The sequence below is a fragment of the Niveispirillum fermenti genome (assembly GCF_052474395.1).
In genome coordinates this window covers 2819678-3047475 of sequence record NZ_CP156681.1, presented here as the reverse complement: position 1 = coordinate 3047475, position 227798 = coordinate 2819678, and the positions used below count along the sequence as shown (strand labels likewise).

Genomic DNA, 227798 nt, shown 5'->3' with positions numbered 1-227798 from the left:
GGTCGGACCGGACGGCAAGTATGCCACGAAGCGCGGGGTACAGCTCGGCCGCCGCAACGCGCAGGTGATCGAGGTGAAGAGCGGTCTGGAACCGGGTGAGCGTGTGGTCACGTCTGCCTATGGCGACATGACCCGCATGGACCGCATCCAGTTGAACTGAGAAGACGACCCATCACGAAGCACATAGCAGGAAGGAACAAGGGAATGTTGAAGCTGGTCGATCTGGTCAAGGCCTACCGCACCGAGGAAGTGGAAACCACGGCACTGAATTCCGTGAACATCCATGTCCGCGACGGCGAATTCGTCGCCATCATGGGCCCGTCGGGCTGCGGCAAGTCCTCGCTGCTGAACATCATCGGCATGCTGGATACGCCCAGCGGCGGGCAGTACTGGTTCAACGGCGAGGAAGTGTCGAAATACGGGGAGCGCAAGCTGGCCGATATCCGCAAGAAGAATATCGGCTTCATCTTCCAGAGCTTCAACCTGATCGACGAACTGACCGTGTTCGAGAATGTCGAGCTGGCCCTGCTCTATCACGATATCCCGGCGCGCGAACGCAAGGAACGGGTGAAGGCCGCGCTGGAAAAGGTGAATATCGGGCATCGTGAAAGCCACCTGCCGCAGCAGCTCTCGGGCGGTCAGCAGCAGCGTGTCGCCATCGCCCGCGCCGTGGTCGCCAAGCCCAAGATGCTGCTGGCGGACGAACCGACCGGCAACCTGGACAGCGCCAATGGTGACGAGGTCATGCGCATGCTGACCGACCTGAATGCCGAGGGCACGACCATCGTCATGGTCACCCACTCCATGCCGCATGCCCAGTACGCCACGCGGATCATCAACCTGTTCGATGGACAGGTCGTGGCGGAGAACCTGCGCGCCGCATAACGGCGCAAGGGGGAGGGCCAAGGGAAGGGGGGAAACGGGCGATGTGGAAGAACTATCTGATGGTTGCGATACGCAACCTGCTGAAACATAAGCTTTATTCTGCGATCAACATCTGCGGCCTGGCCATCGGCCTGGCCACTTGCGTGCTGATCCTGCTGTTCGTGCGCAACGAGACCACCTATGACCGTTTCTTCTCCGACAGCGACCGCCTCTATCAGGTAGCCATCCGGGCGCAGTTGCCGGGCCGGCAGGCGGACAATGTCGCCGTCGCGATGCTGCCGCTGGCTGCGGCCCTGAAGGAAGGCTTCCCGGAGGTTGAAATGACGGCCCGGGTGGTGCAGGACACCACCATCTTCCGGCGCGGGGACGAATTGTTCACGGAGACCACGCGCGCGGTCGATCCCGACTTCTTCCGCATGTTCGACTTTCCCTTCCTGCAGGGCGACCGCATGACGGCGCTGGACGAACCCAATGGCATCGTCCTGACCGAAAGCGCGGCGCGGAAATTCTTCAAGGATGCGGACGTGCTGGGCCGGACGCTGGAGGTAGAGGACGGGGACCCCGTCAAGGTGACCGGCATCATCCCGGACATGCCGTCCAACACCCATTTCAACCTGGAGATCATCCGGCCCTATGCCTCGCTGAGCCAGACGACCCGCAACCAGGAGCGGAACTGGGGCAGCATCTGCTGCGAGACCTACCTGCTGTTGAAGCCGGGTTCCGATGTCGATGCCATCAATACCCGTCTGGCGACCTGGATCAAGACGGCCGCGCCGACCATCCATTCCGTCACGGGCAGCTTCAATCTGGGTGAGATATTCACGCCCCGCATCCGCAATGTGAAGGATATCCACACCGAGCCTTTGCAGACCTCCATGCGGCCTGCCACCTCCTATACGGAAATCGTCACCTTCGCGGCCGTGGCGGTCCTGGTGCTGGCTATCGCATCGATCAATTTCATGAACCTGGCCACGGCGCGCGCCACCCAGCGGGCGCGGGAGGTCAGCGTGCGCAAGGTGGTCGGCGCCAGCCGCGGTCAGATCATCATCCAGTTCATCGGTGAATCGCTGCTGCTGACCCTGATCGGCCTGCTGCTGTCGGTGGCCCTGGTCGAACTGGCCCTGCCGGCCTATTCCGCCTTCCTGGACAAGGAACTGAGCTTCAACCTGTTCACCGACCCGTTGCTGGCGCCGGTGCTGCTGGGGCTGGCCCTGGTCGTCGGCGTGGCAGGGGGGGCCTACCCGGCCTTCTTCCTGTCCGGCTTCAACCCGGCCCGCGTGCTGAAAGGGTCGTCCAGCGGGGTGGGCGGCGGTTCCGGCCGGTTGCGCATGGCCCTGGTCGTCGTGCAGTTCGCCATTTCCATCGCGCTGATGGTGGCCACGGCCGTCGTCTATGGGCAGCTTCTCTACGCCCAGAACAAGAATCTGGGCTTCGACAAGGAAAATACGATCGTCCTGAACGGCTTTCCCGGCGGCAGCGACCGGGAGCGCCAGCAGACGCTGACCAACGTCCTGGCCGCCCTGGAAGGCGTGGTCAGCGTGGCCGGCACCGATGCCACCCCCAGCAGCGGCAGCGAAAACAATACCAATGTCCGCGTGCCCGGTGCCGACCCCAACCAGTTGCTGGTACTGCGCCAGGGTGCGGTCGATTGGGACTATGTCAGGACCCTGGGATTGCGCATGGTGGCCGGCCGTGATTTCGACCGCAACCGGCCGTCTGACCAGGTGATCTTTCCGCCCCCGGCCGGCAGCGCCGCCGCCACCACTCCCGCCGCTGAAGAGGAGAAGAAGGTCTTCACCGGCGCCGTCATCCTGAACGAAGCCGCCGTCAAGCGTCTGGGCTTTGCCGGCAACCAGGAAGCATTGGGCCAGGAGTTCGAGGCGGGTGCCGGCCAGGGCGGCACCCTGCGGCTGACCGTCATCGGCATCGTGGATGATTTCCACTTCCGCTCGGTCCATGATCCGATCGCGCCGGCCATGTTCATGGTGGATAACGGCACCTATTCCGACCTGATCATCCGGATCCGGGGCGGGAATGTGGAAGGCACCCTGGCGGCCATCGACCGCGCCTGGCGCGACCTTTACCCCAACCGGCCCGTGCAGCGCGAATTCCTGGATACCCGCATCCAGAACCTTTATGTCCGCGAGGCCAAGACCTCGCAGATGTTCGCCGCTTTCTCCGGTCTGGCCATCATGATCGCCTGCCTGGGCCTGTTCGGCCTGGCCAGTTTCACGGCGGAGCGCCGGACCAAGGAGATCGGGCTGCGCAAGGTGCTGGGCGCCAGCGTCATGGACATCGTCCGCCTGCTGGTCTGGCAGTTCAGCAAGCCCGTGCTGATCGCCAACCTGATCGCCTGGCCCGCCGCCTGGTATTTCATGGACCGGTGGCTCAGCGCCTTTTCCTTCCGTATCGACCTGAACCCGTTGCTGTTCGTGGCGGCCGGCGCCCTGGCGCTGGCCATCGCCTGGCTCACGGTCGGTCTGCACGCCGCCCGGGTGGCTCAGGCCAAGCCGGTGACGGCCCTGCGCTACGAATGACGCCAAGCCAAAGGACAGGGAGGCCATAGGGATGCTGAGGAACTGGGTCACGGTTGCCCTGCGCAACCTGCTGCGGCACAAGCTTTATACGGCCATCAATATTCTGGGCCTGGCGGTGGGGCTGGCCAGTTGCCTGCTCATCCTGCTGCATGTGCGTGACGAGCTGTCTTATGACGCCTGGGTGCCCGACGCCGACCGCATCGTGCGGGTCCATACCAGCTACGAGATGCCGGGCCGCGGTCCCCTGAACACCGTGCGTTCCGCGGGCCGCATGATGGATGCCTTCACCCAGGCCTATCCGGCCGAGGTGGAGACGGCGGGCCGGCTGCTGCCCTTCCGGCAGTCGGTGCTGCGGGACGGGACGGCCATTGAGCAGGTCGTCACCTATGCCGACCCGTCCATTCTGTCCCTGTTCGGCTTCACCTTCATCGCCGGCGACCCGGCCACCGCCCTGTCCGACCCGTCGTCGCTGGTGCTGACGGAAAGTGCGGCCCGCAAATATTTCGGCGATGCCGATCCCATGGGCCGCACCCTGACCCTGTGCTGCATCGGCGCGGACCGGTACGACCACAAGGTGACAGGCGTCATCCGCGACCTGCCGCGCGCCACGCATCTGGAAGTGGAGATGCTGGCCCCGCCGGTGCCGCAGCGGCTGGCCCCGTTTCCCAACCTGCTGGACACCTGGAGCTCGGTCAACGTCTACACCTATCTGAAGCTGCGCAAGGTGGGGGATGTGGCCCGGCTTGCGGCGGACAATAAGGGGTTTCTGGACCGGGTCGTGCCCCATAATGGCGAGGGCATGCTCGCGTCGGACTTTGCCAGCCAGTTCTTCATGCCCATCCGGGATATCCGGCTGCAAGCCCGTGCCCAGGCCGGCGACATGGGGGACATGAAGCCGATCGGTGATGCGGGGCTGGTGGCGGCCCTGTCGCTGGTGGCGGTGCTGATCCTGGCCCTGGGCTGCGTCAATTTCACCAACATGGCGGTGGCCCGTTCTTCCCTGCGCGGCCGGGAAGTGGCAGTCCGCAAGGTGCTGGGGGCCCGCCGCCGGTCCCTGGTCGCCCAGTTCCTGATCGAGGGGGCGTTGCTGGTGGCCGGGGCCGTGCTGGCGTCGCTTGTCCTGATGGAAGTGGGGTTGCCGGCCTTCAATGGCGTCACGGGCAAGGATCTTTCGCTGCCGCTGCTGGACCCGCTGTTCCTGGGCGCGCTGGGCGGGCTGGCGCTGGTGGTGACGCTGCTGGGCGGGGCCTATCCGGCGTTCTACCTGTCGCGCTTCCAGCCGGCCCGCATCCTGAAGGGGGAGAATGCCGCCGATGGCGGCGGGGCGCGGCTGCGCGGCCTGCTGGTCGTGCTTCAGTTCGCCGTCGCCATCGGACTGTCCATCGTGACGCTGGTCGTTTACCGTCAGACCTTGTTCGTCACCAGCGCCGACCTGGGCTTTGCCCGGGAACATGTGCTGGCCGTGCGCAATCTGGGGGGCCAGAGCTTCGAGGGCACCCGTCAGGCGCTGCTGGAAGAGGTGCGCCGCCTGCCAGGCGTGCGGGCGGTGGCCTTGTCCTCCGACGTGCCGACCGACAATTCGGAGAACAATAACGGCTTCACCCTGGCCGGGTCGGGCGAGCAGTCCAAGGCCATGAGCTATCAGAGCCTGGGCGACGGGTTCCTGGAACTCTACCATGTGAAGCCGCTGGCCGGGCGCCTGTTCGATCCGGCCTTCGGCGCCGACATGATCCGCCGGCCGGCAGACGGTGAAACGGGGCGGGCTGCTGCCATCATCAACGAGACGGCGGCCCGCCTGCTGGGCCTGTCCGATCCGTCGGCTGCCGTCGGCCGTGTTCTGCGCACGGGCTTCTACAACCATGTGCCGTTCGATCTGACCATCATCGGGGTCATTCCCGACGTTCGTTTCCGGTCGCTGAAATATGGCGTGCAGCCCACCGTGATGTACCAGCAGGAGGCACAGTACCGCGTGCTGTCGGTCCGCTTCGACGGAAAGGACCCGGCCGCCCTGCTGTCGCAGGTGGAGGATATCTGGGGCCGGATGGTCACGGACCGGCCGTTCAAGGCCGCCTTCGTGGAGGACCTGATCACCGCCCAGTACAATGACGAGCGGGTGCAGGCCACCGTCTTCGCCGCCTTTTCGGGGCTGGCCATCCTGGTCGCCTGCCTGGGGCTTTACGGTCTGACCGGTTTTGCCGCGCGGCGGCGCACCAAGGAGATCGGGCTGCGCAAGGTCTTCGGTGCGACGGTCGCCCAGATTGTCGCGCTGCTGGTCTGGCAGTTCTCGCGTCCCGTCATGATCGCCAACCTGATCGCCTGGCCCGTTGCCTGGTGGCTGCTGCGCGACTGGCTGGACGGGTTCGATCAGCGGGTGGCGCTGTCGCCGGCCTATTTCCTGGCGGCGGGTGTGGCAGCCCTGCTGATCGCCTGGGCAACCGTGGCCGGACATGCGGCCGTGACAGCCATGGCCCCGCCCGTCCGGGCGCTGCGGCACGAATGAACAATGGCGGGCGGCCCCGCCTGTCCCCTCGTGGGAACCGGAAGGCCCGCCCGTCGATTTGAAGTGATTATTTTGGGGGAGAGGGTGGATGCTGCGGAACTGGATCATGGTGGCGGTGCGCAACCTGCTGCGCCACAAGCTCTATACGGCCATCAACGTGTTCGGCCTGGCGGCCGGCCTGGCGGCCGCCCTGCTGATCACTGTGTTCGTCCGGCATGAACTGTCCTTCAACGGGCTGTTCAGTCAGGCGCCAGAGATATGGCGCGTGGTGCGCACCGAATATATGCCGGGCCGGGAGCCGGAGGCGACCGCCTCCCAATCAATGCCCGTCGCTGCCGCGCTGAAGCAGGAATTTGCGGAGATCGTCACCATTGCCCGGTCGGGCCGGGTCAGGGAAATCGTGCGGCAGGGGGATGAAAGCCTGTACGTCACCTTCCATGCCGCGGATGTGGATTATTTCCGGATCTTCGACTGGCCGTTCCTGTCGGGGGACCGGGAAACAGCCCTGTCACAGCCCAACAGCACGGTGCTGACCCTTTCGATGGCGACCAAGCTGTTCGGCGACCAGCCGGCGCTGGGGCGCACGTTGACGCTGGCGAGCGGACAGGTGCTGACCGTGACCGGGGTCATGATCGACCCCCCGGCCAACGCCACGGAGCAGGTGGAAGCGCTACTGTCCATCGCCACGCCGCTGCCCTTCATCGAACGCCAGCGGGAGAGTTGGAACAACAATTGGATACCCACATATCTGATCCTGGCGCCCGGCACGGACGCCGCACGCCTGCAATCCGATATGAAGGGGTTCGTCCAGCGCAACCGTCCGGGTGCCGAGGAAGACAGTGCGACCGGCTATCGGGCCGAACTGACCTTGCAGCGCGTACTGGACATCCGGACCCATCCGCTGCCGGGTGAGCGCGGGACCAGCATGGGGGTGATTTCGGGGCTGGTCGCGCTGGCGGCGCTGATCATGGGCATCGCGGCCATCAATTTCGTCAATCTGGCCACGGCGCGGGCCACGCTGCGTGCGCGGGAGGTGGCCCTGCGCAAGGTGCTGGGTGCGCGTCGCCGGCTGATCGTGGTGCAGTTCCTGGCGGAATCCCTGATCCTGACCCTGCTGGCCGGGCTTTTGGCCCTTGCGGTGGTGGAACTGGCCCTGGCACCGTTCCAGCAGGCGCTGGACATCAGGCTGGACCCGTCCTTCCACACATCCACCCTGCTGGGCGGCACGGTGCTTTGCCTGTCGCTGCTGCTGGGTCTGCTGGGTGGGCTTTATCCCGCTTTCGTGCTGTCGGGCTTCCGTCCCGCACAGGTGCTGCGCGCCAACAAGTCCGCGGGTGTCGGCGGGGGACGGCTGCGTGCCGCCCTGGTGGTGGCACAGTTTGCCGTGGCCATCGGTCTGTCCGTGGGGACCCTGGTCGTGCTGGAGCAGACGCGCTATGCCAGCAGCCAGGAACTGGGTTTCGACAAGGAGAATGTCGTGCTGCTGCGCGGGCTTGAGACGCCGTCGGTGCGCGACAAGGCGGAAACCCTGAAACAGCGTCTCCTGGCCGATCCGGGAGTGGTCGCGGTGGCGGCCGCCCCCTGGGCGCCGTCCGACCCGTCGGAGCGCACCTCCACCTACCAGCTCACCGATGACGGGCAGGGGGCACTGATGACCGTGCGGACCGAACCGGTGGATTACGGGTATTTCGAGGTGCTGGGCGCCCATCTGCTGGCTGGCCGCACCTTCGACAAGGCGTTCGGCACGGACGAGCTCAAGCCGCCGCCGGAGGGCACGACGGGTCCGGTGGAAGGCCGCACGGGTGCCGTCCTGGTTTCCGCGACCGCCGTGCGCCAGTTCGGCTGGGGCACGCCTGAGGCCGCCATCGGCCGCACGCTCGGCTATCCCCATGATGAAGGGGACGCGCTGATGCATGTCGTGGGCGTCGTGTCCGATCTTCAGTACAAATCGGCGCGGACCAGCACGGTCGCCACCGTCTATCATGCCGAACCGCAGGAAGCGCGCGTCATGATGGTGCGCATCCGCCCGGGCTCCATCCCCGGCGTGCTGAACCGTATCGACGCGCTGTGGAAGGAGATGGCGCCCGGGGTGCCGTTGCGCCGGCAGTTCCTGGATGAACGGGTCGATACGCTTTATGCCGATGACGTGCGCCAGGCCAAGCTGTTCGCGGCGTTTGCGGGTCTGGCGGTGGTGATCGCCTGTCTTGGCCTGTTCGGGCTGGCCAGCTTCACGGCTGAGCGCCGGACCAAGGAGATCGGCATCCGCAAGGTGCTGGGCGCCAGCGTACCGGAACTGGTCCGCCTGCTGGTCTGGCAATTCTCCCGGCCCGTGCTGCTGGCCAATCTGATCGCCTGGCCCTTGGCCTGGCTGCTGTTGTCGCGCTGGCTGGAAGGGTTCGCCTACCGGATCAGCCTGGACCCGTTGCTGTTCCTGATGGCCGGCGGTGGTGCCCTGCTGATCGCCTGGGTGACCGTGGCCGGACACGCGGCCCGCGTCGCGGTGGCCAAGCCGGTCAAGGCCCTGCGTTACGAGTGAGCTTCTCCCGCAGGGGTGCTTGCAGACCCGACAGCCCCGGTCAGATCGCCGGGGCTGTTGACGTTCAGGAACGGGTCACGCCCGCCGGGACCGGGGGGAAACCGCACCAGGGTTACGCCATGGCGGGCGGCGAAGGCCCCGACCTTGCGCAGGCCCTCCACGACCAGTGCGTTCCGCAGGGCCCGGCGCAGGGCGACGGGCCAGAGGCCGACCGTCGGATGCCGTTGCCAGCCCCCCGCGCCGTCGGGGCCCGCGGCCAGGGCGATGGCCGCCCCCGCCGCCTGCCGCCCGGCCGCCAGCCGGGGCAAAAGGTCGGCCGGCAGGAAGGGTGTGTCACACGGCACGCACAGGATGTCGGCATGGTCCGGCGCATGGGCGGCGGCCCATTCCATGGCAGCCAGGATACCAGCCAGCGGGCCGGGCCTGTCCGGAACCGTGTCGGGCAGGACCGGCGCATCCCCCATCCACTCCAAGCCCGCGAACCGTGCAGCCGGTCCATTGGCACTTATCAGGATGCGGTCGGCCCAGGGGTGCAAGGCCGCCATGGCGTGCTGCATCAGGGGCCGCCCGTCCAGCATGACAAGCCCCTTGTCCCCGCCACCCATGCGTGTGGCCAGGCCGCCGGCAAGGATCACGCCCAAGGGCGGGCGGCCCCGTTCATCCTCCATGCCGCCGGCCTTTCATTGCTGTCCACGCGATAGGGCCGGACGTCATGCAAGCATGCCGGTCCGGTCCATGGGTGGACAAACCAGGGATGTAATGCAAAATCACTCTCTCTAATTATACGACATGCATTCATGCCTCGAATGCGTTAGGGTCATGCCGCCGAAGGCTTAGTCCTTTCGCGCCATATTCTACCGTCAGCGCACTCAAGGGGGAAACAGGACGATGCCTAATTCCATTGATGTGTCAAAGCCCATTGTCGCCGGGCAGACCCACGGCAGCTTGACCGTGGTCGGCACCGGCATCCGGTCCATATCACATTTCACGCAGGAAGCTGTCGGCCACATCCGTGACGCCGATACCGTGTTTTTCGCCGTCCCCGATGGCGTGACCGCCAATTTCATCCGTGAACTCAATCCCAACGCCTATAATCTCGCCCTGCATTATGGCGAGGACAAGCGTCGGCTCGTCACCTATGTGCAGATGGCCGAATTGATCCTGCGGGCCGTGCGCGAGGGCAAGCGCGTGACGGCCGTTTTCTACGGGCATCCGGGTTTCTTTGTTTCCCCTGCGCGCCGCGCGCTGAACATCGCGCGCAAGGAAGGGCATCGTACCGAACTGCTGCCGGGCATTTCCTCCACCGACTATCTGTTCGCCGACCTGCGCATCGATCCCTCCATCCATGGCTGTCAGATCGTGGATGCCAGCGACATGTTGCTGCGCAACAGGCCGCTGCTGACTTCCAGCCATGTCGTGCTTTTGCAGGTGGGCTCGGTCGGCGACAGTTATTTTTCCGCCAGGGGTTTCAAGAACAACAAGCGCGCCATCCTGTTCGAACGCCTGATCGAAATCTATGGCGAGAACCATCCGTCATACCATTATGTCGGCGCCACTTTCCCCGGGCTGGACAGTCAGATCATCCGCCGGCCGCTGAAGGCGTACCGCGACCCGGCTGTCCGGGCCTCCGTTCATCAGGCCTGTTCCTTCTATCTGCCGCCCAAGGATGTCCTGCCGCTGGACCCGGACATGATGGAGAAGTTCGGGATGCGCTCGCCGGGGGGCGCGGCGGCCGCGGCCGGTGATACGGTGGTTGCATCTCCGGCGGGCGATTACGGCCCGTTCGAGATGGATGCCGTGGCGCGGCTGGAGAAGGAGCCGCTGGGCGGAAGGGAACGTCGCACGTCCAAGACTTTGTGCCGCATCCTGGCGCAGTTGGCTGCCAATCCCGTTTCCGCAGAGGCATTCCGCCGTGATCCCGACACTTATGTCGGTCTGTTCTCCGGCCTGACGGCTCAGGAGAAATCGGCCTTGATCGGGCGCAGCGCAACCGCTCTGCATTCCGTCTCCCTGCAGATCGTGCGGCCGATCCCGACCGCCGTGAAGGCGGATGCCACGGAGCAAAGCGACGGCGGCGAGCTTCACGACGGGAAGGAACTGCACGACGGCGGCGAGCTTCACGACGGGAAGGAGCTGCACGACGGCGGCGAGCTTCACGACGGGAAGGAGCTGCACGACGGCGGCGAGCTTCACGACGGGAAGGAGCTGCACGACGGCGGCGAGCTTCACGACGGGAAGGAGCTGCATGACGGCGGCGAGCTTCACGATGCGAAGGAGCTGCATGATGGTGGCGAGCTTCACGACGCGAAGGAGCTGCATGATGGCGGCGAGCTTCACGATGCGAAGGAGCTGCATGACGGCGGCGAGCTTCACGACGCGAAGGAACTGCATGACGGTGGCGAGCTTCACGACGCGAAGGAGCTGCATGATGGCGGCGAGCTTCACGATGCGAAGGAGCTGCATGATGGCGGCGAGCTTCACGACGCGAAGGAGCTGCATGATGGCGGCGAGCTTCACGATGCGAAGGAGCTGCATGACGGTGGCGAGCTTCACGATGCCAACGAGCTGCACGACGCAGAGGAACTCCACGATGCGGCGGAGTTGCACGAGCCGGGGGGTGACAGCAAGTAACGCTCTCTGAACGAAAAGGGGGAGGTAGACACCTCCCCCTACTCAAGTCATTCTTGCAACAGAATATTCTATCGGTATTACTTGTGCGGAATGATCTGATGAGCGGCGGCGTGCGATGCAGGACAGTGTGACCGATTTCTTCGGTTTGCCTGATGACATCGCCAGGCTCCTGTCGGGGCGGGAGCTTGCAGGGGAACATGCCGTCCGCATAAAGGTTCTTCTCGCCTGGTACCTGCGTCAGCGCGATACCGCGAAATCACTCCGCCTGCTGACCGAACTGGCGGGCACGATCCTTGATACCGATGGCCGGCCGGATCTGGTGTTGCATGCGCGCGCCTTGCTGGCCGAGGCGGAGTGCATGCGGCTTGTGGCCGACCTCCCGCGCACTGCACTTCTGCTGGATCAGGCGACACGGCTGTTCGCCGATGCGGACGACCGGCTGGGCCTGGGGGACTGCGCCTTCAGCCGGGGGGAAACCCTGCTCCTGCAAGGCGATCTCGACAATGGCTTCACGGCCCTTCGTGAGGCGGTCGGCCATTACCGGGCAGGCGACGACGCGGTCCGGGTGCTGATCGCGGAGGCATGGCTTGCCAACCAGGAACAATATAACAGCCCCGACGAGGCGCGTGGACGCTGGGATCCGCAGTTCCTGGAACATCAGCATCCCACGCACCCTGCGGCCTGCGCCTTCCTGCTGACCTACAAGGGCAGTGTGGCGTTCCAGGACGGTGATTTCCCCCAGGCCATCCGTCTTTGGGAACAGGGATTCGAGCATTCGATCGTGGCCGGTGCCGTTTCCCTGTCCATCCATCTGGCGATGGTGACGGGCTCGGCCTATGCCAATCTGTTCGATCTGCCCATGGCGCTGGAATGGAAGGAGAAGGCCCATGCTATCGCCAAGCCCACGGGCTGGCCGGAGGCGCTGGGGGCCACCCTGTCTTCCATGGCGGAGACGACGACCAGCCTGGGCCAATATGAAAGGGCCCTGGCCCTGTTCGAGGAATCCCTGCCCTATCTGGGCAGGTTGCCGGGGTCGCGCCGCCATTCCATCGCCTATTGCGCCTATGGGAATTTGTGCATTGCCATGAACGAGCCGCAGGCGGCGCTGGAATGGTATCAGAGGGCCGATGCCATCGCCCAGCGCCTGGGTCACCCGGATGTGGAACTGTACCTGCAATCCGCCCTGACCACCGCCCTGCTGAAACTGGGACGGCTGGAAGAGGCGGAGGCCAGGATCACCCGTCCCCGCGCCATCGCCCGCACCCAGGGTAATCCCTATTACGAGATCGAGGCGCTGCGTGCCCTGGCATCGGTGCGCCGGGCGCAGGACCATGACCCCTCCCGCGCCGTTGCCCTGCTGGAACAGGCAATCGCCGTGGGTGCGGCTTTGCAGGGCATGACGATCAAGAGCGAGATGTACGAGGAGCTTGCCCGCGATTATGAAGCGCTGGGCAATCACCGGCAGGCCCTGTTCTATGAAAGGCGGGCCCGCGACAGCTGGCAGCGCAATTTCGACAGGCAGAATGGCGCGCGCATCCTGGCCATGCAGGTGAGGTTCGATACGGCCCGTGCCCGGTCGGAGGCGGAACATCACCGCAAGCTGGCCGAGGCGGAGGCCACGCGCGCCGCCGAACTGGACCGCGCCAACCAGACACTGGAAAAGCTGGGCTCCATCGGGCAGGAGATCACGGCCCGGCTGGACAGCGAGGCCGTGTTCACGACCCTGTCCGAACATCTCCAGGACCTGATGCATGTGAACACCCTGTTCCTGGGTCTGAAAGACGAGACGAACCAGATCATCGACATCCGCTATCGCATGGAGGACAGCCGGCGGCTGCCGCCGCGTCAGGTGCAACTGGCCTCTGATACGCTGTCGGCACGCTGTGTCCGCGACAATGAAGAAATCCTGATGGTCTGGGACAGGCGTAGCCCGGCCACGCTGGCGGGGACGCGCCATATGCGTACGGTCCTGTACCGGCCGCTGACCATTGGTGACCGCGTGCTGGGTGTGGTGTCGGTGCAAAGCGACCGGGCCAGCGCCTATGGGCCGCGGGAATTGCTGATCTTCCGGACCATCTGCGCCTATGGTGCCATCGCCATGGCGAATGCCGTGGCTTATCAGCAACTGGACCGCGCCGTGGCCGAACTGCGCGAGGCGCTCCAGCGTCTGGTGCAGCAGGAAAAGATGGCGGCCCTGGGCCAGCTGGTGGCCGGGGTGGCGCATGAGGTCAACACGCCGCTGGGTGTCACCCTGTCCGCCGTCTCGCAACTGAACGACACGATCCGCCAGACGCGCGATCACATGGCCCATGGGACCCTGACACGCACGGCGCTGGCGGAGACATTGCAGAACGGGCAGGATCTGGCGGCCCTGGCCCAGCGCAACGTGGTGCGGGCGGCTGATATGGTTCGCACCTTCAAGAGCGTGGCCGTCGACCATGGCAGCGATGAAAGGCGGCGTTTCGACCTGGGGGATTACCTGAAGGAAATCGTCACCCTGATGCGCGCGCGCGTATCGGCCAACGGTAGCAGGGTGGAAATGGACGTGCCGTCCATTCAGATGGACACCTATCCCGGTGCCTTGGCGCAGGCCATGACGAACCTGATCGCCAATGTCGCCGATCATGCCTATGGCGCCGATGCGCCGGGCACGATCCGTATCCAGGCCCGCAGGCTGGATCAGCGTCTGGTGGAAATCGCCGTGGCGGATGATGGCAGGGGGATCGCTCCCGATATTCTGCCCAAGGTCTTCGACCCGTTCTTCACCACGCGCCGCGCGGCGGGCAGCATGGGATTGGGCCTGCATGTCACGTTCAATCAGGTCACGCAGCGATTGAACGGGACGATCCTGATCGACAGTGTGCCCGGTCAGGGCACGGTGGCCACGATACGCATTCCGTGCGAGGTGCCGGGTGGACCGCCGGTCGCCCTCGCCACTCCCGCCCATTGAACGCCCCTTATTGTCCAGGGCGCCGCTTCGGGGGCGGGAATGGATCAGAGCAGGCTGTTCAGCAGGCCGGTCATCAGGGCGGCGGCGGACAGGACGATCGTGGCTTCAATCAGGTCCGACAGGGTCGGCAGGGCGGCGCGAAAGCCGGACAGGATTTCGTTGGCGTCGTTGGCGGCGGCGTTGATGTAGGCGGACATTTCAGTTCTCCGGGATTGAGCGGTTAAGCGGGGTAGGGATCAGAGCAGGCTGTTCAGCAGGCCGGTCATCAGGGCGGCGGCGGACAGGACGATCGTGGCTTCGATCAGGTCCGACAGGGTCGGCAGGGCGGCGCGAAAGCCGGACAGGATTTCGTTGGCGTCGTTGGCGGCGGCGTTGATGTAGGCGGACATTTCAGTTCTCCGGGATTGAGCGGTTAAGCGGGGTAGGGGTCAGAGCAGGCTGTTCAGCAGGCCGGTCATCAGAGCGGCGGCGGACAGGACGATCGTGGCTTCGATCAGGTCCGACAGGGTCGGCAGGGCGGCGCGGAAGCCGGACAGGATTTCGTTGGCGTCGCTGGCGGCGGCATTGATGTAGGCGGACATTTCATTTCTCCTGGTATGCGGTCGGGTTGAAGGCGGGGGTCAGAGCATCAGGTTCAGGCTGACCGTCAGCAGCAGGGCCGTCGCCAGCGCTGCGGCGGCTTCGATCACGTCGCCGGCCGTCGGCAGGGAAGCCAGGAAGCCGCTGATCAGATTGTCGTCGGCGGGCTTGTGGGCGACCGTTTCATTCAGGTTCGTCATCTTCGTCTCCGTTGGTGCGGTGTGCTTCGATGACCCCATATGAGCAAAGGCCGTGCCAAGTGGCTTTTTGCCATATTCTGGAAAATAAGACGGGGGGCAGATAGCGAAGACGGCAAGAAAATGCCGTTCAAGGCAGATTGTGGCAAAAACGGCGACTTCCAGCCCTGTCATTTTGTCCGTTTATGGACAGTTGGGCCGCGGCTCTGTCCGAATTCGAACGATTGGCTGGTGCGGCCGGGCGAATTCCGAATATCATTCTTGCAATGCATGGCAGGGTCGCTTTTGTGGATGGCGCCGCCGCGCCATGATTGGCCAAGTGACCCGCGGACGCGCGCTTCATGGGCCGGCCGGCCTGACCATCCGCCTTTCCACCATGGCTATAATGTCGGCGCCCATGACAAAAAACCCCTGCCGGGCCGTCCGGCAGGGGTGCGGTTGGGGGACGGGGGTTATCGCCAGCCCGTCAATGGCGTTCGCTGATCACCTGCTGGCGCAGCACATCGATGGGGGACAGGCTGCCATCTTGCTGGAAATGCCAGAAGGTCCAGCCATTGCAGGCCGGCAGGCCCTGCATCGCCGCCCCGACCTTGTGGATGGAACCCTTATGTTCGCCCAAATGGTTCTGGGCAACCAGGGTGCCGTCGGCACGCACCTTGGCGATATGCCGGCGGCGCTGGTCGAACAGCATGGTGCCGGGCTTCAGATAACCGCGCTCGATCAGGTTGCCGAAGGGAACGCGCGGCTGGGTACGCTTGGATGTGACCTCCAGCAATTCCGGTTCGGCCACCTCCTCCACCTGCGCGATGCGCTCATTGGCCAGCCGGGCATAGGTGTGCTCCCGCTCGATCCCGATCCAGCGGCGGCGCAGCCGCTTGGCCACGGCCCCCGTCGTGCCGGTGCCGAAAAACGGATCCAGCACCACGTCATCCACCTTCGTGGAGGACATCAGCACGCGGAACAGCAGGCTTTCCGGCTTCTGGGTGGGGTGCGCCTTCTGCCCCGTCTCGTCCCGCAGCCGTTCCCCGCCTGTGCAAAGCGGCAGGGTCCAGTCCGAACGCATCTGCAAATCCTCGTTCAGCGCCTTCATCGCCTCATAGGCGAAGTAATATTTGCTGTCCTTGGATTTGGAGGCCCAGATCAGTGTCTCATGCGCATTGGCGAACCGGCGGCCCTTGAAATTGGGCATGGGGTTGGATTTGCGCCAGATGATGTCGTTCAGCACCCAATAGCCCAGATCCTGCAGGATGGCGCCGACCCGGAAGATGTTGTGATAGCTGCCGATGACCCACAGCGTGCCATCATCCTTCAACGTGTGGCGGGCGGCATCCAGCCAGTCGCGGGTGAACCGGTCATAGGTCTGGAAATCCTGGAAACGGTCCCAATCCTCGTCAACGCCGTCGACGCGGGTATGGTTGGGACGCATCAGGTCGCCGGAAAGCTGCAGGTTGTAGGGCGGGTCGGCAAAGACCACATCGACCGATCCGGCCGGCATGTCCCGCATCAACTGGACGCAATCACCGACGAGAATCCGGTTGGTTGCAAGCTTGTCGCGCATGTTTTCGGCTGCCGAATTGGAGGTGGGTTTTTGCCGACAATGAGTTGGCCCCGAGTTGCCGTCAACAAGAATTTTTAGGAAGAATCAAAAGAGTCAGAGAGTTAGGGAGAGTTGCTCGGAAACTGGTGCAAAAGAGCGGCGGTGATGGGGTGTCACGCCCAGTTTCAGGATGGCGGCGCGATGCGTGGCCGTGCCATAGCCCTGGTTGGTTTCCCAACCATATCCGGGGTGTGTCAGGGCCAATTGCCCCATGATCTTGTCCCGCGTGACCTTGGCCAGGATCGATGCGGCGGCGATGGACAGCGACAGCGCGTCCCCGTCCACCAGGGTTTCCACCCGGCAACGCAGCTTCGGTCCGCGATTGCCGTCGATCAGCGCCAGCGCCGGCATGCGTCCCATCTGTGCCGCCAACTGGTCGACGGCGCGGGTCATGGCCAGGAAGGTGGCCTGCAGGATATTGACCGCATCGATCTCTTCCACGCTGGCGATGCCGATGCCATGGGGGGCGTTGGCGACGATGCGCTCGAACATCGTCTGGCGCAGCGCCTGCCGGACCTGCTTGCTGTCGTTGATGCCCGCGCACCAGTCGGCCACGGGGCCGGCGGGCAGCAGCACGGCAGCGGCCACCACGGGACCGGCCAACGGGCCGCGCCCCGCCTCGTCCACACCGCAGACGGGGAAATCGGGCCCATGGCCCAGGCGGATTTCGTGTGAAAGATCGGGCATGGGGCTGTCCTGCCAAATCCAGGCGATTTGTGCAAGGCCGGCCTGCGGCGGGCGCCCGGCGGCATTGCGCTGGATCAAGGCGCCATCGATGCGGCGGGCGCAATGTTTGGCCTTGTCAGCGATCCATACCATCCGCGGTCCAGAGGACATTCCATGCGTCCCGAGCTTGTCGCCAAATACCGCCACCAGCGCGTGCCCCGTTACACCTCCTATCCGGCATCGCCGCATTTCACCGATGCGGTGACGGAGACGACCTACCGTCACTGGCTGGCGGCGGCCGATCCGTGCTCCAGCCTGTCACTCTATCTTCATCTGCCCTTCTGCCGGTCCATGTGCTGGTACTGTGGATGCCATACGACGGTCGTCCGGCATGAGGAGCCCATCTGGGCCTATCTGGCGGCCTTGTCGCGTGAGCTGCGGACGGTGGCCGGGCTGCTGCCGCAGGGGCCTGTCGTGCGGCATGTGCATTTCGGTGGCGGGACGCCCACGCTGCTGCCGGTGGAGGGCCTGCGCTCCCTGATGGCGGAACTGCGCACGCGGTTCACGATCGCCCAGGATGCGGAAATCGCCGTGGAGATCGATCCCCGCACCCTGACCCCGGCCATGACAGAGGCGCTGGGCGATGTCGGCGTCACCCGCGCCTCGCTGGGGGTGCAAAGCTTCGATCCGCTGGTGCAGGCGGCCATCAACCGCATCCAGCCCTTTGCGATGACGCGGGATGCGGTGAACGGGCTGCGTGCGGCCGGCATCGCGGGTGTCAACCTGGATCTCATCTATGGGCTGCCGCGCCAGACGGTGGCAAGTTGCGTGGAAACCGTGCGCCAGGCCGTCAGCCTGGAGCCGGATCGTCTGTCCATCTTCGGCTATGCCCACATGCCGGGCTTCAAGGCGCACCAGGGCCGTATCGATGCCGCGACCCTGCCCGATGCCGACGAGCGGGTGGCCCAGTTGCGTGCCATGGAGGTGGCTGTGCTGGCCGCCGGCTATGTCCGGATCGGCATGGACCATTTCGCCCGTCCCGACGACCCCATCGCCGTGGCAGCGGCATCCGGCACGCTGCGCCGGAACTTCCAGGGCTATACGACGGACGGTGCCGACATGCTGCTGGGGTTCGGTGCGTCGGCCATCGGGAAGCTGCCGCAGGGCTATGTCGCCAACATCCTGGCCCTGCCGGCCTATCTGAAGGCCGTGGAGCAGACAGGGCTGGCGACGGCACGCGGTTACCGGCTCAGCCTGGACGACCGGTTGCGGGCTGCGGTGATCGAGGCGCTGATGTGCCGTTTCGATGTGGATCTGGCCAAGGTGGCGGCGGCGTTCGACCGCCCGCCCGAGGAGATCATGCCCGACATGCGGGCCATGGCCGACCTTATGGTGGATGGGGTCGCCCATCTGGAAGGCACGCGGCTGACGGTCCCGCCCGCCGCCCGGCCGCTGGTCCGATCCGTGGCCGCCCTGTTCGACCAGCACCTCGACCCCGAAGGGGGACGGCACAGCCGTGCCATCTGATGGCGGCAGGGCTGGACAGGGGGGGGCTTTGGCAGCCATTGTCCGTCCAGGACATGACCTGGAACTGTAACGAACGACCATGCGATCCATCAAAGCCCTGCTGCTGGCCGCCTCCTTCCTGGCACTGACCGGGTGCGCCGTGAATGTCGGCGGTTCCGCCCGCCGCGCCGACGTGCCCCCGCCGCCTGCCGCCGTCCCCGCCCCGCCGGCCGTGGTGCCGGGTCCGGCCGACGACCCCCGCCTGAACGCCACGCTCTACATGCAGCAGGCCGAGGAATTGCGCCGGTTGTCGAGGCAGGCCTTCGCCCTGGCGACCATCCGCCTGCCGGCTGCCCTGCGGCAACCGGGTTCGGCCGCGCTGGAACAGGCTGACGGGGGGGCGGGCAAGCCGCCCGCCGTGATTTTCGACGTGGATGAAACGGTGCTGGACAACAGCCCGCACCAAGCCCGCGCCATCCTGGGCGGGGTGCGCCATTTCGACCTGGGCCTGTGGGATGAATGGCTGTCCGAGCGCGCCGCCACCCCCATGCCGGGTGCCGTCGATTTCGTGAAGGAACTGCGCCGCAACAATGTCCGCGTGGTCTATATCACCAACCGCGAATGCCGGCCCCGCCCGGCCAGTCCCGGCCAGGATTGCCCGCAGCATGCCGATACCATCGCCAACCTGAATGCCGTGGGCCTGGGGCCTGTGGCGCCGGAAGACCTGATGTTGAAGGGGCAGGGCGGCTGGCCCAGCGACAAGGCGCCGCGCCGTATCAAGGTGGCCGAAACCCACCGGATCATCATGTCCCTGGGTGATCAGTTCAGCGACATGATGAGCGTGACACGCCGGGACGACAGCACGGCGCGTGCCCGCATCGCGGCTGATCATGAGGCCCTTTGGGACACGCGCTGGGTGGTGATCCCCAACCCGACCTATGGCCAGTGGCTGGATGTGCTGCCGGCCCCGACCACGGACATGCTGCGGCCGGAGATCAGGCAGCCCTGAGGCATGTGGCAGGGGGCCAGGGCGGTCAGCCCTGGCCGACCTGCAGGGACCGCACGAAGTCCGACAGGCCGACCTGCCGGCGGCGTTTCAGCCGTTCGGCCTTCAGGATGGCCTGCACGGCCGCCACGGACTGCTCGACGTCATGGTTGACGATCACGTAATCATATTCTGACCAGTGGCTCATCTCGTCATTCGCCTTGGACATGCGCATGGCGATGACCTCCGCGCTGTCCTGCGCGCGCATGGTCAGGCGGCGTTCCAGTTCCGCTGCGCTGGGCGGCAGGATGAATACCCGGACCAGATCGTCGGCCGCGGACTCGGTCAGTTGCTGCGTGCCCTGCCAGTCGATGTCGAACAGCACGTCGCGCCCGGCCCGCAGCGCATCCTCCACGGGGCCGCGCGGTGTGCCGTAGCGGTTGCCGAAGACATGCGCATGTTCCAGCAATTCCCGCTGGCCCACCCGCGCCTCGAACGCCGCATGGTCCACGAAATAATAATGGACACCTTCCACCTCGCCGGGCCGCATGGGGCGGGTGGTCAGCGATACGGACATGGACAGGTTGCCGTCGCGTTCCAGCAGGGCGCGGGAAATGGTGGATTTGCCGGCGCCCGATGGGGAGGACAGGACCAGCATCAGGCCGCGGCGATGGATCAGGGACATGGGATATCAACTACCGGATAGGGTGGGTTTCGGGTCGGGAAGGGGCGGCCGTAGCCGTCCTATTCGATATTCTGAACCTGTTCGCGGAACTGTTCGATTACGGCCTTCAGATCCATGCCGATGCGGGTCAATTCGACATCGGCCGACTTGCTGCACAGGGTATTGGCTTCGCGGTTGAACTCCTGGCACAGGAAGTCCAGCCGGCGGCCGACGGAACCGCCGTCGCGCAGCATGGTGCGGGCCTGGGATATGTGGGCGCGCAGCCGGTCCAGTTCTTCCCGCACATCCGCCTTGGTGATCAGCAGGGCCGCCTCCTGCGCCAGCCTGTCCTCCCCCACCGGGGGCACGGCATCCAGCAGCGCCTGGATCTGGGCGCGCAGCTTGGCGCGCAGCGCCTCGGGCTGCAGGGAGGATGTGGCGGCGGCTGCATCGGTCAGCCGCCCGATCTCGCCCAGATGGTCCAGCAGCACGGCAGACAGATGCGAGCCCTCGCCGATGCGCGCTTCCACCAGCCGGTCGATGGCCAAGGCGATCGTGACGGCCATGGCCTGTTCCAGGGCTTGGCGATCCTCCTCCGTCTCGCGCGGTTCGGTGCTGTCGATGATGCCGCGCACCGACAGCAACGTGTCGATCGAAGGCGGCGGCGCGTCTGGTCCCGCGATCTCCCGTGCCAGCCCCAGCACCTGGTCCAGCAATTCACGATTGATGCGCAGGGTGCCGGCGGCATCCGTGCGGGTCAGCGATATGGTGACATTGATGTTGCCGCGCGCCAGCCGCGCCTCCACCGCCGTGCGGACCACGGGTTCCAGCCCGTCCAGGCCGGGCGGCAGGCGACAGCGCATGTCGCGGCCCTTGCCGTTGACGCTGCGCACCTCCACAACCCACTGGGCCTTGTCATTGCCGCCGTCGGCTCGTGCGAAACCGGTCATGGATATGACGACGCCCTTGGCGCCGGCGGGCTTGCGGACGGATGGATTTTGGGTCACATCAGGCTCGATGGTTGGGGCCGGGAAACGCGGTTTATATCGCTACCGGCCCCCGCCAACAAGATTTGCCCGGATAAGGACTGACCGATGCGTGATCCCCGCTGCATATTCATCACGGGTGCATCCAGCGGCATCGGGGAGGCACTGGCGCTTTCCTATGCGGCGCCCGGCGTCCGCCTGCTGCTGACCGGGCGGGATGGGGGGCGGCTGGATGGTGTGGCGGTCCGCTGCCGCGAACGCGGTGCCGATGTCGCAACCACCCTGATCGATGTGACGGACCGCACGGCGCTGGCCGCCTGGATATCGGCACGTGACGGGGAAATTCCCATCGACCTCGTCATCGCCAACGCCGGCATCTCGGCGGGCACAGGCGGCGGGGTGGAGACGGAGGCGCAGGCCCGCGCCATCTTCGCCACCAATCTGGATGGTGTGCTGAACAGCATCCATCCGCTGATCCCGGCCATGGTGGCCCGCCGGCGGGGGCAGGTCGCGCTCATGTCGTCGCTGGCGTCGTTCCGCGGCCTGCCGGGTGCTGCGGCCTATAGTGGGTCCAAGGCGGCCGTTCGCGTTTATGGCGAGGCACTGCGCGGCGATCTGGCGCCGCACAAGGTGACGGTCAGCGTCATCTGTCCCGGCTTCGTCGTCAGCCGGATGACGGCGGTGAACAGGTTTCCCATGCCCTTCCTCATGGATGCGGAGAAGGCAGCAGCGATCATTCGGACCGGTCTGGCGGCGGGAAAGGGCAGGGTGGCCTTTCCCTTTCCCACCTATGCCGTATCCTGGCTGCTGGGGATGCTGCCCACGGCCCTGGTCGACGCCCTGTTGGCCAGGGCGCCGCGCAAGGGCGGGTGATCAGCGGATGCGCAGCAGCGCGAACTGCGCCTTGGCCGCCTGTCCCGACAATTCGCCAAGCTCGACGGGCAGCTTCCCGGGCCGCAGGGCCGTGGGATAGGCCTTCAGCAGCAGATCGATGGCCGCCTTCACCTCGGCCGGCAACTTCACCCCGGCCTTCTCCAGACCCTTGGCGCGTTCCTGCGCGGTGATGGCAAAGCCATAGCCGTCCAGATAGGGCTCGAACGCCGAGTTCTCGGTGGCGGACCGGTATTGCAGCGCGCCGCGCTCGATCATGCCGGACAGCAGGCGGGCCTGGACGGCGCGCGGCGTGTCGGCGGATTTCGGCGCCTTGGCGGCGGTGGCCTCCAGGGCGGCCAGGACAGCCTTTACGGCCTTCTCGACCTCTGCGACGGGCGCCTGATTCAGGGCCAGTTCGGATGCCCTGGCCATCTCGTCCTGGAAGGGCTTGGCCCCCTGCGCCGCGAAGACCGGCTCCAGATCGATATAGATCTCGGAAATCGGGTGGGCGAACATTTCGCCCGCCGCCTGATGCTCCCCGGCGCGGTAGGCGGCCAGGCCCGCATGATAATGCGCTGCCGTCACATCCAGTGCGCTGATGAAGGCGACGGGGTCCTTGGCGGCCTCTTCCGGTGCGACGCCGCCTTCCCCGCCTTCCCCTCCCTCACCGCCTTCTCCACCCTCGCCGCCTTGGGCGACCTGCAGGGGGATCTCGGCGCCATGCCAGGCCGTGGCATTTTCGGTGGCGCCGGCCGTGGTGGCCGTGGTGGCGGCGCCGGCTGTGGAAACCACCATGCCGCCGGCCACGACCGACAGGCCGATGCCAAGCCAGAGGCGGGGACGAAGCTGCATCATGAACCCATGCTCCTGATTGTGGAGATTTGTGGCGTTAACCGGCCGGACCGTGCCATGATGCAAACTCAATTGCAAGTAATTCGCAATCTTAAACAATCTGCCTGATCATGTGGAGTGTGCGATCATGATCCTGCCCGTTGCGAACGTTCTGACCCAAGAAGAAGTGGCTGTTATGGCCGGCCGGCTGGAAGCCGGCCGCTTCCAGCCGGGCACGGCGACGGCCGGCTGGCATGCGCGCCTTGTGAAGGACAATGAACAATTGCGGGCCGACGATCCCGCCCATGCCGACCTGCGGGCGCAGGTGGAAGCGGCTGTATGCCGGCATCCCGTCGCCGCCATGGCGACGCGGCCGAAACGGTTCGGTCCCATCCTGTTCAGCCGGACAACGGGCGGTGGACAATATGGCAGCCATGTCGACGATGCGCTGATGGGGGGGGTGCGGACTGATGTCTCCTTCACCCTGTTCCTGTCCGACCCCGACAGCTATGAAGGAGGGGAACTGGTGATGGAGACGACGGCGGGGGAGGCCGGTTTCAAGCTGCCGGCGGGCGCAGGGCTTTTCTATCCCTCGACGACCCTGCATCGGGTGGCGCCCGTCACGGCGGGTTGCCGGCTGGTGGCGGCCGGCTGGATACGCTCTTTCGTCCGCGATCCGGGCGAACGCGAGCTGCTGTTCGATCTCGATACCGCCCGGCAGGGAATTTTCCGGCGCGACGGGAAAACGGCCGAATTCGACCTTCTGTCCAAGTGCCTGTCCAACCTTGTCCGCCGCTGGGCGGAAGATTGACCGCCATGCCGGGCCGGTCCGGCGGGCCGCAGCAGCGGGTGTGACGAAGGCGCTTGTCATCCGCCGTTGTTCGCGGCAATGTCCGCGGCATTTTGCGGGGACGGGCAGGTGCCTGCCTGCTGCCCCCGAGTCCCGATCTCCGGAGCCCATGTCGCTGTGAAAGCCATCATCCTCAGTGCCGGCCAGGGCAAGCGTCTGATGCCCCTGACGGAAGACCGGCCGAAATGCCTGATCGAGCTGTCGGGCCGTTCCCTGCTGGAATGGCAGATCCGTGGGCTGGCCGCCGCCGGTGTCACGGATGCCGTGATCGTGACGGGCTTCCGCGCCGACCGGGTGGAAGCGGCGCTGGCGGCCATGGACGTGCCCGGCATCCGCACCCGCACCCTTTACAACCCCTTCTATGCGCTGGCCGACAATACGGCCAGTTGCTGGGTTGCCAGGGCAGAGATGGACGGACCTTTCCTGATCCTGAACGGGGATACGCTGTTCGAGCCGGAGATCGCCCGCCGCCTGCTGTCGGCCGGCGGGGCTGCCATCACGGTGACCATCGATGCCAAGGATGGCTACGACGCTGACGATATGAAGGTGTGCGTGGGGGCCGATGGCCGGCTTTCGCAGATCGGCAAGACCCTGCCGCTGGAGATCGTCAATGGTGAATCCATCGGTTTCCTGCGCTTTACAGCCGAAGGCGGACAGCGTTTCGCGGCAGAGGTGGAGCGGACGCTGCGCACGCCGGAAGGCTTGCGCCGCTGGTACCTGTCGGTGATCGATGCGATTGCCAAGGCAGATGGCAGCGTCGGCACCTGTTCCATCCAGGGGCTGGAATGGGGAGAAATGGATTTCCCCGACGATGTCGCCCGGAACCGGGAACTGACGGCCGGCTGGCTGGCGCGCGGCTCCGGCTGAGGGGAGGGGACGGGGCCGTTCCGGATGACCGTCGCCTGTCTTACTGATTGGACGGCGCAATCTTTCCTTTATTGATCCGCATCAATGCGGTGGTACGCGGCGACGGTCAGGATGCAGCATCCATTGACCAGAAACCGGACCCTTTGCCATGACCAACAATCCGTTCCGTTTCCGCGCCGAAGACGCCATCGCCCTCAACCTGATGGATCTGTCCAACATCATCGGACACCAGTGCGAGGACATGCTGGCCGAAGCCGGCCTGACAGCGCCGCAATGGACCGTGCTGATGAATGTGGCCGGTGACGCCAATTTCCAGGATGGTGCCCGCAATCATGACGGCATCTTCTCGTCGGAGATCGCGTCCGCACGCGGCCTGTCCCGCCCCCACATCTCGGCCACGGTGACGGAACTGATCCGCAAGGGGCTGATCAGCCAGCAGGATGATCCGCAGGACCGCCGGCGCAAGCTGCTGCGCGTGACGCCGGAAGGGCTGGAGATGCTGCGCCGCCTGCAGCCGCGGCGGCAGGGCATCAACGACATGCTGTTGCGCGACCTGTCACCCGACCAGCGCCAGCGCATGCTGGACCTGCTGGTCACCATCCGCCGCCGGGCCCGCGGCTTTGGCGACGGTGCCGTTTCCCCCTTGCGCATCGCCGGATAATGCCCAGATAGGTGCCATGCAAGCCATTCGGCTGGACCTGGGTTGCAGAAGCGCATGTTGCGATGCAGCACGGCCGACCCCATTTATGTCGCGTCGCCACATGTCGGGTCGGCGTCGCGACGCGCCGGGTCGGTCGGTGACTTCAAGGTCTGGTCGTTCGATCCTTTCATGGAACTTAAATCTGTGGGTGCATCATGACACTGGATATCCGTCCGCTGGTCGATGGTCTGTCGGTTGCCCCCCAGGTGACGGAAGAGGATATCCGTGCCGCCCACGCGGCCGGGTTCCGTTCCATTGTCAACAATCGCCCCGACGGGGAGGAGCCCGGTCAGCTCCCCTCCGCCGAGGCTGCGCGCATCGCCGCCGGGCTGGGCATGGCCTATGTCTATATGCCGGCCATCGGTCCAACTCTGGACGCCGTTTCCGACGATTTCGGGAAGGCGCTGGCGGCTCTTCCGGGCCCCGTCCTTGCTCATTGCCGGAGCGGGACGCGCTGCACGATTCTCTGGGCGCTCGCTGAAGCGAAAGCCGGAACCAGCTCCGGTGAAGAAATATTTCGTACTGCCGCCGCCGCGGGTTACGATCTTTCGTCGTATGCAGCCTTAATCGATCGGTACGCTCAATCGCGCGTATAATCGTATGCCAAACATGCTTAAGGCCATTGTGTTGGCGTCAACGCTGTGAGAGTGTCGCTTCCGGTTCGGCCAGAGGGCCGGTAGACGGAGGCGACAGACGACATGACGCGCGGATGGGCCCATGGGCTCCTCGCACTTCTGTTCATTGTCACGGTGACTCAAGGGGTGTTTCCCGGGGTCGCCTATCTGTCGTCTGTGTTCACTTCCGGTTCCTTTCCGAAATCGTTCATGACGGCGGCCCAGGTGCCGCCGGCCAATCGTCTTCCCGAAAAGGGTGTGGAGCCGGTGACGACGTCCCGGCCCGTCGCCCACGGCAAGCGCGCGCACGAAGAGGCGGGCAATGGCCCGTCGCCCGTGCCGACCCTGCTTGTCGTGGCCATTGCCCTTTTCTATGCGCTGCCCCTGCGTGGCAGCGACGTCGTCCGCGCCCTCCATATTGGCCTGACGCCGGAAGAAGCGCATCGGGAGGCCGGGCGCTGCCCGACCGGGCCGCCGGCCTTCGCCTGATGTGAAATCGGCGGTCTGTCCACGGCGCATATTGCGTGCACGCAGCCGCCCGTCAATAACCCCAACGGGCTATGGCACGGTCGCCTTGCAATCAAGGTCCGTCCAGAGCCTTCGCCTCCGACGCCGGTGCTCCGGCCATGGCGTTCCCGTTGTCGCAAGGCATCGCGGACGCCCTGTCCGGAACGTCGGCACATGACCCACGGCGCGCGGCAAAGCATAAAATCCGGCTTTTAACCAAGACCGGCGGGTGCCTTGCCCTTCGTTGTGTGTTATGGCGGAAGCCCCATCCCCCTGTGGATCGAGTGACCGACCGATGTCCTACCTGTCGCAATCGCCTTACCGGCGGCCACAGCCGCAAAGTTCAGGGCGGTTGGTTGGCATCGTGGTGGTTATCCTTCTGCATGTCGGGGTGATCTACGCGCTGGTTACCGGCTTGGCCCGTGAGGTGGTCCATGTGATCACTGATCCGATCAAGACGGAAATCATCGAGGAAATCACGCCGGAGCAGCCGGAAACACCGCCGCCGCCGCCGCCGCCTAAGTTCGATACGCCGCCCCCGCCGTTCATTCCGCCGCCGGAGATCCAGATCTCCCAGCCGCCTCCGCCGACGACCACGGCGATCCAGGCGACGACGGCAGAACGTCCGCCGGTGGTCCAGCCGCCGACGCGCGTCGTGGCTCCGCCCGCGCCGCCGACGGGTGGCAAGATCGATGTGAGGAGCCTGCAAAGGAACCGCGCGGAATATCCGTCTCAATCCATCCGCCTGGAAGAGGAAGGCACGACCGTGTTGCGTTTGTTCTGCAACGCCGACGGCCGCATCTCCGACGCCACGGTGGAGAGGTCGAGCGGGCATGACCGCCTGGATAATGCCTGGCTGAGGGAAGCCAAACGTGGCCGCTGGCGCTGCGAGCCGCCCACGGCTGATGGCAAGCCCCAGGGCGCCTGGCTCCCGAGCCTGGTTCCGCTCACCTTCCGCCTTGAAGATGCGCGCTGATCCTCGCCGCATTGATCTTTATCGAAACACGTAAGTCTGAAAGCAGAGCTACGATGAACAAGCTGTTCACCCTGTCTGGCGTCAGCCGCATTGCCGCCACCGCCGCCCTGGTTGCCACGCTGTCGGCGCCAGTTTTCGCCCAGACCACTGAACCGGCCGCCCCGCCGGCCGAAGCGCCGGCCACCGAGGCTGTCGATCCGGCGGCCCCCGTCGATCCGCTGGCCCCGCCGGCCGCTGAAGTTCCCGCCGCTGATCCGCTGGCCGCCCCGGCCGCCGAGGAAGCCCCGGCCGAGGCCACCGAGCCCGAGGTCAACCCCTACGGTCTGTCGGCCATCATCAGCCACGGTGATTTCGTTGCGAAGTCCACTCTGGTCCTGATGCTGATCATGTCGGCCGGCACCTGGTACATCCTGGTGGTCAAGCTGATCGAGCAGTCCCGTCTGATGAGCCAGGCCAGCGCCGCAGAGCGTGACTTCTGGACCGCGGCTTCGGTTGCCGAGGGTGCGACCCGCCTGAAGGAGAATTCGGCTTTCCGCGGCGTCGTCGAAGACGGCCTGCGTGCGACCGAGCATCATGACGGCGCCCTGACCGACCATATCGACCTGCACACCTGGGTGACCATGTCGCTGCAGCGTTCGGTCGATGCCATCAATTCCCGTCTGCAGGGCGGCTTGGCCTTCCTGGCTTCCGTGGGCTCCACCGCTCCCTTCATCGGTCTGTTCGGTACGGTGTGGGGCATTCTGAACGCTCTGGTGGCCATCGGTCTGTCCGGTCAGGCTTCGATCGACAAGGTCGCCGGCCCCGTCGGTGAAGCGCTGATCATGACCGCCATCGGTCTGGCCGTCGCCGTGCCCGCCGTGCTGGCCTACAACTGGCTGACCCGCCGTAACAAGCTGGTCATGGATCGTCTGCGCAACTTCTCCTCCGATCTGCATGCCCTGCTGATCGCTGGCCAGAGTGCCAAGCCCGCCCGGAGCGCCTGATCATGGGGATGAGCGTCGGGCCCGCCAATGATGGCGAAGATTCGGTGGTGTCGGAGATCAATACGACGCCGCTCGTGGACGTGATGCTCGTTCTGCTGATCATCTTCCTGCTGACCATTCCGGTTGCTATTCAGACGATCCCCGTTGAGCTTCCCACCGAAGCCAACGTGCCGACTGTGACCAAGCCGGAAAATGTGACGATCGGTGTCGATGAAGACGGCAACATCTACTGGAATGCCACCCAGTTGCCGGACTACAACGCCCTGTTCGAGCGCATGAAGGAAGTGGCGGTGCTGGTGCCGCAGCCTGAGATCCACATCCGTGGTGATAAGGAAGGGCGGTACGAGTTCGTTGGCAAGGTCGTCGTGACTTGCCAGCGGGCTGGCATCCTGAAGATCGGCTTTATCACGGAGCCTCCCGCCGGGTTGATCGCTGGCCGTCGTTGACGGTCAGCCTTCTCCGCGGGACTGAAGGATAGGAGGCCCCCATGGGCATGAGTGTTGGGCCGGGTGCGACCGAGGAAGGCGCCACCGTCCCAGAAATGAACACGACACCACTCATCGACGTGATGTTGGTGTTGCTGGTCATGCTGATCATTACCATTCCGGTGCAGACCCATGCCGTGAAGCTCGACATGCCGGCGGGCCCGCCCCCGCCGCAGCAGAATGTCGTCGAGCCCGAGATCATCACCATCGAGGTGGATTTCGACGGCACGGTGATCTGGAGCGGTCAGGTTCTGCACAGCCGTGACGAGATGGAGCAGTTGATGACGGCGTATGCGGGCAAGGAACCGCAGCCGGAAGTTCATCTGCGTCCAAACAAGCTGGTGAAGTACAAGTACGTCGCGGCTGTTCTGGCATCTGCCCAGCGGCTCGGCCTGAACAAGATCGGCATGGTTGGTAACGAACAGTTCATGGACTGATCGTTATGGACGGGTTTAAGGCGCGTTTCTTTGAAGCCGCCTTAAACCTGCCGTCTTGACATGTTTGGATGATGCCAAGCGGCCAGATGGTTGGCTTTGTTTTCACCTGTCCAATGGGACCCGGCGCGAAGAGACAAGCGCCCCATTGGCCGATACCGAGATAGAGACATGATCCGCACCCGTCTTTTTACCGCCGCCCTGTTGGGGTCGGCCCTGGCATTTGGCTCCTTCGCCGCAGTGATGGCCCCGTCCGAGGCCTTTGCGCAGAAGTCCGGCGGTGAGAAGGGGGACACCGTGCGTCCCGCGGTCGGCACGCCGCTGCAGGCCGCGCAGGAACTGATGAAGGCCAAGAAGTTCAAGGAAGCCGTCACCAAGATCAAGGAAGCCGACGCGGTCACCGACAAGACCCCGTTCGAGAATTTCATGGTCGAGCAGATGCGCGCCATCGCCTCCTATCAGGCCGGCGATCTGGCCACGGCGGAGAAGTCGTTCGAGCAGGTCTTCGCGTCCGGCCGCATGCCGGCCGCACAGCAGCTCACCTTCACGCAGGCCCTGGCGCAGCAGTTCTATCAGCAGAAGAACTATACCAAGGCCATCGCCTGGACCCAGAAGTACTTCGCCGGCGGCGGTAACGATCAGAACATGCGGACCCTTCTGCTTCAGGCCTATTACCTGAACAAGGATTTCCCGAACGCGATCAAGGAAGTGTCCGCCAAGATCACCGCTGCCGAGCGCGCGGGGCAGACCCCGTCGGAACAGGACCTACAGCTCCTGGCGTCCGCCAACAATGAGAGCAAGAACGAAGCCGGCTATGTCCAGGCCCTGGAGAAGCTCGTTCGTTATCATCCCAAGCGTGACTACTGGCTGGATCTGCTGATGCGCACCCAGCGCAAGCAGGGCTTCGCCCGTGACCGTCTGGCGCTGGACAGCTATCGCCTGATGAACACGGTCGGCCTTCTGGACACGACCAACGATTATATGGAAATGGCCCAGCTTTCTTTGCAGGCCGGTAATCCGGGTGAGGCCAAGGGCCTGATCGACAAGGGTTATGCCGCCGGTCTGCTCGGCAAGGGTGCCGAGGCCGAGCGTCATAAGCGCCTGAAGGATCTGGCCGACCGTCAGGTGGCGGAAGACCAGAAGTCGCTGGCGCAGACCGAGAGGGAAGCTGTTGCCGGCGCCAATGGCGGCCCCATCCTGCGCGTGGCGGAAGCCTATGCGGGCTATGGCAACTATGAAAAGGCCGCCACGCTGGCCGAGGCCGCGATTGCCAAGGGCAACCTGCGCAACCCCGATGATGCCCGTCTGCGGCTGGTGACCTACTATCTGGCCCTGGGTCAGAAGGCAAAGGCCGAGACAACGCTGAAGGCCATCAAGTCCACCGATGGGCCGGCCGATCTGGGTCGTCTCTATATGTTGCACGCCGCCAAGACGAAGTAAGAAACAGGGCGGACGGCATCGCCGTCCGCCCTTTTCCCATCCGTTCTTTTTCTGATCAGGCGCGAAAGACACTTGGCTTTCGCGGCGCCCCGGTTTTTGCCTGCCGGGTACCGTCGGATCCACCATGTCGGATTTGGAACCCTTCTTCCGTCCCCGACTTCAGTATCCTGAACGCGCCCTGCGGTTGCGGCGCGAAGGCCGCGTGATTGTCGAATTCTGTATCGGCCAGGACGGTGCGCCCCAGGATGTCCGGGTTGTCGAAGCCGTGCCACCGGGCCTGTTCGAACAATCGGCCCTGCGCTATGCGGCTGGTCTGCGGTATCATCCCGGGGAAGGAAAGCGCCCGCACCCGGTGGAGTCCATGGGGCAGGCCATCGGGCAGGCCATGGGGCAGGGGCGTCAGCGCCTTGAAGTCCGGTTCGAGATGCGCGGTCAGGCCTGATTGATGATGCCGGCGGCTGACCGAACAGTGGCGACGTGGCGGATTGCTTCTTCCCAAAACACCCCTTAATCCCTATCTATATCGCGTTGCCGGGTGATCGCAGCCCGCCTTGAGATTGGAGATTACCCATGGGCGCCATGAGCCTCTGGCATTGGATCATCGTTCTGGTTGTTGTGCTGCTGGTGTTTGGTGCCGGCAAGCTGCCCAATGTCATGGGCGACATGGCCAAGGGCGTGAAGGCCTTCAAGAAGGGCATGCGGGACGAGGATGCAGCACCGGAATCCGACCCTAAGCTGACGGATGCGAAGCCGGGCGACAACAAGGGCGCCTGACGGCGTCGCCATATCCCGCTGATATGTTGATACAGGTTCCGCAGAAAGGGGCCGGGCCCATTGCCCGGCCCCTTTTTCGTGCATCGGCGGCTTCTTGAGCGGCCATTCGCCGGTTTTCCGCCAAGGTCGGGGGAAATCCCTTCTCCCGCCCCCGATCCCGGTTCATCATGGCGTGAAAGACCGTCGGGGAGGGGAACCTTGAGTGGCGAGCAGGGGGAATTGACCCTGGCCGATGTCCAGTATCTGGCAGCCGACCGCACGCCGGAGGCGCGGGCGGCTATGGTGGCCAAGCTCGTCCGCACCGCGGAGGTCGGATTGCTGGCTGGAACCGGCCAGGCATTGCTGGGCGATCTGCTGATGCGTCTGGCGCGTGACACCGCCGTTCAGGTGCGCGAGGCGGTGGCCTGGCAAATCTATAACAGCCCGCTTCTGACCGATGAACTGGCCCATGCGCTGGCCATGGATATCACGACAGTGGCATTTCCGCTGCTGCGCCACGGGCAGGAACTGGCGGACGACCTGTTGCTGGGGGTGATCCGGCAAGGCAGGGCGGACAAGCAGATGGCCATCGCCGCCCGCGACCATCTGTCGGCTGCGGTCAGCGAGGCGCTCGCCGCCCTGGGCAATCTGGCGGTGATTGCCACCCTGGCCGGGAACGAGGGCGCCGATCTGGGTGAGGCGGCGCTGCTGTCCCTGGCCGATCGTTTCGCCCATGTGCCGATGGTGGCCGAGCCGCTGGCCGGCCGTGCCATCCTGCCATCCAGCGTGGTGGAACGGCTGGTGGCGGGGATGTCGGCGCGTGTGCGCGATCTGCTGGTGCAGCGCCACCGCCTGTCCCCGGCGGTCGCCGAGGAGGTGACGGCGCGGGGGCGGGATTCCGTTACATTGGCCCTGTTGCGTCCATTGCCGCGCGACGGGATGGATGCCGAAGCGCTGGCGGTCCATCTTCACCAGCATGGCCGGCTGTCCGTGTCCCTGCTGCTGCGTACATTATGTGCCGGAGATTTCGCCTTCTTTGCCGCTGGCATCGCCGCCAAATCGAGGGTTGCGCCCGACAATGCCCTGGGGCTGATGCGGGAAGGCAAATGGGAGGGCATGCGCGCCCTGCTCGACCACGCCCATGTGCCCCGGCATCTGCACCTGCCCTTCCAGGTGGCACTGCGTGTGGCCCGCCAGCTTGACTATGCCGGCGGCAATGACGGGCGGGAGGCATTCCAGACGGATGTGCTGGGCCGCCTTTATCTGGAATGCGGTCAGTCCGAGGAACGTGCCATGGATGAATTGCTGCTGCAGCTTTTCGATCAGAAAAGCGATGCGATGATCGATGAGGCCATGGAAAAGGCGGGCCTGATGTTCCTGCCGCTGCGCGGGGCAGTTCCCCGTTAACGGGAGTGGTTTGCCGGCAGCAGCCCCCATCCCGGTTCAGAACAGGTTGCCCTGGGGCGGTTCGCCGCGGCGCGGGCGGGCTGGCCGTGCAGGACGGGGTGGCGGCGGGGCAGGGGCGGCCGGTGCATCCCCGATGACGGCGCCGGTGCTGCCATCCTGGAAGCCAATGGTCACCGCCTGTCCTTCGATCAGGCCCGCGGCCCTGGTCACGGGCGCCCCGTCGGTATCGGTGACCAGGGCGAAGCCGCGCGACAGCACCCCTCGATAGGACACGCTTTCCAGAAGGCGGCCCAGTTGGGCCAGCCTTTCCGTCTGTGCCGAGAGGGCGGCGCGGTGCGCCCTTTCCATGCGGGCCGGCAAATCGGCCAGCCGGTCCGTGCCGCCCCCGATGGCCCCGCGGATGGCCCGGTCGGACAGCCGGTCGGCGATGCGGTGATAATGTCCCTGTGACAGGCGGATGGACCCTTCCAGTCCCGTGCGCAGGGCACGGCCGGCCCCGTCAAGCCGCGCACCGGCAACCTGCAGCAATTCTCGCGGGTGGCGCAGCTTCAGCCCCAGCTGACGGACCACGGTGACCCGCCGCTCGATGCCGGCGCGGATGCACAGGGTCAGCCGTTCGCCCCGGTCATCCAGGCGCTGCACCAGCCCCTCCAGCAGGCTGCGCGGATCGCCCAGGCCGCGCGACAATCCCTGGACATAGGTCCGGCGCTGATCCAGCGCGCGGCTGATGGCATTGTGCAGCCGTCTTTCATCGTCCAGCACCTGGCCCAACAGTTCGGACCGGACGGGCACGGCCATTTCGGCTGCGGCCGTCGGGGTCGGTGCGCGGCGGTCGGCGGCGAAATCGATCAGGGTCGTGTCGGTTTCGTGACCCACAGCGGAGATCAGGGGGATGCGGCTGTCGGCCGCCGCGCGCACCACGACCTCTTCATTGAAGGCCATCAGGTCTTCCAGGCTGCCGCCGCCACGGGCCACGATCAGCAGGTCGGGCCGGGGCACCCGCCCGCCGGGGGGCAGGCTGTTGAAGCCCTGGATGGCGCGTGCGACCTGCTGGGCCGCCCCTTCCCCCTGTACGGCGACGGGCCACAACAGGACGTGGCGGGGAAAACGGTCGGCCAGCCGGTGCAGGATATCGCGGATGACGGCACCGGTCGGACTGGTCACCACGCCGATGGTCCCGGGCAGGAAGGGCAAAGGCTGCTTGCGCTCCGCATTGAACAGCCCCTCGGCAGCCAGCCGGCGCTTGCGCTCCTCCAGCATCTTCAGCAGCGCGCCTTCGCCCGCCAGTTCCATATTGTCGATGACAAGCTGATACTGGCTGCGGCCGGCATAGGTGGTCAGCTTGCCTGTGCAGACCACTTCCATCCCGTCTTCCGGCCGGATGGCCAGCCGTGCGGCAGTGCCCTTCCAGCATACCGCCTCGATCACGGCGCCATCATCCTTGAGCCGCAGATAGAGGTGGCCGGATGAATGGCGCTTGGGCTGGCTGATCTCCCCGCGCACCCGGACATAGCCGAAGGCATCCTCCACGGTGCGCTTGACGGCGCGGGCCAGGTCGCTGACCGATTGTTCGGGCAGGTTGCTACCGGGGCGGGCGGGCGGGGTGTCGGTGAGGAAATCGCTCATGATGGCCTGATCATACGGGCTCCCGGCGGGTGATGCCAGTGGCAGAGGCGCCTCTGCCAAGGGGGCCATCCAGCCCCCGGTAGCAGGTCCGGCGGAACATTGCCGTAACAGGTTTGTTTCCGCACTGGCCGAACGGCCTCGCCACCGGTTACTCTGGCCGTCTTCGGTCTCATTCGGAATGGATCATGCGCATCATCCTGCGGGTATTTGCCATCATCGGCTTCCTGTCGGTCGTCCTGGTTGCCGGCCTCATCGCTCTGGGCATCCATTTTGCCAACCGCAAGCCGACATTGCCCGACAATATCGTGCTGGAACTGGATCTGGAGCAGCCATTGGTGGAGGCGGCGGCCACGGACCCGGTGGCCGGCCTGCTGATGGGCCAGAACACGCGGACCGTGCAGGAGGTGGTGCGCGCCCTGGGCCGCGCGGCCGCGGACCCGCGCGTGAAGGGCATCGTCGCCCGCACCGGCGACAGCGTGCATTCCCTTGCCGTCACGCAGGAACTGCGCGAAAGCATCATCGCCCTGCGCAAGGAGGGGCGCTTTGCCATCGTCCATGCCGAAAGTTTCGGCGAAACAGGCAATGGCATGCAACCCTACCTGCTGGCTACGGCCTTCGATCAGGTCTGGATGCAGCCGTTGGGCGACCTGGCCATCACTGGCATCCGGGCCGAACTGGCATTCCTGCGCGGCACGCTGGACAAGCTGAAGGTGGAGCCGCAGTTCCGCAAGCGGGAGGAATACAAGACCTTCGCCGAGCAATACACGGAAACCGGCCCCACCCCGGCCAATCGTGAGGCTACCGAAGCCCTGGTGGGCGATATTTTCGACCAATGGGTGGCCAGCGTGGCCCAGGGCCGTGGCCTGGACGAGGCCGTCGTGCGTGCTGCCGTGGACCGGGCACCGCTGATGGATGGCGAAGCGGTGGATGCCAAGCTGATCGACAAGCTGGGCTATTGGGACGAGGCCGTGGAATGGGCCCTGGGGCGTGCCGCCCTGGCCGGCGGGCCTGCGGAACTGGTCAGCCTGCATGATTATTTCCTGGCTGCGGCCGGCGATGCCACCGACCTGGGCGGCACGCAGGCCCCGCTGATCGCCATCATCGTCGGCGAGGGCGCCATCATGCGGGGCGACAGCCGGTCCGATCCCCTGTCGGGGGAAGAGACGTTCGGTGCCGCCACCATCGCCGCGGCCTTCGACGAGGCCATCGGGAACGATCAGGTGAAGGCCATCCTGTTCCGCGTCGACAGCCCCGGCGGCAGCGCCGTGGCATCGGAGGTGGTGCGGCGTAAGGTGGTGAAGGCCCGGGAAGTCGGCAAGCCGGTGATCATCTCGATGGGCGCCGTGGCCGCCTCGGGTGGCTATTGGGTGTCCATGGGCGCCGATCGCATCGTGGCCCAGCCCGGCACCATCACCGGGTCCATCGGGGTGCTGGCAGGCAAGCTGGTCACCCGGGGGCTGACCGATTGGGCCGGCGTGAATTTCGAACCTGTCAGCCGGGGCGCCAATGCCGGCATGTGGTCGTCCAACGAGCCCTTCACCCCGGCACAGGAGGAACGGCTGGGCGCCTTCCTGGACAATACCTATCAGGCCTTTGTCCGTGGCGTCGCCGAAGGCCGCGGCATGGCACCGGAACGGGTGGCGGAACTGGCAAAGGGCCGCGTCTATACCGGCCGCCAAGCGCTGGAACTGGGGCTGGTCGATGCGCTGGGCGGCTATACGACGGCCCTGGCGGAACTGCGGACAGCCCTGAAGCTGGAGCCGGGCACCCCGCTGAGTGCCATCAGCCTGCCGCACAAGCGTTCGCAGTTCGACCTGCTGATGGACATGCTGTCGGGCAACAGCCGCGTTGCCCTGGGTGATGCGCTGACGGCGCATGTGGCGGGGCGGTCGCTGGGGCCGCTGCGCCCGGTCATGTCCGAACTGGCGCCACACCTGTCGGCTGATCAGGACATGGTTGCCCTGATGCCCGCCATGGTTCGCCAGGGCTTCTGATACCGGGGGCTGCCGGCCCGGCGCCCGTGCGCCGCAAGCCCAAGCCGCCGGATGGCGCCGCCCGGCGCTTGAGGTGCCGAAAACCTTGACCATCGGTCAAGGTTTTCGGCCGATGGTATGATTGCCGCGGCGGTGAGCCCTCCTGGAGCCGTGACAAGGGGGTATCACGCTCCGGGCGGCTGCAGGCAGCGTGCAGGTTTCCGATCGGCCGTTCCGGCGGGACAGGCCCGGGATGCTTCAGGCGGCGACGACCCGGTTGCGACCTTCAATCTTGGCTGTATTCAGAGCACGCTCGGCGCGCAGCAGCCAATGATCGAGCGTATCGGTCTCGGCCAGGGCCGCCACGCCGATACTGACCGTCAGGCGTCGGCGGTCGGTACCGCCATTGCCGCTATGTTCCACGGCGAGCCGTACCTGTTCGGCCATGGCCAGGCCATTGGCGATATCGGTTTCCGGCAACAGCACCGCGAAATGATCCCCGTCCAGCCGGCCCAGCCGGTCCCCGGGGCGCAGCGCGTCCTGGCAGGCGGCGCGGAACACGACCAGGCTGCTGTCGCCGGCGGCTTGGCCGAAGCGCTCGTTGATCGTCCTCAGACCATCGACATCCAGCAGCAGCAGGCTGACGGGCCGGCCCTGGGCACGGGCCTGTTCCAGTCCGGCCAGCACCGTTTCCAGCATGACACGGCGGTGCGGCACGCCGGTCAGCGGGTCCAGGCGCGCCATGTCGCGGTAATGCTCCTCCAGACGCACGCGGTTGGCCCTTTCTTCGTTCAGGCGAAGCCGTTGCCGGCGCAGGCAGCACAGGATGGTGGCCGCAGCCAGCATCAACACCGCAGCGCCCGCCGCGATCAGCCAGTTTTGCGGCGTGCCAGGGCCGGCTGGCAACGCGGGCGCATAAAGGAAGCTTGTCGGATCGAACCGGCGTGGTATCAGCCCGGCCGCCGCGAACCCTTCGGCGATGTGACGCCAACGGCCTGGATGCATATAGCCGATCTCCACCATGTCGGCGATCATCAGCCGGCTGATCTCCTCCGCTTCGAACGCCAGACGCGGCCGGTCCAGGTGCGGGGCATACCGCGCCAGGATCAGGTCGATGGCGGCCGCCGGGTCGGCCAGGGCGTCGCGCCAGCCGCGCAGGCTGGCCTGCCGGAAGGCCTCCACCGTCCGTGGAGACTGGCGCAGCATGGCCTCGCTGGTGAAAAGCGTGTCGCCGTAGAAATCGATGCCGGCTGATCGGGGGGAGAAAACCTGATAGGGTACCCCGGCCACCCGCATGTCATAAGGTTCGCTGGTGGTATAGGCGGTGATCGCCTCCGCCTCGCCCCGGATCAGAGGGGCCACCGACCCCGGATGGGGCAGGATGGTCAGCCTTTCCAGTGGCACGCGCTCCACGGCCAGATAGGCCAGAAGTTCCTCCGCGTGGGTTTCCAGCAAGAGCCGGTGACCGGGCAGGGCGTGGACATGGTCGGGGCCACCGGCCTGCCGGGCCAGCAGCACGAAGGGGGAATGCTGCATCAGCACCGCCAGCGCCACGACGGGGCGCCCCCGGGCCCAATCCACGATCAGGCCGGCGCTGCCCACGCCGAAATCGGCCTCCCCATCCACCACCCGGGCGGCAGCGTCGATGGTGGGTCCCCCTTCGATGATGCGGACATCGAGGCCGGCTTCCCGGTAATAACCGCGTTCCAGCGCCAGATAGAAGCCGGCCCCCTGGAACTGATGCAACCATTTCAATTGCAGCCGGACAGGCACGGGCGGGCCGGCGGGCACCTGCGCCCGGCCCGGCAGCGCCGAGGACAGCAGCAACAGGAGCAGCAGCCCCAGCAGCAGCCCCAGCAGTGGGCGGACGGTCTGGTCTGGTCCGGTCATTGCCGGCTTATGGCGGCCATTTCCCGTGGCGGGCAGCCTGTCATTCTCAACCATGCGGGATATCGGCATCGTGGGGCACCATCTGGGGATGGAAAGGGACCATCCGGCCAGCTTTCATGGGCTTGAAGGCGCAGAGCGCGGGTGATCCCGCATCATTCCGGCTCCTCCTTCACTTCCTCCTCCATCAGGCCCATGGGTTCCGCCTTGTCCTCGTCGGGCTTGCCCATCACGTCGGTTCCCCAGTCGGCGACCAGGACGCTGCGCCGTTCCTCCAGTTCCCGGATGCGGGACTGGGCGCGCAGGGTGACAATGGCGGCCACGATCTGGGGGATGAAGAAATACATCAGCCAGCCGATGGCCGCCGCACCGAACATGACCAGCCAGGTTCCGGGTTCGGCCAGCAGGCGCAGGGTGACACCCATCTCGTGTCCCTGTTGCCAGAGCTGGACGGCGAAGGGTGCGATCCCGCACAGGTTCATCGCCCCGACGGTCAGCGCCGCCGATTTCTCCGGATCGCGGTCGATCATATAGGCGACGATCGTGGGGGCCAGCCCGGCCAGCAGCAGCACGCTGGTCGGCATCATCATCAGGCCCGCCGGCATCAGCAGCAAGAGCAGCAGCAAGGCGCTGCCGCTGCGGCGTGGAGGCTTGCGTCCCGCCCGCGCGCTCATGACAGCCTCAACATGTAGATCACGGTGCTGACCATGGTCAGGCCGGCGATGATGGAGGTGACGACGGCGGCCACCTGCCGGCCCATGCCGTCGGCGGCACCGGTGCGGTCGGCGCCCTGCTGGCGCAGACGCTCGATCTGGCGTGTCAGGCCTTCATACTGGCGCATGGCCGTCAGGAAACCCTTGTCGTCGGCGCGGATGGCATCGATGTTGTCGACGATGCGCACCAGCCCGTCCAGCACGCCATCCCGCGCCACCTGCGTCACTTCCGCCTTGATCTTCTCGCGTGTCTCCCGGTTCTTGAACCGCTTGAACACCGGTTCCATCAGGCTGACCAGCCAGCCGCAGAGGTTGGGCAGGCGGGCTGGCCCGAAACGGTTCTGCACATCGGCCAGGATGGTCAGCATGGCGATCATGCGCCGTGCGGGGTCGTGCGGGTTGGACAGCGGAGCCAGCAGCCGGTCGTTCAGCTTCTTGTGATGCGTCGTGATGAAACCGATGACATGGCGATCCACGGGGTCGCGCCCGCGATTGGGCTTTTGCGCGATCTGGTCCAGGGCCGACAGAAGCTCCGCCGGGGTCAGTACATAATGGTCGCGCAACTGTGGCGACAGGCAGGGGCAGGCGGGGCACAATTCATAGACGATGCGCTCCACCCCGAACCCCAGCCCGATATGTTCCAGCAGGGCGCGGTAGCCGTCGAAGGCCTGCACCATGGGCACATATTCCGGTTTGAAATCGGGCTGGCAATTGACCCAGAAATGCGGGAATTGCGCGATCACGAATTCCGCGAACGGCTGCACACTGGCATTCTGCCAGATGGCCTCCGCCAGTGCCGGCCCCAGCCCGTCGGGCAGGACGGAAATCCCGCGGTAGCGGATGGGGGCCGGCGGGTCCAGCGCGATGGAGACACGGGTGACCAGCTTGTCTTCCTGGCTGGCGCCACGGCCGCCGGCGCTCGCCGACGATATGGCGCTCTGCATGGCTTCCGCGCGTGTTTCGTCGCCAACGGAACGGCGAACCCATTTTTCCACATCCCCGCGTTCGATCAGCGCGGCGGCGGCCGCGCTGTGCCGGGCCAGGCCCCGCGCCAGGGCCCGGCAATGCATCAGTTCCTCGCCCTGGAACTCGAACGGCCGGGCGCCGCGCCGCGGGATCTGCGGCTGTTTGGGCGACAGGCGCCGGCCCTGCAGCCACAGGTCCAGGTCCGACAGCGACCAGCGCTGGCGCGGATCATCGGTCATCAGGCCGCGCAGCGGTTCCACCAGGCTTTGCGGCAGACGGACCTGGCTGGTCAGGGCCGGATAGGTGCCCCGGTCCATCTTCAGCTTCAGCACCGCCTCGTCATCCAGATCCGCCAGCGGATTGCGGCCCAGATACAGGGTCAGCAGCGTGACGCCCAGCGCATAGAGATCGTCGCCGATCGTGCCCGGCCCGCGGCCGGAGGGCTGGGCCATGCCCCGTTCGATGGTTTCCACCAGGACGGGCTGGCCATAGCCGACGGGGGTGGACAGGCAGTCGCCGATGGTCAGCGCGGACGAGGCGGGGTCCTTCAGGAACAGGTTGGTCGGCCGGATGGCGCCACAGGTGAAGCCGCGGGCATTCATCTCCCGCAAGGCAAACAGCAGCGAGGGCATGATCGTCCGGATGATCTGGTCGTCCGGCAGGGGTTCGCGCGTTTCGCTCAGGTCCTGCATGGCGCGGCGGCCGCCCGGCCGCTCGAAGACCAGCACGAATTGGCGCCGGCCGTCGGGCGTCCAATCCACCGTTCCCCAGTCCATCAGGCGCATGATGTTGGGGTTCTCCACCGTGCGGAAAACGCTCATCACCTCGATGCGGGCCGGCACGGGCCGGTCGGTGACGATGGCGAAGGTTTCCGTCTTGCGGTCGCGGCTCAGCCGGGCGGCATAGGCAGCCCCCCCGGCCGAATCCAGCGCGGGCAGGGGGGTTCCGGGCATGATCTCGCAACGCCCGCCCAGATCGACGGGGCCGGCCGGAACAAGCTCCGCCTTGCCGCGCCGGTCAGGGCCGACGGGCGGTTCATCGGGAGCGGCGCTGCGGGCCATGACGGGCATCGGTCTCCGGCTGGATGATCTCGGCAGGCCGGGACGCCGGCCGGTGCGATCATCGCAAACCCCATGCGAATGCACAATGCCAGCCAAAAGAGACAGATGGTGTTGCCGGCCGGGCCTCATACGTATCTGCATTGATCAGAACCTATGGCCCTGATCAATGCATCCCTCATACGTCGGGCGCCGCCATCCGGCGGCTTTTGGCTCACGCGCGCATGGGCGCGCGAACGCTCAACGCGCCAACCGAGGTGCGATGAGTTCGACTAACCGCACCTCGGTATCAGTTCTGATGGCGCAGGTCCAGAATCTGCGCACCGCTGAGCGGCCGGTAGTAGAAATAGCCCTGCCCATAGTCGCAACCGGCATCGGCCAGCATGACGAGTTGCTGAAGATGTTCGATCCCCTCCACCACGGTCTGCATGCCCAGCCGCCGGGCCAGGGCGACGATGAACTGCACGATTGCCAGTTGGCGTTCATTCTCCACGACATTGTCGACGAAGCTCTTGTCGATCTTCAGGGTGTGCGCTGGACAGTCGGCCAGGAGCGACAGGGTCGAATGCTCACGCCCGAAATCGTCGATGGCAACGCGGAAGCCGGCCCGGATGATCCGCAGCATTTCCTGCATGATGACAGGGTCGGTCAAGACACCTTCGGTCAGTTCCAGCTCGATCTTGCCGCGTTCCAGGCCCAGGCGGTCGCATTCCTCGATCAGCACCTCCAGCACGCTGGGCGCGCAATTGTTGGGCTGTAGCTGCAAGGGCGAGACGTTCAGCGACAGGCAGATATCCTGGCCTGCTTGCCGCCATGCGCATTTCTGTCGCAAGGCTTCACGCAATGTCCATTCGCCAATGGGCACGATGGTCCGCGTGCTTTCGGCCAGCGGGATGAATTCTGCGGGGGAGAGGGCCCCCAGCTCGGGATGCTGCCAGCGCAACAGCGCCTCCACCCCGAACACACGGCCGGCCCGGATGTCGATCTTGGGCTGATAGAGCAGCGACATGCCACTGCCGCCGCGGCAGAACCACAACCCGTCCTCGATGGCGCGCTGACGGGCCAGACGCTGCCGCAACGCCTGTGCGAAATGGCCGACCCGTTGACCGGCACGCAGCGCCTCACGCCGGGCCGTGCGGGCCGCCATCACCAGCATGTCCATGTTGTCCGCGGCTTCGGGATAACTGGCCACACCGCAGGTCAACGACAGATGCACCGTGCCGGCGTGCAGATTCAACGGCACCTCCAGCACATGCAGCAAGGCCTCCACATCCTTGCAGGCATCAGGCAGCAGAGCCGCGAACCGCTCGCTGTCGAAGCGGGCCAGAAGCACGTCCGACCCGAAAGCCATTTCCAGCCGCCGGCGAACCACCTGCAGAAGGTCTATGGATTCTTCGAAGCCCAGGCGGGAGATCAGGCCCTCGTAATCGTTGAGTTCGATATAGATTACCGTGGGATGAAGACCACCGGCCGCCATCAGGGGCAATCGTCGGCTGCCCAGCGCGATGAACCCGTGCTTATTATAAAGGCCCGTTAGGGGATCATGCAACAACTCCACATTATTGTAGAGATTGTCGGGCGGATAGGATGGAGGTGCTAACCTGATATCGTCGATGCTCAGCATATGGCACCTGTGATGCGGATGCCTTGAATGTTAATGAATTCAAATAAAATCCATAGGTATGCAGACGGTTAGGTTTCCAATATTCCAAAGAGACTTTGAGGTAAATTGTCGAGGCATATGATTTTGTGAAGGTCCCAGGGGAAGGGGCATAGCCGCACCCTTCCCCTGGGACCGCGCCGGGATCAGGCCGGCTCCACATGCAAGGTGGCGCCGTCCACGCGGGTGACGCGCACCCGCGTGCCGACGGGCAATTCCTCATTGCCGGCCACCCGCCAGACGCTGTCACCGATGCGGGCGCGGCCATACCCGTTGCTCAGTGCTTCCTCCAGCACCAGCACGCGGCCGACATACTGGTCGGCGCGGCGGTTCAGGGTCGTGGCGGTATTGTCCAACGGTTCCCGACCGGCATAGCGGCGGGACAGCAGCCAGGCGGCCACGGCCAGGGCGCCGAACAGCGCCACCTGGACGGGTTCCGGCAGGTCGACAGCCAGGACGACCAGCCCTGTCAGGCCAGCGGCACCGGCCACCCACAGAAACGCCGCCCCTGGAATGAACATTTCCAGCGCTGCCAGCGCCAACGCTAGGCACCACCAGTACCAGAACAGGATGCGCAATCCGTCCATGCTCTTTCCCTCCCCCTTGCCGATGCCGTCAGGTGGTCGGGTTGTCGCCCCAGGGCGACGGCGGGCGGGACGCGGGGGGCGGGGTGGTGGCGGGCGGGCGGGCGGGGGAGCGGCTTGCTGCGGATGCCGGGCCCGGCGTGCTGCCATTGCCACCCGCGAACGTCTCCCGCGCCAGTTCGGCCAGGCCCCCCAGCGATCCGATGACGCTGGTGGCCTCGATGGGCATGAACAGCACCTTCTGGTTCGGGCTGTGAGCGAACTCCTTGAAAGTGGTCAGATATTGCTGGGCCACGAAATAGTTGATGGCCTGCACATTGCCCGATGCGATGGCCTCCGACACCATGCGCGTCGCCTCCGCTTCGGCCTGGGCTTCGCGTTCGCGCGCCTCGGCATCGCGGAACGCGGCCTCGCGCCGGCCCTCGGCCTCCAGGATGGCGGCCTGTTTCTGGCCTTCGGCCTTCAGGATGGCCGATTGCCGGGCGCCTTCAGCCTCCAGGATCAGGGCGCGGCGATCACGTTCCGCCTTCATCTGGCGGGCCATGCTGTCCACCAGGTCGCGCGGCGGCTGGATGTCGCGGATCTCGATGCGCGTGACCTTGATGCCCCAGGGCTGGGTTGCATCGTCGACGACATGCAGAAGCTGTGCGTTGATGCGGTCGCGCTGGGACAGCAACTCGTCCAGGTCCATGGAGCCCATGACGGTGCGGACATTGGTCATGGTCAGGTTCAGGATGGCGAGCCGCAGGCTGTTCACCTCATAGGCCGCCCGGGCCGCGTCCAGAACCTGGAAGAACACCACGCCATCCACGGTCACCATAGCGTTGTCCTTGGTGATCACCTCCTGGCTGGGCACGTCCAGCACGGTTTCCATCATGCTCAGCTTCGAGCCGATCCGGTCGACGAAAGGTACGATGAAATGCAGGCCCGGACGCAGCGTATGGGTATAACGGCCGAACCGCTCCACCGTATATTCCTGCCCCTGTGGCACGGTCTTGATGCCGGCGAAGGCCAGCAGGATGCCGAAGACGGCCAGGACGCCGGCAAAGATGCTGATTTCCATCCAAGTCCCCCAAAACACAAAGGCTGTCGCCCGCCATGTGGCGGGGCGCCGCTGGCAACCATCGCATGGACCGCGCCCGAAGGCGAGCGCCGGCGAAGGAAATGCAACCGCCCTGTGTGTTCTCCCTGTGCGTTCGGCACGGGGACCAATTCCGCCGGACCAATTCCCGATGGGTCCAACGCATCGGGAATTGCTATGATCACGCGGTCTGCCCGTTCGCGGGTTCCCATGGTGAAGGATGTGTCCCATGTTCCGCCGTCTCGTCCCGCTTGCCCTGTCATTCGCGCTGTGCCTGCCGGCCGCCGCCCAGGAACTGGTCGGGGAGTTCAGCAACGACTGGACGGGCAACGAACTGGACATCACGGCCTTTCCCGATCCGGGTGTGAAGGGCATCACCTGTCATATCGTGGATTTCGACCGCTCGGTCTGGGATCGGCTCTCCAAGGGCAACTGGTTTGAGGACCCGTCCAACGCCTCCATTGCCTGCCGGCAGACGGGGCCGGTGGTCATCGGCGACATCAACCTGTCCAAGCGGGGGGAGGAGGTCTTCTCCGAACGCAAGAGCCTGGTATTCAAATCCATCGCCGTGCGCCGGATCTATGACAAGTCCAACGACACACTGGTTTATGTCGTCTATAGCCGGCAGGTGAAGGACGCCTCGGCCAAGATGTCGATTTCCACCGTTCCCCTGTTCGCGGCGGACCCGGTGTGGGAGAAAGGCAAACCCCGATAATGTTTCGAGATTGCCGGTTGTTTCGACATTTTCTGCACCGAAAGATTAAAGCGGCATTTATTTCCCTATCCGTTCGGATATAATTGCGGAAGCCCCAAAGGGGTTTGCATTCTCCAAAAGGGGGGCTGAGGGGAATATGTGGATGTCCAGCCTGACCGGTGGCGGCAGGGGCGCCCCCATTGGGCGCCGGTTGAATTTCGAGGTACAGACCTTCAAGGTTGACCATTGGGTCATTGAGGATTCACTGGCAACCGAGGAGGAAGCAAGGGCGCTGGCCACCAAGCTGCTGCCCAACCGCGAGGGCGTGCGCGTCGTCCGCGATTTCGCCGGTGTGCCCGGCAAGCCCGCCACCCAGACCATCCTGTTTTCGGAAATGCGGGAACAGCGCGGCAGGGTGATCCAGGTCCAGCCCGTGGATACCAGCCCCGTCTGCACGGAAACCCATGATTACCTGCAGGCAGAAAGCCGGCAGACCATCTCCAAGCTGCTGCGTCAGTATCTTGAGGAAAGGTCCCTGACCGCGTCGGAGCTGCTGTACAACGCGGCGGAGATGAAGCGCGCCGTCAATTTCGAGAATATGGTGCCGACCGCTGTGGGGCGTGTGGCCAGCATCCAGGGCAAGGTCACAGGCCAGGATGTGCGCGAACGGCGGGACCTGATCTATACCGGCCTGTCGGATTTGCGTGTCCGGGCCGAAGCGGGGCAGAAAAAGGCCGCGTTCAGCGCGCGGCAGGATGGTTTCCGCACCGCGATGGACAAGGTGGAGGCCCTGTGCGGCAGCGATGCGGCACAGGTCGATTACCTGTCCAAGATCGTCCTGTGTCGCGACATGGTGCAGATACGCACCCTGCTGGGCAAAGTCGAATGGCTGTTGGAAACGGCGGGGGAGGCCGGGGCCAACAAGCCGGCCCATATCAACATCATCGATACGCTGGTCGCCGACGCCGTCAGCTTTCCGTCGGTGCTGCAGGACCTGCTGGGACGGCAGCCCGACCTGGGGACGGCGCTGATGCGGATGCTGGATCTGCTGGAAGGCGGGTTCGAAGGCACCGACAGGGAGCAGGCTCCCCCCATCTCCAGCGTCCTCAGCCGATGGCTGGGCCTGGGCCACGCGCCGCAAAGCTGGCAGATGGTGCTGGAAGGGTTCCTGCGCAGCCTGCGCGGCACGGCGCCGCTGGCGCGCGATCCGGAACGCAACCGCCTGCATATGACGGCCATCATGGGCCGCGTCTTCTCGCCCGCCGGCCTGTTCGGTGGCAGCCGCATGGCGGACGCGCTGTCCCAGGGCTATCTGCGCTTCATCGAACAGGGCGGCGGGGAAGGGCGGCGTCTGTCCATCGACGGCATCCTGGCCATGCTGCCCACGATGCGCGACCGGGCGCTGTATCTGGCCGAACTGGCCGGCAGCGACATTGGCCAGCGGGAGATGGAAACCGTGGTGGCCCGCCTGCGGCCGCTGCTGTCCGGCGACCGCGACGTCAATCAGCTTGTGGGCGCGCAGGTGCCGCTGAAGCCCAAGATGCAGGCCATGGCCTCGCTTTACCGGACTATCGTGGAATTGGAACTGCCCGACGATGCCCGCTCCGGCGCGGCCGACCGGGTGGATGAGATGGTGGCCGGCTACATCGTCTCCGCCCGCGTGATCGAGCGGCTGGACGACCCATCCGCCATTTTGCGCATCCGTGCCATCCGGCTGATGCAGTTCGCAGCCAACGATGTGCTGTCGAGCCCCAAGGCCCGCAAGATCGTGCGCGACCAGATCGTAGGACACCTGCGCCAGCCCAATTTCGACGGCAAGTTCGTGGAGGGGCTGGACACCCCGCAGGAACAGGCCAGCGCCCTGCGCCAGTTCTATAGCCTGCTGCGCCAAGCCCAATTCATGTAACAAACGGCGATCGGCGCACCCGTCGACACTTGTTGTGCCGGTTTCAGCCGCCGATGTCCGGCGGGGTGGTCCGGCCCCGTCGTTGGGCCCAGCGTCGCCATAAATGATAGGCGGCGGGCGCGAACAGGACGATCAGGACGATGCGCACGATATGGTGGGTGGCCACGAAGGCGGCGTCCACGTGCAGCGACAGGGCCACCAGGCTCATCTCCGCCAGTCCGCCCGGCGCATAGGCCAGGATCAGCGCCGGCAGGCTGAGCCCCGTCAGCAGATGCACCCCCAATGCCATGGCCACCGTCACCGCCAGCAATGCCAGCGTCAGCCCGGCCGCCACCAGGGCGATATGGGCCACGCGGGTGATGGGGATGTTGGCGAAGCGCGCACCGATGGCCGAGCCGATCACGACCTGCGCCACCGCGACCAGCAGGCCGGGCGGCTTGGCGGCCGTCAGGCCCAGCAGATGGATCAGCGCCGACAGCAGCATGGGTCCCACCAGGATGCCGGCCGGCACGCGCAGGCGCAGCGCCACCGGCGCCCCCACGCAGCATAGCGCCATCAGCGCATAATCGCGCCAGGCCACATCCAGAACGTCGGGGCCAAGGCCCCGAAGGCTCCAGTCGCGGCCGGCCGGATCATAGCCGGGCAGGGCCTGGAAGGCGAAGGGCAGGGTCATCACCACCAGCATGATGCGCAGGCTGTGACCCAGGGCGATGGTGCGGTCATCCCCGCCCAGCGACCCGCCCATCATCACCATCTCGTTGAAGCCCCCGGGCATCGCCGTGAAATAGGCCGTCACCGGATCGTACCGCGCCACCTTCTGCAGGTAGAGGATGCCGACGCCGGCCGCCACGACGATATAGGCGAGCAGCCCCGTCAGGCTGACGGTCCATTCCCGCAGATGGCCCAGCAGAGCTGGCGAGAAGGCGCTGCCCAGCATGATGCCCAGCACCATCACCATGCCGTTGCGCAACAGGGGCGGAACACTGGTCCGCAGGCCCGCCATGGTTGCCACCGTCGTGGTCAGCATGGCGCCGATCATGAATGCCAGCGGCACATGCAGCCGGAAACAGAGATAACCGCCGGCTGTGCCCAGCAGGATGGCGGCAGCGAAGCCGCCGGGGTCCGCGTCACGCCACAGGGTCCGCAGCGTCATGACCGGAACCGTCCCAGCCGGACAGCGGTCTGTCCACGCATGGGTACGCGCGCCGGCATGATCATGACGCAGTCGTCATGGGGCGTGCGCAGCAGCCTGCCGGCATCCACGGCAAAGCCTGTCCCGGCCCGGGGAATGATGTCCATGCCCTTGAAGTCCTGAAGGAAACGGAATTGCTCGCTGCATACCGTAACGGTTTCCGTCACCTCGACAAACCGCGGAGGCGGCGGTTCGGCGGATGGCAGCCATGGGCTGAGCGCGGTGGTGGCCACCGCGCCCGTCACGGCCAGGAACCGGGCCGTGACGGCCAGGGCCGTGCGCGCGCTGGACCGGTCCTGGTGCCGGCCGCATTCGGCCAGCAGCGCCACGGGCCCGTCGGCGCCGTCGGTGAAGCGGGGATGGTCGATCAGGCGCAGGCCCCCCGCATGGCCCCCGTCCATGACGACGAAGCCGGGCATCCCGAGACGGCCGGCCAGCGCACGGCCGCGCGCGCTGCGGCCGGCCAGCATGAGGGGAATTGTGTCATGCTGCATGGAATGCAGGTCCAGCAGGAAGTCGGCCTCGGCGAACAGGGGCCAGAGCGACCGGGCGCGGCGCCGCTCGATGCTGTCTCCGCTGCCGGCCAGGATGTCCGGTGCCCAGACCCGGTTCATGTCCTCATCCATATAGCGGGACAGAACAGGGAACTGCGGGTCGAGATGGTTGAACGCCTCCACATTGGCGAAGCTGAAGGTCAGGCTGCCGCGGCATGGTCGGATGCCGGCCCGTAGCAGGGTTGCCACCGCCACGGCGCCGCACACCTCGTTGCCATGCATCAGGGCATTGACCAGCACATGCGGGCCGGGCACCGCCGCATCGAAGCGATAAACATGGTCGGTGCAATCATTGCCCGGTACCAGACCGGTGATGTCCGGCGGCCACAGGTCGCCCGGGGCCAGGGGTTCGATCCGCGCCATGCCTGTCCTTCCACCCTTCCGGTCCATGTTGCATCGCACCCAGGCCGGGGGCTGGCATGCCAATGGTGCTATCGACGCGCAGGTGCCATAAATGTATAGGTTCCAATGCAATTCGATGAAAGGGCGGTGACAGGACGGGCTCGTCCCCCCGCCCGCTTCCTGGCCGCAAGACAGGGGCTTGCCGATGAGTTTGGTGATCGACGATGTGGTCGTCCGGCATGATCCGGCCAGCCCGGTCGTACCCCTGCTGTTCGACAGCCCGCATAGCGGCACGCGCTATCCGGCCGATTTCAATTTCATATGCCCCTTTCCCCTGCTGCGGCAGGCAGAGGATACGCATGTCGATGAACTGTTCAGTCCCGTCCCGGACATGGGGGCGACGCTGCTATGTGCGCTGTTCCCCCGCAGCTATATCGATGTCAACCGCGCCCCCGACGATATCGATCCAGGCATGCTGGAGGGGACATGGCCCGGCCCCCTGAACCCGTCGGGGAAAAGTGTGGCCGGTATGGGCCTGGTCCGGCACCTGTGCCGGCCGGGCGTGCCCATGTATGATGGCCGCCTGCCCGCAACCGTGGTGCAGGACCGCCTGGAGAATTACTGGCGCCCCTATCATGAACTGCTGGCGGAATCGCTGGATGCGATCCATGCGCGTTTTGGCGCCGTCTATCATGTGAACTGCCATTCCATGCCATCCTTCGTGATCGGCCCGGACCGGCAGTCGCCCGATTTCGTGATCGGCGACCGGGATGGCACCACGTCCGAACCGGGCTTTACGCGGCTGGTCGTCGATACGTTGCGGCGGATGGGCTATGTCGTGCGGGTGAACGATCCCTATAAGGGCGTGGAACTGGTTCGCCGCTATGCTGACCCGGCGCGGGGCCGGCATTCCCTGCAGCTTGAGATCGACCGGCGCCTCTACATGAACGAAGAGACGCTGGAACCGCACGAAGGGTTCCATACGCTTCGCGCCAACCTGATGACCCTGGTCCGCGTCATGCGCGATTATGCCCTGGACCGCACGGCCCGCATCGCGGCGGAGTGATACCAGGGGCATGAATTTATGACTGATGCTCCTGGTATAGGCCGGCGACTGCCGGCCCGGCGCTTGAGGTGCCGAAAACCTTGACCATCGGTCAAGGTTTTCGGCCGCTTGTTTGAGACGGGCGGACCCGCTCAATCATCCGCCGGGGATGGTCACGGGGAGAATTGTTCCTTCAGGATACGTTCCTCCAGCGCCAGTTCGGGGTCGAACAGCAGGGTGCTGGCCACCTTGCGGTCTTCACGGATTTCCACCCGCACGACGTCGCGCACTTCCGTGAAATCCGCCACGGCGCTGACGGGGCGCTTGGACTGCTCCAGCACGTCGAACTGGATGCGTGCGGTGTGGGGCAGCAAGGCCCCGCGCCAGCGGCGCGGGCGGAAGGCGCTGATCGGTGTCAGGGCCAGGATGTCGGCGCCGAGCGGCAGGATGGGGCCGTGGGCGGACAGGTTGTAGGCCGTGCTGCCGGCCGGCGTCGATACCAGCGCACCGTCGCAGGTCAGTTCGGGCATGCGCTCGCGCCCGTCGACGCTGATGCGCAGCTTGGCCGCCTGCCGCGTTTCGCGCAGCAATGACACCTCGTTGAAGGCCAGGCCCTCCAACTCCTCCCCGGTGGTCGTCACGGCCGTCATGCGCAGCGGGTGCAGCACCACGCGCTGGGCCCGCATCAGCCGGCGGGTCAACCCATCCTCGCTGTAGGCGTTCAGCAGGAACCCGACCGAGCCGCGGTTCATGCCATAGACGGGCACGCCGCGGATCAGGTAGCGGTGCAATGTCTCCAGCAGGAAGCCGTCACCGCCCAGGGCGACAATGATCCCGGCCTCCTCCGGCGGTACGCCGCCATAGCGGACGGCCAGCCTGTCGCGGGCGGCACGGGACTCCGGCGTGTCGGCGGCAACGAAGGCAAGCGGCACGGGGGTCTGGTGCAAAGCATTGTTCCCGGTATCAGGTGGCGGCGGGACGGCACCTTACCCGAAGCGGCGGTGCGGGGCAAAGACGCACGCAATCAACCGCCCGTCACGCTCATATGGCGGCCCACGGCAGGGGCGTGCCCGCGCCCGATGATGAAATCATGGCCCTTGGGCTTGGCGCGGATGGCATCGCGGATGGCATCGTGCAGCAGCCCGTCATCGGGACTGGCGCGCAGCGGCGCCCGCAGGTCGGCCGCATCCTCCTGCCCCAGGCACATATAGAGGGTGCCTGTGCAGGTGACGCGGACACGATTGCAGCTTTCGCAGAAATTATGGGACAGCGGCGTGATGAAACCCAGCCGCCGCCCCGTTTCCCCCACCGTGACATAACGGGCGGGGCCGCCCGTGCGGTAGGTGCTGTCGATCAGGGTCCAGCGCTGTTCCAGGTCGGCGCGCAGCGCGCGCAGCGACATGAACTGTTCCTCCCGCACGGCACCGCCGCCATTGCCGTCCATGTCGCCCAGCGGCATGACCTCGATCAGGGTCAGATCGAACCCCTGCTCGCCGCACCAGGCCAGCATATGGTCGATCTCGCCGTCATTCACGCCCTTCAGTGCCACGGCATTGATCTTCACCTCCAGCCCCGCGCGCTTGGCGGCGTCCAGCCCGTCCAGCACCTGGGCTAGCCGGCCCCAGCGGGTGATGGTGGCGAAGCGGTCCGGGTCCAGCGTATCGACCGATACGTTGATGCGCCGCACGCCGGCCGCGCGCAGCCCGTCGGCGTGCCGGGCGAGCTGGCTGCCATTGGTGGTCAGCGTCAGTTCGTCCAGCGCGCCGGTGCGCAGATGCCGGCCCAGGCTGCGGATCAGTTCCATGATGTTGCGCCTGACCAGCGGCTCCCCGCCGGTCAGGCGCAGCTTGCGCGTGCCCATGGCGACAAAGGCGGAACAGAGCCGGTCCAGTTCCTCCAGCGACAGGATGTCCGCCTTGGGCAGGAAAGTCATATCCTCCGACATGCAATAGACGCAGCGGAAGTCGCACCGGTCGGTGACCGAGACGCGAACATAGGTGATCGCACGGCCGAACGGGTCGATCAGGGGGGCGGTCTGCGGTGGATCGGTCAAGGTCATAGTGCGCAGGATATAGCGGCTTTGCGCCCTTCCTCCAACCCCGACCCACACGAAAGATGCCATGTTCGGCCTTGTTTTGGGCAAGGTGGGCTGAAACACTCGATGGTAACGAGACCGAACCGTTCGCAACAAGCCGGACCCAGCATGCGCAAATTCGCCGTCACCCTTTCCGTGCTGCTGCTTCTGCTCATGGCGGCTGCCGTGGCGTTACCGTTCCTGGTGCCGGTGGGTGCCATCGTGGCACAGGTGGAACGGGAAGTGGAGGTGGCGACGGGCCGGGAGCTGACCATCGGCGGGCGTGTCGATCTCTCCTACTTCCCCTCCATCGCCGTTACGGCCGACGATGTGCAGTTCGCTGGCATCCGCCAGGGTGAGGACCTGCTGCGGGTGAAGCGGCTGGCCGTGCGCCTGCGGCTGATCCCCCTGTTGCGCGGACGCGCGGAGGTGGAGAGGTTCGTGCTGACGGAACCCTTCATCGACCTGACCGTCGATCGTCAGGGACGGCCGAACTGGAACGTCTCATTCACACGCGGCCCGTCGCCCGCTGCGGGCGACGGCACCCCCCCGGCCAATGCCGGCGGGACCGATCTGGTGGCGGATCTGTCGCTGTCGGATGTGGAAGTGGTGGATGGCCGCCTGCGCTATACCGACGCGCGCACGGGCATGGTGCGGGAGGCGACGGACGTCAACATCACCTTGTCCATGCCGGCCCTGGACGAGGCGCTGGAACTGGAAGCCGAGATGAAGCTGAACGGCACGCCGCTGGCGCTGGACGTGGTCATCGATCCGGTGCGGCCGCTGCTGGCCGGCGGCACGGCGGGTCTGGACCTGCGCCTGTCGGGTGCCGGCAGCAATCTGGCCGTCAAGGGGCAGGTGGAACGTCAGGGCGACGCACCCGTCAATCTGGCGGGTGACCTGGCGCTGAAGGTCGCATCGCTTGACGATCTGGTCCGTGCGGCGACGGGGGCGGCCCCGGCCGACCTGCCGGTGGACGACCTGTCGCTTACCGGCCGCCTGACGGGTACCTCCGTGCGGCTGGGGCTGGCCGGGTTGAAGGCCGTGGCCGGGGACCTGACCGCCGATGGGGACCTGAACATCCGTCTGGATGGCCCCCGTCCGGCGCTGGCCGGCACCTTGTCGTTGCCGCGCCTGGAACTGGATCGTTACCTGCCCGCCGACGAACCGCCGCCGGCCGCCAGCGACGGCGGTGATGCCGCCGTTCCCCCGGCCGCATCGCAGGGCTGGAGCCGGGAGGCGATCGACCTTTCCGCGATGAAGGTCTTCGATCTGGACCTGGACCTTCGTCTGGCCGGGCTGCTGTTCAAGGGGGTGGAGACGGGGCCGGCTGCCATGGGGCTGAAGCTGGCGGATGGCCGCCTGAACGCCGTGCTGGCCGACACGCCCGTGTTCGGCGGCATGCTGGGGGGGCGCCTGTCGCTGGATGTCAGCCGGCCGGCGCTCAATCTCGGTCTGGTCGCCAGGGCGCAGGGCGTGCAGGCCGAACCGCTGTTGATCCGCTTTGCCGATTTCAACCGCCTGACGGGAACGACGGACGGCACGCTGGATATCAAGGCGACGGGGGCGAACCAGCAGGAGCTGGTCGGCAGCCTGAACGGCAAGGGGGAGGTGCTGTTCCGCGACGGCGCCGTCAAGGGCATCAACCTGGCCCACATCATCCGCAGCGCCATCGGCCAGGGTGGCCAGGAGCCGCCGCAGACCGATTTCGCAGAGATGGGGGGCGCCTTCACGATCACGAACGGGACCGTGGCGACGGAGGATTTCCGCCTGCTGGCCCCGTTGCTGCGTGTGGCGGGCAAGGGCACGGTCAACCTGCCCAACCGCCGTGTGGACATGCGGCTGGGCACCCGGCTGGTGGCCAGCCTGGAAGGGCAGGGTACGGGTAACCTGGATGCCGACGGCATCAACGTTCCCGTCCGCGTGCGGGGGACGTTCGACAACCTGACCTATGCGCCAGACCTGTCGGCATCCGTGCGGGCCGCACTGCGCGACCCGGCCAAGGCCAGGGAACAGATTGAAAGACTGCGCCATTCCAAGGACGGCGCACGGTCCCTGCTGGACAGTGTGCTGGGCCGCAAGCCCTGATGGATGTCGCGCCATCCCGCTTGTGCGGCCGGTCGGGATGGTCACGGCCAGGCAGGGACGGCAGGATCAGCCCGCGTCGCCCAGCCAGCGGGATGTGACGGGTTCGAGTGAGCCGCGCCAGTCGGCGATCTCCTCGGCCACACGCTCCAGCGCCCGCTGGTCGCGGAAGCGCTTGCGGACACGGTTATTGTCCCCACGCGCCTGCATGGCGGCCAGCCGGGCAGCGACCTTGGGCTCGTTCACCACGGCCTGCCGCCACCGTTCCAGCCGGATTTCGGCCACGCAATCCACGATCGCCTGAGTTCCCGGCCGGCGGCCCAGCTTGATGGCGCCCGGTGCCAGCCGGGCGGCGGCGGCATGGGCCACATCATCGGGCATGGCAGGAAAGACGGCCTGCACAGCCTGGGCGATGCCGTCCTTCAGATCGGTGCCGCGCTGGCGGTCGTCGCGGGCGGTGCGCTTGGCGGCAACCTCCATGCGGCGGCGGCTGTGGGCCATGACCTGGTCGGACACCTCCCGCGCGTCGCTGTCCATCCAGAGAACGGGGCCATCCGCCAGCACACTGACGACGGGTGCGGGCAGGGCGGGATGCGCCTCCGCTGCCAGCAGGACCAGCCGCAGCTTCAACAGGGATTTCAGTGCGCGCTCGCGGCCGGCGTCAGCCGCCAGCCAGACATCGTGGCGCACGGGGCTGTCGCGCAACAGGCTGTCCAGCGCTTCCAGGTCCCCGCCCGTCCAGCGCCGGCCCTGCAACAGCCGTTCGGCCCGGTCGCGCAGCAGGGCGCGGCCGCCATCACGCGGATGGGGCGGGGCGACCTCTATCACCTTCCAGACCTGGTCGGCCAGCCGGGCCACGGCCCAGCCGGCATGCTGGTCGATCGGCCGGTCCGTGGGGAAGGCGCCGCAGGGCAGGTTCCAGACATTGCTGACCCGGATCAGGCCACTGGCATCCAGGAACGCCTCTGCGGCGGGAGAGCGGTTGATGACGGGCCAGCCGGCCACCAGCGTGGCAAGCCCGTCCGGCATGCTCGACGGCCGGTCCCATTCACCCAGGCGGGCGGCGCCGAGCATTGTCGTCACCTCAGTAGCGCCCTTCGATGGCATCGATGAACCGGTCGAACAGGTAATGGCTGTCCTCCGGTCCGGGACTGGCCTCGGGATGGTACTGCACGGAGAAGACGGGACGGCCGGACAGTCGGATGCCCTCGTTCGTGCCGTCGAACAGGGAGACGTGGGTCACCTCCACCTCTTCCGGCAGGCTTTCGCGCAGGACGACAAAGCCGTGATTCTGGCTGGTGATCTCCACCACGCCGGATGCCAGGTCCTTCACGGGATGGTTGGCGCCGCGATGGCCCTTCTCCATCTTGACCGTGCGGCCGCCGAGGGCCAGGGCCAGCATCTGGTGTCCCAGGCAGATGCCGAAGATCGGCTTGCCGCTTTCCACCAGCCGGGCAATGGTCGGCACGGCATATTCGCCCGTGGCCGCCGGGTCGCCGGGGCCATTCGACAGGAAGATGCCGTCGGGGTTCAGGGACAGGATCTCTTCCGCCGTGGTGGTGGCGGGAACGACGGTCACCTTGCAGCCCGACGTTGCCAGGCAGCGCAGGATATTCCGCTTGGCACCGAAATCCATGGCGACGACATGGTGCTTGGGGGCCGCCTGTGTGCCGTACCCGTCCTTCAGGTCCCAGATCGTCTCGTTCCAGCCATAGGTCTGCCGGGTGGTGACCTCGCGGGCCAGGTCCATGCCTTCCAGGCCGGGCCATTCGCGGGCGATCTTCACCAGCGCGTCGATGTCGAAAACACCGTCAGGGGCATGGGCGATGACGCCGTTGGGCGCGCCCTGGTCACGGATGCGGCGGGTCAGGCGCCTCGTGTCGATGCCGGAAAGGCCGACCAGACCGTGGCTTTTCAGCCAGGCGTCCAGATGCTGCGTGGCGCGCCAGTTTGCCGGCTCCGTGATGTCGGCCTTGATGATCAGGCCGCGCGCCACGGGGGTCACCGTCTCGATGTCTTCCGCGTTCGTCCCCACGTTCCCGATATGCGGGAAGGTGAAGGTGATGATCTGCCCGGCATAGGAGGGATCGGTCATGATCTCCTGATAGCCGGTCATGGAGGTGTTGAAGCAGACCTCCCCCACGCGATGTCCGACGGCGCCGACGCCGCGTCCCCAGAAGACCGAGCCATCGGCAAGGACGAGAACGCCGGTAGCCCCCTTGGGGGCGGGCGCGCGGCTGGGGGAACCCATCGGCGGGGTGTCGGACATGGCGGGCACCTTATGGTCAGCAGGGTGACGCCCGGCGGGCGTCATCATGATCGGGAAAACGCCGGCCTTTCCCGCCCGGGGGCGGGGCGGCCTGCCCGCGATGCGTCGCGATCCACCCCCGGTCAGCCGCCCGCGCCGCCGTTGCCGACGGAAGGGGGGGCATCCAGGTGCAGGCCGCGCCGATGCCGCGCGCCGGCCAGGGCCGGTACGGTTCTGGAGGTGAATTAGCCATTCCCGGCAGGGTGGTCAAGAAATGCGGGCGCGGCCCTGCCCCGCGCCTGCCGGGGGGCGGATGCCGCATCGCGGCGCAAGGCTGTCCGGCACCTGCTATTTACTGGCAACCCCTGATCATCTTGGCTAATGTTGCCCGCTGTTTCCTGATCAGCCCACAGAGGTATGCCATGTTGCGCCAGACGCTGACCGAAGCCCTGAAGGATGCGATGCGCGCCAAGGACAGCCGCGCCCTCGCCACCGTCCGGCTGATCATCGCGGCGCTGAAGGATCGCGATATCGCGGCCCGCGGCACGGGCAACCAGGATGGTATCGACGACGCCACCATCCTGGCCATGCTGCAGACCATGGTGAAGCAGCGCCGCGAAAGCATCACCATGTACGAACAGGGTGGCCGTACCGAACTGGCGCAGCAGGAGCGCGAGGAGATCAGCATCATCGAGCGGTTCCTGCCCAAGCAACTGGACGAGGTGGAGACGCGCGAGGCCATCGCCGCCCTGATCGCGGAGGTGGGGGCCACGGGCGTGAAGGACATGGGCAGGGTGATGGCGGAGCTGCGCGGCCGCTATGCCGGCCAGATGGACTTCACGAAGGCCAGCGCCATGGTTCGCGAGAAGCTTGTGGGCTGATCTCCGTAAACAGGCGGCAGTTGAGGGGGGCAGGTTGAGGGCGGCAGGCTGGCGGGGTGCGCCCTGCCGGCCATGCGGCTGATCGATGCATCCTCAAACCTTGATGTCGATGCCCTTCGTCGCTTCCTCCCGCGTCGCCATGCGGCCATCCATAGAGATGAAGTATTTCGCCGACTTCACCAACTGGTCCGTGTTCAGGCCCATGGCGGTCAATTCTTCCCACATGGGGGCAAAATTTTCCTGGTAGCGGTACTTGTCGGTGATGGCGTCGATCTGCTTCTGCTGGTCCGCGCTGACGAAGGGCTGATAGCCGCGCTCATTGACGGGAAGGGCCATCTGGTAGGCCAGTGGCGGATCGCCCTCCTGTCCATATTTGCGGCCATGGGTCTGTTCGAATTCCTTCTCCCGCTTGCGGATTTCATTGTGGCGCTGCGTGTCGTAGGCGTCCCGTTCCTTCTTCAGGGCTGCCATCTCGTCCTTCTGCCGGGCGGCCGTGTCCACGCGGGCGGGGCCCGTCGTCTGGTCGGGCGGGGTGGCCGGGGCGGCGGCGTTCGCGGCTGGTTTCGCCTGCAATCGTGCCAGGATGGCGGCGGGGGAAAACATGGAGCTGATGTTCATGGCGCATGCCCTTCGTCCGGGAAATTTTATTCCCGGAGGCAAGCAATCTCCGTACCGATGAAATTCGAAGCAAACAGCCTTTATCCACAGGCTGTGAATTCCGGGGCAACCTGGGGATAAATGCCTGCGCGCATGGTGTTTGCCCTGTCGCCTGGTCTATGCTCGCCGGCTATCCGCGCCCGAGACTTTAAGAGATTGCGTCCCTGATGGCCCTGCCGCCGCAATTCCTGGAAGATTTGCGTTCCCGCCTTTCCGTGTCGGAAGTGGTGATGAAGCGCATGCGCCTGATCCGCGCCGGCCGCGAGTTCAAGGCCCCGTGCCCCTTCCATAACGAGAAGACGCCCAGCTTCTACGTCAACGACCAGAAGAATTTCTTTCATTGCTTCGGGTGCGGTGCCCATGGCGACCAGATCGGGTTCGTCATGCGTTATGACAACCTGTCCTTCATGGAGGCGGTGGAGCATCTGGCCGGTGAGGTCGGGATGCAGGTGCCGAAGGCCACGCCGCAGGAGCGTGAGCATTTCGAGCGGCAGAAATCGCTGTACGACCTGGTCGAACAGGCCGCGCGGTATTACGAGCGAGAACTGTATAATCCCGCCGGCCGGCAGGCGCTGGATTATCTGCGCCGCCGCGGCCTGGATGACGAGGGGATCGCGCGGTTCCGCCTGGGCTATGCCCCGCAGGATGGCGCGCCGCTGCGCGCCCTGCTGGCCGAAGCGGGATATAGCGAGGCCGACATGGTGGAGGTGGGCCTGTTCAAGCGGCCGGAACCCGGCCGCGCCATCCGCAATTTTTTCTGGAACCGCGTCATGTTTCCCGTCACGGACCGGCGGGGGCAGGTGGTCGCGTTCGGCGGGCGCGTGCTGGAGGGGGACGGGCCCAAATATATCAATTCGGCGGAGAACCCGCTGTTTCACAAGGGTAATCTTCTCTACGGCATGTCGCGGGCCCGACAGGCGGCGGCGGATGGCCAGCGCCTGATCGTCACCGAAGGCTATATGGATGTCATCGCCTGCGTCCTGGCCGGGTTCGAGGGGGCCGTGGCGCCGCTGGGCACGGCCATGACGGAAACGCAGATTCAGGTCCTATGGAAGCTGGCACCGGAAGGCCAGCGCAATCCCGTGCTGTGCTTCGACGGTGACAATGCCGGGCGCCGGGCGGCCATGCGTGCCGTGGATCGCATCCTGCCCATCCTGCTGCCCGACACCACGGTACGCATCGCTTTCATGCCGGACAAGGAGGACCCCGACAGCCTGATCCGGTCGGGCGGCCGTGATGCCTTCCAGGCCGTGCTGGACCGTGCCCTGGCGCTGGAGGATTTCATCTGGGAACTGGTGCGCCAGGGGGAGGACGCGAAGACGGCCGACGGCCGGCTGCGGATCGAGGCCGGCATCAACCAGATGATGGACAAGGTCGCGGACAAATCGGTTGCCTACAGCTACCGTTCGGTCCTGCGGGAAAAGCTGCGCGCTGCCATCCGGGCGGCCGGGGGCGGCTTCGGCGCGGGTGCTGCCGGCAACGGCCCGGCCCGGCCGCGCCGTCTGCTGCCCGGAGAGGTGCCGGTCAGCCGCCTGTGGGACAGCCGCTTCCGCAGTGGGACCCTGCGTACCGAACCACGCCGGCGGGAACGTTACCTGCTGCTGGCCGTGCTGCATCACCCCGAGCTTTTCCAGGATGTGGGGGAGGTGCTGGGCGGTGCCGAATTCGCGGATGGGGAGTTGGAGGCCCTGCGCCAGACGCTGGTCGCATGCCTCACGGCCGAATCAGCACTTGACGCGGACGGCCTGAAGCGCCACCTGTCTGATCGCGGCTTTCAAGAGACGCTGGATAGTCTGCTGAGTGCGGACGCGCCGAAATTCGCGCAACCAGGAGCGTCCATCGAAACCGCACGGAGTGGCTGGCAGGAGGTCTGGTTAAGTTCAGAGGATGGGTTGCTTCAGCGCGAGCTGCGCGAGGCCGAAAGACGTTTCGCTGAAAGTTTCAGCGAAAGCGATCTCGGCCGCCTGCGTGCCTTGCAGCGGGAGCTGCTGATTCTCCGCGGACATGCCGACAATCTGACGGAGATGGACGGATGAATGGCACACGGCCGGCAATGCGGGCGTGCGGCGAAGCATTCGTTTGCGTAAACTGTGTCTTGGCGGACACAGTTTGGCTTCACTCACGAAAGTTATAGCCAGACCTAGTTCGAGCGGATGACCGGGCTCTTGCCCGAGTTGTCCATTTGCATTTACCGATGGCAGCCTTGAGAGTGCGGGGGCAGCGAGCGAATGGCGACGAAAACGGCGCAGACGGCGGAAGTGTCGGAGCAGCGGGAAGAGGAAGCCAATGGTCCTCTGATGGACGGTATGGCCATTGCCGTCAAAAAGATGATCGCGCGCGGCAAGGAGCGTGGGTACGTCACCTATGACGAACTGAACTCCGCCTTGCCGCCCGACAGCTCATCTTCCGAGCAGATCGAAGATACGATGGCGCTGTTGTCCGAGATGGGCATCAACGTCGTCGAGGGCGAAGAGCAGGAAGAGAGCGGCAATAGCGACGGCGAGGGCGAAGGCCGCCAGTCCGGCAACCTGGACGATGACGATATCGGCCGCACCGACGATCCCGTGCGCATGTATCTGCGCGAAATGGGGTCGGTGGAGCTGTTGTCGCGCGAGGGCGAAATCGCCATCGCCAAGCGCATCGAGGCCGGCCGTGAAATGATGATCGGCGCGATTTGTGAATTGCCGCTGACCATCCAGGCCATCATCGAATGGCACCAGGCGTTGCAGGACGGCAAGATGTTGCTGCGCGACATCATTGACCTGGACGCCTCTTACGGTGACCCGGAGACGGGCGCCCTGCCGCCGGAAGCCCTGGACGGTCCCGCCGCCGAACGCGACGAGGAAGAAGGCGAACGCGGCGAGGGCGAGGGTGAAGGCGGTGCCGGCACCGAGGGCGAGAGCGAGGAGGAGGGCAACGTCTCCCTGTCCGCCATGGAGGCCGAGCTGAAGCCCAAGGTGCTGGAGACCTTCGGCAAGATCGAGGAAACCTACGACCGCCTGCACAAGATTCAGGAGCTTCGCCTTGCATCGCTGCAACGGGGTGAGGAACTGGTCAAGGGGGCGGACAAGAAATACGAGAAGGTGAAGGCCGAATTGACCGAGCTGGTCAATTCCGTGCGCCTGAACAATGGCCGTATCGAACAGCTTGTCGAACAGCTTTACGCGCTTAACCGCAAATTGCTGGGTTTCGAGGGCCGGCTGCTGCGGCTGGCTACCGATTGCCGGGTGAAGCGCGAGGATTTCCTGCAGCATTATTACGGGTCCGAACTGGACCCGAACTGGCTGGACCGCTGCAAGAACCTGTCGAAGGCCTGGGGCCGGTTCGCCGAGCGCTCCTCCTATGAGGTGGGGCGCGTGCGTGAGGGCATCGCGGAGGTGTCGGGTCAGGCCCGCCTGCCCATCGGGGAGTTCCGCCGCATCGTCTCCACGGTGCAGAAGGGCGAGAAGGAGGCCAGCCGCGCCAAGAAGGAGATGGTGGAGGCCAACCTGCGCCTCGTCATCTCCATCGCCAAGAAGTACACGAACCGCGGCCTTCAGTTCCTGGACCTGATCCAGGAAGGCAATATCGGCCTGATGAAGGCGGTCGACAAGTTCGAGTACCGGCGCGGCTACAAGTTCTCCACCTATGCCACATGGTGGATCCGGCAGGCCATCACCCGGTCGATCGCCGACCAGGCCCGCACCATCCGCATTCCCGTGCATATGATCGAAACGATCAACAAACTGGTGCGCACCAGCCGCCAGATGCTGCACGAGATCGGGCGCGAGCCGACACCGGAGGAACTGGCCGAGCGGCTGATGATGCCGCTGGAGAAGGTCCGCAAGGTCCTGAAGATCGCCAAGGAGCCGATTTCGCTGGAGACGCCGATCGGTGATGAGGAGGATAGCCATCTGGGCGATTTCATCGAGGACAAGAGCGCCGTGCTTCCCCTCGATGCCGCCATCCAGGCGAACCTGCGCGAGACGACGACCCGTATCCTGGCCACGCTGACGGCCCGCGAGGAGCGGGTGCTGCGCATGCGCTTCGGCATCGGCATGAACACCGACCACACCCTGGAAGAGGTGGGCCAGCAGTTCAGCGTCACGCGCGAGCGTATCCGGCAGATCGAGGCCAAGGCCCTGCGCAAGCTGAAGCACCCCTCACGGTCGCGCAAACTGCGCAGCTTCCTGGATACGTAAGCCCGGGCTTGGCTCCAGTTACGAAAAAGGCCGGCGGGGCGACCCGCCGGCCTTTTTCGTGTGATACGCACCCTGCCTCAACCCGCGCCGGCACCCTGGGCACGCATGGCGGCCCAGCCTGCAAGCAACCAGCCGGCGATGAAGGACAGGCCGCCGATAGGGGCCACTGCCCCCATGGCGGACGGCCCGTACCAACCCAGCGCATAGAGGGCGCCGGGGAACAGCACGCAACCCAGCGCGAAGCACAGCCCGCTGGCCGTCAGCCAGCGGGCCTGCCGGGGCAGGCTGCGGCGCAGGGCGACAACGGCCAGGATGGCCAGGGCATGGATCATCTGATAATGGCTCGCCATTCCCCATAATGCCACGGCCCGCGCATCGCGCACGGCCCCCAGCCCGTGGCTGGCATAGGCGCCGGCGGCCACGGCCACCGCGCCGAACAGGCTGGCCAGCAGCATCAGGCGAAGGGCGACGGCATCGGGGCCGGCTGGGTCGGGTTGTGTACTCACGGTTTCGGTCATCCCTCGGCTGGATCGATGATGACAGGCTGGCACGGCCCGCCGGCGGGCGCCAGGGGCGGATGACCGCAGGGCGCGAGGCCGGACAGGAAGGAAAGGCAACAGGAAAGGAAAAGGGCGGCGCCTGTGGGCAGACGCCGCCCTTCATGGCCGGGGCCGGCCTTCAGGGGGAGGGGGAGAGGACCGGCCCCGGTATTTCAATGCCGATCAGGCCCGGTCAGGCCGTGCGCGGCAGATCGGCCAGGATCAACTCGGCTTCTTCCAGCACCTCGATGGTCAGGACCTCTTCATCCCTGACCGCCGCGCCATCGCGGGCTTCCAGGGTCTGGCCATTGACCTTCACCTTGCCGCGGGCAGGCACCAGATAAGCCAGCCGATCACCCAATCGATGGGTCAACACCGTACCCGCCGGCAAGGTTCCACCCAAAAGTGCCGCATCCTGATGGATGAACAGCGCGCCGCTATCCTTGTCCTGATCCCGGCCCGATGCCAGAACGCGCAGCCGACCGTCGGCGTCGGTGCCCTTGGGGAACCGGGCCTGTTCCCAGCGCGGCTTCACGCCCCGCTTGTTGGGGATGATCCAGATCTGGAACAGGGTGGTTTCACCCGGCTCCCGGTTATATTCGGCATGCACGATGCCCGTGCCGGCCGACATCACCTGCACGTCACCTGCTTCCGTCCGGCCTTCGTTGCCCAGAAAGTCCTGGTGCGTGATGGCGCCCTTGCGGACATAGGTGATGATTTCCATGTCCTGATGCGGATGCGGGTCGAAGCCCGTGTTGGAATCGATGGTGTCATCGTTCCACACCCGCAACGGTCCCCAATGGACCCGCGCGGGATTGTGATAGCCGGCAAAGCTGAAGTGGAAATTGGCGCGCAGCCAGCCGTGATTGGCCTTGCCGAGGCCGTTGAAGGGGCGATGCTCGATCATGACACTTCTCCTGTTCGGCTCCCCGGGCCGCCCCGTCATGGCGACGGCGCGGGGACCATTGGTCATGGGATTGAGAATGTTGGTTGTGCGGTTACGCGGACAGCTTGGCGGCCAGCCGCGCCACATGCGCGCCCTGGAAACGGGCGCCTTCCAGCTCGTTCTCCGACGGCTGGCGCGAACCGTCGCTGCCGGCGATGGTGGTGGCGCCATAGGGGCTGCCGCCCGTCACCTCGTCCAGGCGGCCCTGACCGGCGAAGCTGTAGGGCAGGCCCGCCACGACGAAGCCGTGATGCAGCAAGGTGGTGTGGAAGGAAAGCAGGGTCGATTCCTGGCCGCCATGCTGGGTCGCTGTGGAAACGAAGACCGACCCGACCTTGCCGATCAGCGCACCCTTGGCCCACAGGCCGCCCGTCTGGTCCAGGAAGTTGCGCATCTGCGACGCCATCATGCCGAACCGGGTCGGTGTGCCGAAGATGATGGCATCATAGTCGGGCAACTCGTTCACGGTCGCCACAGGCGCCTGCTGGTCCAGCTTGATGCCGGAACGCTTGGCCACATCCTCCGGCACCAGCTCGGGCACCCGCTTGACCACGACCTCGGTGCCCGGCACGGACGCCGCACCCTCCGCGACGGCCTTGGCCATCGTTTCCACATGACCGTAGGAAGAATAGTAGAGGACCAGAACCTTGCTCATCTTTGTTCTCCGTCTTTGGTGGTGTGCGTTGCTGCTGGAATGAAAGATAGTCCGTTGCTGGGTTGCTGATAATGGTCCAATGTCGAACAGCTTTGTTGCGCATTTCGGGACAATGCGGCGGGAACAATGTGGCGGCGACATCGTGTGGGGTTGGCATGGACCGGTTGGATGATCTGCGGCTTTTCACGCTGGTCGCGGAGGGGCGCAGCTTCACCAAGGCCGCGGAAAAGCTGGGCCTGTCGAAATCCGCGGCCAGCCGCCGTATCGGGGAACTGGAAGCCCGGCTGGGCGCCCGGCTGTTCAACCGCACGACGCGCCATATCAGCCTGACACAGGTGGGCGAGGGTTTCCATGCCCGCGTCTCCCAGGCGCTGGAGGCACTGGAGGAGGCGGAACGGTCGGTGGCCAGCCAGCATGCCGCCCCGCGCGGCACGCTGAAGCTGGCGGCACCGGTATCGTTCGGTGTGGATCATTTGTCGGGCGCCATCGCCGATTTCATGCGCCTCTATCCGGAAGTGGCGGTGGATATGGACCTGTCCGACCGGTTCGTGGACCTGGTGGATGAAGGCTATGACCTGGCCGTGCGCATCGGGCGGCTGCGCGACAGTTCGCTGGTGGCGCGCCGCCTGTGCCCGGCCCGGGCCGTCATCTGCGCCAGCCCCGAATATCTGGCCCGGCGGGGCACACCGCAGGAGCCGGCCGATATCCAGTCGCATGATTGCCTGATCTACACCAATGTCCAGAACCCGGAACAATGGAGCTTCCGCGCCGCCCCGGGAGCGGAAGAAACGCGCGGACAGCGCATCACCGGCCGGCTGCGCGCCAATAATGGCGACGCGCTGCGGGAAGCCGCAAGCCAGGGGCAGGGCCTGGTCCTGCTGCCCACCTTCATTGTCGGCGATGCGTTGGCCTCGGGCCGGCTGGTGCCGGTGCTGGATGCCTGGCTGCCGCCACCGCTTGCGGTCCATGCCGTCTATCCCGCCAACCGGCACCTGAGCCCAAAGGTCCGGGCCTTCGTGGATTTCCTGGCCGGCCGGTTCGGGCCCGTGCCTTATTGGGATGCGGCCCTGACGGTGCTGAAGGGCGGCTGATGCCGGCCCCCTTCCGCTGCCGTGATCATTTCACAAATCCTTCATGGCTTTCTGGCAAGACAACGGCAGGCAAGGACGATCGGACCGAAGGAAACGGGCGTGGACCGGTACGCGGGCGGCACCCCGGCAACGGGCAGGGGGATGGTGGCGGATGATCTGGCATGGACGGCGGCCCGGCTGTGCCGGCCCGTGCCGTTCGTGCCGGCCGATACAAGATGCGGCGCCGTGGCCGAATTGTTCCAGCGCGAACCCGACCTTCCCGGCGTCATCGTGCTGGAGGGACAGGGGCGCCGGCCGCTGGCCCTGGCCGACCGGCCGACCTTTCTGCTGCATTTTTCCCAGCGTTATGGCCGTGACCTTTATGCCCGCCGGCCCGTCACGCATCTGGCCGATGCGGCCCCCCTGCTGGTGCCGGCGGATACCGGCCTGTCCGCCCTGAACAGCATGATTGCCGAACGCAAGCCCGATGCACTGCATCGCGGCTTCATCCTGGCCGATGCCGATGGTGCCGCCGTAGGCCTGGGCCTGGGCATCGACGTCATGCGCCTGACGGCGGAGGAGATGGGCCGGACCCTGGACCGGCTGCGGGCCACGCAGCGCGACCTTATTCAGGCGGAAAAGATGGCGGCGCTGGGCGGGCTGGTCGCCGGCGTGGCGCATGAGATCAATACGCCTCTGGGTGTAGCCGTCACGGCCGCCACGGCCTTTGCGCAGGACACCGACCGTTTCGCGCGGGCCTGGCGCGACGGCAGCCTGACCCGGACCGACCTGGCCGATTATGTCGCCTCCGCCACGGAGGCGATGGGTTTCGTTTCCGGCAACATCAGCCGCGCCGCCGATCTGGTCCAAAGCTTCAAGCAGGTGGCCGTGGACCAGACCACGGATCAGATCCGCCGCTTCGACCTGGGGATTTACGTGGGCGAGGTGCTGCGCAGTCTGCAGCCGCAGCTTCGCCGCCTGCCGCACCGGCTGGTCTGTGCGCTGGCGCCTGGGATGATGGTGGACAGCGCACCCGGCACCATTGCGCAGGTCATCACCAACCTGATGATGAATGCGCTGACCCATGCGTTTCCGGCCGGCACCGCCGGCACCATCCGTGTGACGCTGTCGCCATCCGCTGGCACGCCGGGCTGGGCGGAACTGTCGGTGGCCGATGATGGCGGGGGCATCGATGCGGCCACGCTGCCCCGCATCTTCGACCCGTTCTTCACCACCCGGCGGGAGGCGGGAGGCACGGGTCTGGGCCTGCACCTCGTCTACAACCTCGTCACCCAGCGCCTGGGTGGCCGTATCGATGTGGAAAGCCGGCCCGGTGCGGGTTCCTGTTTCACCATTGCCTTTCCCCGCAGGACCGGGTGAACCCAGGCCGTTGCGCTCAGGCCCTTCGCCGGGCCAGCACCACCATTTTCGGCGCACCGGTATCGAAGGGGCCGCCCTGGAAATCGCCATCGACCCGCTCCAGATCGAAACCGGCCTGACGCAGCATCAGTTCCAGTTCGAAACGGAAGACGGGTCGCCAGTGGAAGCCGTAATGCGTCCGCCTTACGGCCCCGCCGGGAACCACCTCGTCATACCAGCCATGGACATGCTGCACCTGCCGCTCGTCCAACTGGCCGACCATGGCGAATTTCGTATAGAGATTGCCGGTACGCCGGTTGCGGCGGGTATAGCTGGCATCCGGTGTGGCCGAGGCGCCCAGCGACAGCATCAGCGGATTGGCCACATCCAGCGCCAGCCAGCCACCGGGTGCCAGATGCGCACAGGCCCGCGCCAGAACATCCTGCTGCGCCTGGAAGTCGGCGATCAGCATCAGGATGTTGAACCCCATGATGATCAGGTCCTGGGCCTTTTCCGGCAGGTCCAGTTGTCTCAGGTCCCCCTCATGCACATGCAGAAGGCTGACGGTGGCCGCATCCTCCCGCTCCAGCCGCTGGCGCAGGCCCTCCAGCATGGCGGGGGAGGCGTCCACCCCCTGCACCGCGAACCCGGCACGGGCCAGCGGTACCGACAGCCGGCCTGTGCCGCAGGCCAGTTCCGTTATGCGCGGCGCCCGGCCCAGCATGGAGGCCAGGTCCCGTGCCAGCCGCAGGTAATGCGGCACGTCATGCAGGATGCCCTGACGGGCTGCGGCCATGCGCAGTGCCGGGTCGGCCTCCATCTCCTCCGGCCAGGGATAGTCGCTGTCATAATAGAGATAGCTGCCGTCGCTGCCGGGAATATCGGGGTTCATGGATGCTGCCCTGCTGGCTGAAACCATCGCAGCCTAGCCGGCCGGCCGGTCTTGCGCCAAGTCCCGGTGATCGCAACCGATCACCGGTATCTCAATCGCCGACACCCTCATCCGTGGGCTTGCGCCGACGCCCACATCCGTGGGCTTGTGTTTTCGAAATGTCAGTAAGATGTGTGATCGCCGGCCGGGGCATGCCCCGGCCGGCGATCCGTCCGGAAGACCGCTCCGTGGAAAGGTAGATCATACACCGTAGCCAAGCATGGTTCTCCGGTCGGCCCCTTCATTGACCCGAACAGTTGCTTGGGGTTGCAGCCCCGTACGTGCAAGGCAGGGAGTATGAAGATGGCACAACAGGACTCTATCATCGCCCTGGACGTCAGCAAGGCCCGTCTGGACGGGTTGGATGCCGAGACAGGAGAGGCTTTCCAAGTCGAGAATGCCGAGGCTGGTTACAGTCTCCTTCGGCGACGGTGTGGCAAGCGCGCCGTGCAGGTCGTCCTGGAAGCCAGTGGTGGCTATGAGCGGCCGGTCATGGAGGCTTTATCGAAAGCCGGCATTCCCGTCCGCCTCGTCGATCCTCGCAAGGTCCGGCATTTTGCCAGGGCGCATGGACGCTGGGCCAAGAATGACCGGCTGGATGCCCGGATGATCGCCGCCTATGCCCAGGCGATCCCCGGAGCCGCCTACCAACCCGATCCGGAACGGGAGGTCCTGGCGGAACTGGCCACCTACCGGCGCCAGTTGCTCGACGAGCAGACCATGGTCAGGAACCAGGCCCAGACCCTGGCGGATCCGGAACTGCGCCGCTTGGCCAAGCGGCGCCTGGATGCCATCGCCCTGCTGATCCTGCGCCTCGACAAGCGCATTGCCGAGCAGATCGCGGCATCCAAAACCTTGAAGGTCAACGACAACCTGCTCCAGTCCATTCCTGCTGTCGGGCCGGTGCTGGCGGCCACCCTGCTGGCCCATATGCCGGAGTTGGGCACACTGACACGACATCAGGTCGCCGCCCTGGCCGGCGTTGCCCCGATGGATAACCAGAGCGGCAAACGCGATGGCCCGCGCAGCATCTACGGTGGAAGGCCCGTTGTCCGAACCGTCCTTTACATGGCTGCCGTCGTCGCCAGTCGGCGAAATCCACCCTTGGCCGCCTTCTATAAAAAACTCATCGCCGCTGGAAAGAAGCCAAAGGTTGCCCTCGTTGCCATCATGCGAAAGATCGTCGTCCTCGCCAATGCCATCATCCGCGATCAGAGAACTTACGCCGCATGAAAACAGTTGCTTGGCTACGCCGCAGGTGCGGTGCGCCGGCGGTCGCCGCCGTACCGGATCCCGGTGAGTTGCTCTCACCGGGATATGATATTGCGCCAGGGGCGCCCGCCGGGCATGGACACCGGTATCAACCGCGCACGGACCGGAAGAAGCGCAACAGGTTCTGTAATTCCGTGCGCAGGGCGTCATCCTCCCGCAGGCGGGCCTGCAGGGCGACATCGCGCTTGGCCAGGAACACGACCTGTTCCTTGGGCGGCAATTGCCGGTAGGCCGGCTTGGGCGCGATGGTGCCGTCATCCTGTATGGTGGACATGAAGAAGCAGGCACGCATGAATTTGGAGAAAAGCTTGCCGCCACTTTCCGGCGGCTCACGCGAGATGATGGCGAAGATGTAATAGGCCCGGAAGAAATAGTAGCTGGTATAGATGCGCTGGATGGTCTGGAACTGCTCGGCGGGGCTGCCGGACTTGGACAGGAGCTGCTGTTCCTTGAACCCGGCCATGAAATGGCTCGTCGCCTCCTTGGCGAACAGCATGGGCCGTTCGCGGCCGGTGCTGATCCGCTTGCGATATTCGATCAGCCCCCGGCCGATCAGCGTATGCAGAAGCCGCCGCTCGATCTCCAGGTCCGCCGGCAGGGACATCAGGAACTCGATCGCGGACATGAGCTGCACGGGGTGGGTGATCGACCCGCGCTTGCCGCGGCCGCGTGCCAGCAGGGATGATTGCAGCCAGTCGATCACCTCATGCGCCTGCCAGCGCAAACGGACGCTGATGGGGATGGAGGTCAGCCCGCTGGCCTGGAGGAACAGTCGCAGATGATCACGCCAGCCCTTCTGCGGAAGCTGCACATAATCCACATCGGACAGTTTCAGCGGTGATGACAGCACGTCGGGACCGGGCGGCAGCGGCCTGAAATCCAGGCTGCGCCCGTAGACGACACCCCTCAACTTGCTTTCCCCCAACGGTGCCATCGCCTTTTGCGGCTTCCGACATGTGTTTGCCTGTCGCCAACCGGCTGCCTATTGAAAAAGCGGCGGTTAACACATGGTTATTATCATTCTTCCCGCGGGAATACATCCATTTCGGTGGTCGTTCAGCCCCCGTGCGAAAGGCGGTGCAGGGTTTTTCCGGCTGGCCCGTATCAGGATTGAACGCGGCGAAAACATCACCCGATATATCGCCCGCTCCCCGCCCCGGTTTCGGCCGGCGGTGCCACGCCCCAACGGAGTATCGACCATGACTTTCACCACCCGCACCCTTGCCACCCTGTCGCTGGCCGCCCTGATGGCGGCAAGCGTGCCCGCGATGGCCCGTCCGGGCCCGGAAGGCGGCCCGCACGGCATGAAGCGCCAGGAACTGCTGGCCAAGTACGACACCAACAAGGACGGCAAGCTGGACGAGCAGGAACGCGCCGCCATCCGGGCCGACCAGTTCCGCAAGCTGGACAGCGCCGGCAAGGGCCAAATGACGCTGGCCGAGTTCTCGACCGCCCTGGAGGCGCAGCGTGCCCGCCACCAGCAGGAGCGGCAGAAGGCCCTGTTCGAGAAGATGGATGCCAACAAGGATGGCATCGTCACGGCGGAGGAGTTTGCCGCCTTCAAGCCCGCGCGTGACGGTGACCATCCGCGCCGTGAACGCGGCAAGGCCGACGGCAAGTAACCGGCGGCGGCAATGACCATGACGGCCGGCCTGTCGCGACATAGAGTGGGGACGGATGCGGGGCCCTCTGGCAGGGTCCGCGCATGGGTGGACGACGACAGGCAGGACGGCATGGCGGAAGCCGAAACGGATGAGGCGTTGGTGGCGCGTGTGGCGGCGGGTGACAGGCGGGCCTATGGCCTGCTGGTCGAACGCCATCTGGACCGCACCGTCACCATCGCCCGCCGCATCCTGCCTTCCCAGGCGGATGCGGAGGATGTGGCGCAGGAGGCCTTCCTGCGGCTCTGGCGCCATGCCGACCGGTTCGAACCGGCGGCGGCGCGCTTCTCGACCTGGTTCTATCGTATCACGACGAACCTTTGCCTGGACCGCACGCGACGGATGCCGATGGCACCATTGGATGCGGCCGGCGACCCGGCCGACCCCTCCATGGACCAGGAAGCCGCCCTTGCCGACCAGCGGACGCGGGCGGCAGTGTCCGCCGCGGTTGCCGATCTGCCTGACCGGCTGCGCGCAGCCGTGACGCTGACCTATGATGCCGGTCTGTCGAATGCGGAGGCAGCCAAGGCGCTGGATGTCAGCGTCAAGGCCCTGGAAAGCCTGCTGGTCCGGGCCCGCCGTTCCTTGCGGGAAAGGCTGGCGGGCTGGTCCACCGCCGGAAAGGCGGTGGAATGATGGCAATGATGATAATGGTAGACGTAACGCGATACGGGGGATTGCCCCAGGGAAGGCGGCCATGACGCGAAGCGAATTCCTTGACCTTCTGGACCGCCACGGTGCCGACCCTGTGCGCTGGCCGGCCGGTCTGCGGCTGCGGGCCGATCGCGCGCTGGCCGTGGATGCGGACCTGCGCGCCCTGCTGGCGGCCGAACAGGCCGTGGCCGATGCGCTGGCCGACCTGCCGATGGCCAGGGCGTCCGCGGATTTGCGACGTAGCGTGCTGGATATTCCCCTTGATCATCCGCGCACGCTGGGCCGCGCCTCGCTTCTGACGGAAATGCGTTTGGCCTGGAAACGCTGGACGGCCGGCATGGCCACGGCGACGGCAGCCGGGCTGATGGGTTTCGTGCTGGGCTATGGGCAGATGGTGCCGCTGCCCGGCGACGACGGTGCCCAGCAGGGCGCATCCGACGATCTGGTCGCGCTGCTGAGCCTGACGACGGAGATCGATGCGGCCGATCTGGAGAATGCGGAATGAAACGATCCACCCTGATCCTGTCCATCCTGCTGGTCCTGTCGGTTTCGGCCAATCTGGCCGTTGCCGGGGTGATGGCCGGCCATTGGTTGCGTGGCGGCGGCGGTCCGCCGGGGGGTACGCCGGGCGGCGACCGGCTGCTGGGGCTGGTGCCCGACGACCTGCGCGATCCCATCCATCAGTCGCTGCGCCAGCACAATCCTGAACTGCGCGCGCAGGTGGAGGCGTTGCGCCAGGCGCGGCGCGGGGTGGCCGAAGCGTTGCGCCAGCGCCCCTTCGACCCCGTCCGCGCCGATGAGGCGCTGGCCCTGCTGCGGGCAGAGACGACCCACGGGCAGGAGAAGTTCCACCGCACCATTGTGGAGCGCATGGCGGCGGCCCAGGCGGATGGCAATCTGCCGCCCCCGCCGGAACGGGGCCGCGACAAGCCGAAGGGCGGGGCGCCGGACGGTCCCCGCTGAGCCCATGCCACGGGTCGCGTCTCTTGCCAATGCGGGGCCGGATCGGCTTATGATCGGCGGCCATTGCAGGATCGCATGAGAAATGACCCATACCCCGCCTTCCGCCGATGCCGTCCGGGACTGGACCGACGTCTATTTCCAGCGCACCAGCGCCATCGTCGAGAAGTTCGGCGACCTGCCCGTCACCTATGCCGTGTTCATGCGCCGGCCCGTGGTCTTCGCGCCCAGGCTGGCGCTGGACTGGCTGCGCGCCGTGGCGGCGGAACGGGGCTTCACCCCTGATATCCAGTTGAATTACGAGGAGACCAAATGGGTCGGCGCGGGTGAACCCATGATGTGGATCACCGGCCCCTTCAGCCGGATGGCGGAACTGGAGACCCTGTTCCTGATGAAACTGGGCCCCGCCTGCGTCGCCGCCTACAATGCCTACATGATGTGCGCTGGCCTGCCCAAGGTCGCCTTTCTGGCCATGGATGCCCGCCATTGCGCCGGCACGGAGATGGCGGAGATCATGGCCTATGCCGCCTCTGTCGGTTCGGCCCGGGCCCGGCGGCGCGACGGGGCTGTGGGGTTCGTGGGCAATGCCACCGATGCCACGGCCCATTATTTCGGCCAGGACAAGGGGCTTGGCACCATGCCGCATGCCCTGATCGGCTATGCCGGCTCCACCGTGCGCGCGGCGGAGATGTATCACGAGACCTTTCCCGGCCAGCCCATGACCGTGCTGGTCGATTATTTCGGGCAGGAGGTGACGGACGCGCTGGCCGTCTGCCGCCGCTTCCCCGGCTTGGCGGCCGCGGGCACGCTTTCCCTGCGGATCGACACGCCGGGCGGGCGTTTCCTGGAAGGGCTGGACCCGCCGAAAAGCTATGCCGTGCTGGAACGGCACGCGCCGGCCAGCATCCGCGGCTATCGCGACGAGACGGAACTGCGGCACCTGATCGGGGCCGGTGTTTCCGCCGCGGCCATCCATCATCTGCGCGAGAGCCTGGACGCGGCGGGTTTCGACAAGGTGCGCATCGTCGCCAGCAGCGGCTTCTCGCCCGAGAAATGCCGCGTCATGGCCGATGCCAGGGCCCCGATCGATGTGGTGGGGACGGGCAGCTATCTGCCCGACAAATGGGCGGAAACCTATGCCACGGCCGATATCGTGGATTATGGCGGCGTGGCCCGTGTCAAGGTCGGTCGCGAATTCCTGCTGCGCCGGCCCGCCTGACGGGGCGGCGTCACCCCTCCCCGTCGATGCCCGGCCCGAAGCTGGCATGCACCAGCCCGCCATCGACTGTCAGGGTGGAACCCACGACGTAGTCCCCGGCCCGCGACGCCAGATAGACGGCGGCCGCGGCGATGTCTTCCGGCCGGCCGATGCGGCCCGCGGGGATGGCCGCCGACACCTTGTCCGCGTGGTCACGGGCCGCCTGGTTCATGTCAGTGCCGAAGGCGCCGGGGGCCAGTGCCGTGACATGGATGCCTTCCGGTGCCAGTCGGGCCGCCATGCGGCGCGTCAGGTGGATCAGCGCGGCCTTGGACGCCTGATAGGAATAGGTTTCCCACGGGCTGACGCGCTGCCCGTCGACCGAGGCGATGTTGATGACCTTGGCCGGTCCGCCATCGCGGCGGGCGGCCGACAGCAACAGGGGCAGCAATTGCTGGGTCAGGAAGAAGGGGGACTTCACGTTGATGTCCATCACCTTGTCCCAGCCATGTTCCGGAAAATCATCGAATTCCGCGCCCCAGGCCGCACCGGCATTGTTGACCAGGATGTCCAGCCCGCTTTCCGATCCGGCCAGGGTCCGCGCCAGATATTCGCATCCTTCAACGGTGGCGATATCGGCCGGCAGGGGCAGGCAGCCTGGCCCCAGCTCGGCGGCGGCTGCTTCGCAGGCGCGCGCCTTGCGTCCGGTGACATAGACGCGGGCGCCCGCTGCCAGGAATCCGGCGGCGATCATCCGGCCGATGCCGCGCGATCCGCCTGTGACCAGCGCGGTGCGTCCCTTCAGCGTAAAAAGTCCCGCAATATCCACAATCCCGCTCCCGGCCCGATTTTTGAACGATCGTGCCAATTGATAGCGGGAAGATCGCGCAGGTCAAAGATTTTTAGTTATGCGTACCAGTTTTAGGGCGCAGCCAGAAACGCTGGCCCGCCAGTGAGGACAGATCGAAGGCGAAGTCACGCCGGGCGTTTTCCAGGTCCGCCAGGGCGGAGCCGGTGGCCAGCAGGCGGATCATCTTGCCGATGAACATGCATTGCGGCAGCAGCGCCTCCAGCGGCGTGGGGCTGCCGCCCAGCCGGACGAAGACGCGGTGCCAGGCGCGTATCTGGTCGGCGATGGCGCTCCAGACCATGGGCCGCAATTCGGGCCGGCGGGCGGCCTGCAGCCAGACGGCGTAGGAGGCGAGATTGCGGCCCGCATGCTCGGTCGCCTCGCGCAGGAAGACGGCGGCGGTCCGGTCGATCAGCCGTTCCAGGTCGAACGGCCCGTCATCCATGCTGGCGACCACGGTACGGTACCGCTGCTTGGACTCCTCGAACAGGCGTTCCTGCGCGGCGCCCAGCAATCCTTCAACCGTAGGGAAATGATAGGCGGGGCCGGCCAGCGTCAGCCCCGCCTGCTGTGCGATGGTGCGATAGGTGACGGCGGCGGGACCCTCGGCGATCAGGATCTGGATGGCGGCAGCAATGATCCGTTCGCGGGTTCCGGCCGATTTGCGGGTCGGCTTGGCGGGGGCGGCCACGGGTTGACCGCCCGCGGCTGGGAGCGTCGGGGCCCAGGCGTCCAGCGCATCCTTGCCCTCCAGCAGCACCGCACCGATCTGCGCCTCTGTCAGGCCCAGGGCCAGCATGACCAGCAGCAGGCCGATGCTGGTGTCGATGGCCGACCGTGCCGCCGGGGGCGGGGCATCGCAGGCCCGCGCAATGTCCAGCCAGATGTCGCCCAGTTCGGCAAACCAGCGCCGCGACAGTTCCAGACTCTCCTGATGGCGCGGCGCATCCAGCATCACCTCCGCCCAGCAGGTGGCCCGCGCCCGGTCGCGTTCCGCCGCGTTGCCCACCAGCCGGGTGACGTAATCGCCCATGGATAGCTGCCTGGAGCGGGCAACACGGCGGAAGGTCTCCGCATAGCCCGCCAGCGTCAGGTTGGACGCGACCGCCACCATGTCGAACTTGCTGTCGAAATAATAGGTCGTGGCGGCCAGGGACACGCCGGCGGCCTGCGCCACCAGCCGATGGGTCAGGCCGGCGACGCCGTGGCTGGCCAGAACCTGCACGATGGCATCGGCCAGACGTGCCCGTCGGGCCAGGGACCGTTCCTGCTTCTCTCCCCGTCGGCGCGGGGGCGATGCGGGGGCGGGCTGTTCGTTCATGGCATCCATGGGGCTTCGGTGGCGGCCCCGAAGCTACGCCCCCGCGCGGGTTGCGGGCAAGACGTGTCGCGGCGGGTCAGTTTCCCAGGAACTCCGCCGGGGTGATGGAAAGGCAGGTATCGTCCAGCCGTTCGACCAGCGCGAACTGATGCAGCGCACGCGGCAGCTCATAGCGGAAGAAATAGCGGCAGGCGGCGATCTTGCCGCTGTAGAACGCCGCTTCCCCCCGACCCAGGCCGGCCGCCAGGGCGCGGCTGGCCGTCACGGCCTGGCGCAGCCACAGCCAGGCGATGACCGTATGGCCGCAGGCGTCCAGATAGGCCGTGGCATTGGCTAGCCCCCGGTCCAGGTCGGGTGCGGCCAGGGCGGCGCGCGTGGCCCGGCCCATCGCCGTCAGCGCCGCATGCAGGTCGGCCACCTCCGTCCCGAAGCCGCCCTGGGTTTCGGCCGCATCCAGCGTGCGCCCGATCTCCAGCACCAGCAGGTCCAGCGCCCGGCCATCCTGCTGGCGGACCTTCCGGCCCAGCAGGTCCAGTCCATGGATGCCATAGGCGCCTTCATGGATGGCATTCAGCCGGTTGTCGCGGTAATGCCGCTCCACCGGGTAATCACGGGTATAGCCATACCCACCCAGGATCTGGATGGCATGCTTGTTCGCTTCCAGGCAATGCTCGGACGGCCATGACTTGGCCATGGGCGTCAGCAGTTCCAGCAGCAGATGCATATCCCCGCGTTCCGCCGCGTCCGGGGTGGCGGCCATGCGGTCCACCAGAAGCGTGCAATAGCAGGTCAGCGCCAGCGCCCCTTCCACCGCGGCCTTCTGGGCCAGCAGCATGCGCCGCACGTCGGCGTGCTGGATGATGGGCACCTGGGGGGATGTGGCATCCTTGTTCTGCGGCCGGCGCCCCTGCTGCCGCGTCCGGGCATAGTCCAGGGAATAGAGATAGCCGGCCATCCCCGTCATGGTGGAATTGGCGCCGACGATGATCCGCGCCTCGTTCATCATGTGGAACATGTAGGCAAGGCCCTGGTGCGGCTCCCCCACCAGATAGCCCAGGCAGTCGCCATCCTCCCCGAAATTCAGCAGGCAGTTGGTGGTGCCCCGCTGCCCCATCTTGTGGTTCAGGCCGGCCAGCGCAATATTGTTGCGCGCACCCGGCGTGCCGTCCTGGCCGACGCGGTATTTGGGCACGATGAACAGCGAGATGCCCTTCACCCCCGGCGGGCCGTCGGGGCGCTTGGCCAGCACCATATGGATGATGTTCTCGGCCAGTTCATGTTCCCCGCCCGAAATCCACATCTTGGACCCCGTGATACGGTGCAGCCGGCCTTCCACGGGTTCAGCGCGGGTCCGGATGTCCGACAGCGAGGATCCCGCCTGTGGTTCTGACAGGCACATGGTGCCGAACCAGCGGCCTTCCAGCATGGGAGGCAGGAACAGGGCCTTCTGCTCGTCGGTACCGAAGGCCGCCAGCATGTTGGCATTGGCCACGGTCAGGAACTGGTAGTTGGCCAGCGCGATATTGGCGGCGGCCAGGGTGCCGTTGATCAGGGTCGTGACCGTCACGGGCATGCCAAGGCCGCCCAGGTCGGGGTCGAAGCCGGCGGCGAACAGCCCGGCCTGCGCACAGGCATCCAGCGCGCGTTTCGCACCCGGATGCGCATGGGCCCGCCCCTCGATGAAACGCGGCTCCTGCGCGTCCATCTCGGCCGCCAGGGGCAGGAACTCGTTCTCCGCGATGGCCTGTGCGGTATCCAGGATCTCCGTCACGGCGGCGCGGTCGAACGCGGAAAACCGCGGCGTGCCGGCCAGATCGCCGTAGCCCAGGACCTCGTGCAGCAGGAAATCGATGGACCGGCGATGGATGACCTGGGACATGGCGGCAACCGCTCCTTCAGATGCGCGTGCGGAGATCGGAAGGCCGCCCCATGCCGGCCCCCGGTCATCGGATTACGGGGCCGTTGCCGGGTCGTCAATATTTTTTGATTGAATGTACCAATTCATGAGCGTAATGATCGGCGCAACCGCCCGGCCAAGGGCGGAACGATCGCCCATGGGGAGACGCCATGATCACGTATGAGGATATGCTGGCCTTCGCCGGTGTCGATGACGAGACGGTGCAGGGGCTGGCGAAGCGGTCGGGCCTGGCGCCCGTCCTGGCCTGTGGTCTGGTCGCCGCCCGCCGCCTGGACGGGGAACCGGTGCCGGCGGCCCAGGCCGCCGCACCACGCCTGCGGTACCGGCGCCTGAAGAACTAGCGCCCCTTGCTCGCCAGATCGGGGAAATCCTCCTCCCAATATTCCAGCGGGTGGCGCTGCGACAGGTCGCGCGCCTGTTCCTGGCGGCGCAATTCGACACGGCGGATCTTGCCGGAAATGGTCTTGGGCAGGTCGGCAATCTCCAGCCGCCGCACGCGCTTGTAGGGTGGCAGCGCCGCGCGGATATGACGGAAGATGGCTTGTGCCACCTCCGGTCCGGCCTCGTGCCCCGGTGCCAGGATGATGAAGGCCTTGGGGACGGCCAGGCGCAGCGGGTCGGGGCTCGGCACGATTGCGGCCTCCGCCACGGCCGGATGCTCGATCAGGGCGCTTTCCAGTTCGAACGGGCTGATGCGGTAGTCGCTTGCCTTGAACACATCATCTGCCCGGCCGACATAGGTCAGATAGCCGTCGGCGTCGCGGCTGGCCACGTCGCCCGTGCGGTAATAGGCGCCGGTGGCCTCCGGCGCGGGTGCGTCCTCATAGCCCGCCATCAGCCCGGCCGGACGGGGTGACAGGCGCAGCGCCATCTCACCCTCATCCGCCTCATTCCCGTCCGGGTCCAGCAGTACCAGGTCATAGCCCGGAAGGGGCCGGCCCATGGAACCGGGGCGCACGGGCTGGCCCGGCGCGTTGCCGACCTGGGCCGTCGTTTCCGTCTGGCCGAAGCCGTCGCGGATGGTCAGGCCCCAGGCGGCCTGCACGCGGGCGATCACTTCCGGGTTCAGCGGCTCGCCGGCGCCGCACAGTTCGCGCAGGGCGACGGGCCATTGCCGCAGATCCTCCTGCATCAGCAGGCGCCAGACGGTGGGCGGGGCGCACAGGCTGGTCACCCGGTGGGCCACCAGCGCGTCCAGCACGGGGCCGGCCTGGAACCGCTCGAACGCATAGACGAAGACGGTCGCCTCCGCGTTCCAGGGGGCGAAGATGTTCGACCAGGCGTGCTTGGCCCAGCCGGGGCTGGAGATGTTCCAATGCACATCGCCGGGACGCAGGCCCAGCCAGTACATGGTGGAAAGATGTCCCACGGGATAGGAACGGTGGGTGTGGCGCACCAGCTTCGGTTTCGCTGTCGTGCCCGACGTGAAATAGAGCAGCAGCGTGTCGTCGGCCTGCGTCGGCGCATCCGGCGTGAAGCTGTCCGGCGCCTGGGCGGCATCGGCATAACCGGCCCAGCCGGCGGGGCAGGGGCTGCCCACCGCGATGCGGATGAAGTCGCCGGGCTGTGCATCGAACCGGGCCGTCAGGCCGGCGGTGGCGATGATGCCGCGCACCTGCCCGCGTTCCAGCCGGTCCGCCAGGTCAGCCCCGTCCAGCAGCGTCGTGGCCGGGATGATCACGGCGCCCATCTTCATGGCGGCCAGCGTGATCTCCCACAGCGGCACGATGTTGGGCAGCATCAGCAGCAGTCGGTCGCCCCGCCGCAGCCCCTGGCTGTGCAGCCAGTTGGCCACCTGTGCCGACCGTCGCGACAGGTCGGCATAGCTGGCGCGATGCACCGTGCCATCCTCCTGCGCGATGACCAGAGCGGGCCGATCCGGCACGCGGGCCGCCACATCGTCGAAATAGTCCAGCGCCCAGTTGAAGGGGGCTGCCTCCGGCCATTGGAATGCCGCGCGGGCCGTGGGCTGGTCCTGTCGCAGGTCCAGCAGCCGGTCGCGGGCGGCGATGAAGGAACGGGCGGCCTGGTTGGACATCACATCATCCTCCGCTTTGTGACAGGGCGACGGGGCGGCGGTCGATGACGCGGCGCGCCTTGCCGCCCGACCGCTCGATGCAGCCGGGCGGACCGACATCGATCCGCGCCGTGACACCGATCATTTCCTTGATGCGGTGGCCCAGCGACCGGGCGGCCTGATCGCCGTCACCGCCGCCGGTGCGCAGTTCGACCCGCACCGTCAACTCATCCATATGCCGGGGCCGGTCGACCTCCAGCAGGTAGTGGGGGGCGAGCGCCGGCTCGGCCAGCAGCAGTTCCTCCACCTGAGACGGGAACAGGTTGACGCCGCGGATGATCAGCATGTCGTCGCTGCGCCCCAGGATGCGGTCGATACGGCGCATGGACCGCGCCGTGCCGGGCAGCAGCCGCGTCAGGTCGCGCGTGCGATAGCGGATGACGGGCAGCGCCTCCTTGGTCAGCGTCGTGAAGACCAGTTCACCGACCTCCCCGTCGGGCAGGCTTTCGCCCGTCACGGGGTCGATGATTTCGGGATAGAAATGGTCCTCCCAGACGTGGGGGCCGTCCTTGGTCTCCACGCATTCGTTGGCCACGCCCGGCCCCATCACCTCCGACAGGCCATAGATGTCAACGGCGTCCAGCCCCATGCGGGACTCGATCTCCCGCCGGATGCTGTCGGTCCAGGGCTCGGCCCCATGGATGCCGATGCGCAGCGAGCTTTCGCGCGCATCCAGCCCCTGGCGGTCGAACTCGTCCGCGATGGCCAGCATGTAGGACGGGGTGACCATGATGATGTCGGGCTTGAAGTCCCGGATCATCTGCACCTGCTTTTCGGTCTGGCCGCCCGACATGGGAATGACGGTGCAGCCCAGCTTCTCCGCCCCGTAATGGGCACCCAGCCCGCCCGTGAACAGGCCGTAGCCATAGGCGACATGCACCTTGTCGCCCCGACGTCCGCCCGCGGCATGGATGGAGCGGGCGACCAGCCCGGCCCAGTTTTCCAGGTCGCGGGCCGTATAGCCAACCACGGTGGGCCGGCCCGTCGTTCCGCTGGAGGCGTGCAGCCGTGCCACCTGGTCCATGGGCACGGCGAACAGGCCGAACGGGTAATGATCGCGCAGGTCGGCCTTCGTCGTCATGGGAAACAGCGACAGGTCCGACAGGCAGCGCAGGTCGCCGGGATGGACGCCGGCCGCCTGGCATCTGGCCCGGAAGGGGGCCACATTGTCATAGGCGTGCCGCAGGCTCCAGCGCAGGCGCTCCATCTGCAGCGCCGTGATCTCGTCCCGGCTGGCGGTTTCGATGGCATGCAAGGCCATGGGGTCTCCCTCCTTCACAGGGGCGGCGTCCCTTCGGGACATTCATTGTGCCTTGCCTCGTCACGGGCGACAGCCGGGGGGACGCCCTTTCAGGCCGTCCGCTCCTCCGCCAGGCCCAGTTCCGCCGCCATCGCGTCGCGCATGGCGAATTTCTGGACCTTGCCGGTGACCGTCATGGGAAAGTCCGTGACGAAGCGGATATGCTTTGGGATCTTGAAATGGGCGATCTGGCCCTGGCAGAAGGCGCGGATATCCTCGTCCGTCGGGGCCGTGCCGGAACGCGGGCGTATCCAGGCGCACAGGGCCTCGCCATAGCGGGCGTCGGGCACGCCGAAGACCTGGACATCCTGCACGGCCGGGTGGCGGTAAAGGAATTCCTCGACCTCCCGCGGATAGATATTCTCTCCGCCGCGGATCACCATGTCCTTCACGCGGCCGACGATGTTGCACCAGCCCTCATCGTCGATCACGGCCAGGTCGCCGGTATGCATCCAGCCATCACCGTCCACGGCTTCCGCCGTGCGCGCCGGGTCGGCCCAGTAACCCTTCATGACGGAATAGCCGCGGGTCAGCAGTTCGCCCGACACGCCGCGCGGGACGGTCGCTCCTGTGGCATCGGTGATGCGCACCTCCAGATGCGGATGCACGCGCCCCACGCTGCCCACACGCTTGTCCAGCGGCGCGTCGATACCGGTCTGGAAACTGACGGGACTGGTTTCCGTCATGCCATAGCAGATGGTGACATCGCGCATATGCATCTGGTCCAGCACGCGACGCATGACGGTGACGGGGCAGGGGGCCCCGGCCATGATCCCGGTCCGCAGCGCCGACAGGTCGAACCGTGCGAAGTCCGGATGGTCCAGCATCGCGATGAACATGGTGGGCACGCCGTAAAGCGCCGTGCAGCGCTCCGCCGACGCGGCCGTCAGCGTGGCCAGCGGGTCGAACCCCTCCCCGGGATAGACCAGACAGGCTCCATGGGTCACGGCGGCCAGATTGCCCATGACCATCCCGAAACAATGATAGAGCGGGACCGGTACGCAGATGCGGTCGGTTTCCGACAGCGCCATACCCCGTCCCACGAAATACCCGTTGTTCAGGATGTTGCGGTGGGTCAGCGTCGCCCCCTTGGGCTGGCCCGTGGTGCCGCTGGTGAACTGGATATTGATGGCATCATCGGGTAACAGGCGCCCGGCGATGGCGGCCAACCGGCCCGTGTCCGCGCCCGCCGCCACCTGGTCGAAGGGGATGGTACCGTCCATGGCCGCATCGCCCAGCGCGATGACGTGGCGCAGGTCCGGCAGCCGGGCCGATACCAGCATTCCGGCCGGCCCGCGGCCCAGTTCGGGTGCCAGGCCACGCAGCAGCCCCCCATAATCGGCCCCCTTGAAGCCGGGCGCCAGGATCAGCGCCCGGCATCCGACCTTGTTCAGGGCATATTCCAGTTCGGCCGCCTGGTAGGACGGATTGATGGTGACAAGCACCAGGCCCGCCCGCGCCGTGGCGAACTGTGTCAGGGCCCATTCCGCCCGGTTGGGCGACCAGATGCCGACACGGTCGCCGGGGCACAGCCCCAGCGACAGCAGGCCGGCCGCCAGCCGGTCCGCGCGGTCGGCCAGTTCCGCCCAGGTCCAGCGCACGGACTGACCCGGGACCACCAGCGCGTCCCGTCCGCCCCAGGCCCCGGCCGCCCGTTCCAGGGCCTGGCCGATGGTCAGGGACAGCAACGGAATGTCGGTCGGGCCGGCAACGTGGCTGGGCACGGGCGCAGTCATGGGCGTTTCCTCACCAATCCAGGGGCTTTGTCAGGTGGTCCGCCGCCCCGCCGGCGACGGCCAGGTCATACATCGCACGCGCATCCACGATGCCGGCGATCGACCCGTCATCGTTGTATCCGCACAGGGGGCCATGGGCGATGGCGAACATCACCATCCCGTCCTTGTCCGTATCGGGTTCATGCCGGATACCACCGCTTTCCAGCACGTAATAGCCGGTGCGGCCGCGATCCTCGCCATAGCCGAAGCCGCCTTCCAGCAGCCAGCCCTCCACCTGGCCCAGATGCCCATGGACCGGTGCCCAATTGTCCGGCTCCACCTTCAGCATCATGCTGAAGCCGCCATTGATCGGGTTGATGTTCAACAGTTTGAAGAAGGTGCCGGGCATCACCCAGGGCAGCCAGGGCAGGGTGTCGGGATTGAAGAAGGCCGGGCGGTGCTGCTTGGTGGCGGCAACGGTGCCGGTACCGGTCCGGGTCAGCAAAGGGGCACTCATCTGGCAAATCCTCCGTCATGTGCAATGCATGACCCAAGGATAGAAAGCCGAGATGGAAGCCGGCATAGCGGGAATTACCCATATGGGGCGAACCTGCGCAGTCGAGCATGGGTAATTCCCGCTATATAGTGGCGATCCAGGCTGCCGCATCATTTTCCCAACATCAACAATAATGGTCCGCAAGGGAGGATGAGCCCATGGCTGCCCCGTTTTATTTTGCACCGCAATATTTGCGGCGTCCATTGAGGTTGACGCGCTGCCTTGCCTTGGCGGGAACGGCGCTGGCCGTGGTCGGCACCTCGCCTTCGCTGGCGCAAAATGCGCCGGCCGCCCTGGATGACAGCCTGCGGCTGGACGAGATTGTCGTCACCGCGCAGCGCAGGGCCGAACGCCTGCAGGAAGCGCCCGTGTCGGTCACCGCCTTCACCGCTTCCACCCTGACCGACCAAGCCGTCTCCAACCTTGTCGGTATCGCGCGCTTCACGCCCAATGTGGAAATCAGCAGCGGTCGCGCCGATGGCGGCGGCAGTTCGCTGAACGCCTATATCCGCGGCGTCGGCCAGCAGGATTTCCTGTTCCCGACCGATCCCGGTGTCGGTCTTTATGTCGACGACGTGTACCTGGCGCGGACCATCGGCGGCGCGCTGGACCTGTCGGATGTGGAACGGCTGGAGGTGCTGCGCGGCCCGCAGGGCACGCTCTATGGCAAGAACACGGTCGGCGGCGCCATCAAGATCGTGACCAAGCCCGTCATCGTGGATGGTGCCTTTGAAGGCTCGATCGAGGGCACCACCGGTTCCTATCACCGGTCCGACGTGAAGGCCTATGTCAGCGGGCCGATCGTGCCGGGTGTGCTGGGCTTCAAGCTGTCGGGCGCATCGATCCACCGCAATGGCTGGGGCCGCAACGTCACGACGGGAGAGGACCTGTCGGATGAGGGCAAGCAACTCGTGCGCGGGGCCATCCGCTGGCTGCCCTCGGAAAATCTGGACATCACCATCCAGGGCGACTACCAGCGCCAGCGGCAGAACGGGCCTGCCGGTTCGCTGGTCAACCGCTATCCGTCCGACACGGCGCCCTCGCTGGGACTGCCGCCGGAGGTGGTGGCGGCACTCGGTTTCGAGCCGACCGCCTTCCAGTATTTCGCGGCCCTGGCCGGTGCGCCCACCATTCCCGGCCTGCCGGGCGGGCTGCCGCCGCTGGCCGTGGACCCCACGCCGTCCGACGGGCTGTTCCGTTTCGACGATCTCTACAACAGCGTCATCGTTCCCTACTGGAACCAGAAGCTGGGGCTGCCGGCCGGCACCAAGTTCGACAGCCGCTGGATATCGGACAAGCCAGGCGTTTCCAGCAGCCTGGACCCGTCCAAGGACAATAACGAGGTTTGGGGCCTGTCGGCTTCTGTCGATTGGGACCTGGGAGACGGCCTGTCCTTGAAATCCATCACGGCCTATCGCGAGATCGACGCCTATTTCCCGCGCGATGCCGACAAGTCGCCCTATCCCGTGGCGGCCACGGCCAACCGGGTGACGCAGGACCAGTTCAGCCAGGAACTGCAACTGTCCGGCGATGCGTTGAACGGCCGGCTGCGCTGGGTCACGGGTGGTTATTACCTGCGTGAAAATGCCTTCGACGACAATGCCGTCCGGCTTTACAGCGGGCTTTACGAGGTGCTGAGCCCCGTGCTGCCGGACATGTACGCTGTCGGCCCCTGTACCACCGGCCCGCAGCCGGACTGCACGACCAATGCCTTCAGCTTCGATTATTTCCCCAAGAACAGGATCAAGGTCGATACCTGGGCATTGTTCAGCCAGATCAACTATGACCTGACGCCCGACCTGAACCTGACGCTGGGCGGCCGTTATAGCGAGGACAAGAAGGTCTATACCCAGGACAATATGCTCCAGCTTGTCCAGGACCCGAAATTCGGGCCGGGCACGCCGGGCTATACGGGCACCATCCCGCCATTCGAGGAAAACGGCCTTGCCCGGTATGTCGGGCCGCGCGAACTGAAGGACAGTTGGGGTTCCTTCACGCCGAAGGTGGGGCTGGCCTGGACGCTGACGGCCGATCACATGGTTTATGCATCCTGGTCCAAGGGCTTCAAGGGCGGCGGCTGGTCGCCGCGCCCCACGCAGCAGAACAATACCGATCTCGCCTATGATCCGGAGGTGCTCTACACCTACGAACTGGGGTCGAAGAATACGCTGATGAACGGCAGCGTCATCGTGAACCTTGCCGCCTTCTACAGCAATTACAACGACATGCAGGTCACGACCGTTGGTTCCAGCGGTGGGGGCGCCCTTCTGCTGCTGACCCGCAACATCGGCGACAGCATCCTGTGGGGCTTCGAGGGCGAGGTGACGGCGCGGCTGTTCCGCGGCTTCGACCTGAACCTGGCCGGCGGCTATCTCAATTCCAAATGGGACAAGTTCAACCGCTCTGCCTGCGTGGCGGCCATCTATGACGCGACCAGCGGCCGGTTCTGCGACACCGACCTGTCGCTGGACGACAAGCTGGTCGATGCGCCGGAATGGACCTTCACCGTCGGGGCGCAGCAGACATGGTGGATGGACGGCATCGGTTCCCTGTCGCTGCGCGGCGACGCCTCCTACCGGTCCAAGACCTGGAAGGACCCCTACAACCTGGGTGGCGGCAGCAACTGGCAGGGGCAGCCCGACGTGCGCAAGGCGCTGACGGCGGCACAGGTGGCCGAGGGGTACAGGGTCACCATGCCGGAACTGGCGCAGGACGCCTATTGGCTGGCCAACCTGCGCCTTGCCTGGCGCAACCCGGATGAGGATTGGGAAGTGGCGGCCGCCGTCACCAACCTGTTCGACAAGACCTATGTCACCAACCTGCTGGCCGCCGCCACCTTCGGTATCGACGAAGCCTATTACGGCCGTCCGCGCGAATGGATGCTGAGCGTCAAGTATCGCTTCTGATGTGAAACCCCACCCCCGTCCGGCCATCCGGGCGGGGGTGGGGATCATCCCCCCAACGAGGACAGAACCCATGCCCCTGCTGAATTTCGGTCAGCCGACCGACGGCATCATCCAGGTCGCCTTCACTTGCGACGATATCCACCGGGCCATGCACGATTATACCAAGCGGCTGAATATCGGTCCCTGGTTCCTGTTCGAGCATTTCCCGCTGGCCGACTTCACCTATCGCGGGCAGCCCTGCGATGCCGACCTGACCATCGCCCTTGGTGCGTCCGGCCACATGATCTTCGAACTGATCCAGCAGAACAACGACGCGCCCAGTGTCTACAAGGAAGTCGCGGACCGCCAGGGCCATGGCTTCCACCATTTCGCCCTGTCCTGCCCGGATTTCGACGCCTCGGTCGAATTCTACAAGGGCCTGGGCTATGAGCAGGCGCTGTACGGCGTGGCCGGGGTGGGCGCGCGTGCCGCCTATATGGACACCACGCGCACGCTGGGCGGCATGATCGAACTGATCGAGATGACGCCCATGGTGGAGAAGCTGTTCACCACCATCCAACTCGCCAATGTCGGCTGGCAGGGCGAGGACCCGGTGCGGACCTTCGGCTGAGGCGGGGAGGGGGGACCATGACCGGCGGCATTTCCCCGCGCCTGCTGCTCCGGCTGGTGGAAACGCGGCTGGATGAGCCGGACCTGTCGCCCGCCGCCATCGCCGTGGCGGCGGGCATTTCCGTGCGCCACCTGCACAGGCTGTTCGCGGCCATGGGGCTGCGGTTCGCCGACCATGTCCGCGCCTGCCGGCTGGAACGCTGCCGGGCCGCGCTGGGCGATCCTGTGCAGGGCGCGCGCAGCGTCACCGACATCGCCTTTTCCTGGGGCTTCAACGATGCCGCGCATTTCAGCCGCTGCTTCCGCGCCGCCTATGGCACCAGCCCCCGCGCCTGGCGGGCATCGCGGGTGGCTGGCGGGGCCCTGGCGGCCTGAAGAGGGGGCGGCCGGCGCTGCGGTGGGATGGCGGATGGGTAGAGGGGCGGCCCCACGGCCGGACCGCCCCTCTACCCATCCGCATGTCAGGGGTTCAGGTTCATGCCGCCATCGACCACCACCTGCGTGCCCGTGACATGCTTGGCCTCGTCGGAGGCCAGGTACAGCACGGCGTAGGCGATGTCGTCCGGCTCTCCGAACTCACCCATGGGGATCTTGCTCAGGAAGGCTTCGCGGGCCTGCTCGCGGGTGATGCCATGCCCGGCCGACAATTCATCGAACAGGCTGTCCAGCATGGGGGTGTAGATCTGTCCCGGATGAACGGAATTGCAGCGGATGCGCGTGCGGCCCTGCGCGCAATAGAGCGCCACCGACTTGCTCAGTTGCGCCACCCCCGCCTTGGAGAAGCCATAGGCCGTCAGGAAGGGCGTGGCCACCAGGGCGGCGATGGAAGACAGGTTGATGATCGACCCGCCGCCGCTGTCGCGCATGGCGGGAATGGCATGCTTGCAGCCCAGGAACACGCCCTCGCCATTCACCTTGTTGATGCGCTGCCATTGCTCCAGCGGCGCATGTTCGGGGTCGCGCTTGCCCGGTGACAGGCCGATACCGGCATTGTTCACCAGGATATGCAGCCCGCCGTCGCGGGCGACCGTGCCGGCGACCAGCGCCTTCCAGCCCTCCTCCTCCACAACGTCCTGGCGGACGAAGCGGGCGGCGGCCCCGATCCGGGCCGCCGCCTCCGTGCCGGCCGCCTCGTTCACGTCGGTCAGCGTCACCACCGCCCCTTCGCGGGCCAGCATGGCGGCGATGGCATAACCCAGACCGGATGCGGCGCCCGTGACAATGGCGACCTTGCCGGAAACCCTACCCTTGCCCATGTCTTCTCCCCTTGATGAAATCGTGCGGCCGACCCAGGCACGGGTCAGCCGGAATGCTGCGACGGGAACCCGGCCGTCTGGGCGCCGTCGATGAAAAGCTCCGTGCCGCTGACCATCGCCGCTTCATCGCTGGCCAGGAACAGCACGCCATTGGCGATATCCACGGGCCGGGCCAGGCGGCCGACCGGGATCTGCCGCGCCATGGCGGAACGCATCGTGTCGCGGTCGCCGAACAGGCTGGCGATGGGATCCAGCATCTCGCTGTCCACGAAGGTCGGGTTGATGGAATTGCAGCGGATGGGCAGGCCCCTGGCCGCGCAATGCATGGCGACCCCCTTGCTCAGCATCCGTACCCCGCCCTTGCTGGCGCAATAGGCCACGATGTCGGGGCCGGCGATATGGGCGCCCACCGACGCGACATTCACGATGGCGCCGGTTTCACCCGATTTCGCGATGGTGCCGACCGCATGCTTGCAGCCCAGGAAAACGCCCGTCAGGTTGACGGCGATCATCCGGTTCCAGTCCGCCAGCGGCGTGGCCTCGAAATCCCCGCTGCTGCCGATGCCCGCGACATTGGCCAGCACGTTCAGCTTGCCCCAGCGCGCCTGTGTGGCGGCTAGCGCGTCGACCCAGCTCTGTTCGTCAGCCACGTCCAGATACTGAAAGAAGGCGCGGTCGGCACCGATGCGGGCCACCGTTTCTTCCGCCCCGGCCTGATTGATGTCGGCCGCTACGACATTTGCCCCCTCACGGGCCAGTATCTCGCAGGTGGCCCGGCCGATCCCGGACGCGGCACCCGTCACCAGCGCCACCTTTCCTTGCATGCGTGCCATCAGGCATCCCTCCCACAGTTCCAACCGGACGGGGGAAGCATGCGGGGTGTCGTGGATGCCGTCTTGTCCCAGAATGACATGGACGGAATTTTCCGGACATACAGGAAAATGCGTCGTTACGGCCCATCGCCCGGCCCTTCAGCCGTTGACGTTGCGAAAGGGGGCCGGTAAGCTTTGCCAATAATTACAAATCAAGACCATGCGATCTGCAAGCCATTGCTGGGACTCCCGGCAATTTGCAAGCCATTGCCGGGAGTCCCGATTGGGCCCGCCTGCGATAAATGGCTTGCCGCAGGCATGATATCGACCGGCTGCATGGCACAATGCCTCAAGCGGCCGGCGACAAGGGAGGGTAACCATGTTTGCCCAGGGTCTGGTCCCGTCCGGCGGGGCCTGCGTCAGCAGTTCCATACTGTCCTGCGGGGGGATCGACCGTATCCGGCCGTCCATCCTGGAGCCTGTGTCGGCCCTTCTGCGCGCCGAAAGCAGCGTGTTCATGCAGTTCAGCAAATTTCCGGCGGCCGACAGCCGCGTGATGCGCGCCGCCTATGTCGGGCCCACGCCACGGTCGGCCTCCACTTATGCCGACCGTGCCTATTTCCGCCAGGACCCTGTGATCCGCAACGGCATCGGCTGGCTGGAGCGTCCGGTGGGCGAAGACGGGCCGCGCGTGGCGCATCTGGGGTCCACCGTCGATCTCGGGGAATTCTCCCACACGCTCTATTACAACGAATTCCTGAAGCCCGCGGGCATAGCCGACGTTCTGGCGCTGTGCGTGCCCGTGCAGGCGGCGGGGCGGCATGTCATGTGCCTTGGCTTTCACCGCACCGATGGCCAGGACCTGTTCACCGAAGGGGATATCTCCGCCTTCTGGTCGCTGGTGCCGGCCATGAATGCGGCGTTGCAGAATCTGGGCCTGCGCGCGGCACTGGCCGATACTGACGGGCTGGTACAGGCTCTGGTGCAGGCCGACGGGGATGTCGACGTCGCCGTCTTTGACGAGAATTTCATTCTGCGTCAGGCGACGCCGCGCGTCATCGGCGACGGGCAGATGGGGGACACCCTGTCCTCTCTGCTGGAGGAGGTGCGGTCGCGCATGGACTTTGCCTGGCGCCGCACGGGTGTGCTGCCGGAGGAGATCAGCTTTTCCGCCGTGACGGCCGGCACGGGCGGCACAGGGCGCCGGGAAATGGCTGTGACGGCCCGCCGCCATCGCAGCAGCCGCGACGGGGACAGGATCGTCATTGCCCTGCGCCACCAGCCGGTCAGCCTGTCGCTGGCCGACGCCTGCGCCGCTGCCGGCCTGACGGAGCGGGAAACCCAGGTGGTGGAAATGCTGGGCGCGGGCCTGTGCAACGCCTCCATCGCCGGGCGCCTGTCCATCAGCCCGCGCACCGTTGAGAATCACCTGCGGTCGATCTATGGCAAGCTGGGCGTCAACAGCCGCACACAGCTTCTGTCCGTGCTGATGGGCGGCAGGGGTGGGGCCAGGGGGCAGGCCTGACGGGGACCCGCCACGTATCCGTGCCTTCCACCCGGCGCGTCAGTGCAGGCCGGATAAAACAAAACCCGCCTCACCATTGCCGGTGGGCGGGTTTTGTTTTATCCGGAAATGGTGCTGCCGATTGGAATCGAACCAACGACCTCGTCCTTACCAAGGACGCGCTCTACCGACTGAGCTACGGCAGCAGCGCCATTTTCTGGCACCGGGGCGTCACCGCCGCGGTGGGCGGCTATGTGCCACTTCAGCCCCCAGGTCGCAAGCAAAAAAAGGATGAGCGCGTGGATTTTTTCCGCATGCTTGACGTGCGCGGCCGGAAAGGTCAGGAATTCCGCCACTTCCATGCAGGGGAACCGAAGACATGACCTCTCCGCCGCCCAAGAAGGACGACCGCAAGGACCGGCTGGCCCAGGCGCTGCGGGACAATCTGCGCCGCCGCAAGGATCAGGACCGGGCGCGCGAAGCGCAGGAGGCCATGGCAGCCCTTGACGGCGACCCGGCCGAACGGCAGATGCCCGACACCACCGCTTGAGCCGGCTTTGACGCTGGGCTACAAGGTCTTGGGGCGTGCCGCCGGGGTGGCGCCGCCACGGGAAGAACACCCGGGACGTGGATTGTGGGGAACCGACATGCCGATCATGCCCGATAGCTGGATACGGGAGCAGGCGACCAGGCACGGCATGATCGAGCCGTTCGTGGAGGCGCAGAAGCGTGAGGGGGTGATCTCCTACGGCCTGTCCTCCTACGGCTACGACGCCCGCGTCGCGCCGGAATTCAAGATCTTCACCAATGTCGACAATGCCGTCGTCGATCCCAAGCAGTTCGACCAGACCAGCTTTGTCGATCGGGAGACGGATGTCTGCGTCATCCCCCCCAACAGCTTCGTGCTGGCCCGGACCGTGGAATATTTCCGCATCCCGCGCGATGTGCTGGTCGTCTGCCTGGGCAAGTCCACCTACGCCCGCTGCGGCCTGATCGTGAATGTCACGCCGCTGGAACCGGAATGGGAAGGGCATGTGACCCTGGAAATTTCCAATACCACCCCGCTGCCGGCCAAGGTCTATGCCCATGAGGGGCTGTGCCAGTTCCTGTTCTTCCAGGGGGCCAGCCCGTGCGAGGTGTCCTATGCCGACCGGGCCGGCAAATATATGAAACAACGCGGCGTCACGCTGGCGCGTCTCTGATCGTCCCGCCTCCGATCCGCCATCATCACGGCCCAGGGTGCGGGCTGCCTTTATCCTTCTGAACGAAACGATTCTCCCCATGGACAAGCTCCGTATCCGCGGCGGCAACCCGCTGAAGGGCCAGATCACTGTTTCCGGTGCCAAGAATGCGGCCCTGCCGTTGCAGGCGGCCTGCCTTCTGACGGATGAGAAGCTGACGCTGACCAACCTGCCGCTGCTGGCCGACATCACCACCATGAACCGCCTGCTGGCCCAGCACGGGGTGGAGGTGCATATCAACGGCCGCGATGCCTTCGGGTCCAGCGGCCGGTCGGTGGAGCTTTATGCCAACGACATCTTCAACACCACGGCCCCTTACGACCTGGTACGCAAGATGCGGGCCAGCGTGCTGGTGCTGGGGCCGCTGGTGGCGCGTTTCGGCCAGGCCAAGGTCAGCCTGCCCGGCGGCTGCGCCATCGGCACCCGCCCCGTTGACCTGCATATCAAGGGGCTGCAGGCCATGGGTGCGGTGATCGAGATCGAAGGCGGCTATATCCTGGCCAGGGCGCCCGAAGGCGGGCTGGTTGGGGCGGAGTTCGTCTTCCCGCAGGTGTCGGTGGGCGCCACGGAGAACCTGATGATGGCCGCCACGCTGGCCAAGGGCGAGACGGTGCTGGTCAATGCCGCGCGGGAGCCGGAGATCGGTGATCTGGCCCGCTGCCTGATCGCCATGGGGGCGGAGATCGAGGGCATCGGTTCCGACCGTCTGGTGATCAAGGGCAAGGAAAGGCTGCATGGGGCCACCTATGCCGTGTTGCCCGACCGGATCGAGGCCGGCACCTTCGCCATGGCCGCCGCCATCACGGGGGGCGAGCTGGAACTGCTGGGTGCCCGCATGGGCGACCTGAAGGCCGTCGCAAAGACCCTGGCCGGCGCCAATGTGAAGATGACGGAGACGCCCGGCGGCATCATGGTGTCGGCCACGGCCGGCGAGTTGATCGGCGTCGATGTCATGACGGAACCGTTCCCGGGCTTCCCCACCGACCTTCAGGCCCAGATGATGGCGCTGATGTGCGTGGCGCGCGGCGCCTCGATGATCACCGAGACGATCTTCGAGAACCGCTTCATGCATGTGCCGGAACTGTCGCGCATGGGGGCCAACATCACCGTCCATGGCTCGTCCGCCCTGGTACGCGGGGTGCCCAGGCTGACGGGTGCGCCTGTCATGGCCACCGACCTGCGCGCGTCGGTGTCGCTGGTGCTGGCCGGTCTGGCCGCCCAGGGCGAAACGACCGTCAGCCGCATCTATCACCTGGATCGCGGCTATGAGCGGGTGGAGGCCAAGCTGGCCGCCTGTGGGGCGGATATGGAGCGGGTGAAGGAAGAGGATTGATACCCCTTCCTTCGTTCAGTGCCGGCTTCCAGGCTTGCCCGAACGTGCGCTTCAATAGGCCATATCTTCGAGTATATCGGTGAATACGGTTTCAATGGTGTTGCGATCATTTCAACACCATTGTTGTACGAAGCCCTCCCCCGCGCCAAAGGGGCGCGTTGAGCACGACGCTTAAGCCACACCTTTGAACGGCCGCAAGTTTTCCAGGAACTGCTGTGCGCAGGCCCGCCAGGAAAAACCAAGCGCATGGTTGCGGCAGATCGCCGGGTCGATATCCACGGCCTTGAGGCAGGCCGTGCGTAAATCCTCGCTCAACGCCCCTGCCGGGCTGTTCCCGATCACGTCCAGCGGCCCCGGTACGGGGAAGGCGGCAACGGGCAGGCCGGATGCCAGCGCTTCCAGCAGCACCAGCCCGAACGTGTCGGTGCGGGATGGGAAGACGAAGACGTCGGCGGCCGCATAATGCCGGGCCAGGTCTTCGCCATGCTTGGCGCCGACAAAGGTGACCGTCGGGTATTTGGCCTTCAGTTCCGCCAGTTGCGGCCCATCGCCCACCACGACCTTGCTGCCGGGCAGGTCCAGCGACAGGAACGCCTCGATATTCTTCTCCACGGCGACCCGGCCGACGGAAAGGAAAACGGGGCGGGGCAGATGGGCGAAAAGGCCCTTGTCGCGTGGCCGGAACAGGTCGGTATCCACTCCCCGCGACCAGCGCCGGATATTGGTGAAGCCGCGCCGTTGCAGGTCCGCCTCGATGCTGGCGGTTGCCACCATCACTGAATGGGCGGGCGCATGGAAGCGCCGGACGAAGGCGTATGACAGGGACAGCGGCACCGGCGCCCGGTCACGGACATATTCCGGGAACCGGGTGTGATAGGCGGTGGTGAAGGGCAGCTTGCGTTTCAGGCAGTAACGCCGTGCCGCCAATCCCAGCGGGCCTTCGGTGGCGATATGGATCGCATCAGGTTCGGCCGCGTCGATCATCTGCCGAACCCGCCGGCCCGGCGCCAGGGCCAGACGGATTTCCGGGTATGTCGGCATGGGGATGGTGCGGAACCGGTCGGGCGCGATCACCTCCACCACATGGCCCAGCCGTTCCAGTTCGGTCCGTGTCGTGGCCAGGGTCCGCACCACGCCGTTGACCTGCGGATGCCAGGCATCCGTGACGATCAGCAGCTTCACGCCGCGATCTTCACCATCTGGCGGGCGGCGACAATATCCGCCCAGCGCAGTATCTCCAGCCGTCCGTCGGGATGTTCGACCAGTGCGGTGCATGATTCGACCCAATCCCCATCGTTGACATAGAGAACGCCATCCATATCGCGTATCTCGGCATGGTGGATATGGCCGCAGATGACGCCGTCCACCTGCCGCCGCCGCGCCTCGTCGGTCAGGGCGGTCTCATAGTCGCCGATGAATTCGACGGCCTTCTTCGTCTTGTGTTTCAGGTAGGCGGACAGGGACCAGTAGGAGAAGCCCAGCTTCCGCCGTACCTTGTTGAGTGCCGTGTTCAGCCAGAGCAGGAAGGTGTAAGCCGTGTCCCCCACGAAGGCCAGCCAGCGGGCATAGCGGACCACGGCATCGAACTGGTCCCCATGAATGACCAGATACCGCTTGCCGTCGGCCGCCGTATGGATCGTGTCCTCCAGGATGGTCACGCCGCCGAACTGCAGCCCGATATAGTCGCGGAACGCCTCGTCATGATTGCCGGGGATCAGGAAGACCTGGGCGCCCTTGCGGGCACGGCGCAGAATCTTCTGAACGACGTCGTTGTGACTTTGCGGCCAGTACCAGCTTTTCTTCAGGCGCCAACCGTCCACGATATCGCCGACCAGATAAAGAACGTCAGATTCCGTATGTTTCAGGAAATCCAGAAGCATGTCGGCCTGGCATCCCCGTGTTCCTAGATGGATGTCCGAGAGCCAGATGGCGCGAAAGCGCCGCACGTCCCCGTCGCCCAGCATATGTTCCCCCATTGCCGGTCAACCCCAGCCGCCTGTTTTCAGCCTTTCCCACAAAGACTAGCCATAGCGGATCGCGCTATCCTATACCGCCTTATATTGTGTAATGTCAGTGGTATCTGGCGTGTGGCCGGTATTATGAACGGAAACTTCTTATTTTGTTCATATAGGTCGATCATTTATTTCACGAATATATCATGAGGATGTCGTGGAACTGTCACAACGACCCGGCCGGCGATTGGCTGTCATCTTCAACCCCGTGGCGGGCCGCCGCCGGCCGGGGCTGGTGGAAAAGGTGATGGCCGCCGCCACGGATGCGGGGGCCAGCCTGACCTTGCACAGGACGCAGGCCGCGGGCGACGCGACAGGGCTGGCCCGCGACCTGGTCCTGGCCGGTGGCATCGACGGGCTGGTGGCGGCCGGCGGGGACGGCACGATCAACGAGGTCGTGAACGGCATGGCTATGGCCGGGCTGAACGGCCTTCCGCCCCTGGGCCTCGTGCCACTGGGCACGGCCAATGTCCTGGCGCACGAGTTGGGACTGATGGGGTCCGCCTTGCGAATCGGTGCTGGTCTGGCGCGGGGGTTGGTGCGCGATATCCATGCCGGCCAGGCCAACGGGCGCCTGTTCACCATGATGGCCGGGGTCGGGGTGGACGCGCGCGTCGTGGCCGGCATGGACCCGCGGTTGAAGCGGGCCATCGGGAAGGGCGCCTATGCCCTGGGGGGCCTGCGGCACATCATGGCCGGTCCCGGCCTGGATTATGATGTCGAACTGGAGGCGCCCGACGGCACGATGAGCCGGCACAGGGTGGCCAGTTGCATTCTATGCAAAGGTCATTTCTATGCCGGCACCTTTGTCCTGGCGCCCCTCGCCAGACTGGAGGAGCCGGTGCTGCATGCCGTCATGTTTACGCGGCCAGGGCGCCTGCCGGCCCTGACATATGCGGCGTGCATGTCCCTGGGCCGGCTGACCGGCCGGCGCGATGTGGTGGTGCTGCCGGCCATCGCTGCCAGGGTGGTCGGGGCGGTGGGGGAGGGGGTGCAGGGCGACGGGGACATCATTGCCCGGCTGCCTGTCGATATTTCCCTGTGGGAGGGGCGCCTGCGGGTGTTCGGCCCGGCCTGACGACCCCGTCAGCGGGATACGGCAAGGGTCCGCGGGTCACTTTCCGCTGCGGCTGCCGGCACCTTTGCGCTGCGGCGCCTCGTCCGGGTCCATATGGGCCAGACAGTCGATGATGGAGGGGCCCTGCCGGAACTGGTACCAGCCATTGCCATCGTGATAGCTCAGCCGGTAAAGGCCCAGCACATCACGTTCCAGCAGCAGGGTGGGGTTCTGCTTGCCGGGCAGCCAGACCAGCAGCCGGTCATGTTCCGGCGCGGTCACGCGGCTCACGTTTTGCCACAGGCCGCGGCGTTGGCGATCGACGGCGATGTTGCCCCAGGCCAGAAGGTCTGTGGGGGTGAAACGCTGGCGGGCGAAGGGCAGAATGACGCACATGATGCGAACCCTGGAACAGCGCATGGCACGATGCCTGCGCAACAGGGCCATCGTCGGGTCCCCTTGCTTAAGGCGTCCTTAATCGCCGCCGGTGCAAAAGAATAGGGCTTCCAATGCGCATTTCGGCCGGCCATGCATTTTTGCACCTGCTCACTGCGCAGGGGCGACCAAGGTCGTAAACCGGCCCGTTTCCTGGCTGTTCGGGCCGGAAGCGGTGCAAAACCGCATACCCCCAATCCACAGGCACGCTGTTGCGTAGGGGCCGGGGCTGTGTTACATGCTCGCTCGCTCGACACCGGAGGGTCCTCCCCCGGTATGGCCGATCATTGCTAACGTCCTGAAATTATTCAGGTCCACGGACTTTAACCGAGGTACCCAGTGGCAGCCGAAGGGACTGGCGTCTCCGAACTCGCCTCGCGCTATGCGAGCGCCCTGTTCGATCTCGCGGATGGGCAGCAGGCCCTGGACCAGACGGCCCAGGATCTGACGTCCGTCAAGGCTCTGCTTGCTGAAAGCGCGGAACTCCGCCGCTTGATCGGCAGCCCGCTACTCGCCCGTGACGAACAGGAGCGTGCGATGGACGCCGTCCTGGTCGCGGCCGGTGTGGGCGAGCTTGTGCGCAGGTTTGTGGGGCTGGTGGCGAAGAATTGCCGACTGGCCGCGCTGCCGGGCATGATCGACGGCTTTCTGGCCGAACTGGCCCGTCGTCGTGGCGAGGTCACGGCTCGCGTGACCGTCGCGCGCCCGCTGACCGATGCCCAATGGGCCGAGCTGGCCGAATTGCTGAACAAGAGCGAGGGCGGCAACGTCAAGCTCGATGTCTGGGTCGACCCGTCGCTGATCGGCGGGATGATCGTCAAAATCGGTTCCCGCATGGTGGATAGCTCCGTGCGTACCAAGCTCAATAAGCTGAAACTCGCCATGAAAGGGGTTGGATAATGGAAATCCGCGCCGCTGAGATTTCCGCGATCCTGAAGCAGCAGATCGCGAACTTCGGCACCGAAGCCGATGTCGCCGAAGTGGGCCAGGTGCTGTCCATCGGTGACGGCGTGGCCCGTATCCATGGCCTGGACAAGGTCCAGGCCGGCGAGATGGTTGAATTCCCCGGCGGGGTCAAGGGCATGGCCCTGAACCTCGAAACCGACAATGTCGGCGTGGTGATCTTCGGCTCCGACCGGGCCATCAAGGAAGGCGACACCGTCAAGCGCACCGGCGCCATCGTGGAGGTTCCCGTGGGCCGTGGCCTGCTGGGCCGCGTTGTCGACGGTCTGGGCAACCCGATTGATGGCAAGGGTCCGCTGACCGACGTGACCCGCCAGCGCGTGGAAGTGAAGGCTCCGGGCATCATCCCGCGCAAGTCGGTGCATGAGCCGATGCAGACCGGCCTGAAGGCGATTGACGCCCTGGTGCCCGTCGGCCGTGGCCAGCGCGAGCTGATCATCGGTGACCGCCAGACCGGCAAGACCGCCATCGCTCTGGATACCTTCATCAACCAGAAGGGCATCAACAAGGGCGACGACGAGAGCAAGAAGCTCTACTGCATCTATGTCGCCGTGGGCCAGAAGCGCTCCACGGTCGCGCAGATCGTGAAGACCCTGGAAGAAAACGGCGCGCTGGAATATTCCATCGTCGTGGCCGCCACCGCTTCCGAGCCGGCGCCCTTGCAGTTCCTGGCCCCCTACACGGGTGCGGCCATGGGCGAGTTCTTCCGCGACAACGGCATGCACGCCCTGATCGTTTATGACGATCTGTCCAAGCAGGCCGTCGCCTACCGTCAGATGTCGCTGCTGCTGCGCCGTCCGCCGGGCCGCGAAGCCTATCCCGGCGACGTGTTCTATCTGCACAGCCGCCTGCTGGAACGCGCCGCCAAGCTGAACGACGCCAATGGCGCCGGCTCGCTGACGGCCCTGCCGGTCATCGAGACCCAGGCCGGTGACGTGTCCGCCTACATCCCGACGAACGTGATCTCGATCACCGACGGCCAGATCTTCCTGGAAACGGGCCTGTTCTATCGCGGCATCCGCCCTGCCATCAACGTCGGTCTGTCGGTTTCCCGCGTGGGTTCGGCCGCCCAGATCAAGGCGATGAAGCAGGTTGCCGGCACCATCAAGCTGGAACTGGCCCAGTATCGTGAAATGGCTGCCTTCGCGCAGTTCGCTTCCGATCTGGACGCCACGACCCAGCGTCTGCTGAGCCGCGGTGCGCGCCTGACGGAGCTGCTGAAGCAGCCCCAGTTCAAGCCGATGCCCGTGGAAGAGCAGGTCGTGTCGATCTTCGCCGGCGTGAAGGGCTACCTGGACAAGATCCCGGCGAACGACGTGAACCGGTTCGAAGCCCGCTTCCTGGACGAAATCCGGGCCAAGGGTGCCGACATCCTGGCCACGATCCGCAACGAGAAGGCGATCTCCAAGGAAACCGAAGAGAAGCTGAAGGCTTTCCTCGACGGCTTCACCAAGGTTTTCGCCTGATCCAAGCACCCGGCAACGGGGCGAATTGAGAGCGTAGGGCTGTCATGCCGAGCTTGAAGGACATCCGAAACCGGATCGCCAGCGTCAAGTCGACGCAGAAGATCACGTCGGCCATGAAGATGGTCGCGGCCAGCAAGCTGCGCCGCGCCCAGGAGCAGGCGGAAGCCGGCCGGCCCTATGCCGATCGCATGGGGCGTATGCTGACGTCCCTTTCCGCCAATGTGGCGGGCGGCCCCGGTGGCCCCCGCCTGATGACCGGAACGGGCAGCGATCAGACCCACCTGCTGGTGGTGATGACTGGTGACCGTGGTCTGTGCGGCGGTTTCAACAGCTCCGTCGTCCGCGAGACACGTCGCACCATCCTGCGCCTGCAGGCCGAGGGCAAGAGTGTCAAGCTGCTGACCGTGGGCCGCAAGGGCCGCGATCTGCTGCGGCGCGAGTTCCCGTCGCTGATCGTCGCCGGGTTCGAAGAGGTGGGCAAGAAGAAGCTCTCCTTCGCCGACGCCGACCGCGTCACGGCGAAGATCCTGGAGCTGTTCGATGCCGGCCAGTTCGATGTGGCGACCATCGTCTACAACAAGTTCAAGTCGGCGATGACCCAGATCGTGACCCTGCAGCAGGTGGTGCCCTTCGCGGCGCCCGAAGTGGCAGGCGACACGGCCACGGAAGCCGGCGCCGTTTACGAGTTCGAGCCGAGCGAGGAGGCCATTCTGGCCGACCTGCTGCCGCGTAATCTGGCCATCCAGGTTTATTCAGCATTGCTGGAGAGCGCTGCGTCGTTCTTCGGCGCGCAGATGACCGCGATGGACAATGCCACGCGCAACGCCGGCGAGATGATCAAGAAGTACACGCTGGTCTACAACCGCACCCGCCAGGCTTCGATCACCAAGGAACTGATCGAAATCATCTCCGGCGCGGAAGCGTTGTAAACCCACCCGCATTCACGACGAAGTCAAGGTTCCGAGGGAGCTTACCCCATGGCTAACAACAGCAACGCGGTCGGCCGCATCACGCAGGTTCTGGGCGCCGTCGTGGACGTGCAGTTCAGCGGCGAACTGCCGCCGATCCTGAACGCGCTCCATACCCAGAACGAGGGCAAGACCCTGGTGCTGGAAGTGGCGCAGCACCTGGGTGAGAACACCGTCCGCACCATCGCCATGGACACGACGGACGGCCTGGTTCGCGGCAACGAGGTCAGCGACACCGGCGCCCCGATCCAGATGCCCGTCGGCCCGGCCACCCTGGGTCGCATCCTGAACGTCATCGGCGAGCCGATCGACGAGCGTGGCCCGGTCGGTAACGACAAGGTCCTGTCGATCCACCGCGACGCGCCGGACTTCGTCGAGCAGGCGACCGACGCCGCCCTGCTGATCACCGGCATCAAGGTCATCGACCTGCTGGCCCCGTACCTGAAGGGCGGCAAGATCGGCCTGTTCGGTGGCGCGGGCGTGGGCAAGACCGTGACCATTCAGGAACTGATCAACAACGTCGCGAAGGCGCACGGTGGTATGTCGGTTTTCGCCGGCGTGGGTGAGCGCACCCGCGAAGGCAACGACCTGTACCACGAAATGATCGACGCCGGCGTCATCAAGACCGACGGCCCGGGCTCCAAGGTGGCCCTGGTGTATGGTCAGATGAACGAGCCGCCGGGTGCGCGTGCCCGCGTCGCCCTGTCCGGCCTGACCATCGCTGAATATTTCCGCGATGAAGAAGGCCAGGACGTGCTGTTCTTCGTGGATAATATCTTCCGCTTCACCCAGGCGGGTGCCGAGATGTCGGCGCTGCTGGGCCGTATCCCGTCGGCCGTGGGCTACCAGCCCACGCTGTCCACCGACATGGGCGGCCTGCAGGAGCGTATCACCTCGACCAAGAAGGGCTCGATCACGTCCGTGCAGGCCATTTACGTGCCCGCCGACGATCTGACCGACCCGGCCCCGGCCACGTCATTCGCCCACCTGGACGCCACGACGGTGTTGAGCCGTTCCATCGCCGAAATGGCCATTTTCCCGGCCGTGGATCCGCTGGACAGCACGTCGCGCGCCCTGGACCCCCGCATCGTCGGTGAGGACCATTACAACACCGCCCGCAAGGTTCAGCAGGTGTTGCAGCAGTACAAGGCTCTGCAGGACATCATCGCGATCCTGGGCATGGACGAACTGTCGGAAGAGGATAAGCTGGTCGTGGCCCGTGCCCGCAAGATCCAGCGTTTCCTGTCCCAGCCGTTCCATGTGGCTGAAGTGTTCACTGGTACCCCGGGCGTTCTGGTTTCCCTGGAAGACACCATCAAGGGCTTCAAGGGCATCGTGAACGGCGACTACGACCATCTGCCGGAAGCCGCCTTCTACATGGTCGGCACCATCGAGCAGGCTGTCGAGAAGGCCCGCAAGATGGCCGAGGCCGCCTGAGGTTTGTAGCCTAGTGCCCGTCCGGATCCTGGTCTGTGCAGGCCGGGGCCGGACGGGTTTCCTATGAGATTGCGCAGGGTTCAGACCATGGCCGACAAGGTTGAATTCGAACTGGTGTCGCCGGAGAAGCTGCTGGTGTCGCAGCCGGTGCATATGGTGGTGGTCCCCGGAGCCGAGGGCTTCCTGGGCGTGCTGCCGGGTCATGCCCCGATGATCGTCACGGTGAAGCCGGGGATCATCGACATCTATGCCAACGACATGGCGACCATCACCCAGCGCATCTTCGTGGCCGGTGGCTTCTGCGAGGTGACCGCCACGCGGGTGACCATCCTGGCCGAGGAAGCGGCCGAACTGGACACCGTGCGCGGCCTGGATCGCGCAACCCTGGAAAAGCAGATGGGTGACCTGTCGGAGGATCTGGCCCTGGCCAAGTCCGACGTCGAACGCGCCGCCATCGAAGGCAAGCTGGCTGTTCTGCAGGCGAAGCTGGACGTGCAGACCGCCACCCTGCATTGATGCGGGGTGCGGAGCGGACGGCCGGAGACGTCACATATCTGTCACGTTTTCGTCTGGATGCGAGCGATTATCACGGGGGCGCCTTGCGCCCCCGTTGCTTTTTGGGCTGATATCCCCAATCTGTCATCAAACACGGGCGCCGTCACGCGCCACCCTTTCCGTTGCTTCTGGAAGAGTATCGGCATCATGGCGAATGCGCATTGGACGATCGAGGGCCTGCCTTGGGACAAGCTGGACCCCGCCAAGGCCACACCGGAGATGCTGAAGCTGGCCAAGGCTGCCGCCCTGGTTGAGTATAACGGCCATATCTATGCCGATTACCTGTGCAATATCTTCCGCGATGATCCGGTCTTCTGCCAGGTGGCCCGCGACTGGGCCGTGGAGGAGGTGCAGCACGGGGAGGCACTTGGGACCTGGGCCGCGCGCATCGATCCCTCCTGGGACTTCCAGGCCGCCGTGCAGCGCTTCCGCGACGGGTACCAGATCGATATCCATGCGATGGACAGCAAGCGCGGCAGCCGCGCCGGTGAACTGGTGAGCCGCTGCATCGTGGAAACGGGCACGTCGAGCTATTACACCGCCTTGGCCGAAGCCACCGATGAGCCGGTCTTCAAGCAAATCTGCAAGCATATCGCCGCGGACGAGCTGCGGCATTACAAGCTGTTCTATGATCACCTGAAGCGCTATCTCAACGCTGAAAAGCTCAATCGCCTGCAAAGGCTGATGATCAGCCTGTCGCGGATCAACGAGACGGAGGATGATGAATTATCCTATGCCTTCTATGCCGCGAACTACTGGACCCGTCCTTATGCCAGGGCGGAGAACAATGCGGAATACACGGCGCTGGCCTATGCCTATTACAAGCCGCAGCATCTGGACCGCATGGTCGGCATGGTATTCAAGGCATCGGGCCTGAAGCCGCATACCTGGTTGCACAGCGCAGCCGCCCGCTTCGCCTATTCCCGCATGCGCAAGAAGGCCGAAGCCGCCCGGGCCGCGGCCTGATCATGCGCAAAGCGGGCCACCGGGGCTTACCCCGGTGCCCCGCTTTCACCATTCCTTATCGCAAAACGGTATGAGGCTTTATTATACCAACATGCGATGAGTTCTACTCATCGCATGTTGGTATTAGCCTTTGGCTTTGTTGGAATGTGCTATCCGGCAGTCAATGCAGCCGGTGAACCGTGCGGCTGCTCGATACGAAGTCAAACTCCCCCTCCGACAGGCCGTCGCGCAGCAATGACAGCAGGCTGGCGGCGTCCGGCGTGCCGCCCAGGCTGTTCAGTAAGGCCGTCGCCAGTTCCGGTGCGAGCAGCGGAAGGCCGCTATTGCCGGGTATCAGGTTGTTGAGCAGCAGCCCGCTATCCACTGCATCCAGCATGATGGTCGTGGCGGGTCCGGCGGAAAGTGCCGCGGGCAGCGGCACGGGAGCGGGCTCGGCCCCGTGGCGTTCGATATGGCGCAGATTACGTTCCAGGATCTCGTTGCTGACGGGTCCATCGACGAACTGCTGGGCAAGGTTGGTTCCGCCCGCCTCGTCCAGGATATGATGAAGCCGGCGCAGGGCCGACAGGATCGCGGCGGCCAGTTCCGGGCCCTGGGCGCGGTGGCTGGCATGCTGGATGGCGGAACGGATCAGTTGCGGCACCGGGTGCGTCATGGCGATATCCTCCTGTGAGCGATACCGGTTGCGGGACAGGGTCAGTACCGGACCCCGATCGGGCATCCGGCACTGACCCGATAAAGCAGGTGGGCATCCGGAATGGATGGTTCAAGCCGCCGGGGCGACGGGGCCTGTGACCTGTGGTATTATGCTGCACCGCAACATCGGAGCCGACCATGGTATTCAAACGGATCATACGGCGTCTGGAAGGCCTTCGGACGGCCGGTTCCAATCGCCCTGGCGGTATTGCGCTGGCCTTGCAGGGTGGCGGCTCACTGGGCGCCTTCACCTGGGGCGTTCTGGATCGTCTGTTGGATGAACCTGATTTCCGCCCCTCCAGGTTGAGTGGGGCATCGGCCGGGGCCGTCAATGCCGCGGCCTTTGCTGCCGGCTGGGCTACGGACGGCCCCGAAGGGGCGCGGAACGGGCTGGATCGGGTCTGGCGCCGGGTCGGGGAATGCGGGGTCGGCTCGCTGGGCTTCTGCCCTACCTGGGCGCAGAGCGGTTTGACCCATGCCGTGAACAATGCGGCCTTTGCCATGGCGACACGGTTCTTCTCGCCCTATGCCCTCAACCCGCTGGGCTTCAACCCGTTGCGGTCGATCCTGCTGGAGGAGGTGGACTTTCAGGCGTTGCGGCTGCCTTCGGCCCCGCCCCTCATCATCTCCGCCACGCGGGTCAGCGACGGTCAGCCCCAGCTTTTTGGCAATGAAAACGTGGACATCGATTCGCTGCTGGCCTCCACCACATTGCCCACGCTGCATCAGGCCGTGGAAATCGAGGGCGAGGCCTATTGGGACGGGGGCTACACGCTGAACCCGCCCATCCGAGCGTTGCTGGACGGCCCTTCCGTCGGTCAGGTGCTTGTGGTGCAGGCCATGGCGAACTGCACCGATGCCACGCCGCGCACCGCGTCGGCGATTCGCGAGCGGTTGAACCAGATTACCTTTTCCCGTCCCCTGGAAGCCGAGATCGCCCTGGTGCGCGAGGTGCTGAGCCATGGTGAGGGGCCGGAACAGCTTGATATCCTGTCCATCGATCCGCAGGCGCCGGGTCTGGATGATCTGACAGGCCTGCGTATCGACATGGATTACCTGCTGGCCTTGAAGGCGCATGGGCGGGCGCAGGCGGCGGCTTGGCTGGAACCACGGCCGGCGACGGGGAAGGAGGAAGTGGTCGCCGTCAGGACGGCGGCAGCATCTTCCCCGGATTCATGATCCCCGTCGGGTCGAGCAGTTCCTTCAGGGATCGCATCAGGTCCAGTTCCACGGGATCCTTGATGCGGACCATCTCTCCCGCCTTCAGGTTGCCGATGCCATGTTCGGCACTGATGCTGCCGCCATGTGCCAGGGCGCTGGCATGGATCAGGCCGGCGATGGCCGGCGCGTGCGCCAGATAGGCGGCGGTGTCCATCCCGGCGGGGCGGCCGACATTGAAATGAATGTTGCCGTCCCCGACATGGCCGAACGGGTAGGGCCGGATGCCCGGCATGTACGCGGCGACGGCGGCCAGCGTGGTCGCCACGAAATCGGGGATGCGGCTGACGGGGACCGATATGTCGGTATGCACGGCGCCGCCGATCTTGCGCCCGATCTCGGGCAGGCTTTCACGGATCAGCCACAGCTTGCGGGTCTGTTCCAGGCTGTCGGCGAAGATGGCGTCGGTAACGAAACCTTGCTCCAGCGCCGTCTCCAGCACGGCTTCCACCTGCCGCCGCAGCAGCGGTCCCGCCATGCCGCTGCCGGCCTCCATCAGCACGTACCAGGGTGACGGTTCTGCCAGCGGGTCCTGTTCCCGCCCCAGTATGTCCCGCGACCCGTCGAAGGTGAAACGAGGCATCAGTTCGAAGGCCGACAGGCTGTCGCCCGTGCCGGTGCGGGCCAGGCCCAGCAGGGCAAGGGCGGCGGCGGGGTCGGGCACGGCGACCAGCGCCGTTTCCACCTGTCTTGGCCTTGGGTACAGCTTCAGCGACGCGGCGGTGATGATGCCAAGGGTGCCTTCGGCCCCCAGGAACAGATGCTTCAGATCATAACCGCTATTGTCCTTGCGCAGGGTGCGCAGCCCGTTCCAGACGCGGCCGTCGGGCAGGACCACCTCCAGCCCCAGGACAAGGTCGCGTGCATTGCCATAGCGCAGGGTGAGGATGCCACCGGCATTGCTGGACAGGGCGCCCCCCAGCATGCAGGTTCCCTCCGACCCCAGCGACAGGGGCAGGTATCGGTCTGCGGCGGCGGCGGCGGCCTGCAGGTCGGCCAGGACGCAGCCTGCCTCCGCCGTCAGCGTGTGGTCCGCCGGATCCAGCGCGCGGACACGGTTCAGCCGGCCCAGATTGAGAATGAGCGACCCCATCCCCGGTATCGCCACGGTGCCGCCCACCAGGCCCGTATTGCCACCCTGCGGCACCAGCGGCACGCGATCTTGCGCGCAGAGGCGGGTGATGGCCGCAACCTCCGCCGTGCTGCCGGGGCGCAGGACGGCCAGCGGCCGGCTTTCCTGCCGCCGGCGCCAGTCGAAGGCATAGGGCGCCATGGCGTCGCCCGTCAGCACATGATCGGGGCCGATCAGGGCGGCGAGCCGGCCGGGCAGGTCGTCCCGCATCATCGGTTCAGCCCCGCGGCGCCGCGGCGCGGCGCAGCCGGTCGTTTATCGCGGCGCCCAGCCCCCTGTCGGGGACGGGCATGACGGCGATGCCCGACAGGCCGGGCCGGTCCAGCGCCCGCAGCATCGCGAAGAGGTTGGCCGCCGCCTCCGTCAGGTCGCCGGTCGCGGACAGGTTCAGCCGCACCGCGCCGCCGCGCAGGAACTGATCGGGGCCGAAGGCCAGCAGCGCCTCGTCGGCTGCCACATCGGTCGCATCCAGCCGCACGGGCAGGCCGGGCGCGTAATGGCTGGTCATCATGCCCGGCGCCTTCACCCCATCGGCCGCCGTGGCCAGATCGACCGGGCCCAGCACGGCTTCGAGTTCCTCCTTCGTCACCGAACCGGGGCGCAGCAGCAGGGGGCGTTCCCCCGTCAGGTCCAGCACCGTCGATTCCACGCCGATGGTGCAGCGCCCGCCGGCGAGGATCAGCTTCAGCCGGGCGCCGCCGCCATCGGGAAACTCGTCCGCCACATGCATGGGCGTGGTGGGGCTGACATGCCCGGAACGGTTGGCGGAAGGGGCGGCGACGGGGCGGCCGCAGGTCCGCAGCAACGCCTGTGCCACGGGATGGGCGGGGCTGCGCAGGGCCACGGTATCCAGCCCCGCTGACACCAGCAGCGACAGGCGTGCCGCCGGCCGGCGCGGCAGCACCAAAGTCAACGGGCCGGGCCACCACAATTCCATGGCACGGCGCGCACGCTCATCGACCCTGGCATAGGCATCGGCCGCGGCGGCATCGACCACATGCACGATCAGCGGGTTGAAGCTGGGGCGGCCCTTGGCGGCGAAGATCGACGCGACGGCGGCGTCATTGCCCGCATCCCCGCCCAGGCCATAGACGGTTTCGGTCGGCAGGGCCACAAGACCGCCCGCCGCCAGGATACCGGCCGCCTCGGCATAGGCGGCCGGGCCGGGCGGCATCACGCGCGGACGGTCGGTATGCGGCGGCGGGACCGGCGGCGCATGGTCATGGGTGGGATCGTCGCAGCAATGATCGTGGGGCACGGGTTCGGGTTCCTGACGGTATCGGGCGCAAGGATAGACCCTGGCCGTTCCCCGATCACGGGCTTTCCATGCAAAGCCCGGCCGCGTCAGGCAAGGCCCGGCTTCAGCGAGAAGACCACGCCCCAGCCGTCCGGATCCTCGAAACAGATGGCACGCGGGTGCCAGTAGGGGTTTTCTGCGGTCACGGGCACGCCGCCGCGCGCCTGGATGGCGGTGGCCACCGCGTCCAGCCCGGCCCGGCTGTCGACATAAAGGACCAGCAGATTGTCGCGGGTGGGTGCGGGGCAGGGGCTGCCGTCCCGGTGCTGGGTGAATTCAAGATGCACATCCCAGCCGGGAAGCCCGATCATCACCCCGTCATAGCCCGCATGGGTACCGTCGTCGGTCCAGCCGCCGATGACGGGCAGGCCGATCACGTCGCGATAGAAGGCGGTCACCGCGGCCAGCCGGTCGGTGGGCCGTGCCACGCGCAGACGGGTGACGGGCAGGTGCCCGGGCCAGGGGGTGGGATCGATCATGATGCGCATATCCGGTTGTTGCGGTGCGATACTTGCCGCGCCCGCCCCTTGCGGGCACACTGCCGGCGATCACTGGTCGAACCGAAGGATCGGGCATGGCGGGGCGCGTCATCACCATCGCACAACAAAAGGGCGGGGCTGGCAAGACCACGCTGGCCATCCATCTGGCCGTCACCTGGGTGCTGGCCGGACGGTCGGTGGCCCTGGTCGATATCGACCCTCAGGGCAGCCTGTCGGCATGGTACGGGCAGCGCCAGTCGCTGATGGGGCCGGAACAGACCGGCCTGACCCACCTGCAGATTTCCGGCTGGCGTACCCAGCGGGAGGTGGAGCGGCTGGCCAGGACCCACGACATCGTGGTCATCGACAGCCCGCCCCATGCCGAAACCGATGCCCGCATCGCCGTGCGCACGGCATCGCTGGTTGTGGTGCCCGTGCAGCCCAGCCCCATGGACCTGTGGGCCACGCGGCCCACGCTGGATCTGGCGCTGGCCGAAAAGCGACCGGCGCTTCTGGTGTTGAACCGTGTGCCGGCGCGCGGCCGGCTGGTGGATGCCGTGGCGGAAAAGGCGGCGGAATTGGGTGTGCCGGTGGCGACGGCCCATCTGGGCAACCGCATCGGCTTCGCCGGATCGCTGATGGACGGGCTGACCCTGGCGGAAACCGACCCGCGCTCGAAAGGTGTGGAGGAACTGGCGTTGCTGGCCGCGGAAATCTGGGCCGCGGCCCCTCAGGACTGATACCAGCGGCTTGAAAATCTGACTCTCCTGGTTGGAAGTAGGATTCCGGTTTTGTTGAGTTTGTGATTCCCTGTGCGTGCGAAGGTATGGGAGGGGATGATGGCAGCGCCGGTGAAGGTTACGTGGCCTGGGCTTGGCCCTGAAGACCTGCGGGTTCGGGCGCGTCGAGAGGGCGATCCTTCGGTTGTGAGGCGTCTTTTGGCTATCGCGCTGGTTCTGGAAGGGTCCAGCCGGGAGGCAGCGGCGTCTGCTGGCGGCATGGACCGTCAGACGCTCAGGGACTGGGTTCACCGGTACAACGAGCGGGGGCCTGTGGGGCTGTCGGACGGCAAACATACGGGTCGGCGGGCCTTGCTGACGCCCGAGCAGCGGACCCAGGTGGCGGCTTGGGTGAAGGCAGGGCCTGACCTGGCTGTGGACGGTGTGGTCCGATGGCGGCGGGCGGACCTGGCGGCCAAGGTGAGCACCGAGTTCGGGGTGACATTGGCGGAGCGTACCGTTGGAGAATTGCTGCGACGCCTGGGCTTCCGGCGCCTGTCCGCCCGGCCACAGCACCCGCGCCAGGATGCGGAAGCCCTTGAAGCGCATAAAAAAACTTCGCCGACCTGATCCGCGCTGCCATCCCCGACCATGCCCGCAGCAAGCCGATAGAGGTCTGGTGGCAAGACGAGGCCCGCGTTGGCCAGCAGGGTACCCTGACCCGGGTTTGGGCCGCCAAGGGCTCGCGGCCCCGCCGACCGAAGGACCTGCGCTACGAGTGGGCCTATCTGTTCGGGGCCGTCTGCCCGGCCCGCGATATCGGCGCGGCGCTGATCCTTCCCACAGTAAACGCCAAGATGATGAGCCTGCATCTGGCCGAGATCAGCAAAATGGTACGCCCAGATCATCATGCTGTCGTCGTCCTGGACGGTGCTGGATGGCACCAGCAAGGCGGGACCCTCATCGTCCCTGATAACATCTCGCTCCTGACCTTGCCGCCATACTGTCCAGAGCTGAACCCCGTGGAAAATATTTGGCAATATCTCCGTCAGAGCTTCCTATCCAACACAGTCTACCAGTCATATCAGGACATTCTCGACGCTTGCTGCAACGCCTGGAACAGCCTCAGCGATGAAAAAGGCCGCATAAAGTCAATCGCCCAAAGACAATGGGCATCGGTCATTAATTAATGCCGCTGGTATGATACTATTTTGCGGTGATCAGAACCTATAGGTTCTGATCACCGTCCTCAACCGCCGGCGCCAACATTCGTTGGCTTGGCTACGCCGCACGTGCGGTGCTGTGGCGGTCGCCGCCGGACCAATTTGCGATGAGTTCTACTCATCGCAAATTGGTATCAGGCCGGCACGAACGGCAGGCGCAGCCAAAAGCGGCTGCCGTCGCCTTCGGCCGGCTCGTACCCGATGGTGCCGCCCATCGCCTGTGCCAGTTGGCGGCAGATGGCAAGCCCCAGGCCGCTGCCGCCGAAGCGGCGGCTGTGCGAGGCGTCGGCCTGGTAGAAGGCCTGGAACAGCCTGTCCCGCCGCTCCGGCGCAACACCGATGCCGGTATCCACCACATCGGCCCGCAGCCATGACCGCCGGTCATCCTGCGCGTCAAGGCGGAGCGTGACGGTGATGCCGCCCTTGTCGGTGAACTTGGCGGCGTTGAACAGCAGGTTGCCCAGAATCTGCTGCAACCGCAGCCCATCGCCCCGCAACCGGTCCGGCAGGCGGGGGTCGATCGTCAGTTCCAGTGACAGACCCTTGTCCTGGCACACCTTCTCCACAAGCCGCTGACTGCGCTGCGCCACCTCGGCCGGCCGAAAGGGCCGGTCCTCCAGTTCGACGGTGCCGGATTCCAGCTTGGCATAATCAAGCGTGTGGTTCAGCAGGTGCAGCAGGTCGCGGCCCATCTCATGCACGGTGCGGGCATAATCACCCAGCGGTTCGGGCAGGCCGGCACGGTCCAGCAACTCCCCGAAACCCACGATGCTGTTCAGCGGTGTCCGGATCTCGTGGCTCATCACGGCCAGGAAGCTGGCCCGCGCACCGGCCATGCGCTCCGCCGCCTCCCGTGCGGCCGCAGCGTCCCGCAGGGCCCGGTCCAGGGCAAGCTGATCCATGGCGATGCCGGCCAGGGTTTCCAATGTCTCGACCTGTTCCGGTCCGAAATCCAGCCGGGGGCGTCTGTCCAGCACACAGAATACGCCCAGCGTCTGTCCGGCGGGCGTGCGGATGGGCGCGCCCGCGTAGAAGCGCAACCCGTCAGCGGCGGCCACGGCGGGCAGGGCCGCGAACCGGGGATCGGCGGACAGATCGCCCATAACCAGGGTGCCGTCCTGCACCACCAGATTGCACAAGGATGTTTCGCGGGGCATGCGGACGGCGTTGATGCCGTCCGCCGCCTTCGGCCACATGTCCGTCGCGTCGATCAGGTTGACCATGGCCATGGGGATGCCGAATTTCCGGCGGGCCAGCCGGGTCAGCCGCAGGAAGCGCGGATCGGGCCCGTTATCGGGCCCGACATAGGCGGCAAATTCCTGCAGCCGCAGCTTTTCCAGCAGATCGCCGACAATCATGGTCCAGCATGCTCCGCCCGGTCTGGTCACAGCTTGGGCGTCGATGGCCCGGGGTGTCAATCGGCCAGGACCCCAGCGGAAGGTTATAGTTCCTGCGCCGCCTTCAGCACGGCATCCACATGGCCGGGGACCTTGACCTTGCGCCACACCCCGCGCACCACGCCATGCTTGTCGATCAGGAAGGTCGACCGTTCGATCCCCATGTATTTGCGGCCATACATGTTCTTTTCCGTCCAGGCGCCATAGCGTTCCGTCACATCGCCATCCTTGTCCGATGCCAGGATGAAGGGCAGGTTGTACTTGGCCTTGAACTTGTCATGGCTGGCCACGCTGTCCTTGGAAATGCCGATAATGGTGGCGTCCACCTTCTGGAACTGCGGCAGCGATTCGCCAAAGCCGCAGGCCTGTGCCGTGCAGCCGGACGTGTCGTCCTTCGGATAGAAATAGACGATCACGTTGCGGCCGCGCAGGTCCGACAGGCTGACGCTGCCATTGCCGTCGGTCGGCAGGGTGAAATCGGGCGCGGATTCGCCGATGGTGATGGTCATGGAACAGGTCCTTCGGGGATAATGGATCACGCCAAAGGATTTAGATGCCGGGCGCGAGTGTCAACCCGCCCGGCCTCAGGATGAAGGGAGGGATCCCATGATCAGCGTGGATTATGTGCGGGCCATGGTGGCCTACGGCCATTGGATGAACACCCGGATGATGGCGGCCTGCACGGGCATCCCCCCCGCCGACCGCGGCCGTGACCTGGGGGCCTTCTTCGGGTCCCTGCAGGGCACGCTGGACCATATCCTGTGGGCCGACCTGATCTGGATGAGCCGGTTTGAAGGCACCGCTGCGCCCAGCCCGGCGTCGGAAACGCTGTTTTGTCCCGACTGGGATGACCTGGTGGCCCGCCGCGCCGCGGCGGATGCCCATATTGCTGCCTGGGTGGAGCGGACCGTCACCCCGGAATGGCTGGCAGCGCCGCTGACCTATGTCACGCGCTTCAATCCGCACCGCTGGACCCTGCCGGCCTGGGTGCTGGTCACCCACATGATCAACCATGCCACCCATCATCGCGGGCAGGCCAGCACCCTCATGATGCAACTGGGCGTCGATCCCGGTGTCACGGACCTGCCGGCCCTGCCGGGCCTGTTCGACGGATCGCTGGGGGTCGCGGCAACGCGCGACGCGCTTGCCGTCTGACCTGACTGTTTCGGGTAACAGGGACCGCCGCTATGCCCTATGCTGCCCCCTGCCGGGAAAAGCGCTTCACGCAGGGAGGACAAGGCATGATCAGCGCCGACTATGTGCGGACCATGGTGCGCTATGGCGGTTGGATGAACCAGCGGATGATGGTGGCCTGTTCCACCCTGCCGGCTTCGGAACGGGAACGTGACCTGGGGGCCTTTTTCGGGTCCCTGCACCGCACGCTGGACCATCTGCTCTGGGCGGATCTTATCTGGATGCACCGGCTGATGGGGACCCCGGCCCCTGCCGCCGGCATCAATGAACATGCCTTCCCCGACTGGGCTGAACTGGTGGCCCGGCGTGCGGCGGCCGATGGCCTGATGGCCCGCTGGGCGGGGGAGATGGTGACGGATGCCTGGCTGGCCGCGCCCTTCACCTATGGCAGCAAGGTCGTGGGCCGCCGCCGCACCATGCCCGGCTGGGTGCTGGTGACCCATGTGCTGAACCATGGCACGCATCATCGCGGGCAGGCGACCACCCTGATGAAGCAGTTGGGTGCCGATCCTGGGGTCACCGACCTGCTGGTCATGCCGGCGCTGTTCGACGGGTCGCTGGGGATCACGGCGACGGACGAGGCGATATAGCCCGTCCCCCGCGCTTTACGCCGTGGCCGTGCCCACGATCCGGTCGAAGGCCGCCTTCGCCCCGGCGGCCTTGTCGCGCAGTATCTGCTCGATCCGTTCGAACGGCGTGCCCTCGGGCATGTCAGGCAGGGCGGCGCGGGCCAGGCCTGCCTTCAGGCCGGCCGGCGCCCTGGCCGCGTCGAAGCCGCTTTCCACGGTCAGGCGCAGGAAGCCCTGTACACGCCGCCAGGTCTTGTGCGTATCGATCAGCAGCTTGGCTGTCTCCACATCCAGATAGGCGCTGTCGCCCAGCCAGGCCAGCGCGCCCGTGGTGTTGGGGTCGATGATGTCCGGCTTTTCCGGCGCGTGCAGCAGGGTCAGGTATTGGGCGATGAACTGGATATCGATCATGCCGCCGCGCACATATTTCACGTTCCAGATGTCGTCCGTCCGGTGCTGCTGGTCGATCCGTGTGCGCATCGACGCCACATCGGTGCGCAGCTTTTCCCTATCGCTGGGCCGGGTCAGCACGGCGCGGATCTCCTCCGCCAGTTTCCGGCGCAGCCCCTCCGGTCCCGTCACCGGCCGGGCGCGGGTCAGGGCCATATGTTCCCAGGTCCAGGCGCTTTCCCGCTGATAACGGGCGAACCCGTCGAAGCTGACGGCCAGTGGCCCGGCATTGCCGCTGGGGCGCAGGCGCATGTCGACCTCGTATAAAGTACCCTCAGCCGTCTGGGCCGTGATGGCGTTGACCAGCCGCTGCGTCAGCTTGATGTAGTAATCGTTGGGCGATAGCGGCCTGTCGCCATCGGATTGGGTGACCCCGTCCGGCACCTCGTAGACGGTGATCAGGTCCAGGTCGGACCGCAGCATCAGCGATCGTGCCCCCACCCGGCCCAGGCCCAGGATGGAAAGTCCGGCCCCCGGCAACCGGCCATGGCGTCTGGCGAATTCATCTTCAACCGCCTTCTGCAGGCCGGTCAGCGCCACTTCCGCCACCTCCGTCAGGAAGGCGCCCAGCCGGTCGGCATCGCTGACATGGCGCAGGATGTGGACACCGGCCCGGAACTTGTGCTCGCTGACCCAGCGGCGGGTCAGGTCCAGCACCTCCTCGAAATAGCGGGCACCGCCGACCAGCGCCTCGAATCCAGCTTCCAGTTCCTCCCGGTCCGGCAGGGTGCCGAAGAAGCCGGGCAGAAGCACGGCGTCCAGCGCCTGCGGTCGCCGGGCCAGTTGTTCCGCCAGGCGCGGCGCGGTGCCCATCACCTCTGCCACCAGGTCCAGCAGATTGGGATTGGCATAGAACAGGCTGAACAATTGCACGCCGGCCGGCAGCCGGCTCAGGAATTCATCGAACTTCAGGAAGGCCTGATCGGGATGCGGCGTCTTGGCGAAGGCTGCCAGCAGCGTGGGCACCAGTTCGGTCAGCAACTCCCGTGAGCGCTGGCTGCGCGTGGCCCGGTAGCGGCCATGATGCCAGGCCCGGATCTGTCCCGCGACGGCCGACGGGTTGGCATAACCCATCGACCGCAATGTCTCCATGGTCTCCGGGTCATCCTCGGTGCCCGTGAAGACCAGGTTGCCGGAACCGGACAGCGCCGGGCTTTCGGCGAACAGGCGGTCGTAATGGTCCTCCACCACCGTCAGGGTGGCCATCAGCTTTGCCCGGAAGCTCTGCGCATCGGCAAAGCCCAGGAAGGCGGCGATGCGGTCCACGCCCTCGTCCGTCCTGGGCAGTTCGTGGGTCTGCTGGTCATCCACCATCTGCACCCGGTGTTCCACCGTGCGCAGGAACCGGTAGGCGGCGGCAAGGTCGTCGGCCACCTGCCGTTCCACCCGGTCGGATGCCACCAGGGCGTACAGCGTTTCCACCGTGCCGCAGGTGCGCAACGACCGGTCGCGGCCGCCGAAGATCAGTTGCTGTGTCTGGGCGAAGAACTCGATCTCACGGATGCCGCCACGCCCGATCTTGATATTGTGGCCGTTGACGGTCTTTTCCCGATGGCCCTTGTGGGTGCCGATCTGGCGCTTGATGGAATGAATGTCCTGGATGGCTGCGAAATCCAGGTTCCGGCGCCAGATGAAATGCCGGATGATGTCCATGAAGCCCTGGCCCGCCGCCAGGTCGCCGGCCACGGGCCGCGCCTTGATCATGGCGGCCCGTTCCCAGTTCTGGCCCAGGCTGCTGTAATAGGCCTCCGCCGCCGAAACGCTGACCGCCACGGGCGTGGCACCGGGATCCGGGCGCAGGCGCAGATCGGTGCGGAAGACATAGCCGTCGGCCGTGCGCTCATCCATGATGCGCACCAGTTCGCGCGTCACGCGCACGAACAGCTTCGTCATCTCCCCGTCCGGAACCTGTACGATGCCATCGTCGTACAGCACGATCAGATCGATGTCGGACGAATAATTCAGTTCGCGCGCCCCGAACTTGCCCATGGCCAGCACGATGAAGCCGCTGCCCTTTTCCGCCTGCCCGATATCGGGCAGGACCAGCTTGCCGCTTGCGGCGGCTTGCCGCAGCACCAGACGTGTGGCCAGTTGCAGGCTGGCCTGGGCGAAGTCGGACAGGGCGCCGGTCACCTGTTCCAGCGTCCAGTCGCCGCCCATGTCGGCCAACCCGATCAGCAGGGCGGCCCGCCGCTTGGCGATGCGCAGCGCCTTCATCAGGCGGTCGCTGCCTGTCTCTCCGCCATGATCACGCCACAGACCTTCAAGAAGGTCGGCGAAAGCCGCGTCGAAGCCCTTGTCCAGGATGGTGCGGAAGAAGCCCATTTCCCGCACCAGGGCCGCCCCCAGAAAGGGGCTGTTGGCGAAGACCGCCGCCAGAACGGCGCGTCCTTCGGAACCCGCGGCATAGGAACGGGCGAATTCCGCGAGATCGGGGTCACAGCCGGGGCCGGCCGCATCGTGCCAATGTTCCAGGCCGACGGCGGCACGTTGCGGATCACCGAGGCGGGGGAGGGATTCTTGATTGAACATCATGTGTCTGCCGGGCTATCCCAACCTGTACGCGGGCGGCGGTCAGACTGCGCCGCGTGTGTGTACAAGGTCAAGCCGCCCGTAACCGCCCGGCCTCCGGTGCCGGAGAACCGAGACTGATGCTGCGTCGCACCGCCCTTGTCCTGCTGGAACTGGTTGCCGGGCTTCTGTTGATGCTGCTGGTGGGGGGCGGCTTCCTGACATGGCGCCTGGCACAGGGGCCGATGCAGATCGATTTCGTCACCCCCTATCTGACCCAGGTTTTGAGCAGCGATGGTGTCGTCCAATTGGAGGTGAAGGGAACCGAACTGGCCTGGGCCGGGTTCGGGACGCCCATCGATATCGGGGTCTTGGGGGTGGAGGCGCATGGTGCCAGCGGCGCGCTGCTGGCCGCGGTGCCGGAAATGCGCCTGGGCCTGTCGGTTCCGGCCCTGCTGCGCGGGCGTGCGGCGCCGACACGGATCGACCTTGTCGAACCCGCCCTGTATGCCGAGCGTCTGCCCGATGGCAGTTTCCGCCTGGATGTCGGCAGTGACGGTGACGATCCGGGCGCCGGCGCCCGGATCCTGGCCGACCTGATCGAGGCCATGCGTAGCCCGCCCGATCCGGAAGCCGCCATGGGTGCGCTGCATGATCTGCGCATCACGCGCGGCCGGCTGGTCGTGGCCAACCTGGCGACGCAGACCACCTGGCAGGTGCCCCGGCTGGATTTGCGGCTGCGCCGCGACGTGACGGGTGTACGCGGCCGCATGTCGGCCGATATCGACATGGGCGGACAGATCAATCAGGTGGCCGCGGACGTGGCCTGGCGGGCAGACGATGGCGGCATCACCCTGCGCAGCGAGATGACGGACCTGTCCCCGGCCGATTTCGCCGATATCGCGCCCGTGCTGCATCCGCTGCGCGGGCTGGAGGTGATGCTGGCCGGGTCGGTGCTGCTGGAACTGGATGCCGATCTGGCGCCGGTCAATCTGGTGCTGGGCCTGACGGGGGGCAAGGGCCGGCTGTCGCTGCCGGGGCAATTGCCGCAGCCGCTGGATTTCGATCATGTGGAACTGCATGGCACGCTGGACGATGCCGGCCGCCGGCTGGTGCTGGACCGGTTCAATCTGGAAATGCCGGGGCCGGCGGAACTGACCGTCACGGGCACGGCGCATCAGCATGACAAGAATATCGATGTCGCGCTGACCACGGAACTGACGGGTCTGCCCATGGCGGACCTGCCGAAATACTGGCCCGTCGGCGTGCAGGAGAATACCCGCAACTGGATGGTGGCGAACCTGGCCGATGGCATGTTCGACCGGACGGTCTTTACGCTGGAAGGCGCCGGTCCCGTCGATCACCCCGAGGCGTTCCACGTCTCGCGGATGGTCGGTGACTTTGCCCTTTCCGGCTTCACGGTCCATTACCGCCGGCCCTTGCCGCCCGTGACGGGCGTGTCGGCCACGGCCCGGTTCGATGGCAAGACCTTCGATATCGACGTGCATGACGGTACGCTGCTGGACCTGAAGGCGGGGCCAGGCACGATCCGTATCCTGGGGCTGGACACCGACGTCACGGACAGCATCGATATCCGGGTTGCCCTGGAGGGGCCGCTGGCCTCTGCCCTGACCGTCCTGGACCATCCGCCGCTGGGCTATGCCGCCAAGGTCAATCTGGTGCCGGAAATGGCCGGCGGCCATGCGCGGGCCGATCTGCATTTCGCCTTTCCGCTGGTTCACGACCTGACCATGGACATGGTGGACCTGCATGGCGAGGCAACGCTGACCGATGTGTCGATACCCGACATCGTGGCCGATATTTCCGCCACGCAAGGGGCCGTGCAACTGACCGTGACGGGGCAGGACCTGCGCATGGCGGGTACGGCCCTGCTGAACGGCGTGCCCGCCCAGGTCGAATGGCTGGAAAATTTCCCCGCCGACGCCCCCATCGGCACCCAGGTGCGTGTACGCGGGCAGGTGGATGACGAGCAGCGCGGCCGTTTCCACCTGGATTTCCCCGACTGGCTGAACGGTCCGGCCGGCATCGACATGACCTATACCAGCGAGCGCAAGGACGGGCAGCGGGTACAATCCATCCAGGCCGAGCTGGATCTGACACCGTCCGTCCTGCGCATCGATCTGCTGAAATGGCGCAAGGAGGCGGGGCAACCCGGCCAGGCCCGCGGCACGGTGCGCTTCCATGACGGCAAGCCCCTGCTGATCCCCGCCTTTGTGGTGACGACGGAAGCCTTGACGGCCATCGGGTCCCTGACCCTGCGCGAGGCCGATTACGGTCTTTCCCACCTGAAGCTGGACCAGTTCAAGCTGGGGGAAAGCGATGCCGTCATCGATATCCGCGATACCGATGGAAAAGGCGGGCTGGCCATCGATGTGCGCGGCGCCAGCTTCGACGCCCGCCCCCTGCGCAGCCGGGAGAAGGGGCCGGATGGCCGGCCGCTTGTGCCGGAACCGGTGGATGTGGACGCGCCCAAGCCGCCTTTGTCCATCACCTTCGATCTGGGTCGCGCCGTCATGGGGGATGAGGGGCGCGAAATCCGCAACGCCCGGGGCCGCATGGATCGCGATACCCGCATCTGGTATCGCACCGAACTGGATGCCGAGGTGGGGGAGGGAGGTCGCCTGACGGTGCATTACGCGCCCGATCCGGCCGACGGGCGCATCCTGACCCTGGCGGCGGAAACCAACGATGCCGGCGCCACCCTGCGCGGATTGGACATCATCAGCCAGCTTAAGGGCGGGCGGCTGGCGCTGACCGGCCGCAGCAATCCCGATGATCCCGCACAGGCCATCGCCGGCAAGGCCGAACTTACGGATTACCAAGTGCAGGATGCACCCGTGCTGGCCCGTCTCCTGTCCGCCGCGTCGCCGCGCGGCTTTGCCAATTTCCTGTCGGGCCAGCCCATCGCCTTTTCCCGGCTGACGGGCGACTGGCTGTGGCACAAGGACGGTATCACCCTGCGGGATATGCGCACCTCCGGCTCGCAGGTGGGGTTGACGCTGGAAGGCAATGTCGACCTGAAGCGCGACCATGTCGCCCTGCAGGGCACCATCGTGCCGTTCACCACCGTGAACAAGCTGCTGGGCGTGATCCCGGTGCTGGGCGATCTGCTGATGGGTGGGGAGGGGCAGGGGCTGTTCGCCGCGACCTACAGCGTCAAGGGGCCGGCCAGCGACCTGTCGGTCGGGGTCAATCCGCTGGCCGTGCTGGCGCCGGGTTTCCTGCGCAACCTGTTCTTCCTGTCCCAGCCCGAGGGGGAGGAAATGCCAAAGGAAGGCAAGCCGAAGCATTGACGTGCCCTTCAGCGCCCTCTCCTGGCGGGGGCGCGCCCATCAGCCCGGCGGGCGCAGCAGGCCGCGGTAAAGGCCGGGTTCGCTGTCAGGAATGGGGATGGCGCCAACCGCCCGCCGGTAGAAATCCACCGGCCCCGCCCCGCCGATGACGGCGTAGGCATAGCCATCCGCCGCCATGGCGCGCAGGGCGGCCAGCAGCAGCGCCGTGCCGATGCCCGTGCCGCGGGCCGCCGCATCGACGCCGGTGGGGCCGAACAGGCCCCGGGCCGTCACGTCATGGCAGGCGAAGCCCAGCAGGGTGCCGTCATCCCGATGGGCCAGATACAGGCGGGCCGGGCAGGCCGACAGGGCGGCCGCCGCCTCGGCCTGCCACCCGTCCCCGAACCGCGCGGCGATCCAGGGCAGGATGGCCGGCGCCTCCGGCGCCAGCGCCCGTCGCAGGGTGACACCGGGGGGCAGCGGCTCCGGACCGGGGGGCAGGGTGTAAAGCTTGACCAGCAGATCCATGGTTCCGGTTGCCTTATCCGCGGGGAAGGGAAGGGGGCGCCGTCATTCACCCAGCGCGCGGCGCAGATTGCCGCCCGCCCGCGCCAGGGCGGCCAGCGCCGCTGCCGGTGCCAGTCCCCGCAGCAGCACCAGGGCCGCCGGCTTCAGCGCCCCGTCGCAATCCGTCAGCGCCTGCGCTGCCCGGTGCGCGTCCGCGCCCGTGATGCGGCACAGCATGTCCAGCGCCCGGGCGCGCAGCTTTGCATTGTTCACCTGTACATTGACCATCAGGTTGCCATGCACATGGCCCAGCCGCACCATCAGCGCCGTGGAGAACAGGTTCAGCAGCAGCTTCTGGGCCGTGCCGGCGGCCAGCCGGGTGGACCCGGCGATCACCTCCTCCCCGCTGTCCACGAACAGGGGGTGCCCGGCCGCCCGCAACAGGGGGCAATCCGGATTGCTGGCAATTGCCACCGTCTGGGCACCGGCATGGCGCGCGGCGTCCAGGGCCCCTACGGTAAAGGCACTGCGCCCGCTTGCCGAAACACCGATCACGATGTCGGACGGGGTCGGCCCCAGCGCCCGGACCGCGTCCGCCCCCGCATCGCCGGCATCCTCCACCGCCCCGTCGAAGCCCCGGCGCAGGTCGCCAATACCGGCCAGCACCAGTTCGATGCGGTCCAGGGGAAAGCCGAAGGTGCCCGGCAGTTCCAGCCCGTCCAGGGCGGCCAGTACGGCCGATGATCCCGCCCCGGCATAAATCAGCCTTCCCGTTCCGCCCAACCGCGCCGCCGCCGCGTCCACGGCCGCGGACAGGGCGGGCAGCGTGGCCAGACAGGCTGACACCGCCCGCGCCTGTCCACCCCACAGGGCTTCCAGAATGTCGGGCGTGGACCAGAGGTCCAGGTCGGCAAACCGCCGGCCCGCCTTCTCGGTCATGGACATGGCAATGCCCTGGTCTTGTTGAAATGCAGAGATGACCATACCAGTCATTGCGGAGATCGCCACAAAAATCGGCACATATTGCCATTTGGTATTATATTGGTATCATACCTGTTGTGTGGTTGGTCAAGACCAGATACACAGGATCGGAACCCCGATCCCTCAAGATGCGAAGGTGCCGCGGCATGCCCCTTTCACCGTCCCCAGGCCCGCTATTCATCGGTATCGATGGCGGTGGCACCCGCTGCCGGGCACGACTGGCCGATGCCGGCGGGGCCACGCTGGCCGAAGGTGTCGGCGGTGCGGCCAATATCCGCCTGGGGCTGGATGTGGCCTGGTCCGCCATCATGGTGGCGGTGGACGCGGCCCTGGCGGCGGCCGGAATGGGGCGGGAGCCGCTGGCCGGTGCCTTCATCGGGTTGGGGCTGGCCGGTATCACGGGGGATGCGGACCGTCAGCGGGTGACGGCGACCGCCCCGGTGACCTTTGCCGGCATCTTGTCCGATACCGACGCCTTCACCGCCTGCCTGGGTGCCCATGCCGGTGCCGACGGGGCGATCCTGATTTCCGGAACGGGCAGCGCCGCACAGATCATCACCGGCGGGCAGGGACGGGGCATCGGCGGCTGGGGTTTCGAGGTGTCGGACGACGGGTCCGGTGCCGCCCTGGGGCGGGAGGCCGTGCGTGCCGCCTTGCGCGGTCATGACGGGCTGGGGCCGGAAACGGCGATGACGCGCGCCATCATGGAAAGGCTGGGCGGTGATCCGCCCGCCATCGTGGCCTGGGTCGGGACGGCCCGGCCCGGCGATTACGGCGCGCTGGTCCCGCTGGTGCTGGATCATGCCCGTCAGGGCGACGGCGTCGCCGCCCGTCTGGTGCGCGAACAGGCCGATCATCTGGTCAACCATATCGTCCGGCTGCGCGCACTGGACGCCCCGGCTATCTGCCTGATGGGGGGGCTGGCGCCCGTGCTGCTGGAATGGATGCCGCCCTGGGTGAATGGCGTGCTGAGCGCGCCCAAGGGCGATGCCATGGCCGGCGCCATCCTGCTGGCCATGCGTCATCCGGAGGTTGCGCGATGAGCCTTCCGCCTCCGCTCTATGATCCGGCCGCCTTGTCACCGGACAATCCGTCACCGCTTTATATGCAGTTGGCCCGCCATCTGCGGCGCCTGATTGCGGGGGGCACGCTGGCGGCCGATGATGCGCTGCCGGCGGAACGCGACCTGGCCGAAGGCTTTGCCGTGTCGCGCGTGACGGTGCGCAAGGCCGTGCAGGCGCTGGTGGACGAGGGCCTGCTGCACCAGCGGCCGCGCGCGGGCACCTTCGTGGCCAAGGCCCCGCATGTGGAACAGCCACTGTCCGCCCTGACGGGCTTTTCGGAGGATATGCGGTCACGCGGGCTGGAGCCGTCATCGCGCTGGTTGTCGCGCAGCATCGCGCCGGCCAGCCCGGAAGAAGCGATGGTGCTGGGCCTGGCCCTTGGCGAGCGGGTCAGCCGTCTCTGGCGTCTGCGTCTGGCCGATGACGTGCCCATGGCGATCGAGCTTTCAGTCGTTCCGGCCCGTGTTCTGCCCGATCCGATGCAGGTCACCGGCTCCCTCTATGATGTCTTGCGCGGTCTTGGCCATCCGCCGCACCGGGCCCTGCAACGTCTGTCGGCCGGTCTGCTCAGTGCCGATCAGGCCGGCATCCTTCAGGTGCCGGAAGGCACGCCCGCCCTGTTCATCGAACGGCGCAGCTTTCTGGAAAACGGCCGGCCGCTGGAATTCGTCCGCAGCCAGTACCGGGGCGATGCCTATGATTTCATTGTCGAACTGAATCTTTCCACAGGCGGTTCGACGCCAGCCAGCGAGACCGTGACATGACCATTTCCAAGCCCGACAGCACCAGCACGCAAATGGCCGTGGAGGCGGCGGAAAGTGCCGAGGCCGTTCAGCGCCAGATCGACCGCTGTGCCCCCCTGTTCCGGGCGCTGGGCGAGCGGCTGCGCGCGCTGGACCCGGCATTGGTCGTCACCTGCGCGCGCGGCAGTTCCGACCATGCCGCCACCTATGGCAAATACCTGATCGAAACGCATCTGGGGCTGCCCGTGGCATCGGTGGGGCCATCGGTCGTGTCGCTTTACAACACCGACCTGAGGCTGAAGGGCGCCCTGTTCATCGCCGTCTCGCAGAGCGGGCGCAGCCCCGACCTGCTGCGGCTGGCGGCGGCGGCAAAGCAGGGCGGGGCCTTCGTTGTCGCCTTCGTGAATGACGAAGCATCCCCCCTGGCCGCGACGGCGGATCTCTGCATCCCGCTATGCGCCGGACCGGAAATCAGCGTTGCCGCCACCAAATCCTATCTGACCAGCGCTATGGCTTTCCTGGCCCTGGTCGCGGAATGGAAGCAGGACGCCGTGCTGCGCCGCGCCGTGATCCAGGCCCCGGCGATCCTGGCCGCGGCGGCGGAACTGGACTGGACGCCGGCGCTTCTGGGGCTGGCCGACAAGACCGGCCTTTACGTCATCGGCCGCGGTCTCGGCACCGGTGCCATCATGGAGATGGCCCTGAAATGCAAGGAGACCTGCCGGCTGCATGCCGAGGCGTTCAGCGCGGCGGAGGTGATTCACGGTCCGCTGGCCCTGGTCGGTCCGGACTTCCCCGTGCTGGCCATCAACCAGGACGATGCGACGGCGGCGGCGACGCGGGCCGCGATTGCCCGCTGCGTGGCGCTGGGCGGGCCGGTCTATAGCAGCGATGACGGTGTGCCGGGCGTGATCGCCCTGCCATCGCTGCCGGGGCTGGCCCCCGAACTGGCGCCGCTGGCCGCCGTGCAGAGCTTCTACATGGCCATCCATACGGTGTCGCGGCGCCGGGGCCTGAACCCTGACGTGCCGGCCAATCTGCGCAAGGTGACGGAGACGGTGTGATGGCAGAAACCCTGCTGACCGGCGCGCGCGTCTTCACAGGCAGCCACATGGTGGCGGCCGACATCCTTTTACGGGCCGACCGGGTTGCCGCCCTGCTGCCGCCGGGAAGCCCGTTGCCTGAAGGTGCGGCGCTTCGGCGCTTATCCGACGGCATGCTTCTGGCGCCCGGTTTCATCGATACCCAGGTGAATGGCGGTGGCGGCATCCTGTTCAATGACCAGGCGACCGTGCAGGCGGCACTGTCCATCGCCCGTGCCCATCGCCGGTTCGGCACCACGGCGCTGCTGCCCACCTTCATCACCGACACGGTGGAGGGGATGCGGGCCGCCGGTCGGGCGGCGGCGGTGGCCAGCGCCATGCCGGGGTCCGGTGTCGTGGGCGTGCATCTGGAAGGCCCTTTCCTGGCGCCCGAGCGGCGTGGCGTCCACAGCCTTGCCCATGTCCGGCCGATCGATGCGGCCGACTTGGATTTCCTGACGGGGCTGCCCGCCCGCTTCGGGGCGGATGCCCGTGTGCTGCTGTCGCTGGCGCCCGACCGGGTGGAGCCGGCGGTTGTCGCACGGCTGGTCGCAGCCGGCCTGATCGTGGCCGGCGCGCATTCCGCCGCGACCTATGCCCAGACCATGGCGGCCGTGGAGGCGGGCCTGTCCGGCTTCACCCACCTGTTCAACGCCATGCCGCCGCTGGCCAACCGCGAGCCGGGCATCGCCGGGGCGGCGCTGGCCGCCCGGGACACGGTGTGCGGCATCATCGCCGACGGGGTGCATGTCCATCCGGCCATGCTGCGTCTGGCGCTGGCGGCCAAGGGGCCGGGCGGGCTGATGCTGGTCACCGATGCCATGCCGCCGACCGGCACGGCGGCGGAAAGCTTCACGCTGCATGGCCAGATGATCCACCGTCGTGACGGCCGGCTGGTCACCGATGACGGCACGCTGGCCGGGGCCGATATCGACATGGCGCAGGCCGTGCGCAATGCGGTCGCCCTGATGGGTGTCGGGCTGGAGGAGGCGCTGCGCATGGCCTCCCTCTATCCTGCGCGTTTCCTGCGCCTTGATGACCGGCTGGGCCGCATCCGGGCCGGCTATCAGGCCGATCTGGTGTTGTTGGACGCGGACCTGCAGGTGGCCGGGACCTGGGTTGCGGGACAATGGTGGGATGCCACCGCGAACGAGGGGGAAGCAGGAACATGACGAAGCGTCGTTACACCACCGAGGAAGTGGCGCAAAAGCTGGTCTTGGCCGACGCATTGTTGAACGAGGGCTACAAGATCGTCGATATCGCCCGCGAACTGGGCGTGACGCGCGTCACCTATTACCGCTGGCGACAGGATCAGGCGGGGGACAAGCCGGCCATGGTGCGCCGCCTGGAACGGCTGGAGCGGGAGAATGCCGACCTGCGCCGCAGACTGGCCGACCTGGTGCGGGCCGGATGCGGGACGGGGACCGCAGCGGCGGCCTGACGGCAAGAAAAGGGCGCCCGGACGCAAATGGTCCGGGCGCCTTGTCATGCGGTGTCTGGGGGCCGGATGATCAGGCCTTGGGCTTGGGGGGCGCTGCCGGAGCCGGGGCGGCCTTCGGCTTGCCAGCATTGCGCAGTACCATCGCCAGATGGGAATGCAGGTTGGCATTGGCGGCCAGGACGGAACCGCTGGACAGCGGTGCCTTGCCCGTCCCGATCTCGCTGACGAAGCCGCCGGCCTCTGTCACCAGCAGCAGGCCGGCGGCAAGATCCCAGGGCTTCAGATCGGCCTCGAAGAAACCATCGTAGCGGCCCGCCGCCGTATAGGCCAGATCCAGCGAGGCGGCGCCCCAGCGGCGGATGCCAGCCACCTGACCCATCAGCGCTTCCAGCTGGCCCAGGAACACGGGCGCGTTGCCATGGCCCTTGAAAGGGATGCCTGTCGCGATCAGCGCATCCGCCAGCGCCCGGCGGGAGGAGACCCGCAGGCGCTGATGGTTGAGGAATGCACCGGCGCCCTTTTCCGCCCAGAACATCTCGTCATGCACGGGTTCATAGACGACACCGGCGATGATCTCGCCCTCACGCTCCAGCGCGATGGAAATGGCCCAGTGCGGCAGGCCGTGCAGGAAATTCGTGGTGCCGTCCAGCGGATCGACGATGAAACGGTGGGCGGTATCCTTGCCCTTGATCTCCCCGCTTTCCTCCATCAGGAAGCCGAAATCGGGGCGCGCCTTGGACAGTTCCTCGCGCACGATGCGCTCGGCCTTCTGATCGGCGGCGGAAACGAAGTCCGACGGGCCCTTGCGGGACACCTGCAGGTGTTCGACCTCGCCGAAATCGCGCAGGATGGCCTTGCCGGCCTTCTCCGCCGCACGTGTCATGACGTTCAGGATGGCCGAACGGGCTGCCATGGTCGAACTCTCCACAATGTCGAAGAAACCGCGGTCCGTGATGACCGCCTTATACCAAAAGCGAAGCGCCCGCGCGTATTATTCCTCGCGCGGGCGCCATCAGCCAAGGGAAAGGCCCGGACGGATCAGTCCTTGGCGCGTTCCATATATTCACCGGTCTCGATATTGACCACGATGCGGGTCCCGGATTCGATGTGCGGCGGGACCATGACGCGGGCGCCATTCTCCAGCACGGCCGGCTTGTAGGAGGAAGAGGCGGTCTGCCCCTTCACCACCGGATCGGCCTCGGTGATCATCAGGATGACCGACTGCGGCAGTTCCACCGACAGGGGGGTGCCTTCGAAGGACTGCACGACGACTTCCATGCCATCCTGCAGGAAAATCTTGCCGTCGCCGATGATGTCGCCGGCGATGGTGACCTGCTCAAAGGTCTCCTTGTCCATGAAGGTGTAATTGTCATCTTCGGCGAACAGGAACGTCATCTCGTGATCGTCCAGGCGGGCCCGCTCGACGGCTTCGCCGGTGCGGAAGCGCTCGATGTTCTTGTTGCCGCTCTTCACGTCCTTCATTTCAAGCTGGATGAAGGCGCCGCCCTTGCCGGGCTGAACGATCTGGGTGCCGGTGATGACATAGAGCCGGCCGTTATGCTCAAGGATATGACCCTTGCGCATGGTATTCGCATTGACCTTCATGACACGCTTCTCAACTTGAAAGGAATCGAGCGGCGCGGAAACTAACAGGTTGCCTCCCGTCAGGCAAATGCGCAGTAGCCCCGCCCGCCGCATAGGCAACCGGCGGGGCGTGCAGGGGCCGCACGGCGGTTTTTTGACCGGCCCATCGACCATTTGCCGCCTTTCCGCCGTGATTGCAGTATAAGGCGCAAGACAAGGCTCCACGAAGAAGCATGGTTTGGATGATGATGTCGGGCGAGGGGGCGATGCCGGCGGCGCTGGTGAAGCGGATGCGGCTGGTGATGGCGCTGGTGGCCGTCGTGGCGCTGGTCCTGGACCAGGTGACGAAGGAATGGGTGATGACCGTGCTGTTGCCCTGCCTGTCGGGGCCGGCCGGGCCGGGATGTGTCGTGGTATCGCCGGCTATCGAGGTCACGGGCTTCTTCAACCTCGTCACGGCCTGGAATTTCGGCGTCAGCTTCAGCATGTTCTACAGCCAGCACGACCTGATGCCTTATGTGTTGAGCGTATTGGCCATCCTGATCAGCGGGGCTCTGCTCTGGTGGGGGCGTGCCAATGACCGGTTGCTGGCGGCCGTGGCGACGGGCATGGTGGTGGGTGGGGCCATCGGCAATGTCATCGACAGGCTTCGTTACGGCGCCGTCGCCGATTTCCTTGACTTTCACGTCGCGGGCTGGCACTGGCCGGCATTCAACGTGGCGGATTGCTGTATCGTCGTCGGCGTGGGCCTGTTGCTGATCGACGGGTTGTTCTCCGAGGCGGAGCGGCGGTAATCTTCGCTCCTCGTTAGAAGGGTACGGATCGGACCATGGGTGTGTTGAAGCAAGTGCGCAAGGCCGTGCCGGCCATCACCGTTCTCGCCATGGGCGGCCTGCTGGCGGGCTGTGGCCTGTTCGGCCGTCACGATGCGCCGGATGAATTCATGGTGGTGGCCCGCGCCCCGCTGGAAGTGCCGCCGGATTTCAGCCTGCGCCCCCCGCAGCCCGGCAGCCCGCGCCCGCAGGAAATGGCGCGCGACACGCGCTCGCAATCCTCGGTGTTCGGGGCCAGCAGCAGCAACGCCCTGATCGACCCGCGCGTCAGCCCGCAGCAGACGCCGGGCGAAGGCGCCCTGCTGTCCCAGGCCGGTGCCGACCAGGCCAATCCCGACATCCGCGCCATCGTCGACCGGGAGAATCCGGGCGTGGTGGTCGGCAGCCCCTCCTTCCTGGACAAGCTGATGTTCTGGAAGGATGAGCAGAATCCGGAAGTGCTGCCGCCGCCGGGCAGCACCCTGTCCACCACCCGCCAGGGCAACTGACGCTGCCTCTGACGCTCCGGACAGAGACGTTCGGCCCGTTGCAATGAATGACGCCCCGGCTCCGCGTTCGTGCGGGTCCGGGGCGTTTTCTCGGCGCCGGCCCCCTGTCCCCCGGGGATCGCACCCCTTGCATGTTGGGACAAGGCAACGCACCCGCTTCCCAACCGTGTCCGTCCGCCCTATCTTCCGGCCATGACCGACGCCGCCCCGCCCCGCCCCGCCATCACCCCGCCGCCCCGTCCACCCGCAGGGGAGGAAGGGCGTTTCTTCGGCTTCCGGGAAATCGACCCCACTGAAAAGGCGCCGCTGGTTCAGGGCGTGTTCGGCAGCGTGGCCGGCAAGTACGACCTGATGAACGACCTGATGTCGATGGGCATCCATCGCGTCTGGAAGGACGCCTTCGTCGATCTGGTCCGCCCGCGCGACGGGGAGGCATTGCTGGATGTGGCGGGGGGTACGGGTGACATTGCCTTCCGCTTGAAGAAGCGGGCGCCGGGTGCCAACGTGACCGTCTGCGACCTGACGGAGGCCATGGTCCGGGTCGGCCGTGATCGTGGTGTCGATGGCGGGTTGCTGTCCGGCATCGACTGGACCGTCGGCAATGCCGAGGACCTGCCGTTTCCCGCGCGGTCCATGGACGCCTATACCATCGCCTTCGGCCTGCGCAACGTGACGCGCATCGACAAGGCGCTGGCCGAGGCGCGGCGTGTCCTGAAGCCCGGCGGCCGGTTCTTCTGCCTGGAATTCAGCCATGTCGTCATCCCGGTGCTGCGCGACATCTATGACGGCTATTCCTTCAACCTGCTGCCGCGTCTGGGCCAACTGGTGGCCGGGGACCGCGACAGCTACCAGTATCTGGTGGAAAGCATCCGCCGCTTCCCCGAGCAGCAGGCGCTGTGTCGCCGGATAGAGGCGGCGGGCTTTACCGGCGCGCGGGCGCGCAACCTGTCGGGGGGCATCGCCTGCATCCATTCCGGCTGGCGCGTCTAAGGCGCCCGGATCATGCTGCGCGCCTTCCGCAACCTGCTGCGACTGGTCAGTATCGGCCGTACCCTCGGGCGTCACGGCGCCCTGCCGGTGGAGCTTTTCCGCGACAGCACCCCTCTGCTGGCCCTGCTTCTGCGGGCCATGAACCGCGACAAGGCGCCGGGACGGCCCGGGGAACGCCTGGCGGCGGCCTTGCAGGCGCTGGGTCCCAGCTTCATCAAGCTGGGGCAGGTCCTGTCGATCCGCGCCGATCTGGTGGGCGAGGAGGTGGCAAAGGACCTTGCCAATCTGCGCGACCGGCTGCCGGCCTTTCCCGGTGCCGATGCCCGCGCCATCATCGAGGCCGAGCTGGAGCGGCCGATCGACCTGCTCTATGCCCGGTTCGATGATACGGCCGTGGCTGCGGCCAGCATCGCCCAGGTACATTTCGCAGAGACGCCGGATGGCTGCGCCGTGGCCGTGAAGGTGCTGCGCCCCGGTATCGAGCAGGCCTTCCAGCGCGATATCGACCTGCTGATGTGGCTGGCGGATTGGGCGCTGCGGCTTCAGCCCAGGCTGCGGCGGCTGAAGCCGCTGGCCGTGGTCGAGACGTTCGCCCGCACCGTCGCGCTGGAAATGGACCTGCGCATGGAGGCGGCGGCCGCCTCTGAACTGGCGGAGAATTTCGCGGACGACCAGACGTTCGGCGTGCCCGCCATCGATTGGGACCGAACGGCCAAGCGGGTGATGACGCAGGAGCGCGTCATCGGCTTTTCCATCGACAGGCTGGACGATATCCTGGCCGCGGGTCTCAGCCCCGACCAGTTGCTGGCCCATGCGGCTGACGCCTTCTTCAACCAGGTGTTCCGCGACGGCTTCTTCCATGCCGACATGCACCCCGGCAACATGTTCGTGACGGCGGCGGGCCGCCTGGTGGCCGTGGATTTCGGCATCATGGGCCGCATCGATCGGCAGACCCGGCTTTATCTGGCCGATATGCTGATCGGTTTCCTGAACCGCGATTACGACCTGGTGGCCAAGGTTCATTTCGATGCCGGTTTTGTTCCGGCCAGCCAGGATCAGGAGCTTTTCAAGCAGGCCTGCCGGTCCATCGGCGAGCCGCTGCATGGCCGGCCCCTGTCGGATATCTCCGTCGGCCGGCTGCTGGCCCAGCTTTTCGCGGTGACTGAGAAGTTCCAGATGGAGACGCAGCCGCAATTGCTGCTTTTGCAGAAAAGCATGCTGACGGCGGAGGGCATGGGTCGCGTGCTGAACCCGCGGGTGAACATGTGGGAACTGGCCCGGCCGCTGATCACCCGCTGGATGATCGAGAATCGCGGGCTGGAGGCGCGTGGCGCCGACCTGATCAACAATATGGCCGGCATTGCGGCCCGCGTGCCGGCCCTGGTGCGCGACCTGGAACGCACGGCCAACATGCTGGCCGAAGGCGGGGGATTGCGGCTGCATCCCGAATCGGTGCTTGTGCTGGCTGCCGCGCGGGAGCGGGAGGGACGCCGCTGGCGGCGCCTGGGCTGGGCGGCGCTTGTGCTGGCGGCGGCCGGTCTGGCCGCGGCCCTGTCCTGAGCCTGCTTGCGTCCGCCCGCCTGTGCGGCCTAGGCTGCCGGCCGGTGACAGCCATGGATGGGGATCATGACGCTTGCCCGCAATGTTTTCGGTCTGGCCGGATGGAGCGGCAGCGGCAAGACGGTGCTGATGGCCCGGCTGATCCCCGCGATCGGCGCGCGTGGTCTGACGGTTGCCACCGTCAAGCATGCCCATCACGCCTTCGACATCGACCAGCCGGGCAAGGACAGCTATGTCCATCGCATGGCCGGTGCGGCGGAGGTTCTGGTTGCCTCTGCCAACCGCTGGGCGTTGATGCACGAAAACCGGGGCGCGCCCGAGCCTGCGCTGGCTGAACTGCTGGCCAAGCTGTCGCCGGTCGACCTGATTCTGGTGGAAGGCTTCAAGCGCGACGCCCATCCGAAACTGGAAATCCACCGGCCGGCCAACGGCAAGCCCCTGCTTTATCCCGATGATCCCCGCATCGTGGCCGTGGCCAGCGATGCCCCCCTGCCGGATTGTCCGCTGCCCGTGCTGGACCTGAATGATGTGGAACCGCTGGTCGACCTGATCCTGCGGGTCACAGGGGTGGGGGCATGACGGCAGGCGATGATTGTTTCGTTTCCGAACCAAAAATGCTGACGGTGCCGGAGGCGCTGGCGCTGATTGCCGACCGGTTCGATATCGTTTCGGGTTCGCAACAAGTGCTGCTGGCCGATGCATTGGACCGGGTACTGGCCGATGACATCCTGAGCCCGCGCGATCTTCCCCCCTTCGATAATAGTGCCGTGGACGGCTATGCGGTGCGGCTGGCTGATCTGGGGCGTGCGTTGACGGTGGCGGGGCCGGCGCTGGCCGGCGGGCCGACCATGCTGGTACCTCCGCTGGGCACGGCATTGCGCATCTTCACCGGCGCGTTCGTGCCGCCGGGCCTGGACCTTGTGGTGATGCAGGAAGATGCGGTCGCGCAGGGGGAACGGGTCGTCCTGCCCTCCGGCTTGCCGGCGGGCGCCAACCTGCGGCGGGCGGGAGAGGATGTGAGGGGCGGCGATCGGGTCCTGGCAGCCGGCCGCCGGTTGGGTCCGCGGGATCTGGGGCTGGCGGCCGGTCTCGGGTTGGACCGGCTTTGCGTGCGCCGGCCGTTGCGCGTGGCCCTGTTCTCGACGGGGGATGAGGTGACGGAGCCCGGACGCCCCCTGGCGGCCGGGGGCATCTATGATGCCAACCGCGCGATGCTGCGCGGTCTGCTGGCTCGGCTGGGCTGTGCCGTGACGGACCTGGGCATCCTGACCGATGAAGCCGAAACGATCCGGGTATCCATCCTGGGTGCAGCGCAGGATCATGACCTGATCATCACATCCGGCGGGGTGTCGGTGGGGGGCGCGGACCATGTACGGGCAGTGCTGGCGCAGTCGGGCTCGCTGACCTTTTGGAAACTGGCACTGAAGCCCGGAAAACCCCTGGCGCTGGGGCGTGTCGGCCCGGCCGTCTTCGCGGGCCTGCCGGGAAATCCCGTCGCCATGCTGGTGGCCTTCCTCGCCCTGGTGCGTCCGCTGGTGCTGCGGCTGGCGGGGGCGGCACCGGCTGACCCGCCGATGCTGACGGCACAGGCCGGGTTTCATTACCGACGCAAGCCGGGCCGACGGGAATATCTCCGCGTGATGCTGGATGCCGATGGTGTCGCCCGGATGGACCCGCGGGACGGCGCCGCCATGTTGGGCCGTCTGTCGGCGGCCGATGCGCTGGCCGTGCTGGAGGAGGAAAGGCAGGGTGTGGAGCCGGGAGAGCCCCTGCCGATCCTGCCGCTGGGCCTGCTGGGTGCTTGACCATTAAATCCGATATGGGATATATTTCCATGTCGGATTTAATGAGGTGCTCATGTTGGAGATTGTCGCCCGCCGCTGACCGGCACCCGGTCAGCTTTGTTCCGCGCAGCGCCGCTCCTGCCATGTGATGGCAGCGCGCGCGTCTGCCTCGGCATGCTGAACAGACGGCGACATCTCATCATGAATCTTTCCAAGGCGAAGCAGCGGACGCTGCACGCGCTGGCCCAGGGCGGCCGTATCACCCTGATTCGCAATCCGGACAACCATCGTGACATCCAGGCGGTGGAATGTCTCACCCGGGAAGGCTGGCTGCTGCTGGATTGCGGTCCGGCGGTCTTCCGGCGGCTGAAGGCCAGACGGCTCATCGCGTCGGCCGGCGGTGGTCCCTATCGTATCACCCGTTGCGGCCTGGCGGCCGTGCGCCCGCAACTCGACAACCGCTGACCGGCGCGGGAGGACGGCGGGGGTCCATGGTCCCCGCCGCTTACCCCCCTTGCTGCTCAACCCCCGCCGGCCGCATCCGTCAGCGCGGGCAGGGCCAGCGCCGCCGGCACCAGGACCGGCGGCCAATCCTCCTCCATCAGGTTTTCCAGCAACAGGCCCCCATCGGTGATGCTGGCGGCGTAAAGGTTGCCCAGCCGGCGCTGCGGCCGCGCGCCGCCCTGCAATCCCTCCAGGAATGTGGTGATGCCGGCCGTGTCGCCGCCCATGTCGGTCAGCAGCCAGTCGGCCAGCCATTCGGCCGGGTCATGTGTCATGGGCAGGTTTCCCCTGTCAGCGGAAAGGCGGTGTTGATACGTCCGTCCTTCAGTTCCCCGAACCGGATGACCAGGCGCTGCCCCTGGGGGCCGCGGCAATAGCCGGGCGTCGTCCCGTCAGGCGCGGCGCAACCCAGCCGGCCCCAGGGGCGCGCCGCGCCGAAACTGTTGCGCACGGCATGCAGGATGGACTTTTCGATATCCGCCGCCGTGCAATGGTCCGGGTAGAAGGTAGAGAATTTGGTCTTGCCGTTGCTGAACTCCACCCGCGCGCCATAGGTGCCGTCCGGCGCCCCGCCTTCCGGCCGGATGGCCTTCACCGGGGCCGTGCCGGCGATGGCACGGGCATGCAGGCCGACGACGTCACCATTGCCCTTGATCTCGCCACACAGCACATGGCGCATGTTGATGGCGGGTTCCGTCCGGCTCCACCGGAAATCGGCATCGCGGCAATCGGGCCCGTCGGCCAGGGCCGGAAAGGCGGCACCGCAGGATGCTGCCAGCGCCAGCAATGGCCCCAAAATCCGCCCTTGCCGCATCATCCGCCCCTATGCTGTTGCCGTTCCATGGTCTAAGGGAGAACTGTAGCAGTTCGGCGGCAAGCAAGCAGGGGAAACGCGATGAAGCGGGATCGTTTGGCGCGCATGGGGCTGGCGGTGATGGTCGGCCTGGTCATGGCGGCCGTTATCGCCTGGATGACCATCCGCCATGACCAGCGTCAGGCCGCAGGCACGGGTCTGGCCGTGGCGCCCGCCAGCATCGGCGGCGCCTTCACCCTGACCAGCCATGACGGGCGCACGGTCAAGGATACGGATTTCGACGGCAAATACCGGCTCATCTTTTTCGGCTATACCTATTGTCCCGACATCTGCCCGACCGAGTTGCAAACCGTGGCGCAGGCCATGGACCTGCTGGGGGCGGAGGCATCGGAGGTCCAGCCGCTGTTCATCACCATTGATCCCGCGCGCGACACGCAGGCGGTGCTGGCCGAATATGTCAGGCTGTTCCACCCGTCCATCATCGGCCTGACAGGCAGTGACGCGCAGATCGCCGACGTGGCCAAGGCCTATCGTGTTTACTACGCCCGCTCCCAGGGGGCCGAATATCCCGACGCCTATCTGATGGATCATTCGACCTTCGTTTATCTGATGGCGCCGGACGGCGGCTTCGTGACCGTGCTGGCCAAGGGTACGACGGCGGAGCAGATGGTGGAGGCGATCCACGCCCACAAGCGCTCCCGTCAGGGCTAAGCAGGTTTCGCCAGGCCGGGCCACATCCGCTCCGGCCTGGGGGACCCTGCTTAGCTCATAGGTTTGCCTATTCGTCGAGCCCATCCATGTGCGGGCGGCGTTCGGAAAATCTGCCTGGGCTCTGTAACGCGGGTGCGGCCGCTACCTGCATTTTCGGCGACAAAATGGCCAAATACGGTGCATCCGGCATGCCGCGCTGCGGCATCGGTCCTATGCGCGGCGTGTAAATCAATATTTATCAGATACTTAGGTCGGGGTGCTCCACCCTTGACAGGGGTGGGGCCTGACCGTATGGTGCGCCCGCTTTCGCACGGTATTCACCAATCTGGCGGAAGGGAGCCCGCGTCGTGAGCAATGATCACCCGCCCCCCTCGCTGGATGAACTCGAAACCCGCCTGCGCGAGGCGCGCCGCGCCGCTGGCCTGGAACCGCCGCCCGACCCCATTGCGGGGCAGGGGGGGGGCGACCGGTCGAGCAGTGATCTGGCCGCCGGTCTGCGCATAGGGGTCGAACTGGTGGCCGGTGTCGTCTTCGGGCTCGCGCTCGGTTATGGCATCGATCGCTGGCTGGATACCAAGCCCTGGGGGATGATCATCATGGTCCTTCTGGGTGCGATCGCCGGATTTATGAATGTGTATCGCCTGGCCAACCGTCAGGGATATGCCGCTGGGTTCGACAAGTCCCGGGATAGCCGGGACGGTGGGGAGTGAGGGCATCGTGGCTGGTCCGTTGGAGCAATTCGAGATCAAGCGCCTGGTCAGCCTGCCGGTTGGCAATCTTGATCTGTCCTTCACCAATTCCGCCCTGTGGATGGTGCTCGCCGTGATCGGTGCGACCTTCCTGCTGGTCTATGGCATGCGGGGTCGCGCCCTGGTACCGGGCCGCCTGCAATCCGTGGCCGAGCTTCTGTACGAGTTCGTGGCGGAAATGGTGCGCGACAATGCGGGGCCGCAGGCGCGCAAGTATTTTCCGCTGATCTTCACCCTGTTCATCTTCGTGCTGTTCGGCAATGTGCTGGGGTTGATCCCCTGGTCTTTCACCTTCACCAGCCACATCATCGTGACCTTCGTGATGGCGCTGTTCGTGTTCGTGATCGTGACCATCATCGCCTTTGCCAAGCATGGGCTGCACTTCTTCCACTTCTTCCTGCCGCATGGCACGCCGCTGTGGCTGGCGCCGCTGATCGTTCCCATCGAACTGATCTCCTATTTCGTGCGCCCCATCAGCCTGTCCATCCGACTGTTCGCCAACATGCTGGCCGGCCACACCATGATGAAGGTCTTCGCGGGCTTCACGGTGTCCATGGTTGCGGCTGGTGGTGGTCTGGCTGCGGTCGGCATGCTGCCGGTTCTCCTGAATGTCGCTCTGTTCGCCCTGGAGTTCCTGGTCGCCGGCATTCAGGCCTACATCTTCGCGCTGCTGAGCTGCGTGTATCTGCGTGACGCGCTGGAGATGCACTAAGCATCCTCCGGCTGTCCAACCCGTCTTATCCAAGAGACACTTCCAACCTAGAGGAACTTCAAAATGGAAGCTGAAGCCGCAAAGTTCATCGGTGCTGGTCTGGCCATGCTCGCTCTGCTGGGCGTCGGCATCGGTCTGGGCAATCTGTTCTCCGGCCTGTATCAGGCCGCCGCCCGTAACCCGGCCGCTCTGAACTCCTACAAGACCTTCGTCTTCATCGGTTTCGCGCTGACGGAAGCGACCGGTCTGTTCGCGCTGGTTATCGCCTTCCTGATCCTGTTCGCCTGATCGGCGGACGGTTTCTCACCGGCCCTTTACCGGGCCGGGGCTTCAGCGCCGGAATTGCCGCCGCTGCCGGTTCGTCATGATCCGACAGCGGCGGTCGCTCTATCGGGACGGTGTTCCGCCCGTGATGGCGCTGTTGGGATTTGGGCGTGACCGCCGGGCCCTTTGTGTGGTGCCGGCAGGTCAGCAGTGAATGGGTGCTTCTATGCCTGTCCAACGCTTTACGCGCCTGTGCGCCGGTGCCGCCATGGCGCTGACCACGGCCATCGTCCTGGCGGGACCCGTCCTGGCCGCCGAGGGTGAGCATGCCAAGGGCCTGCCGCAGTTGAATCCGGCCAGCTTCGCCTCCCAGGTCTTCTGGCTGGTGGTGACGTTCGGTCTGTTGCTGTGGCTGATGTCGAAGGTGGCGCTGCCGCGCGTCGCCGAGGTGCTGGAAGCCCGCCAGGAAAAGATTTCGAACGATCTTGAAAAGGCTGCGGCACTCAAGGCGGAAGCCGAGGGCGTTATGCAGGCCTATGAGAAGGCCCTGGCCGAAGCCCGCGCCAATGCCCAGAAGGGTGTGGCCGCCGCCGTTGCCGCTGCCGACGCCGATGCCGCCCGCCGCAGCGGGGAATTGGCGACCAGCCTTGCCGAACGCACCCGCGACGCGGAGGAGCGTATCCGGGTCGCCAAGCAGGCCGCCCTGGGCAATCTGCGCACTGTTGCCGCTGATGCCGCGCTGGAGGCGACCACCAAGCTGTCCGGCGCCCAGGTTTCCGCGGACATCGCCGCGGCCGCCGTTGATGCCGTATTGAAGGAGCGCGTGTGATGTTGCAGGACAGCAACTTCTGGTACGCCGTCGCCTTCCTGATCTTCATCCTGGGCGTGGCAAAGCTGGCCGGCCGTTCCATCCTGTCCGGGTTGGACGAGCGCGGCCGCCGGATCGCCGCCGAACTGGAACAGGCACAGAAGCTGCGCGAGGATGCGCAGGCTGCCCTGGCCCAGTTCCAGCGCAAGCAGCGTGACGCCCTGAAGGAGGCGGAAGCCATCGTGGCCCAGGCCCGTGAGGAGGCCGCCCGCATCAGCACCCAGGCCGCCACCGACCTGGAAGCCGCCCTGAAGCGCCGTGAACAGCAAGCCATGGACAAGATCGCCCAGGCTGAAGCCCAGGCGGTGCAGCAGGTCCGTGATCTGGCTGTCGATATCGCGGTCCATGCGACAGAAAAGCTGCTGGTCGAGAATATCGACGAGGTCCGTGGCAATCTGTTGGTGGAAAGCGCCATCAAGGAACTGCCGGCCAAGCTGCACTGAGCTTTGACCGTCCTTTCCTGCTTTGCAAAAAGGCCCGCCGATCACTCGGCGGGCCTTTTTGTCTTAAAGCCTGTCTGCTCTGGTCCGCTCATCGGCGGGACGGCTCTCCGGATCAGCCATCCCGCTTCCATCTTCCCCTTACGCTGCCTTCGTGCCGCCGACGGTCAATCCGTCGATGCGCAGGGTCGGCTGGCCGACGCCGACGGGCACACCCTGGCCGGCCTTGCCGCAAACACCGATACCGGAATCCATGGCGCTGTCATTGCCGATCATGGTGACCTTCGTCAGCGAGTCAGGGCCATTGCCGATCAGCGTTGCCCCCTTTACGGCGGCGCCCAGCTTGCCATCCTCGATCAGATACGCTTCGCTGGCGGAGAAGACGAACTTTCCGGACACGATATCCACCTGGCCGCCCGAGAAATTGGCGGCATAGATGCCCCGTTTCACGGAAGCGATGATTTCTGCCGGGTCCTTGTCTCCCCCCGCATGACGGTGTTGGTCATGCGTGGCATGGGCATATGGGCATAGCCCTGTCGCCGGCCGTTGCCCGTGGGGCGGACACCCATCAGCCGGGCGTTCAGGCGATCCTGCATATATCCCTTCAGGATGCCATCCTCGATCAGCACGGTGCATTGGCTGGGCGTGCCTTCATCGTCGATGGTGATCGATCCCCGGCGGCCATCGATGCTGCCATCATCGACCACGGTCACGCCCGGCGCGGCGACGCGCTGGCCCAGCAGGCCGGAAAAGGCCGAGGTCTGCTTGCGGTTGAAGTCGCCCTCAAGCCCATGTCCGATGGCCTCATGCAGAAGGATGCCGCACCAGCCCGACCCCAGGACCACGGGCATCTCGCCGGCCGGCGCGTCGATGGACGCGAGATTGATCAGCGCGCCGCGCAAGGCCTCGTCAACATGGGCCTGCCAGACGGACGGCTCCAGAAACTGCTCGTAGGTGCGGCGGCCCCCGGCGCCATGGCTGCCGGTTTCCATGCGGTCACCCTCGCCCACGACGACGGACACGTTCAGCCGGACCAGTGGCCGGACATCGGCCACCCGTGTGCCGTCGGCGCGGATGATCTGCACCGCCTGCCATTCGCCCGTCAGGGAGGCGGAAACCTGCCGCACCCGGCTGTCCCTGGAACGGGCATAGGCGTCGATCTTCTCCAGCAGGCTCACCTTCGCCCCGAACGGCACAAGGTCCAGCGGGTTGCTGCTGGCGTAAAGCAGGCGGTTCGTGCCGATGGGGGCCTCCGCCATGATGCCGCCATGCCCGGCATGGACGGCCCGCACCGTATCACCGGCACGACGGATCGCATCTTCCGTCAGGACGGAGGAATGGGCATAGCCCGTGGCCTCGTCAGCCACGGCGCGCAGGCCGAATCCCTGGCTGGTGTCGAAGGAAGCGCTCTTCAGCCGGCCATCATCCCAGGCGAAGCTCTCACTCTGTGCATACTCCATGAACAGTTCGCCATCGTCGGCGCCATGCAACGCACCCTCCACCAGGACCGTGGTGCGGGCACGGTCCAGGCCGGCCTGACTGAAGAAGATATCGTCGGTTTGGGACAGCAGCGACATGGGGGACCGGGCTTTCCAGAATTGGGATGGGTTCTCGATGATGAGAATGGCGATGCCGGGCCCCGGCGGCAAGCCCGCAGCCCGTCGCCATGCGCTGGATCAAGCAAGGGGGGCCTGCGACGCATTGCCCGGGGCCGCCCTGGGGCTGCGGATACCGGACATCCTTGCCGTATGTGGGTGCTGCCTGTATGGTCTGCGACGATATGTGCGCCCCGTTGTGGTGGCGCATATGTTGTTCGTGAGCCCTGCGCGCGTGTAGTGTCCCGCCGAAACGGTTTGTTCCGTTCCGGGTCTGCGCCACACCGCGACGTTCCTGCCCACCGCCATTGGCGGGTGGTGAGGGGGATGGGCGGGCGGTCCGGCTGGCTGGAAGCGGGGGATCAACCCCGGCAACGACGAGAGTGTAAGGGATGTCTGTAAGCAAGATCGGCGCCGCTGTGACGGCCCTGTTTGTCAGCGCGATGGCCGGGGGCACGGCCTTGGCGCAGGAGGCGGCCCGGGCCATCGGGGCGCCTGTGCCCAAGCAGTTGGGCTTGCAGGAGGCGGCGTCGCCCGTGATGGAGCGGCTGCACGATTTCCACAACCTCCTGCTGTGGACCATCGTCGCCATCGCCGTGTTCGTCACGCTGCTGCTGCTGTACGTGATGATTCGCTTCAACAAGCGTGCCAACCCGGTGCCGTCGACCACGACGCATCACACCTGGCTGGAAGTGGCCTGGACCGGTATCCCTGTCCTGATCCTGCTGTTCATCGCCGTTCCGTCCTTCCGCGTCCTCTATTACATGGACAAGGCGCCGAATCCGGAGCTGACGGTGAAGATCACCGGGCACCAGTGGTACTGGAGCTTCGAGTATCCGGATCATGAGGGCTTGTTCTTCGAGTTGCGGATGATCCCCGAGGATGAGATCCAGCCCGGCCAGCTTCGTCTGCTGGAGGTTGATCAGCGCGTGATCGTGCCCGTGGGTGTCGATGTCCGCGTCCTGGTCACCGGTGCCGACGTGATCCATTCCTTCGCCATTCCGGCGTTGGGTGTGAAGAAGGATGCCGTGCCGGGTCGCCTCAACGAGACCTGGTTCAATGTCACCCGCGAGGGTGTCTATTACGGACAGTGCTCCGAGATCTGCGGCACCGGCCATGGCTATATGCCGATTGCCGTGGAAGCCGTGTCGAAGGAGCGCTTCCAGCAGTGGCTGGGCCAGCAGCAGGCCCTCAACAATAATGGCTCTGCGCCGCGTCAGGTCGCCGAAGCGGCCGCTCAGTAACGCTTCGGAAGAGAGGTAGATACCATGGGTGCTGTCACCGGGGCGCACGCCCACGATCATCACGATCACAAGCCGGGCTTCGTCGCCCGATGGTTTTTCTCGACGAACCACAAGGATATCGGCACGCTCTATATGTACTTTGCGGTGCTGGCGGGCCTGATCGGTGGCCTGTTCTCCGTGATCATGCGCCTTGAGCTGCAGGATCCGGGCATCCAGTACATGACGGCGTTTTCGGCCGATGCCGGCCAGCAGTGGAACGTGTTCATCACGGCCCACGGCCTGATCATGGTGTTCTTCGTCGTGATGCCGGCCCTGATCGGCGGCTTCGGCAACTGGTTCGTGCCGCTGATGGTCGGTGCGCCGGACATGGCATTCCCGCGCCTGAACAATATCAGCTTCTGGCTGATCGTTCCGGCCTTCCTGCTGCTGCTGGGCTCCGCCTTCGTGGGGCCCGGCGCCGGTACGGGCTGGACTGTCTATCCGCCGCTGTCGAGCCATGAATATGGCCATAGCGGACCATCGGTCGATATGGCGATCTTCGCCCTTCATCTGGCGGGTGCGTCGTCGATCCTGGGTGCCGTGAACTTCATCACCACCATCTTCAACATGCGCGCCCCGGGCATGACGCTGCACAAGATGCCGCTGTTCGTGTGGGCGATGCTTGTCACGGCCTTCCTGCTGCTGCTGTCGGTGCCCGTGCTGGGCGGCGCCATCACCATGCTGCTGACCGACCGCAATTTCGGCACGGATTTCTTCAATCCGGCCGGTGGCGGTGATCCGATCCTGTTCCAGCACCTGTTCTGGTTCTTCGGACACCCCGAAGTGTACATCATGATCCTGCCGGCCTTCGGCATCGTCTCCCACATCATCTCCACCTTCTCCAAGAAGCCGGTTTTCGGTTACCTGGGCATGGCCTATGCCATGGTCGCCATCGGCGTGGTCGGCTTCATCGTGTGGGCCCACCACATGTTCACGGTCGGCCTGTCGGTTGATACCCGCGCCTATTTCACGGCTGCCACGATGATCATCGCGGTGCCGACGGGCGTGAAGATCTTCTCATGGATCGCCACGATGTGGGGCGGGTCGATCGAATTCAAGGTGCCCATGGTCTGGGCAATCGGCTTCGTGTTCCTGTTCACCGTCGGCGGTGTGACGGGTGTCGTGCTGGCCAATGGCGGCATGGATATCGCGATGCACGACACCTATTACGTGGTGGCGCACTTCCACTATGTGCTGTCGCTGGGCGCCGTGTTCGCCATCTTCGCCGGCTACTATTACTGGATCGGCAAGATTTCGGGCCGTCAGCACCCGGCCTGGGCGGGACACCTGCATTTCTGGACGACCTTCATCGGCGTCAACCTGCTGTTCTTCCCGCAGCACTTCCTGGGGCTGGCCGGCATGGCGCGGCGCATGCCCGACTATCCGGATGCCTATCACTTCTGGAACATGGTCTCGTCCTACGGCGCCTACATCGCCTTTGCGTCGACCATCTTCTTCTGCGTGATGGCCATCTACACGATCCTCTTCGGCCGCCGCGTCGAAGGTGATTACTGGCAGACGGGTGGCACGACGCTGGAATGGACGCTGTCGTCCCCGCCGCCGTTCCACCAGTTCGAGACCCTGCCGCGCATCAAGTAAGGTCCGGACCGGGTTCCCTCCGGGGGACCCGACCCAAGTCATGGCCCGGACCGCGCGAGGGGCGACCCCCGCGCGGTTTTGCCAAGAATCAGAGTTCAGTTCCCTTAAGGTGTTTGAAGAGACCAGGATTATGACCGACGGTGTGATCGACACGCAGATCATGGACAGCCCGGCAACGGCCGGCACCGTAAGCGACTATGTGGCGCTGCTGAAACCGCGCGTCATGTCGCTGGTGGTCTTCTCCGGTTTCGCCGGCATGGTCGTGGCCCCGGGTTCGCTGCATCCCGTGCTGACCTTGGTCGCGGTGCTTTGCATTGCTTTGGCGTCCGGTGCGGCCGGCGCCATCAACATGTGGTACGACCGTGATATCGATGCGCTGATGGATCGCACGGCCAACCGTCCCATTCCGCAGGGGCGTGTGCCCGCGTCGGAGGCACTGGCCTTCGGCATCATCCTGACCATCGCCTCCGTGGCCCTGATGGGGCTGGCGCTCAACTGGGTTGCCGCAGGGCTGCTGGCCCTGGCATCGGCTTTCTATATCTTCATCTATACGATGTGGCTGAAGCGCCGGACGCCGCAGAACATCGTCATCGGCGGTGCCGCCGGGGCCTTTCCCCCGATGATCGGCTGGGCCGCGGTGACGGGTGACGTGTCGCTCGCCTCGATCGTGCTGTTCGCATTGATCTTCTTCTGGACCCCGCCGCATTTTTGGGCGCTGGCCATTTTCCGCCGGCTGGACTACCAGCACGCGGGCGTGCCGATGCTGCCCGTCGTCGCCGGGGAGGCGGAAACCAAGAAGCAGATGCTGATCTATACGCTGATCCTGCTGCCCCTGGCGGTGGTGCCCTATTTCCTGGGGATCGGTGGCCTGATCTATCTTATCGGATCGATGATCCTGGGCCTGGCCTTCGTGGGGTTGGCGATCCAGGTGTTGCGTAGCCGCGACCATAAGCCGGCCAGGCGCATGTTCACCTTTTCCATCCTCTATCTCTTCCTGTTGTTCGCGATCCTGATCGGCGAACATCTGGTGGCCTGACATGCAGGGAGCAACGGCCATGACCGAACCGCAGCAGAGCCAGCCCGTGCGTCGCCGCCATGGCGGCGATACCGAGGTCCATCGCCGTCAACGCGGCAAGAATCTGGCCGTCCTGGCGGCACTGGTGGCTTTCGTCGTCATCGTCTACGTCGTTGCCATGGTGCGCATGAGCGGGGGGACCTTCCCATGAGCGATCCCGTTCAAGGGGCGCCAACCCCGCCCGTGGTGGATGTCTCCCGCCGCAACCGGCGCATGGCCGGCGGCTTGACATTGCTGGTGGCCGGCATGGTCGGTCTGTCGTTCGCCGCGGTGCCGTTGTACGATCTGTTCTGCCGCGTCACTGGTTTCGGTGGCACCACGCAGGTGGCGCAGGAAGTGCCCGACCACATCCTGGAGCGCACCGTGACCGTGCGCTTCAACGGTGATGTGAACAATTCGATCAACTGGGCCTTCCGGCCGGAGACGACGGCCGTTGATGTGCATCTGGGCGAGGCGATGACCGTCGCCTATACGGCGCGCAATGATGAGAGCCGGCCCGTCATCGGCACAGCCACCTACAATGTCACGCCGGACAAGGCGGGGCGCTATTTCAACAAGCTGCAATGCTTCTGCTTTACCGAGCAGCGGCTGGAGCCCGGACAGTCGATCGAGATGCCGGTTTATTTCTATGTCGATCCCGCCATGGCGGACGATCCGGACATGGCCGACGTCAAGACGATCACACTGTCCTATACGTTCTTCCGTGCCGCGGATCAGAGTGCCGCGCTGCCGCCCACCCAGGGGGAGGGTGCGGCAGCCGGCGCACTGGACGCAGCGGGGGGGAAGGATTACCAAGGGTATGCTCAAGGTTCGGACAGCAAACCGCACCCTGGCGCCGCCCCCACGGACGGGTCGTAAGGCCCGAACCCGTTCTACCGCTTGAAAAGACCCAAAGTTCCTTGGTTTGAGGGAAAAAGAGAGATGGCTGACGTCAACGCCCACAGTGCTGGCGGCAATACCGGGGACGGCATTCCGCAGCCCTATCACCTGGTCAACCCGAGCCCCTGGCCGCTTCTCAGCTCCTTTGCCGCCGGCCTGCTGGCCGTGGGCGCGGTCATGCAGTTTCATGACCATGGCTGGTATCTGCTGGCTGCTGGCCTGACGGCCGTCCTGGCCTGCATGTTCGGCTGGTGGCGCGATATCGTGAAGGAGTCGGTGGTCGAAAAGGCCCATACGCCCATCGTGAAGATCGGCCTGCGTTATGGCATGTCGCTGTTCATCGCCTCGGAGGTGATGTTCTTCGCGGCCTTCTTCTGGGCCTTCTTTGACGCCTCCCTGTTCTATGGCGAAGCCATCCAGTATGGCCGCGTGGAAGCCACGGGCGGCGTGTGGCCGCCGGCCGGCATCGTGCCCTTCAACCCGTTCGACCTGCCGCTGCTGATGACTGTCATCCTGCTGCTGTCCGGCACGACGGTGACCTGGGCCCATCATGCCATGGTGGAAGGCAAGATGGACGAGGCCGCAAAGGCGCTGGGTATCACGGTGCTGCTGGGGATCGTGTTCTCCGGTTTCCAGATGTACGAATACAGCCACGCCGCGTTCGGGTTCGGCGAGAATGTCTATTCGTCCGCCTTTTTCATGGCCACGGGCTTTCATGGTTTCCACGTCTTCGTGGGCACCATCTTCCTGGCCGTCTGCTACTTCCGTACCAAGAAGGGCCATTTCACGGCCAAGAGCCATTTCGGTTTCGAGGCGGCTGCTTGGTACTGGCACTTCGTTGACGTGGTCTGGCTGTTCCTGTTCATCTCCATCTACTGGTGGGGTGCTGGCGGCCGTTGGGTCGCGCACTGATCGGGACACGCGCTTCCGTGACGGAGACGCCATCCTCCCTGCTCGGCGTGGGTTTGCGGTGCCGCTGCCCACGCTGCGGCCAGGGCGCCCTTTACGAGGGCTTCATGCGGGTCGTCGATCGCTGTTCGGTGTGTGGCCTGGAACTGGCCGCCAACGACAGCGGGGACGGCCCGGCGGTTTTTCTGATCTTTCTGCTGGGCTTCACCATCGTGCCGGCCGCACTCCTGGTGTCGCTGCGCGTGGATTGGCCCCTGTGGCTGCATGTGCTGATCTGGGGGCCGGTCATCATCGGTGCCACGGTTGGCCTGATGCGGCCGGCCAAGGCCCTGACCATCGCCTTGCAGTACCGTTATCGCCGCGACCAGTTCGACAGGGAACCGGGCGGCGGGGATGAGGGGTGATCCCATGTCAGCCCGCCGGTTCCGGCCCAGCGTGCCGGTCACCATCGCTACCCTGGTCGCTCTTGCCATCCTGATCGGACTTGGCACCTGGCAGATGGACCGGCTTGCCTGGAAGACGGACCTGATTGCTCATATCGACGCCGGATTGGCCGCAGGACCCGTCGATCTGCCGGGCGATGCCCCCGGTGCCATGGTCTGGGAGTACCGGCGCGTGCGGGTCACGGGGTACTTCCTGCATGATCATAAATCCTATATCGGCCCTCGGCTCTATACCGGTACGGACGGGCGGCAGCATCAGGGCGTCCATGTGCTGACGCCGTTGGTGCGCGCGGACGGCGCCGGGACGGTGCTGGTCGACAGGGGCTGGGTCCCGCTGGACCGGCGGGACCCGGCTACCCGTGCCGACGGGCAGGTCGTGGGGACGGTCACCGTGACCGCCATCGCGCGTGTACCCCAGGGACAGGGTTTCATGCAGCCTGACAACCGCCCCGACAAGCGTGACTTCTTCTGGCTGGATATGGGGGCGCTGGCGGCCATTGCCGGCGTGGACCGGCTGGCGCCGCTGGTTCTGCAGGCTGACGACACACCCAACCCCGGGGGCCTGCCCATCGGCGGACGCACCATCATCCAGCTCAAGAACGATCATCTTTCCTATGCGCTGACCTGGTACGGGCTGGCCTTGACGCTGGTCGGCGTCTATATCGCCTTTGGATTCCGACGTCAGGACCCGGCATGACCACGCCTCCCGCCGCCTATCTGGCGCTTGAAAGACAGTTCGCCCGCCGTGCCGGTCTGCAAGGGGCGCTGGGGATCCTGAACTGGGACAGCCGGACCATGATGCCGGCCGCATCGGCCGCGGCACGTGCCGATCAGGTGGCCGCACTGGAAGGGGCGATCCACGCGGCCCTGCTGGACCCGCGCGTGGATGACTGGCTGGACAGTGCGGCAGGGAACGCCCACCTGCTGGATGATTGGCAGCGGGCCAATCTGACCGAAATGCGTCGGGAGCATCGGCTGGCCACCGCCGTTCCGGCTGACCTGGTGGAGGCCAATGCCCGCGATGCCGCACGCTGCGAGGTGGTCTGGCGCACGGCAAAGGCCCGGAACGACTATGGGTTGTTGCTGCCGCATCTGCGTCAGGTGCTGGCCCACCAGCGGGAGATCGCGGCGGCCAATGCGGCGGTTCTGGATTGCGGCCTGTATGATGCGTTGCACGAGATTTACGAGCCCGGCAGCCGCGTGGCCGATTATGGCCCTATCTTTGATGATTATGCGGCCTTCCTGCCGGGCTTTCTGGCGGAGGTGGAGGCGGTGCAGGATCAGGAACCCGCGCCGGCACCCTTCCAGGGACTGTTCGATGTCACGGCCCAGCGTGAGCTTGTTCAGCGGCTGGCCGGTGTGCTGGGCTTTGCCGGGCGTGTGGACCAGTCGCTCCACGCCTTTTGCGGCGGTGCCACCGGGGATGTGCGCATCACGACGCGGCTGGACCCGGACAATTTCTTCAAGGCGCTGAAATCCGGCCTGCACGAGGCCGGGCACGCGCTTTACGAGATGGGCCGCCCGGCCGCCTGGGCGGCACAACCCGTTGGACTGGCGCGCGGCCTTGCCGTGCATGAAAGCCAGAGCCTGACCTTTGACATGCAGGTGGGGCGCCACCCCCGCTTTCTGGAATGGCTTGCCCCGCAATTGGCGGCGGCGTTCGGGGGACAGGGCGTCGCCTGGACGGCCGACAACCTGCGCCGCCGCTTCCGCCGGGTGGAACGCAGCTTCATCCGTGTCGATGCCGACGAGGTGACCTATCCGGCGCATGTCATCCTGCGCTGGCGGCTGGAACAGGCGCTGATCCAGGGGGCGATGGATCTGGCCGATTTACCGGATGCCTGGAATCAGGGCATGCGGGAGTTGCTGGGCATCACCCCGCCCGACACGGCCATGGGCTGTCTTCAGGATATCCATTGGCCCAGTGGCGCCTGGGGATATTTCCCGACCTATACGCTGGGTGCCATGATGGCGGCGCAACTGTTCCAGGCGGCGCTGACGGCCATGCCCGATCTTCCCGACAGGCTCGCACGGGGTGACTTCGCCGGTCTGGTCGCATGGCTGGGGGAGAATGTGCATCGTTGGGGCCGGTATCTGTCGACCCGCGACATGATGGTCCGCGCCACGGGCAAGCCGCTGGATGCCGGCATCTTCAAGGCGCATCTGCGGGCACGGTATCTGTAGGCGGGGCGCGCGTCAGCGGCCGCGCTTGACCTCGTTCGCCATCTTGTCGAGTTCCTGAAGGAAGCGGCTTTTGTCCTGCTTCGACATCGGGGCGTTGCCACCCGGCACCACCCCCATGTCGCGCAGATCCTGCATGAGCGCGCGTGAGGCCAAGGCGCCGCCAATATTGGCCGGTGTGAAGGGGCGGCCGTTGGAGCCCAGCACCTTGGCACCCTTGTCCAGGCAGCGTTTGGCAAGCTGGATGTCGGCGGTTATGGCAATGTCCCCCGGCCCGCAATGGTCGGCGATCCAGTTGTCGGCGGCATCAAAGCCGTCGGACACGACGACCAGCCGCACAAGGCCGCCGGGTGGCACGCGCAAGGGGCCGTTTGCCACCAGATGCACGGCCATGCCATAGCGTTCCGCCACGCGAAATGTCTCCTCCTTCACGGGGCAGGCGTCGGCATCGATGAAGATTTCCAGCATGGGGCCAAGTCCGTTGGGTCGATTGCCATGCCTGTACCGGCGGTGGACATGTTTCACCGTCAGTACGGCGGCGACTGCCGCCGCGCCATTTCTGCGGCGCAGCCTTTGCCCACGCATGCAGGCGTCGGCGATGGAAGGGCTTTGGAAAGCGTGTCCATCAGAGTCACGTTCCCAAACCGCTGCCGTCATAGCAAATACAGGCACCTCAGGCACAGCGGAAACGCCGTGCAGGGGTGGGGCCAAACGACGAACTCCCCCCTTGCCAACCACCGGGCGTCTCCGTCAAAACCAGATACCTTTGCCTGCCAAGACCCCATCATGGACCCGCTGGACGATCCACCGCCCTTCACCTGCCAGGATTGCGGCGCCTGCTGCGCCTATGCGGCCGATTGGCCACGTTTCACGCTGGAGGAGGACGCCGATATCGACCGCATTCCAGTGGCAATGGTGGCCCCGGACGGATCGGGTATGGGGTGGACGGGAACGCGCTGCACCGCCTTGCAGGGGGAGGTCGGCAAGACCACATCCTGTTCCATCTATGCCGACCGGCCGTTGGTCTGCCGTGATTGTGTGGCAGGGGACGAGGCCTGTCTGATGGCGCGGGAGCGGTACGGGTTGCCGCTGACGATTGCCATGAAAGCGTAATGGCCGGGCCTTAGGTCGGTCGCCGCCATCAAGGGAGATCGCCAGCCCATGCGCCTGCTGTTGCTGCTGCTGTCCGCCGTCCTGGTCGCTGCCTCCGGGGCTTCCGCCTTCGATCTTCAGGCCCATCGGGGCGGGCGTGCGTTGTGGCCGGAGAATACGCTGCCTGCCTTCGCCATGGCTCTGGACCTGGGCGTGGACACGCTGGAACTCGATCTCGGCGTGACGCGGGACGGGCATCTGATCATCGCCCATGACCCGCATGTTCCGGTCGATCTGGCGCGCGGTCCGGACGGCTCCTGGGTGGAAGGGGCGCAGCCTGCCTGGTACGACCTGACCCTGGCGCAGGCCCAAACCTACGATGTTGGCCGCATCCGCCCCGGCACCTCATATGCCGAGCGGTTCGCCAGCCAACAGCCCATCGACGGAACGCGCGTCCCGACCTTGGCCGCGCTTTTCGATCTGGTCCGGGCGCGCGGGGATGAAAAGGTCCGCTTCAATATCGAAACGAAGATCGATCCGACGCCGCCGGGCGACACGGTCGACCCCGATCGTTTCGCCCGCCTGCTGGTTGATGCCGTGCAGCAGGCCGGCCTGTCGGATCGCGTGACCATCCAGAGCTTTGACTGGCGCACATTGCAGGGGGTGCGCGACATCGCCCCCGGCATCCGCACCGCCTATCTGACCATCGTCACCCCTGAAGAGGGCAATGTCAGCCTGGAGGGAACCAGCCCCTGGACGGCCGGCTTCGACCCTGTTCGCTATGGCGGCAGCCTGCCGGCGGCGATTCGGGCGGCCGGCGGCACCATCTGGTCGCCTTATTATCCCAACCTGACGCCGAAGATGGTGAAGGAGGCGCAGGGGATGGGCCTGCAGGTCGTGCCATGGACGGTGAACGGGGAGGCCGAGATGCGGCAACTGGTTGAGTGGGGAGTCGACGGGTTGATCACCGACGACCCGGCCTTGGCAAGGCATGTGCTGGGGCGCTGAGGCTTGCTGCATCCCGCGGAAGCGGTTTCAGAAGCCGCGTGCTGGGTCCCCGGCGGGGCGTTGCAGCCAGTTGCCGGCCGGATAGGCACAGGCCCCGTCCACGACATGCACCGCGTAGGCATGGCGAGACAGGTCGGACCGGTTGGGTCCGGACAGGTGCGGCAGCAACCCATGCAGCAGGATCAGCGTGCCGCGGGCCGCTTCCAGCGGCACATAGCCGTTTTCCGGGGTGCAGTCGGGCCAGGTCCGGTCATCCAGTACCGTCATCCCGACCCCGCCATCGGCCGTCCGGCTGAAACGTTTCCGCAGCCCGTCGCGATGGCCGCCGGGCCGGGCCCACATGCAGCCATTCTCCAGGGTCGCGTCCTGTATCGCGAACCAAAGGCCGACGACGCTCATGGGCTCGGTATAGAGAAAGGTGCTGTCCTGGTGACACACGACCTCGCCACCGATGCGGGGCTGTTTGAAGATATACATGGACTGCATCAGCAGCGGTTGCGACAGGCCGATGTCGCGCATGATCACACTCAGGCGCGCATCCCGGGAAAAACGGTCGAAAAGGGCGTCCCGGTCATGCAGGGCATGGCCGATCTTGTTGATCGACAGATGCTTGTCCTGGCGCAGCCGCCCTTCGGCATCGAATGCCTCCTCCTCGAAGAAGAAGCGGATATCGTCGCCGGAGGACAGGAAATAGTCGTCGGACGTCTTCTGCTGGTCGACCGTGGAGAAGATGGAGGCGTGCGCGTCGGCATCGAACCCGTCCACCAGCGTCGCTGCCCGTGCCATCAGCGCATCACAATCCGCCGCCGATGCGAATCCGGGCAGCATGAGGAAACCATCTCGGTGATAGGCGGCGATCTGGTCGGGCGAAAGACAGGACATCGGCGGACGGGCCACGGGCTGGAAATGACCCGCAATCCTAGTCCCGCCGGTCGCTGCTTGAAAAGGGGCGGGAGCGCGGGTCATTGTCCCAGGGCGCGGGCCCGCAGGAAATGGTCGGCCAGCACGACGGCCATCATCGCCTCGCCCACGGGCACGGCGCGGATACCGACGCAGGGATCGTGTCGTCCCCGGGTCAGGACCTCCGTCTCCTGTCCTTCCAAATCCACCGTCTGCCGTGGTGTCAGGATGGAACTGGTCGGTTTCACCGCGAAACGGACGATAATATCCTGCCCCGTGGAGATACCGCCCAGGATGCCACCGGCATTGTTGGACAGGAAGACCGGCTTGCCGTCCGGGCCGGCGCGCATCTGATCGGCATTTTCTTCCCCGGTCAGGCAGGCCGCGTCGAAACCGGCACCGATCTCCACGCCCTTGACGGCGTTGATGCTCATCATGGCGCAAGCCAGGTCACTGTCGAGCTTGTCGTAAAGTGGTTCCCCCCAGCCGGCGGGCACGCCGGAGGCCACCACCTCGATCACGGCGCCGACCGAGGAACCGGCCTTGCGCACTACATCCAGATAGTCGGCCCAGGCCGCCGCGGTATCCGCGTCGGGGCAGAAGAAGGGGTTCCGGTCGACCTCTGCCCAGTCCCAGCGGGACCGGTCGATCTTGTGTGGTCCCATCTGCACCATGGCGGCGCGGATGGTGACGGGGCCGCCCGGCACGGTTTCCAGCACGCGCCTCGCCACGGCACCGGCCGCCACGCGGCTGGCGGTTTCCCGGGCCGATGACCGGCCGCCGCCGCGATAGTCGCGGATGCCGTACTTCGCCTGATAGGTGTAGTCGGCATGGCCGGGGCGGAACTTGTCCTTGATATCCCCGTAATCCTTCGACCGCTGGTCCTCATTCTCGATGAACAGCATGACCGGCGTGCCGGTCGTCCGCCCCTCAAACGTGCCAGACTTGATTTGCACCCGGTCCGGCTCGCGCCGCTGGGTGACATACTTGTTCTGTCCGGGCTTGCGCTTGTCCAGGAAGCCCTGGATGAAAGCCTCGTCCAGGGCAAGGCGCGACGGCACCCCGTCCACGATACAGCCGATGGCAGGGCCATGGCTTTCGCCGAAGGTGGTGAACCGGAACAGGGTGCCGAAGCTGTTGCCCGCCATTTACGCTCAGCCCTCGCCCATGCCGGCCAGCAGCTTGCCCGTCTCCACGGCGGCATCCACCTGCACCATGCCGACCGTGTGATAGCCGCTGTCGACATGCAGGTTTTCACCCGTCACACCGCTGCCCAGGTCGGACAGCAGGAACAGGCCGGCATTGCCGACCTCGTTGATGGTGACGTTGCGGCGCAGCGGCGCGTTCAACTCGTTCCATTTCAGGATATAGCGGAAATCGCCGATGCCACTGGCAGCCAGCGTCTTGATGGGGCCGGCAGAGATGGAATTGACGCGGATGCCCTGCGGCCCCAGATCGTTGGCCAGATACTTGACGCTGGCTTCCAGGGCGGCCTTGGCCACGCCCATGACATTATAATGCGGCATGACCTTTTCCGCCCCATAGTAGGAGAGCGTCAGCAGGCTGCCGCCTTCCTTCATCAAGGGCACGGCGCGCTGGGAAACGGCGGTGAAGGAATAGCAGGAGATGTCCAGGCTTTTCAGGAAATTGGCGCGGCTGGTATTGAGATAGAGGCCGTCCAGTTCGTTCTTGTCGGAAAAGGCGATGGCATGAACCACGAAGTCCAGGCCGCCCCACTTCTCGGCGATCGTCGCAAAGGCCGCATCGATGCTGGCCTCGTCCGTCACGTCGCAGGGCAGCAGGATATCGGAACCGGCCTGCTCGGCCAGCGGCTTCACGCGCTTCAGCAACGCATCGCCCTGATAGGTGAAAGCCAGTTGCGCCCCATGCTGGGCTGCGACCTGCGCGATGCCCCAGGCGATGGAACGGTCGTTGGCGACACCCATGATAAGGCCGCGCTTGCCGGCCATCAGGCCGTTCTGCACCGGGCTGCTGCTTTGGGTCGGGGCGCTGTTCGTCATTTGCTTCTCTCCGCCATGGCCGGTCGGCCATAATTGGCGGGCATCCTACACGAACGGAAATGAGGGTCAAACGCATGCGGGGCGGGGCAGGGTTTTCGGACTGGGTGAAGCGGGGCGTGCCCCGGCCGGTGCGCGACGGGGGAACCATCCTCATGCATGCCGCACGGCGGTTCGTGCGTGACAACGGCTTCAACGCCGCCAGTTCGCTCACCTACACGACGCTGCTGGCGCTGGTTCCTCTGCTGACCGTCATCTTTGCCATCTTCACGGCCTTTCCGGCCTTCCGGCGACTGCGCCAGCAGGCGGAGGACATGCTTTTCCAAAGTCTGGTGCCGCAGGTGGGTGACCAGATCCAGTCCTATGCGGCGGAGTTCGTCACCAAGGCGGGGGCCTTGACCGGATTCGGGGTCATCGGTCTGTCGGTGACGGCGATCCTGCTGTTCTTCTCCATCGAAGGGGCCCTGAATGCCATCTGGCGGGCGGTGGAACCGCGTCCCATGCTGACGCGGCTGCTGTCCTTCTGGGCGGTTCTGACCATGACGCCGCTGCTGCTGGGGGCCAGCCTGTCGCTGGGTATCGGCGCGATGGCCCAGGTCAAGGCGGACAGCGCCCCGGGCCTGGCCATGCTGCTGTCGCTGATCCCGTTCATCTGCGAGGCGGCGGCCTTCACCTTGATGTATGTGGCCATCCCCAACCGCGAGGTTGCCTGGAAGGACGCGCTGGCGGGCGGCGTCGTCGCCGCCCTGGCAACGGAGCTGGCCAAGACTGGATTCGCCTTCTATCTGGCCCTGTTCCCCACTTATGAGGCGATCTACGGGGCCTTGTCGGTCATCCCGATCTTCCTTCTCTGGCTTTACACCTTGTGGTCGGTCGTGCTGTTCGGTGCGGAGCTGACGGCATCGCTGCCTGAATGGCGGTCCGGGCGCCTGCACGGTGATATCGACGGAATCGGGGACCGATTGCCGCCGGCGCAGCGCTTCGTTGTGGCGCTGGGGGTCATCGACGTGCTGCATCAGGCCAGCAGCCACGGCCTGGGCCTGCGGCGTGAGGGAATCGCCCGGCGCGTGCCGGTGGGGGCATCGGTCATCGACAATATGCTGGAAACCCTGCGTGGGGTCCGCTGGGTGGAGCGCACGTCCCGCGGTGCTTGGGTCCTAAGCCGGGACATCCACAGGTTGACCCTGTGTGACCTGCACCATGCCCTGGACCTTGCGATTCGCGGTGATCTGGAGATCGTGGGCCGTTTTTCGCCCGCTTGGCTACCCGCGGTGGCCGGTATGATCGAAAATGCCGAACAGGCGACCCGCGATCATCTGAATGTTACAATAGCAACAATTCTTGCGTCGCAAAATGATCGGGAAGGGGCGTGACGCCCTCTGAATGGCGGATACAAAGGTGTTACACGCCTGCACCGCCCGCCCCCCCGCCGATCCGGGGGTGTTCCGCGGATTCCCCGCGCTGCGGACGGTATCAGTGCAAAGATGCAACGGTGGCGGCAATGTTGAGTCACCATTGTGAAACACCTATTGCAAGCGCGAGAGATTAGATTGTTATTTGCGGGCAGCAGCTATGCGGCTCGTCCGGCCTACTGGCTTCCAGGAAAGGGCAGGGGCGGGTGGCTTCGGCGCTGATCAGTGTCCGGAGCCTGGGGCAACCCCATCGGTGTCCATCAAAGGGCACCAGGAAAAGGGAAAGAGATAGATGAAGCAGTCCGTATATTCCGCGCGATCGATCCGCAGCTTCCTGATGGCTGGCGCTGCGGTCGGCGCCGCCATGACCGCCGTCCCGGCGTTCGCCCAGGATCAGACCCAGATCGAAGAAATCGTGGTGACCGGTTCGCGCATCGCGCGCGCCGATTACATGGCGAACAGCCCGATCACCACCGTCAGCGCCGAGGCTTTTGCGAACACCGGTTCGCTGACGCCGGAAGCCCTGCTGAACCAGCTGCCGCAGGTGGTGCCCGACGTGACGACCACGTCGAACAACCCCTCGGCCGGTGGTCAGGCCCGCGTCAACCTGCGCGGCCTTGGTGCCAACCGTAACCTGGTGCTGGTCAACGGCCGCCGTCCGACCCCGTCGGGCGCTGCCGGTATCGTCGACGTGAACACCATCCCGTCCGCTCTGGTGGAGCGCGTGGAAGTGGTGTCCGGCGGTGCGTCCGCCGTGTACGGCGCCGACGCCGTCGCCGGTGTTGTCAACTTCATCCTGAAGCGCGACTTCGAGGGTGCCGAGGCCGATGCCCAGTACGGCATCTCCGATCGTGGCGACGCCGAGGAATATTCCGGCACGCTGACCGTGGGCGGCAACTTCGCCGATGGCCGTGGCAACGTGGCCGTTTCGGTCAACTACGCCAAGCGCGCGCAGATGGGCAAGGGCGCCCGTTCCTATTCCGCCCAGGCCACCAGCACGACGTCGTTCTTCCCGATGTCGACCTATGTGCCGATCGGCACGAACGCGCCGACGCAGGCCGCGGTCGATGCGCTGTTCGGTTCCTATGGCGTCGGCGCCGGTCTGGTGTCCCGCACCGGCACCTTCGCTTTCAACACGGACAAGAGCCTGTTCGCCGTCGGTAATTCCAGCGCGGCGTTCGACGTGCAGAACTACCGTGGTGAGATCGACGACACCGTCGCGCAGAACTTCTTCCCCGACTTCTACAGCTTCAACTTCGAGCCGCAGAACAACCTGATCCTGCCGCTGGAGCGTATGTCGGTCAATTCCGTCGCCCATTACAAGCTGACGGACGCGATCGAGGTCTATGCCCAGACCAGCTTCACGAACTACAATGCGACGACGGCCCTGGCTTCCAGCCCGGCGCCGACGACCAGCAACATCACCAACCCGGCCGCTGGCGCGTTCTTCACCGTTCCGGTGACCAACCCGTTCCTGTCGGCCGACCTGCGTGCCCTGCTGGCCTCTCGTACGGGTGACTCGCCGGTCCTCCCCGGTTCCGGCGCGGACGAAGACTTCCTGATGCGTACGCGCTTCACGGGTCTCGGGCCTCGCGTTTCCACCTATTCCAACAATGTCTATCAGGTTCTGGGCGGCTTCCGCGGCCAGCTTGAGAATGGTTGGAACTGGGATATCTACGGCGCCCATGGCCGTGTCGACCTGACCGAGCGTCAGGATGGCAACGCTTCGGTGACCGCCGTTGAGCGTCTGCTGGATGCCGCCGATGGTGGTGCCTCGCTGTGCGCCGGCGGCCTGGACATCTTCGGCTCGCAGAACATCTCCGACGAATGCGCCGCCTATATCGGCGTGACGGCGAAGAACACCACCACCATCAAGCATGACGTGGCCGAATTCACCCTGTCAGGCGACTTCGACGACATGTTCACGCTGCCGGCCGGTTCCGTCGGCTTCGCGGTTGGTGGTCTGTATTGGAAGCAGAGCTACGAGTTCGTTCCCGACTCGGTGCTGGCGACCGGCGACGTTGCCGGCTTCAATGCCCAGCAGCCGCTGGCCGGTTCGGTGGACAACAAGGATCTCTACGCTGAAATCCTGATCCCGATCCTGTCCGACCTGCCGGGCGTCCAGGCCTTCAACATCACCGGTGGTTATCGTTACTCCGATCACTCCGCTGCGAACACCTTCAGCAGCTACAAGATCGAGAGTGACTGGACCATCATCGATCAGCTCCGCCTGCGCGGTGGTTATCAGCGCGCTGTCCGCGCGCCGAACATCAACGAGCTGTACCAGCCGCAGAACGACGACAACCCGCAGGGTAACGATCCCTGCGATATCGGCAGCGCGGCCCGTACCGGCCCGAACGCCGCCCAGGTCCGTCAGCTCTGCCAGGCAACCGGTATTGCTTCGGCGGTGATCGACAGCTACACGCAGATGAACTCCCAGTACTCGGCGCTGACCGGTGGTAACCCGAACCTGTCGGAAGAAACCGCCGACACGTTCACGATCGGCGCCGTCATCACCTCGCCGTTCAACTCGCCGGCCTTCGATCGTTTCTCGCTGTCGGTCGACTATTACAACATCAAGATCAAGGACGCGATCGGCTCCATCGACGCGCCGACGACCGTCAACCGCTGCTATGACCCGGCTTACAACCCGGACTTCTCGGCCTCCAACCCGTACTGCACGGCCTTCGTTCGTGACGCCACCGGCGCCCCCGACGAGATCCAGCAGTTCGTTCGCAACCTGTCGACCATCAAGACGGCCGGCGTTGACGTTCAGGTCGATTATGGCTTCGAACTGCCGAACGACGCGGGTGACCTGAGCTTCAACATGCTCGTGTCGTGGCTCGACAAGTTTGACGAGCAGATCGCGCCGGGCGACGCCTTCGAGCGTTATGCCGGCTCCATCGGTGACGAAATCGGCGACGCCCTGCCGGAATGGAAGGGCACGCTGATGACGACCTACAGCCAGGAGAGCTATGCGGTCTCCCTGCGTACCCGGTACATCCACAAGATGGACCACAAGTACAACCGCAACGGTGTCGATCCGACGGGTTCGGAGCCGGGCGTGAAGGCCACCTGGTACTTCGATCTGCTGGGTCGTCTGCAGGTCACCGACGGCGTCACCCTGCGCGCCGGCGTGAACAACCTGTTCGACCAGCAGCCGCGCCTGTATCCGAGCAACGTGCAGGCCGGTACCGATCCGTCGGTCTATGACGTTGTCGGCCGCCGCTTCTTCGTCGGCATGAACGCCCGGTTCTAATCGCGAAGACGGTACCGGTTCGCGGGATCGGGGGATGGTGGCTTCGGCCATCATCTTCCGGCCCGGCGATCCTTGCAGGTCCGAAGGCGCAAGCTGGACGGCCGGCATGACGAATTGAAAACGGCCCCGTTTCTGCGGGGCCGTTTTTTTATTTGCGGGCTTTCGGTTTGGCTGTCCGCCCCGCCGATGGCGGGTGTCAGGACGGGGCGAGGTCGAAGGCGATCGTGGTCCTGTATTCCGGACCCGAAAACGGGTTGGTCCCATGCCAGAAATAGGAAGGGAACAGGACCAGCAATCCTTCGTCGGGCTGGATGGTTCGGGCGGGCGTACGCAGACCGGGCAGAAACGGTGGCACGCCGAACCGCAACCAGCCTTCCTGCCGCGACTGGTCACGGCAGGAAGGCGGCACCTCTATATAATAGACGCCGCTGATCCAGCCCGCCGGATGGATATGGTCGGTATGGAAACCCTGATCATGCAGACGGGACGACCATGAACCCACGAAGGAGAGATCCGCCCGCCTGAGATCGGCCCGCCCTGGCCGTGACAGGAATGGATGACCATCCTCCGCTGGCAGAACCGCTTGATAATCTTTCACGGCCTGCGTGATCATCTGCTGCAACTGACGCAGCGCCAGGGGCTGATCCTGCCGGTCGAACAGGTTCTCCGATGTCTGGGTGCCGTGCCGCAGGGTCTGGTCGATCGGGGCGAGGCTGGTTGTCCGGTGAAGCGCGTCCAGTGTTTCCAGCAGGGTGCGGTTGAAATCCGGCATCGAGCCGTGCCCGTCCGGGACCGGCAACCGGATGGGGCGCACGAACCGGTCATAGTCGTTCAGCACGTTCAGGGCCGCATGGTCGCCCAGCAGGCCGAGAGCCAGCCCGCGCATGGCCAGTGCCGTCTGATCGCTGCCATCCAGGCCGAGGGCGCGGGAGGTGGCGGGCAGGGCGGTATCAGGCTGGCCAAGCCGTAACGCTGCCTCTGCCAGACCGTTCAGGGGGGCGCCCGATCCGGGGTCCAGGGCGGTCGCACGGTCAAAGGCCGTCAAGGCCTCCGCGGGCCGCTGGAGCCGTAGCATCAGGTTGCCGAAGGCGGTGAAGACCGCGGCCCGGTCGGGTGCCTTTCCCATCAGGGACCGGAATTCCGCTTCCGCCTCATCGTGGTGCCCGAACTCGGCCAGCGCTTCGGCAATCAGCAGCATGGCATCTGGGGAATCCGGCATCTGCTGACGCAACAACTCGTAGGAGGCCAGAACCTCCTCCGTCCGCCCCGTGCGCCAGAGCAGCTTGGACAGGTTCGTATGAATGTCCCTGTCCAGGATATTCAGCGTCAAGGCATGGCGATAGGCATGGATGGCCTCGTCGGGGCGGTTGAGGGCGGACAGGCAGTTGCCCAGGTTCAACCAGCTTTCCCAGTGCCGTGGGTCCTGGGCCAGCGACTGGCGGTAATGGGTTTCGGCGTCATGGAACCGGCCCCGATGTTTCAGGACCAGTCCCAGATTCATATGCGCACGGGCCGAGTGGGGCAGCAGCTGCAGGGCGCGGCGCAGACTGGCCTCAGCGTCGTCAAGACGCTTCAACTGCAACAGCGTCACACCGCGATTGACCAATGCCGGCACATGATCGGGTGTCAGCGCCAGGGCCCGATCCAGGCTGGCCAACGCATCCGGATGGCGGCCCAGCATGCCCAAAGCCTTGGCGCGGTTGAACCAGGCATCGCGATAATCGGCCCGGATGCGGACCGCCCGGTCATATTCAGCCAGCGCCCCCGCCGCATCGCCACGGTCCAGCAGGAGATTGCCGAGATTGTTATGCACATGCGGCTGGTTGGCGGCGGCCGCGATCGACCGGCGCATCCAGTCCTCTGCTTCCGCCGGACGGCCTGCGGCCTTGGCGGTCAGGCCCAGAAGCTGCAGCGCATCGGGGTGCGAGGGGTGCAGCCGCAGAACGGCCTTGAAGCAATCCGCCGCCACGGATAGCTGTCCGGCCCGGTGTGCCGCCATGCCCTGCTGGATCAGCCGCATGATGTCGGCCTGACGATTATTCTGGATCGGTGGCCGTGTCACGGGGGGCGTTCCTTCCTGCCGGTCAGGTCGCGTCCCGCAGCCAGCCCGTGATCCCGTAGCGCCCGGCGGCGGCGAACGGGGTCACATAGCTGACATGGTGCCAACTGGGCACATAGAACAGGTTGAGGGTGTTATAGGCCGGCATGAAGCCGTCGATGACATTGCCGTCATCGTCGGTGAATTCCAGGATGCCGCCCCATTCGGTCCGCCAGACGGGCGTCATGTTGAGCACATAGGCCATCCGCCGGCCCTTGGTCCGATAATCGCCATCGGTATGGCGGGCCAGGAAATGACCGTTGCGGAACAGGGTCGCCTGCGCATCGGTCATGGCGATGCTGTCCACGCCGGAGATTTCGCGGATGAAATCCAGGAATTCCGGACTGTTGAAGAATTCCACGAACCGGAACACATAAAGATCGGGCGCGATCTTCTTATCCAGCAGGTCCCAGATCGGGTAATTCTCGTATAAGGACTGGTATCCGTCCCGGGCCCTGTCGATGACAAACTGTGTCAGCCATTGATGGTGGGCTGGCGTCATGGCCGCCACCTGGGTGGGGTGCAGGGCATGAACCTTCTGGTCCCCCTCGCTGAAGATCGTATTCCAGGGCACCTGTTTGCTGAGGCATTCGTAAAGGGCGTCTGCAACGGGCTTCGGGAAGATGTTCTTCACCTGCGCACGCCGGCCGGCCTGCAACGCCCGGCCGATCGCCGGCCGGTCCAGGGAGGGGTTCAGGTGGATCGCTGGATGTTTCTGACTGTTCATGGAAAGCGAAACCTGCAAAGGGACGGGGCGTGGCGGGGGCGGCCGGGTCAGCCCGGCACGGCCATATGGCCCAGTTCCGCCACCACCTGCTCATAGGTTGCCCGTTTGAAGGGCACAATGAGCCGTGTCAATTCGTTGATCGGCACCCATTGCCAGGCGTCGAATTCCGGATGCTGTGTGGCGATGTCGATATCGGCATCGCTGCCCGTGAACCGGCAGGCCACCCATTTCTGTGTCTGGCCGCGATAGCGGCCGCCCCACACCTTGCCGACCAGATGCGGCGGCAGGTCATAGGAAAGCCATTGCGTGCTTTCGGCCAGAATTTCCGCCTTGGCCGTGCCGATTTCCTCCTCCAGTTCGCGCAGGGCGGCCATGGCCGGTGTTTCCCCGTCGTCGATGCCGCCCTGGGGCATTTGCCAGGCGCCAGGGGTGTCGGTGCGTTTGGCGACGAAGATATGGCCATCGCGATTGATCAGCATGATGCCGACGCAGGGGCGATAGGGAAGGCTGGCGGGATCGGTCTTGTGTTTGGACATGGCGGGATGTTTTCCGGATCGCGGTGCTTTATCGTTGCTACCGTGAGCCTAGCGCAGCCAAGCCCCCCGCGTCACCTGCCGCAATGCCAACGGGACAGGGGGTGGTCGGCGTCAGTCGATCCGGGCCCGCCGCAGTTCGGGCGCCGATCGCGCCTTGCCGTCCAATATGGCGCCGCGCAGGTCGGCGGCGGCGAAATTGGCGTTGGTGAAGCTTGCACCCTCCAGACGGGCCTTGCGCATGACCGCGCCACGGGCATCGGTCCCCGCCAGGTTGGCTTCCCGCAGGTCCGCCGGCCAGTCGCGGTCCAGTGACTTTCCGTCTGCGTCGCGCAGCGGGACGGGACCAAACTGCGTATCCAGCAGGCTTGCCTCCCGCAGGTCGGCCCGGAAGAGGTTGGCCCCGTCGAATACGGCGTCGCGCAGTTCCGCCCCGCGAAAGCTGGAACCGGTGAGCTTTGCCATGCGCCACACCGATTCCCTCAGATTGGCCTTGTCGAACCGGGCATAGGTCAGTTCGGCGCCCGACAGGTCACAGCCCGTCAGGTCGGCCCCGGACAGGTCGGGCTTCAGCATCACCATGCGCTGGCCTTCCCGCCCATTGGTGATGACCCAGCGCTGGTGCTCCGCGATGGCATCGCGCAGGAGGGCGGACAGCTTGCCGCGATCGGCGCTGAAACGTGCGCCGTCGGTGTAGGCCGCCTTGAAGTTGGCGTCGGTGGGGCAGACATTGCGCAGCCGGGCATCGCGCAGGTCGGCGCGGGCGAAATTGGCACCGGCAACCTGGGCATTGTCCAGGATGGCGCCTTTCATTTTTGCTTCGGTGAAATTGCTTCCCCGCAGATCGGCGCCTGACAGGTTGGCCGCGAACAGATGCGCGCCGGCCAGGTCGGCGCCAGCCAAGTTGACATTGCGCATGTCGGCCCCCGACAGGTCGGCCCCGGCCAGTGAGGCATTGGCCATATCGGCATTGCTCAGGTTGGCCGTCTGGATGACCTTCTGCTGGACCTTGCCGACCCAGATGACAAGCTGACCCTGGCGCAGGTCGGCACGGTCGAACCGGCTCTGTCGCAGATTGGCGCCGGCCAGGTTGATCCCGCGCAGGTCGGCGGAGACCAGGCTGGCGCTTTCCATATCGGCCCTGGCCAGGTTGGCGCCGAACAGGTCGGCCCCATCCAGGAGGGAAGCGCGCAGATGCGCTTCCTCCAGGTTGACCCCGCTCAACAGGGCCGTTCGCATGTCGGCACCATCAAGCTGCCCGCCACGCAGTTCCAGTGACTTCAATTCCAGCCGTCTGCCGCCCGGCCGGCCTTCCAGGTAGCGCTGATGCAGGATCAGCGATTGCCGCAGCGCCTGTTCCGTGGTCACCGACAATTCCAATCCGGCCGACAAATTCACATCATGGAAACCATATTTACTCCCACCGCATCGGGACGGGCGCATCCTTCCACCTGACCCGATGCATAGGGTCTTTGCCGATTCTCGCCCGCGTCGGACCCACCATGGCGATGTTGCACTGCACCACCGCAATGCGGCAGCAATATTGCCCTATTATGGCGGGCCATCCTGCATCAATCGGTCGGGAAAGCGCGGAATCGGGTTCTAAAATAAGTCAGTAGAACTGACCTATTTTGTGGGTTACCGTGATGTTAATCCGGGTCATTATTCGGGCCGTATGTGTCGGCCCGAAAGGGGAGGGTTCCGATGGCTGATGCCGCCCGCGCGCTTGCGACCGTTTCGCTGGACGATAAATACGCCTTGGAGCAGGGGCGTGTCTTCATGACAGGCACCCAGGCTCTGGTGCGGCTGCCCATGCTGCAAAGGCAGCGTGACCAGACCGCGGGCTTGAACACGGCCGGCTTCATTTCCGGTTATCGCGGGTCACCACTGGGTGCCTATGATCAGGCGCTGTGGCAGGCCCGCAAGTTTCTGGGGCGCGGCGGCATCCATTTCCAGCCCGGCGTGAACGAGGAACTGGGCGCCACGGCCGTCTGGGGCAGCCAGCAGGTGAACCTGTGGCGGGGCGCCAAGGTCGATGGCGTGTTCGGCATCTGGTACGGCAAGGGCCCCGGCGTGGACCGGTCCATCGATGCCATCAAGCATGCGAATTTTGCGGGCACCAGCCGGCATGGCGGCGTGCTGGCCTTCGCCGGCGATGATCACAGCTGCAAATCCTCCACCCTGCCGCACCAGTCGGATCAGGCCTTCATCCATGCCTTCATGCCGACCATCAATCCGGCCGGTGTCCAGGAGTTCCTGGATCTGGGCCTGGCGGGCTTCGCCCTGTCGCGCTATGCCGGCGCCTGGGTCGGGTTCACCTGCATCGCCGACACGATCGACACCACGGCCATCGTCGATATCGATCCGCGACGTGTGCAATTGCAGGTGCCGACCGATTTCGAACTGCCGCCCGGCGGCCTGAACATCCGGCTGCATGACACGCCGTTGATCCAGGAAGCCCGGATGATCGATTGGAAGCTGGACGCCGCCCGCGCGTTTGCCCGCGCCAATCGTCTGGACAAGGTGGTGTTCGGCCATGCCGCCCCGCGTCTCGGCCTGATCACCATCGGCAAATCCTATCTGGATGTGCGCCAGGCGCTGGATGAGCTTGAAATCAACGAGGAGATGGCCACGCAGTGGGGTCTGGGCATCTACAAGGTGGCCATGGCCTGGCCGCTGGAGCCGGTGGGCCTGCGCGATTTCGCGCATCCGGCCGAGGAACTGCTGGTCGTGGAGGAAAAGCGTTCCGTCCTGGAAAGCCAGATCAAGGAACAGCTATTTCACTGGGATCGCCGCCCGCGCGTCCTGGGCAAGACCGACGAGATGGGCAAGCCGCTGTTCACGGAGAAGGCGGAACTGAGCCCCGTGGATATCGCCCGCGTGCTGGCGGCCCGCATCCTGGCCTTCGGGCCGAACGAGTATGTGTCGGAGCGCCTGGCCCGTATGGAACACCGGGTGCGGCAGAATACGCCTTCATCCACTGTGGTGCGCACCCCGTTCTTCTGTTCCGGCTGCCCGCACAATACCTCCACCCGCCTGCCCGAGGGCAGCCGTGGTCTGGCCGGCATCGGCTGCCATTACATGGTCACCTGGATGGGCCGCAGCACCGATGTGTTCAGCCAGATGGGCGGCGAGGGCGTGCAGTGGATCGGCCAGTCGAACTTCACCGAGGAAGGGCACGTCTTCGCCAATCTGGGGGACGGCACCTATTTCCATTCCGGCATCCTTGCCGTGCGTGCGGCCGTGTCGGCCAAGGTGAACATCACCTACAAGATTCTTTACAATGACGCGGTCGCGATGACGGGCGGCCAGCCTGTGGACGGCACCCTGTCGGTCTACGACATCGCCCAGCAACTGGATGCGGAGGGCGTGTCGCGCATCGTGGTGGTCAGCGACGGGCCGGAGAAATACGGGCTGGGCCGGGGTCTGCCGCATGGCACCAAGGTGTTCCATCGTGATGAACTGGATCAGGTTCAGCGGGACCTGCGACAGGAGAAGGGCGTCACGGTCCTTATTTATGAACAGACCTGTGCGGCGGAAAAGCGTCGTCGTCGCAAGCGGAACAAGTACCCCGATCCCGCGCGGCGCGTGGTGATCAACGAACTGGTCTGCGAAGGCTGCGGTGATTGTTCGGCCAAGTCATCCTGCCTGTCCGTGGTGCCGGTGGAAACGGAGTTCGGCCGGAAGCGCCAGATCGACCAATCCTCCTGCAACAAGGATTTCTCCTGCCTGAAGGGCTTCTGCCCCAGCTTCGTGACGGTGGAGGGTGGCGCGCTGAAGAAGCCCAAGCCGGCTGCCGTGAAGGGCGAGGATTGGGGAGTGCTGCCGGAGCCGGAGATCAGTCCCCTGGACAAGCCCTGGAACATCCTGGTCACCGGTATCGGCGGGACGGGCGTGGTCACCATCGGCGCCATCCTGGGTATGGCGACCCATCTGGAAGGCCGCGGATTCACCGCCATGGACATGGCGGGCCTGGCCCAGAAGGGCGGTTCGGTGACCAGTCACCTGCGGATCGCTGAACGGCCCGATCAGATCCACGCGAACCGCATTGTCGCCGGCGGGGCTGACCTTGTCCTGGCCTGTGACATCGTGGTGGCCGCCAATGCCGATGCCCTGTCGAAGATGGCGCCCGGCCGCACCCATGCCGTGGTCAATACGGCGGAGACGATGACGGCTGCCTTCATCAGCAATCCGGACGCCACGGTGCCGTCCGCCGGCCTGACGCGCACCATCGCATCCGGCGTGGGCGGTGCCGATGCGGTGTCGGCCATCGATGCCGCACGGATCGCCACGGCGCTGTGCGGTGACAGCATCGCCACCAACATGTTCATGCTGGGCTATGCCTGGCAGAAGGGGCTGGTCCCGACCACCGCCGCGGCGATCGAAAAGGCTATCGAGATGAACGGGGCGGCCGTGAAGATGAATACGGACGCCTTCCGCTGGGGCCGCCGTGCCGCCGTCGATCCGGCCCGCGTCATCGCCGCTGCGACCCCGAAGCCGGACAAGTCGGGTGCCTTCGGCCACCGCCGCGCGTCGGAGACTCTGGCGGAAATGGTGGAACGCCGTGTCGCCTATCTGACCGACTATCAGGATGCCGCCTATGCCGGCCGTTACAAGGCGCTGGTTACCCGCGTGCAGGCCGTGGAAACGGAACGCACGCCGGGTCGCGACGGCCTGTCGCGTGCCGTCGCCCGCTATCTGTTCAAGCTGATGTCCTACAAGGACGAGTACGAGGTGGCACGGCTTTACAGCGACGGCCGTTTCCAGGCGCAGATCGCCGCCCAGTTCGAGGGCGATTACAAGCTGAAATTCCATCTGGCCCCGCCGGCCACCGCCCTGCGTGATCCCGTGACAGGCCACCTGAAGAAGCAGGAATTCGGGCCGGCCATGATGCTGGGTTTCAAGCTGCTGGCGAAGATGAAGGGCTTGCGCGGCGGCAGCCTGGATGTCTTCGGCCGCAACCCGGAACGGGTGATGGAACGTCAGCTCATCACTGACTATATCGCGGTGGTGGAGGAACTGCTGGCCGGCCTGTCCCCCGCCAATGCCCTTCTGGCCGTGGAAATTGCCTCGGTGCCGGAAAATATCCGCGGTTTCGGCCACGTGAAGGATGAGCATCTGGCCAAGGCCAAGGCGGAAGAGGCGGAATTGCTGGCCCGCTGGCGCCGTCCGCTGGCACCCATCAGTGCCGCGGCGGAATGATCCGCCAAACCTGCCCTTGTTTCTCCTGACCGCTGCGCGAAAGCAGGCGGCCAGGAGAAATGGCCCTACAGCCAGCCGCGCCGCTTGAAGTAAAGGAACGGCACGATCACCGACATCACCATCAGCGCCAGGGCCATCGGATAGCCGTAGGGCCAGTCAAGCTCGGGCATGAAGTGGAAATTCATGCCATAGATGCTGGCAACCAGTGTCGGCGGCAGGAAGACCACGGCCGCCACGGAAAAGATCTTCACGATATTGTTCTGTTCGATCCCCACGACTCCCAGCAGCGCATCCAGCTGGAACGCGATGTTGGATGACAGGAAGGCCGTGTAGTCGGCCAGCGATTGCGCGTCCTGGCCCAGCGTCTTCAACCGGGGGCGCAGCCCCTTGTCATTGGCCAGTTCGCGCACGGTGGCGGTGAAGGCGATGATGCGGGTGAGGGTGACCAGGCTTTCCCGTGCCTTGGCCGTCAGGTCGTGGGCGCGGGAAACCCGCTTCAGCAGCAGATGCTGCTGATCGGAATTCAGGTGCCCCTGATGCCCGTCGATCAGTTCCTGCGCCACGGCGGTGACATCGCGCCCTGCACCCTCCAGCACATCGGCGATCCGGTCCAGGATGGCGTCCAACAGGGACAGGAAGGCCGACACGCCGCTGTCCAGCCGCACGCTTTGCCGGGACACCTGATTGTGGAAGCCGTAGAACGGCTTGGGATCATCAAACCGCAGGGTGATCAGCGTCTCCCCCGTCAGGACGAAGGTGATGTCCATCGTTTCCGGCACGGGCGCATCGGCGCGGCACAGGACGGTGGCTGTCATGAAGGCCCCGCCCGCCTCGCGGTAAAGCCGGCTGGACAGTTCGATCTCGCGCATCTCCTCGCGCGTCGGAAGCTCGATCCCGAAGGTCTGCTCGACCAGGCGCCTTTCGGCGGCGCTGGGCGCGTTCAGGTCGATCCAGCAGGATTGCCGCAGCGCGTCCGGCCCCGGCGTGCCGTCCACCGCCTCGTTTCGACCTGCGACCATGCGGTAGGCACGGATCATCGGCCTTCTCCCCCGCAAAGAAAACATCCCGCTCCTCGGGCTTTACTCCTTTCATAGGGCGGGGGAAAGCGAAGTTTCATGCCTTGAACGGCAACTCCGCACTGGTGCGGCGCGATGGTTACAGGTACAGCTTGCGCCCATGAATCCCTTGTTGCGCCTGGCATTGGAGGCGGGGCCGCTGGCCCTGTTCTTCGTCATCAATTCCCGCTATGGCCTGATGGCCGGTACGGGTGTCTTCATGGCCGCCACCAGTGTGGCTTTGGCCGCAAGCTGGCTGCTTGAACGGCGCCTGCCGGTCATGCCGGTGGTCGGCTGCTTCTTCGTGCTGGTCTTTGGCGGCCTGACACTGTGGCTGAACGACGAACTGTTCATCAAGATCAAGCCGACGGTCGTCAATCTGCTGCTGGCAGGTACGCTGTTTGCGGGCCTGATTCTGAAGCGCAACCTGCTGAAGGTGGTGCTGGGGGCCGCGCTGGAGATGACGGAGACGGGCTGGCGTATCCTGACCGTGCGCTGGGCCTGGTTCTTCCTGGCGCTGGCCCTGCTGAACGAGATCGTCTGGCGCAGCTTCGGCACGGAGATGTGGGTGAATTTCAAGGTGTTCGGCATCATGCCGTTGTCCATCGCCTTTTCCCTGGCCCAGATCCCCGTGATCATGAAGCATCAGGTGCAGCCGGCCGAAGGCGACGGCAGCGGGGCCTGAACGCGCATGGCGGCGCAACGCACCATTTACCGTTCAGCGACGCGGGCGCCCTGTTCATTTCACAAGAAATTCAATCGGTAACGGCCGGGTAACGCTGGTTGCGCCGTGCTGCTGCCCGTCGGCATGATCGCCCCGTCACGAATATGATGGGGGTTCAGATGTCGCGTACCATCCGGGGTTCCGGTCTTGCCATGCTGGCCATTGCGGCTATGGGCTTGTTGGGGGCTTGTTCCATCAAGGTCAATGAGGGCGATGCGGAACGGGGGGCCTACAGCACGCCGCGCACGGCAACGGATGTCTGCCGGCGGGAGGTACACCGCAGCTATGGCGACCGATACCGTATTTCCTTCGATCTGCCGGAATTGTCGACGAGCGGCACCCTCCAGACCGTGTACCAGCCCTTCACCATCGTGAGCCGCAAGGACAGTTTCGAGGGTCCGCAGCGGCGTGCCCTGCGCTGCACCCTGGCCGACGGCATCCTGACCCAGGCTGTTCCGGGCTGATCACCGCCTTCAAAACGGTATTTTGTCAGGGAAGGCGGCTGGAACATGACAAAGAAAAAGCCGCCGGGGGTATCCCCGGCGGCTTTGCCTGTCGATACCCGTTGCGTGCCGGTCAGGCGGCGCGGGCGGCCATCAGCTTCTTGATCTCGGCGATGGCCTTGGCCGGGTTCAGACCCTTCGGGCAGGTCTGGGTGCAGTTCATGATCGTATGGCAGCGATAGAGGCGGAACGGATCCTCCAGCGCGTCCAGACGCTCACCCGTCATTTCATCGCGGCTGTCGGCGATGAAGCGATAGGCCTGCAGCAGAACCGCCGGACCCAGATAGCGGTCGCCGTTCCACCAGTAGCTGGGGCACGACGTGGTGCAGCAGAAACACAGGATGCATTCGTAGAGACCATCCAGCTTCTCCCGCTCTTCCGGGCTTTGCAGCCGTTCGCGCGAGGGGGCTGTGCTCTGCGTCTGCAGCCAGGGCTTGATGGAGGCCAGCTGCGCATAGTTCTGGTTCAGGTCGGGGACAAGGTCCTTCACCACCGGCTGGTGTGGCAGCGGGTAGATCTTGACGTCGCCCTTCACCTCGCCGATCGGCTTCAGGCAGGCCAGCGTGTTGCGCCCGTCGATATTCATGGCGCAGGAACCGCAGATGCCCTCGCGACAGGAACGGCGGAAGGTCAGGGTGCTGTCGACATCGTTCTTGATGTGGATCAGCGCGTCCAGAACCATGGGACCGCACTTGTCCAGGTCGATTTCGTACTTGTCTTCCCGCGGGTTCTCGCCGCTGTCGGGATCGTAACGATAAATACGGAAGGTGCGGGTGCGCTTGGCATCCGCAGAAGCCGACTTGACGGTCTTGCCGGGCACGACCTTCGAGTTGGCGGGCAGGGAGAATTCAGCCATGGATGAAGCCCTCTCAGATCGTGACGCTTAGTAGACGCGCTTCTTCGGCGGGAACACTTCCACCTCGTTCGTCAGGGTGTAGAGATGGACCGGGCGATAGTCGATGGTCGGCTTGCCCGTCTCGTCCACCCAGACGGTGGTGTGCTTCATCCAGTTCTCGTCGTCACGCTCGCTGAAATCCTCGCGGGCATGGGCGCCACGGGATTCCTGGCGGTTGGCGCCGGAATTGATGGTGGCGACGGCCTGATACATCAGGTTGTCCAGCTCCAGCGCCTCCACCAGATCGCTGTTCCAGATCATGGAGGTGTCGGTCACCTGCACATCCGGACGCTTGGCCCAGACCTGGCGCATCATCTCCACGCCCTCGTTCAGCACCTCGCCGGTGCGGAAAACGGCGCAGTTGTTCTGCATGATCCGCTGCATCTCCAGACGCAGATGGGCAACGCGCGTGCCGCCCTTGGCGAAGCGGGCCTTGTCCAGACGGGCCAGCGCCTTGTCGGTGCTGTCGTTGGAAATGGTCTTGTGCGGGGCGCCCTTGGTGACGATTTCGGCCGCGCGGATGGCGGCCGAACGGCCGAACACCACAAGGTCGAGCAGCGAGTTGGAACCCAGGCGGTTGGCGCCATGCACCGACACGCAGGCGGCCTCGCCGATGGCCATCAGGCCGGGCACCACCTGATCGGGGTTCTCGGCCGTCGGGCGGATCACCTCGCCGCGATAGTTCGTCGGGATGCCGCCCATGTTGTAATGGACGGTCGGCAGGACCGGGATCGGCTCCTTGGTCACATCCACGCCGGCGAAGACGCGGGCCGACTCGGCGATGCCGGGCAGGCGGGCATGGATGACTTCCGGCGCGAGATGCTCCAGATGCAGATGGATATGGTCCTTGTGTTCGCCGACGCCGCGACCCTCGCGGATCTCGATCGTCATGGACCGGCTGACCACATCGCGGCTGGCCAGGTCCTTGGCGGACGGGGCGTAACGCTCCATGAAGCGCTCGCCGGCGCTGTTGGTCAGGTAACCGCCTTCACCGCGCGCACCTTCGGTGATCAGGCAGCCGGACCCATAGATGCCGGTCGGGTGGAACTGCACGAACTCCATGTCCTGCAAGGGCAGGCCGGCGCGCAGCACCATGCCGCCGCCGTCGCCCGTGCAGGTATGGGCCGAGGTGGCGGAGAAATAGGCGCGGCCATAGCCGCCGGTGGCCAGCACCGTCTGGTGGCCGCGGAAGCGATGGATGGTGCCATCGTCCAGGTTCCAGGCCAGCACGCCCCGGCACACGCCTTCCTCGTCCATCAGCAGGTCGAGGGCGAAATATTCGATGAAGAATTCGGCATGGTGGCGCAGGCTCTGCTGATAGAGCGTATGCAGCATGGCATGGCCGGTACGGTCGGCGGCCGCGCAGGTGCGGTATGCCTGGCCCTTGCCATATTCGGTGGTCATGCCGCCGAAGGCGCGCTGGTAGATCTTGCCCTCGGCCGTGCGGCTGAAGGGCACGCCCTGATGTTCCAGCTCGATGATGGCGGGGATGGCCTCGCGCACCATATATTCGATGGCGTCCTGGTCGCCCAGCCAGTCCGACCCCTTGACGGTGTCGTACATATGGTAGCGCCAGTCGTCATTGCCCATATTGCCAAGGGCGGCCGAGATGCCGCCCTGTGCCGCCACGGTATGGCTGCGGGTGGGGAACACCTTGGTGATGCAGGCGGTCTTCAGCCCCTTTTCGGCCATGCCGAAGGTAGCGCGCAAACCGGCGCCGCCGGCGCCGACGACAACCACGTCATATTCGTGATCGATGATCTTGTAAGCGGTCGCCATGATGTCAGGCTCCGAAAGCGATCTTCAGGACGGCGAAGGACGAGGCCAGGAACAGCACCAGCGCCAGACCCTTGGTCAGCGCGATGGCGGTCAGCTTGGCCAGCTTGCCTTGGATGTAATCCTCGTACACTTCCTGCATGCCATAGGCGGCATGGTGGAAGGTGAAGCCCAGGAACAGCACGGTCAGGATGACCGGATAGGGCTGCTTGAAGGTGGCGATCACCTGTTCATAGGGCGCGCCGACAAGGCAGAGGACCTGGATGACGAAAAGGATGGTCAGCACGGCAAGCCCGGCCGCGCCGATGCGGTAGGCCAGCCAGTGGTGAACGCCCGACTTGGCGGGGCCCAGGCCGCGAGCGCGGCCGATGGGCGAGCGGAAGCTGTTGGTATCGTTGGCCATCTTGTCCCCCGTCAGACCGCGAAAGCCACGACCCAGGTCACCACGGTCGCCACGACGGCACCGCCGATGACCAGCTTGGCGCTGGAATAGGACTGTTCCAGGGACAGCATCCGGCCGCCGTCCCAGATCAGGTGGCGCAGGCCGTTCAGCAGGTGGTACCAGAGCGCCGCCGTCCAGCCGAACATCAGCAACAGGCCGATGGGCGAGGCGATGAAGCCGCTGGCCGTCGCGTAGGCATCCGGGCCGGCGGCGGCGGCGACCAGCCACCAGACCAGCAGCAGCGTGCCAACGGTCAGCCCCACGCCGGTGATGCGGTGGGCGATGGAGGTCAGGGCCGGCAAGGGTAGCCGGTAGACCTGCAGGTGGGGGGACAAGGGCCGTTGCCGTCGGGCCGCAGGCGTGTCGGTCATCTCTCTTTCGTCCTTGGTGTGTGCCGGGGTGGGATCCCGCACCGCTCCCCCGCCAGGGGCGCGACGCCCGGCGGGGTATCCGCCGGCGACTTTTGAGACAAAGAAATCGCCCGAGTGACTTACGCCTAACCCCCGCCTGCGTCAACGCTTCGGCGGTGCGGCAATGGTCGTGTCGGCCCCCCGACCTTGGCATGGCGCCCTTGTTTTTCAGCATGGCAGCATATGACCGGCCCATTTCTTGGCGAGGGAGGCTCCGGGTTCCATGCTTTCACCCGACCGCATCGATGACATCGCCCTGCTGGAAGACCTGGCGATGACCGCCTGGCCGGCACCGCGCCGGATGGTCCACCGCGGCTGGGCGGTCTATTTCGCCGATGGCCATACGGGAAGGGCCAATTCGGCCAATGCCCTGGTGCCGATGGCAGCGATGGATGACGACGGCATCCTGGCCGTGGAACAGGCCTATCGCCGCCAGTCCCTGCCGCCCATGTTCCGCCTGACGCCCCTGTCGCCGCCCGGGTTGCTGGGCCGCCTGCTGCTGCGTGGTTATACCGTGGCCAGCGAGAGCCATGTGCTGTGGCGGGAACTGGCGGGGGACGGGTTTGAACACGCATTCGACAGGGATGTGCATGTTTTGAGCGGTTTTCATCCGGCCTGGCTGGATGCTTACCGCACGATGGTGCCCGTTCCGGATCAGGAGATGCCGGCCCTGACGTCCATCCTGTCGGCCATAACGGCCGATGCCCGTTTCGCCCTGCTGATGCAGGACGGGGTGCCCGTGGCCGCCTGCATGGCCGTGATCGACCGCGGCTGGGCGGGCTTCTTCAAGGTTGCCGGCCGGCCCGACCAGCGGGGCCGGGGATATGGCCGCCGGCTGATGTCGGACATGATGGTCCGGGCCGCGGCCGACGGCGCGACGGGCGCCTATCTTCAGGTGGGCACCGGCAATGCACCGGCCCTGGCCCTTTATCGCCGCCTGGGGTTCCAGGGGCTCTATGATTACGCCTATGCCAGAAAGGGTTGACGGGGCGGGCAGGACGCCGCCCCGTCCCGGGCATCAATCCAGGAAGTACCGGTCGCGCGCCTTCAGGTCGGCATCCAGTTCATAGATGATGGGCTTGCCCGTCGGGATCTCGAACTGCACGATCTCCTCGTCGCCCATGCCCGACAGATACTTGACCAGGCCGCGCAGGCTGTTGCCATGGGCGGCGACCAGCACGCGCTTGCCGGCCTTCACCTGCGGGGCGATGACCTCGGTCCAGTAGGGGACGACGCGGGCCACGCAATCCTTCAGGCTTTCGGTGCGCGGCAACTGATCCTTGGAGAGGTCGGCATAGCGCGGATCGGCGTCGGGCAGCCGCTCGTCATCCTCTGCCAGGACCGGGGGGGCGATGTCGTAGGAGCGGCGCCAGATCTTGACCTGGTCGGCCCCGTGCTTGGCCGCCGTCTCCGTCTTGTTCAGGCCCTGCAGGCCGCCATAATGCCGCTCGTTCAGGCGCCAGTTCTTGTATTGCGGCACCCAGATGCGGTCCATCGCCTCCAGCGCCAGATTGCTGGTCTTGATGGCGCGCTTCAGCAGGGATGTGTGGCAGATGTCGAAATCGAAGCCGGCGGCCTGCAGCTTCACGCCGGCTTCCTTGGCTTCCTCCACCCCCTGCGGCGACAGGTCGACGTCGGTCCAGCCCGTGAACAGGTCTAGCTGGTTCCAGACGCTCTGGCCATGGCGGATCAGGACAAGCTTCGTCATCTCCCACATTCCCTTGCATATCGCCCCGCGCGGGGCGGATTGGTGCCGGCCAGCGTCCTAGCATAGACCGCCGGCCGGCACCAATGTCCGTTCCAGGGGGAACGGATGCCGTCCCCGCCGGGAACAGGGGCGATCCTTCCGGTCAGAAGCCCGCGCGCATGGAAACGCGGATATCGCGGCCGGGCTGCGGCAGCATGTCCTTCAGGAAGGAGGTGCTGTACCGCACCTCCTCGTTCGTCAGGTTGCGGCCCTCCAGCAGCAGGGTAATATCCTGGCTGGGGAAGGGGTGCCAGTCGACCGAGGCGTTGAAGACCGTCGAACTGTCGGTCGGCAACTCAAAGCCGGCTGTTCGCTTCTGCCTGTCCGTCCAGACCATCTCGACATGGGCGGCGATGCTCGACAGTTCCACCCCCAGGCCCGTGCGCAGCGACAGGGCGGGGATGTGGGGCAGGGGCGTATCGTTGGAACGGTCCGTGGCGCGGACATAATCCAGGCCCGCATCCCAGATCACCGCCAGGCTGTCGTTGCGCAGCAGCGTGGCGGCGGCTTCCAGTTCCACGCCCCAGAAACGGGCGTCGGTGGCGGTGAACTGCGCCACCGGCAGGCCGTCATCCTCCGCGCCGGTGAAGCGCTCATAGATGAAATCGCCATAGTCTGTCAGGAACAGGTTGATCGAGCCCGTGACCGGGCCGCCGGACTTCCGGATCGTGGCTTCCACCCCCAGTGCCGTCTCCTTGCCCAGTGTTGGGTCGCCCAGCTCATAGGTGCTGGTGGCCAGATGCGGTCCGTCAGACAGCAATTCCTCTGCGTTCGGGGCGCGTTCGGTCCGTGACAGGCTGATGCCCGTCATCCAGCCATTGCCCAATTGCCGCGAAGCGCCGGCGGAGACGGAGAAGGTCGTGAAGTCGCGGTCGAACCCGATGCTGTCGGCCTTCACCTCCTGCTGCTCCAGGCGGAAGCCACCCTCCAGGGCGAAGGGGGCCAGGTCCAGCCGTTGCAGGGTGAAGACACCCATCTGCACCGTATCGCTGGGCGGCACGAAGGCTTCCTCGCCAATGGCCTCGAAATCGCGCTTGGAAGCCTGCACACCCATGGCCCCGGACAGGTTGCCGAACGCCTTCTGCACGAATTCCAGGCGGCCTTCCCAGCCCGTGTTCAGGAAGCGGGTTCCGACCTCGTCGCCCTCAAACTCCTTGTGTTCGTAATCCGCCCAGCCGAAGCGGATGCGCGTCGTCTGAAACAGGGCGAAGGGCTGGTTGATCTCCCCCATCAGGTCCACGCGGGTCTGGGCCAGGCCGATGCGCACGGGGCCTTCCTCACTATGGTCATGGTCGTGATCATCGTCGTGGTCATGATCATGATCATGATCATGATCGTGGCCGTCGGCGTGGGTGTGGCCGGCGGCGATGCCGTACTTGCTCTTGAAGCGGCTGACACTGACGCCCATGAAGCCCCAATCGGCGATATGGGACAGGCCGGCCGTCGCCCCCTTCTGGGTCAGGTCGCTGTTGGCGACCCGGCCGCGGGCCGGCTCCTCGTTCTCATGCTCGTGATCATGATCATGGTCATGGTCATGGTCATGGTCCTCGGCGGCGCGCAGGGCGCGGGATTCCAGGAAGCCCGGCACCTTGTAATCATTCGTCCGGCGCCAGAATCCATCCAGATGCAGGACGAACGGGCCGCTCAGCTTGGCATCGACCGCTGCCGCCAGCGAGCGCTCGTCGGCATTGCTGCCCAGGCCCAGCCGGACGAAGCCATCCGCACCGTCCTTGGGCTCGGCGATGGGAATGCGTCCGTCCAGGACATTGACGACGCCCCCCATGGCATTGTTGCCATAAAGCAGGGTGGCCGGCCCGCGCAGCACCTCCACCCGCCTGGCCGTGGCCAGATCGAGCGCCGGGGCATGGTCGGGGCTGGTGCTGCTGGCATCGATGCTGCCGATGCCACCGGATAGGATACGGATACGATCACCGCCCTGGCCCCGGATCACGGGGCGTGATGCGCCCGGGCCAAAGGCCGTCTGCGACACGCCCGGCAGACGGTCCAGCGCTTCGCCCAGGGTGGTGGACAATGCGCGGTCCAGGGCTTCGCCGGACAGGGACGAGGCGCCCTGCAGGATATCGAATTGACGTGTACCCATAGGGGAGGCAGTGACGATGATCTCATCCACGCGATCATGCGTACTGGACGCATCCGCCATCTGTTCCTGGGCCATGACCGGTAGGGCCGTGAACATGCCGCCCATCACGGCGGCCAAAGCCATCCCCCGGGCGAACCTGACCTGTCGCATCGCTGAAATCCAATTACGTTATAACATAACAATTGCATAATCCCGGCGATGCGACAGGTCAAGTGCGAGATGATGGCGCAAGGCGGCCTTGCGCCAACCGGGGATTGGCGCCGTGACGGGCGTGGCCACACACTGTTGCGGCGCATCGTGCGCGCATGGATGTCGTGGGTACCGGGGATTTGAGGCACGGTGATCGGATGCGATCACCGGGAAACGGCATCAATCGTGCCGGGCTTGGCTGAAATTGGCGCCTTCCAGTTCGGCACCGTCCAATTTCGCGCCGCGCAGGTCGGCACCGGTGAAATCGGCTCCCTTTGCCACGACCCCGCGCAGATCGGCGTTGCGCAGGTCGGCCCCCTGGAGGCGGGCCCCGGATAGCCGGGTCGCCCAGCGTCTGTCGGGCATGTCAGCGCTGACCAGCGGGGTCAGGTTGGCTCCTTGCAAGAAGGCGCCGCCCAGATGGGCGCGTTCCAGGTTGGCCCCGCGCAGGTCGGCGCCGTCCGCGTGGCTGTCCCGCAGATCGGAACATTCCAGATCGGCCATGACCAGACATGCATTGGTCCAAAGGGACCGGCGCGCCAGCGTGAAGGGGAAGCGGGCCGCGGTCAGATTGTGGCCCCTGAAATCCTGGCCCATCAGGTCGCGGCCACTGAAATCCCCGCGCTTGCCGTTGCGGCCGGCACTCAACACCCATTCCGCATGGGCGGCCAGCAGTACCTCCACCGTTTCCGCCCCGTCGGTGGTGCCGGGCAGCAGCGCGCCTGTGACGCGCAGGTCGGACATGGCGCGGGGGTCCAGGATGGCACCGCGGAAATTCGCCCCCTCGGCCAGGGCGTCGCGCAGGATGGCATCGGTCAGGACTGCACCGGCGAAGTCCGCCTCCTGCAATTGCGCGCCCTGCAGGTTGGCACCGTCCAGGGTGGCACCCCTGAAATTGGCACCGCGCAGGTCGGCGCCGCGCAGGTCGACCTGCCGCATGTTGGCATCGCTGAAATCGGCCTTCAGCGTGATGGCGCCATTCATCTTCGATCCGGTGAAATCGGCGGCATGGGCCAGCACGGCAGCCAGGTTGGGGATGCGGCCATCGAAGGCCTGGGGCAGGGGCTTGCCGCCACGATAGACGGCCAGCACGGCCTCCCGCACGTCGGTGTCACGCAGCTTGGCCTTCGTCAGGTCGGCCCCGCGCAGTGTGATGCCGCGCATGTCGGCCTTCGACAGGTCGGCCTGCTGCAGGTTGGCCATGCGCATGTCGGCAGCGAACAGGTTGGCGCCGGTCAGCCTTGTCTTTACCATCTGTGCCTGATCGAAGCGCGATCCGGTCAGTTCGGCGCTGCGCAGGTCCATGTTGGAAAGGTTGACGCCGCGCAGGTCGCAAAGCACGAAGATGGCTCGCTGGCCGCCGATCCGGCCTTCCATCAGCTTCACATGCTTGCGCAATGCCTCCAGCAGCTCCTCCGGGGAGGGGCGTCGCCATACCGGGTCCGCAGATGCTGGTGCCTTCTCCGCTGTCACAAGCTGTCTTTAGCCCCCGCGCACGTACCCGGTCTGGTGGCGGTCACGCCACCCCTCTACCACTATGCCAGAGGTCTTATGGGTTGCACACCAAAGTATGGGATCGAAAGAGACCTATCCACAGGTTTCCCCGACGGCGGCGGCCCCGTCAGCTCACGAACTTCCTGGCATTGGCAACCATGACTGAATACATGGTGCGGATGAAGTCCGTCGGCCGCAAGCGGCCCATCGGGATATTCTCCGAGGCGTAGGTGACCAGTTCGTCCGGCGGTTTCACCGGCACGACCTCCAGCCCCGCCCGGCGCAGGCCTTCCACCACGGATTTGGCCTGCTTGATATAATCTTCGTTGAAGAAGGTCTTGTCCGCATCCTTGATGGATTTGGCGATGATCTCCACGATCGGTTGCGGCACGGGCCTGTTCCCCAAGATGACGGCGGCTGAAGGTCGATTGCGAAGGCGTTTTAGACGCGGACGCCGGCCCGGCGCAATTCCGGTTCCAGCCGCCCGGCCACGAACAGGAAGAACATGCGATAGTCCGCGATCAGCGACCAGAGCGGGTAGGTGAAGGTGGCCGGCTTGTTGTGTTCCACCAGGGCATGCGACAGCCAGGCAAAGAAATAACCCGACAAGGGCATGCCCAGCAGATAGAGCGGTTGCATGGTGGCGCCGAACAGCACAAGGAAACCCAGTGCGATCGCGCTGCCGACGTAATGAAAGGCACGGGTCACGGGTTTGGAATGTTCACGCAGATAGAAGGGCCAGAATGCTTCGAAGGTCTGGTATTCTCGCTGTGCCATGGGTGCATTCCTCCTGCCACGTGGGCGCTGGGGACATTTTCTTGCCATCTTGATGCCCAACGAATAAGTCAGGTTGTTCACCGGGGCTTGTCAAGCCGCAACGAAGTTGCGCCGCCCCCTTCCTTCTCACATCGAATCGAGGACCGGTAAAATGGGTTACAAGGTCGCTGTCGTTGGCGCCACGGGCAATGTCGGCCGGGAGATGCTGCAGACGCTGGCCGACCGAAAATTCCCGGTGTCGGAGGTCGTGGCGCTTGCGTCGGAACGGTCTGCCGGCCAGCAGGTTTCGTTCGGCGAGGACCAGGTGCTGAAGGTGCAGGACCTGGCCCGTTTCGATTTCTCCGGCACGGATTTCGTGCTGTCTTCGCCTGGTGCCAAGATATCGGCTCAGTTCGCGCCACGCGCCGCGGAAGCCGGTGCCTGCGTGATCGACAATACCAGCCATTTCCGTATGGACCCCGATGTGCCGCTGGTCGTGCCGGAGGTCAATCCGCACCATCTGGCCGGCTGGCGCAAGAAGGGCATCATCGCCAATCCCAACTGTTCCACCATCCAGATGGTCATGGCGCTGAAGCCGCTGCATGATCTGGCCAAGATCCGCCGCGTGGTCGTTTCCACCTATCAGTCGGTGTCCGGCGGCGGCAAGGAGGCGATGGACGAGTTGTTCACGCAGACCCGCGCCATCTATGTGAACGACCCGGTGGAAAAGAAGAAGTTCACCAAGCAGATCGCCTTCAACGTCATCCCGCACATCGATGTGTTCATGGATGACGGCATGACGAAGGAGGAATGGAAGATGGTGGTGGAGACCAAGAAGATCCTCGACCCTTCCATCAAGGTCACCGCCACCGCCGTGCGTGTGCCCGTGTTCATCGGCCATTCCGAAGCGCTCAATATCGAGTTCGAGCGCCCCGTCACGGCTGACGAGGCCCGCAGGGCCCTGCGGGCGGCGCCCGGCATCTCCGTCGTCGATCACCGTGCGGACGAGGGGTATGTCACCCCGGTCGAGGTGGCGGGCGAGGACAATGTCTATGTCAGCCGCATCCGGGAGGATGCGACGATCGAAAATGGCCTGAACCTGTGGGTCGTGGCGGACAATCTGCGCAAGGGTGCGGCTCTCAACGCCGTGCAGATCGCCGAGGCGATGATCCGCGACGGCCATATCGGCCCGGCGGACTGACCCGCAGATCAAATCACGAACGGCAATCTGGCGCCGGCCTCTCCGTGGGGCCGGCGCTTTTTCTTGACCGCGCGGCCGACATGCCGGCCTGTTCTGTCAGAAAGCCACGGACCCTGGTTCGGGTGCGGCGGTCATTTCAGCCCGACGGTCAGGTCGCAGATGGTGGAGCCGACGCCGCGGTTGAAGAACCGGATGACCATGCCGCCCGCGTCGCGCACGGTCAGCACCTCGCTCTGCCCCGCGCCCAGCGAAAGCTGGCGGCCCGTGGCGGCCAGGGTGCTTTCGGTGATGGAATATTCCAGCGTGCAACGCTTGTTGCCAAGGTTCTGGAACGTCACATCGCCGGGGCCGGGGATCTTGAATTCAAAGCTCTTGCCCTGGGTGAAATCAACCCGGCCATGGCAGGGATTGTCCCGCTGCACCTCGCAGCCGAATTCGCCCTGCGGCTCCCGCAGGGGCGCCTGTGCCGCCGCCGGGGAGATGGGGGCCAAGCCGGCCAGCAGCAGCAGGGCAGTGGTCATCGCGAGGGGATGGCGGGGCATGGGTCATACACTCCTGCAAAGGCACTTGTTTCAATAGACCTGCCGGCACGGACCGGGCAAGGCCGAAACCTTCACGGATGTCAGCCGACCCGACAGGCGCCATAAAGCGTTCCCGGTGTCACAAGCTGGTCCTGCGCGGCGACGATCTGCAATTCGCGCTGCCCGCTGTCGCGGGTGGCCTGGAACACGGCATAGATCGCCGATGCCGCATGCGACAAAGCGGTCGCACCGTCCCCGTCCGTGGCCAGGAAGCGGGCCAGGAACAGGGCGGCCACACAATCGCCGGCCCCGTTGGGCAGGGGTGAAAGCTCCAGCCGGGGCGTGGCCACCAGCCAGGCCCCGTCCGGACCGTCCAGCAGCATCTCGATGCTGTTGTCGGGCGCGTCGGTGCGTGTCAGGCTGGTGACCATGACCCAGCGTGGACCCAGCGCACGGGCGGCGCGGGTCGCCCGCAGCGCGCTGGCCAGATCGGTGACGGCATGGCCCGTCAGATACTCCAGCTCGAACTGGTTGGGTGTGATGATGTCGGCCATCGGCACGGCCCGTTCGCGGAAGAATTCCGGAATGCCGGGCCGCACGAAGAAGCCGCGTCCAACATCGCCCATCACAGGATCGCAGCAGTAGAGAGCACCGGGATTGCCCGACTTGGCCCGCCCCACGGCCGACAGGACAACGTCGCCCAGTGTTGCGTCCCCCATATAGCCGCTCAGCACGGCATGCAGGCCATCCATGGCCCCGCGCGCCTCCACGCCCTTCAGCACATCGGCGATATGGTCGGGCGGCAGGACCATGCCTGTCCAGGCACCGTATCCCGTATGGTTGGAAAACTGCACCGTGTTGACGGCAATCGCATCGAAACCCAGCCTTTCCAGGGGAAAGACAGCGGCGCGGTTGCCCACATGGCCGAAGGCGACATGGGACTGGATGGTCAGGATGGTTCGCATCGTCAACACCGTTGGCCCGTTTCGCTTTCTTGCTACGCCGGGGAGCAAGGGGGCTTCAATGGCAAAAGCGTGTTGATGACACTGTGCGGTGCGTCACTGCCGTCCAAGGGCGCGTCGGGTCTTTGCTGCACTCCTGTCCCTTAGGGCTAATTCTTTTGAAAGAGATGTTCCATGCGCAGCCTGCGTGACGCCAAGATCAAGACCCGCGTGCTGATCGGGTTCGGGGTCCTGCTGACCTTGCTGGTGGTCCTGACCGGCATTGGCGTGCAGAAGGTCAGCCTGATCGATGACAGCCTGACGCGCATCAACGAGGTGAACGGTGTGAAGCTGCGCCACGCCATCAATTTCCGTGGCAGCGTGCATGACCGCGCCATTGCCCTGCGCGATGTCGTGCTGGTGGAGGATGCGGCCACCATCGACACCATCGTCGCCGACATAAAGCGGCTGGAGGCGGCCTATGCCCAGGCGGCCCGCGGCATGGACGCCATGTTTGCCGGCCGCACCGACATCCTGCCGGAGGAACGGCAGATCCTGGCCGCCATCAAGCAGATCGAGGCCCGGACCCTGCCGGGCATCGAGCGCGTCATCGAACTGCACCGCGCCGGCCAGACCCCGCAGGCGCGGGAGCTGCTGCTGGGCACGGTCCGGCTGGATCTGGCCGAATGGCTGGCCCGCATCAACCGCTTCATCGACAAGGAGGAGCAGGACAACGGCATCATCGGCGACGAGACGCGGGCACAGGCGCGGGGTTTCTCGCTGCTGATGCTGGCCGTCTGTGCCGTCTGTCTGGTGGTGGGCATCGGCATTGCCACCTGGACCGTGCGGGCCATTCTGCCGCTGCGCCGCCTGACCGAGGGCATGTTGCGGCTGGCCAACGGTGACCTTGGCACCGAGATCCCCGATGCCGTGTCGGGCAACGAGGTTGGCGACATTACCCGTGCCGTGCAGGTCTTCAAGCGCAATGCCATCGAGGCCGGCCGTCTGCGGGAAGAACAGGCGGCCGCAGAGGAAAGGTCAAAGGTCGCCCGGCAGGCCGAAATGCAGGCCCTGGCCCGGCGGTTCGAGGATGATGTCCAGGCCGTCGTGACGGCGGTGGGCCAATCCTCCACCCATATCCGGCAATCGGCGGAGCGGCTTCGCAGCACGGCGGGCAATGCGGAAGAACGGGTGGACACGGTGGAGCATTCCGCCACCCAGGCCACGGACAATGTGCAGGCCGTGGCCGCCGCGGCGGGGCAGCTTGCCACCTCCATCCGCGAAATCGCCCGCCAGATCGAGGAAAGCGCTGCCAGCACCCGCCGCGCCGCCGACCAGGCCGCCATGACCAACGGCATCGTGGACGGGCTTTCGGAAAGGGCCGAGCGGATCGGCGATGTGCTGGGCCTGATCTCGGATATCGCCTCCCAGACCAACCTGCTGGCCCTGAATGCCACGATCGAGGCGGCGCGTGCCGGAGAGGCGGGCAAGGGTTTTGCCGTCGTGGCGTCGGAGGTGAAGAACCTGGCCGGCCAGACGGCACGCGCCACCGACGACATCGCCCAGCGCATCGCCGAAATCCAGTCGGCCACCGGCGATGCCGTGCGGGCCATCAAGGAGATCGGCACGACGGTGGAACAGGTGAACCATATCGCCGGTGCCATTGCTGCGGCCGTGGAACAGCAGAATGCGGCAACCAATGAGATCGCCCGCAGCGCACAGCAGGCGTCGCGCGGGGTGGAGACGGTCAGCCAGGCCGTTGTCGATGTGCGCGACGGTACGGCCCGCACCGGTGAGGAGTCGCGGCAATTGCTGACGGCCTCGGCCGAACTGACGGGCCATGCCGATGCGCTGAAGGCGCAGGTGGATCGCTTCCTGTTGTCTGTACGTACCGGTACGTGACCGGTCAGACGGGGTAATGCCCGCATCCGGCGGGCGTTGCCGGGCGGCTGGGTGTCGGTTACCCTCCGCCCGGCTTCAGTCAACGGGAAACAATGCCATGACCCTTCGTCCCCGCCGTTCCGCGCTCTACATGCCCGGCGCCAATGCCCGCGCCCTGGACAAGGCCCGGACGCTGGCCGCCGACGTCCTGATCCTGGACCTGGAGGATGCGGTGGCGCCTGACGCCAAGGAACAGGCCCGCGCCCAGGTGCTGGCATCCGTGCATGAAGGCGGCTATGGCAGCCGTGAACTGGTCATCCGCACCAATGGGCTCGACACCGAATGGGGTCATGCCGACCTGGCCGCCGCCGCCCTTTCAGGAGCTGATGCCGTGCTGATCCCCAAGGTGGACAGCGCCGAAGGTGTGCGTCTGGCCGACCGCGTGCTGCGTGCTGCCGGTGCGCCGGACAGCCTGCGCCTGTGGGTGATGATGGAAACGCCCCGCGCCATGCTGGCCGCAGGTGAGATCGCCGGGGCATCCGCGCGCCTGGAATGCCTGGTCATGGGCACGTCGGACCTGACCAAGGACCTGAACGCGCTGCCCACGCGCGACAGGCTGCCCATGGTGACCAGCCTGGGCCTGTGCCTGCTGGCGGCCCGCGCCTATGGCCTGACGGCACTGGACGGGGTGCATGTCGATCTGGACGATGCGGACGGTCTGGCCGCATCCTGCCGCCAGGGTCGGGAACTGGGCTTCGACGGCAAGACCCTGATCCATCCAAAGCAGTTGGACGCCGCGAACACCGCCTTCGCGCCCACCTCGGAAGAGGTTGCCCGCGCCCGCCGCATCATCGATGCCCATGCAAGCGCGGTGGCGGAAGGCAAGGGTATAACCCTGGTCGATGGCAAGCTGGTGGAAGCGTTGCATGTGGAGACGGCGCGGCGCGTGGTGGCGCTGGGCGAGGTCGTCGGCATTTCGTGACCGGCGAAACGCTCAAACCAGGGGCATGCCGAAAAGCAGGATGCCCGCCTTCACCACCGGATGAAGGCGGGCATCGGACTGGGCGCCCTCAAACGGCCCCCTCCGGCCGGATAAGGGCCGGCGGGGGGCAGGGCGATCAGCGGCAGAAGAAGGGCAGCGGTTGCGGGCCGGCGGCCTTTTCCATCACCTCGGCCACGCGCAGCAGCGTCTCTTCGTCAAACGGCCGGCCGATAAGCTGGAGACCCAGCGGCAGCCCGTCCGACGCCAGACCCGCCGGCACGGAAATACCCGGCAGGCCGGCCAGGCTGGCCGGCACCGTGAACACGTCGTTCAGGTACATGGCGATCGGGTCGTCCTGTTTCTCCCCGATGGCGAAAGCGGTGCTGGGGGCCGTGGGGGTCAGCAGGATGTCGCACTGTTCGAACGCCTTGGCGAAATCCTCCGCGATACGGGCGCGGACCTTCTGGGCCTTCAGATAATAGGCGTCGTAATAGCCGGCCGACAGCACATAGGTGCCGATCAGGATGCGGCGGCGCACTTCCTTGCCGAAGCCCTCGCCACGGGTATTCTCGTACATCTCCGCCAGGTCCTTGCCCTCGACCCGCAGGCCGAAGCGGACGCCATCATAGCGGGCGAGGTTGGAGGAGCATTCGGCGGGGGCGACGACGTAATAGGTGGCCAGCGCGTACTTGGTGTGGGGCAGGCTGACCTCCACCGGCGTGGCGCCGGCTTCCTTCAACCAGTCGATGCCCTGCTGCCAGACACGCTCGATCTCCGCCGGCATGCCATCGACGCGGTATTCCCGGGGAATGCCCACGCGCAGGCCGCGAATGTCCCCCGTCAGCGAGGCCAGCAGGTCCGGCATCTTCATGTCGACGGACGTGCTGTCCTTGGGGTCGAAGCCAGCCATGCTCTGCAGCATCAGGGCCGCATCGCGCACGGTGCGGGTCATGGGGCCCGCCTGGTCCAGCGAACTGGCGAAGGCGATGGTGCCCCAGCGGGAGCAGCGACCATAGGTGGGCTTGCAGCCCACGATACCGGTGAAGCTGGCCGGCTGACGGATCGACCCGCCCGTGTCTGTGCCCGTCGCGGCGATGGCGAAGCGGCCGGAGACCGATGCGGCGGACCCGCCCGACGAGCCGCCGGGCACCAGCTTACGCTCCGCACCAGCCGGGTCCTTGGCGGTCCAGGGGTTCAGCACGGGGCCGTAATAGCTGGTGATGTTGGCCGAACCCATGGCGAATTCGTCCAGGTTCAGTTTGCCCAGCATCACGGTGCCGTCACGGAACAGATTTTCCGTGATCGTGCTTTCATAGGTCGGCTTGAACCCGTCCAGGATATGGCTGGCGGCCGTGGTCAGCACGCCCTTCGTGCAGAACAGGTCCTTGATGCCCATGGGCATGCCGTCCAGCGGCCGTGCTTCCCCCTTGGCATAGCGCGCGTCCGACGCCTTGGCCTGTTCCAGCGCGATGTCCGGCGTTTCCGTGATGAAGGCGTTCAGCGGACGCGCGGCCTCCACGGCGGCGATGTAGGCGTTGGTCAGTTCCAGCGCCGTGAAATCCTTGCTCTTCAGGCCGGCCAGGGCCTCGGACATGGAAAGATGGGTCAGGTTGGTCATTATTCGACGACCTTGGGCACGGAGAAGAAATGTTCGGCGGCGTCGGTGGCGTTGGCCACGATCTTTTCCGGATAGCCGCCATCGGTCACGATATCGGGCCGGCGGCGCAGCGTCTGGGCTGCGACCGAGGTCATCGGCTCGACCCCGTCGGTATCGACCTCGCCCAATTGCTCCACCCAATCGAGCAGCTTGTTCAGCTCGCCCGCCAGATGTTCCTGCTCCTCCGCCGGAACCTTGATGCGGGCAAGGTGGGCGATCTTCGCCACGGTCTTGGCGTCCAGGGTGGCCTTGTCCTGCGACATGGTGCTAAATCTCATCATTGCTGCGGGCTGTCGCCCCGGCCGTCCGCGTTCGGAAGACGTGGGCGCGAAAGCGTTTGGAAGCTAGCATCCCATCATGTCGATCCGCAACCTTGTGGAAATAAAAGCGGTCATGCCGCGCAACGCCCGCCTGATCGGACTGGATATCGGGGAGAAGACCATCGGCATGGCCGTATGCGATCCCGGTTTCACCGTCGCCTCGCCCATCGGCACGATCCGGCGCACGAAATTCACCCAGGACGCCCAGGAACTGGCGCGTGCCATGAAGGATCGCGACGTGCGCGGCCTGATCATCGGCCTGCCGGTGAACATGGACGGGACGGAGGGGCCGCGTTGCGACAGCGTGCGCGAATTCGCGCGCCAGATCCTGATGCGCCCGCAATTCTTCGGCAATGTGGAACCGGAAATCGCCTTCTGGGATGAAAGGCTGTCCACCAGCGCCGTCGATCGCATGATGATCGAATGGGACATGACCCGGAAGCGCCGGGACGAGGTGGTGGACAAGATGGCCGCCGCCTACATCCTGCAGGGCGCGCTGGATTACATGAAGCGTGCGGAACAGGAAGCGGCCCCGGACGCTGATGCGGATGATGCGGATGATGACGGGGGGCGGGGCTGATGCCTGTCCCGGGCCGGTGATGACCGCTGCCGGCCGGTGGTTCAGGCCGCGCGGGGCAGGGCGGCCGGCTCCAGCATCATGGTGAGGGCGCTGCCCCCCTGGTCCATGGCCTCCGCCGTCAGGGAGAAGACATCGGCCGGGGCCAGCATGAAAACGCATCGCACGTCGCCGCCGTCGAACCGGACCTGGGCCGACAGGCGGCCGGCGATGCGCAGCATGCGGTGATTGTCGCCCAGACAGTGAAGCTCGATGGCGCGGATGCCGCGGTTGCGGGCCATGGTCATGGCCCGGCGGACCATCATTCTGCCCAGCCCCCGGTTCTGCCAGCCATCCTCGATGGAGATCGCCAGCTCGGCCCGGCCGTCATCGACGCCAAGCTCCACGGCCCCGCGGACCTGCCCGCCGCACAGGGCGACCAGTACGAGGGACCGGCCCCAGTCGATCCGGCCGACATGGCTGCGCACGACATCGTCGCAAACCCCACCCATGAAGCGGGCACGGCGGTCTGTCTTGGACAGGCGCAGCAGATGGGCGGCATAGCGCTCGGCTTCGGCGGGCAGCAGCGGACGGAAAACGGTCATCTCTGATCAAAGCCTCAAGGGAAGGTCGGCAGGCACGCAAACGCCATCCGTCGGCCGTTCTCTCCCGTGTCCCGCTATCGCATGTGCGAGATTTTCTTGTGCGCTGCAATATATCGCCCTTGGCCCTGTCTGTGAAGGGTGGGGCTGCCATGCCCGGAATGCGGATATCAAGATTTCGGTGGCGGGTCCGTTCCAACAATATTGCAACGGGGGGCCATGCCATTATGTTCAAGGCAGCACCTACATCCAGCGACGGGCATCCAGCGACGGGCATCCAGCGACGGGGGGCGGTTTTGAGCATCTGGGGCAAGGTCATCGGTGGGGCTGCCGGATTCGCGCTGGGCGGGCCGCTGGGCGCGCTGCTCGGGGCGCTGGCGGGCCATGCCGTCGATGAATACCGCGCCGCCGAGCAGGTGCCGCGTGGTGTGGACGCCAATGGCCGCCCCGACCAGACCCAGACCATCGCCTTCACCGTCGGGGTGATCGTGCTGTCGGCCAAGATGGCCAAGGCCGACGGGGTTGTGCAGCGGGCGGAGATCGACGCCTTCAAGCGCATCTTCCAAGTCCCGGAAGGGGAGATGCGCAATGTCGGCCGCCTGTTCGATGCGGCCAAGCGCGACAGTGCCGGTTTCGAACCCTATGCGCGGCAATTGGCCCAGATGTTTCAGGACCGCCCGGCCGTGCTGGAGGAATTGCTGGCCGGGCTGTTCCATATCGCGGCGGCCGATGGGGTCGTGCATCAGGCCGAACTGGTCTTCCTGCGCCGCGTGGCCGATATCTTCGGCTTTCCCGCGGCAGAGTTCGAGCAGGTCTGGCGCCAGCATGGCGCGCATCTGGAAGGCGCGGACGAGCCCGACGCCGATCCCCATGCCGTGCTGGGCGTGGCGAGGGACGCCGATTTCGCCACCGTGAAGGCCGCCTATCGCAAGCTGGTGCGGGAGAACCATCCCGATCGGCTGATCGCCCAGGGCTTGCCGCAGGAATTCATCGACCTGGCGCAGGAAAAGATGTCGGCCCTGAACGCCGCCTATGAAAAAATCGAGCGCGCGCACCGCGAAAGAGGGTAGAAGGCGGGGCGTTGCGGCGCCGGATGGACCGGCTCCTGCCCGACAGACCGGACCCTTGTGCCATGGCCCCGAACAATCCCGCCCTTGTCGCCCTCGCCGGCGCCTCCGTCCATCTGGGCTCCACCACCCTGTTCGAGAATATCGACGTGTCGGTGGCACGGGGGGAGAAGATCGCCCTTGTCGGCCGCAACGGATCGGGCAAGTCGACCTTGATGAAATGCCTGGCCGGCATCATCGATATCGACAGGGGCGAACGGTTCGTGCAGCCCGGCGCCCGTGTCGCCCATCTGGCCCAGGAACCGGATTTCACCGGCTTTCCCACCGTGGCCGAGTTCGTGGCTGGTGGCCAGGCCGAACCCCTGCAATATCGCGTGGACGCGGTCCTGGAGGCGCTGGACCTGCCGGGCGACCGGGCCTGTGCCACGCTGTCCGGCGGTGAATCGCGCCGTGCCGCCCTGGCCCGCGCCCTGGTGGATGAACCCGATGTGCTGCTGCTGGACGAGCCGACCAACCATCTGGACATCCCAACCATCCTGTGGCTGGAAAAGGAGTTGCAGCAGTTCCGCGGCGCGCTGCTGCTGATCTCCCACGATCGGGCGTTCCTGCAGAACCTGTCCAAGCGCATCCTGTGGCTGGATCGCGGCGTGTTGCGCACGACCGACCGCCCCTTCTCCGACTTCGAGACATGGCGCGACGAGGTGTTCAAGGAGGAGGAGGCGACCTATCACAAGCTGGACCGCAAGATCCAGGCGGAATTGAAATGGATGTGGGAGGGCGGCATTTCCGGCCGGCGCACCCGCAATATGGGCCGCGTGCGGCGCCTGCAGGGCATGCGCCAGGACCGGGCCGACCGCATCCGGTCGCGCCAGGTGAACTTCGCCGTCGCAGAGGGGGACACGTCCGGAAAGCTGGTGGTGGAGGCGGAGAACATCTCCAAGAGCTTCCAGGGGCCGGGGGGCGAGCGGGTCATCTGCCGCGATTTCTCCACCCGCATCCTGCGGGGTGACAAGGTGGGCCTGATCGGCCCCAACGGGGCCGGCAAGTCGACCATCCTGAAGATGCTGACGGGCGAACTGGCCCCCGATGGCGGCGCCATCCGGCTGGGCACCAATCTCCAGACCATCGTCTTCGACCAGCGCCGCGCGCAGTTGAACCCCAACGACACGCTGCGCCAGGTGCTGCTGCCGGAAGGTGGGGACAGCATCTGGGTCGGCGGCAAGCCGCGCCATATCGCCGGTTACCTGAAGGATTTCCTGTTCGACCCGTCGATGATGGAACAGCCCGTGCGGGCGCTGTCGGGCGGGGAGCGCAACCGCCTGCTTCTGGCCAAGCTGTTCGCCCAGCCCAGCAACCTGATGGTGCTGGACGAGCCGACCAACGATCTCGACATGGACACGCTCGACCTGCTGGAGGAGGTGCTGGCCGACTATGACGGCACGCTGCTGCTGGTCAGCCACGACCGCGACTTCCTGGACCGGCTGGTGACCAGCACCATCGCCGTGGAGGGGGATGGCGATGTCAGCGAATATGCCGGCGGTTACAGCGATTACCTGATCCAGCGCAAGGATCGGGACGAGGCGGCGCGCCCCGCCGCCACCCGGCCGGCCGCGTCACCCGCGTCACCCCCACCGGCCGCCGCGCCGAAGGCCAGGAAGAAACTGTCCTTCAAGGAGAACCGGGAACTGGAGGAACTGCCCACCCGGATCGAAGCGCTGGAAAAGAAGATCGCGCAATTGAACGCGAAGATGGGGGACCCCGCCTTCTATGGCAAGGACCCCAAGGGTTTCGCCAAGGCGACGGGGGATCTGACCAGCGCCCAGGCAGACCTGTCGGCAGCCGAGGAGCGCTGGCTGGAGCTTGAGGCCCTGCGCGAGGAACTGGAGGGCTGACCTGCCGGCCCGGCTTTATAAGCCCAAGCCCCCATGACACGCCCCCCATGACAAAGGCCCCGTCACGAAGGATGTGGCGGGGCCTTTGTCATGGGGGGCTGTCGGTGGCGGCGCGGCCGCTATCGGAATGCGATGGCCGACCAGGCAAGGCCACCCAGGATGCCGAACAGCAACAGCATGCGAACCGCCCGGCCCAGGCGCTTGGCCAGGGGGGCCGGATTGTCGTTTGCCGCATGCGGGGGGCGCCATAGGAAGGGGGTGGTGCCGGACATGTCCAAGGCACCACGGGCAGCCCCACGGGCGGCCCTTGAAGGGCCGCCCGCCTTGCCGTTGTGGCTATGCTTGCGCTCAGCCACGCTGATGCGCCGGAACGAAGTCGCGCTGCTGCTCACCGGTATAGAGCTGGCGCGGACGGCCGATCTTCTGGCCGGGGTCCTCGATCATCTCCTTCCACTGGCTGATCCAGCCGACGGTGCGGGCCAGGGCGAACAGCACGGTGAACATGCTGGTCGGGAAGCCGATGGCCTTCAGGATGATGCCCGAATAGAAATCGACATTCGGGTACAGCTTCTTCTCGATGAAGTACGGGTCGGACAGGGCGATACGCTCCAGCTCCACCGCGATGTCCAGCAGCGGATCGTCCTTGATGCCCAGATCGGCCAGCACGGCGTCGCAGGTCTGCTTCATGACCTTGGCGCGCGGGTCGTAATTCTTGTAGACGCGATGGCCGAAACCCATCAGGCGGAAATTGTCGTTCTTGTCCTTGGCGCGGGCCACGAACTCAGGGATGCGGTCCTTGTGGCCGATCTCCTCCAGCATCTTCAGCACGGCTTCGTTGGCGCCGCCATGGGCAGGGCCCCACAGGCTGGCGATGCCGGCGGCGATGCAGGCGAACGGGTTGGCACCCGACGAACCCGACAGGCGGACCGTGGAGGTCGACGCATTCTGCTCGTGATCGGCATGCAGGATGAAGATGCGGTCCATCGCCTTGGCGATCACCGGGTTCACCTTGTACGGCTCGCACGGGACGCCGAAGGTCATGTAGAGGAAATTCTCCGCATAGCCCAGGTCGTTGCGCGGATACATGAAGGGCTGGCCGACGGAGTACTTGTAGGCCATCGCGGCGATGGTCGGCAGCTTCGCGATCAGGCGATGCGAGGCGATCATGCGCTGCTTGGGATCGTTGATGTCGGTGCTGTCATGATAGAAGGCCGACAGGGCGCCGACAACGCCGCACAGGATGGCCATCGGATGCGCGTCGCGGCGGAAGCCGCGGTAGAACTGGGTCAGCTGCTCATGCACCATGGTGTGGCGCGTGATGGTGGCCTCGAACTCCTGCTTCTGCTTCGGGGTGGGCAGTTCGCCATGCAGCAGCAGGTAGCAGACCTCCATGAAGTCGGACTGTTCGGCCAACTGCTCGATCGGATAGCCACGATGCAGCAGGATGCCTTCATCGCCATCGATGAAGGTGATGGCCGACTCGCACGAAGCCGTGGACGTGAAACCCGGGTCGAAGGTGAAGCAGCCCGTTGCCCCGTAAAGCTTGCGGATGTCGATGACATCCGGCCCCGTCGTGCCGTGTTGGATGGGCAAGGTCACCTGCTTGCCCGTCCGGTTGTCGATCAGGGTCACCGTATCGGCGGTTCCAACGCCCGCCGTCTGGGTTGTCTGGCTCATGTTCGGCACGTCCTCAAGGGTTTCGTTATGGGGTTATCGCCCCAAATCTTTGCGATGTGGGGCGGAGTTTAGTGCCGCGCCGCAGCGAGTGCAACGCAACAGCACTTTCTTAACCACGGATTTTGACATCTTCCATACGTGAGAGGGCCTCCTCACGTCCGAGAATTTCCGCGACCTCAAAAATCGGGGGTGAAACGGTGGTTCCGGTCAAGGCGGCGCGCAGCGGCTGTGCCACCTTGCCAAGCTTGAGACTATTGGCTTCGGCGAAATCACGCACGATGCCCTCCAGGGCGACGGCCGACCATTCGGCGGAGCCGGCGAAACGCGCGGCAAGCTCCGCGACCTGGCCCCGTACCTCATCGGTCAGCAGGGCGGCGGCCTTGGCGTCGAGCGCCAGCGGGCGGGACGCGAACAGGTAGAGCGCGCCGTCAGCCAGTTCGATCAGCGTCTTCACGCGCGGCTTGAAGCCGGGAATGGAACGCAGGAAGCGGTCCTTCTCCGCGTCGGTCAGGGCGCGGCCGATCTTCGCTTCGATGAAGGGGGCGGTCAGGGTGGCCAGGCGCGCATCATCCGTTTCCCGGATATAATGGGCGTTCAGGTTCTCCATCTTCGCGAAGTCCAGGCGCGAGGGCGACCGGCCGATGCCTTCCAGCGTGAACCATTCGATGGCCTGCTCGGTGGAGATGATCTCCGCATCGCCATGGCCCCAGCCCAGGCGCAGCAGATAGTTGCGCATGGTTTCCGGCAGGAAGCCCATGTCGCGATAGGCCTCGATCCCCAGCGCGCCATGCCGCTTGGACAGCTTGGCCCCGTCCGGGCCATGGATCAGGGGGATATGCGCGAATTCCGGCGCCGCCCAGCCCATGGCGTTATAGATCTGAAGCTGACGGAACGTGTTGGTCAGGTGGTCGTCGCCGCGCACGACATGCGTTACACCCATGTCGTGATCATCCACCACAACCGCCAGCAGATAGGTGGGGGTGCCGTCGGAGCGCAGCAGGATCAGGTCGTCCAACTGGTTGTTCTGCACCCGAACCTCGCCCTGCACATGGTCGGCGACCACGGTTTCGCCTTCCCGGGGGGCCTTCAGACGGATGGCGGGTGCGATGCCGGCCGGCGCCTCCGAGGGGTCGCGGTCGCGCCAGCGCCCGTCATAGCGCGGCTGCTGTCCCGCGGCCTTCTGCGCCTCGCGCATCGCGTCCAGTTCCTCCGGCGTGCAATAGCAGCGGTAGGCCGTGCCATTGGCCAGCATCTGTTCCACCACGTCGGCGTGGCGGTCCTTGCGCTCGAACTGGCTGACGGCGTCGCCGTCCCATTCCAGGCCCAGCCATTTCAGACCGTCCAGGATGGCATCCACGGCCCCCTGCGTGGACCGCGCGCGGTCCGTATCCTCGATCCGCAGCAGGAACCGGCCCCCATGATGCTTGGCGAACAGCCAGTTGAACAGGGCCGTGCGGCCGCCGCCGATATGCAGGTAACCGGTGGGCGAGGGGGCGAAGCGGGTGACGATCATCGTGAAATCTCTTGGGAGAACCCGGAGGGCAAAGCTGTTTGACGGGTGGTTTAGCACAGGGCCGCCAACCCTGAACAGCGCGCCCCCGGGGTGGCTACCCCCGCGAAAAGTCGTGGGTTGCGCAAAGTTGCCGTCCAGTGGGAACTGCCCGGTCGTGCAGGGGCGGCCGGTCCCGGCCTTCCGCGTCCGGCAAGATCGGAGAATGCGGCGGCACGAAACCCAAAGATGATAGATGCCGACATTTCCTCTACTAATACTCCCCATCGGTGTTGACGGGCGGTTCGGGGACGGTCGGGCGGCATGGGATCGGACAAGGGCGGATGGAAGGGGCTGGAACGGCTGTCAGCGCCCTTCCTGGCGGAGCGGCAGCGCTGGATATTGTGGTTTCCGGTCTTTGTCGGCATCGGCAGCGCCCTCTATTTCAGCCTGTCATATGAGCCGCCTTCCTGGATGGGGGCCGCCATGCTGGCGGCAGGCACGGGTCTGGCGTTGGCGGCCCAGGTGCGGCGGCCCCAATGGGCGGCGGCCATCTGGATCACCCTGGTCGCCTGCGCCCTGGGCTTCACGGCGGGCCAGTACCGGACCCATCGTGTGGCCGCCCCTGTCCTGTTGTCGGAAATCGGCCCGACGGGGGTAACGGGGCGCGTGCTGCGGGTGGAACCGCTGGCGAATGGCATGCGCCTGGTCCTGACCGATGTCTCGATCTATGGATTGCCGCCCGACCGGACGCCCCACCTGCTGCGCCTGCTGGTCCGGGCCAAGGTGTCGCCGCCGGAGATCGGGCAGCCCGTGCGCCTGTTCGCCCGTGTCGGCCCGCCGGGTGATCCGGTCGAGCCGGGGGCGTTCGATTTCCGCCGTCACCTTTATTTTCAGGGGATTGGCGGCAGCGGCTTCGTCCTGGGGCCGCCGCGCCTGCTGGGGATGCCGGATGAGGCCTTCTCGCTGGAGCGCTGGCGGCAGGCCATTGCCGCGCGGGTGGAAAAGCGGCTTTCCGGGGCAGCGGCCGGTGTGACCACGGCGCTGCTGAACGGCCAGCCCAGTTCCATTCCCGAAGCCGATCTTGTGGCCATGCGGGAGGCGGGCCTTCAGCATCTCCTTTCCATCTCCGGCCTGCATATCGGGCTGGTGGCAGGACTGGTCTTTCTGGTGCTGCGGGGGGGCATGGCGCTGTGGCCGGCCTTTGCCCTGCGCCATGCAATCAAGAAATATGCGGCTGTTGGCGCGATGGCGGCCGCCCTGTTCTACATGCTGATGGTCGGGGCGCCTGTGCCGACGCAGCGGTCGGTGCTGATGACGGGGATCATGCTGCTGGCCGTGCTGGCGGATCGCAGCCCGTTTTCAATGCGGGTCGTGGCCATGGCGGCGCTGGCCGTGATGCTGGTCCAGCCGGAATCCATCACCGGGCCCAGTTTCCAGATGTCGTTCGCGGCCGTCATCGCGCTGATCGCCGCCTATGAGGTGGTGACGCCCTGGATGGCGGCGCGACGGCGCGACGGGGTGACATGGTGGGGACGGGCCCTGACCTATGCCGGGGGCCTGACGCTGACATCGGTGGTGGCCGGCTTCATCACCGTTCCCTTCGGCCTGCACCATTTTCAGCAGATGCAGAATTACGGCCTGCTGGCCAATTTGATCGCCGTGCCGGTCACCAGTTTCTGGGTGATGCCCTGGGGCCTTATCGTCTATCTGCTGATGCCGCTGGGGCTGGAGGGCTGGGCGATCGTGGCCATGGGCTGGGGGGTGGAGGCCATCCTGTGGGCGGCCCATCTTGTGTCGGCCCTGCCCGGTGCAGCCACCATGCTGCCTCATCTGCCCATGTCGGGGCTGGCCATCGTCACCTTGTCCTGCCTGTGGCTCTGTCTTTGGCAGGGGCGGGTGCGGCTGCTGGGGCTGGCCGGCATCCTGGCCGGGCTGTTGACCATGCCGCTGGCCGACAGGCCGGATATCCGCATCGGCGGGGAGGGCAAGGTGATCGCCGTTCGGCTGGCCGATGGCGGGCTGGCGGTTTCAACCCGCCGGACGGGCCGCTTCGACAGCGATGCCTGGGCCCAGCGCGACGGGCTGTCCGGTCCCGTCCGGACCTGGCCGCGGCAGGGCACCCCGGATGGCCGGCTGCGCTGCCGGGATGGGGGGTGCATTTACAGCCTGAACGGCCGGCGCGTGGGACTGGTCCTGGATGCGGCGGCGGCCGGCGGGCTATGCGCGGCTGGGCTGGATGCCGTCCTGTCGCGCTGGCCCTTGCCGGGCTGCGAGGCGCCGCTGGTGATCGACGAAGCCGTCCTGACGGCAAGGGGCGCACACGCGCTCCACCTGCGTCGGGATGGCATCGCCGTGGTGGCCACCCGCGCGGCACCCGGTGCCCGCCCCTGGGAATGATGCACGGGGGCGGGCGGGTCTTCCGGCGGCTTTCAGGGCTTCTTGCCGTAAAGGTTCGCGCGCTCCTCGTCCGACATGGGCGCACCGGCGGGGCGCACCTTGTCCGCCAGCAGGGCCAGGCCGCGCTGCACGGCGGGCCGGGCGGCGATGGCATTGAACCAGCGCTGGACGTTGGGATAATCGTTCAGGTCGATATCATATTTCGGCGCGCTGCGTACCCAGGGGAAGGTGGCCATGTCGGCGATGCCATAGGCGTCGCTGCCAAGATAGGCGGTCTCGCCCAGCCGCGTATTGGCGACCTTCAGCAGCCGCCTGGACTCGTTGCGGTAGCGTTCGATGCCGTAGGGCACCTTCTCCGGGGCATAAAGGATGAAATGGCCGGCCTGCCCGAACATGGGGCCGACGCCGCCCATCTGCCACATCAGCCACTGCACATGGCTGTACCATTCGGCCGGGTCCTGTGGCCGGAACTTGCCGGTCTTTTCCGCCAGATAGATCAGGATGGCGCCGCTCTCGAACAGGCTCAGCGGTTTGCCGCCCGGTCCGTCGGGATCAACGATGGCCGGCATGCGGTTGTTCGGCGCGATCTTCAGGAAGTCGGGCTTGAACTGATCGCCACTGCCGATATTGACGGGATGCACATCATAGGGCAGGCCCATTTCCTCCAGCGCGATGGAGACCTTGTAACCATTGGGGGTGGGCCAGACATGGAGTTGGATGGTCATTGTCGATCCTTTGTCGAAGGATGTTCGGGAGGATATGCCCGCACCCTAACGACAAAGAATTGGCCGGGAAAGTGCGGGTGCGCACAGCACCCGCCCGATCCCGGCCTGACAGGACATGGCAATGCGTCAGGCGGCGCGGATGTCCGCCAGGAACCTCTCCACCTGTGTGCGCAGATGTTCGGATTGCTGGGCCAGTTCGCGCGCGGCACCCAGAACCTGGGTGGCGGAGGCACCGGTCTGGGCCGCAGCTTCCGTCACCTGGCTGACATTGGCGGAAACCTCCTGCGTGCCCATCGCGGCCTGCGACACGTTGCGGGAAATCTCGGTGGTCGAGGCGCCCTGCTGTTCCATGGCGGCCGCAATGGAGGTTCCGATCTCCGACACGGACTGGATCGTATGGCCGATGGAGCGGATGGCCGTCACCGAACTGTCCGTGGCCTGCTGCACGGAATTGACCTGGGCGGCGATCTCTTCCGTCGCCTTGGACGTCTGGTTGGCCAGCGCCTTCACCTCCGACGCCACGACGGCAAAGCCCTTGCCGGCTTCTCCGGCGCGGGCCGCCTCGATGGTGGCGTTCAGGGCCAGCAGGTTGGTCTGCCCGGCAATATCCTGGATCAACTGCACGACGGCGCCGATCCGGCCCGCGGCCTCTGCCAGGCCGGCGACGGTATTGTCCGTCTGGCGCACTTCGGCAAAGGCGCGGTCGGAGATGGTCTTGGACCGGGTGACCTGGCTGTTGATCTCGGTGATGCTGGCGGCCATTTCCTCCGCCGCGGCGGCCACGGTCTGAACGTTGGCCGTGGTCTGTTCGGCGGCAGCAGCGGCGGCGGCGGCCTGACGGTTGGTCTCCTCCGCGATGGCGCTCATCGACTGGGCCGTGGCGTCCAGTTCGGTCGCGGCGGCGCTCACGGCGCGCAGCACGGCGGTGGCCTTGTCGTCAAAACCCCGGATCAGGTCGGCGATCAGCGCGGCGCGACGTTCCTTGGCGGCTTCCTCCTGCTTCTGGGCTTCGGCCAGCCGGTCGGCCTCGATCAGCCCTTCCTTGAAGACCTGAACGGCGCGTGCCATGTCACCGACCTCGTCACGGCGCTCCCCGCCTTCGACGGTCGCCGTCAATTCGTGCCGGGCCAGACGGTTCATGGTGTCGGTCATGCCGCGAACCGGCTTCACGACGCTGGAAATCAGCGTCCAGCCCGCGGCAAGGCAGGCCAGCACGGCAACGGCCAGCATGATGGTCGTGGAAGTGTTGCTGGATGAAACGGTGTCGCCGATATTCTGCGCCGCGTCCGCCGCCGCCCTGGTGTTGAGGGCGACCAGTTCGTTCAGGGTCTCCTGCGCCTCCTGATAGAGCGGGGCCAGTTCCTCGCGCATCATCGTCCCGGCCTTCTCCGTCTCATTATTGTGCGACAGGACGATCAGCCGGCCCCATCCCTGTTCATACCGTCCCCATTGCGTATTGAACCGGTTGTAGAGGGCCCGTTCCCCGTCGGAGGAGATCAGCGGCTCGTAAAGAGCCTTGGCTTTGGCCATGGCGGAGAGGTCGGCGGCGATCACATCTTCCAGCTTGCGCATCTCGGCCCCGTCCAGGGCCAGGATATGCTGGAACTGTGTGTTGCGGGTGCTCAGCGCAGCGATGTTGATGGCGGAGAGCGACTGCACCGACGGCAGGGCATTGTCGCTGACCAGCGCCGATGCGTCCGCCACGGAACCCAGCCGGTTCAACGAGAACAGTCCCAGCAGGATGGTGAGCAGCAGGATACCCACAAAGGCGCCGGTGACGCGGGCTTTCAGGGAGACATTATTAAGCATGGTGGACCTACCAGAGGTTATAGGTCAAATGGGATAGTCCCTTAATTCATACTCCTGAAGATTTGAAGGTCACAATCTATGCGGACGGTTACACCCTTGCGCTGTCGCCCGTCGCCCATCACCAGCAACTCTGCCCGCAGGTTTGTGAAACCGGCTGCCGGCTGATCTCCCCAGAATCTGTGGATAAGTCTGTGGCCAATGCGACGGTAACTGCGTATAGGCCAAGCGGCCTGCCAGACTCCGCGATATGCCTATTCTTTAGGCAATTGTAACTGGCCGGGAAAGTTCCATTGATGGATGACATGGTCACATAAAATCTGGAAAACCATTTTACAACAGATAGTTGACCCCGATCCTGCTGCAGGTTTGCGGCAGGGAACCCTGGGAGGGGGGACAATTCACGTCGGTTCAGGCATGCGCAGGGCGCTGGCCGTAATTCCGCGGCCCTGTGCTGGTTGCAATGCGTTGCAACCAGGATGAAGCGGAAAACACCCGTGGATAAATCAAGGCCCCTTGCACCCTTAGGATGTCGGGGTGCGCCGCTCTGGTGTGCTCGCTGGCAGACGCACGCTGATCACGGTACCGATGCCCGGTGCCGTGTCGATGTCCAGCGTGCCGCCCAGCATTTCCACGAAGCGCCGGGTCAGGGGCAGGCCCAGGCCCGTGCCTTTCGGGTGCGGTTTGTCGGCCTGCCGCACCTGGCCGAATGGCTTCATGGCCGTGGGCAGGTCCTGAGCCGCGATGCCGATCCCGGTATCGCGGATGACCAGGATCACGGCGCCGCCGCCGGTCGCCTCGTTGACTTCCACCGTCACCCGGCCGCCGCGCGGGGTGAACTTGATGGCGTTCGATGCCAGGTTCAAGACGATTTGCCGCACTTTCTCCGGGTCGGTGCGGATGCGCAGCGGTGTCTGCGGAATGTTGACATCCAGCGTGATGCCGCTGCCTTCCGCCAGTCGCCACAGCATGCGCGCGCTGTCCTGTACGGTGCGACCGATATCGATGTCCCGGATATTCAGGGTCTCGGCCCCGGCTTCCACCCTGGCCAGGTCCAGCGTGCCGTCCACCAGGGCCAGCAGGTGCGTCGCGGCCTGGTGGATATCGATGGCATAGTCGCCATATCGCGGATCGGCATGGGGGCCGTGGGCGGCATCGCGGATCAGTTCGGCGAAACCCAGGATGGCGTGCAACGGGGTGCGCAACTCGTGCGCGGCGCGGGACAGCGTGTCGATGCCGGGCGTGACCTCGGTCGCCGCCGGCTCCTGGCCTTGCGTCAATAGCTTGCGTTCGGCTCGTTTCAGCAGTTCCAGCACTTCGGTCAGACGACAGGCCCGTTCCGCGGCTGTCTGCTCTGCTGTCATCAGCCGCTGCTGCCGGTGGGCATGGGCAAGCAGCCTTGCCTGCAATTCATCGATCTCGCCGGGGCGGTCCATTGCCTCCAGTGCGCCTAGTTCCAGCGCCCTGACCCGCAATCCGGGTGCGATGGCGTCACCGATCAGCAGGATGCCGGGTTCCACCGGCAGGCCGGCCGCGCGGATGTCCGCGACCACGGCCAGCGGATCGTCCAGGCAGGCCATGTCCAGCACGAGCAATGTGGGGGCAATGGCCCGGCAGGCGGACAAAGGGGTGTCGCCGACGCGCAGGAACCGGAGTGCCGCGGGCGGTGTGAGGCGTTCGAGCGGGGCAGGGGCGGGATAGTACGCGGCGCGCCCCCCGGCAACGAGAATTGTTGTGATGCCGTCCTTGGTGGACATTTCCAGACTGGTGCTGTGAATACTGAGCCTATTTTTGACACAGCCGGGGGCCGTTTGTCGCGCGCAACCACCCGCATACCCCCTCTGGAGAGAGGGCATAGGCCGATGATGCCGGGCAGGGCGGGTGCCGGTAGCGGGTGGATTGCAGGGCGGTGGATTGCAACCGGTTCAGGTCGCGGGGCCTTCCCAGCGCCTGCTGGCAGCGTCGTCAGTTTCGCGGGCCGCCACCCAGCGGCCGCCTTCGCCCGTATCCTCCAGCTTCCAGAAGGGCGCCTTGGTCTTCAGCCAGTCCATCAGGAACTGGCAGGCGGAAAAGGCCGCTTCACGATGGGCCGATGCGCAGGCGACAAGCACGATGCGTTCCCCGGGCTCCATCCGCCCGAACCGGTGGATGATGAGGCAGGCTGACAAGGGCCAGCGTGCCCGCGCCTCCGCCTCGATGGCGGTCAGTTGGCGTTCGGTCATGCCGGGATAATGTTCCAGCGTCAGGGCCCGTACCGTTCCGGCCGCTTCCCCGGCATCGGGATGCAGGTCACGCACCAGCCCGACAAAGCTGCACAGGCCGCCGATGCCGGCATTCCCGGCCGTCAGGGTATCCAGTTCGGCCCCGATGTCGAAATCGTCACGCTGGACCCTGACCGTCATCAGCCCCCCGTCACGGGCGGAAACAGCGCCACCTCGTCCCCTGCCGCGATGGCATGGGAAACGGGGACATATTCCTGGTTCACCGCCACCTTCACGACATCCAGATTGGCCAGCGCGTCGGCATAGCCGGGGCCGCGGCCGCGCAGCCATTCCAGCAGGCCGGCCACGTCGGCCACCCCGTCGGGCAGGGCGACCCGCTCCTCCGCGATGCCGATCTTCGTGCGCAGCCAGGCGAAATAGAGCAGCTTCAGCATACGCCCCTCGTCCTTTCCGGTTCAGTTCGGGTTCAGCATGTGGCGCAGCCCGGCGCGCAGATAATCCCAGCCTGTCACCAGCGTCAGGATGGCGGCGATCCACAGGCCGACCTCCCCGATCAGGGTCACGGGCCAGCCGGGCGGGCCGTCGACCCCGACGATCAGCCAGCCGATGGCCACCATCTGAATGCCGGTTTTCCATTTTGCAAGCCGGCTGACGGGAACGGAAATGCGCAGGCCCGCCAGGAATTCGCGCAGGCCCGAGACCATCACCTCCCGCAGCAGGATGATGATGGCGGGAATGATGGCCAGCCCGTCGATCTTGTCCACCTGCACCAGCATCATCAGCACGGCAGACACCAGCAGCTTGTCGGCGATGGGGTCCAGGAACTTGCCGATGACGCTTTCCTCCCGCCAGACACGGGCCAGATACCCGTCGAACCAGTCGGTGATGCAGGCAGCGCTATACAGGCCAAGGGCCGTCCAGGCGCTCCAGGCGCCCGGAAAGAAGAACAGCGCGATGACCACGGGGATCACCGCGATGCGCGACAGGGTCAGGATGTTGGGCAGGCTTGTCAGCATGGGGTCCGGGGCTGGGGAAGGGATCGGGCGTCGACGGGGCGCATCCTATCCCTCCCCGTGGAAGTGATCATAGATGATTCTGGCCACGGCCTTGGAGATACCCTCAACGGTTTCCAGATCGGCCAGCCCGGCCCGTGAAACGGCCCGTGCGGAGCCGAAATGCAGCAACAGCGCCTTCTTGCGCCGCGGCCCGATTCCCTGGATCTCGTCAAGGGGTGAAACGGTGATGGCCTTCTCCCGCTTGGCGCGATGGGTGCCGATGGCGAAGCGGTGTGCCTCATCGCGCAAACGCTGGAGATAATAGAGGACGGGGCTCTTGTGTTCCATGCCGAAGGGCGGGCGCTCCGGCATGAAGAAACGTTCGCGCCCCGCGTCGCGATCCGGCCCCTTGGCGATGGCCACCAGGGGGACGTCCTCGATCCCCAACTCGGCCATCACCTCCATCACCACGGCCAGTTGCCCTTCGCCGCCATCGATCAGGACCAGGTCGGGCCAGCTTTCGCCGGACCTTTCCGGGTCCTCCTTCAGCGCGCGTTCGAATCGGCGGGTGAAGACTTCCCGCATCATGGCGAAATCATCCCCGGCCGCGCCTTCGGCACGGATCGTGAACTTCCGGTAGGCATTCTTGATGAACCCGTCGGGTCCCGCCACGATCATGGCCCCGATGGCATGCGCGCTCTGGATATGGCTGTTGTCATAGACCTCAATGCGGCGCGGCGGCTCGGGCAGGCCGAACGCCTCGGCCACGCCGGCCAGCAGCCGGGCCTGACTGCCCGTTTCGGCCAGGCGCCGTCCATGGGCATCACGCGCATTGTTGACCGCGTGGTCGATCAGCCGCTTCTTGTCCCCCCGCCGGGGCACATGCAATTCCACCCTCTGCCCGGCCCGCACCGACAGGGCCTCCTGCAACAGGGGCTGCTCGGGCAGGTCGTGGCTGACCAGGATCAGGGCTGGTGCCGCCTTGTTGTCATAGAATTGCGCGATGAAGGAAGACAGGACCTCCTCAACCTCCAGCACCTTGTCATGGCTGGGAAAATAGGCGCGGTTGCCGTAATTGCGCCCGCCACGGAAGAAGAAGACCTGGATGCAGGTGGTGCCGCCATCCTGGAAGGCCGCGATGATGTCGGCATCATCCACGCCCTCGACATTGATGTCCTGATGGGCCTGGATGGCGGTCAGGGCGCGGATGCGGTCGCGCAGCTTGGCGGCCCGCTCGAACTCCAGCGCCTCCGCCGCAGCCTGCATGTCGGACGCCAGTTGCGCCTGGATGTCCCGGCTGCGGCCTTCCAGGAACTGCCGGGCCTCGCGCACCTGCTGCTCATATTCCACGGTGCCGACCTTCTCCACGCAAGGTGCGGTACAGCGCTTGATCTGGTATTGCAGGCAGGGACGGGTGCGGCTGTTGAAGATCGTGTCGGCGCAGGTACGCAACTGGAAGGCCCGCTGAAGCGCTGTCAGCACCCGGTTGACCGCACCAGCCGATGCAAAGGGACCGTAATAGCTGCCGGGTTCCGTCCTGGCGCCACGATGCTTGGTCAATTGCGCAAAGGCGTGGCCGCCGCGGATCAGGATATGCGGGAAGGTCTTGTCGTCGCGCAGCAGGACATTATAGCGCGGCATCAGCTTCTTGATCAGGTTCGACTCGAGCAGCAGCGCCTCCACCTCCGTGTGGGTGGTGACGAACTCCATCTGCGTGGTCTCGGCGATCATACGCTGAAGGCGGATCGGCAATTTCAGCGGCAGCGTATAGTTGGTGACACGCTTCTTCAGGCTACGTGCCTTGCCGACATAGAGCGCATCGCCGTCATCATTCAGCATGCGATAGACGCCGGGCCGGTCCGGCAGCGTGCGCAGATAGGCTTTGATGACCTCAACGCCGCGGTTGAGGTCGGCGACCGGCCGCTTCTGCTTCGCGGATGCGGCATCATGCGGAGCGGTCTGGTCGGGCATTCTCTGATCGGCGTCGTCAGTCATGGCCCAGCATGTGGCCCATCCGCCCACAATGGTCAATCACCTGTTGCCCGGCCGGGTGCCAGAGGCCCCGACCCGGCCGAAGGTAATAGAAGGCCGACCTATGGCCAGGGCTGCCCTATCCATCCGGAAGGGGTGGCATGGGTGATCCGGGCTGTGCAGGATTTCCACGGAATCTGTGGATAAGTCTGCGGAAAAGTGCGGGGGCGGATGGTGGGGAGCCAGGGAACCCGCGGCTTTTGCATGATTGATGAAAATTTAGGCAGAAAAATACTAACCCATTGTTATAAATAAATATTTTCTTGTGAGTGGCAGAGGTCCGCCGGCATGGCAACTATTCAAGGGCTTGACTTTGGCGCGGGGGCTTGCGTAGCGCGGGTCATCGTCATTCCTGTGTAAAAGTTTAGGACCATGGGCGCAGCGGGCAGGATGTTATTCGCCTTGATGGAACTGGCCGCGCATGACCAATTCGTTAAGCTTTCGTTTACGTGGCGTGACAGGGGGTGGGTCGGCGCCAGTGGCCACCTGTCGCTGTGACTGGCTTCCTTTGACAAGACCATTGTCTTTGAGCCCGGTTGTGAGAGGCTCGCCCTCACCGATGCGCTGTTCATGTTGTGATTATTTCGCCTGTTCCACTCTATCGGTTCGTAACAGCGAGGGCGTTGATATCTGAGGATTTTTGTGCGCTGCAACAAAGAAGTTGACTAAAAAGTCGGCAAAGTGCATGATGTCCTCATCCTATGTTGCGGCGCAGCAGCGTTTCGCCGCGACCTTCCGCAATAGTGACAGCTTTCAGGGGAAGATCATGGCCGCGCCCAAGAACCCGTTCGTGGATTTCGATTATACCAAGCTTTTCGACCCGAACCGTCTGACGGACTTCCAGAAGGCTTTCTTCGATTTCAAGCTGCCCAGCCCCGACGTGGAAGGTCTGGTCGCGGTCCAGCGCCGCAATGTTGAAGCCATTGTCGCAGCGAACCAGCTTGCCATCGAAGGCTATCAGGCTGTCGCCCGCCGTCAGGCCGAGATTGTCCGCCAGTCCCTGGAAGAGACCTCCACCATCGTCACCGAACTGCTGGCCGCCGGCACGCCGGAGGACAAGGTTGCCAAGCAGGCGGCGCTGGTGAAGGCGTCGTTCGAGAAGGCGTCCGCCAACCTGAAGGAACTGTCCGAACTGGTGGCAAAGTCGAACACGGAAGCTGCGGAAGTTCTTTCCAAGCGCGTCAAGGAAAGCATCGAGGAATTGCAGGGCGTGCTGGCCAAGGCCACCGCCAAGAAGGCCTGATCGCACGCCTGATACCAACTTGCGATGAGTTCTCCTCATCGCAAGTTGGTCCGGCGGCGACCGACGCCGTGCCGCTTGCGCGGCGTCGCCAAGCCAACGAATGTTGGCGTCGGTAATTTTGCGGTGATCAGAACAAATAGGTTCTGATCACCGCAAAATAGTATGACTTACCATGCCTTTGAAAAGGGGTATGGCATTGGTGTGTGGCCATTGCAGGGCCGCTCCGGGAAACCGGGGCGGCCCTTTCATTGGTGCGTCCTACCTTGCGTGCAGAGACCAAAGAAAAACCCCGTTTCGAACCGAAACGGGGTTTTTCACTGGAACCGTATCTTTGTGACGCCCGTGTCCCTGTCAGCCGCGCGGCTGCTGCGGCGGGGGCAGGTGGGACCGGTAGGATGGGAAGGGGATGGGCCGCTGCTCTTCCTTGCGGCTGGCTGAAATCTCGATCTCCATCCGCGCGATGACCTTGCGCAGCTCATGCAGCGCGTCGGTCAGCCCCTGAACGCCTCCGGACTGGTTCTTCCAGGCCCGATACGCCTCGGCGGAAACCTTGGCGGCGGCATCCATCCGCTCGTCGGCGGGCTGTGTCGGTGTTTCCGCCGCTTCCAGCCGGGCCGGGTTGCGTTGCTGCTGGCGATAGGGATAGACGGTCTCCGTCGGTCCTTCTGCGATGCCCGGATCAGCGGCAGCACGGTCGGGTGCCGGCGTTCGGTCGCGTTCGAAGTCACGCGGCGGCCGGTTGCCACCTTCCAGCCGGTCACGCCCGAAACGTTCATTGCGCTGGGGGCCGGGCTGGCCACCCTGCGGGTAACGCGGGACACCACCGGAAAGGGGACGGCGCTGGTCGCCGCCCTGCTGGCCACGGTTTTCGCCACCGCGCTCGCCGCCACGACCCTCACCTCGGTCACCGCCACGTGCTTCGCGATCACCGCGGAATTCCTGGCGGTCGTGCCGGCCCTCGCGTGGCTCACGCGGGGGCCGGTTGTCCCGACCCTCGAAACGGCGGGGCGCGCCTTCCCCGGCGCGACCACTGTCATGTTGCAACGGCAACTCGCGCTGGGGAAGGCTGGCGGGTGCCGCTTCCTGTGCGGTCTGCGCGGGTCCGTCCTGTACCGGCGCTGGCTGTGCCGGCGCTGGCTGTGCCGGCGCGGCCGGAGCGGTCGCAACCGGAGGCGGCACGGCAGCCGCCGGCGCGGCGGCCGCAGCGACAGGCTCCATCACAGCCGGGGTTTCCTGTGCGACGGGTTGCTCCGTCATCGCATCAGCCTTGCTAACGGCCTGACGGGGGGACCGGCGCGCCGGACGCGGCGTATCGGCTTTCTCCGCCTTGGCTTCCGGTTTGGACGCGGGCGTTTCAACGGCGGCCGGGGCTGCCGTGGGGGCTGCGGGCGTGTCGATGACCGGCGTGTCCATGTCCGACCCCGCCGTCACGCCTGCGGCCTCAGCCTTGCGGACGATATAGGAGATCGCACTGGGCGTGCAGTCGAATTCACGCGCGATGGCAGACAGGGTCGCACCCGCCTTGTAACGCTCCAGAATTCGCGGCCAAGCGGACTGCGGAATTCGGCCCCGGCGCTTCGGGGACTCCGCATCAACTTCGGTTTCGGCGTTCAAGATATCACTCGGTTGCCAGAGAGGCTCATGCGTCATTGAGCGGGTTCGCGGAAAAGGCAGAACACGATCCGGCAAGTTTTCTCTTGACCGGAACCCCGGATGGGATTCGTGAAGGTCAAGCCTGCCGATAACGGGGGTCTGCCAGATTTTGTGTTTCCAGATATGGGGGAATTACGAACGAAATGAAAGCAGGAACAGCGTTGTGAAGGCAAAAAAATCGATCAGGTCCCCCCTGTCCGTGCCGAACAGTCCGCCAGCGCAACGATATCGGTTTCATGCGCACTTGCAGGCGTCGCCCGGTTGAGGCAAAGTCTTGCCCGATCCGATATCGCGCAACGCTGCCCCGGGCTTCTCCATGCAGATCTTCCGTCCGGCCCTTCGCGCCGCCGCCGCCGCTGCCACTGTTGCAGCCCTGGTCTTCAATCCTGCTGTCGCGGCTACCGCGAAGGGGATTTGTTACACTGACAAGGAATTCGAAGCGGAGCAGGGGATTCGCCTGCATACGGAACTGATGGTGGTCGGCCTGACCTGCCAGTATCTGGACGTGAAGGGCGAGACCAGCCTGTTCAATCAGTACAAGCTGTTCACGCTGAAATATCAGAAGAATGTGCAGGAGTGGGAACGCACCCTGATCGCTTATTACAAGCGCACGACGAAGGGCAATGCCACCCGCACGTTCGACAGCTTTCGCACCCGACTGGCGAACGAGGCGTCGCAGCGCGCCATCGCCCTGACAACGCCCGTCTTCTGCGGGACGCATGCGCTTGGCGTGGCCGACGTGATGCGGGCCAGCCTGGAGGATATCCGGAGCGGTCTCGTGCCGGAGGGCAACGGGCTGCGCATGGCCAACGCGCCGCGATGCGACCGGCCCCTGCCGCCCAATCTGGTGGCCGATGCCGGCCTGACCCCGCCGGCGCGTGCGTCGGGGGCGGCGGCCGGCGCGGTGAAGTCCAGCCCGCAATAAACCCCCCGGCATGGCGGCGGCCTGACGAAGGCGGCGCCGTCGCGTCCGGACGGCTTGCGCCGTCACGGAATCTGTCGTCACCGGGTTGCGGCGAACAGCAGCACGCCGTCATCGCGCCTTGACCGCGTCACACGGCCTGTATTGACCAGATGATTGAGATGGGCCAGCGCCTCGCCGGCGGCGAAGGTCATCTGATGAACATCCAGCGGGCGATGAAACATCAGCCGTGTGATGTCGGCGACGGTCCGTGGCTGGTCGCGGCAGGCCGCTTCAGCCTCGTTCAGCCTTTCCTGGTGGTGACGGACCAGTTCATCGATGCGGCCATGCAGGTCGCGGAAAGGGTGCCCGTGGGAGGGCAGGACGAGGGTATCCTGCGGCAGTGTGCGCAGGCGGGACAGCCCGTCCAGGAATTCCGCGAGCGGGTCGGATTCCGGGTCCGCCGGCCAGACGCTGACATTGGGGCTGATCCGCGGCAGAACCATGTCACCGGCGATCAGGACGCGGTCCGCCGGGTCGTACAGGCACGCATGCTCGGGCGAATGCCCGCCGGAAGTGATGATCTGCCAGTCCGTGTCGCCGATCCGCACCTGCTTGCCGCCCTGCAGGCGGCGGTGCCGGGCGGGCACACCGGGAACCGCGCGGGAATAGGCATGGACCCGCTCCACCAGCCCGGCCAGCATGGCCGGGTCCAGCGCCATGGAAGCGTAGAATTCGCGCTCTGCCTCCGCGAACGACTCCGACTTGTCCAGGTGCAGCATGCGGGCCAGAAGCCATTCGGCCTGGCTCATCCACAAGGGCGCGCCGAAGCGCTGGCAAAGCCAGTCGGCCAAGCCGATATGGTCGGGATGGAAATGCGTGACCACGACGCGGGACACGTGCCGGTCGGCCAGCGGGCCTTCCAGCAGCCCTTCCCACAGGGAACGGCACAGACGGCTGGAGACGCCAGTATCCACCACGGCCCAGGCCGGCTGGCCATCGGCCGTGCGGTCATCCAGCACCCATACGTTGATATGGTTGAGTGCGAAGGGCAAAGGCAACCGGATGGAACGGATACCGGTGGCCACCTGCACCACTTCCGGCAGTTCCACCTGGGGGAGGGCATGGATCGATACGCTCACTTCCAAAGCCTTTCCTTCAGAAAATCCTTCTCTCTTGGCAACCATCCTGCGCCCACATCGATCGTCGCGCCAGTCCCGCGTCAGGATGGCTGGTGCCCGTTTCCTTCGCCGCGCCATACAAACTGTCATGGCCTGCGGGGTATTAGGCAGCCGACAGGGCCGGATGCCTTGGAGTTGGATTGAGGGGGAACCATGCAGGTGCGACAGGATTTCATCATAGAGATCGAGGAGGAGGCCCTGGGACTGGTTGTCGCCGGGGACGAGGACGTGGTGTTCCACGCCGTCCATCCTGGAGTGCAGCGTCTGCATGGCCGGCACTATCCGGATGCCCTATCGGCTCGTCTGGAAGCCATAAAAGCCTTTCGCGCCGCGGCATAGAACAAGAGCAAATGCTCGTCCGAAATTGTTCAGCCTAATGGGCTAGTATCTTTGGCCATAAAGTTGCCGTCTTGAGTTGGCACCACAATTTCTGTAAGCGTAATGTGACCGGGGCACGCTTGGATACGTCCGGCGCACCCGTGACAGAAAGACGACACCGTCAGGAAGACCCCCGTCGGGGGGTCGACTTCAAGACGGTTGTCCGAGGGCCCCCTTAAGGAGAATGAATGATGAAACTGCACCATTTGCTGATGGGTACTGCGCTTGCGCTCGTATTGCCCGTGACCGCTACGGCGCAGAGCCTTCCGGAGGGGCCCTATATCGGCTCCCAGGTCGGCGTCAACTGGCTGCAGGATGCCGATTTCAAGTCGGCGACCGCAACCAACAAGATCGACTATAACGAGGCTGTGACGGCCACCCTGTCCGCCGGCTATCAGTTCGGTGACGGCCTGCGCCTGGGTGTCGAAGGCGGCTACAACATTCACGAGCTGGACGGAATCAGCGGTGGTCCGGCCGGTGCCGCCATCGGTGACACCACCACCTTCACCCTGATGGGCGTGGTGGAAAAAGAATTCGCCACGGGCTCCGCCTTCCGCCCCTATGTTGGCGCTGGTCTGGGCTGGGGCTGGGTTGATACCGATGATGTCGGCCCGATCTTTGCTGCCGGCAATTATTCCAACAGCAAGGAAAATAATTTCGCCTACCAGTTGACGGCCGGCGTTTCCTATGCCCTGGCCAGCAACCTGGACTTGACCTTCGGTTATCGTTACCTGGCGATCGATGACGTGAAGTTCAACAAGGAGACGCCGAACTACAAGACCGATTACAACTCGCACAGCGTGCTGGTTGGTGTCCGCGCCGTGTTCGGTGCCGCCCCGGCCAAGCCGGTTCCGGCCACGACGACGGTTGCGCCCCCGCCGCCCCCGCCGCCGCCGCCCCCGCCGCCGCCCCCGCCGCCCCCGGCCATCAGCCGCAACTTCACGGTCTTCTTCGACTGGGATCGTTCCGTGCTGAGCGCCGATGCGCAGCAGGTTCTGCAGAACGTCGCCCGCGACGCGCAGGCGGGCAAGATCGTGGCGATCAGCATCGCCGGCCATGCCGACACCTCTGGCCCGGCCGACTACAACATGAAGCTGTCGCAGCGTCGCGCCGAGGCTGTGCGTGAATATCTGATCAGCCAGGGCCTGCCGGCCAATCAGATCGCCGTGGAAGCAAAGGGTGAATTGGATCTGCTGGTCCCGACCGCCGATGGCGTGCGCGAGCCGTCGAATCGCCGCGCCGTCATCCTGTTCCCCTGACCGGTCCATCCCCCGCCGGCGCTGGCCGGCGGGGGAAAACCGGATTGGAAAGAGGGCCGCCACGCGGAAAGCATGGCGGCCCTTGTCGTTGGGTGGGTGTCGCGACGGCTCCCCTACGCCATGGGGGCGATGCCATGTTCCATGGCCCAGATCGCCGCCTGGGTGCGGTTGCCGGCATTGATCTTCCGCATCGCATTCTTGAAATGCATCTTGACCGTTGATTCGGTGATGGATAGCCGGCGGGCGATGGCCTTGTTGGAATGTCCGCTGATCACGCAGGCCAAGATCTGGGTTTCGCGGGGCGACAGATCCGCCCCTTCGCCATTGCCAGCGACATCTGCGACCGGCGTGGCAGGCATTGGGGCCTGGCCCATTGCCTGTGCGGCCATGGCGGGATAGACGGCCTGACCCATCTGGATCAGCTTGACGGCCCGCAGCACGGCGTTGAAGGAAGCCCCTTTTGACACATGACCATGCGCGCCGGCCGCCACACTGCGGCCCAAGGCGTTGGGCGAAAGGTCGGAACTGAGCACCAGAAGTCGGGCGTCGGGCGCCAATGACCGCAGCCGGGCCAGTGGCTCCGCCTCCTCCTGCCGGTCCAGTCCGGCCGGATCCGCGATGATCAGGGTCGGGCCTTCCCCATCCTCCAGCGCCACCGCCGCGGCCTGCAAAGAGGGCAGGGGTGATGTCACGGCCATGCCCTCCTCTTCCAGGAGAGCGGCGAGCGCCGCGCTGAAAAGCTGGTCATGGTCCACAAGCATTACCGAGCCGGATGTCATCGCCCTCTTCCTCTTCGATCAAGCCTGCCCCACCGCCGCCGATCCCGAAGCGCCGCGCATCCGATGGGAGTTTTTCCCAAGATTCCAAGCCGTTTCGGCCTATTGTTCACATTTTAATTAAAATGCAGTGGATATAGGTCGAATTTTAAGTAATGACCAAGGTTAGATACTTCGAAATTCGAACCAAATTCGTAATAACCCTGATATTAAGAATAATATAAACAGATTCTTCCCCTTCTTACCAGAACGAGGTTGCGATTAGACTTAATCCGTATGAATATGAATGGAGTTTTAATCACGCGGGTCCGATGCCCGCCGCAGGAGGTCACGATGACCATCGCCGTTCGCCGTGCCGGCAACACGTTGCGCGTCATTTCGTCGGAAGGGCATTCCCGTTCCGCGACGCATAATGGCGGGGAACTGGCGGCGCTGGCACGGCGGCGTTCCTTCCTTGTCGTGGATCCCCAGGCATTGGTGCGGCACGGTCTGGCCCTGACCCTGTCGTCGCTTTATGAAGGGGCGCAGACCTGGCAGGCGGGAACCCTGGCAGAGGCGCTTTCGCTTCTGGCGGCGGGAGCCAGCGTCCCGGATGTGGTACTGCTGGATGCTGACGGCTTGGGCCCGGATCGCATGGTGGCTGTGGCCGATTTCCTGTCGCGGCTGCAGGGTGTGCCGGCTGTTGTCATGTCTTCCTCGTTCTCCGCGGCGGAGACCAGGACATTGCTGACGGCGGGCGCTGCCGCCTGCCTGCTGAAAAGCGACCCCAGTGCGGTTCTGGCCGAAGCGGTCGGTCTGGCCCTGACGCGGGAGGGCTATGTTCAGATGCCTTATGCCTTGCTGGCGCCGGTCAATCCGATGCCGGTCATGGAAGACGGGTTGGAACAGGCCAATGTCGCGCGCCTGACCAATCGCCAGCGTGACATTTTCAAGCTGCTGCTGTCAGGCTGCTCCAACAAGGAGATCGCGCGGCGCCTGGGCGTGTTGGAGGGGACGGTCAAGGTGCATGTGCGGGCCATGATGCAGAAGCTGGGCGCGCGCAATCGCACCCAGATTGCCATTCTGGCTGCCCGCACGGGTTTCCGGCCTGAATAACCCTCTGGATAACCGGGTGCGGGTGAAGCATTGATTTCGCCTGTGACGGAAAAGCAGTGGTACTCCCGAAGCACAGGCTGACCGCTTCAAATAAAAAGCCTCGGATAAGTAAAGACGCCCGGCCCTGCATGCCGGGCGTCTTCGCTTCTGCAAAAGGGAGGCACTTCCCTGTTGGATGGGTTGTGGCGATGATGGTCCGTGGTCAGGTGCCGGCCACGGTCATGCCATCGATCCGGATGGTCGGGGCGTCGATGCCGTAGCGCAGTTCAAGATCGCTGGCCGGTACCAGCCGCCGGAACATGTCCTTCAGATTGCCGGCGATGGTGATCTCGCTCACCGGATGGGTGATGACCCCGTTCTCGATCCAGAAGCCCGCGGCACCGCGGGAATAGTCACCCGTCACCCCATTGACCCCCTGGCCCATCAGGGACGTGACATACAGCCCCTGGCTGATATCGGCCATCAATGCACGCGGTGACAGGGTGCCGGGGCTCAGGAAGACATTGGTGGGGCTGGGGGCCGGCGGGCCACCGGTGCCACGTGCCGCGTGTCCTGTCGGCACCAGCCCCAGTTGGCGGCTGGAACGCAGGTCCAGCAGCCAGGTGGTCAACATGCCATCATCAATCAGGTCGCGGCGGTGGTTGGGCAGTCCCTCCGCGTCAAAGGGCTTCGACCGCAGCCCCCGCGGGACATGCGGGTCTTCCACGATCCGGATGCCGGGGGCGAAGACCGCCTGACCCAGTCGATCTTTCAAGAAGCTGGTTCCGCGTGCGATGGCGGCGCCCGATATGGCGCCGAGCAGGCTGGCAACCAGTCCACCGGACAGGCGTGGATCGAAGACCACGGGGACGGTCTGACTCCTGACCTTGCGGGGATTGAGCTTGGCGACGACCTTCTCGCCCGCGCGCAGGCCGATTACCCCCGGGCTCTCCAGGTCGCTGCCATAGACGGTGGCGTGATAATCGTAATCGCGCTCCATGCCCGTGCCCCCACCGGCCAGCACGGACACGGAAAGCGCATGCCGCGTCACGCCATAGCCGCCGGCAAAGCCGTTGCTGGCGACCAGCGTGACGGCGCTCCGGCTCCAGCTTGCATCGGCGCCGTCGGAATTGGTGACGCCCGGCACCGCGCGGGCCGCATCCTCCGTGGCGCGGGCCGCCTCGATCAGGGCTTCCGCCGTTGGTTCCGACGGATCGTGAAGGTCCAGGTCCTTCCATTCATGGGTTACCGCATCGGGATCGGCGATGCCACAGAACGGGTCCTCCGGCACGGCGCGGGCCATGGCCACGGCGCGGTCCGCCAGTTCCTGGAGCATGCGCGGATTGCGGTCGGTGGAGGAGACAACGGCCATCCGCCTGCCCACGAACACGCGCAGGCCCAGATCCCCGCCTTCCGACCGTTCCAGCCCTTCCGGTTTGCCCAGCCGGGTCGACAGGGAAAGTGCGGCGCCATCGACCAGAAGGGCATCGGCCGCCTCCGCGCCGGCGCGGCGGGCGCGCTGGATCAGGTCGTCCAGCAGGGTGGCGGCGTCACTGTCGAAATGTGGCTTGGTCATCACTTTTCCCGGCATCCGTACCCCGGCGGGGCTCTTCTGCACATCTAGCACCCGCACCCCGCGCATCAAAGGGCAAAGCACCCGGCGACAGCCGTCGCATGTGCCATTCGTGCAACAGATACAGGTTGTTACGGGGTCGAAACCGACCCGTCACAACTTAAATGTTCCGATGTTATAGAGTCGCTTATATATTGGAGTGCAGAACGGGTATCGGGGCGGTACCTGGGACCAGCCATGGAAGCGAGGGAGGCCGATGATGCGCAATGCAAACCGATCCAGGCACCGGGCCGCCATGGTCCTTCAGGCCCTGGTACTGGCCGGCCTTTTCCTGGTCGCGGCGCTTTCGGCCGGTGAACAGGGCCCTGGCGGCGACAAGGCGCCGGTGGCCGGCACCAAGATGGCAGCCATCCCGAAGGGCTGATCCGCCGCGGTATAAGGGGCGGGAAGTGGGCGGGGGGTGACGTGCCACGCCGGCTGATGCTAGTCTCGGTCTCGTGCCGAACGCATCACTGACCGTAACGGGAATTCTTCCACCCATGCCTTCCTTTGACATTGTCTCCAAGACCGATATCGCCGAAGTCAATAATGCCGTTCAGGGTGTCCTGCGCGAGTTGCAGACCCGCTTCGACTTCAAAGGGTCGAAATCGACCCTGGATCTGAAGGAGAAGGAGAACGAAATCCACATCCATACGGAGGATGCCACCAAGCTGGCGCAGCTTCAGGAAATGCTGAAAGGCTATTTCGTGCGCCGCAAGCTGGATCCCGGCTGCCTTGACTGGGGCAAGGAGGAAAATGCCGCCGGCGGCACCCTGCGCCAGACCGTGAAGATCAAGCAGGGGATCGACCAGGCGCTGGCCAAGCAGATCGTGAAGGCTGTCAAGGATAGCAAGATGAAGGTCCAGACGGCCATCCAGGGCGATGAACTGCGCGTCACCGGCAAGAAGCTGGACGACCTGCAGGCCGCCATCGCGCTGGTCAAGGGGCTGAAGATCGAGCAGCCGTTGCAGTACAATAATTTCCGCGACTGATCCGGACCGGTGATGGCCTGGATGGCGGGATGTCCGTCCGGGCCATCAACACGTGATCATGCCGCAATCATGCTTGCCGTTGCATAACGGCTTGATCCCCGCCGGCTTCCGCCGCACCCTGGCAGCCTTGTGCATTGCGGTATGGTGGGGGTGATGGCTCTGTTCGATCTTTCCGGCAAGCGCGGTCTTGTCGTCGGTGTCGCCAATGGTGACAGCATCGCCTATGGCTGCGCCCGTGCCTTGCGCCAGCAGGGGGCGGAACTGGCGGTCACCTATCTGAATGCCAAGGCCGAACCACATGTCCGGCCCCTGGCGGAGGGGCTGGGCGCTGGCCTGATCCTTCCCTGCGATGTACGCGAGCCCGGGCAGTTGGAAGCGGTGTTCGACCGCATCGCGGCGGATTGGGGGCAACTGGACTTCCTGCTGCATTCCATCGCCTTTGCCCCGCGTGATGATCTGCACGCCCGTGTTGTGGATTGCTCGCGCGACGGCTTCCTGACGGCCATGGACGTATCGGTCCATTCCTTCATCCGGATGGCCAGGCTGGCTGAGCCGCTGATGAGGCAGGGCGGCTGTCTGATGAATGTCAGCTTCTACGGTTCCGAAAAGGTTGTCGAACATTACAACCTGATGGGTCCGGTCAAGGCGGCGCTGGAGGCGACGACGCGCTACATGGCGGCCGAGCTTGGCCAGAAGGGCATCCGGGTCCACAGCCTGTCGCCCGGGCCGCTGAAAACAAGGGCGGCCAGCGGCATCGACCGGTTCGACGAATTGCTGGCCCGCGCAGCCGAACGCGCCCCCATCCGGCAGCAGGTCACCATCGACGATGTGGGCGCCTATGCTGCCTTCCTGGCCAGTGACGCCGCACGGGCCATCACGGGATCGCTTCCCTATATCGATGGTGGGTACAACATCCTGGGCTGATCGCGGATCGCGGCTCCGCCGCCTATCGCCTGCGCATGCCCGCATGGCCGGGCCTGCACCTGCAAAGGGTGCCCAAGCGGCCCAAGATATGGTATCAAGCCGCAGTTTCTGCCCATATATCCGAACGATACACTCGCAAGGCGTCCCATGGCCGGTCATAGCCAATTCAAGAACATCATGCACCGCAAAGGCGCACAGGACGCCAAGCGGTCCAAAATCTTCAACAAGCTGGCGCGTGAAATCACCGTGGCCGCCAAGTCGGGCCTGCCCGACCCGGCCATGAACCCGCGCCTGCGCGCCGCCATCCAGGCCGCCCGCGCCCAGAACCTGCCCAAGGACCGCATCGACCGCGCCATCAAGCAGGGCCAGCCCGGCGGCGGCGACGACACTAATTACGACGAGGTAAGGTACGAGGGTTACGGCCCCGGCGGTGTCGCCCTGATCGTGGAAGCGCTGACCGACAATCGCAACCGCACGGCCTCGGAAGTGCGCTCGGCCTTCACCAAGCATGGCGGTTCGCTGGGGGAGACCAATTCGGTGTCCTTTATGTTCAACCGCATCGGCCAGGTGAGCTATCCCGCCGCCGTGGCCTCTGCCGACGACATGCTGGAAGCCGCGATCGAGGCGGGGGCGGAGGATGTGCAGTCCGACGAGCATGGCCATTCCATTATCACCGGCACCGACACGCTGGGGGAGGTCCGCGACGCGCTGGAAGCCCGCTTCGGTGCGCCGGAAAGCGCCAAGCTGACCTGGACACCGATGAATCTGGTCCCTGTCGCGGCGGAGGATACGGCCCAGACGCTGCTGAAGCTGCTGGACGTTCTTGAGGATAATGACGACGTCCAGACGGTGCTGGGCAATTTCGACATTCCGGCCGATCTGTTGGAAAAGCTGGGCTGACCGGCGGGGTGGGAGGCCGGCTTGATAGCCCTCCACCCCGATGGCGGCTGAATAGCCGTCCGGCATTTTGGGGATGGTGACATGGCGGGACAGGCGCCTGTGCGCATCCTGGGGCTCGACCCCGGCTTGCGGCATATGGGCTGGGGCATCATCGATGCCGCCGGCAACCGGTTGAGCCATGTGGCCGATGGCACCATCCATACCGACAGCGGCGACGATCTGGCCACAAGGCTGCTGGAACTGCATGAGGGGATCGCGGCCGTCATCGGGCAGTGGCAGCCGGATGAGGCCGCGGTGGAAGAAACGTTGTCCAATGTCAACCCGTCTTCCACCCTGAAGCTCGGCATGGCGCGGGGCATCGCCCTGTTCAGCGCGGCCAAGGCCGGGCTGCCGGTGGAGCAGTACCTGCCCATGGCGGTCAAGAAATCCGTGGTCGGCACGGGCCATGCCGACAAGGTCCAGGTGCAGCATATGGTGAAGATGCTGCTGCCGGGCTTTCAACGCTCCACGGCCGATGCCGCCGATGCGCTGGCAGTGGCCATCTGCCATGCCCACCACGCCCAGACGCGGCGCAAGGTGGACAACGCCATCCTGGGGATTAAACGGTAATATACCCAAATGACCAGAGAATCCTCGAAATCTCTTGTTTAATCCTCTGAAAATGAAGGAAAATGTGAGATCTCTCCCGGGATTCTCTGAGGGGCGCGGTATATCAGGTCCCGGTGAGAGCAACTCACCGGGACCTAGTCCGGCGCCGCCCATGCGGCGTCGCCAAGCCCACGGGTGGGGCGCCGGCGATTGAGACCGGTGATCGGTTGCGATCACCGGGACTTAATGCGTTGCCGTTTTGTTCATATGGTGTAGAATTCTTTCCCTGCAGGAAGAAAGGGCCATCCCATGGCACTCCATATGAAATCCCCGCAGGCGGGACACCCGGTTAAGATGCGGATCGTCCTTCCCACCTCTGCGCCGCCTGGGCCCGGGCCAGCATCCTGAATGCTACCCTGCTGTTCAAGGGCCGGGATTTCATCCATACCGACATCATCGTGGCGCCACCCCCTGCTGGTGCCCGAGGCCGGAGTGAACCAATGATCGCGAAACTGTCCGGGCTGTTGGACAGCACGGGCCTGGATTGGGCCATCATCGATGTCGGCGGGGTGGGCTATCTCATCTCCGCATCCACCCGCACCCTGCGCCGGCTGGGCAGCACCGGCAATGCCGTTTCCGTGCATACGGAAATGTGGGTGTCGGAAGACAAGATGGCGCTTTACGGCTTTGCCGACATTTCGGAGCGGGACTGGTTCCGGCTCCTGACGACGGTGCAGGGGGTGGGGGCGCGGGTGGCGCTGAATATCTTGTCTGTATTGGCGCCCGACCGGCTGACATCCGCGATTGCCGCGCAGGATAAAACAACCTTGTGCGAGGCCGATGGTGTGGGCCCGAAGCTGGCTGCCCGAATTTTGAACGAATTGAAGGATAAGGTCGCCTCGCTTGCCACCACGCCCGTGGCGGCGGGTGCGGTTTCCAGCGCAGTGGCACAGGCTGCTGCGCCCAGCAGCAATGTCGGTGACGCGGTGTCGGCCCTGGTCAATCTGGGATACAAGCGGATCGAGGCCTTCACGGCCGTGAACAAGGCGGCCCAGGGTCTGGGTGGCGGCGCCGATGTATCCGCCCTGATCCGTGCGGGCCTGAAGGAACTCAGCCAGTGAGCCGCAAGCCCAAGCCCGAGGCTCCGCCGCCATCGCGGCCGGAGCGCATGGTGGAGCAGGACCGCATCGGCGGTGACGCCAGTACGGAGAATTCGATCCGCCCGCTGTCGCTGGGTGAGTTCATCGGGCAGCGACAGGTGCGGGAGAATCTTTCCCTGTTCATCCAGGCCGCGCGCGGCCGGGGGGAGGCGCTGGACCATGTGCTGCTGTTCGGGCCGCCGGGCCTGGGCAAGACGACGCTGGCCCAGATCGTGGCAAAGGAACTGAATGTCGGCTTCCGCGCCACCTCCGGCCCCGTCATCGCGCGGGCGGGAGATCTGGCCGCGTTGCTGACCAATCTTCAGCCACATGACGTGCTGTTCATCGATGAGATCCATCGCCTGTCGCCGGCTGTGGAGGAAATCCTTTATCCCGCCATGGAGGATTTCCAGCTCGACCTGATCATCGGAGAGGGGCCGGCGGCGCGCAGCGTGCGCATCGACCTTCCCCCCTTCACCCTGGTGGGGGCCACCACGCGCTCGGGCCTGATCACGCGACCCCTGCGCGAACGGTTCGGCATCCCGCTGCGCATGCAGTTCTACGAGCCGGAGGAACTGCAACTGATCGTCAGCCGGGGCGCCCGCATCCTGGGCGTGGAGATGACGGATGAAGGCGCGCTGGAAGTGGCGCGCCGGTCCCGTGGCACGCCGCGCGTGGCCGGCCGCCTGTTGCGCCGCGTGCGGGACATCTGTGGTGTGCAGGGGGTGGATATCGTCGATGCCGCAGCCGCCGACCGGGCGCTGACGCGGCTTGAGGTGGACCGCCTGGGCTTCGATGCCATGGACCGCCGCTATCTTTCCTGTATCGCCGACCATTATGGCGGCGGACCGGTGGGGGTGGAGACGCTGGGCGCGGCATTGGGCGAGCAGCGCGACGTGCTGGAGGAGACGATTGAGCCCTATCTGATCCAGCAAGGATTGTTGCAGCGCACACCGCGCGGGCGCATGCTCACGGATACGGGCTATCGCTATCTGGGCCTGCCTGTTCCGGCGACCCCGGCGCGGCAGTTCGACCTGCTGGGCGGCCTGGGGGTGGCCGGCAAGGGGAGCGCGCCTGTGGGTGACCTGTTCGACGGGGATGCGAATGCCTGACAGCACCCGGCCATCCCCCGGCTGGTGGGAGGGCGCCACCCATATATACCCGGTGCGGGTCTATTACGAGGATACCGACGCCGGCGGCATCGTCTATCACGCCAATTATCTGCGCTTTGCCGAACGGGCCCGCAACGAGATGCTGCGCCTGGCCGGCTTCCCGCATGCAGCCATGGTGGCGGACACGGGTGTGGCTTTGGCGGTACGCCGTTGCAGCATCGACTTCCGGCAGCCGGCCCGCCTCGATGACGCGCTTGAAGTCCTGACGCGGATTGTCGATATCGGTGCCGCGACAGTCGATATCGAACAGGATGTGCTGCGCAGCGAGGGACTGGCCTGGGGTGGGGTTGCGGCAGAGACGGGCGCACAGCCGCTGGTCAGGATCAACCTGTGCCTGGCGGCTATCAATGTCCAGGGCCGACCGGTCCGTCTGCCGTCCGCCTTGCGGGTGGTGCTGAAGAATGGCCTGCCGCCTGCGGAGCGGGCGGTGGTGGAGAATGGCCTGCCGCCTGCGGAGCGGGCGGTGGTGGAGAATGGATTGTCACGGCAAGGTCAGGACTGAAACAGATGTTTCCCACCCTATTGCAAGCCACCGCGCTCGGCGGTGCTGTCCCGGCCCATGAATTGACGACGCTGGGCCTGTTCCTGCAGGCCGACATCGTCGTGAAGCTGGTGATGCTGGGCCTGCTCGGCGCCTCGATCTGGACCTGGGCCATCATCTTCAACAAGGCGGCGAAGCTGCGCCGGTTGAAGGCGGCGGCGGCCGATTTCGAGGAGCATTTCTGGTCCGGCGGCTCGCTGGACCAGCTCTATGACAAGGTGGCGACCACTCCGTCGGAACCGTTTTCCGCCGTGTTCGCGGCCGGCATGCGGGAATGGCGGCATGCCAATGAACGCGGCCTGGCCACATCGGGGGCCATGCGTGCCAACCTGGCCCAGCGCATCGAGCGCGTCATGTCTGTGACGGTGGGACGCGAGATGGCCGATATCGAGCGCTATCTGACCGTGCTGGCCTCCGTCGGGTCGGCGGGGCCGTTCGTGGGCCTGTTCGGCACGGTATGGGGCATCATGGGTGCCTTCACCAACATCGCTGCCCAGCAGAACACTTCGCTGGCCGTTGTGGCGCCGGGTATTGCGGAGGCGCTGTTCGCGACGGCCATCGGCCTGGTCGCGGCCATTCCCGCCGTGCTGGCCTACAATTATTTCTCGTCGGAGATCGGCCGGTTCGGTGACCGTCTGGACTCATTTGTGACAGAATTCTCCGCAATTCTTCAGCGGCATCTCGAAGAGCGGGGCTGACCATGGGGGCAAGCCTTTCCGGCAAGCAGGCAGGACGCGGGCGACGCCGGTCGCGCCGCGCCGCCATGTCCGACATCAATGTGACGCCCTTCGTGGATGTCATGCTGGTGTTGCTGATCGTGTTCATGGTCGCGGCCCCGCTGCTGACCGCCGGCATTCCCGTCAACCTGCCCAAGGGGGCGGCCCAAGCTCTCCAGTCGGAGGAGGACCCGCTCTGGGTCACGGTGACCGCCGATGGCCGCATTTCCTTCAAGGACAAGAAGGTTTTCGATAACGAGATGTTCGGGCTGGAGGAACTGGCGCCGCGCCTTGCCGTGGTGGCCGAGCAGACGCCAGACCGCAAGGTGCTGGTGCGCGGCGACCGTGAGGCGACCTATGCCAGCATTGTCGATGTGCTGAGCGAAGCCCGGCGCGCGGGTCTGTCGGAGGCCAAGCTGGTCATCGAATCCGACGGCCGTGGCAGATAGGGGCAGCCGATCGCACCATGCGGACGACCCTGATCCTCTCCGGCCTTCTTCATGTGGCGCTGATTCTCCTGGCGCTGATCGGCCTTCCGCACCTGGTGAAGGAGCGGGAGGTCGTGCTGCTGCAGGAGGTTCCCGTCGATGTGGTGGAAGTGGGGCCGATGACCATCGCCCGGCTGGCCGAACCCATCGAGCGACCACAGCCGCCACAGCCCAGGCCCTCACCCACGCCACCGCGGCCCCAACCTCCCGAACCACCGGCCCAGGCCCGGACGCCGTCCCCGCCTCCGCCACCCGTGCAGGTGCCGGAGCCCCCCAAGCAGGTGGCCGAGCAGCCGCCCGAGCCGGAGCCCCCGAAACCCGAGCCGAAGCCGGAGCCGAAGCCCGAACCCAAGCCCGAACCGCCGAAGCCCAAGCCACCGGAGCCGAAGAAGCCGGAACCGCCCAAGCCTGAGCCGAAAAAGCCCGATCCCAAACCGGAGCCGAAGAAGGAGGAGCCGAAGCGCAGCCTCGACAGCGTGCTTCAAAACCTGACGCGGCAGCAGCCGGACACGCCGTCGCGCGAAGCGCCGCGCGAACCTGCGCCGCAACCCGCGCCGCTGGCCGGACGCACCGGCGAGCGCCTTTCCATCAGCGAGGAGGACGCGCTGCGCCGCCAGATCCGCAATTGCTGGAACGTGCCGGTTGGGGCCAAGGGGATCGAAGCGATGCAGGCGGAAATCCGGGTCTTGTTCGACCGTGACCTGCGCGTCACAAATGTCCAGTATGTATCGGGAACGGGGAACCCCAATACCGACCCGCATTTCCGGGCCTTCGTGGAATCCGCCTTACGTGCGCCGCTTTTGCCCGGATGTAATACGTTGAACATCCCCCGCGAAAAATATGCGGACAAAGGGTCCATCCTGATGAAGTTCAGCCCGAAGGATATGTTCTGATGCACGCCAACGCGCTTATGTCCACGGGCTGGCGCACCGTCGGCCGGTTCGTCGCCCTGGTGGCGACGGTGTTCGCCGTCGGTCTTGCCGCGCCGGCCCGCGCCGAACTTGAAATCGACATCACGTCTGGCAATCCGCAGCCGATACCCGTCGCCATCACGAATTTCGCAGGCGACAATCCCGGCGCCCAGCAACTGGGCCAAAACATCGCCGGCGTCATTTCCGCCAACCTGGAACGCTCGGGTCTGTTCCGTCCGCTGGAGCCGTCGCGCTTCGTGCAGACACCGGAGTCGCTGCGCACGGGCGTGCGTTTTGCCGACTGGCGGCTGATCCAGGCGCAGGGGTTGGTGACGGGCACCGTGACCCAGGCGGCTGACGGGCGGACGCGAATCGAATTCCGCCTGTTCGATGTTACGGCCGGCCAGCAGGTAACCGGTTTGGCCTATACCGTCCAAGCGGATGGCTGGCGGCGTGTCGCCCACATCATTTCCGACGCGATTTACAAGCGCGTGACGGGGGAAGAGGGCTATTTCGACACCCGCATCGTCTATATCGCCGAGTCTGGCCCGGCGCTTCAGCGGGTCAAGCAACTCGCCATCATGGATCAGGATGGTCAGAATCACCGGTTCCTGACCGACGGCCGCGTGCTCGTGCTCACCCCCCGTTTTTCTCCGAGCACCCAGGAAATTACATACCTGAGCTACTTCAACAACAGGCCTCGGGTGTATTTGTTCAATATTGATACCGGTCGTCAGGAAGTGCTGGGCGATTTTCCCGGCATGACATTTGCTCCCCGTTTTTCCCCTGACGGGAACAAGGTCATCATGTCGCTGGCTTCCGGCGGCAATACGGATATCTACACATTGGACCTGCGCACACGTCGTCAGCAACAGTTGACGAATCATCCCGGTATTGACACGGCCCCGTCTTATTCTCCGGACGGCACTAAAATTGTGTTTGAAAGCGACCGTGGCGGTACACAACAGCTTTACACGATGAATGCTGATGGCAGCGACGTGAAGCGAATTACTTTCGGTCAAGGCCGTTACGGTACCCCGGTCTGGTCGCCCCGTGGCGATCTGATCGCCTTCACACGATTGTTCGGCGATAAGTTCTATATCGGAGTCATTCGGCCGGATGGGTCGGGTGAACGCCTTTTGACAGAGGCATTCCATGTCGAAGGACCTACTTGGGCTCCCAATGGCCGTGTGCTTATGTTCTTCAAGGAACGTCCTTCCGGACAGGCAGGCAGGCAGCGTCAGGCCAAGCTATACTCAATTGACTTGACTGGGTCTAATGAACGGCAGGTCTTGACGCCCACCGACGCTTCCGACCCGGCATGGTCACCCTTGATTCCATGAGAGGGCCACACTAATTTCGCAACGCAAGAACGACGCTCAATATCCGCCGGTCACTCAAAGATCGTGTCAAATCGGCGACCGGCTGTGGTACCCGTCGTTCGTGGGGCAAATCACCGTAACCTTCAATCGAACTCGCGTTCCACCTTAGGGGGTCTCAAATGCGCTTCAAGATCATCACCCTCGTTGCGGTCGCCCTGCTGGCCACCGCTTGCAGCAGCAAGCCTCAGCAGGAGGCTCAGGCCACCACCGGCGGCACCGTTGCGCCGCCGCCCGCGCCGCCGCCGGCCGCTCCGTCGGGCCCCGCTCCGGGCTCCGCCGAAGATTTCATCCAGAATGTCGGCGACCGCGTCTTCTTCGGCTTCGACAAGTTCGACCTGACGCCGGAAGCGACCGCCACCCTGGATCGTCAGGCCGCCTGGCTGAAGCAGTATCCGGCCGTCACCGTGACCGTTGAAGGCCACGCCGACGAGCGCGGCACGCGCGAGTACAACCTGGCCCTGGGCGACCGCCGCGCCGCCTCGGTCAAGAAGTACCTGACCGCGCTGGGCGTTGATGCCGCCCGCGTCCAGACCATCTCCTATGGCAAGGAGCGTCCGGCCGTGGAAGGTTCCAACGAGGCCGCCTGGACCCAGAACCGTCGTGGCGTGACCGTGATCAACTGATCCGGCGCGGACCCTGTCACCAGGGACCGACGTGATGAAGAGACGCCGCCCGGCCCGCCGGGCGGCGTTTTTCGATTCCGGCACTTTTCATTTCCCGGTTGTGTCGAAGGGGAGGGTCGGCGAGGCCACAAATACGCCCCATCGGCGTTGGATACTTCCGCCCGCCCTTCCGAAGCGGTAGGGTCGCCCGATATCTCCGCTCCAACCGCTGGTATTCGATGACAAGCCACCTGCGCCCCCGTCATTCCTTCCTGCGCCGCCGCCTTACCATCGCGGCCGTCGCACTGGCCGCCATCGCCGGTTCCGTGCCGGCCGCAGGGCAGTCCGACACGCGGGAGATGCTCAATCGCCTTCAGCGGCTGGAGAATGAGGTCCAGACCCTGAACCGGCAGGTCTATCGGGGTGGAAGCGCACCGGCCGGACAGGCGGCGGGCGGCGCACCCATGGCCGGCAACGTGGCGGCCGGGTTCGAGGTCCGCCTGCAACGGCTGGAATCGGAGATCCAGACCCTGACCGGCCGCTACGAGGAGGCCACCTATCAGGTGTCCCAGTTGCGGGAACAACTCACCCGCATGCAGACCGATATCGAATTCCGGCTCAACCAGTTGGAAAAGGGGCAGGCGGGTTCGCCGGGCGCCGGTGCGCCGGTGGCGGAAGGGGTGGCGGGGCCCTCGCCGGGGGTGCCGGTGGTCCCGGCCGAGGCGGCAGCGCCGCCGCCGTCCCAGACGCTGCCATCCGGCACGGCGCAGGAACAGTATGATTTCGCCTTCAACCTGCTCCGCCAGGCCGACTATGCCGGCGCGGAAGCGGCGTTCCGTGCGTTCCTGCAGGCCAACAGCAGCAGCACGCTGGCCGGCAATGCCCAATACTGGCTGGCCGAAACGCTTTATGTCCGCGGCCAATACCAGCCCGCCGCCATTGCCTTCGCCGAGGGTTATCAGAAATATCCCCGCGGCAACAAGGCGCCGGACAGTCTGCTGAAGCTGGCCCTGTCGCTGTCGGCGATGAAGGCCAATGATGATGCCTGCACCGCCCTGCGCGAGCTGGGGGAGAAGTACAAGGACGCGCCGGCCACCATCAAGCGTCGCGCCGACATGGAAAAGAACCGCCTGAAATGCCGGTAGAGGACCCTGTCGGACCGGTCGCTTTCGACCGGCTGATGCGGACCTTGGGGCCGTTCGAGTCGGCCCCTCATATCGCTGTCGGCGTTTCCGGCGGTGCCGACAGCATGGCCCTGGCGCTGCTCTTGCGGCAATGGCTGGCCGCCCGCGGCGGTCGCCTTCTGGCGTTGACCGTGGATCACGGCCTGCGGGCGGAGAGCGCCGGGGAGGCGGCCAGGGTCGCAGGCTGGATGGCCGGGCATGGCATCGCGCACCGCCTGTTGTCCTGGTCGGGCCCCAAACCCTCTGCCGGCATTCAGCACGCCGCCAGGCAGGCCCGTCTGCGGCTGTTGGCCGAGGCGGCGGCCGCTGCGGGCTGCCTGCATCTGGCCCTGGCGCATCATGCCGACGATCAGGCGGAGACCTATCGCCTGCGGGTCGAGCGGGGCAGCGGCGCGGCCGGGTTGGCCGGTATGCCCGCGATCCGGGAATTGCCGCGGCTGCGGCTTATCCGGCCACTCTTGCCCGTTGCCAAGGCTCGGCTGACCGCCACCTGCCGCGCCCTGGGTCAGGATTGGCTGGAGGACCCGTCCAATCGCAATCCGGCCTTCGCGCGCGCGCGGCTCCGGCTGTTGCGCGCCGCCGGCCCGGCGGATGCTGACGCGGCCCGCGCTGCGGGCCGGCACCGTGCGGCCGCTGATGACCGTGCGGCGGATATGCTGGCCGCCACGGTGCGTTTTCTGCCCGAAGGCTGGGCCATGATTGACCGTTCCCTTCCCGGCCGTGCCGGGGATGATCTGGTGCCGTTGCTTGCAACCCTGCTGCGCGCCGTGGGCGGGGCCGTCTATGCCCCGCCACCGGCCGCCGTGACGTCCCTGGCGGCGGAAATGCGGCAGGGCCCCGGCGGGGGGCGTACATTGGGCGGGTGCAGGCTTGTGCCTGTGCCCGACGGGTGGCATCTGGTGCGCGAGGCCCGGAACCTGCCGGCGCCGCTGGCGTTGACGGGGGGCGGGCCGCCGATCCATTGGGATGGCCAATTCAGCCTTTCGGTTGAGGTATTTGAGCGCTTCACGGTACAGCCGTTGACGGACGCCCTGTGGCGGCAGGCATTGGCTGATCGGCCCGGCATGGCTGCCATGGCGCCGCCGGCCATGGTGCGGGCGAGCTTGCCGGCCATCCTGACCGGCGACCGGCTGCGGGCCATACCCCATATGGCCTATCGGACTACCGGCATGGTCGATCCGCGGGTGCGTGTGGTGCCATTGGTATTGGTTGAGGGGGTTCCCGCACGGTTCGCTGTTGTCACCGCCGTGGATGACATTATCTAATGGAGGAAGTTCCCCCTGTCCGACCGCGTCACCCCACTGGGCCACCCCGCCGGGATGATCGTATGGAGCATCGGGGGTGCGGTCGATGAAAGGTCTGGGCTGTGAATAATTTCGGTAAGAATTTGGCGCTGTGGCTGGTGATCGGGGTGCTGTTGATCGCCCTGTTCAACCTGTTCCAGACATCATCCAACCGTTCCACGCAGTCGGGCTTGGCCTATAGCGACCTGTTGGCCGAGGTGGATCGCGGTGCCGTGACGGCCGTGACCATCAAGGGCGACCAGCTTTCGGGCACGACCAGCGACGGCCGGTCCTTCACGACGACGGCCCCGCCGGGGTCGAATGTCGCCGATCGGCTGGTGGACAAGAATGTCCGCGTGTCCGTGGTGGCCGAGGATAACAGCCCCACCCTGTTCAGCATCCTGCTGAGCTGGTTCCCCATGCTGCTGCTGATCGGCGTGTGGATTTTCTTCATGCGTCAGATGCAGTCCGGCGGTGGCAAGGCCATGGGGTTCGGCAAGTCCCGCGCCCGCCTGCTGACCGAGAAGGTGGGTCGCGTCACCTTCGACGATGTCGCGGGTATCGACGAGGCCAAGCAGGAGCTTGAGGAGGTCGTGGACTTCCTGAAGGACCCGCAGAAATTCCAGCGCCTGGGTGGCAAGATTCCCAAGGGCGTGCTGCTGGTCGGGCCGCCGGGCACGGGCAAGACGCTGACCGCCCGCGCCGTGGCCGGTGAGGCGAACGTGCCGTTCTTCACCATCTCCGGTTCCGACTTCGTGGAAATGTTCGTGGGTGTCGGTGCCAGCCGGGTGCGCGACATGTTCGAGCAGGGCAAGAAGAACGCGCCCTGCATCATCTTCATCGACGAAATCGACGCTGTCGGCCGCCATCGCGGTGCCGGCCTGGGCGGCGGCAATGACGAGCGGGAACAGACGCTGAACCAGCTTCTGGTCGAGATGGATGGGTTCGAGGCGAATGAGGGCGTGATCCTGATCGCCGCCACCAACCGTCCCGACGTGCTGGACCCCGCCCTTCTGCGCCCCGGCCGTTTCGATCGTCAGGTTGTCGTGCCCAATCCCGATGTGCTGGGCCGCGAGAAGATCGTGAAGGTCCACATGCGCAAGGTGCCGCTGGCGCCCGATGTCGATCCTAAGGTCATCGCCCGCGGCACGCCCGGCTTCTCCGGCGCCGATCTGGCCAATCTGGTCAATGAGGCGGCCCTGCTGGCGGCCCGTGCCGGCAAGCGCGTCGTCGGCATGGCCGACTTCGAAGCCGCCAAGGACAAGGTCATGATGGGGGCGGAGCGCCGTTCCATGGTCATGACCGAGAAGGAGCGCAAGCTGACCGCCTATCACGAGGCCGGGCATGCGCTGGTGTCCCTGTGGGTGCCGGAATATGACCCGCTGCACAAGGTCACCATCATTCCGCGCGGCCGTGCGCTGGGTGTGACCATGAACCTGCCGGAGCGTGATCGCACCAACTACACCAAGCGGGAGATGGAATCGCGTCTGGCCGTGCTGTTCGGCGGCCGTGTGGCGGAGGAGATCATCTTCGGACAGGAGAATGTGACCACGGGCGCCGCCAGCGACATCCAGCAGGCCACCCGTTGGGCCCGCGCCATGGTTGCCGAATATGGCATGTCCGACAAGCTGGGCCGCGTGCGCTACAATGCCAATGAGCAGGAGGTTTTCCTGGGGCATTCCGTGGCGCAGCAGCAGAATGTGTCGGAGGCGACCTCGCAGTTGATCGATGAGGAGATCCGTCGCCTGATCGAGGAGGGGGAGACCCTGGCCCGCAAGCTGCTGACCGAGCATCTGGACGATTTGCACAAGGTTTCCGAGGCCTTGCTGGAGTTCGAGACCTTGTCGGGCGAGGAGGTGAAGGCCATCCTGCGCGGCGAGCAGATCGTGCGCAGCGACCCGCCGGCCCCGCGTCCCCAGACGCCGGAGCCGCCCAAGACCCCCGGCCGTCGCGCCTCTGTCCCGACCGCCGGCAAGGACGGGATCGAACCGGAGCCGCAACCCGGCGTTTGAAACAGGCTGCACGGCATTGATTGAGCAAACCCCCGGCGCAGCCCCGCGCCGGGGGTTTGTGTTTGCACATCATCGCGTTGCGCATCATCGCATTATGGATGAGACCTCATGCACCGTCCGCTTGCCATCCTGTCCGGTCCCGCTGCCCGCGCCGCCCTGACCTCTGGTCAGGCTCGCCTTCTGGCCGGGGGGCCGCTGGTGTTCGCGCAGGTGCAGACCGATGCAGGTCTTGCCCCGGCCGCGTTGCTTCCCCCCCACCATCCCTTGATCGCCGCCCGCGCGCCCTGGGCCGGGTTCGACCTGTCGCGGCCCATCATCATGGGTATCGTCAATGTCACGCCCGACAGCTTTTCCGACGGTGGCGACCATGACAGTACCGAGGCTGCCATTGCCCATGGGCGGCGGTTGCGGGCGGAAGGGGCCGATATCCTGGATGTCGGGGGCGAATCGACCCGGCCCGGCGCGGCCCCCG

215 protein-coding genes, 1 tRNA gene and 1 pseudogene (2 of these 217 running past the window's edge) are annotated in these 227798 nt (G+C 65.6%); 124 read left to right on the top strand and 93 right to left on the bottom strand.

Features of this window, described 5'->3' with window-relative positions; all coding sequences use genetic code 11:
* From ABC728_RS25350 to ABC728_RS25330, 5 genes are all read left to right on the top strand, one after another.
* Positions 1-160, top strand: partial view of an efflux RND transporter periplasmic adaptor subunit gene (locus ABC728_RS25350; protein ID WP_416621857.1) — the 3' end only. The gene continues 1103 nt to the left of window position 1, outside the view; only the last 160 of its 1263 coding nucleotides appear in the window; its start codon lies beyond the left edge, outside the window; the stop codon is at positions 158-160.
* Between the two features lie 44 nt (positions 161-204).
* A complete protein-coding gene (locus ABC728_RS25345) occupies positions 205-885 on the top strand; it encodes an ABC transporter ATP-binding protein (RefSeq protein ID WP_416621856.1) in 681 nt (226 codons plus the stop codon).
* A gap of 41 nt (positions 886-926) precedes the next feature.
* On the top strand, positions 927-3422 hold the full coding sequence (locus ABC728_RS25340) for an ABC transporter permease (RefSeq protein WP_416621855.1): 2496 nt from the start codon (positions 927-929) through the stop codon (positions 3420-3422).
* Positions 3423-3453: 31 nt separating this feature from the next.
* Positions 3454-5922 (top strand): ABC transporter permease, encoded by a 2469-nt coding sequence (locus ABC728_RS25335; RefSeq protein WP_416621854.1) that lies wholly within the window; start codon positions 3454-3456, stop codon positions 5920-5922.
* 88 nt (positions 5923-6010) lie between these two features.
* Positions 6011-8458 (top strand): ABC transporter permease, encoded by a 2448-nt coding sequence (locus ABC728_RS25330; protein WP_416621853.1) that lies wholly within the window; start codon positions 6011-6013, stop codon positions 8456-8458.
* On the opposite strand, the gene mobA is transcribed toward ABC728_RS25330, so the two are convergent.
* A complete protein-coding gene (gene mobA, locus ABC728_RS25325; RefSeq protein WP_416621852.1) occupies positions 8449-9126 on the bottom strand; it encodes a molybdenum cofactor guanylyltransferase MobA in 678 nt (225 codons plus the stop codon). The two genes, ABC728_RS25330 and mobA, sit on opposite strands and share 10 nt — an antisense overlap.
* Before the next feature lie 220 nt (positions 9127-9346).
* Here mobA and ABC728_RS25320 point away from each other — a divergent pair, with 220 nt between their 5' ends.
* The gene (locus ABC728_RS25320; RefSeq protein WP_445376542.1) at positions 9347-11089 is read left to right on the top strand and encodes an SAM-dependent methyltransferase; all 1743 of its coding nucleotides are present in this window, start codon (positions 9347-9349) and stop codon (positions 11087-11089) included.
* A 115-nt stretch (positions 11090-11204) separates the two neighbouring features.
* Positions 11205-14039, top strand: a complete 2835-nt coding sequence (locus ABC728_RS25315) for an ATP-binding protein (RefSeq protein ID WP_416621823.1) — start codon at positions 11205-11207, stop codon at positions 14037-14039.
* Positions 14040-14083: 44 nt separating this feature from the next.
* Here the strand turns inward: ABC728_RS25315 and ABC728_RS25310 are convergent, their stop codons facing one another.
* From ABC728_RS25310 to ABC728_RS25285, 6 genes are all read right to left on the bottom strand, one after another.
* Positions 14084-14236 (bottom strand): hypothetical protein, encoded by a 153-nt coding sequence (locus tag ABC728_RS25310; protein WP_416621822.1) that lies wholly within the window; start codon positions 14234-14236, stop codon positions 14084-14086.
* A gap of 39 nt (positions 14237-14275) precedes the next feature.
* Positions 14276-14428 (bottom strand): hypothetical protein, encoded by a 153-nt coding sequence (locus ABC728_RS25305; RefSeq protein ID WP_416621822.1) that lies wholly within the window; start codon positions 14426-14428, stop codon positions 14276-14278.
* Between the two features lie 39 nt (positions 14429-14467).
* Positions 14468-14620: a hypothetical protein gene (locus tag ABC728_RS25300; RefSeq protein WP_416621821.1), complete on the bottom strand. Its 153-nt coding sequence runs from the start codon at positions 14618-14620 to the stop codon at positions 14468-14470.
* 39 nt (positions 14621-14659) lie between these two features.
* Positions 14660-14818, bottom strand: coding sequence for a hypothetical protein (locus ABC728_RS25295; RefSeq protein WP_416621820.1), 159 nt, complete (start codon positions 14816-14818; stop codon positions 14660-14662).
* A gap of 463 nt (positions 14819-15281) precedes the next feature.
* Positions 15282-16373, bottom strand: coding sequence for a site-specific DNA-methyltransferase (locus ABC728_RS25290; RefSeq protein ID WP_416621819.1), 1092 nt, complete (start codon positions 16371-16373; stop codon positions 15282-15284).
* Positions 16374-16466: 93 nt separating this feature from the next.
* Complete coding sequence (locus tag ABC728_RS25285) at positions 16467-17099, bottom strand: ribonuclease HII (RefSeq protein ID WP_416621825.1); 633 nt, start codon at positions 17097-17099, stop codon at positions 16467-16469.
* 153 nt (positions 17100-17252) lie between these two features.
* Between ABC728_RS25285 and hemN the strand changes: the two genes are divergently transcribed.
* Positions 17253-18605 (top strand): oxygen-independent coproporphyrinogen III oxidase, encoded by a 1353-nt coding sequence (gene hemN / locus ABC728_RS25280; RefSeq protein ID WP_416621818.1) that lies wholly within the window; start codon positions 17253-17255, stop codon positions 18603-18605.
* A gap of 79 nt (positions 18606-18684) precedes the next feature.
* Complete coding sequence (locus tag ABC728_RS25275) at positions 18685-19593, top strand: 5'-nucleotidase, lipoprotein e(P4) family (protein ID WP_416621817.1); 909 nt, start codon at positions 18685-18687, stop codon at positions 19591-19593.
* Between the two features lie 25 nt (positions 19594-19618).
* Here ABC728_RS25275 and gmk read toward each other — a convergent pair whose 3' ends face one another.
* Positions 19619-20254: a guanylate kinase gene (gene gmk, locus ABC728_RS25270; RefSeq protein WP_416621816.1), complete on the bottom strand. Its 636-nt coding sequence runs from the start codon at positions 20252-20254 to the stop codon at positions 19619-19621.
* A gap of 59 nt (positions 20255-20313) precedes the next feature.
* On the bottom strand, positions 20314-21183 hold the full coding sequence (locus tag ABC728_RS25265) for a YicC/YloC family endoribonuclease (RefSeq protein ID WP_416621815.1): 870 nt from the start codon (positions 21181-21183) through the stop codon (positions 20314-20316).
* A 144-nt stretch (positions 21184-21327) separates the two neighbouring features.
* On the opposite strand from ABC728_RS25265, the gene ABC728_RS25260 reads away from it, so the two are divergent.
* On the top strand, positions 21328-22092 hold the full coding sequence (locus tag ABC728_RS25260) for an SDR family NAD(P)-dependent oxidoreductase (RefSeq protein ID WP_416621814.1): 765 nt from the start codon (positions 21328-21330) through the stop codon (positions 22090-22092).
* Here ABC728_RS25260 and ABC728_RS25255 read toward each other — a convergent pair whose 3' ends face one another.
* Positions 22093-22947 carry a hypothetical protein gene (locus ABC728_RS25255; protein WP_416621813.1) on the bottom strand — a complete coding sequence of 285 codons (855 nt, stop codon included), beginning with the start codon at positions 22945-22947 and terminating at the stop codon, positions 22093-22095.
* A 124-nt stretch (positions 22948-23071) separates the two neighbouring features.
* Here ABC728_RS25255 and ABC728_RS25250 point away from each other — a divergent pair, with 124 nt between their 5' ends.
* The 13 genes from ABC728_RS25250 to ABC728_RS25190 all read left to right on the top strand — a co-directional run bounded on the left by ABC728_RS25250 (position 23072) and on the right by ABC728_RS25190 (position 32939).
* Positions 23072-23734 (top strand): Fe2+-dependent dioxygenase, encoded by a 663-nt coding sequence (locus tag ABC728_RS25250; protein WP_416621812.1) that lies wholly within the window; start codon positions 23072-23074, stop codon positions 23732-23734.
* A gap of 156 nt (positions 23735-23890) precedes the next feature.
* On the top strand, positions 23891-24640 hold the full coding sequence (locus tag ABC728_RS25245) for a phosphocholine cytidylyltransferase family protein (protein ID WP_416621811.1): 750 nt from the start codon (positions 23891-23893) through the stop codon (positions 24638-24640).
* Between the two features lie 148 nt (positions 24641-24788).
* Positions 24789-25301, top strand: coding sequence for a MarR family winged helix-turn-helix transcriptional regulator (locus ABC728_RS25240; RefSeq protein ID WP_416621810.1), 513 nt, complete (start codon positions 24789-24791; stop codon positions 25299-25301).
* A gap of 194 nt (positions 25302-25495) precedes the next feature.
* On the top strand, positions 25496-25936 hold the full coding sequence (locus tag ABC728_RS25235) for a TIGR01244 family sulfur transferase (protein ID WP_416621809.1): 441 nt from the start codon (positions 25496-25498) through the stop codon (positions 25934-25936).
* A 228-nt stretch (positions 25937-26164) separates the two neighbouring features.
* On the top strand, positions 26165-26443 hold the full coding sequence (locus ABC728_RS25230; protein WP_416621808.1) for a hypothetical protein: 279 nt from the start codon (positions 26165-26167) through the stop codon (positions 26441-26443).
* Positions 26444-26756: 313 nt separating this feature from the next.
* Positions 26757-27437 carry an energy transducer TonB gene (locus tag ABC728_RS25225; RefSeq protein WP_416621807.1) on the top strand — a complete coding sequence of 227 codons (681 nt, stop codon included), beginning with the start codon at positions 26757-26759 and terminating at the stop codon, positions 27435-27437.
* A 53-nt stretch (positions 27438-27490) separates the two neighbouring features.
* Positions 27491-28420 (top strand): MotA/TolQ/ExbB proton channel family protein, encoded by a 930-nt coding sequence (locus tag ABC728_RS25220; RefSeq protein WP_416621806.1) that lies wholly within the window; start codon positions 27491-27493, stop codon positions 28418-28420.
* Between the two features lie 2 nt (positions 28421-28422).
* Positions 28423-28866: an ExbD/TolR family protein gene (locus tag ABC728_RS25215; RefSeq protein ID WP_416621805.1), complete on the top strand. Its 444-nt coding sequence runs from the start codon at positions 28423-28425 to the stop codon at positions 28864-28866.
* A 41-nt stretch (positions 28867-28907) separates the two neighbouring features.
* Positions 28908-29342 (top strand): ExbD/TolR family protein, encoded by a 435-nt coding sequence (locus ABC728_RS25210; RefSeq protein WP_416621804.1) that lies wholly within the window; start codon positions 28908-28910, stop codon positions 29340-29342.
* Between the two features lie 168 nt (positions 29343-29510).
* Complete coding sequence (locus ABC728_RS25205) at positions 29511-30779, top strand: tetratricopeptide repeat protein (RefSeq protein WP_416621803.1); 1269 nt, start codon at positions 29511-29513, stop codon at positions 30777-30779.
* Between the two features lie 124 nt (positions 30780-30903).
* Positions 30904-31221, top strand: a complete 318-nt coding sequence (locus ABC728_RS25200) for an energy transducer TonB (RefSeq protein WP_416621802.1) — start codon at positions 30904-30906, stop codon at positions 31219-31221.
* Positions 31222-31349: 128 nt separating this feature from the next.
* Positions 31350-31553, top strand: coding sequence for a twin-arginine translocase TatA/TatE family subunit (locus tag ABC728_RS25195; RefSeq protein WP_416621801.1), 204 nt, complete (start codon positions 31350-31352; stop codon positions 31551-31553).
* Between the two features lie 198 nt (positions 31554-31751).
* On the top strand, positions 31752-32939 hold the full coding sequence (locus ABC728_RS25190; RefSeq protein ID WP_416621800.1) for a DUF2336 domain-containing protein: 1188 nt from the start codon (positions 31752-31754) through the stop codon (positions 32937-32939).
* Between the two features lie 36 nt (positions 32940-32975).
* Here ABC728_RS25190 and xseA read toward each other — a convergent pair whose 3' ends face one another.
* Entirely contained in the window at positions 32976-34565 is a 1590-nt protein-coding gene (xseA, locus tag ABC728_RS25185) for an exodeoxyribonuclease VII large subunit (RefSeq protein ID WP_416621799.1), read from the bottom strand.
* Between the two features lie 185 nt (positions 34566-34750).
* Here xseA and sppA point away from each other — a divergent pair, with 185 nt between their 5' ends.
* Entirely contained in the window at positions 34751-36559 is a 1809-nt protein-coding gene (gene sppA, locus ABC728_RS25180; RefSeq protein ID WP_416621798.1) for a signal peptide peptidase SppA, read from the top strand.
* 237 nt (positions 36560-36796) lie between these two features.
* On the opposite strand, the gene ABC728_RS25175 is transcribed toward sppA, so the two are convergent.
* The 6 genes from ABC728_RS25175 to ABC728_RS25150 form a co-directional block, all read right to left on the bottom strand.
* Positions 36797-38428, bottom strand: a complete 1632-nt coding sequence (locus tag ABC728_RS25175) for an ABC transporter substrate-binding protein (protein ID WP_416621797.1) — start codon at positions 38426-38428, stop codon at positions 36797-36799.
* A gap of 152 nt (positions 38429-38580) precedes the next feature.
* Positions 38581-39099, bottom strand: coding sequence for a hypothetical protein (locus tag ABC728_RS25170; RefSeq protein ID WP_416621796.1), 519 nt, complete (start codon positions 39097-39099; stop codon positions 38581-38583).
* Positions 39096-41165, bottom strand: coding sequence for a serine/threonine protein kinase (locus ABC728_RS25165; RefSeq protein WP_445376541.1), 2070 nt, complete (start codon positions 41163-41165; stop codon positions 39096-39098). Before ABC728_RS25165 ends, ABC728_RS25170 begins: the two co-directional genes overlap by 4 nt.
* Positions 41166-41451: 286 nt before the next feature.
* The gene (locus ABC728_RS25160; protein ID WP_416621794.1) at positions 41452-42786 is read right to left on the bottom strand and encodes a putative bifunctional diguanylate cyclase/phosphodiesterase; all 1335 of its coding nucleotides are present in this window, start codon (positions 42784-42786) and stop codon (positions 41452-41454) included.
* A gap of 182 nt (positions 42787-42968) precedes the next feature.
* A complete protein-coding gene (locus ABC728_RS25155; RefSeq protein ID WP_416621793.1) occupies positions 42969-43409 on the bottom strand; it encodes an NfeD family protein in 441 nt (146 codons plus the stop codon).
* A 28-nt stretch (positions 43410-43437) separates the two neighbouring features.
* On the bottom strand, positions 43438-44469 hold the full coding sequence (locus ABC728_RS25150) for an SPFH domain-containing protein (RefSeq protein ID WP_445376540.1): 1032 nt from the start codon (positions 44467-44469) through the stop codon (positions 43438-43440).
* A 247-nt stretch (positions 44470-44716) separates the two neighbouring features.
* Between ABC728_RS25150 and ABC728_RS25145 the strand changes: the two genes are divergently transcribed.
* Both ABC728_RS25145 and ABC728_RS25140 read left to right on the top strand, forming a co-directional pair.
* Positions 44717-45202 carry a CreA family protein gene (locus tag ABC728_RS25145; RefSeq protein WP_416622123.1) on the top strand — a complete coding sequence of 162 codons (486 nt, stop codon included), beginning with the start codon at positions 44717-44719 and terminating at the stop codon, positions 45200-45202.
* A gap of 142 nt (positions 45203-45344) precedes the next feature.
* Positions 45345-47087: a hypothetical protein gene (locus ABC728_RS25140; RefSeq protein ID WP_445376539.1), complete on the top strand. Its 1743-nt coding sequence runs from the start codon at positions 45345-45347 to the stop codon at positions 47085-47087.
* Between the two features lie 43 nt (positions 47088-47130).
* Here ABC728_RS25140 and ABC728_RS25135 read toward each other — a convergent pair whose 3' ends face one another.
* Together ABC728_RS25135 and ABC728_RS25130 are read right to left on the bottom strand one after the other, a co-directional pair.
* Positions 47131-48240, bottom strand: coding sequence for an AbrB family transcriptional regulator (locus ABC728_RS25135; protein WP_416622121.1), 1110 nt, complete (start codon positions 48238-48240; stop codon positions 47131-47133).
* Positions 48237-49196 carry a succinylglutamate desuccinylase/aspartoacylase domain-containing protein gene (locus ABC728_RS25130; protein ID WP_416622120.1) on the bottom strand — a complete coding sequence of 320 codons (960 nt, stop codon included), beginning with the start codon at positions 49194-49196 and terminating at the stop codon, positions 48237-48239. Before ABC728_RS25130 ends, ABC728_RS25135 begins: the two co-directional genes overlap by 4 nt.
* 184 nt (positions 49197-49380) lie before the next feature.
* Between ABC728_RS25130 and ABC728_RS25125 the strand changes: the two genes are divergently transcribed.
* Positions 49381-50241 (top strand): N-formylglutamate amidohydrolase, encoded by an 861-nt coding sequence (locus ABC728_RS25125; protein ID WP_416622119.1) that lies wholly within the window; start codon positions 49381-49383, stop codon positions 50239-50241.
* Positions 50242-50393: 152 nt separating this feature from the next.
* Here the strand turns inward: ABC728_RS25125 and ABC728_RS25120 are convergent, their stop codons facing one another.
* Positions 50394-51167 carry an NAD kinase gene (locus tag ABC728_RS25120; protein WP_416622118.1) on the bottom strand — a complete coding sequence of 258 codons (774 nt, stop codon included), beginning with the start codon at positions 51165-51167 and terminating at the stop codon, positions 50394-50396.
* 77 nt (positions 51168-51244) lie between these two features.
* Positions 51245-52279, bottom strand: coding sequence for a GTP 3',8-cyclase MoaA (gene moaA / locus ABC728_RS25115; RefSeq protein WP_416622125.1), 1035 nt, complete (start codon positions 52277-52279; stop codon positions 51245-51247).
* 144 nt (positions 52280-52423) lie between these two features.
* Between moaA and ABC728_RS25110 the strand changes: the two genes are divergently transcribed.
* Positions 52424-54382: an AsmA family protein gene (locus ABC728_RS25110; RefSeq protein WP_416622117.1), complete on the top strand. Its 1959-nt coding sequence runs from the start codon at positions 52424-52426 to the stop codon at positions 54380-54382.
* Between the two features lie 66 nt (positions 54383-54448).
* Here the strand turns inward: ABC728_RS25110 and ABC728_RS25105 are convergent, their stop codons facing one another.
* Together ABC728_RS25105 and carA are read right to left on the bottom strand one after the other, a co-directional pair.
* Positions 54449-55453, bottom strand: coding sequence for a hypothetical protein (locus tag ABC728_RS25105; protein ID WP_416622116.1), 1005 nt, complete (start codon positions 55451-55453; stop codon positions 54449-54451).
* A gap of 10 nt (positions 55454-55463) precedes the next feature.
* Positions 55464-56648: a glutamine-hydrolyzing carbamoyl-phosphate synthase small subunit gene (gene carA / locus ABC728_RS25100; protein WP_416622115.1), complete on the bottom strand. Its 1185-nt coding sequence runs from the start codon at positions 56646-56648 to the stop codon at positions 55464-55466.
* A gap of 401 nt (positions 56649-57049) precedes the next feature.
* Here carA and ABC728_RS25095 point away from each other — a divergent pair, with 401 nt between their 5' ends.
* The gene (locus ABC728_RS25095) at positions 57050-57508 is read left to right on the top strand and encodes a GatB/YqeY domain-containing protein (RefSeq protein WP_416622114.1); all 459 of its coding nucleotides are present in this window, start codon (positions 57050-57052) and stop codon (positions 57506-57508) included.
* A 93-nt stretch (positions 57509-57601) separates the two neighbouring features.
* On the opposite strand, the gene ABC728_RS25090 is transcribed toward ABC728_RS25095, so the two are convergent.
* Entirely contained in the window at positions 57602-58126 is a 525-nt protein-coding gene (locus ABC728_RS25090; protein ID WP_416622113.1) for a hypothetical protein, read from the bottom strand.
* 206 nt (positions 58127-58332) lie between these two features.
* Here ABC728_RS25090 and dnaG point away from each other — a divergent pair, with 206 nt between their 5' ends.
* Both dnaG and rpoD read left to right on the top strand, forming a co-directional pair.
* A complete protein-coding gene (dnaG, locus tag ABC728_RS25085) occupies positions 58333-60201 on the top strand; it encodes a DNA primase (RefSeq protein WP_416622112.1) in 1869 nt (622 codons plus the stop codon).
* 192 nt (positions 60202-60393) lie between these two features.
* Positions 60394-62346, top strand: coding sequence for an RNA polymerase sigma factor RpoD (rpoD, locus tag ABC728_RS25080; RefSeq protein WP_445376538.1), 1953 nt, complete (start codon positions 60394-60396; stop codon positions 62344-62346).
* Positions 62347-62423: 77 nt separating this feature from the next.
* On the opposite strand, the gene ABC728_RS25075 is transcribed toward rpoD, so the two are convergent.
* From ABC728_RS25075 to wrbA, 3 genes are all read right to left on the bottom strand, one after another.
* Positions 62424-62852, bottom strand: coding sequence for a DUF423 domain-containing protein (locus tag ABC728_RS25075; protein WP_416622110.1), 429 nt, complete (start codon positions 62850-62852; stop codon positions 62424-62426).
* Between the two features lie 226 nt (positions 62853-63078).
* A complete protein-coding gene (locus tag ABC728_RS25070) occupies positions 63079-63792 on the bottom strand; it encodes a pirin family protein (RefSeq protein ID WP_416622109.1) in 714 nt (237 codons plus the stop codon).
* A gap of 91 nt (positions 63793-63883) precedes the next feature.
* A complete protein-coding gene (gene wrbA / locus ABC728_RS25065; protein WP_416622108.1) occupies positions 63884-64486 on the bottom strand; it encodes an NAD(P)H:quinone oxidoreductase in 603 nt (200 codons plus the stop codon).
* Positions 64487-64641: 155 nt separating this feature from the next.
* Between wrbA and ABC728_RS25060 the strand changes: the two genes are divergently transcribed.
* Positions 64642-65577 (top strand): LysR family transcriptional regulator, encoded by a 936-nt coding sequence (locus tag ABC728_RS25060; RefSeq protein WP_416622107.1) that lies wholly within the window; start codon positions 64642-64644, stop codon positions 65575-65577.
* Between the two features lie 99 nt (positions 65578-65676).
* Complete coding sequence (locus ABC728_RS25055; protein WP_416622106.1) at positions 65677-66936, top strand: sensor histidine kinase; 1260 nt, start codon at positions 65677-65679, stop codon at positions 66934-66936.
* A gap of 16 nt (positions 66937-66952) precedes the next feature.
* Here ABC728_RS25055 and ABC728_RS25050 read toward each other — a convergent pair whose 3' ends face one another.
* The gene (locus ABC728_RS25050) at positions 66953-67807 is read right to left on the bottom strand and encodes a class I SAM-dependent methyltransferase (RefSeq protein ID WP_416622105.1); all 855 of its coding nucleotides are present in this window, start codon (positions 67805-67807) and stop codon (positions 66953-66955) included.
* Positions 67808-68143: 336 nt separating this feature from the next.
* Between ABC728_RS25050 and ABC728_RS25045 the strand changes: the two genes are divergently transcribed.
* The gene (locus ABC728_RS25045) at positions 68144-69079 is read left to right on the top strand and encodes an IS110 family transposase (RefSeq protein ID WP_445376291.1); all 936 of its coding nucleotides are present in this window, start codon (positions 68144-68146) and stop codon (positions 69077-69079) included.
* A 127-nt stretch (positions 69080-69206) separates the two neighbouring features.
* Here the strand turns inward: ABC728_RS25045 and ABC728_RS25040 are convergent, their stop codons facing one another.
* Complete coding sequence (locus tag ABC728_RS25040) at positions 69207-70028, bottom strand: hypothetical protein (RefSeq protein WP_416621648.1); 822 nt, start codon at positions 70026-70028, stop codon at positions 69207-69209.
* Between the two features lie 289 nt (positions 70029-70317).
* On the opposite strand from ABC728_RS25040, the gene ABC728_RS25035 reads away from it, so the two are divergent.
* The 5 genes from ABC728_RS25035 (at position 70318) to ABC728_RS25015 (ending at position 73612) form a co-directional block, all read left to right on the top strand.
* A complete protein-coding gene (locus ABC728_RS25035) occupies positions 70318-70740 on the top strand; it encodes an EF-hand domain-containing protein (RefSeq protein WP_416621649.1) in 423 nt (140 codons plus the stop codon).
* 87 nt (positions 70741-70827) lie between these two features.
* Positions 70828-71415, top strand: coding sequence for an RNA polymerase sigma factor (locus ABC728_RS25030; RefSeq protein ID WP_416621650.1), 588 nt, complete (start codon positions 70828-70830; stop codon positions 71413-71415).
* Positions 71416-71476: 61 nt separating this feature from the next.
* A complete protein-coding gene (locus ABC728_RS25025) occupies positions 71477-71938 on the top strand; it encodes a hypothetical protein (protein ID WP_416621651.1) in 462 nt (153 codons plus the stop codon).
* A complete protein-coding gene (locus ABC728_RS25020; protein ID WP_416621652.1) occupies positions 71935-72396 on the top strand; it encodes a periplasmic heavy metal sensor in 462 nt (153 codons plus the stop codon). The genes ABC728_RS25025 and ABC728_RS25020 overlap by 4 nt, the downstream gene beginning before the upstream one ends.
* An 82-nt stretch (positions 72397-72478) precedes the next feature.
* A complete protein-coding gene (locus ABC728_RS25015) occupies positions 72479-73612 on the top strand; it encodes a nicotinate phosphoribosyltransferase (protein ID WP_416621653.1) in 1134 nt (377 codons plus the stop codon).
* A gap of 10 nt (positions 73613-73622) precedes the next feature.
* Here the strand turns inward: ABC728_RS25015 and ABC728_RS25010 are convergent, their stop codons facing one another.
* The 3 genes from ABC728_RS25010 to ABC728_RS25000 all read right to left on the bottom strand — a co-directional run bounded on the left by ABC728_RS25010 (position 73623) and on the right by ABC728_RS25000 (position 77641).
* Positions 73623-74420 (bottom strand): SDR family oxidoreductase, encoded by a 798-nt coding sequence (locus ABC728_RS25010; RefSeq protein ID WP_416621654.1) that lies wholly within the window; start codon positions 74418-74420, stop codon positions 73623-73625.
* A 73-nt stretch (positions 74421-74493) separates the two neighbouring features.
* Positions 74494-75762, bottom strand: coding sequence for a TetR/AcrR family transcriptional regulator (locus ABC728_RS25005; protein WP_416621655.1), 1269 nt, complete (start codon positions 75760-75762; stop codon positions 74494-74496).
* Positions 75763-75838: 76 nt separating this feature from the next.
* The gene (locus ABC728_RS25000) at positions 75839-77641 is read right to left on the bottom strand and encodes an acyl-CoA dehydrogenase (protein WP_416621656.1); all 1803 of its coding nucleotides are present in this window, start codon (positions 77639-77641) and stop codon (positions 75839-75841) included.
* A gap of 188 nt (positions 77642-77829) precedes the next feature.
* On the opposite strand from ABC728_RS25000, the gene ABC728_RS24995 reads away from it, so the two are divergent.
* Positions 77830-78021 (top strand): hypothetical protein, encoded by a 192-nt coding sequence (locus tag ABC728_RS24995; RefSeq protein WP_416621657.1) that lies wholly within the window; start codon positions 77830-77832, stop codon positions 78019-78021.
* Here ABC728_RS24995 and ABC728_RS24990 read toward each other — a convergent pair.
* The 4 genes from ABC728_RS24990 to ABC728_RS24975 all read right to left on the bottom strand — a co-directional run bounded on the left by ABC728_RS24990 (position 78018) and on the right by ABC728_RS24975 (position 83289).
* Entirely contained in the window at positions 78018-79718 is a 1701-nt protein-coding gene (locus ABC728_RS24990; protein WP_416621658.1) for an AMP-binding protein, read from the bottom strand. The genes ABC728_RS24995 and ABC728_RS24990 overlap by 4 nt on opposite strands.
* Before the next feature lie 4 nt (positions 79719-79722).
* Entirely contained in the window at positions 79723-81018 is a 1296-nt protein-coding gene (gene paaK, locus ABC728_RS24985) for a phenylacetate--CoA ligase PaaK (protein WP_416621659.1), read from the bottom strand.
* An 89-nt stretch (positions 81019-81107) separates the two neighbouring features.
* Positions 81108-82793: an AMP-binding protein gene (locus tag ABC728_RS24980; RefSeq protein ID WP_416621660.1), complete on the bottom strand. Its 1686-nt coding sequence runs from the start codon at positions 82791-82793 to the stop codon at positions 81108-81110.
* Between the two features lie 10 nt (positions 82794-82803).
* A complete protein-coding gene (locus tag ABC728_RS24975; RefSeq protein WP_416621661.1) occupies positions 82804-83289 on the bottom strand; it encodes a 2,4'-dihydroxyacetophenone dioxygenase family protein in 486 nt (161 codons plus the stop codon).
* Positions 83290-83486: 197 nt separating this feature from the next.
* Between ABC728_RS24975 and ABC728_RS24970 the strand changes: the two genes are divergently transcribed.
* From ABC728_RS24970 to ABC728_RS24960, 3 genes are all read left to right on the top strand, one after another.
* Positions 83487-86234 (top strand): TonB-dependent receptor, encoded by a 2748-nt coding sequence (locus ABC728_RS24970; RefSeq protein WP_445376537.1) that lies wholly within the window; start codon positions 83487-83489, stop codon positions 86232-86234.
* 70 nt (positions 86235-86304) lie between these two features.
* A complete protein-coding gene (locus ABC728_RS24965) occupies positions 86305-86844 on the top strand; it encodes a VOC family protein (RefSeq protein WP_416621663.1) in 540 nt (179 codons plus the stop codon).
* A gap of 17 nt (positions 86845-86861) precedes the next feature.
* On the top strand, positions 86862-87218 hold the full coding sequence (locus ABC728_RS24960) for a helix-turn-helix domain-containing protein (protein ID WP_416621664.1): 357 nt from the start codon (positions 86862-86864) through the stop codon (positions 87216-87218).
* An 86-nt stretch (positions 87219-87304) separates the two neighbouring features.
* Here ABC728_RS24960 and ABC728_RS24955 read toward each other — a convergent pair whose 3' ends face one another.
* Complete coding sequence (locus tag ABC728_RS24955; RefSeq protein ID WP_416621665.1) at positions 87305-88099, bottom strand: glucose 1-dehydrogenase; 795 nt, start codon at positions 88097-88099, stop codon at positions 87305-87307.
* Between the two features lie 44 nt (positions 88100-88143).
* Positions 88144-88932 (bottom strand): SDR family NAD(P)-dependent oxidoreductase, encoded by a 789-nt coding sequence (locus tag ABC728_RS24950; RefSeq protein ID WP_416621666.1) that lies wholly within the window; start codon positions 88930-88932, stop codon positions 88144-88146.
* A 358-nt stretch (positions 88933-89290) separates the two neighbouring features.
* Between ABC728_RS24950 and ABC728_RS24945 the strand changes: the two genes are divergently transcribed.
* Positions 89291-90436: a helix-turn-helix transcriptional regulator gene (locus tag ABC728_RS24945; RefSeq protein WP_416621667.1), complete on the top strand. Its 1146-nt coding sequence runs from the start codon at positions 89291-89293 to the stop codon at positions 90434-90436.
* A gap of 109 nt (positions 90437-90545) precedes the next feature.
* Here ABC728_RS24945 and ABC728_RS24940 read toward each other — a convergent pair.
* Positions 90546-90621, bottom strand: a tRNA-Thr gene (locus tag ABC728_RS24940).
* A 173-nt stretch (positions 90622-90794) separates the two neighbouring features.
* Between ABC728_RS24940 and ABC728_RS24935 the strand changes: the two genes are divergently transcribed.
* The 3 genes from ABC728_RS24935 (at position 90795) to murA (ending at position 92989) form a co-directional block, all read left to right on the top strand.
* Complete coding sequence (locus ABC728_RS24935) at positions 90795-90965, top strand: hypothetical protein (RefSeq protein ID WP_416621668.1); 171 nt, start codon at positions 90795-90797, stop codon at positions 90963-90965.
* Between the two features lie 97 nt (positions 90966-91062).
* A complete protein-coding gene (dcd, locus tag ABC728_RS24930) occupies positions 91063-91617 on the top strand; it encodes a dCTP deaminase (RefSeq protein ID WP_416621669.1) in 555 nt (184 codons plus the stop codon).
* A gap of 79 nt (positions 91618-91696) precedes the next feature.
* On the top strand, positions 91697-92989 hold the full coding sequence (gene murA, locus ABC728_RS24925) for a UDP-N-acetylglucosamine 1-carboxyvinyltransferase (protein WP_416621670.1): 1293 nt from the start codon (positions 91697-91699) through the stop codon (positions 92987-92989).
* A gap of 171 nt (positions 92990-93160) precedes the next feature.
* On the opposite strand, the gene ABC728_RS24920 is transcribed toward murA, so the two are convergent.
* Entirely contained in the window at positions 93161-94171 is a 1011-nt protein-coding gene (locus tag ABC728_RS24920) for a glycosyltransferase family 4 protein (protein ID WP_416621671.1), read from the bottom strand.
* Positions 94168-94953, bottom strand: a complete 786-nt coding sequence (locus ABC728_RS24915; protein ID WP_416621685.1) for a UDP-2,3-diacylglucosamine diphosphatase — start codon at positions 94951-94953, stop codon at positions 94168-94170. The genes ABC728_RS24920 and ABC728_RS24915 overlap by 4 nt, the downstream gene beginning before the upstream one ends.
* 205 nt (positions 94954-95158) lie before the next feature.
* Here ABC728_RS24915 and ABC728_RS24910 point away from each other — a divergent pair, with 205 nt between their 5' ends.
* On the top strand, positions 95159-96079 hold the full coding sequence (locus tag ABC728_RS24910; RefSeq protein ID WP_416621672.1) for a diacylglycerol/lipid kinase family protein: 921 nt from the start codon (positions 95159-95161) through the stop codon (positions 96077-96079).
* Positions 96080-96115: 36 nt separating this feature from the next.
* Here ABC728_RS24910 and ABC728_RS24905 read toward each other — a convergent pair whose 3' ends face one another.
* Entirely contained in the window at positions 96116-96454 is a 339-nt protein-coding gene (locus ABC728_RS24905) for a hypothetical protein (protein ID WP_416621673.1), read from the bottom strand.
* A gap of 378 nt (positions 96455-96832) precedes the next feature.
* Here ABC728_RS24905 and ABC728_RS24900 point away from each other — a divergent pair, with 378 nt between their 5' ends.
* From ABC728_RS24900 to ABC728_RS24875, 6 genes are all read left to right on the top strand, one after another.
* Positions 96833-97393, top strand: coding sequence for a F0F1 ATP synthase subunit delta (locus tag ABC728_RS24900; protein WP_445376536.1), 561 nt, complete (start codon positions 96833-96835; stop codon positions 97391-97393).
* Complete coding sequence (atpA, locus tag ABC728_RS24895) at positions 97393-98922, top strand: F0F1 ATP synthase subunit alpha (RefSeq protein WP_416621675.1); 1530 nt, start codon at positions 97393-97395, stop codon at positions 98920-98922. The genes ABC728_RS24900 and atpA overlap by 1 nt, the downstream gene beginning before the upstream one ends.
* A 44-nt stretch (positions 98923-98966) precedes the next feature.
* Entirely contained in the window at positions 98967-99851 is an 885-nt protein-coding gene (locus ABC728_RS24890; RefSeq protein WP_416621676.1) for a F0F1 ATP synthase subunit gamma, read from the top strand.
* Between the two features lie 48 nt (positions 99852-99899).
* Positions 99900-101327, top strand: a complete 1428-nt coding sequence (atpD, locus tag ABC728_RS24885; protein WP_416621677.1) for a F0F1 ATP synthase subunit beta — start codon at positions 99900-99902, stop codon at positions 101325-101327.
* 87 nt (positions 101328-101414) lie between these two features.
* Complete coding sequence (atpC, locus tag ABC728_RS24880) at positions 101415-101843, top strand: ATP synthase F1 subunit epsilon (protein WP_416621678.1); 429 nt, start codon at positions 101415-101417, stop codon at positions 101841-101843.
* 186 nt (positions 101844-102029) lie between these two features.
* Complete coding sequence (locus ABC728_RS24875) at positions 102030-102848, top strand: acyl-ACP desaturase (protein ID WP_416621679.1); 819 nt, start codon at positions 102030-102032, stop codon at positions 102846-102848.
* A gap of 160 nt (positions 102849-103008) precedes the next feature.
* Here the strand turns inward: ABC728_RS24875 and ABC728_RS24870 are convergent, their stop codons facing one another.
* The gene (locus ABC728_RS24870; protein ID WP_416621680.1) at positions 103009-103569 is read right to left on the bottom strand and encodes a hypothetical protein; all 561 of its coding nucleotides are present in this window, start codon (positions 103567-103569) and stop codon (positions 103009-103011) included.
* 113 nt (positions 103570-103682) lie between these two features.
* Between ABC728_RS24870 and ABC728_RS24865 the strand changes: the two genes are divergently transcribed.
* The gene (locus tag ABC728_RS24865; protein ID WP_416621681.1) at positions 103683-104723 is read left to right on the top strand and encodes a patatin-like phospholipase family protein; all 1041 of its coding nucleotides are present in this window, start codon (positions 103683-103685) and stop codon (positions 104721-104723) included.
* Here the strand turns inward: ABC728_RS24865 and ABC728_RS24860 are convergent.
* The 3 genes from ABC728_RS24860 to ABC728_RS24850 all read right to left on the bottom strand — a co-directional run bounded on the left by ABC728_RS24860 (position 104689) and on the right by ABC728_RS24850 (position 107670).
* A complete protein-coding gene (locus ABC728_RS24860; protein ID WP_416621682.1) occupies positions 104689-106107 on the bottom strand; it encodes an FAD-binding oxidoreductase in 1419 nt (472 codons plus the stop codon). The genes ABC728_RS24865 and ABC728_RS24860 overlap by 35 nt on opposite strands.
* Before the next feature lie 4 nt (positions 106108-106111).
* Positions 106112-107068, bottom strand: coding sequence for an L-threonylcarbamoyladenylate synthase (locus tag ABC728_RS24855; RefSeq protein WP_416621686.1), 957 nt, complete (start codon positions 107066-107068; stop codon positions 106112-106114).
* Positions 107069-107238: 170 nt separating this feature from the next.
* Complete coding sequence (locus ABC728_RS24850; protein ID WP_416621683.1) at positions 107239-107670, bottom strand: VOC family protein; 432 nt, start codon at positions 107668-107670, stop codon at positions 107239-107241.
* Positions 107671-107765: 95 nt separating this feature from the next.
* On the opposite strand from ABC728_RS24850, the gene parA reads away from it, so the two are divergent.
* Both parA and ABC728_RS24840 read left to right on the top strand, forming a co-directional pair.
* Entirely contained in the window at positions 107766-108410 is a 645-nt protein-coding gene (gene parA, locus ABC728_RS24845) for a ParA family partition ATPase (RefSeq protein WP_416621684.1), read from the top strand.
* Between the two features lie 99 nt (positions 108411-108509).
* Positions 108510-109579, top strand: a protein-coding gene (locus ABC728_RS24840) for an IS630 family transposase (RefSeq protein WP_416622370.1) whose coding sequence is annotated in 2 segments (ribosomal slippage) — positions 108510-108999 and positions 108999-109579 — 1071 coding nt in all. Because the reading frame shifts where the segments join, the coding sequence is not laid out codon by codon here.
* A 167-nt stretch (positions 109580-109746) separates the two neighbouring features.
* Here the strand turns inward: ABC728_RS24840 and ABC728_RS24835 are convergent.
* Both ABC728_RS24835 and bcp read right to left on the bottom strand, forming a co-directional pair.
* Positions 109747-110970 (bottom strand): GAF domain-containing sensor histidine kinase, encoded by a 1224-nt coding sequence (locus ABC728_RS24835; protein WP_416620033.1) that lies wholly within the window; start codon positions 110968-110970, stop codon positions 109747-109749.
* Between the two features lie 83 nt (positions 110971-111053).
* Positions 111054-111518: a thioredoxin-dependent thiol peroxidase gene (gene bcp / locus ABC728_RS24830; RefSeq protein WP_416620034.1), complete on the bottom strand. Its 465-nt coding sequence runs from the start codon at positions 111516-111518 to the stop codon at positions 111054-111056.
* A gap of 97 nt (positions 111519-111615) precedes the next feature.
* Between bcp and ABC728_RS24825 the strand changes: the two genes are divergently transcribed.
* Positions 111616-112164, top strand: coding sequence for a DinB family protein (locus tag ABC728_RS24825; RefSeq protein WP_416620035.1), 549 nt, complete (start codon positions 111616-111618; stop codon positions 112162-112164).
* 86 nt (positions 112165-112250) lie between these two features.
* Positions 112251-112793, top strand: coding sequence for a DinB family protein (locus tag ABC728_RS24820; RefSeq protein ID WP_416620036.1), 543 nt, complete (start codon positions 112251-112253; stop codon positions 112791-112793).
* Between the two features lie 15 nt (positions 112794-112808).
* On the opposite strand, the gene ABC728_RS24815 is transcribed toward ABC728_RS24820, so the two are convergent.
* Positions 112809-115754, bottom strand: a complete 2946-nt coding sequence (locus ABC728_RS24815) for a bifunctional [glutamine synthetase] adenylyltransferase/[glutamine synthetase]-adenylyl-L-tyrosine phosphorylase (RefSeq protein WP_445376666.1) — start codon at positions 115752-115754, stop codon at positions 112809-112811.
* 119 nt (positions 115755-115873) lie between these two features.
* Here ABC728_RS24815 and ABC728_RS24810 point away from each other — a divergent pair, with 119 nt between their 5' ends.
* A complete protein-coding gene (locus tag ABC728_RS24810; protein ID WP_416620038.1) occupies positions 115874-119047 on the top strand; it encodes a YhdP family protein in 3174 nt (1057 codons plus the stop codon).
* Between the two features lie 39 nt (positions 119048-119086).
* Here ABC728_RS24810 and ABC728_RS24805 read toward each other — a convergent pair whose 3' ends face one another.
* Positions 119087-119554, bottom strand: coding sequence for a GNAT family N-acetyltransferase (locus tag ABC728_RS24805; protein ID WP_416620039.1), 468 nt, complete (start codon positions 119552-119554; stop codon positions 119087-119089).
* 42 nt (positions 119555-119596) lie between these two features.
* A complete protein-coding gene (locus tag ABC728_RS24800; RefSeq protein WP_416620040.1) occupies positions 119597-120478 on the bottom strand; it encodes an N-acetylmuramic acid 6-phosphate etherase in 882 nt (293 codons plus the stop codon).
* A 182-nt stretch (positions 120479-120660) separates the two neighbouring features.
* Between ABC728_RS24800 and ABC728_RS24795 the strand changes: the two genes are divergently transcribed.
* Genes ABC728_RS24795 through ABC728_RS24775 form a run of 5 tightly spaced genes read left to right on the top strand, consistent with a single transcriptional unit; the run spans position 120661 to position 124844 of the window.
* Positions 120661-121557, top strand: coding sequence for a BadF/BadG/BcrA/BcrD ATPase family protein (locus ABC728_RS24795; protein ID WP_416620041.1), 897 nt, complete (start codon positions 120661-120663; stop codon positions 121555-121557).
* Positions 121554-122342: a GntR family transcriptional regulator gene (locus tag ABC728_RS24790; protein ID WP_416620042.1), complete on the top strand. Its 789-nt coding sequence runs from the start codon at positions 121554-121556 to the stop codon at positions 122340-122342. Before ABC728_RS24795 ends, ABC728_RS24790 begins: the two co-directional genes overlap by 4 nt.
* Entirely contained in the window at positions 122339-123385 is a 1047-nt protein-coding gene (locus ABC728_RS24785; protein ID WP_416620043.1) for an SIS domain-containing protein, read from the top strand. The genes ABC728_RS24790 and ABC728_RS24785 overlap by 4 nt, the downstream gene beginning before the upstream one ends.
* Positions 123385-124575: an N-acetylglucosamine-6-phosphate deacetylase gene (nagA, locus tag ABC728_RS24780; RefSeq protein WP_416620044.1), complete on the top strand. Its 1191-nt coding sequence runs from the start codon at positions 123385-123387 to the stop codon at positions 124573-124575. Before ABC728_RS24785 ends, nagA begins: the two co-directional genes overlap by 1 nt.
* Complete coding sequence (locus ABC728_RS24775; RefSeq protein ID WP_416620045.1) at positions 124572-124844, top strand: transposase; 273 nt, start codon at positions 124572-124574, stop codon at positions 124842-124844. The genes nagA and ABC728_RS24775 overlap by 4 nt, the downstream gene beginning before the upstream one ends.
* 70 nt (positions 124845-124914) lie before the next feature.
* On the opposite strand, the gene ABC728_RS24770 is transcribed toward ABC728_RS24775, so the two are convergent.
* Both ABC728_RS24770 and efp read right to left on the bottom strand, forming a co-directional pair.
* Positions 124915-125757, bottom strand: coding sequence for an inositol monophosphatase family protein (locus ABC728_RS24770; protein WP_416620046.1), 843 nt, complete (start codon positions 125755-125757; stop codon positions 124915-124917).
* 125 nt (positions 125758-125882) lie between these two features.
* Positions 125883-126449, bottom strand: coding sequence for an elongation factor P (efp, locus tag ABC728_RS24765; RefSeq protein WP_416620047.1), 567 nt, complete (start codon positions 126447-126449; stop codon positions 125883-125885).
* A 221-nt stretch (positions 126450-126670) separates the two neighbouring features.
* Here efp and lspA point away from each other — a divergent pair, with 221 nt between their 5' ends.
* The 7 genes from lspA to ABC728_RS24730 all read left to right on the top strand — a co-directional run bounded on the left by lspA (position 126671) and on the right by ABC728_RS24730 (position 132548).
* The gene (gene lspA / locus ABC728_RS24760; RefSeq protein WP_445376535.1) at positions 126671-127222 is read left to right on the top strand and encodes a signal peptidase II; all 552 of its coding nucleotides are present in this window, start codon (positions 126671-126673) and stop codon (positions 127220-127222) included.
* A 35-nt stretch (positions 127223-127257) separates the two neighbouring features.
* On the top strand, positions 127258-127749 hold the full coding sequence (locus tag ABC728_RS24755) for a DUF3035 domain-containing protein (RefSeq protein ID WP_416620049.1): 492 nt from the start codon (positions 127258-127260) through the stop codon (positions 127747-127749).
* 192 nt (positions 127750-127941) lie between these two features.
* Positions 127942-128739: a class I SAM-dependent methyltransferase gene (locus tag ABC728_RS24750; protein ID WP_416620050.1), complete on the top strand. Its 798-nt coding sequence runs from the start codon at positions 127942-127944 to the stop codon at positions 128737-128739.
* Between the two features lie 12 nt (positions 128740-128751).
* A complete protein-coding gene (ubiB, locus tag ABC728_RS24745) occupies positions 128752-130299 on the top strand; it encodes a 2-polyprenylphenol 6-hydroxylase (protein WP_416620051.1) in 1548 nt (515 codons plus the stop codon).
* A 66-nt stretch (positions 130300-130365) separates the two neighbouring features.
* Positions 130366-130878, top strand: coding sequence for a molybdopterin-guanine dinucleotide biosynthesis protein B (gene mobB / locus ABC728_RS24740; protein ID WP_416620052.1), 513 nt, complete (start codon positions 130366-130368; stop codon positions 130876-130878).
* The gene (locus ABC728_RS24735; protein ID WP_416620053.1) at positions 130875-132104 is read left to right on the top strand and encodes a molybdopterin molybdotransferase MoeA; all 1230 of its coding nucleotides are present in this window, start codon (positions 130875-130877) and stop codon (positions 132102-132104) included. The genes mobB and ABC728_RS24735 overlap by 4 nt, the downstream gene beginning before the upstream one ends.
* A gap of 180 nt (positions 132105-132284) precedes the next feature.
* A complete protein-coding gene (locus ABC728_RS24730; protein ID WP_416620054.1) occupies positions 132285-132548 on the top strand; it encodes a YjhX family toxin in 264 nt (87 codons plus the stop codon).
* Positions 132549-132604: 56 nt separating this feature from the next.
* Here ABC728_RS24730 and ABC728_RS24725 read toward each other — a convergent pair whose 3' ends face one another.
* Both ABC728_RS24725 and ABC728_RS24720 read right to left on the bottom strand, forming a co-directional pair.
* On the bottom strand, positions 132605-132862 hold the full coding sequence (locus ABC728_RS24725) for a hypothetical protein (protein WP_416620055.1): 258 nt from the start codon (positions 132860-132862) through the stop codon (positions 132605-132607).
* Positions 132859-133404: an EndoU domain-containing protein gene (locus ABC728_RS24720; RefSeq protein WP_445376534.1), complete on the bottom strand. Its 546-nt coding sequence runs from the start codon at positions 133402-133404 to the stop codon at positions 132859-132861. Before ABC728_RS24720 ends, ABC728_RS24725 begins: the two co-directional genes overlap by 4 nt.
* A gap of 78 nt (positions 133405-133482) precedes the next feature.
* On the opposite strand from ABC728_RS24720, the gene ABC728_RS24715 reads away from it, so the two are divergent.
* From ABC728_RS24715 to ABC728_RS24690, 6 genes are all read left to right on the top strand, one after another.
* Positions 133483-134112 carry an SCO family protein gene (locus tag ABC728_RS24715; RefSeq protein WP_416620057.1) on the top strand — a complete coding sequence of 210 codons (630 nt, stop codon included), beginning with the start codon at positions 133483-133485 and terminating at the stop codon, positions 134110-134112.
* A 347-nt stretch (positions 134113-134459) separates the two neighbouring features.
* Positions 134460-134822, top strand: a complete 363-nt coding sequence (locus tag ABC728_RS24710; protein WP_416620058.1) for an AtpZ/AtpI family protein — start codon at positions 134460-134462, stop codon at positions 134820-134822.
* 7 nt (positions 134823-134829) lie between these two features.
* Positions 134830-135573 (top strand): F0F1 ATP synthase subunit A, encoded by a 744-nt coding sequence (locus tag ABC728_RS24705; protein WP_416620059.1) that lies wholly within the window; start codon positions 134830-134832, stop codon positions 135571-135573.
* A 63-nt stretch (positions 135574-135636) separates the two neighbouring features.
* Positions 135637-135861 carry a F0F1 ATP synthase subunit C gene (locus ABC728_RS24700; protein WP_416620060.1) on the top strand — a complete coding sequence of 75 codons (225 nt, stop codon included), beginning with the start codon at positions 135637-135639 and terminating at the stop codon, positions 135859-135861.
* 202 nt (positions 135862-136063) lie between these two features.
* Positions 136064-136666, top strand: coding sequence for a F0F1 ATP synthase subunit B family protein (locus tag ABC728_RS24695; RefSeq protein ID WP_416620061.1), 603 nt, complete (start codon positions 136064-136066; stop codon positions 136664-136666).
* Positions 136666-137148, top strand: a complete 483-nt coding sequence (locus ABC728_RS24690; RefSeq protein WP_416620062.1) for a F0F1 ATP synthase subunit B family protein — start codon at positions 136666-136668, stop codon at positions 137146-137148. Before ABC728_RS24695 ends, ABC728_RS24690 begins: the two co-directional genes overlap by 1 nt.
* Positions 137149-137286: 138 nt before the next feature.
* Here the strand turns inward: ABC728_RS24690 and tldD are convergent.
* Positions 137287-138722, bottom strand: a pseudogene (gene tldD / locus ABC728_RS24685) (metalloprotease TldD).
* Between the two features lie 410 nt (positions 138723-139132).
* Between tldD and coxB the strand changes: the two are divergent.
* From coxB to ABC728_RS24640, 9 genes are all read left to right on the top strand, one after another.
* Positions 139133-139984: a cytochrome c oxidase subunit II gene (gene coxB, locus ABC728_RS24680; protein WP_445376533.1), complete on the top strand. Its 852-nt coding sequence runs from the start codon at positions 139133-139135 to the stop codon at positions 139982-139984.
* Positions 139985-140008: 24 nt separating this feature from the next.
* Positions 140009-141622 (top strand): cytochrome c oxidase subunit I, encoded by a 1614-nt coding sequence (gene ctaD / locus ABC728_RS24675; RefSeq protein WP_416620065.1) that lies wholly within the window; start codon positions 140009-140011, stop codon positions 141620-141622.
* 130 nt (positions 141623-141752) lie between these two features.
* Complete coding sequence (gene cyoE / locus ABC728_RS24670) at positions 141753-142658, top strand: heme o synthase (protein WP_416620066.1); 906 nt, start codon at positions 141753-141755, stop codon at positions 142656-142658.
* 19 nt (positions 142659-142677) lie between these two features.
* The gene (locus tag ABC728_RS24665; protein ID WP_416620067.1) at positions 142678-142848 is read left to right on the top strand and encodes a hypothetical protein; all 171 of its coding nucleotides are present in this window, start codon (positions 142678-142680) and stop codon (positions 142846-142848) included.
* Positions 142845-143555: a cytochrome c oxidase assembly protein gene (locus ABC728_RS24660; protein WP_416620068.1), complete on the top strand. Its 711-nt coding sequence runs from the start codon at positions 142845-142847 to the stop codon at positions 143553-143555. Before ABC728_RS24665 ends, ABC728_RS24660 begins: the two co-directional genes overlap by 4 nt.
* 63 nt (positions 143556-143618) lie before the next feature.
* Complete coding sequence (locus tag ABC728_RS24655; protein WP_416620069.1) at positions 143619-144488, top strand: cytochrome c oxidase subunit 3; 870 nt, start codon at positions 143619-143621, stop codon at positions 144486-144488.
* 17 nt (positions 144489-144505) lie between these two features.
* A complete protein-coding gene (locus ABC728_RS24650; protein WP_416620070.1) occupies positions 144506-144889 on the top strand; it encodes a DUF983 domain-containing protein in 384 nt (127 codons plus the stop codon).
* 4 nt (positions 144890-144893) lie between these two features.
* Positions 144894-145625 carry an SURF1 family protein gene (locus tag ABC728_RS24645; RefSeq protein WP_445376532.1) on the top strand — a complete coding sequence of 244 codons (732 nt, stop codon included), beginning with the start codon at positions 144894-144896 and terminating at the stop codon, positions 145623-145625.
* Positions 145622-147112, top strand: a complete 1491-nt coding sequence (locus ABC728_RS24640) for a carboxypeptidase M32 (RefSeq protein ID WP_416620072.1) — start codon at positions 145622-145624, stop codon at positions 147110-147112. The genes ABC728_RS24645 and ABC728_RS24640 overlap by 4 nt, the downstream gene beginning before the upstream one ends.
* Before the next feature lie 12 nt (positions 147113-147124).
* Here the strand turns inward: ABC728_RS24640 and ABC728_RS24635 are convergent, their stop codons facing one another.
* Positions 147125-147574, bottom strand: a complete 450-nt coding sequence (locus tag ABC728_RS24635) for a YaiI/YqxD family protein (RefSeq protein ID WP_416620164.1) — start codon at positions 147572-147574, stop codon at positions 147125-147127.
* Positions 147575-147895: 321 nt separating this feature from the next.
* Between ABC728_RS24635 and ABC728_RS24630 the strand changes: the two genes are divergently transcribed.
* The gene (locus tag ABC728_RS24630; RefSeq protein WP_416620073.1) at positions 147896-148222 is read left to right on the top strand and encodes a YkgJ family cysteine cluster protein; all 327 of its coding nucleotides are present in this window, start codon (positions 147896-147898) and stop codon (positions 148220-148222) included.
* Between the two features lie 48 nt (positions 148223-148270).
* Positions 148271-149209 carry a glycerophosphodiester phosphodiesterase gene (locus ABC728_RS24625; RefSeq protein ID WP_416620074.1) on the top strand — a complete coding sequence of 313 codons (939 nt, stop codon included), beginning with the start codon at positions 148271-148273 and terminating at the stop codon, positions 149207-149209.
* 27 nt (positions 149210-149236) lie between these two features.
* On the opposite strand, the gene ABC728_RS24620 is transcribed toward ABC728_RS24625, so the two are convergent.
* The 3 genes from ABC728_RS24620 to fabI (ABC728_RS24610) form a co-directional block, all read right to left on the bottom strand.
* Positions 149237-150037 carry a phytanoyl-CoA dioxygenase family protein gene (locus ABC728_RS24620; protein WP_445376531.1) on the bottom strand — a complete coding sequence of 267 codons (801 nt, stop codon included), beginning with the start codon at positions 150035-150037 and terminating at the stop codon, positions 149237-149239.
* A gap of 134 nt (positions 150038-150171) precedes the next feature.
* Positions 150172-151257, bottom strand: a complete 1086-nt coding sequence (gene aroC, locus ABC728_RS24615) for a chorismate synthase (RefSeq protein ID WP_416620076.1) — start codon at positions 151255-151257, stop codon at positions 150172-150174.
* Positions 151258-151263: 6 nt separating this feature from the next.
* Positions 151264-152130 carry an enoyl-ACP reductase FabI gene (gene fabI, locus ABC728_RS24610; protein WP_416620077.1) on the bottom strand — a complete coding sequence of 289 codons (867 nt, stop codon included), beginning with the start codon at positions 152128-152130 and terminating at the stop codon, positions 151264-151266.
* 74 nt (positions 152131-152204) lie between these two features.
* Between fabI (ABC728_RS24610) and ABC728_RS24605 the strand changes: the two genes are divergently transcribed.
* Together ABC728_RS24605 and ABC728_RS24600 are read left to right on the top strand one after the other, a co-directional pair.
* Positions 152205-153500 (top strand): YihY family inner membrane protein, encoded by a 1296-nt coding sequence (locus ABC728_RS24605; protein WP_416620078.1) that lies wholly within the window; start codon positions 152205-152207, stop codon positions 153498-153500.
* 331 nt (positions 153501-153831) lie between these two features.
* A complete protein-coding gene (locus tag ABC728_RS24600) occupies positions 153832-156798 on the top strand; it encodes a TonB-dependent receptor domain-containing protein (protein WP_445376530.1) in 2967 nt (988 codons plus the stop codon).
* A 196-nt stretch (positions 156799-156994) separates the two neighbouring features.
* Here the strand turns inward: ABC728_RS24600 and ABC728_RS24595 are convergent, their stop codons facing one another.
* From ABC728_RS24595 to ABC728_RS24580, 4 genes are all read right to left on the bottom strand, one after another.
* Positions 156995-158860 (bottom strand): tetratricopeptide repeat protein, encoded by a 1866-nt coding sequence (locus ABC728_RS24595; RefSeq protein ID WP_416620080.1) that lies wholly within the window; start codon positions 158858-158860, stop codon positions 156995-156997.
* Between the two features lie 22 nt (positions 158861-158882).
* Positions 158883-159623: a 2OG-Fe(II) oxygenase gene (locus ABC728_RS24590; RefSeq protein WP_416620081.1), complete on the bottom strand. Its 741-nt coding sequence runs from the start codon at positions 159621-159623 to the stop codon at positions 158883-158885.
* A 47-nt stretch (positions 159624-159670) separates the two neighbouring features.
* On the bottom strand, positions 159671-160159 hold the full coding sequence (locus ABC728_RS24585) for an RNA pyrophosphohydrolase (RefSeq protein WP_416620082.1): 489 nt from the start codon (positions 160157-160159) through the stop codon (positions 159671-159673).
* Between the two features lie 111 nt (positions 160160-160270).
* Complete coding sequence (locus tag ABC728_RS24580; RefSeq protein WP_416620083.1) at positions 160271-161548, bottom strand: pentapeptide repeat-containing protein; 1278 nt, start codon at positions 161546-161548, stop codon at positions 160271-160273.
* A gap of 312 nt (positions 161549-161860) precedes the next feature.
* Between ABC728_RS24580 and ABC728_RS24575 the strand changes: the two genes are divergently transcribed.
* Positions 161861-165358, top strand: a complete 3498-nt coding sequence (locus tag ABC728_RS24575; protein ID WP_416620084.1) for an indolepyruvate ferredoxin oxidoreductase family protein — start codon at positions 161861-161863, stop codon at positions 165356-165358.
* Positions 165359-165423: 65 nt separating this feature from the next.
* On the opposite strand, the gene ABC728_RS24570 is transcribed toward ABC728_RS24575, so the two are convergent.
* Positions 165424-166395 (bottom strand): magnesium transporter CorA family protein, encoded by a 972-nt coding sequence (locus ABC728_RS24570; RefSeq protein WP_416620085.1) that lies wholly within the window; start codon positions 166393-166395, stop codon positions 165424-165426.
* 151 nt (positions 166396-166546) lie between these two features.
* Between ABC728_RS24570 and ABC728_RS24565 the strand changes: the two genes are divergently transcribed.
* Together ABC728_RS24565 and ABC728_RS24560 are read left to right on the top strand one after the other, a co-directional pair.
* A complete protein-coding gene (locus ABC728_RS24565) occupies positions 166547-167098 on the top strand; it encodes a septation protein A (RefSeq protein ID WP_445376529.1) in 552 nt (183 codons plus the stop codon).
* Between the two features lie 158 nt (positions 167099-167256).
* Positions 167257-167601 carry a hypothetical protein gene (locus ABC728_RS24560; protein WP_416620087.1) on the top strand — a complete coding sequence of 115 codons (345 nt, stop codon included), beginning with the start codon at positions 167257-167259 and terminating at the stop codon, positions 167599-167601.
* Between the two features lie 112 nt (positions 167602-167713).
* On the opposite strand, the gene ABC728_RS24555 is transcribed toward ABC728_RS24560, so the two are convergent.
* Genes ABC728_RS24555 through sdhC form a run of 4 tightly spaced genes read right to left on the bottom strand, consistent with a single transcriptional unit; the run spans position 167714 to position 171124 of the window.
* Positions 167714-168496, bottom strand: coding sequence for a succinate dehydrogenase iron-sulfur subunit (locus ABC728_RS24555; RefSeq protein WP_416620088.1), 783 nt, complete (start codon positions 168494-168496; stop codon positions 167714-167716).
* A 27-nt stretch (positions 168497-168523) separates the two neighbouring features.
* The gene (gene sdhA / locus ABC728_RS24550; RefSeq protein WP_416620089.1) at positions 168524-170314 is read right to left on the bottom strand and encodes a succinate dehydrogenase flavoprotein subunit; all 1791 of its coding nucleotides are present in this window, start codon (positions 170312-170314) and stop codon (positions 168524-168526) included.
* 4 nt (positions 170315-170318) lie between these two features.
* The gene (gene sdhD, locus ABC728_RS24545; RefSeq protein ID WP_416620090.1) at positions 170319-170714 is read right to left on the bottom strand and encodes a succinate dehydrogenase, hydrophobic membrane anchor protein; all 396 of its coding nucleotides are present in this window, start codon (positions 170712-170714) and stop codon (positions 170319-170321) included.
* Between the two features lie 11 nt (positions 170715-170725).
* Positions 170726-171124 carry a succinate dehydrogenase, cytochrome b556 subunit gene (gene sdhC / locus ABC728_RS24540; protein ID WP_416620091.1) on the bottom strand — a complete coding sequence of 133 codons (399 nt, stop codon included), beginning with the start codon at positions 171122-171124 and terminating at the stop codon, positions 170726-170728.
* Positions 171125-171386: 262 nt separating this feature from the next.
* Here sdhC and ABC728_RS24535 point away from each other — a divergent pair, with 262 nt between their 5' ends.
* Positions 171387-172148, top strand: a complete 762-nt coding sequence (locus tag ABC728_RS24535; protein ID WP_416620092.1) for a GNAT family N-acetyltransferase — start codon at positions 171387-171389, stop codon at positions 172146-172148.
* 33 nt (positions 172149-172181) lie between these two features.
* On the opposite strand, the gene gpmA is transcribed toward ABC728_RS24535, so the two are convergent.
* The 5 genes from gpmA to ABC728_RS24510 form a co-directional block, all read right to left on the bottom strand.
* A complete protein-coding gene (gene gpmA, locus ABC728_RS24530) occupies positions 172182-172871 on the bottom strand; it encodes a 2,3-diphosphoglycerate-dependent phosphoglycerate mutase (protein WP_416620093.1) in 690 nt (229 codons plus the stop codon).
* Between the two features lie 142 nt (positions 172872-173013).
* On the bottom strand, positions 173014-175161 hold the full coding sequence (locus ABC728_RS24525; RefSeq protein ID WP_416620094.1) for a TonB-dependent receptor: 2148 nt from the start codon (positions 175159-175161) through the stop codon (positions 173014-173016).
* Positions 175162-175380: 219 nt separating this feature from the next.
* Positions 175381-176598 (bottom strand): pentapeptide repeat-containing protein, encoded by a 1218-nt coding sequence (locus ABC728_RS24520; RefSeq protein ID WP_416620095.1) that lies wholly within the window; start codon positions 176596-176598, stop codon positions 175381-175383.
* Positions 176599-176821: 223 nt separating this feature from the next.
* A complete protein-coding gene (locus tag ABC728_RS24515) occupies positions 176822-177085 on the bottom strand; it encodes a hypothetical protein (RefSeq protein ID WP_416620096.1) in 264 nt (87 codons plus the stop codon).
* 50 nt (positions 177086-177135) lie between these two features.
* On the bottom strand, positions 177136-177471 hold the full coding sequence (locus ABC728_RS24510) for an Mpo1-like protein (RefSeq protein WP_416620097.1): 336 nt from the start codon (positions 177469-177471) through the stop codon (positions 177136-177138).
* Positions 177472-177622: 151 nt separating this feature from the next.
* Between ABC728_RS24510 and ABC728_RS24505 the strand changes: the two genes are divergently transcribed.
* Positions 177623-178651 (top strand): aspartate-semialdehyde dehydrogenase, encoded by a 1029-nt coding sequence (locus ABC728_RS24505; RefSeq protein ID WP_416620098.1) that lies wholly within the window; start codon positions 177623-177625, stop codon positions 178649-178651.
* Between the two features lie 131 nt (positions 178652-178782).
* Here the strand turns inward: ABC728_RS24505 and ABC728_RS24500 are convergent, their stop codons facing one another.
* Entirely contained in the window at positions 178783-179193 is a 411-nt protein-coding gene (locus ABC728_RS24500) for a hypothetical protein (RefSeq protein WP_416620099.1), read from the bottom strand.
* Positions 179194-179273: 80 nt separating this feature from the next.
* Positions 179274-180137 (bottom strand): pyridoxal kinase PdxY, encoded by an 864-nt coding sequence (gene pdxY, locus ABC728_RS24495; protein WP_416620100.1) that lies wholly within the window; start codon positions 180135-180137, stop codon positions 179274-179276.
* Between the two features lie 171 nt (positions 180138-180308).
* On the opposite strand from pdxY, the gene ABC728_RS24490 reads away from it, so the two are divergent.
* Together ABC728_RS24490 and ABC728_RS24485 are read left to right on the top strand one after the other, a co-directional pair.
* On the top strand, positions 180309-182015 hold the full coding sequence (locus ABC728_RS24490; RefSeq protein WP_416620101.1) for a methyl-accepting chemotaxis protein: 1707 nt from the start codon (positions 180309-180311) through the stop codon (positions 182013-182015).
* Between the two features lie 97 nt (positions 182016-182112).
* Positions 182113-182976: an HpcH/HpaI aldolase/citrate lyase family protein gene (locus tag ABC728_RS24485; RefSeq protein ID WP_416620102.1), complete on the top strand. Its 864-nt coding sequence runs from the start codon at positions 182113-182115 to the stop codon at positions 182974-182976.
* Positions 182977-183112: 136 nt separating this feature from the next.
* Here ABC728_RS24485 and gatA read toward each other — a convergent pair whose 3' ends face one another.
* Together gatA and gatC are read right to left on the bottom strand one after the other, a co-directional pair.
* The gene (gene gatA / locus ABC728_RS24480) at positions 183113-184594 is read right to left on the bottom strand and encodes an Asp-tRNA(Asn)/Glu-tRNA(Gln) amidotransferase subunit GatA (RefSeq protein WP_416620103.1); all 1482 of its coding nucleotides are present in this window, start codon (positions 184592-184594) and stop codon (positions 183113-183115) included.
* Positions 184594-184896, bottom strand: a complete 303-nt coding sequence (gatC, locus tag ABC728_RS24475) for an Asp-tRNA(Asn)/Glu-tRNA(Gln) amidotransferase subunit GatC (RefSeq protein WP_416620104.1) — start codon at positions 184894-184896, stop codon at positions 184594-184596. The genes gatA and gatC overlap by 1 nt, the downstream gene beginning before the upstream one ends.
* Positions 184897-184990: 94 nt before the next feature.
* Between gatC and ruvX the strand changes: the two genes are divergently transcribed.
* Positions 184991-185533, top strand: coding sequence for a Holliday junction resolvase RuvX (gene ruvX / locus ABC728_RS24470; protein WP_445376528.1), 543 nt, complete (start codon positions 184991-184993; stop codon positions 185531-185533).
* 41 nt (positions 185534-185574) lie between these two features.
* Here ruvX and ABC728_RS24465 read toward each other — a convergent pair whose 3' ends face one another.
* On the bottom strand, positions 185575-186114 hold the full coding sequence (locus ABC728_RS24465; protein ID WP_416620106.1) for a GNAT family N-acetyltransferase: 540 nt from the start codon (positions 186112-186114) through the stop codon (positions 185575-185577).
* Positions 186115-186407: 293 nt separating this feature from the next.
* Between ABC728_RS24465 and ABC728_RS24460 the strand changes: the two genes are divergently transcribed.
* Both ABC728_RS24460 and ABC728_RS24455 read left to right on the top strand, forming a co-directional pair.
* The gene (locus ABC728_RS24460) at positions 186408-187181 is read left to right on the top strand and encodes a TerB family tellurite resistance protein (protein WP_416620107.1); all 774 of its coding nucleotides are present in this window, start codon (positions 186408-186410) and stop codon (positions 187179-187181) included.
* Between the two features lie 62 nt (positions 187182-187243).
* Entirely contained in the window at positions 187244-189070 is a 1827-nt protein-coding gene (locus ABC728_RS24455) for an ABC-F family ATP-binding cassette domain-containing protein (RefSeq protein WP_416620108.1), read from the top strand.
* A gap of 119 nt (positions 189071-189189) precedes the next feature.
* On the opposite strand, the gene ABC728_RS24450 is transcribed toward ABC728_RS24455, so the two are convergent.
* From ABC728_RS24450 to gltX, 3 genes are all read right to left on the bottom strand, one after another.
* A complete protein-coding gene (locus ABC728_RS24450; RefSeq protein WP_416620109.1) occupies positions 189190-189342 on the bottom strand; it encodes a hypothetical protein in 153 nt (50 codons plus the stop codon).
* 76 nt (positions 189343-189418) lie between these two features.
* Positions 189419-190747 (bottom strand): citrate synthase, encoded by a 1329-nt coding sequence (gene gltA, locus ABC728_RS24445; protein ID WP_416620110.1) that lies wholly within the window; start codon positions 190745-190747, stop codon positions 189419-189421.
* Positions 190748-190856: 109 nt separating this feature from the next.
* The gene (gene gltX / locus ABC728_RS24440; protein ID WP_416620111.1) at positions 190857-192260 is read right to left on the bottom strand and encodes a glutamate--tRNA ligase; all 1404 of its coding nucleotides are present in this window, start codon (positions 192258-192260) and stop codon (positions 190857-190859) included.
* 300 nt (positions 192261-192560) lie between these two features.
* Between gltX and ABC728_RS24435 the strand changes: the two genes are divergently transcribed.
* Positions 192561-194636, top strand: a complete 2076-nt coding sequence (locus ABC728_RS24435) for a ComEC/Rec2 family competence protein (RefSeq protein WP_416620112.1) — start codon at positions 192561-192563, stop codon at positions 194634-194636.
* 32 nt (positions 194637-194668) lie between these two features.
* Here ABC728_RS24435 and ABC728_RS24430 read toward each other — a convergent pair whose 3' ends face one another.
* From ABC728_RS24430 to uvrC, 7 genes are all read right to left on the bottom strand, one after another.
* A complete protein-coding gene (locus ABC728_RS24430; RefSeq protein WP_416620113.1) occupies positions 194669-195361 on the bottom strand; it encodes a glutathione S-transferase N-terminal domain-containing protein in 693 nt (230 codons plus the stop codon).
* A gap of 126 nt (positions 195362-195487) precedes the next feature.
* On the bottom strand, positions 195488-197170 hold the full coding sequence (locus tag ABC728_RS24425) for a methyl-accepting chemotaxis protein (protein WP_416620114.1): 1683 nt from the start codon (positions 197168-197170) through the stop codon (positions 195488-195490).
* A 521-nt stretch (positions 197171-197691) separates the two neighbouring features.
* Positions 197692-198924 (bottom strand): sensor histidine kinase, encoded by a 1233-nt coding sequence (locus ABC728_RS24420; protein WP_416620115.1) that lies wholly within the window; start codon positions 198922-198924, stop codon positions 197692-197694.
* 168 nt (positions 198925-199092) lie between these two features.
* Complete coding sequence (locus tag ABC728_RS24415) at positions 199093-199569, bottom strand: molybdenum cofactor biosynthesis protein MoaE (protein WP_416620116.1); 477 nt, start codon at positions 199567-199569, stop codon at positions 199093-199095.
* The gene (gene moaD / locus ABC728_RS24410) at positions 199569-199820 is read right to left on the bottom strand and encodes a molybdopterin converting factor subunit 1 (protein ID WP_416620165.1); all 252 of its coding nucleotides are present in this window, start codon (positions 199818-199820) and stop codon (positions 199569-199571) included. The genes ABC728_RS24415 and moaD overlap by 1 nt, the downstream gene beginning before the upstream one ends.
* 24 nt (positions 199821-199844) lie before the next feature.
* The gene (gene pgsA, locus ABC728_RS24405) at positions 199845-200405 is read right to left on the bottom strand and encodes a CDP-diacylglycerol--glycerol-3-phosphate 3-phosphatidyltransferase (protein WP_416620117.1); all 561 of its coding nucleotides are present in this window, start codon (positions 200403-200405) and stop codon (positions 199845-199847) included.
* 45 nt (positions 200406-200450) lie between these two features.
* On the bottom strand, positions 200451-202379 hold the full coding sequence (gene uvrC, locus ABC728_RS24400) for an excinuclease ABC subunit UvrC (protein ID WP_416620118.1): 1929 nt from the start codon (positions 202377-202379) through the stop codon (positions 200451-200453).
* 721 nt (positions 202380-203100) lie between these two features.
* Here uvrC and ABC728_RS24395 point away from each other — a divergent pair.
* Positions 203101-203658: a phasin family protein gene (locus ABC728_RS24395; protein WP_416620119.1), complete on the top strand. Its 558-nt coding sequence runs from the start codon at positions 203101-203103 to the stop codon at positions 203656-203658.
* A 351-nt stretch (positions 203659-204009) separates the two neighbouring features.
* Here the strand turns inward: ABC728_RS24395 and ABC728_RS24390 are convergent, their stop codons facing one another.
* Positions 204010-205272, bottom strand: coding sequence for a hypothetical protein (locus ABC728_RS24390; RefSeq protein WP_416620120.1), 1263 nt, complete (start codon positions 205270-205272; stop codon positions 204010-204012).
* Between the two features lie 355 nt (positions 205273-205627).
* On the opposite strand from ABC728_RS24390, the gene ABC728_RS24385 reads away from it, so the two are divergent.
* Positions 205628-206236: a hypothetical protein gene (locus tag ABC728_RS24385; RefSeq protein WP_416620121.1), complete on the top strand. Its 609-nt coding sequence runs from the start codon at positions 205628-205630 to the stop codon at positions 206234-206236.
* A gap of 77 nt (positions 206237-206313) precedes the next feature.
* Here the strand turns inward: ABC728_RS24385 and ABC728_RS24380 are convergent, their stop codons facing one another.
* Positions 206314-207354: an MBL fold metallo-hydrolase gene (locus ABC728_RS24380; RefSeq protein WP_416620122.1), complete on the bottom strand. Its 1041-nt coding sequence runs from the start codon at positions 207352-207354 to the stop codon at positions 206314-206316.
* 192 nt (positions 207355-207546) lie between these two features.
* On the opposite strand from ABC728_RS24380, the gene ABC728_RS24375 reads away from it, so the two are divergent.
* Both ABC728_RS24375 and ABC728_RS24370 read left to right on the top strand, forming a co-directional pair.
* Positions 207547-207732: a hypothetical protein gene (locus tag ABC728_RS24375; RefSeq protein WP_416620123.1), complete on the top strand. Its 186-nt coding sequence runs from the start codon at positions 207547-207549 to the stop codon at positions 207730-207732.
* 227 nt (positions 207733-207959) lie between these two features.
* A complete protein-coding gene (locus ABC728_RS24370; RefSeq protein WP_445376527.1) occupies positions 207960-209030 on the top strand; it encodes an OmpA family protein in 1071 nt (356 codons plus the stop codon).
* A 113-nt stretch (positions 209031-209143) separates the two neighbouring features.
* Here ABC728_RS24370 and ABC728_RS24365 read toward each other — a convergent pair whose 3' ends face one another.
* Positions 209144-209809, bottom strand: coding sequence for a LuxR C-terminal-related transcriptional regulator (locus tag ABC728_RS24365; RefSeq protein ID WP_416620125.1), 666 nt, complete (start codon positions 209807-209809; stop codon positions 209144-209146).
* 330 nt (positions 209810-210139) lie between these two features.
* Between ABC728_RS24365 and ABC728_RS24360 the strand changes: the two genes are divergently transcribed.
* Positions 210140-210901, top strand: a complete 762-nt coding sequence (locus ABC728_RS24360; protein WP_416620126.1) for a response regulator transcription factor — start codon at positions 210140-210142, stop codon at positions 210899-210901.
* 202 nt (positions 210902-211103) lie between these two features.
* On the opposite strand, the gene ABC728_RS24355 is transcribed toward ABC728_RS24360, so the two are convergent.
* The gene (locus ABC728_RS24355) at positions 211104-212456 is read right to left on the bottom strand and encodes a TldD/PmbA family protein (protein WP_416620127.1); all 1353 of its coding nucleotides are present in this window, start codon (positions 212454-212456) and stop codon (positions 211104-211106) included.
* Positions 212457-212748: 292 nt separating this feature from the next.
* Between ABC728_RS24355 and ABC728_RS24350 the strand changes: the two genes are divergently transcribed.
* The 17 genes from ABC728_RS24350 to folP form a co-directional block, all read left to right on the top strand.
* Positions 212749-212877, top strand: coding sequence for a hypothetical protein (locus tag ABC728_RS24350; RefSeq protein WP_416620128.1), 129 nt, complete (start codon positions 212749-212751; stop codon positions 212875-212877).
* Between the two features lie 115 nt (positions 212878-212992).
* Positions 212993-213484 (top strand): YajQ family cyclic di-GMP-binding protein, encoded by a 492-nt coding sequence (locus tag ABC728_RS24345; RefSeq protein WP_416620129.1) that lies wholly within the window; start codon positions 212993-212995, stop codon positions 213482-213484.
* A 153-nt stretch (positions 213485-213637) separates the two neighbouring features.
* Entirely contained in the window at positions 213638-214408 is a 771-nt protein-coding gene (fabI, locus tag ABC728_RS24340; protein ID WP_416620130.1) for an enoyl-ACP reductase FabI, read from the top strand.
* Between the two features lie 147 nt (positions 214409-214555).
* The gene (locus tag ABC728_RS24335) at positions 214556-215308 is read left to right on the top strand and encodes a YebC/PmpR family DNA-binding transcriptional regulator (protein ID WP_416620131.1); all 753 of its coding nucleotides are present in this window, start codon (positions 214556-214558) and stop codon (positions 215306-215308) included.
* 81 nt (positions 215309-215389) lie between these two features.
* On the top strand, positions 215390-215917 hold the full coding sequence (gene ruvC / locus ABC728_RS24330; protein ID WP_416620132.1) for a crossover junction endodeoxyribonuclease RuvC: 528 nt from the start codon (positions 215390-215392) through the stop codon (positions 215915-215917).
* A gap of 479 nt (positions 215918-216396) precedes the next feature.
* Positions 216397-217017 (top strand): Holliday junction branch migration protein RuvA, encoded by a 621-nt coding sequence (gene ruvA / locus ABC728_RS24325; protein ID WP_416620133.1) that lies wholly within the window; start codon positions 216397-216399, stop codon positions 217015-217017.
* Between the two features lie 47 nt (positions 217018-217064).
* Complete coding sequence (gene ruvB / locus ABC728_RS24320) at positions 217065-218147, top strand: Holliday junction branch migration DNA helicase RuvB (RefSeq protein WP_416620166.1); 1083 nt, start codon at positions 217065-217067, stop codon at positions 218145-218147.
* Complete coding sequence (locus ABC728_RS24315; protein ID WP_416620134.1) at positions 218140-218709, top strand: YbgC/FadM family acyl-CoA thioesterase; 570 nt, start codon at positions 218140-218142, stop codon at positions 218707-218709. Before ruvB ends, ABC728_RS24315 begins: the two co-directional genes overlap by 8 nt.
* Before the next feature lie 5 nt (positions 218710-218714).
* On the top strand, positions 218715-219446 hold the full coding sequence (gene tolQ, locus ABC728_RS24310) for a protein TolQ (RefSeq protein ID WP_416620135.1): 732 nt from the start codon (positions 218715-218717) through the stop codon (positions 219444-219446).
* 2 nt (positions 219447-219448) lie between these two features.
* Positions 219449-219913 (top strand): ExbD/TolR family protein, encoded by a 465-nt coding sequence (locus tag ABC728_RS24305; RefSeq protein ID WP_416620136.1) that lies wholly within the window; start codon positions 219449-219451, stop codon positions 219911-219913.
* Between the two features lie 320 nt (positions 219914-220233).
* On the top strand, positions 220234-220845 hold the full coding sequence (locus ABC728_RS24300) for a TonB C-terminal domain-containing protein (protein WP_445376526.1): 612 nt from the start codon (positions 220234-220236) through the stop codon (positions 220843-220845).
* A gap of 17 nt (positions 220846-220862) precedes the next feature.
* Positions 220863-222206: a Tol-Pal system beta propeller repeat protein TolB gene (gene tolB / locus ABC728_RS24295; protein WP_416620167.1), complete on the top strand. Its 1344-nt coding sequence runs from the start codon at positions 220863-220865 to the stop codon at positions 222204-222206.
* Between the two features lie 158 nt (positions 222207-222364).
* Positions 222365-222868, top strand: a complete 504-nt coding sequence (gene pal, locus ABC728_RS24290) for a peptidoglycan-associated lipoprotein Pal (RefSeq protein WP_416620138.1) — start codon at positions 222365-222367, stop codon at positions 222866-222868.
* A gap of 218 nt (positions 222869-223086) precedes the next feature.
* Positions 223087-223992 (top strand): tol-pal system protein YbgF, encoded by a 906-nt coding sequence (gene ybgF / locus ABC728_RS24285; RefSeq protein ID WP_416620139.1) that lies wholly within the window; start codon positions 223087-223089, stop codon positions 223990-223992.
* Positions 223983-225296, top strand: a complete 1314-nt coding sequence (tilS, locus tag ABC728_RS24280; RefSeq protein WP_445376525.1) for a tRNA lysidine(34) synthetase TilS — start codon at positions 223983-223985, stop codon at positions 225294-225296. Before ybgF ends, tilS begins: the two co-directional genes overlap by 10 nt.
* 101 nt (positions 225297-225397) lie before the next feature.
* Positions 225398-227326, top strand: coding sequence for an ATP-dependent zinc metalloprotease FtsH (ftsH, locus tag ABC728_RS24275; RefSeq protein WP_416620141.1), 1929 nt, complete (start codon positions 225398-225400; stop codon positions 227324-227326).
* A gap of 108 nt (positions 227327-227434) precedes the next feature.
* Positions 227435-227798, top strand: the start of a protein-coding gene (folP, locus tag ABC728_RS24270) for a dihydropteroate synthase (protein ID WP_416620142.1). The gene runs 626 nt beyond the window's last position; the window shows 364 of its 990 coding nt (coding positions 1-364); its start codon is at positions 227435-227437; the stop codon falls past the right edge of the window.

Coding starts and splice junctions, on each gene's coding strand:
- gltA (WP_416620110.1), bottom strand. CDS start 190,747: ATGAGCCAGACAACCCAGACGGCGGGCGTTGGAACCGCCGATACGGTG.
- ABC728_RS24980 (WP_416621660.1), bottom strand. CDS start 82,793: ATGACTGCGCCCGTGCCCAGCCACGTTGCCGGCCCGACCGACATTCCG.
- ABC728_RS24395 (WP_416620119.1), top strand. CDS start 203,101: ATGATGTCCTCATCCTATGTTGCGGCGCAGCAGCGTTTCGCCGCGACC.
- ABC728_RS24575 (WP_416620084.1), top strand. CDS start 161,861: ATGGCTGATGCCGCCCGCGCGCTTGCGACCGTTTCGCTGGACGATAAA.
- ABC728_RS25135 (WP_416622121.1), bottom strand. CDS start 48,240: ATGACGCTGCGGACCCTGTGGCGTGACGCGGACCCCGGCGGCTTCGCT.
- fabI (WP_416620077.1), bottom strand. CDS start 152,130: ATGACGAACAGCGCCCCGACCCAAAGCAGCAGCCCGGTGCAGAACGGC.
- ABC728_RS24935 (WP_416621668.1), top strand. CDS start 90,795: ATGACCTCTCCGCCGCCCAAGAAGGACGACCGCAAGGACCGGCTGGCC.
- ABC728_RS24690 (WP_416620062.1), top strand. CDS start 136,666: ATGTTGCAGGACAGCAACTTCTGGTACGCCGTCGCCTTCCTGATCTTC.
- sdhD (WP_416620090.1), bottom strand. CDS start 170,714: ATGGCCAACGATACCAACAGCTTCCGCTCGCCCATCGGCCGCGCTCGC.
- ABC728_RS24720 (WP_445376534.1), bottom strand. CDS start 133,404: ATGATGCGGCAAGGGCGGATTTTGGGGCCATTGCTGGCGCTGGCAGCA.
- sppA (WP_416621798.1), top strand. CDS start 34,751: ATGCGCATCATCCTGCGGGTATTTGCCATCATCGGCTTCCTGTCGGTC.
- ABC728_RS24785 (WP_416620043.1), top strand. CDS start 122,339: ATGACCATTTCCAAGCCCGACAGCACCAGCACGCAAATGGCCGTGGAG.
- ABC728_RS24665 (WP_416620067.1), top strand. CDS start 142,678: ATGACCGAACCGCAGCAGAGCCAGCCCGTGCGTCGCCGCCATGGCGGC.
- ABC728_RS24570 (WP_416620085.1), bottom strand. CDS start 166,395: ATGATCCGTGCCTACCGCATGGTCGCAGGTCGAAACGAGGCGGTGGAC.
- ABC728_RS25070 (WP_416622109.1), bottom strand. CDS start 63,792: ATGATCGAGCATCGCCCCTTCAACGGCCTCGGCAAGGCCAATCACGGC.
- ABC728_RS25155 (WP_416621793.1), bottom strand. CDS start 43,409: ATGGACGGATTGCGCATCCTGTTCTGGTACTGGTGGTGCCTAGCGTTG.
- ABC728_RS24525 (WP_416620094.1), bottom strand. CDS start 175,161: ATGCGACAGGTCAGGTTCGCCCGGGGGATGGCTTTGGCCGCCGTGATG.
- ABC728_RS24735 (WP_416620053.1), top strand. CDS start 130,875: ATGACGGCAGGCGATGATTGTTTCGTTTCCGAACCAAAAATGCTGACG.
- ABC728_RS24490 (WP_416620101.1), top strand. CDS start 180,309: ATGCGCAGCCTGCGTGACGCCAAGATCAAGACCCGCGTGCTGATCGGG.
- ABC728_RS25255 (WP_416621813.1), bottom strand. CDS start 22,947: ATGATGCAGCTTCGTCCCCGCCTCTGGCTTGGCATCGGCCTGTCGGTC.
- ABC728_RS25050 (WP_416622105.1), bottom strand. CDS start 67,807: ATGAACCCCGATATTCCCGGCAGCGACGGCAGCTATCTCTATTATGAC.
- parA (WP_416621684.1), top strand. CDS start 107,766: ATGGCGGGGCGCGTCATCACCATCGCACAACAAAAGGGCGGGGCTGGC.
- ABC728_RS24750 (WP_416620050.1), top strand. CDS start 127,942: ATGACCGACGCCGCCCCGCCCCGCCCCGCCATCACCCCGCCGCCCCGT.
- lspA (WP_445376535.1), top strand. CDS start 126,671: ATGATGATGTCGGGCGAGGGGGCGATGCCGGCGGCGCTGGTGAAGCGG.
- ABC728_RS25110 (WP_416622117.1), top strand. CDS start 52,424: ATGCGCAAATTCGCCGTCACCCTTTCCGTGCTGCTGCTTCTGCTCATG.
- xseA (WP_416621799.1), bottom strand. CDS start 34,565: ATGAGCGATTTCCTCACCGACACCCCGCCCGCCCGCCCCGGTAGCAAC.
- uvrC (WP_416620118.1), bottom strand. CDS start 202,379: ATGACTGACGACGCCGATCAGAGAATGCCCGACCAGACCGCTCCGCAT.
- ABC728_RS24655 (WP_416620069.1), top strand. CDS start 143,619: ATGGCTGACGTCAACGCCCACAGTGCTGGCGGCAATACCGGGGACGGC.
- ABC728_RS24995 (WP_416621657.1), top strand. CDS start 77,830: ATGATCACGTATGAGGATATGCTGGCCTTCGCCGGTGTCGATGACGAG.
- rpoD (WP_445376538.1), top strand. CDS start 60,394: ATGGCGACGAAAACGGCGCAGACGGCGGAAGTGTCGGAGCAGCGGGAA.
- ABC728_RS25200 (WP_416621802.1), top strand. CDS start 30,904: ATGTCGGATTTGGAACCCTTCTTCCGTCCCCGACTTCAGTATCCTGAA.
- ABC728_RS25240 (WP_416621810.1), top strand. CDS start 24,789: ATGACCAACAATCCGTTCCGTTTCCGCGCCGAAGACGCCATCGCCCTC.
- ruvX (WP_445376528.1), top strand. CDS start 184,991: ATGTCGATCCGCAACCTTGTGGAAATAAAAGCGGTCATGCCGCGCAAC.
- gatA (WP_416620103.1), bottom strand. CDS start 184,594: ATGACCAACCTGACCCATCTTTCCATGTCCGAGGCCCTGGCCGGCCTG.
- aroC (WP_416620076.1), bottom strand. CDS start 151,257: ATGGCGGGCAACAGCTTCGGCACCCTGTTCCGGTTCACCACCTTCGGC.
- ABC728_RS25295 (WP_416621820.1), bottom strand. CDS start 14,818: ATGACGAACCTGAATGAAACGGTCGCCCACAAGCCCGCCGACGACAAT.
- ABC728_RS25140 (WP_445376539.1), top strand. CDS start 45,345: ATGTCCAGCCTGACCGGTGGCGGCAGGGGCGCCCCCATTGGGCGCCGG.
- ABC728_RS24510 (WP_416620097.1), bottom strand. CDS start 177,471: ATGGCACAGCGAGAATACCAGACCTTCGAAGCATTCTGGCCCTTCTAT.
- ABC728_RS25060 (WP_416622107.1), top strand. CDS start 64,642: ATGGACCGGTTGGATGATCTGCGGCTTTTCACGCTGGTCGCGGAGGGG.
- ABC728_RS24365 (WP_416620125.1), bottom strand. CDS start 209,809: ATGACATCCGGCTCGGTAATGCTTGTGGACCATGACCAGCTTTTCAGC.
- dnaG (WP_416622112.1), top strand. CDS start 58,333: ATGGCCCTGCCGCCGCAATTCCTGGAAGATTTGCGTTCCCGCCTTTCC.
- ABC728_RS25205 (WP_416621803.1), top strand. CDS start 29,511: ATGATCCGCACCCGTCTTTTTACCGCCGCCCTGTTGGGGTCGGCCCTG.
- gltX (WP_416620111.1), bottom strand. CDS start 192,260: ATGATCGTCACCCGCTTCGCCCCCTCGCCCACCGGTTACCTGCATATC.
- ABC728_RS25125 (WP_416622119.1), top strand. CDS start 49,381: ATGAGTTTGGTGATCGACGATGTGGTCGTCCGGCATGATCCGGCCAGC.
- ABC728_RS25310 (WP_416621822.1), bottom strand. CDS start 14,236: ATGTCCGCCTACATCAACGCCGCCGCCAACGACGCCAACGAAATCCTG.
- ABC728_RS24555 (WP_416620088.1), bottom strand. CDS start 168,496: ATGGCTGAATTCTCCCTGCCCGCCAACTCGAAGGTCGTGCCCGGCAAG.
- moaA (WP_416622125.1), bottom strand. CDS start 52,279: ATGACCTTGACCGATCCACCGCAGACCGCCCCCCTGATCGACCCGTTC.
- ABC728_RS24965 (WP_416621663.1), top strand. CDS start 86,305: ATGCCCCTGCTGAATTTCGGTCAGCCGACCGACGGCATCATCCAGGTC.
- ABC728_RS25160 (WP_416621794.1), bottom strand. CDS start 42,786: ATGCTGAGCATCGACGATATCAGGTTAGCACCTCCATCCTATCCGCCC.
- fabI (WP_416620130.1), top strand. CDS start 213,638: ATGGCTCTGTTCGATCTTTCCGGCAAGCGCGGTCTTGTCGTCGGTGTC.
- ABC728_RS24630 (WP_416620073.1), top strand. CDS start 147,896: ATGGACCCGCTGGACGATCCACCGCCCTTCACCTGCCAGGATTGCGGC.
- ABC728_RS24370 (WP_445376527.1), top strand. CDS start 207,960: ATGATGAAACTGCACCATTTGCTGATGGGTACTGCGCTTGCGCTCGTA.
- ABC728_RS25215 (WP_416621805.1), top strand. CDS start 28,423: ATGGGGATGAGCGTCGGGCCCGCCAATGATGGCGAAGATTCGGTGGTG.
- ABC728_RS24420 (WP_416620115.1), bottom strand. CDS start 198,924: ATGTCCACCAAGGACGGCATCACAACAATTCTCGTTGCCGGGGGGCGC.
- ABC728_RS24795 (WP_416620041.1), top strand. CDS start 120,661: ATGCCCCTTTCACCGTCCCCAGGCCCGCTATTCATCGGTATCGATGGC.
- ABC728_RS24620 (WP_445376531.1), bottom strand. CDS start 150,037: ATGCTGCCCGGATTCGCATCGGCGGCGGATTGTGATGCGCTGATGGCA.
- ABC728_RS25235 (WP_416621809.1), top strand. CDS start 25,496: ATGACACTGGATATCCGTCCGCTGGTCGATGGTCTGTCGGTTGCCCCC.
- pgsA (WP_416620117.1), bottom strand. CDS start 200,405: ATGCTGACAAGCCTGCCCAACATCCTGACCCTGTCGCGCATCGCGGTG.
- ABC728_RS24415 (WP_416620116.1), bottom strand. CDS start 199,569: ATGACGGTCAGGGTCCAGCGTGACGATTTCGACATCGGGGCCGAACTG.
- paaK (WP_416621659.1), bottom strand. CDS start 81,018: ATGGCCTTGCATGCCATCGAAACCGCCAGCCGGGACGAGATCACGGCG.
- ABC728_RS24700 (WP_416620060.1), top strand. CDS start 135,637: ATGGAAGCTGAAGCCGCAAAGTTCATCGGTGCTGGTCTGGCCATGCTC.
- ABC728_RS24605 (WP_416620078.1), top strand. CDS start 152,205: ATGCGGGGCGGGGCAGGGTTTTCGGACTGGGTGAAGCGGGGCGTGCCC.
- ABC728_RS24360 (WP_416620126.1), top strand. CDS start 210,140: ATGACCATCGCCGTTCGCCGTGCCGGCAACACGTTGCGCGTCATTTCG.
- ABC728_RS24905 (WP_416621673.1), bottom strand. CDS start 96,454: ATGTGCGTCATTCTGCCCTTCGCCCGCCAGCGTTTCACCCCCACAGAC.
- ABC728_RS24465 (WP_416620106.1), bottom strand. CDS start 186,114: ATGACCGTTTTCCGTCCGCTGCTGCCCGCCGAAGCCGAGCGCTATGCC.
- ABC728_RS25345 (WP_416621856.1), top strand. CDS start 205: ATGTTGAAGCTGGTCGATCTGGTCAAGGCCTACCGCACCGAGGAAGTG.
- ABC728_RS25220 (WP_416621806.1), top strand. CDS start 27,491: ATGAACAAGCTGTTCACCCTGTCTGGCGTCAGCCGCATTGCCGCCACC.
- ABC728_RS24805 (WP_416620039.1), bottom strand. CDS start 119,554: ATGGATCTGCTGGTCAAGCTTTACACCCTGCCCCCCGGTCCGGAGCCG.
- ABC728_RS24800 (WP_416620040.1), bottom strand. CDS start 120,478: ATGTCCATGACCGAGAAGGCGGGCCGGCGGTTTGCCGACCTGGACCTC.
- ABC728_RS25315 (WP_416621823.1), top strand. CDS start 11,205: ATGCAGGACAGTGTGACCGATTTCTTCGGTTTGCCTGATGACATCGCC.
- ABC728_RS25005 (WP_416621655.1), bottom strand. CDS start 75,762: ATGAACGAACAGCCCGCCCCCGCATCGCCCCCGCGCCGACGGGGAGAG.
- ABC728_RS24820 (WP_416620036.1), top strand. CDS start 112,251: ATGATCAGCGCCGACTATGTGCGGACCATGGTGCGCTATGGCGGTTGG.
- ABC728_RS24755 (WP_416620049.1), top strand. CDS start 127,258: ATGGGTGTGTTGAAGCAAGTGCGCAAGGCCGTGCCGGCCATCACCGTT.
- ABC728_RS24770 (WP_416620046.1), bottom strand. CDS start 125,757: ATGGCAGCCCGTTCGGCCATCCTGAACGTCATGACACGTGCGGCGGAG.
- pal (WP_416620138.1), top strand. CDS start 222,365: ATGCGCTTCAAGATCATCACCCTCGTTGCGGTCGCCCTGCTGGCCACC.
- ABC728_RS25340 (WP_416621855.1), top strand. CDS start 927: ATGTGGAAGAACTATCTGATGGTTGCGATACGCAACCTGCTGAAACAT.
- ABC728_RS24970 (WP_445376537.1), top strand. CDS start 83,487: ATGGCTGCCCCGTTTTATTTTGCACCGCAATATTTGCGGCGTCCATTG.
- ABC728_RS24435 (WP_416620112.1), top strand. CDS start 192,561: ATGGGATCGGACAAGGGCGGATGGAAGGGGCTGGAACGGCTGTCAGCG.
- ABC728_RS25330 (WP_416621853.1), top strand. CDS start 6,011: ATGCTGCGGAACTGGATCATGGTGGCGGTGCGCAACCTGCTGCGCCAC.
- ABC728_RS25175 (WP_416621797.1), bottom strand. CDS start 38,428: ATGACCGGACCAGACCAGACCGTCCGCCCACTGCTGGGGCTGCTGCTG.
- ABC728_RS25020 (WP_416621652.1), top strand. CDS start 71,935: ATGAAACGATCCACCCTGATCCTGTCCATCCTGCTGGTCCTGTCGGTT.
- ABC728_RS24450 (WP_416620109.1), bottom strand. CDS start 189,342: ATGTCCGGCACCACCCCCTTCCTATGGCGCCCCCCGCATGCGGCAAAC.
- ABC728_RS24535 (WP_416620092.1), top strand. CDS start 171,387: ATGCTTTCACCCGACCGCATCGATGACATCGCCCTGCTGGAAGACCTG.
- ABC728_RS24375 (WP_416620123.1), top strand. CDS start 207,547: ATGCAGGTGCGACAGGATTTCATCATAGAGATCGAGGAGGAGGCCCTG.
- ABC728_RS24790 (WP_416620042.1), top strand. CDS start 121,554: ATGAGCCTTCCGCCTCCGCTCTATGATCCGGCCGCCTTGTCACCGGAC.
- ABC728_RS24585 (WP_416620082.1), bottom strand. CDS start 160,159: ATGTCCAAACACAAGACCGATCCCGCCAGCCTTCCCTATCGCCCCTGC.
- ABC728_RS24485 (WP_416620102.1), top strand. CDS start 182,113: ATGACCCTTCGTCCCCGCCGTTCCGCGCTCTACATGCCCGGCGCCAAT.
- ABC728_RS24855 (WP_416621686.1), bottom strand. CDS start 107,068: ATGCCGCCCGGCCCGGCCGCCTATGCCGAGGCGGCCGGTATCCTGGCG.
- carA (WP_416622115.1), bottom strand. CDS start 56,648: ATGTCCGACACCCCGCCGATGGGTTCCCCCAGCCGCGCGCCCGCCCCC.
- ABC728_RS25260 (WP_416621814.1), top strand. CDS start 21,328: ATGCGTGATCCCCGCTGCATATTCATCACGGGTGCATCCAGCGGCATC.
- gmk (WP_416621816.1), bottom strand. CDS start 20,254: ATGTCCCTGATCCATCGCCGCGGCCTGATGCTGGTCCTGTCCTCCCCA.
- ABC728_RS24500 (WP_416620099.1), bottom strand. CDS start 179,193: ATGCCCCGCCATCCCCTCGCGATGACCACTGCCCTGCTGCTGCTGGCC.
- ABC728_RS25335 (WP_416621854.1), top strand. CDS start 3,454: ATGCTGAGGAACTGGGTCACGGTTGCCCTGCGCAACCTGCTGCGGCAC.
- ABC728_RS25225 (WP_416621807.1), top strand. CDS start 26,757: ATGTCCTACCTGTCGCAATCGCCTTACCGGCGGCCACAGCCGCAAAGT.
- ABC728_RS24915 (WP_416621685.1), bottom strand. CDS start 94,953: ATGCTGGGCGACGGGGACGTGCGGCGCTTTCGCGCCATCTGGCTCTCG.
- ABC728_RS24975 (WP_416621661.1), bottom strand. CDS start 83,289: ATGAGTGCCCCTTTGCTGACCCGGACCGGTACCGGCACCGTTGCCGCC.
- ABC728_RS25145 (WP_416622123.1), top strand. CDS start 44,717: ATGTTCCGCCGTCTCGTCCCGCTTGCCCTGTCATTCGCGCTGTGCCTG.
- hemN (WP_416621818.1), top strand. CDS start 17,253: ATGCGTCCCGAGCTTGTCGCCAAATACCGCCACCAGCGCGTGCCCCGT.
- ABC728_RS24835 (WP_416620033.1), bottom strand. CDS start 110,970: ATGATTGTCGGCGATCTGCTGGAAAAGCTGCGGCTGCAGGAATTTGCC.
- ABC728_RS25210 (WP_416621804.1), top strand. CDS start 28,908: ATGGGCATGAGTGTTGGGCCGGGTGCGACCGAGGAAGGCGCCACCGTC.
- ABC728_RS24860 (WP_416621682.1), bottom strand. CDS start 106,107: ATGATGCGGGACGACCTGCCCGGCCGGCTCGCCGCCCTGATCGGCCCC.
- ABC728_RS24810 (WP_416620038.1), top strand. CDS start 115,874: ATGCTGCGTCGCACCGCCCTTGTCCTGCTGGAACTGGTTGCCGGGCTT.
- ABC728_RS24660 (WP_416620068.1), top strand. CDS start 142,845: ATGAGCGATCCCGTTCAAGGGGCGCCAACCCCGCCCGTGGTGGATGTC.
- wrbA (WP_416622108.1), bottom strand. CDS start 64,486: ATGAGCAAGGTTCTGGTCCTCTACTATTCTTCCTACGGTCATGTGGAA.
- ABC728_RS25250 (WP_416621812.1), top strand. CDS start 23,072: ATGATCCTGCCCGTTGCGAACGTTCTGACCCAAGAAGAAGTGGCTGTT.
- ABC728_RS24425 (WP_416620114.1), bottom strand. CDS start 197,170: ATGCTTAATAATGTCTCCCTGAAAGCCCGCGTCACCGGCGCCTTTGTG.
- murA (WP_416621670.1), top strand. CDS start 91,697: ATGGACAAGCTCCGTATCCGCGGCGGCAACCCGCTGAAGGGCCAGATC.
- ABC728_RS24600 (WP_445376530.1), top strand. CDS start 153,832: ATGAAGCAGTCCGTATATTCCGCGCGATCGATCCGCAGCTTCCTGATG.
- sdhC (WP_416620091.1), bottom strand. CDS start 171,124: ATGACCGACACGCCTGCGGCCCGACGGCAACGGCCCTTGTCCCCCCAC.
- ABC728_RS25165 (WP_445376541.1), bottom strand. CDS start 41,165: ATGGCCCGCAGCGCCGCTCCCGATGAACCGCCCGTCGGCCCTGACCGG.
- ABC728_RS25265 (WP_416621815.1), bottom strand. CDS start 21,183: ATGACCGGTTTCGCACGAGCCGACGGCGGCAATGACAAGGCCCAGTGG.
- ABC728_RS24960 (WP_416621664.1), top strand. CDS start 86,862: ATGACCGGCGGCATTTCCCCGCGCCTGCTGCTCCGGCTGGTGGAAACG.
- ABC728_RS24945 (WP_416621667.1), top strand. CDS start 89,291: ATGTTTGCCCAGGGTCTGGTCCCGTCCGGCGGGGCCTGCGTCAGCAGT.
- ABC728_RS24430 (WP_416620113.1), bottom strand. CDS start 195,361: ATGACCATCCAACTCCATGTCTGGCCCACCCCCAATGGTTACAAGGTC.
- ABC728_RS24990 (WP_416621658.1), bottom strand. CDS start 79,718: ATGTCCAACCAGGCCGCCCGTTCCTTCATCGCCGCCCGCGACCGGCTG.
- mobA (WP_416621852.1), bottom strand. CDS start 9,126: ATGGAGGATGAACGGGGCCGCCCGCCCTTGGGCGTGATCCTTGCCGGC.
- ABC728_RS25300 (WP_416621821.1), bottom strand. CDS start 14,620: ATGTCCGCCTACATCAATGCCGCCGCCAGCGACGCCAACGAAATCCTG.
- coxB (WP_445376533.1), top strand. CDS start 139,133: ATGTCTGTAAGCAAGATCGGCGCCGCTGTGACGGCCCTGTTTGTCAGC.
- dcd (WP_416621669.1), top strand. CDS start 91,063: ATGCCGATCATGCCCGATAGCTGGATACGGGAGCAGGCGACCAGGCAC.
- ABC728_RS25095 (WP_416622114.1), top strand. CDS start 57,050: ATGTTGCGCCAGACGCTGACCGAAGCCCTGAAGGATGCGATGCGCGCC.
- ABC728_RS24345 (WP_416620129.1), top strand. CDS start 212,993: ATGCCTTCCTTTGACATTGTCTCCAAGACCGATATCGCCGAAGTCAAT.
- ABC728_RS24870 (WP_416621680.1), bottom strand. CDS start 103,569: ATGCCCGATCGGGGTCCGGTACTGACCCTGTCCCGCAACCGGTATCGC.
- ABC728_RS24355 (WP_416620127.1), bottom strand. CDS start 212,456: ATGACCAAGCCACATTTCGACAGTGACGCCGCCACCCTGCTGGACGAC.
- ABC728_RS25090 (WP_416622113.1), bottom strand. CDS start 58,126: ATGAACATCAGCTCCATGTTTTCCCCCGCCGCCATCCTGGCACGATTG.
- ABC728_RS25195 (WP_416621801.1), top strand. CDS start 31,350: ATGGGCGCCATGAGCCTCTGGCATTGGATCATCGTTCTGGTTGTTGTG.
- ABC728_RS24815 (WP_445376666.1), bottom strand. CDS start 115,754: ATGTTCAATCAAGAATCCCTCCCCCGCCTCGGTGATCCGCAACGTGCC.
- sdhA (WP_416620089.1), bottom strand. CDS start 170,314: ATGGCGACCGCTTACAAGATCATCGATCACGAATATGACGTGGTTGTC.
- atpD (WP_416621677.1), top strand. CDS start 99,900: ATGGCTAACAACAGCAACGCGGTCGGCCGCATCACGCAGGTTCTGGGC.
- ABC728_RS25320 (WP_445376542.1), top strand. CDS start 9,347: ATGCCTAATTCCATTGATGTGTCAAAGCCCATTGTCGCCGGGCAGACC.
- ABC728_RS25230 (WP_416621808.1), top strand. CDS start 26,165: ATGACGGCGGCCCAGGTGCCGCCGGCCAATCGTCTTCCCGAAAAGGGT.
- pdxY (WP_416620100.1), bottom strand. CDS start 180,137: ATGCGAACCATCCTGACCATCCAGTCCCATGTCGCCTTCGGCCATGTG.
- ABC728_RS24315 (WP_416620134.1), top strand. CDS start 218,140: ATGCCTGACAGCACCCGGCCATCCCCCGGCTGGTGGGAGGGCGCCACC.
- ABC728_RS25035 (WP_416621649.1), top strand. CDS start 70,318: ATGACTTTCACCACCCGCACCCTTGCCACCCTGTCGCTGGCCGCCCTG.
- ABC728_RS24590 (WP_416620081.1), bottom strand. CDS start 159,623: ATGAACAGTCAGAAACATCCAGCGATCCACCTGAACCCCTCCCTGGAC.
- ABC728_RS24875 (WP_416621679.1), top strand. CDS start 102,030: ATGGCGAATGCGCATTGGACGATCGAGGGCCTGCCTTGGGACAAGCTG.
- ABC728_RS24505 (WP_416620098.1), top strand. CDS start 177,623: ATGGGTTACAAGGTCGCTGTCGTTGGCGCCACGGGCAATGTCGGCCGG.
- ABC728_RS25025 (WP_416621651.1), top strand. CDS start 71,477: ATGACGCGAAGCGAATTCCTTGACCTTCTGGACCGCCACGGTGCCGAC.
- tolQ (WP_416620135.1), top strand. CDS start 218,715: ATGTTTCCCACCCTATTGCAAGCCACCGCGCTCGGCGGTGCTGTCCCG.
- ABC728_RS25015 (WP_416621653.1), top strand. CDS start 72,479: ATGACCCATACCCCGCCTTCCGCCGATGCCGTCCGGGACTGGACCGAC.
- ABC728_RS24730 (WP_416620054.1), top strand. CDS start 132,285: ATGAATCTTTCCAAGGCGAAGCAGCGGACGCTGCACGCGCTGGCCCAG.
- ABC728_RS24890 (WP_416621676.1), top strand. CDS start 98,967: ATGCCGAGCTTGAAGGACATCCGAAACCGGATCGCCAGCGTCAAGTCG.
- atpC (WP_416621678.1), top strand. CDS start 101,415: ATGGCCGACAAGGTTGAATTCGAACTGGTGTCGCCGGAGAAGCTGCTG.
- ctaD (WP_416620065.1), top strand. CDS start 140,009: ATGGGTGCTGTCACCGGGGCGCACGCCCACGATCATCACGATCACAAG.
- ABC728_RS24455 (WP_416620108.1), top strand. CDS start 187,244: ATGGCCCCGAACAATCCCGCCCTTGTCGCCCTCGCCGGCGCCTCCGTC.
- nagA (WP_416620044.1), top strand. CDS start 123,385: ATGGCAGAAACCCTGCTGACCGGCGCGCGCGTCTTCACAGGCAGCCAC.
- ABC728_RS24955 (WP_416621665.1), bottom strand. CDS start 88,099: ATGGGCAAGGGTAGGGTTTCCGGCAAGGTCGCCATTGTCACGGGCGCC.
- ABC728_RS24640 (WP_416620072.1), top strand. CDS start 145,622: ATGACCACGCCTCCCGCCGCCTATCTGGCGCTTGAAAGACAGTTCGCC.
- ubiB (WP_416620051.1), top strand. CDS start 128,752: ATGCTGCGCGCCTTCCGCAACCTGCTGCGACTGGTCAGTATCGGCCGT.
- ybgF (WP_416620139.1), top strand. CDS start 223,087: ATGACAAGCCACCTGCGCCCCCGTCATTCCTTCCTGCGCCGCCGCCTT.
- ABC728_RS25150 (WP_445376540.1), bottom strand. CDS start 44,469: ATGGAAATCAGCATCTTTGCCGGCGTCCTGGCCGTCTTCGGCATCCTG.
- atpA (WP_416621675.1), top strand. CDS start 97,393: ATGGAAATCCGCGCCGCTGAGATTTCCGCGATCCTGAAGCAGCAGATC.
- ruvC (WP_416620132.1), top strand. CDS start 215,390: ATGGCGGGACAGGCGCCTGTGCGCATCCTGGGGCTCGACCCCGGCTTG.
- ABC728_RS24825 (WP_416620035.1), top strand. CDS start 111,616: ATGATCAGCGTGGATTATGTGCGGGCCATGGTGGCCTACGGCCATTGG.
- bcp (WP_416620034.1), bottom strand. CDS start 111,518: ATGACCATCACCATCGGCGAATCCGCGCCCGATTTCACCCTGCCGACC.
- ABC728_RS25290 (WP_416621819.1), bottom strand. CDS start 16,373: ATGCGCGACAAGCTTGCAACCAACCGGATTCTCGTCGGTGATTGCGTC.
- gatC (WP_416620104.1), bottom strand. CDS start 184,896: ATGTCGCAGGACAAGGCCACCCTGGACGCCAAGACCGTGGCGAAGATC.
- ABC728_RS25170 (WP_416621796.1), bottom strand. CDS start 39,099: ATGAGCGCGCGGGCGGGACGCAAGCCTCCACGCCGCAGCGGCAGCGCC.
- tolB (WP_416620167.1), top strand. CDS start 220,863: ATGTCCACGGGCTGGCGCACCGTCGGCCGGTTCGTCGCCCTGGTGGCG.
- ABC728_RS24645 (WP_445376532.1), top strand. CDS start 144,894: ATGTCAGCCCGCCGGTTCCGGCCCAGCGTGCCGGTCACCATCGCTACC.
- ABC728_RS24305 (WP_416620136.1), top strand. CDS start 219,449: ATGGGGGCAAGCCTTTCCGGCAAGCAGGCAGGACGCGGGCGACGCCGG.
- ABC728_RS24625 (WP_416620074.1), top strand. CDS start 148,271: ATGCGCCTGCTGTTGCTGCTGCTGTCCGCCGTCCTGGTCGCTGCCTCC.
- tilS (WP_445376525.1), top strand. CDS start 223,983: ATGCCGGTAGAGGACCCTGTCGGACCGGTCGCTTTCGACCGGCTGATG.
- ABC728_RS24850 (WP_416621683.1), bottom strand. CDS start 107,670: ATGATCGATCCCACCCCCTGGCCCGGGCACCTGCCCGTCACCCGTCTG.
- ABC728_RS25275 (WP_416621817.1), top strand. CDS start 18,685: ATGCGATCCATCAAAGCCCTGCTGCTGGCCGCCTCCTTCCTGGCACTG.
- ABC728_RS25130 (WP_416622120.1), bottom strand. CDS start 49,196: ATGGCGCGGATCGAACCCCTGGCCCCGGGCGACCTGTGGCCGCCGGAC.
- ABC728_RS25105 (WP_416622116.1), bottom strand. CDS start 55,453: ATGCTCGGCGCCGCCCGCCTGGGTGAATGGGACCGGCCGTCGAGCATG.
- ABC728_RS24335 (WP_416620131.1), top strand. CDS start 214,556: ATGGCCGGTCATAGCCAATTCAAGAACATCATGCACCGCAAAGGCGCA.
- ABC728_RS24350 (WP_416620128.1), top strand. CDS start 212,749: ATGGTCCTTCAGGCCCTGGTACTGGCCGGCCTTTTCCTGGTCGCGGCG.
- ABC728_RS25305 (WP_416621822.1), bottom strand. CDS start 14,428: ATGTCCGCCTACATCAACGCCGCCGCCAACGACGCCAACGAAATCCTG.
- ruvA (WP_416620133.1), top strand. CDS start 216,397: ATGATCGCGAAACTGTCCGGGCTGTTGGACAGCACGGGCCTGGATTGG.
- ABC728_RS25000 (WP_416621656.1), bottom strand. CDS start 77,641: ATGTCCCAGGTCATCCATCGCCGGTCCATCGATTTCCTGCTGCACGAG.
- ABC728_RS24950 (WP_416621666.1), bottom strand. CDS start 88,932: ATGGCACGCATGCAAGGAAAGGTGGCGCTGGTGACGGGTGCCGCGTCC.
- ruvB (WP_416620166.1), top strand. CDS start 217,065: ATGGTGGAGCAGGACCGCATCGGCGGTGACGCCAGTACGGAGAATTCG.
- cyoE (WP_416620066.1), top strand. CDS start 141,753: ATGACCGACGGTGTGATCGACACGCAGATCATGGACAGCCCGGCAACG.
- ABC728_RS24715 (WP_416620057.1), top strand. CDS start 133,483: ATGAAGCGGGATCGTTTGGCGCGCATGGGGCTGGCGGTGATGGTCGGC.
- ABC728_RS24775 (WP_416620045.1), top strand. CDS start 124,572: ATGACGAAGCGTCGTTACACCACCGAGGAAGTGGCGCAAAAGCTGGTC.
- gpmA (WP_416620093.1), bottom strand. CDS start 172,871: ATGACGAAGCTTGTCCTGATCCGCCATGGCCAGAGCGTCTGGAACCAG.
- ABC728_RS24725 (WP_416620055.1), bottom strand. CDS start 132,862: ATGACACATGACCCGGCCGAATGGCTGGCCGACTGGCTGCTGACCGAC.
- ABC728_RS25045 (WP_445376291.1), top strand. CDS start 68,144: ATGAAGATGGCACAACAGGACTCTATCATCGCCCTGGACGTCAGCAAG.
- efp (WP_416620047.1), bottom strand. CDS start 126,449: ATGAAGGTCAATGCGAATACCATGCGCAAGGGTCATATCCTTGAGCAT.
- ABC728_RS24560 (WP_416620087.1), top strand. CDS start 167,257: ATGTCGCGTACCATCCGGGGTTCCGGTCTTGCCATGCTGGCCATTGCG.
- mobB (WP_416620052.1), top strand. CDS start 130,366: ATGACGCTTGCCCGCAATGTTTTCGGTCTGGCCGGATGGAGCGGCAGC.
- ABC728_RS24695 (WP_416620061.1), top strand. CDS start 136,064: ATGCCTGTCCAACGCTTTACGCGCCTGTGCGCCGGTGCCGCCATGGCG.
- ABC728_RS25285 (WP_416621825.1), bottom strand. CDS start 17,099: ATGCCCGATCTTTCACACGAAATCCGCCTGGGCCATGGGCCCGATTTC.
- ABC728_RS24385 (WP_416620121.1), top strand. CDS start 205,628: ATGCAGATCTTCCGTCCGGCCCTTCGCGCCGCCGCCGCCGCTGCCACT.
- ABC728_RS24865 (WP_416621681.1), top strand. CDS start 103,683: ATGGTATTCAAACGGATCATACGGCGTCTGGAAGGCCTTCGGACGGCC.